The organism is Bacillus luti, from assembly GCF_009739945.1.
GTDB classification, from domain to species: domain Bacteria; phylum Bacillota; class Bacilli; order Bacillales; family Bacillaceae_G; genus Bacillus_A; species Bacillus_A luti.
Genome location: NZ_CP040336.1, coordinates 4,447,672 through 4,678,357 on the forward strand (window position 1 = coordinate 4,447,672; position 230,686 = coordinate 4,678,357).

The 230,686-nt window shown below is 35.8% G+C and carries 199 protein-coding genes, 16 tRNA genes, 3 rRNA genes, 1 pseudogene and 1 other annotated feature (2 of these 220 running past the window's edge); of the genes and pseudogenes, 56 read left to right on the forward strand and 163 right to left on the reverse strand.

All coding sequences use genetic code 11. The features are described 5' to 3' along the window. The 10 genes from inhA2 to EUC40_RS22640 all read right to left on the reverse strand — a co-directional run. On the reverse strand, positions 1 to 1,795 hold the 5' portion of the coding sequence (gene inhA2, locus EUC40_RS22595; RefSeq protein WP_156576664.1) for a M6 family metalloprotease immune inhibitor InhA2. It extends 605 nt beyond the left edge of the window; 1,795 of the gene's 2,400 nt are visible here — the first part of the coding sequence; its start codon is at positions 1,793 to 1,795; its stop codon lies beyond the left edge, outside the window. Between the two features lie 471 nt (positions 1,796 to 2,266). Continuing rightward, entirely contained in the window at positions 2,267 to 2,914 is a 648-nt protein-coding gene (gene fsa, locus EUC40_RS22600) for a fructose-6-phosphate aldolase (protein ID WP_000667666.1), read from the reverse strand. A gap of 34 nt (positions 2,915 to 2,948) precedes the next feature. Next, the gene (rbsB, locus tag EUC40_RS22605) at positions 2,949 to 3,875 is read right to left on the reverse strand and encodes a ribose ABC transporter substrate-binding protein RbsB (RefSeq protein ID WP_156576665.1); all 927 of its coding nucleotides are present in this window, start codon (positions 3,873 to 3,875) and stop codon (positions 2,949 to 2,951) included. Between the two features lie 14 nt (positions 3,876 to 3,889). Next, complete coding sequence (locus EUC40_RS22610) at positions 3,890 to 4,825, reverse strand: ABC transporter permease subunit (RefSeq protein WP_001074641.1); 936 nt, start codon at positions 4,823 to 4,825, stop codon at positions 3,890 to 3,892. Positions 4,826 to 4,828: 3 nt separating this feature from the next. Further along, positions 4,829 to 6,313, reverse strand: coding sequence for a ribose ABC transporter ATP-binding protein RbsA (rbsA, locus tag EUC40_RS22615; RefSeq protein WP_071710252.1), 1,485 nt, complete (start codon positions 6,311 to 6,313; stop codon positions 4,829 to 4,831). 18 nt (positions 6,314 to 6,331) lie between these two features. Beyond that, positions 6,332 to 6,727, reverse strand: a complete 396-nt coding sequence (gene rbsD, locus EUC40_RS22620; protein WP_000716160.1) for a D-ribose pyranase — start codon at positions 6,725 to 6,727, stop codon at positions 6,332 to 6,334. After that, positions 6,724 to 7,620 (reverse strand): ribokinase, encoded by an 897-nt coding sequence (rbsK, locus tag EUC40_RS22625; protein ID WP_071710250.1) that lies wholly within the window; start codon positions 7,618 to 7,620, stop codon positions 6,724 to 6,726. The genes rbsD and rbsK overlap by 4 nt, the downstream gene beginning before the upstream one ends. Before the next feature lie 13 nt (positions 7,621 to 7,633). After that, a complete protein-coding gene (gene rbsR / locus EUC40_RS22630) occupies positions 7,634 to 8,605 on the reverse strand; it encodes a ribose operon transcriptional repressor RbsR (protein ID WP_071710248.1) in 972 nt (323 codons plus the stop codon). Between the two features lie 136 nt (positions 8,606 to 8,741). After that, positions 8,742 to 10,355, reverse strand: a complete 1,614-nt coding sequence (locus tag EUC40_RS22635; protein WP_071710246.1) for an MDR family MFS transporter — start codon at positions 10,353 to 10,355, stop codon at positions 8,742 to 8,744. A 19-nt stretch (positions 10,356 to 10,374) separates the two neighbouring features. Next, positions 10,375 to 10,833 (reverse strand): MarR family winged helix-turn-helix transcriptional regulator, encoded by a 459-nt coding sequence (locus EUC40_RS22640; RefSeq protein ID WP_016089296.1) that lies wholly within the window; start codon positions 10,831 to 10,833, stop codon positions 10,375 to 10,377. A gap of 272 nt (positions 10,834 to 11,105) precedes the next feature. Between EUC40_RS22640 and glpT the strand changes: the two genes are divergently transcribed. Continuing rightward, positions 11,106 to 12,455 (forward strand): glycerol-3-phosphate transporter, encoded by a 1,350-nt coding sequence (gene glpT, locus EUC40_RS22645; RefSeq protein ID WP_071710244.1) that lies wholly within the window; start codon positions 11,106 to 11,108, stop codon positions 12,453 to 12,455. 121 nt (positions 12,456 to 12,576) lie between these two features. On the opposite strand, the gene EUC40_RS22650 is transcribed toward glpT, so the two are convergent. From EUC40_RS22650 to EUC40_RS22665, 4 genes are all read right to left on the reverse strand, one after another. Next, positions 12,577 to 12,693, reverse strand: a complete 117-nt coding sequence (locus tag EUC40_RS22650; protein WP_000834734.1) for a DUF4027 family protein — start codon at positions 12,691 to 12,693, stop codon at positions 12,577 to 12,579. Positions 12,694 to 12,912: 219 nt separating this feature from the next. After that, positions 12,913 to 13,335 carry a universal stress protein gene (locus EUC40_RS22655; protein WP_000278005.1) on the reverse strand — a complete coding sequence of 141 codons (423 nt, stop codon included), beginning with the start codon at positions 13,333 to 13,335 and terminating at the stop codon, positions 12,913 to 12,915. 113 nt (positions 13,336 to 13,448) lie between these two features. Then, on the reverse strand, positions 13,449 to 14,900 hold the full coding sequence (locus EUC40_RS22660; RefSeq protein ID WP_156576666.1) for a SulP family inorganic anion transporter: 1,452 nt from the start codon (positions 14,898 to 14,900) through the stop codon (positions 13,449 to 13,451). Positions 14,901 to 15,055: 155 nt separating this feature from the next. Beyond that, on the reverse strand, positions 15,056 to 16,306 hold the full coding sequence (locus EUC40_RS22665; RefSeq protein ID WP_071710241.1) for an ArsR family transcriptional regulator: 1,251 nt from the start codon (positions 16,304 to 16,306) through the stop codon (positions 15,056 to 15,058). A 174-nt stretch (positions 16,307 to 16,480) separates the two neighbouring features. On the opposite strand from EUC40_RS22665, the gene EUC40_RS22670 reads away from it, so the two are divergent. Both EUC40_RS22670 and EUC40_RS22675 read left to right on the forward strand, forming a co-directional pair. Continuing rightward, positions 16,481 to 17,158 (forward strand): response regulator transcription factor, encoded by a 678-nt coding sequence (locus EUC40_RS22670; protein WP_156576667.1) that lies wholly within the window; start codon positions 16,481 to 16,483, stop codon positions 17,156 to 17,158. An 11-nt stretch (positions 17,159 to 17,169) separates the two neighbouring features. Beyond that, positions 17,170 to 18,561: a sensor histidine kinase gene (locus tag EUC40_RS22675; protein WP_071710237.1), complete on the forward strand. Its 1,392-nt coding sequence runs from the start codon at positions 17,170 to 17,172 to the stop codon at positions 18,559 to 18,561. Between the two features lie 13 nt (positions 18,562 to 18,574). On the opposite strand, the gene EUC40_RS22680 is transcribed toward EUC40_RS22675, so the two are convergent. Beyond that, the gene (locus EUC40_RS22680; protein ID WP_071710235.1) at positions 18,575 to 19,096 is read right to left on the reverse strand and encodes a dihydrofolate reductase family protein; all 522 of its coding nucleotides are present in this window, start codon (positions 19,094 to 19,096) and stop codon (positions 18,575 to 18,577) included. Positions 19,097 to 19,201: 105 nt separating this feature from the next. Here EUC40_RS22680 and EUC40_RS22685 point away from each other — a divergent pair, with 105 nt between their 5' ends. After that, complete coding sequence (locus tag EUC40_RS22685; RefSeq protein ID WP_071710233.1) at positions 19,202 to 20,155, forward strand: helix-turn-helix transcriptional regulator; 954 nt, start codon at positions 19,202 to 19,204, stop codon at positions 20,153 to 20,155. 33 nt (positions 20,156 to 20,188) lie between these two features. Here the strand turns inward: EUC40_RS22685 and EUC40_RS22690 are convergent, their stop codons facing one another. The 12 genes from EUC40_RS22690 to EUC40_RS22745 all read right to left on the reverse strand — a co-directional run bounded on the left by EUC40_RS22690 (position 20,189) and on the right by EUC40_RS22745 (position 31,189). After that, complete coding sequence (locus EUC40_RS22690) at positions 20,189 to 21,616, reverse strand: DUF4367 domain-containing protein (protein WP_156576668.1); 1,428 nt, start codon at positions 21,614 to 21,616, stop codon at positions 20,189 to 20,191. Next, positions 21,582 to 22,139: an RNA polymerase sigma factor gene (locus EUC40_RS22695; RefSeq protein ID WP_156576669.1), complete on the reverse strand. Its 558-nt coding sequence runs from the start codon at positions 22,137 to 22,139 to the stop codon at positions 21,582 to 21,584. Before EUC40_RS22695 ends, EUC40_RS22690 begins: the two co-directional genes overlap by 35 nt. Positions 22,140 to 22,318: 179 nt before the next feature. Continuing rightward, positions 22,319 to 22,804: an HIT family protein gene (locus tag EUC40_RS22700; protein WP_156576670.1), complete on the reverse strand. Its 486-nt coding sequence runs from the start codon at positions 22,802 to 22,804 to the stop codon at positions 22,319 to 22,321. 11 nt (positions 22,805 to 22,815) lie between these two features. Beyond that, a complete protein-coding gene (locus tag EUC40_RS22705; protein WP_071710229.1) occupies positions 22,816 to 23,193 on the reverse strand; it encodes an OsmC family protein in 378 nt (125 codons plus the stop codon). After that, positions 23,168 to 24,589 carry an amino acid permease gene (locus EUC40_RS22710; RefSeq protein ID WP_071710228.1) on the reverse strand — a complete coding sequence of 474 codons (1,422 nt, stop codon included), beginning with the start codon at positions 24,587 to 24,589 and terminating at the stop codon, positions 23,168 to 23,170. The genes EUC40_RS22705 and EUC40_RS22710 overlap by 26 nt, the downstream gene beginning before the upstream one ends. Before the next feature lie 205 nt (positions 24,590 to 24,794). Beyond that, entirely contained in the window at positions 24,795 to 25,439 is a 645-nt protein-coding gene (locus tag EUC40_RS22715) for an amino acid ABC transporter permease (protein WP_071710227.1), read from the reverse strand. Beyond that, on the reverse strand, positions 25,440 to 26,096 hold the full coding sequence (locus tag EUC40_RS22720; protein WP_071710226.1) for an amino acid ABC transporter permease: 657 nt from the start codon (positions 26,094 to 26,096) through the stop codon (positions 25,440 to 25,442). It lies immediately after the preceding gene. Positions 26,097 to 26,179: 83 nt separating this feature from the next. Beyond that, on the reverse strand, positions 26,180 to 27,010 hold the full coding sequence (glnH, locus tag EUC40_RS22725; protein ID WP_156576671.1) for a glutamine ABC transporter substrate-binding protein GlnH: 831 nt from the start codon (positions 27,008 to 27,010) through the stop codon (positions 26,180 to 26,182). 12 nt (positions 27,011 to 27,022) lie between these two features. Continuing rightward, the gene (locus EUC40_RS22730) at positions 27,023 to 27,751 is read right to left on the reverse strand and encodes an amino acid ABC transporter ATP-binding protein (RefSeq protein WP_167520160.1); all 729 of its coding nucleotides are present in this window, start codon (positions 27,749 to 27,751) and stop codon (positions 27,023 to 27,025) included. 136 nt (positions 27,752 to 27,887) lie between these two features. Further along, positions 27,888 to 29,348, reverse strand: coding sequence for an alanine/glycine:cation symporter family protein (locus EUC40_RS22735; protein WP_071710224.1), 1,461 nt, complete (start codon positions 29,346 to 29,348; stop codon positions 27,888 to 27,890). Positions 29,349 to 29,507: 159 nt separating this feature from the next. Further along, complete coding sequence (locus tag EUC40_RS22740) at positions 29,508 to 30,479, reverse strand: phosphotransferase enzyme family protein (RefSeq protein ID WP_156576673.1); 972 nt, start codon at positions 30,477 to 30,479, stop codon at positions 29,508 to 29,510. 23 nt (positions 30,480 to 30,502) lie between these two features. Further along, the gene (locus EUC40_RS22745; protein WP_156576674.1) at positions 30,503 to 31,189 is read right to left on the reverse strand and encodes a CPBP family intramembrane glutamic endopeptidase; all 687 of its coding nucleotides are present in this window, start codon (positions 31,187 to 31,189) and stop codon (positions 30,503 to 30,505) included. A 152-nt stretch (positions 31,190 to 31,341) separates the two neighbouring features. Here EUC40_RS22745 and gerKA point away from each other — a divergent pair, with 152 nt between their 5' ends. Genes gerKA through gerKC form a run of 3 tightly spaced genes read left to right on the forward strand, consistent with a single transcriptional unit; the run spans position 31,342 to position 35,036 of the window. Continuing rightward, positions 31,342 to 32,844 carry a spore germination protein GerKA gene (gene gerKA / locus EUC40_RS22750; protein ID WP_156576675.1) on the forward strand — a complete coding sequence of 501 codons (1,503 nt, stop codon included), beginning with the start codon at positions 31,342 to 31,344 and terminating at the stop codon, positions 32,842 to 32,844. Continuing rightward, positions 32,825 to 33,931 carry a GerAB/ArcD/ProY family transporter gene (locus EUC40_RS22755; protein ID WP_156576676.1) on the forward strand — a complete coding sequence of 369 codons (1,107 nt, stop codon included), beginning with the start codon at positions 32,825 to 32,827 and terminating at the stop codon, positions 33,929 to 33,931. Before gerKA ends, EUC40_RS22755 begins: the two co-directional genes overlap by 20 nt. After that, positions 33,912 to 35,036 carry a spore germination protein GerKC gene (gerKC, locus tag EUC40_RS22760; protein ID WP_156576677.1) on the forward strand — a complete coding sequence of 375 codons (1,125 nt, stop codon included), beginning with the start codon at positions 33,912 to 33,914 and terminating at the stop codon, positions 35,034 to 35,036. Before EUC40_RS22755 ends, gerKC begins: the two co-directional genes overlap by 20 nt. A 31-nt stretch (positions 35,037 to 35,067) precedes the next feature. Here gerKC and treC read toward each other — a convergent pair whose 3' ends face one another. From treC to treR, 3 genes are all read right to left on the reverse strand, one after another. Beyond that, positions 35,068 to 36,729, reverse strand: a complete 1,662-nt coding sequence (gene treC / locus EUC40_RS22765) for an alpha,alpha-phosphotrehalase (RefSeq protein ID WP_156576678.1) — start codon at positions 36,727 to 36,729, stop codon at positions 35,068 to 35,070. A 13-nt stretch (positions 36,730 to 36,742) separates the two neighbouring features. Further along, positions 36,743 to 38,170, reverse strand: coding sequence for a PTS system trehalose-specific EIIBC component (gene treP / locus EUC40_RS22770; protein WP_156576679.1), 1,428 nt, complete (start codon positions 38,168 to 38,170; stop codon positions 36,743 to 36,745). Positions 38,171 to 38,310: 140 nt separating this feature from the next. Further along, positions 38,311 to 39,021, reverse strand: coding sequence for a trehalose operon repressor (treR, locus tag EUC40_RS22775; RefSeq protein ID WP_071710216.1), 711 nt, complete (start codon positions 39,019 to 39,021; stop codon positions 38,311 to 38,313). Positions 39,022 to 39,470: 449 nt separating this feature from the next. Between treR and EUC40_RS22780 the strand changes: the two genes are divergently transcribed. Next, positions 39,471 to 40,868, forward strand: a complete 1,398-nt coding sequence (locus tag EUC40_RS22780) for an amino acid permease (protein ID WP_071710215.1) — start codon at positions 39,471 to 39,473, stop codon at positions 40,866 to 40,868. A 30-nt stretch (positions 40,869 to 40,898) separates the two neighbouring features. Here the strand turns inward: EUC40_RS22780 and EUC40_RS22785 are convergent, their stop codons facing one another. The 3 genes from EUC40_RS22785 to EUC40_RS22795 form a co-directional block, all read right to left on the reverse strand. After that, entirely contained in the window at positions 40,899 to 42,602 is a 1,704-nt protein-coding gene (locus EUC40_RS22785; protein ID WP_071710214.1) for a putative bifunctional diguanylate cyclase/phosphodiesterase, read from the reverse strand. Between the two features lie 493 nt (positions 42,603 to 43,095). After that, on the reverse strand, positions 43,096 to 43,416 hold the full coding sequence (locus tag EUC40_RS22790; protein WP_156576680.1) for a cobalt transporter: 321 nt from the start codon (positions 43,414 to 43,416) through the stop codon (positions 43,096 to 43,098). A 29-nt stretch (positions 43,417 to 43,445) separates the two neighbouring features. Continuing rightward, the gene (locus tag EUC40_RS22795) at positions 43,446 to 43,682 is read right to left on the reverse strand and encodes a hypothetical protein (RefSeq protein ID WP_000274354.1); all 237 of its coding nucleotides are present in this window, start codon (positions 43,680 to 43,682) and stop codon (positions 43,446 to 43,448) included. Between the two features lie 183 nt (positions 43,683 to 43,865). Here EUC40_RS22795 and EUC40_RS22800 point away from each other — a divergent pair, with 183 nt between their 5' ends. From EUC40_RS22800 to EUC40_RS22810, 3 genes are all read left to right on the forward strand, one after another. Further along, positions 43,866 to 45,395 carry a cardiolipin synthase gene (locus EUC40_RS22800; protein ID WP_071710211.1) on the forward strand — a complete coding sequence of 510 codons (1,530 nt, stop codon included), beginning with the start codon at positions 43,866 to 43,868 and terminating at the stop codon, positions 45,393 to 45,395. Between the two features lie 126 nt (positions 45,396 to 45,521). Next, positions 45,522 to 46,415, forward strand: a complete 894-nt coding sequence (locus tag EUC40_RS22805) for an ATP-binding protein (protein ID WP_071710210.1) — start codon at positions 45,522 to 45,524, stop codon at positions 46,413 to 46,415. Between the two features lie 3 nt (positions 46,416 to 46,418). Further along, the gene (locus tag EUC40_RS22810) at positions 46,419 to 48,302 is read left to right on the forward strand and encodes a vWA domain-containing protein (protein WP_071710209.1); all 1,884 of its coding nucleotides are present in this window, start codon (positions 46,419 to 46,421) and stop codon (positions 48,300 to 48,302) included. Positions 48,303 to 48,340: 38 nt separating this feature from the next. Here EUC40_RS22810 and EUC40_RS22815 read toward each other — a convergent pair whose 3' ends face one another. From EUC40_RS22815 to EUC40_RS22830, 4 genes are all read right to left on the reverse strand, one after another. After that, complete coding sequence (locus EUC40_RS22815; protein WP_156576681.1) at positions 48,341 to 48,763, reverse strand: NUDIX hydrolase; 423 nt, start codon at positions 48,761 to 48,763, stop codon at positions 48,341 to 48,343. Next, entirely contained in the window at positions 48,750 to 49,292 is a 543-nt protein-coding gene (pyrE, locus tag EUC40_RS22820) for an orotate phosphoribosyltransferase (protein ID WP_156576682.1), read from the reverse strand. The genes EUC40_RS22815 and pyrE overlap by 14 nt, the downstream gene beginning before the upstream one ends. A 112-nt stretch (positions 49,293 to 49,404) precedes the next feature. Then, positions 49,405 to 50,370 carry an L-threonine 3-dehydrogenase gene (locus EUC40_RS22825; RefSeq protein ID WP_000723137.1) on the reverse strand — a complete coding sequence of 322 codons (966 nt, stop codon included), beginning with the start codon at positions 50,368 to 50,370 and terminating at the stop codon, positions 49,405 to 49,407. Positions 50,371 to 50,414: 44 nt separating this feature from the next. Next, positions 50,415 to 51,605, reverse strand: a complete 1,191-nt coding sequence (locus EUC40_RS22830) for a glycine C-acetyltransferase (protein ID WP_000095906.1) — start codon at positions 51,603 to 51,605, stop codon at positions 50,415 to 50,417. Positions 51,606 to 51,817: 212 nt separating this feature from the next. Here EUC40_RS22830 and EUC40_RS22835 point away from each other — a divergent pair, with 212 nt between their 5' ends. After that, positions 51,818 to 52,549: a class I SAM-dependent DNA methyltransferase gene (locus tag EUC40_RS22835; protein ID WP_156576683.1), complete on the forward strand. Its 732-nt coding sequence runs from the start codon at positions 51,818 to 51,820 to the stop codon at positions 52,547 to 52,549. 30 nt (positions 52,550 to 52,579) lie between these two features. Here the strand turns inward: EUC40_RS22835 and EUC40_RS22840 are convergent, their stop codons facing one another. Genes EUC40_RS22840 through EUC40_RS22850 form a run of 3 tightly spaced genes read right to left on the reverse strand, consistent with a single transcriptional unit; the run spans position 52,580 to position 55,473 of the window. Continuing rightward, positions 52,580 to 53,401, reverse strand: coding sequence for an ABC transporter ATP-binding protein (locus EUC40_RS22840; RefSeq protein WP_156576684.1), 822 nt, complete (start codon positions 53,399 to 53,401; stop codon positions 52,580 to 52,582). Between the two features lie 12 nt (positions 53,402 to 53,413). Next, complete coding sequence (locus EUC40_RS22845; protein WP_071710205.1) at positions 53,414 to 54,472, reverse strand: FecCD family ABC transporter permease; 1,059 nt, start codon at positions 54,470 to 54,472, stop codon at positions 53,414 to 53,416. Beyond that, complete coding sequence (locus tag EUC40_RS22850) at positions 54,469 to 55,473, reverse strand: FecCD family ABC transporter permease (RefSeq protein WP_000925207.1); 1,005 nt, start codon at positions 55,471 to 55,473, stop codon at positions 54,469 to 54,471. The genes EUC40_RS22845 and EUC40_RS22850 overlap by 4 nt, the downstream gene beginning before the upstream one ends. Before the next feature lie 172 nt (positions 55,474 to 55,645). Between EUC40_RS22850 and EUC40_RS22855 the strand changes: the two genes are divergently transcribed. Together EUC40_RS22855 and EUC40_RS22860 are read left to right on the forward strand one after the other, a co-directional pair. Further along, entirely contained in the window at positions 55,646 to 56,611 is a 966-nt protein-coding gene (locus EUC40_RS22855; protein ID WP_071710204.1) for an ABC transporter substrate-binding protein, read from the forward strand. A gap of 379 nt (positions 56,612 to 56,990) precedes the next feature. Further along, positions 56,991 to 58,376, forward strand: a complete 1,386-nt coding sequence (locus tag EUC40_RS22860) for a peptide MFS transporter (RefSeq protein ID WP_000338332.1) — start codon at positions 56,991 to 56,993, stop codon at positions 58,374 to 58,376. Between the two features lie 42 nt (positions 58,377 to 58,418). Here the strand turns inward: EUC40_RS22860 and EUC40_RS22865 are convergent, their stop codons facing one another. Both EUC40_RS22865 and EUC40_RS22870 read right to left on the reverse strand, forming a co-directional pair. After that, a complete protein-coding gene (locus EUC40_RS22865; RefSeq protein WP_071710203.1) occupies positions 58,419 to 58,598 on the reverse strand; it encodes an acid-soluble spore protein H in 180 nt (59 codons plus the stop codon). Positions 58,599 to 58,751: 153 nt separating this feature from the next. After that, on the reverse strand, positions 58,752 to 59,039 hold the full coding sequence (locus tag EUC40_RS22870; RefSeq protein WP_000081427.1) for an ArsR/SmtB family transcription factor: 288 nt from the start codon (positions 59,037 to 59,039) through the stop codon (positions 58,752 to 58,754). A gap of 718 nt (positions 59,040 to 59,757) precedes the next feature. Between EUC40_RS22870 and EUC40_RS22875 the strand changes: the two genes are divergently transcribed. Continuing rightward, positions 59,758 to 61,377 carry a lactate permease LctP family transporter gene (locus EUC40_RS22875; protein ID WP_071710201.1) on the forward strand — a complete coding sequence of 540 codons (1,620 nt, stop codon included), beginning with the start codon at positions 59,758 to 59,760 and terminating at the stop codon, positions 61,375 to 61,377. Positions 61,378 to 61,416: 39 nt separating this feature from the next. Here EUC40_RS22875 and aspA read toward each other — a convergent pair whose 3' ends face one another. From aspA to gloA2, 3 genes are all read right to left on the reverse strand, one after another. Then, entirely contained in the window at positions 61,417 to 62,850 is a 1,434-nt protein-coding gene (gene aspA, locus EUC40_RS22880) for an aspartate ammonia-lyase (RefSeq protein WP_071710200.1), read from the reverse strand. A 172-nt stretch (positions 62,851 to 63,022) separates the two neighbouring features. Then, complete coding sequence (locus tag EUC40_RS22885) at positions 63,023 to 64,321, reverse strand: hemolysin family protein (RefSeq protein WP_071710199.1); 1,299 nt, start codon at positions 64,319 to 64,321, stop codon at positions 63,023 to 63,025. A gap of 108 nt (positions 64,322 to 64,429) precedes the next feature. After that, entirely contained in the window at positions 64,430 to 64,816 is a 387-nt protein-coding gene (gene gloA2 / locus EUC40_RS22890) for an SMU1112c/YaeR family gloxylase I-like metalloprotein (protein WP_156576685.1), read from the reverse strand. A 91-nt stretch (positions 64,817 to 64,907) separates the two neighbouring features. Between gloA2 and EUC40_RS22895 the strand changes: the two genes are divergently transcribed. The 3 genes from EUC40_RS22895 (at position 64,908) to EUC40_RS22905 (ending at position 68,786) form a co-directional block, all read left to right on the forward strand. Continuing rightward, a complete protein-coding gene (locus EUC40_RS22895) occupies positions 64,908 to 66,086 on the forward strand; it encodes a NupC/NupG family nucleoside CNT transporter (protein WP_071710197.1) in 1,179 nt (392 codons plus the stop codon). 186 nt (positions 66,087 to 66,272) lie between these two features. Further along, positions 66,273 to 67,289, forward strand: coding sequence for an LCP family protein (locus tag EUC40_RS22900; protein WP_071710196.1), 1,017 nt, complete (start codon positions 66,273 to 66,275; stop codon positions 67,287 to 67,289). Positions 67,290 to 67,523: 234 nt separating this feature from the next. Further along, the gene (locus EUC40_RS22905; protein WP_156576686.1) at positions 67,524 to 68,786 is read left to right on the forward strand and encodes a VanW family protein; all 1,263 of its coding nucleotides are present in this window, start codon (positions 67,524 to 67,526) and stop codon (positions 68,784 to 68,786) included. Positions 68,787 to 68,986: 200 nt separating this feature from the next. On the opposite strand, the gene EUC40_RS22910 is transcribed toward EUC40_RS22905, so the two are convergent. Beyond that, positions 68,987 to 69,259, reverse strand: a complete 273-nt coding sequence (locus EUC40_RS22910; protein WP_071710194.1) for a hypothetical protein — start codon at positions 69,257 to 69,259, stop codon at positions 68,987 to 68,989. A 15-nt stretch (positions 69,260 to 69,274) separates the two neighbouring features. After that, entirely contained in the window at positions 69,275 to 69,793 is a 519-nt protein-coding gene (locus EUC40_RS22915; RefSeq protein WP_071710193.1) for an RNase A-like domain-containing lipoprotein, read from the reverse strand. A 396-nt stretch (positions 69,794 to 70,189) separates the two neighbouring features. Between EUC40_RS22915 and EUC40_RS22920 the strand changes: the two genes are divergently transcribed. After that, entirely contained in the window at positions 70,190 to 70,738 is a 549-nt protein-coding gene (locus tag EUC40_RS22920; RefSeq protein WP_156576687.1) for a TVP38/TMEM64 family protein, read from the forward strand. 63 nt (positions 70,739 to 70,801) lie between these two features. Here the strand turns inward: EUC40_RS22920 and EUC40_RS22925 are convergent, their stop codons facing one another. The 3 genes from EUC40_RS22925 to EUC40_RS22935 form a co-directional block, all read right to left on the reverse strand. Next, the gene (locus EUC40_RS22925; protein WP_071710192.1) at positions 70,802 to 72,499 is read right to left on the reverse strand and encodes a M4 family metallopeptidase; all 1,698 of its coding nucleotides are present in this window, start codon (positions 72,497 to 72,499) and stop codon (positions 70,802 to 70,804) included. Between the two features lie 172 nt (positions 72,500 to 72,671). Then, on the reverse strand, positions 72,672 to 72,800 hold the full coding sequence (locus EUC40_RS22930) for an NprX family peptide pheromone (protein ID WP_071710191.1): 129 nt from the start codon (positions 72,798 to 72,800) through the stop codon (positions 72,672 to 72,674). After that, positions 72,797 to 74,074, reverse strand: coding sequence for a tetratricopeptide repeat protein (locus tag EUC40_RS22935; protein ID WP_156576688.1), 1,278 nt, complete (start codon positions 74,072 to 74,074; stop codon positions 72,797 to 72,799). The genes EUC40_RS22930 and EUC40_RS22935 overlap by 4 nt, the downstream gene beginning before the upstream one ends. Positions 74,075 to 74,273: 199 nt before the next feature. Here EUC40_RS22935 and EUC40_RS22940 point away from each other — a divergent pair, with 199 nt between their 5' ends. Further along, a complete protein-coding gene (locus EUC40_RS22940) occupies positions 74,274 to 75,737 on the forward strand; it encodes a nicotinate phosphoribosyltransferase (RefSeq protein WP_156576689.1) in 1,464 nt (487 codons plus the stop codon). A gap of 203 nt (positions 75,738 to 75,940) precedes the next feature. Here the strand turns inward: EUC40_RS22940 and EUC40_RS22945 are convergent, their stop codons facing one another. The 7 genes from EUC40_RS22945 to fdhF form a co-directional block, all read right to left on the reverse strand. Continuing rightward, positions 75,941 to 78,307: a heavy metal translocating P-type ATPase gene (locus EUC40_RS22945; protein ID WP_156576690.1), complete on the reverse strand. Its 2,367-nt coding sequence runs from the start codon at positions 78,305 to 78,307 to the stop codon at positions 75,941 to 75,943. Positions 78,308 to 78,333: 26 nt separating this feature from the next. After that, positions 78,334 to 78,711: an ArsR/SmtB family transcription factor gene (locus EUC40_RS22950; protein ID WP_071710187.1), complete on the reverse strand. Its 378-nt coding sequence runs from the start codon at positions 78,709 to 78,711 to the stop codon at positions 78,334 to 78,336. A gap of 410 nt (positions 78,712 to 79,121) precedes the next feature. Then, a complete protein-coding gene (locus EUC40_RS22955; RefSeq protein WP_001284882.1) occupies positions 79,122 to 80,537 on the reverse strand; it encodes an amino acid permease in 1,416 nt (471 codons plus the stop codon). A gap of 103 nt (positions 80,538 to 80,640) precedes the next feature. After that, positions 80,641 to 81,774: an alanine dehydrogenase gene (gene ald, locus EUC40_RS22960; protein ID WP_156576691.1), complete on the reverse strand. Its 1,134-nt coding sequence runs from the start codon at positions 81,772 to 81,774 to the stop codon at positions 80,641 to 80,643. Between the two features lie 369 nt (positions 81,775 to 82,143). After that, a complete protein-coding gene (locus EUC40_RS22965) occupies positions 82,144 to 84,015 on the reverse strand; it encodes a glycerophosphoryl diester phosphodiesterase membrane domain-containing protein (RefSeq protein WP_156576692.1) in 1,872 nt (623 codons plus the stop codon). Positions 84,016 to 84,170: 155 nt separating this feature from the next. Then, positions 84,171 to 84,653 carry a helical membrane plugin domain-containing protein gene (locus tag EUC40_RS22970; protein ID WP_001040512.1) on the reverse strand — a complete coding sequence of 161 codons (483 nt, stop codon included), beginning with the start codon at positions 84,651 to 84,653 and terminating at the stop codon, positions 84,171 to 84,173. 12 nt (positions 84,654 to 84,665) lie between these two features. After that, positions 84,666 to 87,608, reverse strand: a complete 2,943-nt coding sequence (gene fdhF / locus EUC40_RS22975) for a formate dehydrogenase subunit alpha (protein WP_156576693.1) — start codon at positions 87,606 to 87,608, stop codon at positions 84,666 to 84,668. Positions 87,609 to 87,910: 302 nt separating this feature from the next. On the opposite strand from fdhF, the gene fdhD reads away from it, so the two are divergent. Then, positions 87,911 to 88,717: a formate dehydrogenase accessory sulfurtransferase FdhD gene (gene fdhD / locus EUC40_RS22980; RefSeq protein ID WP_151626328.1), complete on the forward strand. Its 807-nt coding sequence runs from the start codon at positions 87,911 to 87,913 to the stop codon at positions 88,715 to 88,717. A 226-nt stretch (positions 88,718 to 88,943) separates the two neighbouring features. Next, positions 88,944 to 89,450, forward strand: a complete 507-nt coding sequence (locus tag EUC40_RS22985) for a GNAT family N-acetyltransferase (protein ID WP_156576694.1) — start codon at positions 88,944 to 88,946, stop codon at positions 89,448 to 89,450. A 355-nt stretch (positions 89,451 to 89,805) separates the two neighbouring features. On the opposite strand, the gene EUC40_RS27465 is transcribed toward EUC40_RS22985, so the two are convergent. Then, positions 89,806 to 89,928 carry a hypothetical protein gene (locus tag EUC40_RS27465; RefSeq protein WP_071710179.1) on the reverse strand — a complete coding sequence of 41 codons (123 nt, stop codon included), beginning with the start codon at positions 89,926 to 89,928 and terminating at the stop codon, positions 89,806 to 89,808. A gap of 332 nt (positions 89,929 to 90,260) precedes the next feature. Here EUC40_RS27465 and EUC40_RS22990 point away from each other — a divergent pair, with 332 nt between their 5' ends. The 3 genes from EUC40_RS22990 (at position 90,261) to EUC40_RS23000 (ending at position 93,120) form a co-directional block, all read left to right on the forward strand. Then, complete coding sequence (locus EUC40_RS22990) at positions 90,261 to 90,932, forward strand: response regulator transcription factor (protein WP_000238943.1); 672 nt, start codon at positions 90,261 to 90,263, stop codon at positions 90,930 to 90,932. A 65-nt stretch (positions 90,933 to 90,997) separates the two neighbouring features. Beyond that, a complete protein-coding gene (locus EUC40_RS22995; RefSeq protein WP_156576695.1) occupies positions 90,998 to 92,461 on the forward strand; it encodes a sensor histidine kinase in 1,464 nt (487 codons plus the stop codon). Positions 92,462 to 92,607: 146 nt separating this feature from the next. Then, a complete protein-coding gene (locus tag EUC40_RS23000) occupies positions 92,608 to 93,120 on the forward strand; it encodes a GNAT family N-acetyltransferase (protein WP_071710177.1) in 513 nt (170 codons plus the stop codon). 34 nt (positions 93,121 to 93,154) lie between these two features. On the opposite strand, the gene pdxR is transcribed toward EUC40_RS23000, so the two are convergent. After that, entirely contained in the window at positions 93,155 to 94,555 is a 1,401-nt protein-coding gene (pdxR, locus tag EUC40_RS23005; RefSeq protein ID WP_156576696.1) for a MocR-like pyridoxine biosynthesis transcription factor PdxR, read from the reverse strand. Positions 94,556 to 94,676: 121 nt separating this feature from the next. Here pdxR and EUC40_RS23010 point away from each other — a divergent pair, with 121 nt between their 5' ends. Continuing rightward, a complete protein-coding gene (locus EUC40_RS23010; protein ID WP_156576697.1) occupies positions 94,677 to 95,603 on the forward strand; it encodes a DMT family transporter in 927 nt (308 codons plus the stop codon). 382 nt (positions 95,604 to 95,985) lie between these two features. Here EUC40_RS23010 and EUC40_RS23015 read toward each other — a convergent pair whose 3' ends face one another. Beyond that, the gene (locus EUC40_RS23015) at positions 95,986 to 97,341 is read right to left on the reverse strand and encodes an RNA-guided endonuclease TnpB family protein (RefSeq protein ID WP_156576698.1); all 1,356 of its coding nucleotides are present in this window, start codon (positions 97,339 to 97,341) and stop codon (positions 95,986 to 95,988) included. A gap of 298 nt (positions 97,342 to 97,639) precedes the next feature. On the opposite strand from EUC40_RS23015, the gene EUC40_RS23020 reads away from it, so the two are divergent. After that, positions 97,640 to 98,164: a DUF4871 domain-containing protein gene (locus tag EUC40_RS23020; RefSeq protein WP_071710173.1), complete on the forward strand. Its 525-nt coding sequence runs from the start codon at positions 97,640 to 97,642 to the stop codon at positions 98,162 to 98,164. Positions 98,165 to 98,454: 290 nt separating this feature from the next. On the opposite strand, the gene EUC40_RS23025 is transcribed toward EUC40_RS23020, so the two are convergent. The 11 genes from EUC40_RS23025 to EUC40_RS23075 form a co-directional block, all read right to left on the reverse strand. Next, a complete protein-coding gene (locus tag EUC40_RS23025; protein WP_071710172.1) occupies positions 98,455 to 99,657 on the reverse strand; it encodes an NAD(P)-dependent malic enzyme in 1,203 nt (400 codons plus the stop codon). 59 nt (positions 99,658 to 99,716) lie between these two features. Further along, complete coding sequence (locus EUC40_RS23030; RefSeq protein WP_415783995.1) at positions 99,717 to 101,045, reverse strand: 2-hydroxycarboxylate transporter family protein; 1,329 nt, start codon at positions 101,043 to 101,045, stop codon at positions 99,717 to 99,719. 140 nt (positions 101,046 to 101,185) lie between these two features. Continuing rightward, on the reverse strand, positions 101,186 to 101,893 hold the full coding sequence (locus EUC40_RS23035) for a response regulator (protein ID WP_151626320.1): 708 nt from the start codon (positions 101,891 to 101,893) through the stop codon (positions 101,186 to 101,188). Further along, complete coding sequence (locus EUC40_RS23040; RefSeq protein WP_156576699.1) at positions 101,890 to 103,494, reverse strand: sensor histidine kinase; 1,605 nt, start codon at positions 103,492 to 103,494, stop codon at positions 101,890 to 101,892. Before EUC40_RS23040 ends, EUC40_RS23035 begins: the two co-directional genes overlap by 4 nt. Before the next feature lie 305 nt (positions 103,495 to 103,799). Next, positions 103,800 to 104,549: a C39 family peptidase gene (locus EUC40_RS23045; RefSeq protein ID WP_156576700.1), complete on the reverse strand. Its 750-nt coding sequence runs from the start codon at positions 104,547 to 104,549 to the stop codon at positions 103,800 to 103,802. Between the two features lie 13 nt (positions 104,550 to 104,562). Continuing rightward, positions 104,563 to 105,384, reverse strand: coding sequence for a transporter (locus EUC40_RS23050; protein WP_071710167.1), 822 nt, complete (start codon positions 105,382 to 105,384; stop codon positions 104,563 to 104,565). 304 nt (positions 105,385 to 105,688) lie between these two features. After that, complete coding sequence (locus EUC40_RS23055; protein WP_187130350.1) at positions 105,689 to 106,939, reverse strand: sensor histidine kinase; 1,251 nt, start codon at positions 106,937 to 106,939, stop codon at positions 105,689 to 105,691. Next, positions 106,936 to 107,607: a response regulator transcription factor gene (locus EUC40_RS23060; protein ID WP_071710165.1), complete on the reverse strand. Its 672-nt coding sequence runs from the start codon at positions 107,605 to 107,607 to the stop codon at positions 106,936 to 106,938. The genes EUC40_RS23055 and EUC40_RS23060 overlap by 4 nt, the downstream gene beginning before the upstream one ends. A 665-nt stretch (positions 107,608 to 108,272) precedes the next feature. Next, on the reverse strand, positions 108,273 to 109,145 hold the full coding sequence (locus tag EUC40_RS23065; RefSeq protein WP_116758470.1) for an ankyrin repeat domain-containing protein: 873 nt from the start codon (positions 109,143 to 109,145) through the stop codon (positions 108,273 to 108,275). Positions 109,146 to 109,435: 290 nt separating this feature from the next. After that, positions 109,436 to 109,939 carry a nitrous oxide reductase accessory protein NosL gene (locus EUC40_RS23070; RefSeq protein WP_156576702.1) on the reverse strand — a complete coding sequence of 168 codons (504 nt, stop codon included), beginning with the start codon at positions 109,937 to 109,939 and terminating at the stop codon, positions 109,436 to 109,438. 131 nt (positions 109,940 to 110,070) lie between these two features. Then, positions 110,071 to 110,325, reverse strand: a complete 255-nt coding sequence (locus tag EUC40_RS23075) for a hypothetical protein (RefSeq protein WP_156576703.1) — start codon at positions 110,323 to 110,325, stop codon at positions 110,071 to 110,073. A 255-nt stretch (positions 110,326 to 110,580) separates the two neighbouring features. Here EUC40_RS23075 and EUC40_RS23080 point away from each other — a divergent pair, with 255 nt between their 5' ends. After that, complete coding sequence (locus tag EUC40_RS23080) at positions 110,581 to 111,885, forward strand: CitMHS family transporter (RefSeq protein ID WP_156576704.1); 1,305 nt, start codon at positions 110,581 to 110,583, stop codon at positions 111,883 to 111,885. 39 nt (positions 111,886 to 111,924) lie between these two features. Here the strand turns inward: EUC40_RS23080 and EUC40_RS23085 are convergent, their stop codons facing one another. The 5 genes from EUC40_RS23085 to colA all read right to left on the reverse strand — a co-directional run bounded on the left by EUC40_RS23085 (position 111,925) and on the right by colA (position 119,654). Beyond that, complete coding sequence (locus tag EUC40_RS23085; RefSeq protein ID WP_156576705.1) at positions 111,925 to 112,617, reverse strand: response regulator; 693 nt, start codon at positions 112,615 to 112,617, stop codon at positions 111,925 to 111,927. Next, positions 112,617 to 114,221, reverse strand: a complete 1,605-nt coding sequence (locus tag EUC40_RS23090) for an ATP-binding protein (protein WP_425278197.1) — start codon at positions 114,219 to 114,221, stop codon at positions 112,617 to 112,619. The genes EUC40_RS23085 and EUC40_RS23090 overlap by 1 nt, the downstream gene beginning before the upstream one ends. Before the next feature lie 160 nt (positions 114,222 to 114,381). Continuing rightward, on the reverse strand, positions 114,382 to 115,950 hold the full coding sequence (locus tag EUC40_RS23095; protein WP_071710158.1) for a flotillin lipid rafts scaffold protein FloT: 1,569 nt from the start codon (positions 115,948 to 115,950) through the stop codon (positions 114,382 to 114,384). A 12-nt stretch (positions 115,951 to 115,962) separates the two neighbouring features. Beyond that, on the reverse strand, positions 115,963 to 116,511 hold the full coding sequence (locus EUC40_RS23100) for an NfeD family protein (RefSeq protein ID WP_071710157.1): 549 nt from the start codon (positions 116,509 to 116,511) through the stop codon (positions 115,963 to 115,965). A gap of 245 nt (positions 116,512 to 116,756) precedes the next feature. Next, positions 116,757 to 119,654: a collagenase ColA gene (gene colA, locus EUC40_RS23105; protein WP_156576707.1), complete on the reverse strand. Its 2,898-nt coding sequence runs from the start codon at positions 119,652 to 119,654 to the stop codon at positions 116,757 to 116,759. A gap of 268 nt (positions 119,655 to 119,922) precedes the next feature. On the opposite strand from colA, the gene opuD reads away from it, so the two are divergent. Next, entirely contained in the window at positions 119,923 to 121,473 is a 1,551-nt protein-coding gene (opuD, locus tag EUC40_RS23110; protein ID WP_156576708.1) for a glycine betaine transporter OpuD, read from the forward strand. Between the two features lie 129 nt (positions 121,474 to 121,602). On the opposite strand, the gene EUC40_RS23115 is transcribed toward opuD, so the two are convergent. The 31 genes from EUC40_RS23115 to EUC40_RS23265 form a co-directional block, all read right to left on the reverse strand. Further along, positions 121,603 to 122,469 (reverse strand): GNAT family N-acetyltransferase, encoded by an 867-nt coding sequence (locus EUC40_RS23115; protein WP_156576709.1) that lies wholly within the window; start codon positions 122,467 to 122,469, stop codon positions 121,603 to 121,605. Between the two features lie 143 nt (positions 122,470 to 122,612). Continuing rightward, entirely contained in the window at positions 122,613 to 125,843 is a 3,231-nt protein-coding gene (locus EUC40_RS23120) for a leucine-rich repeat protein (RefSeq protein ID WP_156576710.1), read from the reverse strand. 150 nt (positions 125,844 to 125,993) lie between these two features. Next, a complete protein-coding gene (gene yhbH, locus EUC40_RS23125) occupies positions 125,994 to 127,169 on the reverse strand; it encodes a sporulation protein YhbH (protein WP_071710153.1) in 1,176 nt (391 codons plus the stop codon). A 451-nt stretch (positions 127,170 to 127,620) separates the two neighbouring features. Beyond that, positions 127,621 to 129,516 (reverse strand): PrkA family serine protein kinase, encoded by a 1,896-nt coding sequence (locus EUC40_RS23130; RefSeq protein ID WP_000353282.1) that lies wholly within the window; start codon positions 129,514 to 129,516, stop codon positions 127,621 to 127,623. Between the two features lie 394 nt (positions 129,517 to 129,910). Beyond that, positions 129,911 to 131,980 carry a sensor domain-containing protein gene (locus EUC40_RS23135; RefSeq protein ID WP_156576711.1) on the reverse strand — a complete coding sequence of 690 codons (2,070 nt, stop codon included), beginning with the start codon at positions 131,978 to 131,980 and terminating at the stop codon, positions 129,911 to 129,913. Positions 131,981 to 132,107: 127 nt separating this feature from the next. Then, positions 132,108 to 132,596, reverse strand: a complete 489-nt coding sequence (gene trmL, locus EUC40_RS23140; protein WP_000538149.1) for a tRNA (uridine(34)/cytosine(34)/5-carboxymethylaminomethyluridine(34)-2'-O)-methyltransferase TrmL — start codon at positions 132,594 to 132,596, stop codon at positions 132,108 to 132,110. 58 nt (positions 132,597 to 132,654) lie between these two features. Next, positions 132,655 to 133,542 (reverse strand): amidase domain-containing protein, encoded by an 888-nt coding sequence (locus EUC40_RS23145; protein ID WP_151626303.1) that lies wholly within the window; start codon positions 133,540 to 133,542, stop codon positions 132,655 to 132,657. 44 nt (positions 133,543 to 133,586) lie between these two features. Further along, the gene (gene queG / locus EUC40_RS23150) at positions 133,587 to 134,729 is read right to left on the reverse strand and encodes a tRNA epoxyqueuosine(34) reductase QueG (protein ID WP_156576712.1); all 1,143 of its coding nucleotides are present in this window, start codon (positions 134,727 to 134,729) and stop codon (positions 133,587 to 133,589) included. 200 nt (positions 134,730 to 134,929) lie between these two features. Further along, positions 134,930 to 135,003: transfer RNA gene (locus EUC40_RS23155), tRNA-Gly, on the reverse strand. 115 nt (positions 135,004 to 135,118) lie between these two features. Next, positions 135,119 to 135,769: a DsbA family protein gene (locus tag EUC40_RS23160; RefSeq protein WP_000841316.1), complete on the reverse strand. Its 651-nt coding sequence runs from the start codon at positions 135,767 to 135,769 to the stop codon at positions 135,119 to 135,121. A 187-nt stretch (positions 135,770 to 135,956) separates the two neighbouring features. Continuing rightward, a complete protein-coding gene (locus EUC40_RS23165; RefSeq protein ID WP_000664694.1) occupies positions 135,957 to 136,733 on the reverse strand; it encodes a transglycosylase domain-containing protein in 777 nt (258 codons plus the stop codon). Between the two features lie 460 nt (positions 136,734 to 137,193). Continuing rightward, the gene (locus EUC40_RS23170; protein ID WP_156576713.1) at positions 137,194 to 137,655 is read right to left on the reverse strand and encodes an NUDIX hydrolase; all 462 of its coding nucleotides are present in this window, start codon (positions 137,653 to 137,655) and stop codon (positions 137,194 to 137,196) included. Between the two features lie 147 nt (positions 137,656 to 137,802). After that, positions 137,803 to 138,522 (reverse strand): YebC/PmpR family DNA-binding transcriptional regulator, encoded by a 720-nt coding sequence (locus EUC40_RS23175; protein WP_071710147.1) that lies wholly within the window; start codon positions 138,520 to 138,522, stop codon positions 137,803 to 137,805. Between the two features lie 968 nt (positions 138,523 to 139,490). Further along, positions 139,491 to 139,572, reverse strand: a tRNA-Leu gene (locus tag EUC40_RS23180). A 10-nt stretch (positions 139,573 to 139,582) separates the two neighbouring features. Further along, positions 139,583 to 139,653 (reverse strand) — tRNA-Cys (locus tag EUC40_RS23185). Positions 139,654 to 139,671: 18 nt separating this feature from the next. After that, positions 139,672 to 139,746, reverse strand: a tRNA-Gly gene (locus EUC40_RS23190). A gap of 5 nt (positions 139,747 to 139,751) precedes the next feature. After that, a tRNA-Gln gene (locus EUC40_RS23195) sits at positions 139,752 to 139,826 on the reverse strand. 63 nt (positions 139,827 to 139,889) lie between these two features. Then, positions 139,890 to 139,965, reverse strand: a tRNA-His gene (locus tag EUC40_RS23200). Positions 139,966 to 139,984: 19 nt separating this feature from the next. After that, a tRNA-Trp gene (locus EUC40_RS23205) sits at positions 139,985 to 140,058 on the reverse strand. Between the two features lie 7 nt (positions 140,059 to 140,065). Next, positions 140,066 to 140,149, reverse strand: a tRNA-Tyr gene (locus EUC40_RS23210). Between the two features lie 10 nt (positions 140,150 to 140,159). Then, positions 140,160 to 140,235 (reverse strand) — tRNA-Thr (locus tag EUC40_RS23215). Between the two features lie 18 nt (positions 140,236 to 140,253). Continuing rightward, positions 140,254 to 140,329, reverse strand: a tRNA-Phe gene (locus EUC40_RS23220). Between the two features lie 9 nt (positions 140,330 to 140,338). Then, positions 140,339 to 140,414, reverse strand: a tRNA-Asp gene (locus tag EUC40_RS23225). 3 nt (positions 140,415 to 140,417) lie between these two features. After that, positions 140,418 to 140,494, reverse strand: a tRNA-Met gene (locus tag EUC40_RS23230). A 24-nt stretch (positions 140,495 to 140,518) separates the two neighbouring features. Continuing rightward, positions 140,519 to 140,594 (reverse strand) — tRNA-Val (locus tag EUC40_RS23235). A gap of 5 nt (positions 140,595 to 140,599) precedes the next feature. Further along, positions 140,600 to 140,674: transfer RNA gene (locus tag EUC40_RS23240), tRNA-Glu, on the reverse strand. A gap of 17 nt (positions 140,675 to 140,691) precedes the next feature. Then, positions 140,692 to 140,783, reverse strand: a tRNA-Ser gene (locus EUC40_RS23245). Positions 140,784 to 140,785: 2 nt separating this feature from the next. Then, positions 140,786 to 140,860 (reverse strand) — tRNA-Asn (locus EUC40_RS23250). Positions 140,861 to 140,868: 8 nt separating this feature from the next. Then, positions 140,869 to 140,984 (reverse strand): 5S ribosomal RNA (rrf, locus tag EUC40_RS23255). A 100-nt stretch (positions 140,985 to 141,084) separates the two neighbouring features. Further along, positions 141,085 to 144,006 (reverse strand): 23S ribosomal RNA (locus EUC40_RS23260). Positions 144,007 to 144,152: 146 nt separating this feature from the next. After that, positions 144,153 to 145,704 (reverse strand): 16S ribosomal RNA (locus tag EUC40_RS23265). The 16S, 23S and 5S rRNA genes sit together here with 15 tRNA genes alongside, the layout of an rRNA operon. A gap of 401 nt (positions 145,705 to 146,105) precedes the next feature. Between EUC40_RS23265 and EUC40_RS23270 the strand changes: the two genes are divergently transcribed. After that, positions 146,106 to 146,462 (forward strand): YgzB family protein, encoded by a 357-nt coding sequence (locus tag EUC40_RS23270; protein WP_000025054.1) that lies wholly within the window; start codon positions 146,106 to 146,108, stop codon positions 146,460 to 146,462. 102 nt (positions 146,463 to 146,564) lie between these two features. Here EUC40_RS23270 and EUC40_RS23275 read toward each other — a convergent pair whose 3' ends face one another. The 7 genes from EUC40_RS23275 to EUC40_RS23305 form a co-directional block, all read right to left on the reverse strand. Further along, entirely contained in the window at positions 146,565 to 146,990 is a 426-nt protein-coding gene (locus EUC40_RS23275; protein ID WP_071710436.1) for a GNAT family N-acetyltransferase, read from the reverse strand. 167 nt (positions 146,991 to 147,157) lie between these two features. Continuing rightward, on the reverse strand, positions 147,158 to 147,586 hold the full coding sequence (perR, locus tag EUC40_RS23280) for a peroxide-responsive transcriptional repressor PerR (protein WP_000237832.1): 429 nt from the start codon (positions 147,584 to 147,586) through the stop codon (positions 147,158 to 147,160). Between the two features lie 298 nt (positions 147,587 to 147,884). Further along, positions 147,885 to 148,340, reverse strand: a complete 456-nt coding sequence (gene bcp, locus EUC40_RS23285; RefSeq protein ID WP_156576714.1) for a thioredoxin-dependent thiol peroxidase — start codon at positions 148,338 to 148,340, stop codon at positions 147,885 to 147,887. Positions 148,341 to 148,383: 43 nt separating this feature from the next. Beyond that, entirely contained in the window at positions 148,384 to 148,788 is a 405-nt protein-coding gene (locus EUC40_RS23290; RefSeq protein WP_000964349.1) for a potassium channel family protein, read from the reverse strand. 72 nt (positions 148,789 to 148,860) lie between these two features. Then, positions 148,861 to 149,646 (reverse strand): ABC transporter permease, encoded by a 786-nt coding sequence (locus EUC40_RS23295; RefSeq protein ID WP_156576715.1) that lies wholly within the window; start codon positions 149,644 to 149,646, stop codon positions 148,861 to 148,863. A 4-nt stretch (positions 149,647 to 149,650) separates the two neighbouring features. Further along, positions 149,651 to 150,442, reverse strand: coding sequence for an ABC transporter permease (locus EUC40_RS23300; protein WP_156576716.1), 792 nt, complete (start codon positions 150,440 to 150,442; stop codon positions 149,651 to 149,653). Further along, positions 150,435 to 151,448, reverse strand: coding sequence for an ABC transporter ATP-binding protein (locus EUC40_RS23305; RefSeq protein ID WP_000843651.1), 1,014 nt, complete (start codon positions 151,446 to 151,448; stop codon positions 150,435 to 150,437). The genes EUC40_RS23300 and EUC40_RS23305 overlap by 8 nt, the downstream gene beginning before the upstream one ends. A 121-nt stretch (positions 151,449 to 151,569) precedes the next feature. Between EUC40_RS23305 and hemL the strand changes: the two genes are divergently transcribed. The 3 genes from hemL to EUC40_RS23320 all read left to right on the forward strand — a co-directional run bounded on the left by hemL (position 151,570) and on the right by EUC40_RS23320 (position 158,857). Further along, on the forward strand, positions 151,570 to 152,874 hold the full coding sequence (hemL, locus tag EUC40_RS23310; protein ID WP_002017418.1) for a glutamate-1-semialdehyde-2,1-aminomutase: 1,305 nt from the start codon (positions 151,570 to 151,572) through the stop codon (positions 152,872 to 152,874). Between the two features lie 199 nt (positions 152,875 to 153,073). Next, positions 153,074 to 157,510, forward strand: a complete 4,437-nt coding sequence (locus tag EUC40_RS23315) for a glutamate synthase-related protein (RefSeq protein ID WP_156576717.1) — start codon at positions 153,074 to 153,076, stop codon at positions 157,508 to 157,510. 258 nt (positions 157,511 to 157,768) lie between these two features. Then, on the forward strand, positions 157,769 to 158,857 hold the full coding sequence (locus tag EUC40_RS23320) for an aromatic acid exporter family protein (RefSeq protein ID WP_000765781.1): 1,089 nt from the start codon (positions 157,769 to 157,771) through the stop codon (positions 158,855 to 158,857). Positions 158,858 to 158,870: 13 nt separating this feature from the next. Here the strand turns inward: EUC40_RS23320 and EUC40_RS23325 are convergent, their stop codons facing one another. The 4 genes from EUC40_RS23325 to EUC40_RS23340 form a co-directional block, all read right to left on the reverse strand. Then, positions 158,871 to 160,631 (reverse strand): ABC transporter ATP-binding protein, encoded by a 1,761-nt coding sequence (locus EUC40_RS23325; RefSeq protein ID WP_071710438.1) that lies wholly within the window; start codon positions 160,629 to 160,631, stop codon positions 158,871 to 158,873. Positions 160,632 to 160,685: 54 nt separating this feature from the next. Beyond that, complete coding sequence (gene ntdP / locus EUC40_RS23330; protein WP_000506628.1) at positions 160,686 to 161,216, reverse strand: nucleoside tri-diphosphate phosphatase; 531 nt, start codon at positions 161,214 to 161,216, stop codon at positions 160,686 to 160,688. Positions 161,217 to 161,533: 317 nt separating this feature from the next. After that, positions 161,534 to 161,794 carry a YgaB family protein gene (locus EUC40_RS23335; RefSeq protein WP_071710439.1) on the reverse strand — a complete coding sequence of 87 codons (261 nt, stop codon included), beginning with the start codon at positions 161,792 to 161,794 and terminating at the stop codon, positions 161,534 to 161,536. A 169-nt stretch (positions 161,795 to 161,963) separates the two neighbouring features. Continuing rightward, positions 161,964 to 162,245, reverse strand: a complete 282-nt coding sequence (locus EUC40_RS23340; protein WP_071710440.1) for a gamma-type small acid-soluble spore protein — start codon at positions 162,243 to 162,245, stop codon at positions 161,964 to 161,966. Positions 162,246 to 162,370: 125 nt separating this feature from the next. On the opposite strand from EUC40_RS23340, the gene EUC40_RS27080 reads away from it, so the two are divergent. After that, complete coding sequence (locus tag EUC40_RS27080; RefSeq protein WP_165613785.1) at positions 162,371 to 162,547, forward strand: hypothetical protein; 177 nt, start codon at positions 162,371 to 162,373, stop codon at positions 162,545 to 162,547. A gap of 153 nt (positions 162,548 to 162,700) precedes the next feature. Here EUC40_RS27080 and mutY read toward each other — a convergent pair whose 3' ends face one another. Then, the gene (gene mutY / locus EUC40_RS23345; RefSeq protein ID WP_156576718.1) at positions 162,701 to 163,798 is read right to left on the reverse strand and encodes an A/G-specific adenine glycosylase; all 1,098 of its coding nucleotides are present in this window, start codon (positions 163,796 to 163,798) and stop codon (positions 162,701 to 162,703) included. Positions 163,799 to 163,947: 149 nt separating this feature from the next. Between mutY and EUC40_RS23350 the strand changes: the two genes are divergently transcribed. Beyond that, the gene (locus EUC40_RS23350; RefSeq protein WP_071710442.1) at positions 163,948 to 164,928 is read left to right on the forward strand and encodes a metal-dependent hydrolase; all 981 of its coding nucleotides are present in this window, start codon (positions 163,948 to 163,950) and stop codon (positions 164,926 to 164,928) included. Between the two features lie 25 nt (positions 164,929 to 164,953). Here EUC40_RS23350 and EUC40_RS23355 read toward each other — a convergent pair whose 3' ends face one another. Continuing rightward, a complete protein-coding gene (locus EUC40_RS23355) occupies positions 164,954 to 165,220 on the reverse strand; it encodes a YfhJ family protein (RefSeq protein ID WP_156576719.1) in 267 nt (88 codons plus the stop codon). Between the two features lie 122 nt (positions 165,221 to 165,342). Between EUC40_RS23355 and EUC40_RS23360 the strand changes: the two genes are divergently transcribed. Beyond that, on the forward strand, positions 165,343 to 165,501 hold the full coding sequence (locus EUC40_RS23360) for a small, acid-soluble spore protein K (RefSeq protein ID WP_000517891.1): 159 nt from the start codon (positions 165,343 to 165,345) through the stop codon (positions 165,499 to 165,501). 42 nt (positions 165,502 to 165,543) lie between these two features. After that, positions 165,544 to 165,696: a YpzG family protein gene (locus EUC40_RS23365; protein WP_000122093.1), complete on the forward strand. Its 153-nt coding sequence runs from the start codon at positions 165,544 to 165,546 to the stop codon at positions 165,694 to 165,696. A gap of 64 nt (positions 165,697 to 165,760) precedes the next feature. Here the strand turns inward: EUC40_RS23365 and EUC40_RS23370 are convergent, their stop codons facing one another. Continuing rightward, complete coding sequence (locus EUC40_RS23370; protein ID WP_001057030.1) at positions 165,761 to 166,078, reverse strand: YfhH family protein; 318 nt, start codon at positions 166,076 to 166,078, stop codon at positions 165,761 to 165,763. A gap of 9 nt (positions 166,079 to 166,087) precedes the next feature. After that, the gene (recX, locus tag EUC40_RS23375; RefSeq protein ID WP_151623736.1) at positions 166,088 to 166,900 is read right to left on the reverse strand and encodes a recombination regulator RecX; all 813 of its coding nucleotides are present in this window, start codon (positions 166,898 to 166,900) and stop codon (positions 166,088 to 166,090) included. 81 nt (positions 166,901 to 166,981) lie between these two features. On the opposite strand from recX, the gene EUC40_RS23380 reads away from it, so the two are divergent. The 4 genes from EUC40_RS23380 to EUC40_RS23395 all read left to right on the forward strand — a co-directional run bounded on the left by EUC40_RS23380 (position 166,982) and on the right by EUC40_RS23395 (position 170,182). Then, entirely contained in the window at positions 166,982 to 167,887 is a 906-nt protein-coding gene (locus EUC40_RS23380; RefSeq protein WP_156576720.1) for a TIGR01777 family oxidoreductase, read from the forward strand. Positions 167,888 to 168,022: 135 nt separating this feature from the next. Further along, entirely contained in the window at positions 168,023 to 169,153 is a 1,131-nt protein-coding gene (locus EUC40_RS23385) for an amidohydrolase (RefSeq protein ID WP_000698316.1), read from the forward strand. A 241-nt stretch (positions 169,154 to 169,394) separates the two neighbouring features. Next, the gene (locus EUC40_RS23390) at positions 169,395 to 169,952 is read left to right on the forward strand and encodes a GNAT family N-acetyltransferase (protein WP_000914737.1); all 558 of its coding nucleotides are present in this window, start codon (positions 169,395 to 169,397) and stop codon (positions 169,950 to 169,952) included. A gap of 110 nt (positions 169,953 to 170,062) precedes the next feature. Further along, positions 170,063 to 170,182 (forward strand): YfhE family protein, encoded by a 120-nt coding sequence (locus EUC40_RS23395; RefSeq protein ID WP_000358480.1) that lies wholly within the window; start codon positions 170,063 to 170,065, stop codon positions 170,180 to 170,182. 365 nt (positions 170,183 to 170,547) lie between these two features. On the opposite strand, the gene EUC40_RS23400 is transcribed toward EUC40_RS23395, so the two are convergent. The 13 genes and pseudogenes from EUC40_RS23400 to nagE form a co-directional block, all read right to left on the reverse strand. Beyond that, a complete protein-coding gene (locus EUC40_RS23400) occupies positions 170,548 to 171,714 on the reverse strand; it encodes a diglucosyl diacylglycerol synthase (protein ID WP_071710446.1) in 1,167 nt (388 codons plus the stop codon). 412 nt (positions 171,715 to 172,126) lie between these two features. Beyond that, the gene (gene pflA / locus EUC40_RS23405) at positions 172,127 to 172,858 is read right to left on the reverse strand and encodes a pyruvate formate-lyase-activating protein (RefSeq protein ID WP_000238464.1); all 732 of its coding nucleotides are present in this window, start codon (positions 172,856 to 172,858) and stop codon (positions 172,127 to 172,129) included. Positions 172,859 to 172,925: 67 nt separating this feature from the next. After that, entirely contained in the window at positions 172,926 to 175,175 is a 2,250-nt protein-coding gene (pflB, locus tag EUC40_RS23410; RefSeq protein ID WP_071710447.1) for a formate C-acetyltransferase, read from the reverse strand. A gap of 152 nt (positions 175,176 to 175,327) precedes the next feature. Continuing rightward, a pseudogene (locus tag EUC40_RS27365) lies at positions 175,328 to 175,548 on the reverse strand (hypothetical protein). Beyond that, complete coding sequence (locus EUC40_RS23415) at positions 175,517 to 177,061, reverse strand: glycosyltransferase family 2 protein (protein ID WP_156576721.1); 1,545 nt, start codon at positions 177,059 to 177,061, stop codon at positions 175,517 to 175,519. The pseudogene EUC40_RS27365 and the gene EUC40_RS23415 overlap by 32 nt, the downstream one beginning before the upstream one ends. Then, positions 177,054 to 178,019 carry a UDP-N-acetyl-alpha-D-glucosaminuronate decarboxylase gene (locus EUC40_RS23420; RefSeq protein WP_071710449.1) on the reverse strand — a complete coding sequence of 322 codons (966 nt, stop codon included), beginning with the start codon at positions 178,017 to 178,019 and terminating at the stop codon, positions 177,054 to 177,056. Before EUC40_RS23420 ends, EUC40_RS23415 begins: the two co-directional genes overlap by 8 nt. Then, on the reverse strand, positions 178,016 to 179,260 hold the full coding sequence (locus EUC40_RS23425; RefSeq protein ID WP_156576722.1) for a nucleotide sugar dehydrogenase: 1,245 nt from the start codon (positions 179,258 to 179,260) through the stop codon (positions 178,016 to 178,018). Before EUC40_RS23425 ends, EUC40_RS23420 begins: the two co-directional genes overlap by 4 nt. Beyond that, positions 179,250 to 180,830 (reverse strand): glycosyltransferase family 2 protein, encoded by a 1,581-nt coding sequence (locus EUC40_RS23430; protein WP_156576971.1) that lies wholly within the window; start codon positions 180,828 to 180,830, stop codon positions 179,250 to 179,252. The genes EUC40_RS23425 and EUC40_RS23430 overlap by 11 nt, the downstream gene beginning before the upstream one ends. Then, positions 180,811 to 181,005 carry a hypothetical protein gene (locus tag EUC40_RS23435; RefSeq protein WP_000899464.1) on the reverse strand — a complete coding sequence of 65 codons (195 nt, stop codon included), beginning with the start codon at positions 181,003 to 181,005 and terminating at the stop codon, positions 180,811 to 180,813. The genes EUC40_RS23430 and EUC40_RS23435 overlap by 20 nt, the downstream gene beginning before the upstream one ends. 16 nt (positions 181,006 to 181,021) lie before the next feature. Next, positions 181,022 to 181,423: an LSm family protein gene (locus EUC40_RS23440; protein WP_071710451.1), complete on the reverse strand. Its 402-nt coding sequence runs from the start codon at positions 181,421 to 181,423 to the stop codon at positions 181,022 to 181,024. A gap of 170 nt (positions 181,424 to 181,593) precedes the next feature. After that, on the reverse strand, positions 181,594 to 182,409 hold the full coding sequence (locus EUC40_RS23445; RefSeq protein WP_071710452.1) for a sugar ABC transporter ATP-binding protein: 816 nt from the start codon (positions 182,407 to 182,409) through the stop codon (positions 181,594 to 181,596). A gap of 85 nt (positions 182,410 to 182,494) precedes the next feature. Further along, positions 182,495 to 183,739, reverse strand: a complete 1,245-nt coding sequence (locus EUC40_RS23450; RefSeq protein ID WP_156576723.1) for a serine hydrolase domain-containing protein — start codon at positions 183,737 to 183,739, stop codon at positions 182,495 to 182,497. Positions 183,740 to 184,002: 263 nt separating this feature from the next. Then, on the reverse strand, positions 184,003 to 185,496 hold the full coding sequence (nagE, locus tag EUC40_RS23455; protein ID WP_156576724.1) for an N-acetylglucosamine-specific PTS transporter subunit IIBC: 1,494 nt from the start codon (positions 185,494 to 185,496) through the stop codon (positions 184,003 to 184,005). 324 nt (positions 185,497 to 185,820) lie between these two features. Here nagE and glsA point away from each other — a divergent pair, with 324 nt between their 5' ends. Together glsA and EUC40_RS23465 are read left to right on the forward strand one after the other, a co-directional pair. Further along, a complete protein-coding gene (gene glsA, locus EUC40_RS23460; protein ID WP_001149866.1) occupies positions 185,821 to 186,750 on the forward strand; it encodes a glutaminase A in 930 nt (309 codons plus the stop codon). A 171-nt stretch (positions 186,751 to 186,921) separates the two neighbouring features. After that, on the forward strand, positions 186,922 to 187,263 hold the full coding sequence (locus EUC40_RS23465; RefSeq protein WP_000766603.1) for a DUF3969 family protein: 342 nt from the start codon (positions 186,922 to 186,924) through the stop codon (positions 187,261 to 187,263). Between the two features lie 111 nt (positions 187,264 to 187,374). Here EUC40_RS23465 and EUC40_RS23470 read toward each other — a convergent pair whose 3' ends face one another. Beyond that, entirely contained in the window at positions 187,375 to 187,986 is a 612-nt protein-coding gene (locus tag EUC40_RS23470) for a manganese efflux pump (protein WP_098914118.1), read from the reverse strand. Positions 187,987 to 188,116: 130 nt separating this feature from the next. On the opposite strand from EUC40_RS23470, the gene EUC40_RS23475 reads away from it, so the two are divergent. After that, positions 188,117 to 188,770: a helix-turn-helix domain-containing protein gene (locus EUC40_RS23475; RefSeq protein ID WP_071710456.1), complete on the forward strand. Its 654-nt coding sequence runs from the start codon at positions 188,117 to 188,119 to the stop codon at positions 188,768 to 188,770. 102 nt (positions 188,771 to 188,872) lie between these two features. Here the strand turns inward: EUC40_RS23475 and EUC40_RS23480 are convergent, their stop codons facing one another. From EUC40_RS23480 to EUC40_RS23490, 3 genes are all read right to left on the reverse strand, one after another. Further along, positions 188,873 to 190,147 carry an acetylornithine deacetylase gene (locus tag EUC40_RS23480; protein WP_156576725.1) on the reverse strand — a complete coding sequence of 425 codons (1,275 nt, stop codon included), beginning with the start codon at positions 190,145 to 190,147 and terminating at the stop codon, positions 188,873 to 188,875. A gap of 96 nt (positions 190,148 to 190,243) precedes the next feature. After that, entirely contained in the window at positions 190,244 to 191,665 is a 1,422-nt protein-coding gene (locus EUC40_RS23485; RefSeq protein WP_156576726.1) for an amino acid permease, read from the reverse strand. Positions 191,666 to 191,771: 106 nt separating this feature from the next. Then, entirely contained in the window at positions 191,772 to 192,026 is a 255-nt protein-coding gene (locus EUC40_RS23490; protein ID WP_071710459.1) for a biotin/lipoyl attachment domain-containing protein, read from the reverse strand. A 282-nt stretch (positions 192,027 to 192,308) separates the two neighbouring features. Here EUC40_RS23490 and EUC40_RS23495 point away from each other — a divergent pair, with 282 nt between their 5' ends. Further along, positions 192,309 to 193,712 (forward strand): sigma-54 interaction domain-containing protein, encoded by a 1,404-nt coding sequence (locus EUC40_RS23495; protein WP_156576727.1) that lies wholly within the window; start codon positions 192,309 to 192,311, stop codon positions 193,710 to 193,712. 80 nt (positions 193,713 to 193,792) lie between these two features. Then, positions 193,793 to 193,990, forward strand: a complete 198-nt coding sequence (locus tag EUC40_RS23500) for a hypothetical protein (RefSeq protein ID WP_071710461.1) — start codon at positions 193,793 to 193,795, stop codon at positions 193,988 to 193,990. 51 nt (positions 193,991 to 194,041) lie between these two features. Here EUC40_RS23500 and truA read toward each other — a convergent pair whose 3' ends face one another. From truA to EUC40_RS23530, 6 genes are all read right to left on the reverse strand, one after another. After that, positions 194,042 to 194,779: a tRNA pseudouridine(38-40) synthase TruA gene (gene truA, locus EUC40_RS23505; RefSeq protein WP_156576728.1), complete on the reverse strand. Its 738-nt coding sequence runs from the start codon at positions 194,777 to 194,779 to the stop codon at positions 194,042 to 194,044. A 56-nt stretch (positions 194,780 to 194,835) separates the two neighbouring features. Next, positions 194,836 to 196,215 (reverse strand): 23S rRNA (uracil(1939)-C(5))-methyltransferase RlmD, encoded by a 1,380-nt coding sequence (rlmD, locus tag EUC40_RS23510; protein WP_071710463.1) that lies wholly within the window; start codon positions 196,213 to 196,215, stop codon positions 194,836 to 194,838. A gap of 10 nt (positions 196,216 to 196,225) precedes the next feature. Then, on the reverse strand, positions 196,226 to 197,089 hold the full coding sequence (locus EUC40_RS23515; RefSeq protein ID WP_156576729.1) for a DNA-3-methyladenine glycosylase family protein: 864 nt from the start codon (positions 197,087 to 197,089) through the stop codon (positions 196,226 to 196,228). Positions 197,090 to 197,149: 60 nt separating this feature from the next. After that, a complete protein-coding gene (gene pdaA / locus EUC40_RS23520; RefSeq protein ID WP_071710465.1) occupies positions 197,150 to 197,932 on the reverse strand; it encodes a delta-lactam-biosynthetic de-N-acetylase in 783 nt (260 codons plus the stop codon). Between the two features lie 126 nt (positions 197,933 to 198,058). Further along, complete coding sequence (fumA, locus tag EUC40_RS23525; RefSeq protein WP_000413532.1) at positions 198,059 to 199,579, reverse strand: class I fumarate hydratase; 1,521 nt, start codon at positions 199,577 to 199,579, stop codon at positions 198,059 to 198,061. A 206-nt stretch (positions 199,580 to 199,785) separates the two neighbouring features. Next, on the reverse strand, positions 199,786 to 199,968 hold the full coding sequence (locus EUC40_RS23530; protein ID WP_000513558.1) for an SE1561 family protein: 183 nt from the start codon (positions 199,966 to 199,968) through the stop codon (positions 199,786 to 199,788). Positions 199,969 to 200,181: 213 nt separating this feature from the next. On the opposite strand from EUC40_RS23530, the gene yfkAB reads away from it, so the two are divergent. Next, positions 200,182 to 201,309, forward strand: a complete 1,128-nt coding sequence (gene yfkAB, locus EUC40_RS23535) for a radical SAM/CxCxxxxC motif protein YfkAB (RefSeq protein ID WP_000156030.1) — start codon at positions 200,182 to 200,184, stop codon at positions 201,307 to 201,309. A gap of 35 nt (positions 201,310 to 201,344) precedes the next feature. On the opposite strand, the gene EUC40_RS23540 is transcribed toward yfkAB, so the two are convergent. Further along, entirely contained in the window at positions 201,345 to 202,142 is a 798-nt protein-coding gene (locus EUC40_RS23540) for a YfkD famly protein (RefSeq protein ID WP_033665075.1), read from the reverse strand. An 80-nt stretch (positions 202,143 to 202,222) separates the two neighbouring features. Further along, complete coding sequence (gene cax, locus EUC40_RS23545) at positions 202,223 to 203,278, reverse strand: calcium/proton exchanger (RefSeq protein ID WP_071710494.1); 1,056 nt, start codon at positions 203,276 to 203,278, stop codon at positions 202,223 to 202,225. 176 nt (positions 203,279 to 203,454) lie between these two features. Between cax and EUC40_RS23550 the strand changes: the two genes are divergently transcribed. The 3 genes from EUC40_RS23550 to EUC40_RS23560 all read left to right on the forward strand — a co-directional run bounded on the left by EUC40_RS23550 (position 203,455) and on the right by EUC40_RS23560 (position 204,794). Continuing rightward, a complete protein-coding gene (locus tag EUC40_RS23550; protein WP_156576730.1) occupies positions 203,455 to 203,871 on the forward strand; it encodes a pyridoxamine 5'-phosphate oxidase family protein in 417 nt (138 codons plus the stop codon). A gap of 154 nt (positions 203,872 to 204,025) precedes the next feature. Further along, positions 204,026 to 204,172 carry a BH0509 family protein gene (locus EUC40_RS23555; RefSeq protein WP_000817786.1) on the forward strand — a complete coding sequence of 49 codons (147 nt, stop codon included), beginning with the start codon at positions 204,026 to 204,028 and terminating at the stop codon, positions 204,170 to 204,172. 193 nt (positions 204,173 to 204,365) lie between these two features. Then, positions 204,366 to 204,794, forward strand: a complete 429-nt coding sequence (locus EUC40_RS23560) for an EamA family transporter (protein WP_156576731.1) — start codon at positions 204,366 to 204,368, stop codon at positions 204,792 to 204,794. Between the two features lie 10 nt (positions 204,795 to 204,804). Here the strand turns inward: EUC40_RS23560 and EUC40_RS23565 are convergent, their stop codons facing one another. Then, positions 204,805 to 205,398, reverse strand: coding sequence for a DedA family protein (locus EUC40_RS23565; RefSeq protein WP_156576732.1), 594 nt, complete (start codon positions 205,396 to 205,398; stop codon positions 204,805 to 204,807). Between the two features lie 486 nt (positions 205,399 to 205,884). On the opposite strand from EUC40_RS23565, the gene EUC40_RS23570 reads away from it, so the two are divergent. After that, a complete protein-coding gene (locus EUC40_RS23570; RefSeq protein ID WP_156576733.1) occupies positions 205,885 to 208,647 on the forward strand; it encodes a tetratricopeptide repeat protein in 2,763 nt (920 codons plus the stop codon). Positions 208,648 to 208,688: 41 nt separating this feature from the next. On the opposite strand, the gene lepB is transcribed toward EUC40_RS23570, so the two are convergent. The 3 genes from lepB to EUC40_RS23585 all read right to left on the reverse strand — a co-directional run bounded on the left by lepB (position 208,689) and on the right by EUC40_RS23585 (position 211,226). Continuing rightward, positions 208,689 to 209,225, reverse strand: coding sequence for a signal peptidase I (gene lepB, locus EUC40_RS23575; RefSeq protein WP_071710469.1), 537 nt, complete (start codon positions 209,223 to 209,225; stop codon positions 208,689 to 208,691). Between the two features lie 249 nt (positions 209,226 to 209,474). Next, positions 209,475 to 210,155 carry a lysoplasmalogenase gene (locus EUC40_RS23580; protein WP_156576734.1) on the reverse strand — a complete coding sequence of 227 codons (681 nt, stop codon included), beginning with the start codon at positions 210,153 to 210,155 and terminating at the stop codon, positions 209,475 to 209,477. A gap of 120 nt (positions 210,156 to 210,275) precedes the next feature. Then, on the reverse strand, positions 210,276 to 211,226 hold the full coding sequence (locus EUC40_RS23585; RefSeq protein ID WP_000845683.1) for a DMT family transporter: 951 nt from the start codon (positions 211,224 to 211,226) through the stop codon (positions 210,276 to 210,278). Between the two features lie 272 nt (positions 211,227 to 211,498). On the opposite strand from EUC40_RS23585, the gene EUC40_RS23590 reads away from it, so the two are divergent. After that, positions 211,499 to 213,424, forward strand: a complete 1,926-nt coding sequence (locus tag EUC40_RS23590) for a heavy metal translocating P-type ATPase (RefSeq protein WP_156576735.1) — start codon at positions 211,499 to 211,501, stop codon at positions 213,422 to 213,424. A gap of 190 nt (positions 213,425 to 213,614) precedes the next feature. Here the strand turns inward: EUC40_RS23590 and EUC40_RS23595 are convergent, their stop codons facing one another. Genes EUC40_RS23595 through EUC40_RS23605 form a run of 3 tightly spaced genes read right to left on the reverse strand, consistent with a single transcriptional unit; the run spans position 213,615 to position 215,518 of the window. Beyond that, positions 213,615 to 214,478, reverse strand: coding sequence for a YihY/virulence factor BrkB family protein (locus EUC40_RS23595; RefSeq protein WP_071710472.1), 864 nt, complete (start codon positions 214,476 to 214,478; stop codon positions 213,615 to 213,617). Between the two features lie 6 nt (positions 214,479 to 214,484). Continuing rightward, positions 214,485 to 215,000, reverse strand: coding sequence for a DUF4075 domain-containing protein (locus tag EUC40_RS23600; protein ID WP_001085401.1), 516 nt, complete (start codon positions 214,998 to 215,000; stop codon positions 214,485 to 214,487). 53 nt (positions 215,001 to 215,053) lie between these two features. Beyond that, the gene (locus tag EUC40_RS23605) at positions 215,054 to 215,518 is read right to left on the reverse strand and encodes a low molecular weight protein-tyrosine-phosphatase (protein WP_000250918.1); all 465 of its coding nucleotides are present in this window, start codon (positions 215,516 to 215,518) and stop codon (positions 215,054 to 215,056) included. A gap of 172 nt (positions 215,519 to 215,690) precedes the next feature. Between EUC40_RS23605 and EUC40_RS23610 the strand changes: the two genes are divergently transcribed. Both EUC40_RS23610 and EUC40_RS23615 read left to right on the forward strand, forming a co-directional pair. Further along, a complete protein-coding gene (locus EUC40_RS23610; protein WP_000366197.1) occupies positions 215,691 to 215,915 on the forward strand; it encodes a DUF1128 domain-containing protein in 225 nt (74 codons plus the stop codon). Between the two features lie 192 nt (positions 215,916 to 216,107). Further along, positions 216,108 to 218,774 carry a cation-translocating P-type ATPase gene (locus EUC40_RS23615; RefSeq protein ID WP_156576736.1) on the forward strand — a complete coding sequence of 889 codons (2,667 nt, stop codon included), beginning with the start codon at positions 216,108 to 216,110 and terminating at the stop codon, positions 218,772 to 218,774. 188 nt (positions 218,775 to 218,962) lie between these two features. On the opposite strand, the gene EUC40_RS23620 is transcribed toward EUC40_RS23615, so the two are convergent. From EUC40_RS23620 to EUC40_RS23650, 7 genes are all read right to left on the reverse strand, one after another. Beyond that, positions 218,963 to 220,045: a toxic anion resistance protein gene (locus EUC40_RS23620; RefSeq protein WP_001064411.1), complete on the reverse strand. Its 1,083-nt coding sequence runs from the start codon at positions 220,043 to 220,045 to the stop codon at positions 218,963 to 218,965. Between the two features lie 18 nt (positions 220,046 to 220,063). Next, positions 220,064 to 221,695 (reverse strand): YceG family protein, encoded by a 1,632-nt coding sequence (locus EUC40_RS23625; RefSeq protein WP_156576737.1) that lies wholly within the window; start codon positions 221,693 to 221,695, stop codon positions 220,064 to 220,066. A 109-nt stretch (positions 221,696 to 221,804) separates the two neighbouring features. Continuing rightward, positions 221,805 to 222,596 (reverse strand): TerC family protein, encoded by a 792-nt coding sequence (locus tag EUC40_RS23630; protein ID WP_071710475.1) that lies wholly within the window; start codon positions 222,594 to 222,596, stop codon positions 221,805 to 221,807. A 72-nt stretch (positions 222,597 to 222,668) separates the two neighbouring features. Beyond that, positions 222,669 to 223,247, reverse strand: coding sequence for a TerD family protein (locus EUC40_RS23635; protein WP_071710476.1), 579 nt, complete (start codon positions 223,245 to 223,247; stop codon positions 222,669 to 222,671). A gap of 159 nt (positions 223,248 to 223,406) precedes the next feature. Then, positions 223,407 to 223,991: a TerD family protein gene (locus EUC40_RS23640; protein ID WP_000146724.1), complete on the reverse strand. Its 585-nt coding sequence runs from the start codon at positions 223,989 to 223,991 to the stop codon at positions 223,407 to 223,409. A 23-nt stretch (positions 223,992 to 224,014) separates the two neighbouring features. Continuing rightward, positions 224,015 to 224,611: a TerD family protein gene (locus tag EUC40_RS23645; protein WP_001121586.1), complete on the reverse strand. Its 597-nt coding sequence runs from the start codon at positions 224,609 to 224,611 to the stop codon at positions 224,015 to 224,017. Positions 224,612 to 224,739: 128 nt separating this feature from the next. Then, entirely contained in the window at positions 224,740 to 225,618 is an 879-nt protein-coding gene (locus EUC40_RS23650) for an ROK family protein (RefSeq protein WP_156576738.1), read from the reverse strand. A gap of 305 nt (positions 225,619 to 225,923) precedes the next feature. Between EUC40_RS23650 and EUC40_RS27370 the strand changes: the two genes are divergently transcribed. Beyond that, complete coding sequence (locus EUC40_RS27370) at positions 225,924 to 227,075, forward strand: cell wall anchor protein (RefSeq protein ID WP_244322175.1); 1,152 nt, start codon at positions 225,924 to 225,926, stop codon at positions 227,073 to 227,075. 114 nt (positions 227,076 to 227,189) lie between these two features. On the opposite strand, the gene proS is transcribed toward EUC40_RS27370, so the two are convergent. Further along, positions 227,190 to 228,620: a proline--tRNA ligase gene (gene proS, locus EUC40_RS23660; RefSeq protein WP_156576740.1), complete on the reverse strand. Its 1,431-nt coding sequence runs from the start codon at positions 228,618 to 228,620 to the stop codon at positions 227,190 to 227,192. A gap of 47 nt (positions 228,621 to 228,667) precedes the next feature. After that, positions 228,668 to 228,874 (reverse strand) — a binding site (T-box leader). Positions 228,875 to 228,967: 93 nt separating this feature from the next. Then, positions 228,968 to 229,261 (reverse strand): YesK-like family protein, encoded by a 294-nt coding sequence (locus tag EUC40_RS23665; protein ID WP_071710480.1) that lies wholly within the window; start codon positions 229,259 to 229,261, stop codon positions 228,968 to 228,970. A 154-nt stretch (positions 229,262 to 229,415) separates the two neighbouring features. Between EUC40_RS23665 and EUC40_RS23670 the strand changes: the two genes are divergently transcribed. Then, positions 229,416 to 230,686, forward strand: the 5' portion of a protein-coding gene (locus EUC40_RS23670; RefSeq protein ID WP_000356461.1) for an alkaline phosphatase family protein. The gene runs 43 nt beyond the window's last position; only the first 1,271 of its 1,314 coding nucleotides appear in the window; the start codon lies at positions 229,416 to 229,418; the stop codon falls past the right edge of the window.

Genomic DNA, 230,686 nt, shown 5'->3' on the forward strand with positions numbered 1-230,686 from the left:
TTAAGGCTGGATCTGTAATATAGTCAAATTGCAGTTTCACTTTCTTTCCTTTAAATTGACTTAAATCGTATGATTTATCAATCCACTTTCCATCTGTTGTATCTTTATCATCTTGTACTATCTTTTCTCCTAATCTATCAATCAATGTTTTCGTTCCATCTTCTGTTACTGCATGCACTTCGACAAAATCACACTCTGCTTCTAACTCATAATTTGCTTTATAATCAAATTTTGCATTTGTTCCTTTTGTTAAATCAAGGAACGGTGTTTCTAACGTTGTATGCATATCATCGCCTCTTGTACTATAATATGCATGCTTTCCAAATTCCGGTTTAATCGTTTCTACACTCTTACCTGGTAAGTTAACACGTACAACGCCTGGACGATTAGATTTCGTAACACTTTGATCAATATATGTAGGAACGCCTACACCACGCTTAATTTTATCGTAATCTACTTCTAAAATTTTTGCCCAGTTTCCACCCATATTTTTTTGCAAGAAGTCTTTATTTTGTGGCGAAAAACTAGTTGGCTCTGTTCCTGCAATTTTCCCTGTCCAACTACCTCCGCTCATTAATGACCAAGCTTCGACAGGTGAACCAGTTCCAGTATATTTCGTGTCATATTCATCCGGTAAGCCAAGGTCATGTCCAAATTCATGCGCAAATACACCTACTGCTCCATCTTCTGGTTCAATTGTGTAATCATGCGCTGCTACTTTTCCACCAAAGTAATCTACATTTGATTTTGTACCTTCAATCGCTACTGGATCTACCGCTAATTTTGAACGGTGTGACCAGATTGCATCATCACCTAATTTTCCGCCACCTGCCTCTTGACCAACACCAGCATGGATTACCATTAAATGATCAATTACACCGTCAGGCTCATTTTGATTTCCATCACCATTTGTATCATATCTATCGAATTGATCAAATTGAGATAAATCTAACCCTTTCTCAGCAGCTGCATGTAAAGCTTCTTTCACTAAATCACGTGCACCTTTTGGACCTTTGTTATCATGACCACTGTTACCATCAGCACCGTAGTCAGATGCTTTTCCTGGAACAGTTAGCCACTCAGTTACATATCCATCTGTCGTATAACTACCGCCAGACTGCTCTTCGTAATATTGTTTAAATGTTTTTACTTTCGAACCGTCAAATAATGTGTATGGTTCATTACCAAATAACATTTTTTGATAATGCTCTCTACTAAAGTCTTTCGAATACATATAACCTGGTGTTTGATCAATATTATTATGTTTATAATCACTAAATTCAACGAGTAACACTAGTACTTTATCAGTTCGAACAGATCCCTTATATGGAGCTTGCTTTGCCTTAGATGTTGGAACTTGCCCATTCAATTGTTTTTTATTTGGTTCTGGCCTTTGCTCAGGGCTAACATTTTTTTCAGGTTTCTTTACCTTTTCCTTTTCTTCCATTTTTTTCTCTTTTACTTTTTTCACGAAATCAGATGCCTCTTTAGCAGTATCAGCTGGAAGAATTTCTTTATTTGCCTGATCCCCTTGTTTCTTTTCAATATATTTCTCTACAGCCTTTTTCGTCTCTTCTTTAGAAGATGCTGGATTAATTGTTCCTCTTTCTTTCAGAGCTTCCGCTAAACGATCTTCTTGAATTAAATTGTAATCAATTGGTGTTGTAGACACATTATCTTTCTCTTTTGCTGGCGTTTCTGCGTATGCTAATGGAGCACTCATTACAGATGTGCATCCGATAATTGCCGCAATTGCTAATGACGATAACACTTTAAATGGCGCTTTTCTTCTCATTCCATTTCTCTCCTTTTATAAAACTTAAAATTCAGATAAATAGTTGCATTTTTGTCGAAATCCCTGTTTACTACCTCCCTATATAAAAAGGCATAATTCTATAAACGTTAAACTTTCTGTTATAGAATCATGCCCTCCAGTTTTCTGGTCAGACCCTCTATCTGTTTATCCCGCTTTAACGGGCAGTAAGACTCCCACCTCAAAATTCGGTGAATGCGAGGAAGTTAGGTGGGAGATAACTGCTCGTAAAAGCCCGATTGGTGAAGGCTAATAATTAGTGGGGGGATGAACAAAGCCCCCCACTAATTAAAGTTTCACTTTATATCAAAATATGAAAAATAAAGAGTGATTTGTATATATTAAATAGTTTATATAACAAATTTAAAAGACAATATGCAAAATTGCATGAAAATTCTTTTAAAATACAAAAAAAGAATCCTAGTCAATTAAACTAGGATTCTTGATTTTCTATTATTTCTCTTGTGTTTTTTCCCAATCAGCTAAGAATTTCTCAATTCCTTGATCTGTTAATGGGTGCTTCACTAATGAAGCAATTACGTTTGCTGGGATTGTTGCAATATGTGCACCATTTAATGCTGCGTCAGTTACGTGAACGCTGTGACGTACAGATGCTGCGATGATTTCTGTTTCGATTCCATGAATTGCAAAGATTTCTGCGATTTGGCGGATTAAGTCCATACCATTATGACCGATATCATCTAAGCGACCTAAGAATGGTGAAACGTATGTCGCACCAGCACGAGCTGCAAGTAATGCTTGAACTGCTGAGAATACTAATGTAACGTTTGTACGAATTCCTAAGTCAGAGAATGCTTTTACTGCTTTTAAACCTTCAGTTGTCATTGGTACTTTTACAACAACGTTTGGAGCAATCTTCGCTAATTCTTTTCCTTCTTCAATCATTTTATCAGCTTCTAAGCTAATTACTTCTGCGCTTACAGGTCCTTCTATAAAGCTGCAAATTTCACGAATACGCTCATGGAAATCTACGCCTTCTTTTGCTACAAGTGATGGGTTTGTCGTTACTCCAGCTACTACGCCTAATGCATTTGCCTCTTTAATTTCGTTAATGTTTGCTGTATCAATAAAGAATTTCATTTGTTATTCTTCCTTCCCAATTTTCAATTTATATTTATTTGTTTTTCTTAATAAGCTCTAATTCAATCGGAATAGATTTGTCCACTTTTTTACCTTGCGTTATCTCTTTTGCTGTTTGCATCGCCTTCTCCCCGATTAATTCCGGTTTTTGAGCAACTGTTGCAGCCATACGCCCATCCTTAACCGCCTTCACAGCATCTTCTGTTGCATCAAATCCAACAACTACTACATCCGTTTTTCCAGCAGATTTCAATGCTTCAAGTGCTCCTAATGCCATTTCATCGTTATGCGCAAATACGGCTTTAATATCACCATTTGCTTGCAAAATGTTTTCCATAACAGATAATCCTTTTGCTCTATCAAAATCAGCCGCTTGTTTGGCAACTACTTTTAAAGACTTATCAGCTACGTTATGGAATCCTTTCCCGCGCTCACGAGCTGCTGAAGAGCCAGGGAGTCCTTCTAACTCCGCAACGTTTGCTCCCTCACCAACTAATTCACGAATATAATCACTAGCCATTTGACCACCTTCAATATTGTTAGAAGCGATGTGAGAAACAACTTCACCTGCATTCGCAACGCGATCTACTGTAATGACAGGAACATTCGCGGCATTCGCCGCACTGACTGCTGAAGCAACAGCATCTGAATCGGTTGGATTAATAACAACTACATCGACACCTTTTTGAATTAAATCTTCAACATCATTTGTTTGCTTTGCTGCATCATTTTGCGCATCAACAGCAATCAATTCAATGCCGCTTTCTTTCGCTTTCTTTTCTGCACCCTTTTTCAAAGTTACGAAAAAGGGATTATTTAAAGTTGAAACAGAGAATCCAACTTTAATAGTTTTATTTCGACCTTTATCGCTAGAATCCTTTGCCCATTCTGGCGGTTCCATTGAACAACCAGCAGTAATGACCATAATACATGCAACGAGTATAAGTAACCATTTCTTCATGAACTGCCCCTCCATTACGCTTCTTTTCGACGATCAATTAATACAGCTAGTAAGATTACAAGTCCTTTTACAACTTGTTGGAAGAAAGAAGATACACCTAATAAATTTAAACCGTTATTTAGTACACCGATAATAAGTACACCGATAAATGTACCAACAATCCATCCTCTTCCTCCAGAAAGACTTGTCCCTCCTAATACAACTGCTGCAATTGCATCTAATTCGTAAGAAGTACCCGCAGTCGGCTGTGCAGAATCTAGTCGTGATGTTAAGACAATACCTGCAAGCGCTGCCAAAATTCCGGAAAGACCGTAAATCATTACTTTAATTCTCGTAACATTAATACCTGATAATGCTGCTGCTTCTTCATTTCCACCAATTGCAAATGTACGACGACCAAATGTCGTTTTCTTCAAAATGAAGTACAGTACTGCGAAAGCGATCATCATTGTAACAGCTGGTACGGGAATACCAAGAAAATAACCGCGGCCAAACATTTGGAACATTAAATGATCACCAAGACCAGTGATCGGACGTCCGTCCATATAAACAAGCGTCAACCCACGAAAAATAGTCATTGTTGCTAAAGTTGCAATAAATGGAGCTACCTTTCCCTTCGCAATGATGATACCGTTTACAATTCCCATTACAAGACCTGCTAATAATCCAACTGCCATTGCAAGAAACGGATCCATCCCACTTGCCATCATTCCAGCAACAAGTGCACTTGATAATGCTAAAATAGAACCTACCGATAAGTCAATACCCCCTGTTAAAATTACAAAGGTCATTCCGAATGCAATGAGTGCATTAATCGATACTTGGCGCAGTATATTAAATAAATTTGGAATTTCAATAAATGCTGGATTTAAAGCTGTAATTACTACGATAATTAACACTAAACCGATTAAAGAACCAAGTTGTTGTAATACATTCCCCTTCTTAGCCATATCTTACTCTCCCCCTGTAGCTAGTGCCATAATAGACTCTTGTGATGCCTCATCTTTCTCTAAAATACCTCCGATTTTCCCTTCATGAATGACAAGAACGCGATCACTCATTCCTAAAACTTCTGGAAGCTCAGATGATACCATAATAACGGCATCGCCTTGCTCGGTAAGCTTATTCATAATAGAGTAAATTTCTTTTTTCGCTCCAACATCGACACCTCTCGTTGGCTCGTCTAAAATGAGTAGTTGCGGATGAATACCTAACCATTTCGCGATTACAATCTTTTGCTGATTTCCACCAGAAAGAGATTTCACTGCTTGCTCTCCGCTAGATGCTTTCACATTAAGAAGCTTCATCATATCCTCTGTAAACTGCTGTTCTAGTTCGTTACTAAGGACACTTCCCTTTGAAAGACTTTCTAAATTCGGTAACGCTAAATTTTCTCGAATTGAGAAATCTAACACTAATCCTTCAGACTTTCTATCTTCTGTAATGAAAGCAATTCTTTGTCTAATTGCATCTATCGGACTATCAATCTTTACTTCTTGTCCATTTATAAAAATTTGCCCAGAATCTAACGGTTCATATCCAAATATCGCTTTCATAATATCTGTGCGGCCAGCTCCCATCAAACCAGCTACACCAAGGATCTCACCTTTTCTTACTTGAAACGAAACATTTTCAAATTTCCCCTTTTTCGTTCCATTACGCATTTCAAAAATCACTTCGCCAATTTGACTATTTCGTTCTGGGTAGCGTTCACCAATGCTGCGCCCCACCATCATACTCACTACTTCGTCAAATGACGTTTCTGGAATTAACCTCTTTCCTACGTATTCTCCATCACGTAAAATCGTAATGGCATCACATATTGAGAAAATCTCTTCCATGCGGTGCGAAATGTAGACGAATGAAACACCTTCTTTACGCAGCTTGTTTATCACTGTAAAGAGCGTTTCAATTTCACGATCTGTCAGTGCTGCAGTAGGTTCGTCCATAATAATAACGCTCGCGTTCGTCATTAAAGCTTTCGCAATTTCAATAATTTGCTGTTGTCCAACCGACAGCTCTCCTGCTAACATAGCACCTTTTACATGTAATCCTAACTCCGCTAGTTGCTGCTGAGTAATTGCATTCATTTGGCGAGTGCGTAAAATGCCTGTTTTACCGTACATTAACTCTTTACCGAGAAACATATTTTCAGCTACTGTTAAATTCGGTAATATGTTTAGTTCTTGATGTATAAATGCGATTCCGTACTCTTCAGCTTCTTTTGCATTTTTAAAAGTTCGTTCTTGCCCATCGATCGTGATTGTTCCACCATCTCTTTTGTATACACCTGTTAAAATCTTCATGAGCGTTGATTTACCCGCTCCATTTTCCCCCATCAATGCGTGGACTTCCCCTGTTTCAATCATAAACTGTGCCTTCTTCAAAACAGGATTGCCATTGAACGCCTTTGAAATATTTTTCATTTCAATATGCATTCTCATCACTTCCCTTTATTAAAAAATCACGCCTGCATGTAAAATTACATTGGCATAAGGCGTAGCCTCGCCTGTACGAATAATCGCCTTCGCTTTCTTTGTATGCTCTTTAAATTGTTCATGAGATACATATTCAAATGCTGGCTCTATTAATTTCAACTCGATTTCTTTATTTACTTCCGCATTATTGTTAATGACTTCTTCTGCTAACGTCACTTTTTCAATTGCCATATCATCAGCTACCACTTGCAATACATCTAAAAAACTTGGTTTTCCAATCTCAACGGCTAAATCAATTCGCTTTACTCCGTCAGGAATCGGTAACCCGCAGTCTGCGATCACAATTGTATCTGTATGCCCAAGTGAAGCAAGGACTGATGCAATCTCACTGTTTAATACACCGTGCTTTTTCATCCGACAATCACCTGTACTTCACGTACTTTATTTCTCGTTGGCATACCACCTTGCGCCCCAAGCTTCGTTACAGAAAGACCACCAGCAATATTTGCAAAACGAATTGCTTTTTGAAGTGTTTCTCCTTCAGAAAGCGCAACTGCTAGCGCACCATTAAATGTATCACCAGCTCCAGTCGTATCTACTACATCAACAGCAATGCTCGGAACATGTACAATCCCCGTACCATTATGGAAGCGTACACCGTTAGAACCTTCTGTCATCAATAGTTTATTTGGATATTTAGCTAATAAATCTTCAATTGGTGATGTGAAATCATCTAATACGATGCGGCACTCATGTTCATTTGGTGTAATATAAGTTGCCTTTTCTAAAATATCTTCTGATAATACTTGCGCTGGCGCTGGATTTAACATAACTGGAATATTATGCTCCTCACAAATAGCCAATACATATTTTACTGTTTCAAGTGGAATCTCTAGTTGAAGAACAACCATATCTGCTTTTATAAGAAGATCTTTAGAACGATCTACAACCGACTCATTTACAAGAGCATTCGCTCCTTGCACAACAACAATACTGTTATCCTCTTCTGCTAAAACGATATGAGCAATTCCTGTCGCCGTATCTGTAACCGGTACCACATAGTCGATAAAAACGCGTTCGTTCTCTAAATTTTTCCTAACGACAGTTCCATAATTATCGTTTCCTACCGCGCCAACCATCGCTACATTTGCGCCTAATCTTGCTGCCGCAACTGCTTGGTTCGCCCCTTTTCCTCCTGGGATTGTATGAAATGCTTCACCAATTACTGTTTCTCCTGCTTTTGGTCTTTTTTTTGAAACAGCCACTAAGTCCATTGAAATGCTACCTACTACTGCAATATTCGGCATCTGTTCCATCTCCTTACTTCGTTGTATTTCTCTCTATAATTTCAATCGGTAAACGATAGTGTTTCTCTTCTAACGGACTACCTTCCATCTGCTTTAACAGTAATTCTGTCGCAATTTTCCCCATTTCATAAATGGGTTGTGCAACCGTTGTAATAGACGGATACATCATTTCAGTTAAAGAAATTCCATCAAATCCGATAATTTGCAAATCATCTGGGATAGCAATGCCCTTTTGCATTGCTGCTTTTACGATACCAATTGCAATTAAATCGTTCCCTGCAACAATACCATCAATATGCGGGTATTCTTCTAATAATTCCATCGCTACCCGTTCACTATTAACTGGATCAAATGTACTCTCTGCAATCATATATGAAAGATTATTTTGCGTAATAACATCTATAAAACCTTCAAAACGTTCATTCGCTGTACTCACATCACGAGGTCCACGAATATGTGCAATATGTTTGCACCCTTTATCTAACAATAACTTTGTAGCAGCCTGACTCCCCGCATAGTTATCTGCATACACAGTAGGTATACGTTCATTAAACATACGGTCAATCGCAACGACTGGAACTGATAAATTCATGTAATTAACACTATTTTGTGGATTTGTTGCTACAATAAATCCATCCACATTATTTTGCCTAAGTACATCAATATATTGCTTTTCTTTCTCTAAACTCTCATCAGAATTACAAAGTACAACTGTGTACCCTTGCTTATGCGCTACATCTTCTACGGCACGTGCAACTTCTGGAAAGAATGGATTCACGATATTTGGAACAACTAAGCCAATTAAACGAGATTTTTTATTATACAGTGAACGCGCTACCGTACTAGGCTTATAATCTAACATCTCAATTGCACGCTCTACCTTTTTTAACGTATCCTCGTGAACATATCCATTTTTATTTAACACTCTGGAAACGGTCGCAACAGATACTCCCGCTAATTTTGCAACGTCTTTAATCGTACTCATGCTCTTTCCTCTCCATTTCATGTAACCGTTTACAGAAAATAATATAACGCATTTCGAAAAATACGTCAATCATTTCTCATTAAAAAGCTTTTAAGGTTATACTCAAAAAGCATCGCCCTAAGGCGATGCTTTTTCATTACGAATATGATACAGTTTGTTCTTTTTCTTCTACAGCAGGCTCTTCAGCACCTTTTTTACGATCAGACAGTTTAATTTTCTGTAAGAAAATCGTAAAGATAGCACCTACTACGATGAATACTAATCCTGTTAAAAATACAGTATGCAGCGAGTCTACTAACGAACTTTTCAAGATTGGTACAATGCTATTAGAGAATGCTTCTGGCATTTGTTTTAATGCCTCAGGACTAAATAACATTGAATATAAACCTTGTGGGTCTGTATGAATCATATCTTTAAATTTTGTTACCATTTCTCCCGCTTCTTTCGGGAATGTATCTAATACAGGTACTAATTTATTTGTTAATGTTGTACCTGAAGTGTTATTCATAATTGATCCTAAAATTGTAATACCAAATGTTCCCCCAATTTGACGGAAGAACTGACTTGATGATGTTACGACACCAAGATCTTTTTTCGGGAAGCTTTCTTGTAACGCCAATGTTAATGTTGGCATAACAAGACCCATTCCTAAACCGATAATCATCATATAAGAAGTTGCAGTAAGCTTCGTTGTGTGCATATCCATCGTTGTTAATAACCAGAATCCACCGGCCATAATAAGCATCCCTGTAATAATTTGTGGTTTTACCCCAACCTTTAATACAAGTTGCCCACCGATAATACTCATCACAATCATTGTAATCATCATTGGCGTCATAATCGTTCCTGATTCAGCTGCACTTACTCCTACGATACCTTGCATAAAGAATGGTACGAACATAATAGCACCGAACATTCCGATACTCATAAAGAATCCAATCGCATTCAGTATTGTAAATGTGCGATTTTTAAAGAAATGCATCGGTAAAATTGGTTCTTCTGCTTTCGTTTCAACAATAACAAAGCTAACAATACCAATTAGAGCTAATGCAAACAACCCGATAATTTGCCAAGAATCCCACGCGTAATCTTTTCCACCAAACGTTAACGCAAGTAATAAGCTTACAACACCGAGAATCATCGTAAAGATTCCAGCGATATCAATTTTAATTGGTCCCGTTTGTTTATGTGATTTTAATCCCATTGCAATAAAGATTGTCGCTAAAATACCAACTGGTAAGTTAATGTAGAATACCCATCTCCAGTTCACCGCATCTACAATCCAACCACCAACTTGTGGTCCAATTACAGAAGCAAGACCGTATAATGCCCCAAAAATCCCTTGCCATTTCGCACGTTCTTTTCCTGAGAACATATCACCGATAATAATCATTGCCATTGGCATCATAATACCGCCACCAAGACCTTGAATACCACGGAAAATAATTAATTCTGTCATACCATTTGCCATACCACATAACGCCGAACCAATCATGAAAATAACTAGTCCTGTTATATATACGTTACGACGACCAAGTAAATCCGCTAATTTACCTGCAATTGGTACAACTGTCGTTGATGTTAACATATATGCAGTTGTTAACCATGTCATTAAGCTTAATCCGCCTAGATCACCGACGATACGCGGCATTGCTGTACCTACGATTGTTCCATCTAACGCAGCAAATAGCATCGCGATTACTAAACCGATTAACAGCAACTTTCTATTTATATTGTCTTGTTGCTCCATGTAATCTCCTCAATTCCTCTTAGTTATTCTCTTTTTTCTCTTGTGTCCCGCAAATAATTGTTTCTAACTTCTCAAAGAGACGTAACAAATCTTCTCTTTCTTGTAATTCTAAGTGTGAGAAATATTTTGCAATATGCTCATTGCGAGCTGTCATTGCCTCTTCCACCCTAGCTTTCCCCTTTTTTGTTAACTCAATGACGACAACACGACGGTCATCTTTGTCGTGATAGCGCTCTACAAGCTCTTGGTCAATTAAGCGATCAATCATCACTGTAATTGCACTAGGCTTTACATACATCTTTTTTGCTAATTTTGTCGCCCTTGAAGCTCCATAATGATCTAAAATCTTTAAAATATAAAACTGCGGTGGTGTAAGTCCTGTTGCTTGCATTTGTTCTAATAACTCCGTCTGCATTTTCTTTCCAATCGAAAACGCAAGAGCTTGAATTTTATCGATATGCGTCATATCATTTGGCATGTTATCCACCTCTTATTTAAACAATAAAATATTTAACGTATTTAAATATTAATACTACGAACAAAATCCGTCAACACTTTTTATTCATAAAAACGTTTACATTTCTGTCACAAAGTTGTATAATTTTCGACGAAGTTAATATTGACAGTCACGGAGAATCGGAGTATACGGCTATGAATCATAAAAAAGGAAACTTTTTTATATTTCATGGCCTTTTTGCATTCTTCCTGTCTTAAAACGCTTTTAATTTATTAGGGGAGGATTTTCATTTTATGTTTTTCACACAATTATTTAAACCTGCGCCCCACGCGGAACGCTTACCAGCTGATCGTGTTGATAGCGAATACCGTAAATTACGTTTACAAGTATTCTTAGGTATCTTCATCGGTTATGCAGGTTACTACTTTGTTCGAAAAAACTTTTCACTAGCAATGCCATATTTAATCGAACAAGGATTTAGTAAAGCGGAACTTGGGGTTATCCTTTCAGCAGTATCAATTGCTTACGGATTAAGTAAATTTCTTATGGGTATCGTATCCGATCGTTGTAATCCTCGCTACTTTTTAGCGGCTGGGCTATTTTTATCAGGTATCATTAATATTATTTTCGGCTCATTTTCTTTCATTACAACAAGCATCATACTCATGTTTGTACTTCAATTTTTAAATGGATGGGTACAAGGTATGGGCTGGCCACCTTGTGGTCGTACAATGGTTCACTGGTTCTCTGTAAGTGAACGTGGTACAAAAATGTCTATTTGGAACGTCGCTCATAACGTCGGCGGCGCACTTATGCCTTCCCTCGTTACATTAGGCTTATATTTCTTTGCAAATGACTGGAAGAGTATATTTTACTTCCCAGGTATTCTTTCAATTTTAGTTGGGATTTATGTATTAATTACGATGCGTGATACGCCTCAATCTTGCGGATTACCTTCTATTGAGGAACATACTGGTGAATACCCATCAGATGAAAAAGTGAAAGATCGTGAACGTGAACTTTCAGTAAAAGAAATTTTATTTAAATACGTGTTAAACAATAAGTTTTTATGGTATATCGCTATCGCTAACGTATTTGTTTATTTCGTTCGTTACGGAGTTGTAGACTGGGCTCCTACTTATTTAGTAGAAGAAAAAAGCTTTACTCATAGTAGCTCACGTACCGCTTATGCGCTATATGAATGGGCTGGTATTCCTGGTACGCTTCTTTGCGGATGGATGAGCGATAAACTATTTAAAGGACGCCGTGCACCTGCTGGTATTTTATTTATGGTCGGTGTATTCATTGCCGTTCTCGTTTACTGGCTAAATCCTGCTGGTAATCCAATGGTTGATAGTATCGCACTGGTTTCAATTGGATTCTTAATTTACGGACCTGTTATGCTAATTGGTCTTCATGCGCTTGACTTAGCACCAAAGAAAGCTGCTGGAACTGCAGCAGGCTTAACTGGATTCTTTGGTTACCTAGGTGGTGCTACTTTTGCTAGCGCAGCTATGGGCTTTATTGTAGATGCATTTGGATGGGACGGCGGGTTCATTTTATTACTTGCTTCTTGTGTACTTGCAATGTTCTTCCTTGCTCTTACTTTAAACACAGGATCGACAAAAACAAAACAAGCTTAAACAAAATATAATATATAAATAAAGAATAGCTCTTAGCGTTTATATACATGCTAAGAGCTATTCTTTATTTACAGCACTTTTCTTACTATTTATAACAACCAATTCCTTCCCTACTATAAAATTAGAAAATTTGATGAAACACCTTTATTAATACAGCTAACGTAACAGATGTAGCAAATCCCCCTAAGCAAATTAAGCTTACCCCTTGACTATATGATAAATTTTGAAATGATTTCATTACTTCCATCCTCCCTATCTCCCCTTTGATACTTTTATTTTACCAATGGGAAAAATTTCATAACATCGATTTTTCTGACACCTAACTTACAAATTTGTAAGTTAGCAATTTTTTTTAAACTTATATATTTAGTATGTCCATACACTCTCCCTTTATACGTCAAAAAAGACCTCGAATTATATCCAGGTCTTGCTTTCGCTACTACATATTTCACTCAATTTATTTTACAATCATCACCGGGCATTTCACACGCTTTGCTATTTTATGACTTACGCTACCAAGTACCATTTCTTGCAATGTATTTAACCCTCTACTCCCAGCAACAACAAGATCTATATCCCCTGTATTTACATACTGAACGATTGTATCTCCAGGATCACCGTGTAGAATTGTAATTTTGTAGGAAATGTTCTCTTTCTTTAATAAACCCTCAATCTCTTTTAATTTATCTTTTCGACTAGCGGATATTGTTTCTAAATCCGTTTGTCCTTGTATAATATCCGACTTTGCCGTTCTATTATCTACTACGTACACAACTTCAACATTTGTTTCTTCGTTAAATTTCGCAATATATGTTGCGTGCTCTGCTGCTCGAAGTGCATGTTCAGAACCATCACATGCTAATATAATTTGTTTATACATATGCTGAATCCCCTTTTCGTTATCCTACTCGTATTATAATACAAAAGCCCCCTTTTTTGTCTTTCAAAAAAGAGGGCTTACACATGAATATAAAATTAAAAAATTGTAGTTCTTTAACCAGCAATTCTTTTATTATAAATAGCTAAATTTGTAACAAGTTTTGCGCTACGTTCATTTAATCCAGTTATACTTACTTTCACACCGCTTTGCTCATACTTCATGATAACTTTATCAATTGATGCCACTGCTGAATCATCCCATACGTGTGCATGAGTAAAGTTCATTTCAATTTCTTTTACATCTTCATTAAATGAAAAATTATTTATAAAGTCTGCTGTAGATACAAAGAAAAGTTGACCATGAATTTCGTATATTTTCTTATTTTCAATATATAAATGTTTCACGTGAATCTTTGCCATATTGAATGCAAATAAAACTGCACTAATTACTGTTCCGATAATTACACCTAATGCTAAATTATGTGTAATTAAGACAATCACAACTGTTACGATCATAACAAATGCGTTTCCTTTTGGTACTTTATGAATCGTTGTTACAGAGTTCCAATCAAACGTTCCGATTGAAACCATAATCATAACCGCAACTAAAGCTGCCATTGGAATATGAACGACATAGTCACCTAAAACGAATAGTAATACGATTAAAAATCCGCCCGCTACAAATGTTGATAAACGACCTCGTCCACCTGATTTAATATTAATAACAGATTGTCCAATCATTGCACATCCTGCCATTCCTCCAAAGAAACCCGCCACGACGTTCGCAATACCTTGCCCACGTGCTTCCTTATGTTTATTACTTTCCGTATGCGTCATATCATCTAAAACTGAAGCTGTTAATAATGACTCTAGTAAACCGATAATTGCAAGCATAACTGCGTACGGTAAAATAATCCCTAATGTCTCTAATGTAAATGGCACATCAGGAATACTAAAAAACGGTAACTCTTTCGGTAAGCTTCCCATATCCCCTACTGTTTTCAACTGTAATCCGCTCATAAGTGCAATACTCGTCACAATGATAATTGAAATAAGTGTAGACGGAACAGCCGTCGTAATACGTGGAAATACATATATAATTGCAAGTCCTAATGCGACAAGTGCATACATTTGCCAAGTTGCATTTTTAAAATGCGGCAATTGCGCTGTAAAAACTAAAATTCCAAGTGAATTTAAAAAACCACTCATAACTGATTTAGGAATAAACTTCATAAATGAGCTCAGTTTGAACACACCAAAAATAATTTGGACAATACCGGTTAATATTGTCGCGGCAAATAAATATTGCAAACCATGATCTTTAACGAGCGTTACCATTAATAATGCCATTGCACCTGTGGCAGCTGAAATCATCCCTGTTCTTCCGCCAACAAATGAAATAGTAACTGCAATACAGAAGGCTGCGTATAATCCAACGGTCGGATCCACGCCTGCAATAACGGAGAACGCGATGGCTTCAGGAATTAAGGCTAAAGCAACAACGATCCCTGATAGTACGTCCCCTTTCACGTTGGAAAACCAATCATTTTTTATCGTTTGAAACAAAATACCACTCCTCTACTCTTTTATCATTTGATTTTCTCCATAAAAAAATCTAGCCGACTGCACGAAGGCTATTATATAACGAGGAGAGATATTTTTGCTATGTAAAAGTTTCCTAAAGAAAAAACGCTACCTTAGCAGCGTCTTCTCTCATTCCATTAATGTCCACCATGTCCTTGACCACTTTCTTGTACAATCTCTAATCTCTCATCTAGTATACCTTGTGTTTCAAATGAAATATCACCCGTACTTCCTAATAAGAAGCCGTGATTATACGGTCCAAGTGTTGGATCATCTTTAAACTTCGGTTGAATACTAGCGAGGAAGTCATACACTGGTTGTGAAGCTTTTCCTTCTTCTAACAATACAACAGGCGCGTGTTTACCCATATGTGAAAAGGGTGCTCCAGCAATTGCTAAGTCTGGCGTTTTGTTTGAAACAAATGACACACCATGACCGGGCTTTTTAAACCCCCACCCAAATTTCGTCTTTTCATCTTTAAATTTCGCAAATGCAATAGAATTTTCTGTTGGAGTCTCTCCACTAATACGCGTTACTTTTCCGTATTTACTTAACTCTTTTTCCACTTCTTTTGAAATGATTTTTTCTGGTCCTAATACATATATATTTGCTTTATCTTTTCTCATCTTTAATGCCTCTATCGTAGACTCTGGTACTTTATTTTTCTCTACATATAAAAGTGGCTCTGGCATATGAGAGATCCAGTTTGCAGCCGGTGTTGTGTATAAACGACCTTCCTCTTCGGACGAGCCGATAATGATGCTATTTGGATAACTTCCTGTTATATCGGCGTATTCTTTATCAACCTCTTTTGCAAATATAGATGCATCTGTTTCTTTTATTTGTTTTATTTTATATTCTTTTAATTGTTCAAGAGCAGCTGTCCCTACATCCCCCATAACCATAATTTGTGTTCCATCTTTCGTTCCGAGCGGATTTAGTCGTTTTATTTCTTTTAACGTCATTTCAGGTACCCGTTCTTTTTCTATAAATAAAATCGGTCCGTTATTCGGATGGTGAATAAGATCCGCACTCGCAATCCCTAATTGCCACTCGCTTACTGGCACTAAAATAACTGCGCCTGGCTGATTCTCCTTATGAGTTGCTGGCCATATCGTTTGCGAAGTTAATACTGCCATTTGCAGAGGGTCGTTTGTATTTAATCTCGTTACATTTTTTAAACTTGTCGTTAATACATCATTCGATGCACCTTCGTTTATTTCTTTCGGCGCAGTTACCTCCTGATTCATTTTCATTTCCTTTTTCTCTGTTTCCTTCTCTTTTGTAGATTCATGCTTTGTATGATCCATATTATTCGTTTGTCCACAGGCTGCAAGACCAACTGCTGTAATTATCGTTACGCCCAAAATGCGGGTTGTTTTTTTCATTATATCGCCTCCGTATTCGTCGTTATTGAGCCAATATCCTTACCTAAAGTAGAAGTTCAACTAAACAATAACAAGCAATTCTGAAGAAATTATGCAGATGCATTATAATCTGCACCATTTCTTCATGATTTTGACTTACAATTTAAATAATGACTACAAAGGCGGAGGTACTCTATGATCGATATACTACTCGTAGACGATGAACCGAGAATGCTTGAATTATTAACGCTTTATCTCACTCCAATTGGATATAACTGCGTATGTGCAGTATCTGGAGAAGAAGCTATTTCATATATAGAGAATCGAAACTTTAAGTTTGTTTTACTCGATATTATGATGCCAAAGATGGACGGATGGGAAACATGTAAAAGAATTCGATCATTTAGTAACGTTCCTATCATTATGGTAACTGCTCGTGATCAAACGTTAGATGTCGTCCAAGGGTTAAAACTCGGAGCGGATGATTACGTAACGAAACCTTTCCATGAAGAGGAGCTTTTCGCAAGAATTGAAGCTATTTTACGGCGTACGAATCAACATGCGCAAATCGAATATCACGGCATTTTATGGGATGAGGCAAAACATTTTGTGTCTGTCCATGATGAAGAACTTCTTCTCACTCCAATCGAATTCTCTTTGCTCGGATTATTTTTACGCCATGTGAACTACGTATTAAGCCGTGATCAGCTCATTGAACGAGTTTGGGGATTCAATACAAATACAGAAGATAGAACTGTCGATTCACATATTCGTAATTTGCGTGATAAATTACGGAAAGGAAATTTCCCTATTGATCATCATTTAAAGACTGTATACGGAGTTGGGTATCGGTGGATTGATATGGAAGAGTAAGGAGCAAAGTGATGAAACGAATCTCTATTCAATTCGGATTTTATTTCTTAATTGTTACACTTTTAATCGAAAGTGTTCTATTTGTCTTGCTTTATTATAGCCTTGTCAACAATAGAGTAAATGAAGAAATGACAGCTTTATTAAAGCGCGGCAATAGTCACCGAGATGTCCTTGAAAAATATTTTGATAAGCAAACAATCTCCCATGTTGCACTAATGGAATCCGAAGCCGAAACCACGGTTGTTATTACAAATGCAAATAAGGATGTACTAGCTAAATCGAATGAAATAAATACTACTATAAAAAAGCATATTGAGAAGATGCAAACACGGACAGATCATGGCGGAGCAATTATAGAAAATCATTGGAAAACATCTAATTATATATGTACAGTTAGCCCCATTATAGTGGCAGAAAAAACGGAAGGCTATGTATATATGTTTCTCGGAACGGAATCAATCGAGGAAATGGTTAACGGGCTAACAAGACAATTCATTATTGCTGGAATCATTACTTTTCTATTAACAGCCATCACCATCTTTCTATTATCACGGTCATTAACAAAACCATTGTTACACATGAAACATGCTACTGAAAAAATGAGTAAAGGCGATTTATCTGTTTCATTAACAACTAGTCGAAATGACGAAATTGGTGAACTTGCATCATCTATTCAAACGCTTGCTAATGATTTACATTATATGAAAACAGAAAGAAGTGAATTTCTAGCAAGTGTTGCTCATGAATTACGAACACCGTTAACATATGTAAGAGGTTATGCGGACATTGCTTTAAAAGAAAGCACATCTCCTGAGCAACGTTTACGATATTTATCTATTATAAAAGATGAGTCTGATTATATTACAAATTTAGTTCAAGATTTATTTTTACTTGCACAGATGGAAAAGCATAACTTTTCTATTGTAGTAACAGAAGTTCAGTTACACCCTTTTCTTACTCGTATAACTGAAAAAGTAAACGCCATGTATAAGGAAAGACACGTTAAAGTTTCTCTCTCTTGTCCTTCTTCCCTGCTAATAAACTTAGATGAACAGCGATTCGAACAAGTTATAATGAACATTTTAAGTAACGCTTATAGACATTCAAAAGAACATTCTCATATCAACATTTCTGTTACAGAAGAAACTAAACGTATTTCCATTACAATTGAAGATGAAGGCGAAGGTATTCCACCTGAAGACCTCCCTCACATTTTCGATCGCTTTTATCGTGTTGATAAAGCAAGAACACGTGCTACAGGCGGAACTGGTTTAGGGCTATCTATCGTGAAAGAAATTGTAGAACTACACAGCGGGAATATTATCGTAACGAGTAAAGTCGATCACGGGTCTTGCTTTATAATTTCATTACCATCTATAAAGAAACACGACTATCATCAGTAGTCGTGTTTCTTTATCATTTTACTTTATAGTATAAATTTACAAATTGCCCAAAACGTTTCGTATCCGTTAAAGTTAAATGAATTTCTGGATTCTTTTCTTTAAATAATGGAACGCCCGAGCCTAATATATGGGGTGTAATCGTAACAACATATTCATCAATTAGATTATTCTTAAAGAATTCTCTCAGTAGCTCGCCTCCACCAACCATCCATATTTTAGATCCTTCCTGTGCTTTTATCCTTTTCGTAAACTCTACTACATCTTCATTTACAAACTCCACGTTTCCATCTGAACCTTTTTCTGAACGAGAAAAAACATAACATTTTTTATCTAGGTACGGGAATGTTTCCGTATGCTCTACTACATAATCGTACGTTTTCTTTCCCATAATTATTGTATCAATCGTTTCATACATTTCTGTATAACCGTTATCTCCCTCTCCTTCTGTTTCCATTAACCACTGTAAATCATCATTTTCTTTCGCAATATATCCATCTAAGCTCGCTGCAATAAATAAAACTATTTCACGTGACATATCTTTTCCTCCTTGCATCTCATCTTGATAACATATGATGTAAACAATATACTAACAATAAAACATGACACTTTATGTCATGTTAAAAAGAAAAAGGTGATACATTTGTCAAAAGCTAAACGCTTATTAGATATTCTTATATTTGCTTCTGCAAAAAAAACATTTACAGCTCAAGAAATAGCTGATGAATTTAATATTTCCGTTCGTACGGTTCATAGATACATTTTAGATTTAAGTGATATGGGGTTACCTATTTATGCGGAACAAGGTCGCAACGGCGGCTATAAAGTATTAACGAATAAAGTAATTCCCCCTATTTTATTTACGGAAGAAGAAGCTGTCTCCATCTTTTTTGCCTTTCAATCTTTAAACTACTACCGAGACCTACCTTTTAATACAGAGATCAATTCTGTTACGCATAAACTATATAGCTCTCTACAACATGATGCGAAAGCAAAAGTTGATAAAATACATTCTTATATCGCCTTTTGGAATCCGAAGAGAACAATTGATACACCTCTATTAAACGAAGTGTTAACCGCGGCTATTGAAAATAAAAATTTACACTTTCAATACGAATCTAAATCGGGGATAAAAACAAAACATGTTCATCCTATCGGTGTATATGCTCATGACGGGCTATGGTACTTACCATCCTACGACTTTAGTAGAAAAAAAATATTACTGTATCGCGTCGATCGTATTCTCTCTATATTATCCACAGAAGAAAATGAAGATACATTCATAAATTTAGAAGCGTGGTTTGCCTCTAACTCTAACGTAGTACACAGTCCTACTCAGTTACATGTTTTACTGACGACAGAAGGTGTACGCCAATGTAAAAGCGTGCCTTACCTTGAAGAATTCGTTGTAGCAAACGAAGACGGGACAGGATATATACATTCAACAATTGATAAAGGTGAAGTCAATTTTATTACGCCTTTATTTTATAGGCTTGGAAAAGATGCACGGGTTTTAGAACCAAAAGAACTAATAGATGGTTTACGTCTACGTGCGAAAGAAATTTTACATATGTATGAAGACGAAAAAAGCTGCTAAATATAAGCAGCTTTTTTCGTCGATTTATTTCTATTATTTTGACTGTTGACGAATATCGAACCACCAACGATTTTTCTCATTCATATTTTCAGTGCCACTAGACCCACTGTAACGGAAAGTATCAAGGAAGATTGAATCTAACTTATCCTCATCTACAAAATAACCTAGGTTAACCTTTACCGTTTGTCCTGGTGTGATACTACCAATATTGTAAAAGCTTTTCCCGTCTCCGTGAGGTTCTAAATAATCAACTTCGCCCGTCATAATATTTTTTTCCGTAATTCCAGCTCTTTCAGCGTAATTCCATACATTCCCCTTACTTTTAAGCACTTGTATGGATGGATGCATATAGATTTCTTTTGTTTCCTGTTTACCTATATTTTTCACTGTTGTTGTCAAGTAGACAAATTTAGGCTGAATTAATCTTGACTCTATTAATTGATCAATTGAATCTTTACCATTTCCAAATTTATATTCATCCCGTCTATATGGTATCAATTGTCCAGCTTGATCCAAAGCCTGATTCTCGCTTAGTCTCCCTAATCCCGTTTCATTAAAGTTTTCATGCTTAAAATCTTTAATGGAATCAAAAACTTCAACTTTTTCTATCACATATTCAATTTTACTGTTATCCATGATAATCGTTACTGGAACCTTTTGCCCTATATGAAATAGTCGTTTACTATCTTTTTTCAAAGGAATCACCTTAGTTGTTTTACCTTCTTGGCTAAAATACTTTTTATCATAATCGCTTATATATGATGACTTTTCTTTTGACGTGGGCTCAAGTGAAATGCTCCCTAGCACATCCACCATTTGTTCTTCGTTTATATCGTTTCCAATATAACTTTGTAACATGATCCCCTCTTTCTCAAAAAAGAGAAAGACCTCTCTGTTAAACGCTAAATTGTTGTTTCCATTTTCTTTATTAACAATCACTGCTTTCTTGCCATTTATCTCTTTCTCTTCGTAACTTTTTGAGTACAGTGTTTTAAAATTCGAATCTTTTCCTACTCTCCAAAGAATGAATGAAAATCCACCCTTTGCGTAGTTATCTTTAAATGAATATTTCATAGCAGAGTCATCAATTGCTTCCATATTTTCTGGCAATTTACCAACCTTCAACTTATACCACTGATCACTCTTTTTCGAATCCTTATTTGTTAAGAAAACATTTACTTCGTAATTTTGTTTTTGAACAATCATATTATAGACTTTCACTGCACCAAAAACAGTTGTCGGCATACCAATTAATAAACAGGCAGCAGCGATTAACATACGATGTCTTTTATGCTTTTTCTGTGGTCGCTCGCCCTTCAACTTCATTTCTTCCATAAACAATTTCTTTTTGCGCGTATATGTATGTGAAAATTCATGTTGTTCTTCGAGTTTATCAAAATCATCTAAAGCAATTTTTTCAGCAAGGTCATACATTTCTTTGGAGTTCTTTGAATTCGTCATGTTGTATACCTCCTATCATATTTTGAACTCGTTTTCGAGCACGCTCAAACTGCTTACGGACATTAGCCTCCGTTATCCCCATGACACTTGAAATTTCTTGATACGTTAAGTTATAGAAGACTTTGTACTTAAATACCTGTCTATTAGATTCATTTAACTCTTTTAGCAATGTATCAATTTGAACCTCAGACATTGTACGTTTTTCCCACTCTTCAATATTTTCATCTACTGCTTCTGTTGATTCTCTTTCATATTCTTCTAAAAATGTTTCATGTCGTTTATTTTTCCGGTAACTATCAATCGCCTTGTTTTTCGCGACCCTCAAAATGTAGCGTTTAAGCTCTTGAGTAGCCAAGCTATGGAGCTTTTCCAAGTTCTTATAAAGAGTAATAAACGTCTCTTGAACCGCATCTTCAGCCTGTTGAATATTATTTAAAATAGAATACGCTACATAATAAATCTTTTGTTCATACAACTCATATAGCTCTTCCATCTTTTCATAATCGTTGTTTGTAACTTTCATATAATTCCTCCTCTCACTCTATATAACGAATGAGCACCATACTTTGTGACACTGCGAAATCTTTTTATAGATAAAATTTAATAATAGAATAAACAAAAGCCCAATTTCTCTATTTTAACTGAGAAATTGGGCTTTTGTTTATTAGAATTTTCCTGACTGTATCTCTAAGAAAAATTCTTTTACACCTTTTCAATATGCAGTATTTGCTCTATCGCTTCTTTTAACAAATACTTTGTCTCTTCCAAGTTATGATTCTGCTTTTCTCCCGGTTGTACCGTATAAAACTCAGCAAACGAGCGCTCTTTATATCTCGGTACGACATGCATATGATAATGTGTTAACTCGTTAAAGATTCCACCATTTTGACAAATTGTAATTCCATCTGGTTTATATAATGCCTTAATGGCTTTTGCAATAATCTTAGACGCATCCATAATCGATTTTGCTACAACATCATCTAATTCATCTAACTCTAACACATGTTGCTTTGGCACAATTAAAGTATGTCCTGGATAGAAAGGTTCATGATCTAAAAAACAAGTTACATAGTCATCTTCATATACTTTATATATCATTTCTTCTTCGTTTGCTAATTGACAACCTAAACATTTCATAATACTTCCTCCTCTGTTAAAAACATAAAAACGTGAGAGCCGTATTCTCACGTTTTTATGTTTCACTTTATCAATTCAATTGTTTCCGTAATTTTTATACTATCTTTTACAGATTGAACAATCGTGCAATTCTTCACTGCAAGCTGCAACGCCTTGTCCAACTGCTCTTCTGTAATGTTTTCCGCTTTAATTTTATAGTGCAAATGAATACTTTCAACTGGTTTCGATAAAGCTTCACTTCTCCCAATTTCAGTTTCAATTGTAAACGTATCGTATGTAATGCGTTTCTTTTCTAAAATTGTGCGAAAGACAATTGCACTGCATCCCGCGATAGAAGAAACGAGTAATTGTAACGGTGAATACCCGTTTTCTTTTCCAATCGCTAATGGACCATACGATAAATCTGCCTCAATATCATCGTGTTTGATTGTTAGTTTCATTTGTTGTCTCCACTTTCATCGGTTTCTTCCGTTTCTTACTCATATAATAATATATATAGCAGAAAATGATAAATGGAATACCACAATATAACGCCATTCGTTGTTCAGGAATAAACGCTAAACTAATAACAACGATACTATTTGTAATTAAAGCTAAAATAGGAACAATCGGATATAACGGTGTTCTATACTTTAAGTCCTCTAACTTTCCTCCGCCTTTTATATACTGACTTCTAAAGCGCAGTTGCGATAGAGCAATAATAATCCAACTTGATACAGCCGATAAACCAGCTATAGATAATAAGTACATGTATACTGTATCTTCTGCAAGGAAACCTGTGAATAAAGAAAGACCAGCTACCGCAATCGTTACGACTAGCGCTGTAATTGGAATACCTCGCTTATTTACTTTCTTGAAGGAAGTTGGTGCCATTCCTTCATTTGCAAGTGACCATAATATACGAGTTGCTGCATATAACCCTGAGTTCGCTACAGATAATAAAGCAGTAATAATAACGAAGTTCATAATATCAGCTGCGTATGGAATACCGATTTTATCAAATACAACTACGAATGGGCTTTCAATTACGCCTGCTTCTTTCCAAGAAATTAATCCTACTAAAATTGTCATTGTTAAAATGAAGAATAACATAATACGCCATACTGTATTACGAATCGCGCGTGGAATTGTTTTTTCAGGATCTTTACTTTCTCCTGCTGCAATCCCGATTAACTCTGTTCCTTGGAACGAGAAGTTAACTGTAATCATCGTAAGTAATACCGCTGCTAGTCCATTCGGGAATAACCCACCATCACTTACAAAGTTAGAGAAAAGAGGTGCTGCTTCTTTTCCATCGTATGGTAAAAACCCTAGTAATGCACTACCACCAAGAACAACAAACGCAAGAATTGTAACTACTTTAATACTAGAGAACCAAAACTCTAATTCAGCATAACTTTTCGCTGAGATAGCATTTGAAGCATATAAAATAACGCCGAATACAAGGCACCATACCCAAACATCAACATTCGGAAACCATCTTTTCATCATTAAACCGATTGACGTTAATTCTAGTCCTACTGTTACTGCCCAGCCAAGCCAGTATAACCAGCCAATCATAAAGCCCGTTCCTGGTCCGATAAACTTCGTCGCATACTTTTGGAAAGACCCTGAAACTGGCATTGCTACCGTTAGCTCTCCAAGACAAAGCATTGTTAAATACATAATAAATCCGCCCACTAAATATGAAAGGATGGCCCCCCCTGGTCCAGCCTGATTAATAGTGTAACCTGAACCTAAGAAAAAACCAGTTCCGATTACACCACCAAGTGCGATCATAAATAAATGTCTACTCTTCATCGTACGATGTAATTGCTCATTCGTTGGTTGCTGCATCTAAATCCTCCCCCTACAAATATACCCCTATATCTTGTTAAAATTTTCTGATAATAAAAATATACACGAAAGCGGTTACAATTTCTATATAAAATTAAAACTTTTCTGATAAAACAATATAAAAATCGAATTATCGTAAGGTTTAGATTCTATTTAGAGGAAAATAAGGATAAACAAGGAAAAACCCTTACATATTTTGTAAGGGTTAGCGCAGTTCTAATCTTCTCGATAAAATTGATAAACTATAATTTATGATAAAGTACATACAAGCTACTACTATAAAAGTCGGAATCATATAATTTACATTCTGTCCGCTAATAATTTGAGCGTTATGCATAAGTTCTGGCAATGATATAGCAACTGCGAGCGACGTATCTTTCAGTAATGAAATAAACTGACTAACAAGCGGCGGGACCATTCTTCTTAATGCTTGTGGCAAAATAATATGCCACAGCGCTTGAACATACGTTAATCCGGAAGACCTCGCTGCTTCGATTTGCCCTTTTTCGATAGATAATAGACCACTTCGAACAATTTCAGATATCATTGCAGCTTCAAATATTGTTAAAGCGACAATTACGGCTGTTATAATTTCTAATTTCAAGCCCGCTTCAGGCAGTGCAAAATACGTAAAAAATATAATTAAAAGTAACGGTAAATTCCGAATTACTTCAACGATAAAACCTAGTATTTGTGAGACGACGGGTATTTTTGTGTACCGCACAATCCCTATTACACTACCAATAATAAAGCTAAGTACAATTGCTACGAGCGCTACCTCTAATGTGATGAGCAATCCTTTTAATAAAAATAGAATATGATCACCTGTTATTGCTCCCTTAAAATCCATTTACACCGCCTCCTTTGCCAAGCGTTTTTCTAAATAACGCACTAGCATACTGAGCGGAATTGTTAATATTAAATAAAACATCCCAACAAATATATATACATCAAACGTAACAAACGTCTTCGTTGAAATTAAGTCTCCTTGATACATTAAATCTGTCCCAGCAATAATTCCGAGTATAGAAGAATTTTTAACTAAATTGAGAAATTGATTTCCTAGAGGAGGAATTACGATTTTCATCGCTTGAGGTAAAATAATGTAGTACATCGCTTGCACATATGTTAGCCCTGAAGAGCGCGCCGCTTCCATTTGTCCTTTTGCGACTGATAAAATACCAGCACGAATTACTTCCGCAATAAAGGCCGCAGTGTACACAGTAAGCGTAACTGTCCCTGCTACAAAGCCATTCAAAGTGATTCCTATTACAGGTAGAGCAAAATAAAATATAAATGCAATTAATACGAGTGGAATATTTCTTACAAATTCCACAAAAGCAGATCCGATCCAATTTAAAACGCGAATAGGCGCTATACGCATTACCGCCAAAATGACTCCTAAAATAAAACTTCCTATTAATGCAAGTACACTAGACATCACTGTATATTTAAATCCTTCTAAATACATATCAATGTTATTCGTTAATATAGAAAAATCAGGCACATATTCTCCCCTCTTTCTTTACAAGAAGAGGATGAGCATCCCTCATCCTCTCATTCTTATTATTTATTCCAATTAGTGTCACTTTATTTTTCTTGTTTTTGACCGATCCATTTTTCATATAATTTATCGTATTCTCCATTAGCTTTCATATCTTTTAATAAACTATTAATCTCTTTTGTTAAATCCTCTGCACCCTTTTGCACTGCAATTCCATACGGTTCATCCGTAAAAATTTTCCCTACAACTTCATAATTAGAATCTTGTTTTGCCATTCCGTAAAGAATTGCATTATCTGTCGTTAAAACATCACCTTTACCCGCTTTTAACGCTGTAAATGCCTCACTATAATTTTCAAATTCTAATACAGTCGCTTCTGGTGACTTTTGACGAATGTTATTTGTAGATGTTGAGCCTTTTACAGCTAATACTTTCACACCTTGTTTTATATCATCAATACTCTTAATATTGCTTCCTTTTTTCACAAGTAACGATTGCCCTGCTTTAAAATATACATCTGAAAAATCAACTTCTTTTTTACGTTCTTCCGTAATTGTCATTGTTGCGATAATTGCATCAATATCACCATTTTTCAGTAGTGGAATACGTGTTTTAGATGTTACTTCCTTCAGCTCTAGTTTCTTTTCGTCCCCAAGAATTTTTTTCGCAAGTGCCTTCGCGATATCAACATCGAATCCTTCTACCTGCCCTGTTGAAGGATTTTTCAACCCGAATAAATTCGTATCATTCTTCACCCCAACTACTAATTTCCCGCGCTTCTTAATTTGCTCTATGGTCCCGCCTTGCTTCGTACTCGTTTCTTTCGCCTCATCTTTTTTACTTCCGCACCCAGCAACAACAAGTACGAATAAACATGAGAATACGATTAAGGTAAACAACTTTTTCATTTTAAGCATGAAATTCCTCCTTTAATGATTTAACACTCGACTTAAAAATAAACGTGCTCTTTCTTGTTCTGGGTTTGCGAAAAATGATGCTGGTGTTGTATCCTCAATAATTTGGCCCTCATCCATAAATAAAATCCTATCTGCTACTTCTCGCGCAAATCCCATCTCATGTGTGACGACAACCATCGTCATCCCTTCTTTAGCTAACGTTTTCATAACATCCAGTACTTCTCCAATCATCTCTGGATCAAGAGCAGACGTAGGCTCATCAAATAGCATAATTTCCGGCTGCATTGCGAGCCCCCTAGCAATCGCTACCCTTTGCTGTTGTCCACCAGATAATTGATGCGGGAAGACACCAGCCTTCTCCGGGATTCCTACTTTCTCTAAATAAAACATCGCTGTTTCCTCTGCTTCTTCTTTTGAAACTTTATTTACTTTAATAGGTGCTAATGTAATATTTTGAAGAACCGTTTTATGCGGGTATAAATAAAAATGCTGAAAAACCATCCCGATATTTCGGCGTAATTCATTCATATCTGTTTTTGCATTGTGTACCTCCGTATTTTGTACCATTAACTCTCCGTCTGTAATTGTCTCTAGCTGATTTATACACCGAAGCAACGTGCTTTTTCCTGATCCTGAAGGACCAACTACTACTACCACTTCACCCTTTTTCACTTGCACATTAATATTTTTCAAAACTTGAAAGTTGCCGTAATATTTATTTACGCTACGAAACTCTATCAACATACTCCCCCCTTCCACTAACAAAGCATGTACATTCTTTTTATATTCAAAAACAGTCCCAAAAATAACTTCTCTCTTCATTTTTGCCCATAAAAAAAGCAAAGGGATTTCCCTTTGCTTTTTCATTTCTATTTTATTAAGATACTTCTTCTTTCTTATCTTTTCCGTATTCATGCTCCCAGAAATCAGCATTTTTAATTCCTAATGGCCCTGGATCAAATACTGGATCCTTTCCTTCTTTTTTCTGTTTTTCATAATCCTTTAATGCAACTAATGCTGGCTTTTGTAATAATAAAATCGCGATAATATTAACCCAAGCCATAATACCTACACCGATATCGCCTAAAGCCCAAGCCGTTGCTGCTGTTTTGATACAGCCGTAGAATACAGCTCCTAAAAATACAAACTTTAGTACCATAGACAGCCAAGGGCGGTCTTTATCGCGATTTAAGTACGCGATATTCGTTTCTGCAATGTAGTAATACGCCATAATTGTTGTAAATGCAAAGAATAGTAACGAGATTGCAACGAAACCGTTTCCAAATCCAGGGAAAACAGATTCTACTGCTGCCTGTGTATATCCCGGTCCTGGCTGCGCACCGTTTAGTTTATTAACGATAAAGTTTTTTCCGCTTGCATCAAATACGTTATACATGCCTGTAATAATCATCATAAATGCTGTTGCTGAACAAACAAATAATGTATCAATGTAAACGGAAAATGCTTGTACTAAGCCTTGTTTAGCTGGATGCGATACTTCAGCAGCTGCTGCTGCGTGCGGTCCAGTTCCTTGCCCTGCTTCATTAGAATAAATACCACGCTTTACTCCCCAAGAAATTGCTAAACCGATAATACCACCAAAAGCTGCTTCTAATGCAAAAGCACTTCTTATAATTAACATAAATGCTTCTGGCAATTTTTCAATATTCATAGCAACAATGACGCAAGCTACTAAAATATAACCTATTGCCATAAACGGTACGACAACTTGCGCTACGTTAACAATTCGCTTTACTCCACCGAAAATGATAAGAGCTAATACAACTACTAATAACGCTCCTGATACTGTAGTGTTAATTCCAAAAGCTGTTTCTAAACTTACAGCAATACTATTTGCTTGCACACCTGGTAATAAAAGTCCTGTTGCAAGAATTGTTGCTGCAACGAATACTAAAGCATACCATTTAACCCCTAAACCTTTTTCAATGTAATAAGCCGGACCACCTCGGAACTGCCCTTGATGTTTCGTCTTATATATTTGTGCTAGTGTCGATTCTACATAAGCAGAACCTGCTCCTAAAAAGGCTACTGCCCACATCCAAAATACAGCTCCTGGCCCACCGAATGCAACCGCTGTTGCTACCCCGGCTATATTCCCTGTCCCAACGCGTCCTGATAAAGAAAGTGCTAACGCTTGGAAGGAGGAAACACCAGCCTCTGATTTTTCTCCTTGAAATGTCAGCTTCACCATTTCTCCTACGTGTCTTACTTGTAAAAACCTCGTTCGAATGGAAAAATATAAACCTACTCCTAAACATAAATAAACAAGTGCGGGACTCCAAACAATATTATTTAACCAATTTACGAAAGCTTCCACCATTCCCCCTCCTTCTTTATAAAGAATATTCAGAATATATATAAAATTATAAGTGCATACCGAATCTATAACAATATTATTTTAATAAAACAAACATATTTTTGTATAAAAAAACAAAGTATATATTTATTTTACATACTTTGTTTTAAGGAAAATGTATTATATATTCACAATTGCTTCTTTGCTTATAATTCTTTCATATAATTCTTCTGATAATTTCCGGAAGTTATCTGGCATATCTTTCCCTTTAAATTTCTTTTGGAGCGTGCCGTATAGACCTATGTCACGCAAACGTAAAAATAGTGGTAATGATTCATACCAACTATCCTCCAGTCTGTGCTCATACTCATAGCCTTTCCGTAACACTTGTAGCTGTTTACGAGCAAAGTCTGTCTTCTCCTCCGCTGTCCACGGTGTAAATAAAACCGAGTAATAAAGAACCATTGCCAGATCATGAATGAAGTAATTATAAGCCGCATCATCAAAATCAAAGATTGTTAGCTCTTTTCCATCATAATGAAAATTACCTGGATGAATATCACCGTGCATAAGACCGAATGTCTCTCTTTCAATCGGAAGGACCTTTATTTCATCCATTAATATCGTAGCGATCTCTTTTACTTTCTCATCTTCTAATTCTTGAACAATGCTACTTTCGTCCTCTTCCCACGTATCACGATAATCCGTTTTAGGATACTTCATTGTAAGGCGATGCAGTTGGCCAATCGCTTTTCCCCACGCTTCAAAGTAAATCTCTCCCCAATAAGGCGATTCTTCTCCTTTTACTTGCTCACCTTTTGCATACGTAAATAAGGAAGCGAAAAAGAACGTGCCATCTTCCGCTCCAATTTCTTCTATAAGATTTTGAGACGTTGAATAAAGAGGGCCTGCTACCTTTGCCCCATTCTCAGCAACATACCGTAAAAAATCTAGTTCGGCCTCTACTTCTTTTTTAGAGCGATGAGAAGAATGCGTTAAACGTAATACATACTCTTCACTACCATCACCCTTCGCCTTAAAAATATAATTTTCAAAATCTCCAAGTGGCTTTTCTTCCACTATCACCTGAAACAAACTTGCAGCTTTTTTTAAAATCTCTTTCGTAAAAACTCGTTCTACAGCTATTTCCATATGTATCCCTCCTATATATCTTCTTAATTCGACACAAATGTGAGAAGTACTGCTATGAAATTGAATAGTGCGTGGGCAATCATAGCTGATAAAATAGAATTTGTTTTCTCATATAACCACGCAAATACTACTCCACTTAAAAAATTCACTGGTAATGTGTTATATGTTGGAATATGAACAACAGTAAATATTATAGAACTTATAAGCACTCCACCCCATATACCATATTTATCACGATAAAATGTATAAAAAACACCTCGATATAAAATTTCTTCATAAATTGGTGATATAACTGCTGCTCCAATTACCGCAATACAGAACGAATATATTGATTTATCATTTTGGACCGTCTCCGTTTTACTATTTTCAAAAGAAATACCCATTTTCTCCATTATCATCAATACAGCAATACTAACTACAATTAAGGTAATAAATGCTATAACTGTCCATAAAAAATCTTTCCATGAAAGTTTTCGAATTCCAATATCTTTCCAAGACAGTTGATATCTTTTTATACAAAAAAGATAAACTACAGTAGTAAATATCACCGACATTATAAATCCCATTAATACTCCAGCATATAATGAGTTACCTATTATTTTTAAAGCATGGTCATAAAAAAGAGATTCAACAGTTACTGGAACAATAATAAATACAAACATAAATAAATATAAAACTTCTTTCCATCCCCACATACGTTTCAAAATCATATACACCATCCCTCTACTCCGTGTTTCCTTAAGTATAAAAGATGACGTAACGTAACTTTCAATCCTCTTTTTTAAAAAATAATTCAAGCATAAATTTCTCACAAACGACAAAAATTAACAGAAACAATTGTACTTTAAAAGAGGTGGAAATTATGACCGAACAGGAAAGTTCGCAACAAGATAATAACAAAAAGCATATGTTTCCATCACTTCCGGAGAACATTAATTACATCGAAAACAAACTTTCCCATTCAGATGATATAAAAAAACTAGATGTTCCTTTTCAAAATGGAAAAGGAACAATCTTATATATCGAATCTTTAGCAGACCCAAATTTAATTCATCAGCTCGCTCTTGAGCCTCTATTAACTCGATCCGAACTGTCTTTAGATAAAGTTTTTTCCACATTAAATATGAAAAAAGAAACAAATTTAAATTATGGTGTACAGCTTTTATTACAAGGTAAATCATTATATTTTCATGATCAAGTCGAATTCTTTTGTATTTTCGAAACGGCTCTATCTTTAAAAAGAGATATAACAGAACCTGATAATGAAGGTATTGTACGTGGACCGCATACTGGATTTGTAGAAGATTTAGCAACGAATTTAGCTTCCATTCGTAAACTCATAAAAAGTCCAAACGTCGTCGTTAAATATTTCACACTTGGTGAAGAAATGCACACGAAAGTGGCAATTGCTTATATGCAAAACATAGCGAATGACGATTTAGTTACAGAAGTAAAAAGAAGATTAGAAACGATTAAGACAGATGCACTTATGCCTCCAGGATATATACAAGAATTTATAGAGGATACGTCTTTCTCACCATTTCCGCAGCAATTAAATACAGAGCGTCCAGATAGAGTTGCAGCAAATTTAATGGAAGGACGAGTTGCTATTTTATCTGATGGAGATCCAACAGCGCTCATCGTTCCTGTTACGTTATTTGCTTTCTATCAATCACCAGATGATTATAATAACCGCTGGATTGTCGGTTCTTTCGTCCGAATGATTCGCTTAGTGAGTTTTTTAATTGCTTTTCTCTTACCGGCTATATATATCGCAACCGTAGCCTTTCATCCTGATGTATTGCCGCTTGAACTTGTGTATACAATTAAAGCTTCATTAGAGAAAGTACCACTTCCTCCTATTTTCGAAGCTCTCTTAATGGAACTAATTTTCGAGTTATTACGAGAAGCTGGTATTCGTCTACCGAGCCGAGTTGGACAAACAATCGGTATTGTAGGCGGTTTAGTAATTGGTGATGCAATTGTAAAAGCTGGCCTTGTTTCTTATACGATGATCATCGTTGTAGCTTTAACTGCAATCTCATCTTTTCTCGTTCCATCAAACGATATGAGTTCAGCAGTTCGAATTCTTCGTTTTCCATTAATGATTCTCGCTGCGATATTCGGATATGTAGGAATTTCATTTGGCTTGATTATAACTTTTGTTCATTTATGTCAGCTTCATTCTTTTCATACACCATATCTTTCTCCTATTGCTCCAATGCGAATAAAAGATATGAAAGATTCTTTTGTAAGACTACCAATTTGGTCATTTTGGGAACGACCACATGATCCAAAACCGAAAAAAATGCAACGACAACATGTAACGAGAGAGGATGAGAACGGTGACAAACACGCAAAGTAAAATTTCGCTTGTTCAATTTACCTTTTTCGTTATTCAATGCCAAATCGGGGTTGGTATACTTTCTTTACCTAACCGTCTTCACCCAATAGCAAAAGGAGGCGGATGGATTTCCGCTCTCATTGCTGGACTTGCGATTCAACTTATTATTTTACTTATGTGGCTTTTCTTAAAACGATTTCCTGATGCAGATATGTATGAAAGTGTTTGTATGCTATTTGGTAATAAGTTTGGAAAACTATTAGGTTTTGCTTATGTTTTTTATTTTACTCTTATTGGTATGACGGTTATGTTAAATGCTTGTAATGTCATAAAAGTTTGGATATTACAAGCCACTCCTTGGTCTGCCATTCTCATGCTATTTACAATAGCTTGTTGCTATGTAGCCTATAATACATTTAAAGTAATTGTGCGATTTTATGTCATGGCTTCTATTCTTATTGTCCCAATGGCACTTTTAATTGGACTTGGGCTCACGCGGGCTGACTTTTCTTATATTTTTCCAATTACAGAAGCTGGATGGTGGAATATTATTCAAGCATCCAAAGAAACAATTACAGCCATGTATGGTTTTGAAATTATTCTTATCGCTTTCCCAAAAGTAAATGGGAGTTCTATTGCAAAACTGAAGGCCATTTCTATCGCCAATGGATTTGTAACTATTTTTTATACTTTTACTGTTTGGATTTGCTTTATCGTATTTAGTCCAAAACAAGTTGAACTTATTCCAGAACCAGTTGCTTACTTATTACGTTCCTTACATATCGGGATTATAGACCGGACTGATTTACTATTCATACCAATATGGATGATAACAGTTGCGGCTTCTATTGCTAGTTATTATTGTGCTGCTTCAATTGGAATGGGACATATATTCAATCTTGCTAATCATAAAAAAGCTGTTCCAATCGTTGGTATTATTGCTTTTAGTGTAGCCTTATTTATAGATACACCTGAAGAATTAAAAGTAATTTCAACTTTCACTGATAAGTTCACCTATATTTTCATAGTTGTCCTCCCTCTATTATTTCTACTTTATTCAGTAATAAGAAATAAGAAAGGAGAACAATATGTTCCAAAAAAGAGTTAAATTACTTTTTATATTATGTACTAGTTCCCTCCTTTCTGGCTGTTGGGATCAAGAACCATTAAGAGAAGCAAGGTTAGCTTATAGTATTGGATCTGATATTACGGAAGAGAATAAACTCCAGCAAACAATCGAGCTCGTAAAAAGTTCAAGCGGAGAGCAATCTTCATTCGAGAATGAAATACATTCAGCAACCGGGCATAACATAAGGGATACAAGCGATGCCCTAAAAAAAAATGTGACTGGAAATATTCGTTATTTCAAATATGGTGTTCAATTACTAGGAACCAAAATTTTAAAAAAAGGTATACTACCCTATTTAGATGTCAGCTTTCGGGACCCAACAAACCCAACTGCTTTAGTAAAACTTATTGCAGTAGATGGTGAAACATCCGAGATACTAGAAAAAAAGAAAGTAGGAAATTTACTAATTGGAGATTTTCTAAAGAAAAAAGTGAAAAGCTTAGAAGATATGAGTGTATTTCCAAAAGAAACTTTAGAAACAGCTGCTACAAAAATGTTAGATCCCGGTAAAGATTTCACTCTCCCTTCTATAAAAGTAAGAGGAAAAGAAGTTATTACAAACGGATTAGCTTTATTTAATAACGACAAATTAACTGGACATTTACCCCTAAACCAAGCTGTTTTATTCGTTTTATTAACTGGGAAGATGGGAACAAGTGCCCGTATAACTCAAAAACTTACTAGCGATGAATCAGAGAAGACATCTGATTATTTAACAATGGAAGTGAGCAATCGGAAATTAAAACGCGACTTAAAAATAAAAACAGATAAAAAAGGAAATGTTTATGCTCACATTCAGCTTCAACTAAAAGTGATAGCACTTGAATCCCCGCGAGATAATCTGTATACAATGGCTGACAGAGAAAAACTAAATAAAGAACTGTCTAAACAGCTTACGAAAGAGGCGAAAAAAATAACAAACAAACTACAAAAGGCAAATTGTGATGCTTTCGGTATCGGTAGACACCTTATCGCCTATCATCCTGATCTGTGGAAGAAAAAAAATTGGAATAAAGATTATGCAAAAGTAAAATTCAAACCTGAGGTAGAGGTAAACATTTTGTATAGCGGGGTCTTAAAATAAAAGGTTGTATGCCACGCGGGCATACAACCTTTTATTTCGTATATCGATATACAATTGATTCGTATGGTCTTAAGTTAAGGGTTGTAATATCCTTGCTGGAATCTTTATAATTCGACAGTAGTACTTCTTGTTTCATGCCATCTAATTGAACGTGCTTTGGTACAGAGTACGTTATTTCTTCTCCATAGAAGTTATTAATAACAAGTAGCACTTCACTATCTGTAGTACGAGTATATGCCCAAATCTTAGGATGATTTTCATCTAAAATAGCATATTCTCCTTCTGTAATTACATCATATGTTTTTCTTAATTCAATTAGTTTTTTGTAATGATACAATACAGATTCATTATCTTCTAATGCTTTTTCTACATTAATCTCTTTATAATTCTCAGCAACTGAAATCCAAGGTGTACTTGTTGTAAACCCACTGTTCGCCTCTTCATTCCACTGCATCGGAGTACGGGAGTTGTCACGAGATTTTTGTTTTAAAATTCCTATAATCTCTTCTTTAGATAAGCCTTCTTCTTGTTTTATATCATATATATTTAAAGATTCCACATCACGATATTGTTCGATAGACTCAAAATTAGGATTCGTCATACCGATTTCTTCGCCTTGATAAATGTAAGGTGTGCCCTGCAACATATGCATAGCCGTTGCTAACATTTTTGCAGATTCATTTCGGTACTTTCCATCATTACCAAAGCGTGACACAATGCGAGGCTGGTCATGATTACACCAGAATAATGCATTCCATCCCCCGCCCTTTTGCATTTCCATTTGCCAATTAGACATAATCTCTTTTAATTTAATAAAATCAAACTCAGCCTTCGTCCACTTATCACCATTTGGATAATCTACTTTTAAATGATGGAAACTAAACGTCATACTTAATTCATTGCGCTCAGGGTTTGAATATTTAATACAATTATCAATTGTCGTAGATGACATTTCTCCAACTGTAATCACATCTTTCCCTTCAAACACATTTCGGTTCATCTCTTGTAAATATTCATGAACACGCGGACCATCTGTATAATATTTACGTCCATCGCTTGTCGCCGTACTTCCGTCATCATTTAAGAACTGTTGATCTTTTGAAATTAAATTAATAACATCTAATCGGAATCCAGTTACCCCTTTCTCAAGCCAAAAGCGCATCATATCATATACTTCTTCACGAAGTTTTTCATTTTCCCAATTTAAATCCGCTTGCGTCTCATCAAATAGATGTAAAAAATATTGCTCTGTCTTCTCATCATATTTCCAAGCGGACCCACCAAACTTAGACTGCCAATTATTTTTTTCATCACGCCAAATATAGTAATTACGATATGGACTATTTTTATCTTCCTTCGCTTCCTTAAACCACTTATGCTCCGTCGAACTATGGTTTACAACGATGTCTAGCATAATTTCAATGTTACGTGCTTTCGCTTCTTCTAAAAGCTCTTCAAACTCTTCCATCGTTCCGTAAGATGGATCAATACTGTAATAATCACTTACATCGTATCCATTATCATGTTGTGGTGATTCGTATATCGGTGTTAACCAAATATAATCTACTCCGAGTTCTTTTAAGTAATCTAGTTTCTCTGTAACCCCTTTTATATCACCGGTTTCTTTATTGTAATAGCTATTAAAGCTCTTCGGATAAATTTGATAGACTACACTTTTATGCCAATCCTTCATGTTTAACTTCCTCCTACTTCTGTTTCACTCGTTTTGCAAATAACCACGTTAACGTAAATGGGATTACAACTGCGATAATCATTCCGACAATAAACATTGGAATCGATTTCGGAATGATAGAAATAAATGCTGGTAATCCACCAATTCCGATAGCAGGTGCTAATACACCATTTAACGTAATGAATATTGCTGCCACAGCCGATCCTATAATTGCTGCATAAAACGGAAATTTATTTCGTAAGTTCACACCAAACATAGCTGGCTCTGTAATACCGAAATATGCTGAGATTGCTGATGTCGATGCCATGCTTTTATCATTTTGATTTTTAGAAATCCAGAACATCGCAAGTGCTGCACTACCTTGCGCAATGTTAGAAAGGGCAATCATTGGCCAAATGAATGTACCACCGTGCTGTGCAATTAATTGTAAATCGATAGCAATAAACATATGATGCATACCTGTAATTACAAGTGGTGCATACAATGCTCCAAACAATATTGCTCCAACTACTGGTACTGTTTCATATACCCCTACTAATCCAGCTGTTAATAAATCTCCAATATGACGTGTAACTGGACCAATAATCCCTAATGCTAACACACCTGTTACGACAATCGTTGTAATTGGTACGACTAGTAATTGAATTGCATTTGGTACATGTTTCTTTAAGAAGATTTCCACTTTACTTAATACGAATGCTGCTACTAAGACCGGCAAGATTTGTCCTTGATACCCTACCTTTTCAATTTGAAATAATCCTAAAATATCGAAGTACTCAATCTTTTGCCCGTCTAAACCAGTCGCTGCTTTTCCATAATCCCACGCGTTTAATAAGGCTGGATGCACAAGCATTAATCCCATAACAATCCCGAGTATCGGACTACCACCAAAACGCTTCGTTGCTGACCAACCGACAAGTGCTGGTAAGAATACGAATGCTGTATTCGCCATCATATTAATTAAATCCCAAAGCCCACTTAAGTTTGGATACACATCTAATAAATTTTTGCCTTCAAAAAATAAGTCCTTCGCCCCTAATAGATTGTTAATTCCCATTAGTAAACCAGCTGTTACGATTGCTGGTAATATCGGCATAAATACATCTGAAAATACTTTTACAAACTTTTGAGCTGGATTTAGCTTTTGGTTTCCAGAATCTTTTACATCAGCTACTGTCGCTTCTTTCATACCTGCAAGCGTTATCAATTCGGCATATACTCGATCAACATCTCCTGGACCGATTACAATTTGAAATATCCCAGCGTTATGAAACGCTCCTTTTACTAATGCAATAGACTGTAATTTATCATTATCTATTTTACTTTCATCCTTTAAAGCGATACGGAGCCTCGTTACACAGTGCGCAGCTTGTTCGATATTGTCTTTTCCACCAATATACTGCAACACTTCCTCTGCTGTTTTACGATAGTCTTTCCCCATATTCCCGTCCCTCTTTTCTTTTTTTGATACCGTTTACACTTACATATTAACTCGTATATATAAGTTAGTCAACACTCGTATATACGAGTTTGTGTTTTTTTATAAAAAAAAGAGGTGAAACAATATTTTGTTCCACCTCTTTACTTCCTCCGTGCCACATCCGAAAAATGAAAAATATCTAAACGGTGGCGTGATTCTGTATATTCAAACTGACTTCCATCATATAAATGCGTAAAGTTTTTCACAACGACAACATAGTCTGTTCCATTTAAATCTAAATACTTTCTGTCATCCTCTGTACACGGCTGCACTTCAATTACCCTCTGCGAATAGCTAATATGTAGCCCTAATTCTTTCTCAATGTATTTATAAATTGATGCTGTTGCAATTTCTTTCGTTAACCCTGGAATAAACTCAGATACAAAATGATTGATATCTAAAATTACTTTTTCTCCATCAATATTTCGCACTCGTTTAATATGATCTATTTCTGTTTTTTCTTTCACGTTTAATAACTTTGCTACATCTTTCGTAGCTTTTATTTTATCCATTTCTACGACATCTGTAATACAATGACGTCCTAAACGTTCATTTTCTTCTTGGAAACTTACAATGCCACCAAAGTTGAATTCAATATTTTTTCGCTTTAATACAAAAACACCTTTTCCATGAATTTTTTGCACATATCCACGCTCTTGCAATAAATCTACTGCTTTTCTTACAGTACCTCGGCTTGCCTCATACTGCTTCATTAATTCAGTTTCTGATGGGATTTTGCATCCCTCTTTTAATTGCTTATTATCAATAGAATTACTGATTTCTGTATAAATTTGTTCATACTTACTCATCATCTACAATAGCCCCTTGTCACCTTCTAATTCTATATGTATTATACCATACTACACTCTTCTGCCAATCTCTCACTTATTTTCCAGTATAGGAAAAATAAAGATAAATATTTAATCTCCAAAACGTATTTTTATAAAAATTTTTATATTTTTCTTTTCATTCAAAAAAGCATGTAGTATACTAATTTCAAAATCAGAGGAGAAAGGGAGCAAAGAACTATGCTTACTTATACAACAATTGTAGTTACATTTGCACAAAAACATCATCATCATACGTAACCCTTGAAACCTAGCGGAAAAATTACGCGTAGGTACAAGGGTTATTCCCGTTGTACCTACGTTAGGCGAAGAGCCATGTAGGTATTTTTTATCTACATGGCTCTTTTTTTATTGCCAAAAAGCTAGTAAAAAATGATGTTTAAGCAAAACTTACTACAAAGGAGTTAACAAAAATGGAAACGAAAAAATGGGGATTATGGATTTTAACAGCTTTTGTTATTGGGAATATGGTTGGCGGTGGCGTATTTATGCTCCCAGCAAATTTAGCACATGTATCAGGTCCAATGGGTTCTACACTCGCATGGAGTATTACAGGGCTTGGCGTATTTATGATCGCACTCGTATTTGGAAATTTAGCAATCCGAAAACCAGAATTAAAAGCAGGGCCACAAAGCTATGCTCAAGCGATGTTCCCTTCAAAAAAGGCGGGTAAAGTTGCAGGATATAGTATGGCATGGGGATATTGGGCTGCGAACTGGGCTGCAACAGCATCTGTTATTATTTCCTTTGCTGGATATTTATCAACATTCTTTCCAGTTTTACAAAGTAAGCAAATTCTCTTTTCAACGAACGGATTTTCACTCGAACTTGGAAAAGGATTAACTTTCCTCGTATGTAGCCTTATGTTATGGGGAATTCAATATATTCTTTCTCAAAATATTGACCAAGCTGGTAATATGAACCTTCTTGCTACTATCGCAAAAATTATTGGATTTACAATGTTTATTGTAATCACATTATTCATTTTCAATGCTTCTAATTTCGGAGACGGTCAAACATTTATGAATGAGGCAGGACAATCCATCTCGTTAGGTGGACAAATTAATTCAGCTGCTATCGCAACACTTTGGGCATTTATCGGTATTGAGTCTGCTGTAATGCTTTCAAATCGTGCAAAATCTCAGCGCGATGTAAAAAAGGCTACGATTTTCGGCTTAATCATTGCCCTTCTTATTTACATGTCAATTACTTTACTTACAATGGGAGCTCTTCCGCAAGATGCTTTAAAAGAATCTCAAAAACCATTAGTAGACGCATTAAATTTAGCAATTGGCAATAAAGGTGCCTACATCATGGCTTTACTTGCACTTGTATCTTTATTTGGATCTACAGTTGGCTGGATCGTTGTGAGTTCAGAAGTACCTTACCAGGCAGCAAAAAATGGACTTTTCCCTAAATTGTTCGCAAAAACAAATAAAAAAGGTAGTCCTTCAAAATCATTATTTATTACAAATGTGATGACGCAAATTTTCTTATTCTCAACGATTTCTGGTACTGTATCAGAAGCTTATAATTTCGCTATCGTTGTAGCAACATTAGCATATTTAATTCCATACCTTGTTTCTACCCTGTACCAATTAAAATTAGTTATTACAGGAGAAACGTACGATATAATGCCTGGCTCTCGAGTAAAAGATGGAATCATTACTATATTGGCATTGGTATACTCCATTTGGGTTATCAAAACGGGAACTGCTGATTTAAAAACGTTCTTCTTAGGAATTGGGTTGTTTATATTAGGTCTGATTCTTTACCCAATACTAATGAGAGACTCACAAAAAACAAATTAAAAAAGAGAAGCTTCTAGCTTCTCTTTTTTATTAAAAATCTGTAATTAACTTTTCTTTTAACTCTCCTACAGATAAAGGTTTCGCATAATAAAATCCTTGTACATAATCACAGCCCATGGATTGAAGTAAACTTTCTTGTTCTACGTTTTCTACCCCTTCAGCAACTACTGCTAAATTTAAACTATGAGCAATTTCAATAACAGATTTTACAATTGTACGCTCTGGTTGCGCGTGTTCATAATGAAATTCACGAATAAAATTACGATCAATTTTCACGATATCAAGTGGTAGTTGCTTTAAATAATATAAAGAAGAATAACCAGTTCCGAAATCATCTAAAGCAATTAAAATGCCCATACTTCTGATTTCTTGTAATGTAGCGATAATATAATCAAAATGGCGAACAGCAATACTTTCCGTTATTTCTAAAATTAAACGATTCGGTGGAAAACCTGTTCTTCTTAAAATACTACGTACAGACAAAATAAAACGCTTTTGCATTAATTGTTGTATCGATAAATTAACCGATAATTTTAATCCTTCTTCATACTCTGGTAATGTTTTAAACAAGCGGCATGATTTTTCTAACACCCAGTCTCCTAATTTTATAATAAGACCAGATTCTTCAGCTACTGGAATAAATTCGCCTGGTGAAATAGGTCCTTCTTCTGTCGAACAACGTGCTAAAGCCTCAACACCAGTATATTTCTTCGTTTTCAAATCAATGATAGGTTGCAGCGCCACATCTAATTCTTCATCACGAATTGCCTTTTGCAAAGCAAACTCAATCTTCATTCTACGATTTATTTTGGCACGTAACTCATCTGTAAAGAAACACGCCGCGTTCCTACCCTGTTCTTTCGCACTATACATAGCTAAATCCGAATTTTTCAATAGTGTTTCCACATCTTGTCCATCTTGTGGATAAGAACAAAGCCCTAGACTAGCTGAAATGTATACTTCGTGACCTTCCAGCATAAATGGTGCCTGAAAACATGACAATACAGATGTCGCTAGCTGCCTCATCTCATCTTGTGTATGTTTTTTGGTTAACAGTACAAATTCATCTCCACCAAGCCTAGCCAGAACATCTTTCTCGCCTAACACATAATGCAAGCGTGAAGCGACTTCACTTAAAAGTAAATCTCCTATCATATGACCTAACGTATCATTCACTAATTTAAAACGATCTAAATCAAAGTAAATCATACCAAATTCTATTTTCTCTACAATCATCTTATTTACAGTCGTAATTAACTGTAAACGATTTGGTAAACTTGTTAACGCATCATGGTATGCAAGTTCTCTATAACGACTTTCGCTTAACCGCAATCTTTGTTCTGCTTCTTTTCTACTACTAATATCATTTCGGATCGCAATAAACTGATATGGCTCTCCTTTTTCGTTTAGAAATGGAACAATTGTTGTTTTAACCCAATAATATGTACCATCTTTTGCTTGATTTCGAATTTCTCCTGTCCAAACTTTTCCATTCGAAATACGCTTCCATAGTATTTGAAAAAATGCTTTCGGATGATATCCTGAATTTAAAATACGATGATCTTTTCCTATTAGCTCTTCTCTTGTATATTTAGATATTTCACAAAACTTATCGTTTACATATGTAATAAGACCTTTTCGATCTGTAATTGCAACAATTGAAGACTCATCTAATGCCATCTTTAAATCTCGCAATGAAGAGTCATACAATGCATGATCTCTTTGTTCTAGCATGCTCATCTCTCCTTGCTTCCTATCTGACTAAAACACAACTTGTTTCTCTTCATAGAAATAGAGATATTTCATTTTCTCATAATAGACCTTTACATAAACAATAGTTTTAAATAGGCCGATTAAAATAACATAATATTATTTGTAATAAAAAGCAATATAATACCGTTTCAATTATAAGTAGTAGCTTTTCATCTCTTTAATTTTCTTTCCTTATTATATTGCACTCATTCTCTTACGTTCCTTTAACTCGCTCTTTTCAAAACCTATTTCTTACTAATTCCGCTTATATTTAACGTCCATTCCTTACACATCAGAATAGAAGTTCAAACATACTATACAACTATTCACGAATAATAATATAAAAATCTAAATTGGTATATACGTTTTTGAATTACAATAACAAAATATTAACATATTTTCACCTTTATTTTGGAAGTATTTTATAAATAAATACATTATTAAACTAAAAAAAGAGGTTCACCTCTTTTTTAGTTTAATAATGGTATGGTATTTGCTGATAACTTGGGTATGGTGCTGGATATGGCGCTGGATATGTTACCGGGTACGGCGCTGGATAATAGCCTCCACTTGTTGCACCGGTTAATGCACCTGCTGTAAGCCCGCCTAACACGCCTCCTGCAAAACTTCCAGGGAAAAATCCGCCACCCCAAGAGCCACCTCCCCAGCCCCATCCACCACCGTGATGATGATGATTATAATGATTGTGTCCACCATGATGATTATGTCCGCCGTGATTATGGTGCCCTCCATGATGATTACGATAATACAAACCGTTATGTTCTATATAGTTCATTTTCCCCTCTCCTTTTCAATTTCCTCACCTTAATAGGTGTTGTATGAATAATATGGATCTTGTTGATAACCTGTATAGTAAGAATAATCCTGGTAATACGGATAACTATATCCCCCATAACCAAAACCAGGGCTTAGTAATGCACCTGCTACAAATCCAGGAAAGAAACCTCCGCCAAAAAACGGCGAGTGTCCAAAACCACCCTGGAAGCCTCCATGCCCAAAACCACCGCCGTGACCAAATCCTCCGATTGGACGACCATACATTGTATTCATCCCCCTTTTCTATATAAAGACGTAATAAGATACTGTATGTAGGACAAATGCGGAAAGTATAGGGAAATACCTATATTTTGTAAAAAATAAAAAACACTTTATAATAAAGATGTCACATTACATCTCTTATTTAAAAAGTCTATATTCAAGGAAGATTAGAGGAATTATATAAAAATGAAGAAACCTATCGTTCAATTATTATTAGTATTTACAATTGTATCTATCGTTCTCTTACTTTTAGATATATCGGCTATCTCGCTATATACATTTGTTGGTGCCCTATGGTCTATTACAATCGTAGGGATTTCATTTGTTATTTTTATCGAAAATAGGTCTCCCCAAAGTACATTAGCTTGGTTTTTAGTATTAGCGCTTCTACCGATTGTCGGTGTACTTTTATACTCTATTTTCGGTCGTAGCCGCTGGAGAAGAAAAAAGCATCTCCATCGCTCAGAAGAACAAAGAAAATTATTCCGTGAAATTTTAGAAGGAAGAAGACTAGAATTATCACTCACAGTCCCATTACATGAACGTTCCTTACATTTAACAGAAGTCGTGCAAAAATTTGGAGGCGGTCCTGCCGCAGATAGAACAACTACACAACTTTTAACAAACGGAGATCAAACATTCTCAGAGATTTTGCAAGCTATCGAGCAGGCAAAACATCACATACATATTCAATACTATATTTATAAATCTGATGAGATTGGTACAAAAGTTCGAGATGCGTTAATAAAAAAAGCTAAAGCTGGTGTTATTGTACGCTTCCTTTATGATGGACTTGGAAGTAATACTTTAAGAAGACGATTTTTACAACCTATGAAAGAATCTGGTATTGAAATTGTAGAATTTGACCCTATTTTTTCAGCTTGGTTACTTGAAACAGTCAATTATCGTAACCATCGTAAAATCGTCATTGTGGATGGAGAAATTGGTTTTACTGGCGGGCTCAACGTCGGTGACGAATATCTTGGCCGTTCAAAAAAATTCCCAGTTTGGCGTGACAGTCATTTAAAAATAGAAGGAAAAGCGTTATATAAATTACAAGCAATCTTCCTAGAAGACTGGCTCTATGCTTCTAGCGGGTTGAATACTTATTCTTGGGAGCAATTTATGAATAGAGAATACTTCCCAGGTAAAGAAATTTTGAATGCAGACGGTGCTGTACAAATTGTAGCGAGCGGACCAAGTTCAGATGATAAAAGTATTCGTAATACATTACTAGCTGTTATGGGATCTGCCAAAAAATCTATTTGGATCGCTACACCATACTTTATTCCAGACCAAGAAACTTTAACATTATTACGCTTAAGTGCGATTTCCGGCATAGATGTACGCATTTTATACCCAGGTAAAAGTGATAGCATCATTAGCGATCAAGCATCGCAATCCTATTTCACTCCACTTTTAAAAGCTGGTGCTTCCATCTACAGTTATAAAGATGGTTTTATGCACGCAAAAATTGTACTCGTAGATGATAAAGTCGCGACAATTGGAACAGCAAATATGGATGTACGCAGCTTTGAATTAAATTATGAAATTATTGGTGTTCTTTATGAGTCAGAAACTGTTCATGATATTAAACGTGATTTTGAAGAAGACTTTAAGCATTCCACTGAAATTAAATGGAACGCTTTCCAAAAAAGAAGTATAAAAAAACGAATATTAGAGTCTTTCATGCGACTCATTTCTCCTTTACTATAAGCAATCAATGTACTATTGATTGCTTTTTCTTTTATATTTGTCCCTCTCCTTTTCTTTGCATACCATATTAAAACAAGTTATCATAAGATGTATTGCTTTATGAAAATAATGTTAGGTGGGAAATACATGTTAGAACAATTTCATATACATGCTGATTTAAAACAGCAGCTTTCTACAATTCACGAAAAGAATAAACAAAAAGCTGGTGAAAATGCACATTTAATCGGTACAAAAATATATAAAGCGTCTGATAACAGTATTATCGAAGACGCTATTACAGCTCTTCTTCTTGGAAAAAACATTCTATTAAAAGGACCGACTGGTAGTGGGAAAACAGTACTAGCGGAAACTCTTTCTTCTTTATTCCAAAAACCAATGCATAGCATTAACTGTTCTGTTGACCTAGATGTAGAAGGTATTTTAGGATACAACACATTGCACACAAAAGATGGCGCATCTGAAGTTACCTTCGTTAACGGCCCTCTTATGAAAGCAATGCAGAACGGTCATTTCCTATATATTGATGAAATCAATATGGCAAAACCTGAAACGTTGCCACTTCTTCACGGTGCATTAGATTACCGTAAAATGATTACAAATCCTTTTACACAAGAAGTCGTATACGGTGATGACGAGTATCGTGTAATCGCTGCGATAAATGAAGGCTACGTTGGGACAAGCGAACTGAACGAAGCATTAAAAAACCGTTTCGTTATTATTGAAGTTCCTTACATCCAAGGCGACACATTAAAAGAATTATTATTAGCAGAATCAAAATTAAAAGACACTGCAACAATTGAAAAGTTCGTTGCATTTGCAAGCGACCTTATGCCTTTAGCTCACGATGGACGTGTAAGTGAAGAAGCAGCAAGTATCCGTGGTATTATCGATGCATGTGATTTAGGTGTATATATTCCTGTTATGCGCGCTATTGAAAGAAGCATTATTGCAAAATTAAATGATGAAACAGAACAAATGACTGTCCGTGAATTAGCAGAAAGTTATTTCTTTGAGGGATAATTCATGAGACAAATTTTTAGTGACAAAAAAATTGATGCGTCGCTTTTTCTACAAATGGAAAACTTAATGTATGCCCTTCTAAAGGAAGACGATGCCTATCTTGAATATGGCTATAAAGCATACTACGACGAAATTGAAAAGAAAGTTGTCATTAGTCACTTTTGGGATGATCGAAAAGAAGAAGATACAGTAATCGGATTAAAAAGCGAAGTGTTCTTAAAAGCACTTGGTAATAAACATTACTCGGACATGACTTTAATTCGTTCTTATGCGATTGAATTACAAGAATCGCCCCTAAAAAAGTTTTTAACACAATTATTTGTTCTATTAGAAGATTTACGCGTTGAGGAAATCGTAAAAAGCTTACGCCCTGGCACAAAGCATATTTTTAGACGCCGAAAAGAAATGTACCGCAATTACTTCGGCTCACAAAATGAAATAAACCGTGTTCGTAACTATCATGGTGATCGTCTATTTTGTCTCTGTTACCTTTCATTAACGAGCGATAAATATGAAATGTTTAATAATGAATATTTCGAGCACATTGAAACTATTTTGCATGAAACATTCCAAGCACGTAATACAGAAGATATTATGTATATCGTTGAGAAAATTCGCTATCGCTTAGAGGAGCTTCTTGAAAGTGATATGCTTAACAACTATTTCGGTCATGCACCGCTTTATTTATCTGTCATTGCAGACGAAAAAAACTGCCGCGTCGAAGATTTAGCAAATGATGATACGCAGCTCATAGATGACGATGAAAATAAAAACAAAATGGATGAAAGCTTCTCAACATGGCACCGTGAAAATAAAAACAATGAAAACGAGAACTTTTTACGCTTTGAATTAGAAAGCGGAACAAAGACAAATATGATGGGTGATACTGCTCGTGAATCGGAAGATGGCGATCAAGCCTTAGGTTCCGTACAAGGTACTTCTCAAAAAAGTACACAATCTAACTTTGATGGTGCTGACACAGAAGAAGCAAGAGCTTCACACGCTTCTAGCCAAAACGACGGTGCATACGGTAAGTATAACACTGGCGCTTCTCATACATTTAAAGAAGCACGTAAACCAAATCCTGACGAGAAAAAAGATTACCAAGCTATCAAATCAGTCGTTAATAAAGATGTAAAAGAATTAAAGAAAATTATCGAAAAAACAATTGAAAATAAAACAAACGCAAACAGTGATAAATATTATGGAAGACTTCGTAAGAAATTCCTTCGTATTTATACTGAAAAGCAACCACGCATGTTTTATAAAAAAGGGCAAGAATCACAAGAGCTCGACGTTGCATTCCAATTACTAGTGGACTGCTCTGGTTCTATGTATAACAAAATGGAAGAAACGAAAAAAAGTGTTGTACTATTCCATGAGGCTTTAAAATCTTTAAAAATCCCGCACGCTATTAGTGGATTTTGGGAAGATGCTTCTAGTGCTAAACCTGAAGATAAACCGAACGTTATCCATGAAGTTGTAAATTACAAAAACTCAACGCTACCAAACGTTGGTCCAGAAATTATGCAACTTCGTGAAGAAGAAGATAATCGCGACGGATATATTATTCGTATCGTTTCTGAAAAGCTTGCGAAAAGACCAGAAAAGCATAAATTCTTACTTGTCTTCACAGACGGTGAGCCTTCCGCGCTAGACTATCAACAAGACGGTATTTTAGATACACACGAAGCTGTCAAACTTGCTCGTAAAAGTGGTATGGAAGTAATCGGAATCTTCATCGAAGAAGGCGAAGCGAAAGAAGCAACGTATCAATTAATGAAGAACATTTATAACCATCACTTCTTAGTTGCAAATCACGCTGAAGATTTACGTCTGAAGATTAAACCACTATTGAAAAAGTTATTACTGAAGACGATTGAATAGAAAAACAGGAGCCTTGCGCTCCTGTTTTTTTATTTTAATCACTTTGTTTCTGGCTGAAACTTGTATGGAATGGCTACTTTTAATAACGATTCGAATCCTCCATCGTAGAATGGGAATCGCTCATTTGCGATTTTTTTATCTACCCATTCAATTGCGGAAATTTCGCCTTCATCTTCTACACAAAACTCACCTGTTACTACTTTCGCTCGGAATGTAAAAAGTAGTGCATGATGGCCTTTTTTCTCAAAAAACTTCTCATTTAATGCAACAAGTTCACCTGCCACAGCAGTTAAGCCTGTCTCTTCTTTTACTTCTCTTACTAGTGCTTCCTGCAATGTTTCCCCCTTTTCAACCGCACCACCTGGTAATGACCAAACGTTTTGTTCTATATTATGTACCATTAATATTTCATCTGTTTCCTCATCATGTATGAGTGCATATACGACATCAACTCTTTGCATGTTGCTTTTCTCCTTCAATTAACTCATCCATTGTAAATAAAGAATGCAGCTGTAAGCCGTCTTCTAATAAGTTTTCTCTTCCCTCTTTTGTTCGTTCGATTACACCTAGAACATGATTCACTTTCGCACCGAGTTCTCTTAACTCTTTCGTGCTTAATAATATTTGACCGCCTGTCGTAATAACATCTTCAACAACACAAACATTTTTCCCAGCAATATCAATACCTTCTGCTAACTTACATGTACCGTACTTCTTCGCTTCTTTTCTCACAAATACAACTGGTATACCCATTTGTAAAGATAATGCTGTTGCTACTGGAATACCTCCCATCTCTAAACCTGCGAGTACTTCTGTTTCAGGAGGAATGAGCTCTTTCAATTGTTTAGCAATTTCTAATAATAGTACTGGATTAGATTCGAATAAGTACTTATCAAAGTATTGATTTGATACTTGTCCTGATCGAAGCTTAAATGTTCCTGTTAAACGTGACGTATTATAAATTTTCTTTGCTAGCTCCCATTTCTCCATTCCCTGTCTCCCCTTTACACACAAATTAACTCATTCTATCACACTTGTAATTATTTGTATATTCTTAAAATACAAACAAAAAGGATCGATTCCTAAGAATCGACCCTTCCTATTAATTCATCACTAACTCAGCTGCGAGCTTTTTTTTTAACTTCGCTAGCATGTCCGTTGTCATTTTGTCTAAATCGTATTCTGCTTTAAAGCCCCACTCTTTCATTGCCGCTGTTGCATCAATAGAGTTTGGCCAGCTATCAGCAATTGTTTGACGAGCAGGATCTACAGCGTAATCCATTGTAAATGTCGGGATGTGTTTACGAATTGATGCTGCGATTTGCTCTGGCTCAAAGCTCATTGCTGTAATATTAAATGCATTTCTATGCACTAACTTACTTGGATCAGCTTCCATTAATGAAATGATCGCTTGTAAAGCATCTGGCATATACATCATATCCATGTATGTTCCTTCTGCAATGTATGAGGTGTATGTGCCTTTTTTAATCGCCTCATAATAAATTTCAACTGCATAATCAGTTGTTCCGCCTCCTGGAGGAGCTACGTAAGAAATTAAACCAGGGAAACGTACACCGCGCGTATCAACGCCAAACTTTTGATGATAATAATCACATAGTAATTCTCCTGCTACTTTGTTTACCCCATACATCGTAGTCGGACGCTGAATTGTATCTTGTGGCGTATTATCTTTCGGCGTTGATGGACCGAATGCACCAATAGAACTTGGCGTGAAAAACTTACAGTTTAATTCACGAGCTGCTTCTAACGCATTTACAAGTCCGCCCATATTTAAATTCCATGCAAATAGCGGATTTTTTTCCGCCGTTGCTGAAAGTAAAGCTGCTAAATGAATAATTGTATCTACTTCATTACGCTTTGCGATATCATGTAGTTTTTGTCCATCTGTTACATCTAACGTTTCAAATGGACCAGACGTTACTACTTCACTATCTGTTTCACGAATATCTGTTGCAATAACATTTGATGCGCCGTATACATCACGAAGTTTCATTACTAGTTCAGAACCAATTTGCCCTAAAGAACCGGTTACTAGAATTTTTTTCATTTTCCCCACTCCTCATTTGCAAGCTATTCAAAAGATGTCTTTACTTAAATGATGCCCATTTCTTTCCCTACTTTTTCATACTTACGAATTGCTTCATCTAACATTTCTTTCGTATGAGCTGCTGTAGGCATATTACGAACACGTCCCGTTCCTTTTGCTACAGTTGGGAACACGATAGATTTTGCGTATACGCCTTCTTCATTTAGACGTTTACTAAATTCTTGTGTTAACACTTCATCACCAATGATACAAGGTGTAATTGGCGTTTCACTTTCCCCTATGTTAAAGCCAAGTTCTTTTAACCCTTGTTTTAAATAGCGACCATTTTCCCATAAACGATCGTGCAACTCTGTGCTTTCCATTAAGATCTCAATTGATCTCATGCAAGCTGCTGCATCAGCCGGTGTTAATGCTGTAGAGAATAAGAATGGACGTGAACGAACTTTTAACCAGTCAATTAAGTTTTGTTTCCCTGCTACATATCCACCAATTACCCCAATTGCTTTTGATAATGTACCAATTTGGAAATCAACTTTATCAGACAGACCGAAATGCTTTACAGTTCCCGCACCTTTTCCAAGTACACCTGAACCGTGTGCATCATCTACGTATGTCATTAAATCTAATTCTTCTGCAATCTCAACAATCTCTGGTAGTTTTGCAACATCTCCATCCATTGAGAAGACACCGTCTGTAATTACCATTAATTTATTGTAAAGACCTGATTCTTTCGCCGCAATTGCTTTTTGGCGTAAATCTTCCATATCAGAATGCTTATACACAATAATTTTTGCTTTTGATAGACGACTACCGTCAATAATAGATGCGTGATTTAATTCATCTGAAAGAATCGCATCATTTTTGTCCATAACAGCTGAAATCGCTGCCATATTACAGTTGAATCCCGATTGATAAGCAATCGCTGCTTCTGTATGTTTAAACTTTGCAATTGTTTCTTCCAATTTAATATGCAAATCTAAAGTACCGTTAATTGTACGAACAGCTCCTGCTCCAACACCATACTTATGAATAGCACCAATTGCTGCTTCTTGCAAACGGCTATCTGTCGCTAATCCAAGATAGTTGTTTGAAGATAAGTTAATATATTCTTTTCCGCCAATTGTAATAATCGGTCCATTTGAACTCTCAAGCGGATCAATTACGTTATAAAGCCCCTTTGATTTTAAATCCTCTAAATTTTCTTCTAAAAATTTCGCAAGTGTTTTACTAGACATCGTGAAGCCTCCCATCGTTCATGTAAGCGAATTATTGTCTTAATAGTTCTAATAATCCCTCTACTAGCTTAACACGTTTTCAGAATTTATTATAGAAAAATAGTTTAAAGTAACCGCTTACAAATTTAAATTATAAATGATTCATTACAAGAAATCTATCTTTTACTTTTCATATTTGATAGAATAAAAAAAATATTTAGGAGGGCTCAAAAATGGCATTTACTGAATCTGACGTATATAATAACGAAGCATTTTTTGAACAGTATATAAAACGAAGATACCGAGAAAATAGCCCGAATGAATCAATTGAAAAGCCAGCATTCTTTCAGCTCATTGGTGATGTAAAAGGAAAACAAATTCTCGATTTAGGTTGTGGTGACGCTAAGTTTGGTGAGGAATTATTAGAAATTGGTTGCCATTCGTACACCGGGATTGAAGGCTCAAAGCTTATGTATGAAAAGGCTGTAAAACAACTAGAAACCAAAAATGGTACCGTTCATTGTATAAACCTCAAAGACTATACCTATCCTCCTTCTACTTTCGATTTAGTTACATCTAGACTCGCTTTACACTATATTGAACACCTTAATACTATTTTTCAAAATGTATACCAAACTTTAAAACCAAATGGTGTTTTTACCTTTAGTGTTCAACATCCCGTTATTACATCTTCCTTTGAAAGCTTGCAAACAAATGGCAAGAGAACGAGCTGGCTCGTTGATGATTACTTCAAAATAGGGCAACGTGTTGAACCGTGGATTGATCAAGAAGTTATTAAATACCATCGTACAACAGAGGAATATTTCATATTATTACAACAAGCTGGTTTTACCATTACAAACCTAAAAGAAGCTACACCAAATAAAGCCTATTTCCAAAATGAAGAAGAGTACGAACGACGTTTACGAATTCCTCTCTTCCTCTTATTTTCTTGTACCAAATAAAAAAACGATGAATCACTCATCGTTTTTTTATTATCTCATCGCCTGTGCAACTTCTTTAACTAATCGTCTTCCTTTTCCGTGCGGAATACATAGTGGTGTTCCAAACAAAGGATCTGTACTAATTTGACACTCCATTCGGAATACATCACGTACTAGCTTCTCGTCTACCACTTCTTCAGGCTTACCTTGTGCATATATTTGTTTATCTTGAATTGCTACAATGTTATCTGCATAGCGACATGCTAAATTTAAGTCGTGTAATACCATAACAATTGTTCTTTGTTCTGTTTCATTTAATTCGAATAATAAATCTAGTACTTCAATTTGATGAGTCATATCTAAATATGTAGTTGGCTCATCCAGTAAAATAATATCTGTATCTTGTGCAAGCGTCATTGCAATCCAAGCACGTTGACGTTGCCCGCCTGAAAGAGCATGCACATCACGCTCAGCAAATTCTGTCATACCTGTTGCTGCGAGTGCTTTCTGTACCATTTCCTCATCTTTTTCTGACCATTGTTTCAGCCATGTTTGATACGGATAGCGCCCTTGTTTTACAAGTTGCAAGACTGTAAGTCCTTCTGGTGCTTGCGGCCCTTGTGGTAAAATCGCCATTTGACGAGCAATTTGCTTCGTTTGCATACTTTGAATTGCTTGATTATCTAACAAAATGTCACCAGTTGTCGGCTTTAATAATCTAGCTAGTGAACGTAATAAAGTTGATTTTCCACAACCATTAGAACCGATAAAGATTGTGATTTCCCCTTTTGGAATTTCTAAGTTCAGCTCATCAATAATAATTGTTTCACCATAAGACAACGTTAAGCGTTTCGTCTCCAATGCTTTTTGCATATTCATCTCCCTTTATGAATTCCGACTTTTATAAAGTAAATAAATAAAATAAGGTGCACCAATTGCTGATGTAAATACACCTGCAGGAATTTCAAGTGGTGTGAAAACTGTGCGCCCAATTAAATCTGCAGCAAGTACTAGAATTGCACCGACAATTGCCGCAACTGGAAGCAATGCACCATAGAATGAACCAACTAATCTTCGTGAAATATGAGGTGCCATTAAACCGACAAATCCAATTCCTCCGGCAAAAGCAACTGCTCCACCAATTAATGCTGTACTAAGTAATAACATAAATACACGCGACTTCGTTAAAGGAACACCCAGTCCGACTGCTATATCATCCCCTAGCTCTTGTGCATTTAAATGTCTCGCAGCGATGAATGATATGGTCGTTAAAATGAGAACCCAAGGCGCGAGTATCATAACATTTTGCCATGAGGAGCCATAAACCGTACCTGTAATCCATACATTCGCTTGGCTAGCTTGATAAATTGGTGCTAGCAACATAAATAAAGTTGTTGCTGCTTTCGTTAATGCCCAAAAGCCAACACCAATTAAAACAAGGCTAATCGGTGATAACCCATCATTTTTCCATGCAAATAAATATACAAAAAACGCAACAATTGTTGCCCCAGCAAAAGCTGCTAGCGGCATATAATGAATGCTTACTGTTAGTGCATTGTTTTTATCACTAAATATAGCTAAAAAGAGTACAACTGCTACGCTTGCACCACCTGTAATTCCGATGATATCCGGAGAAGCAAGTGGGTTTCGAACGAGCCCTTGTAAAATACATCCTGCTACAGCAAGTGCAATTCCTACAAGGATGGCAATTAAAATACGCGGCATACGAAACTTATTTACAACCATATTTGACATTGCATCGCCATTTCCAGTAATCGCTTGCCATACATCATAAGGAGCGATTTTCATATCCCCCATGCCTGCACTCGCAAAAAATAATCCTATTAAAACAACTAGTAAACTCACTAAGACGATACAAGCTCGTTTATACATTAAAAACGAGAATCCGTCTTTTCCTATACGAAACGGGATATACTTCTTCATTTGCTAAGCCCTCTCTTACGTGCAATATAAATAAAGAATGGGGCCCCGATAAATGCTGTCATAACCCCTACTGGCACTTCTTGTGGCATAATAACATATCTTGCTGCTATATCGGCCAAGATAAGTAGTATTGCACCTAACAATCCGCTATAAGGTACCCTCCATCTATGGTCGACCCCAACAAGAAATCTGGCAAAATGAGGAGTAATAATTCCAATAAATCCAATTGGGCCAGCAACCGCAACTGAACCACCAGACAACAATACAATAATAAGTAACACGAATGATTTCATTAAAATTGTTCGCTGTCCAAGTCCTTTCGCGACGTCTTCCCCCATCATCAATGTATTTACTTTCCCTGCCATCATAATAGATGCAATCCAGCCTATTAATAAATATGGGAATACAGATTGTAAAATTTCTAACTTTCTTCCTTGCACAGATCCAGCAAGCCAAAATAATACTTCTTCAAGCGCCTTTTCATTTAACACAAGTAATCCTTGTGTTAATGATGAAAATAACGCACTAATTGCGACCCCTGCTAATGTTAACTTAAGAGGCGTTGTCCCTTCTTTTCCTAAAGAACTAGAAGCAAATACAAGTACAGCTGCAACTGCTGCCCCTAAAAAGGCAATCCACGTGAAAGCTGATAATGATGTCACGGAAAAAATAACAATTGCTACAACTATGAAGAAAGCAGCACCTGAATTTAATCCAATAAAATCTGGAGAAGCAAGCGGATTCTTCGTTAAAGTTTGCATAAGACAACCTGCAATGGCTAAACTAGCACCAACACTAGCTGCAATTAACGCCCTTGGAAGACGCACATTTTGAATAATAATATGTTCATTGGAACCATTAAAATGGAAAAAAGCATCTAACGCTAATTTCCAACTCGTATTTGTATATCCGAAAATAATACTTCCCCAAATACAAGTAATGACTGCAATGATCCCAACAAATAATCCAATCCATTTTGCTTGATTTGTTTTTAATAACATGCAGCGTTTCCCCTTCAATGTATAATGATACGTTGTAAGTGTATTTCAACTTAATTCTCATTGTCAACGGAAATGAGAATTATTTTCAACCGTATATATTGACAATCAAAAGATAAAGGCTTAATATCATGCTTGCTATTGAAAAAACTTCTCAGTATGTAGGGGGTACATAATGAAATTCATGCAAAAGAAATCGTTTACAGTATTTGTATTTTTACTAGCCTTTTCACTACTTTTAAGCGCTTGTGGAAAGTCAAATACGAAAGAAGAAACAAAAGAAAATACTAAAAAAGAAATGATTACTGTGGAACATGCTATGGGTAAAACAGAAGTTCCTGCTGATCCAAAACGTGTAGTCATTTTAACAAATGAAGGAACTGAAGCTTTACTGGAATTAGGTGTGAAACCCGTTGGGGCTGTAAAATCTTGGACTGGTGATCCTTGGTATCCACATATTAAAGATAAAATGAAAGATGTAAAAGTTGTTGGTGATGAAGGACAAGTAAATGTTGAAACAATCGCTTCTTTAAAACCAGACTTAATTATCGGGAACAAAATGCGCCACGAAAAAGTGTACGAGCAACTAAAAGCAATTGCACCTACCGTGTTCTCTGAAACATTACGTGGTGAATGGAAAGATAACTTCAAATTTTATGCAAAAGCATTGAATAAAGAAAAAGAAGGTCAAAAGGTTTTAACTGATTACGAAAAACGTACAAAAGACTTACAAGGAAAACTTGGTGATAAAGTTAATCAAGAAATCTCTATGGTTCGCTTCATGCCTGGTGATGTTCGTATTTATCACGGTGATACATTCTCTGGTGTTATTTTAAAAGAGCTTGGATTTAAACGTCCTGGAGATCAAAACAAAGATGATTTTGCAGAGCGTAACGTATCTAAAGAGCGTATTTCTGCAATGGATGGCGATGTATTATTCTATTTCACATTCGATAAAGGCAATGAGAAAAAAGGATCTGAACTAGAAAAAGAATATATCAATGATCCTCTATTTAAAAATTTAAATGCAGTGAAAAATGGTAAAGCATACAAAGTTGACGATGTTATTTGGAATACAGCTGGTGGTGTAATGGCTGCTAACCTACTATTAGATGATATCGAAAAACGATTTGTTAAATAATATGTTTCTAACCAGCTCCCCTTCTATGGAGCTGGTTATTTTCTATTTCACGTAAATGTCATATTATTTCGTTTTGTATTTTTATTCCCAATATGTTATATTAAAAAAGTAAATAAATATATTTTCTCTATATCAGAATAAATATTTTAATCTAAATTTTCTGATTAATCATTATTTTATTTTCTTTTAGAATTCAATTATTACATTTGAAAACGCTTATTATATAGTTTTCAGGGAAAAATACAGTAACGGTTGAAGAAAAATAGAACTTTTTAGAAATTTTCTTTCTATTTCCATATAATTCTATTGACTTCTAAATATTTTGTGAATTAAAATAATTACATAAATATCCGTTATACAGGATTAGGGGGAAACAAAAATGGATGCAGCTTTAAAATTAGAAAAAGCTGGGGAACAACAATCACCAAAAAAACATCCACCAGGATTATATTTGTTGTTCTTAACAGAAATGTGGGAAAGATTTAGTTATTATGGAATGCGTGGCCTTTTAGTTCTTTATTTAACAACAGCTGCCGTTAGTGGCGGATTAGGATTTGATAAGGCATTCGCAGTGCAATTATATGGTACTTTTACAGCGGCAGTATATTTCATGCCAATTATAGGCGGATGGCTAACTGATCATTATATTACGAGACGTCATGCCATTACTCTCGGCGGAATTATTATGGCGATTGGTAACTTTGTACTATTCTCCATGAATACAAAAACAGGACTATTCCTTGGATTAGTACTATTAGTTATTGGTAATGGATTCTTCAAACCAAATATTTCTACACTGTTAGGTGAATTGTATAACGAAAATGATTCACGTCGTGACAGTGCATTTACTATCTTCTATATGGGTATTAACGTAGGTGCTTTCTTCGCTCCACTTATTTGTGGATTTTTAGCAGAAGATTTCTTTAAAACAAGCGTTGATGGCGTTATGGTTATGGGATATAAATACGGATTCTTAGCAGCTTGTATCGGTATGATTATTGGACAAATTGTTTTCAACTTATTAGCTCCTCGCTACCTTGGTACAGCAGGCACAACAGTTGTTGGTAAAAAAACAAAAAATCAACCTGCAATCGAAAAGAAACCTTTAACAAAACAAGAAAAAAATCGCACTTGGGCAATTGTAATTTTAACTTGTTTCGTAGTATTCTTCTGGGCAGGCTTTGAACAAGCTGGTAGTTCTTTAACACTTTATACAGATAAATTTGTTGATCGTACAATTTTTGGATGGGAAGTTCCAACATCTTGGTTCCAATCCGTTAATCCAGCGTTCATCGTACTACTTGCACCATTCGTATCTATGCTATGGTTAAAACTTTCTAAATCAAAGCGTGGCGATTTAAAAATACCAACAAAAATGGCATTTGGTATGATTTTACTAGGTATAGGTTACCTTGTTTTAACATTAGCGGTTCTAAAAACTGGAAGTAGTGAAGCTGATATAACTGTTAAAGCAAACTTATTATTCATCGTTATCACTTATATGTTCCATACAATTGGCGAACTATTCTTATCACCAATCGGTCTATCAATGGTAAGTGCAATTGCACCTGTTAAATTAGCATCATTACTAATGGGTGTATGGTTAGCTGGTTCAGGTATGGCTAACTGGTTAGCTGGTAAACTTGCTTCCTTTACACAATCATTAGGCTATCTTGAAGTATTTGCAAGTATTGGTATTATCGTTATCGTCCTAGGATTTGTACTTCTTCTCTGCTCTAAAAAAGTTGCAAGTATGATGGAATAACAAATAAAAAAGACGCTTCTAAAATTAGAAGCGTCTTTTCTATTACTTCTCTTCTAAAGCCGTCACGTCCACGTGAACGCTTTCTCCTGGATTAGATACATCATACACTTGAGCAATCCCTCTCTGCTCATCACAACTCTCAATCCATACTGGTACACCCTCATATGTAACATCAACTCTACTTGAAGAAGATAAGATTTGTTGTACACGTTTTACGTCCATTCTGTTATCCCTCCTTTTACTTACTACACTCCTTTCTATCTTTTCTTTTCCCTTTAGAATATATTCGATAAAGCAGTATGTTGATGAATAGTCTTTTCTTCCAAATAAAAAAAGACGTATATTCCACACGTCTTTTTCCATAATATTCAAATTTTAAGAAAATAATGTTTTCACTACTTCACTTACTTTATCATTATGAATTTGATAATACACTTCTAATCCTCGTCTTTCAAAGCGTACTACTTTATTTTGCTTTAATTTCGTTAAATGTTGTGAAACCGTTGATTGTGGGATTTCTAATACTTCCTGCAATTGCGTTACGTTACAAGTTCCACGTTGCATTAATTCCATTACTAGGCGTAGACGTAATGGATGCGCTAACGCTCTTAACATTTGTACATCTTCTTCTGAAATATGACATTCAAATTGATTTTGGCTCATAAAGTTCCCCTCGTTTTCGTTTTCGTTTTTATTTTCTTTTTATTTATTTATATATCTGTTCTTATATTTCCTGTTACGACATAACTTTATCAACCTAGAACGCTGAAAATTTTTTCCACTTTCATCAACAAAGAGTTCAGGAAAAATCCCTGCTGATTTTGAATATTATACTATATGATATAACGAAAAAGCAAAACAAAGGGCTATGAATACTTTGCTTACAAATGTTGTTTTATCAGGCTTTTTGTTATATTTTCACTTCATTGAAACGTATAGTAACGATATTGTAAAATACCGTCTATAATTGATAACCTTTCGTAAAGTGATTGAACCATACTTAACCTTTTTGTTACGATAAAAGGTATTTTCAGTAAAAAATGATAGCGTAATAAAAAAATAAATACTTTTTATTTCAATTAGTATTGTAATCAATTGATTGATTGCTGTTCAAAACTTCCTATTAAATACATACACCTCTCCTGTTAGATCAAACAGATACGTGCCATCTATCCAATTATAAAATGAAGCTTTACTCAGTGTGGGTTTTGTCTACTTTATGAACAAAATGTTACTTTTAACACTATTATGGAATAATTATACTTTTTTACGTTGACAATAGTGTTGAAGGAGAATATACTAAGCATGTAAGTTGATTGTGAATAGTTTCACAAATAATGTGAATTTCTTCACATATAAATAGATAGGAGTTGTCATTATTATGAGTACTTGGACACAAATTTATGACCCATTAAACAACATTTGGTTATCTGCACTAATCGCAGCACTTCCAATTTTCTGCTTCATCATTTGTTTAATGGGACTCAAAATGAAAAGTTACATCGCTGGGCTTTATAGTGTGATTGTCGCTATTATTCTTGCTATATTTGTTTATAAAATGCCAGCAACAGTAGCTGTAGCATCTGCCGGATTCGGTATTTTATCTGGATTTTATCCAATTTGTACTATCGTTATCGCAGCAATTTTCCTTTATAAATTAACTGTTAAAACAGAGCAATTCAATGTCATTCGTGATAGTATTTCAAGCATTACAAATGATCAACGTTTACAAGTATTATTGATCGCTTATTCTTTCGGTGCCTTCTTAGAAGGTGCAGCTGGTCTAGGGGTTCCAGTTGCTATCACAGCTGCCTTACTTGTAGGTATGGGCTTTAATCCATTAAAAGCAGCAGGTATTTGTTTAGTAGCTAACATCGCTGGTGGCGCAATGGGTGCTATGGGTATTCCAGTTACAGTACCAGCACAATTAACTGAACTTGATGCATTAACTATTGGTCGTCAAACTGTTCTTATTTTACCTTTCATTAGCATTATTTTACCTTTCTTACTTGTTTCAATGGTCGATGGAATTAAAGGTATTAAAGAAACTTGGCAAGGTATTCTTGTAAGTGGTGTTTCTTTCGCAATCACTCAGTTCCTTGTAACTTACTTCTTAGGTGCAGAACTTACTAATATTTTCGCAGCAGTTGTAAGTATGGTTGCTCTTGCTTTATTCTTACGTGTTTGGCAACCAAAATCTTCTGCTAAAGAAGAAAAACAGGAAGAAAAAGAATCTCATACATTCAATCAAATTTTATATGCTTGGTCTCCATTCGTATTCTTAACTGCATTCGTAACAGTCTTTAATTTAAAACCGATTAAAGCTTTATTTGCTCCGGATGGTGCACTAGCAAACTTAGTATTTAACATTCAGTTCCCTGGTCTTCATAATATGGTTATGAAAACTACACCTATTACAAAAGCAGATACACCTTTCGCAGCGATTTTCAAATTCGATGTATTCTCTTCTACAACTACTGCGATCGTACTAGCAATTATCGTTTCACTTATCGTTTACCGTGTAAAAGGTAAGATGGTTAAAGAATTAATGATCGAAACAATAAAAGAATTAAAAGCTCCAGTATATACAATTTGTAGCGTTATCGCTTTAGCTTACGTAGAGAACTACTCTGGTATGTCATCTACACTTGGACTTGCATTCTCTTCTACTGGTAATGCGTTCCCAGTTCTTTCTCCAATCTTAGGATGGATTGGCGTATTCATTACAGGTTCAGTAGTATCAAGTGGTTCATTATTCGCACCACTGCAAGCAGTAACTGCAGACCAGTTAAACATCGTTCCTTCTACACTCGTTGCCTTAAACGTAGTAGGTGGTACAATGGCAAAAATGGTTTCACCACAATCTGTAGCAGTTGCTTGTGCAGCAGTTGGACTAGTTGGTAAAGAATCTGCTCTATTTAAAACAGCAATGAAATATAGCTTAATTTTCTTAGCCGTTATTAGCTTACTTCAATTAAATGCTGTATTTAATATCTTTTAAAAATAAAACACCGATCCAAATGGATCGGTGTTTTTCGTATTACATTTTCTTATTCTTTAATAAAGAAGCTCCAGCAATTTCAGGATGCGTCATTTCGAATGGATCTAAAATAATATCCAATTCTTCTTCTGTCAGTACACCATGTTCTAAACATAACTCCCTAACAGATTTTCCTGTTTCAATTGCTTCACGCGCAATGCGAGATGCTGCTTCATAGCCAATATGAGGGTTAACTGCCGTAATAATTCCAACACTTTTCTCAACATATTGCTTCAGCAATTCTTCATTAGCTGTAATTCCTTTAATACAATATTCACGGAATACACGGAATCCGTTATTCATAATACTGATAGATTGAATTAAATTAAACACAAGTACAGGCTCCATTACGTTTAACTCTAATTGTCCTGCTTCTGACGCTAAGCAAATTGTATGATCATTTCCAATTACTTGGAAAGCAACTTGGTTAATTACTTCTGCCATAACCGGATTTACTTTCCCTGGCATAATTGATGAACCTGGTTGACGAGCTGGTAATTGAATTTCAGCTAACCCAACACGTGGTCCAGACGCCATAATGCGAAGATCATTTGCAATTTTAGACATATTCATCATACATACTTTTAGCGCTGCAGATACTTCTGTATATGCATCTGTATTTTGCGTTGCATCAACTAAATGCTCTGCACCAACAAGTGGGAATCCACTAAACACTCGTAAGTGTTTAACTACTTGTTCAATATACATAGGGTTTGCATTTAATCCAGTCCCAACAGCTGTCGCTCCCATATTTACTTCATATAGATGTTGACGAGACTGTTTAATTCTTTTTATATCACGCTCAAGTACGCGGCTATATGCTTCAAACTCTTGTCCAAGGCGAATCGGAACTGCATCTTGTAAATGCGTACGCCCCATTTTAATAACATGATCAAACTCTTTTGCTTTTTCACGGAAAGCAGAATGAAGTTCTTCCATTGTAATAAGAAGTTCTTCTAACATCATAAGAGTTGCAATATGAATCCCCGTTGGAAATGCATCATTTGTTGATTGAGCCATGTTCACATGAGTGTTTGGGCTAATTTTCGCATACTCACCTTTTTCGTATCCCATACGTTCTAGTGCTCTATTAGCAATTACTTCATTCGTATTCATATTAATGGAAGTCCCTGCCCCGCCCTGAATCGGGTCTACGATAAATTGATCGTGGAACTTTCCATCAACAATTTCTTGCGCTGCTTCTGCAATTTCGTGTCCAATATCTTTAGATAAGTAACCCGTATCCATATTCGCAAGTGCCGCCGCTTTTTTCACAATCGCCATTGCTGTAATGAGTGACGGATGAATACGATATCCTGTAATTGGGAAGTTTTCCACGGCGCGTAATGTTTGTACACCATAATAAGCTACACTCGGTACTTCCTTCTCACCTAAAAAGTCTTTTTCGATACGTATATCCTTCGTTGCTATCATTTTCATCACCTATACTTTTCATTCTAAATCCTTATCTAAAAAATTCGCTCTCTAAATATACGAGTATCACTCAGTAGAATTTTTCAGTATCCACCTTCACTATATAGCACCTATTTTGAAAGCGCAAACATTTATTTTTCTATATATCCTTTTTATTAAAGTTTATAGAAATTCATTCTTCTACTTTCTTTATTTCCACTCGCTTAATTTGATGCATATCCTTTTCAAGGACTTTAAAATAAAAACCGTGTTTCTCAATAACATCCCCTTCAGCAACGATTTGTTTTTGTACCATAATCCAACCACCAATTGTATCTACATCATCAGCGATTAAGTGTATGCCCAATAAATCATTTACTTCGCTAATAAGCACTTTCCCCTCTACAATCTTACACCCTTCACTAATATGTTCTATCGGTGGGTGTTCATCTTCATCATATTCATCTCGGATTTCTCCAACAATTTCTTCTAAAATATCTTCTAACGTAACAATCCCTGCTGTACCACCATATTCATCATATAATACAGCTAACGGAATGTGTCTTCTTTGCATTTGTAATAGCAAATCATGAATGGGGATATTTTCTAACACTTCAATAACTGGACGTGTATAGGGTGTAATCGAGCATTCCTCATCTTGATTGCCATCCATATAACGAATAAACAAATCCTTTACATTAACCATTCCAACAATTTCATCTTTATCTTCGCCAAATACAGGATATCTCGTGTACTTTTCTTGTGCGATTACTTTAATATGTGTTTCAAACGGTTCATCTTCATATAAGCCTACAACTTCTGTACGAGGCACCATAATTTCCTTTGCAACCCTATTATCAAATTCAAAAATGTTATTTACGTATTTGAATTCTCGTTGATTAATCTCACCACTCTCATAACTTTCAGATAAGATTAATCTAAGTTCTTCCTCTGAATGAGCTACTTCGTGTTCAGAGGCCGGATGCAAACCAAATAACCCTGTTACAAGCCTTGCTGAACCATTTAAAGCCCAAATAAATGGATACATAACTCGGTAAAAATAAATAAGTGGCTTTGATAATAATAAGCTAACCTGCTCTGCTTTTTGTATAGCAAACGTCTTCGGAGCAAGTTCGCCAATGACAACATGTAAAAATGTAATCACTGCAAAGGCAATAATAAACGAAACTGTACTGGAAACTGTAGGAGATAAATGTAATTTTAAAAATAACGGCTCGAGTAGATGTTTAATGGTTGGCTCCCCTAACCACCCGAGCCCTAAAGCAGTAATTGTAATCCCTAACTGACATGCTGATAAATACTCATCTAAATTTGAAGTTACTTTTTTCGCCGCTAATGCTCCTCGTTTTTTTTCACTGACGAGTTGATCAATACGACTACTACGCACCTTAATAATTGCAAACTCAACAGCCACAAAAAAGGCTGTTAACCCAATAAGAATGGCTACCATCAATAATTTTAAAATATCCACATATGTTCTTTAGCTTTCTTAGCTAAAGTTACACCTCCTTTTAAAAAGAAGTTTCACTTTAGTTTCTTCATTTATTTGAAAGCAACCCTATATAAAATTCACCAATTTTCAGCTCTCATACAATTCTAAAGGCAAGCCATCAGGGTCTTGGAAAAAGACGAATTTTTTATCCGTAATTTCATCAATACGTATCGCTTCAGTCTCCACGCCGCATCGCTTTAAATGGTTTACAGCTTCCTCTATATTTGTAACAGCAAATGCTAAATGTCTAAGCCCAGCTGCTTCTGGAAAACTTGGTCGCTCAGGAGGAGTTGGAAATGAAAATAACTCGATTTGATACTCTTCTCCCACACATAAATCTAACTTATAAGAGTCTCGTTCCTTTCTATATACTTCATTTAATGCTTTAAAGCCTAATATTCTAGTGTAAAAATCCTTTGATACCTCATAATTCGAACAAATAATTGCAACATGATGTACTCTACATATATTCATGGTCTCTCGATTCCTTTCTTTACCAAAGATGCATATTCTCCCTTGAAATGACAAACATATATAGCAGAATATTTCTTTTAGGGGGCTTATTATGAAATTTATTACTTTTTTCGTCGGACTGATTGTTGTTTTCTTACTCGCTTATATTGCTAGCAATAATAAAAAACACATTAAATTTAAACCAATTTTTATCATGCTTATTATACAGTTAATTTTAACCTATTTATTATTAAATACAGAAATCGGTCTCATACTTATTAGAATCATTTCCAGTCTATTTACAAAGCTACTCGATTACGCTGCTGATGGTATAAACTTCGTATTTGGTGGTCTTGCAAATAAAGGTGAAATGCCATTTTTCCTCACTGTATTATTACCAATTGTCTTTATCTCTGTCTTAATTGGTATATTACAACACTTTAAAATACTACCATTTTTCATTCGTTGGATTGGTTACTTTCTGAGTAAAATAAATGGTCTTGGGAAGTTAGAATCTTACAACGCTATCGCCTCTGCCATTGTCGGCCAATCAGAAGTTTTTATTACGGTTAAAAAACAATTAGCTCAAATTCCAAAGCACCGTCTTTATACACTTTGCGCCTCTGCTATGTCAACAGTATCTATGTCTATCGTAGGTGCCTATATGACAATGATTGAACCTAAATATGTAGTAACCGCACTCGTTCTTAATTTATTTAGTGGCTTTATTATCGTACTCATCATTAATCCTTACGACGTAAAAGATGACGAAGATATTTTGGAAATAAAGGGTGAAAAGCAAAGTTTTTTTGAAATGCTTGGAGAATACATTCTTGATGGTTTTCGTGTAGCCATTGTCGTTGGTGCTATGCTCATCGGATTCGTCGCATTAATGAGTTGTATTAACGACCTATTCCTCATTATATTCGGCATTACTTTCCAACAATTAATCGGTTATGTATTTGCTCCTGTTGCATTCCTGATTGGTGTACCAAGTTCTGAGATTGTCACCGCTGGTAGCATTATGGCCACGAAACTTGTAACAAATGAATTTGTAGCCATGATAGATCTTAGTAAAATTTCCAATAGCCTTTCTCCCCGCACAGTTGGTATAATTTCCGTCTTCCTCGTTTCTTTTGCCAATTTCTCTTCCATTGGAATTATTTCAGGTGCGGTAAAAGGATTAAACGAAGAACAAGGGAACGTCGTTGCACGATTTGGTTTAAAATTACTATATGGAGCTACTCTCGTTAGTATTTTATCTGCGATTATCGTAAGCATTATGCTGTAATTAGGTAAAATTTTATCATTTTCTTATCCCTATCTTTTGTATACAATAACGAATAGATGTCTTATAAATAATCAAGACGTCTATTTTTTATACATGTACAATCGCTTTTATTTAGCGTACAATATTTTTTATGTGTTTGAATACGCTTTTAGATGTATACACTTTGATAGTTTTAAAGGAGAAAAAATGATGAAATCCGACATGAACAAAGATACACGAGCCAAAAAAGGACGCTCAAAGAAAAAACGCCTACTTTGGCTCCTTCTTATTCCGTTGCTAATTGTAGCACTGGGAGCAGGAGGCTACTCCTTCCATATATACAGTAAAGCAAAATCTGTTTTAAGTAATGCTTATGCTGAACTAGGTCGCGGAGATAAATCCAGCAAACGTGAAAAAGCTGTTAAACCTATGACTGATAACATTTCTGTACTTATTATGGGTGTAGATGAAAGTGATATTAGGGAAAAAAATTATGGGAAAGCAACTCGTACAGATGCATTGTTACTTGCAACAATTAACAAAAGCGATAAATCCGTTAAACTTGTCAGCATTCCACGTGACTCACGTGTTTACATTAAATCGCGTGATAAATATGATAAAATTACACACGCACATGTATTCGGTGGTGTAGATAGCACAATTGATACAGTAGAGAATTTTTTAGATGTTCCAGTTGACTACTATGTAAAATTCAACTTTACATCCTTTATTAAAATTGTCGATTCCCTTGGTGGTATTACTGTCGACGTACCAGTTGAGTTCACAGAACAAAATAGTAAAGACGAAGCAGATGCAATTCATTTAAAAAAAGGACGTCAACATTTAAATGGAGAAGAAGCCCTTGCATTAGCTAGAACTCGTCATATCGATAGTGATTATATGCGCGGTCAACGACAACAGCTTGTTTTAGAAGCAATTGCTGAAAAAGCACTATCCCTTAATTCAATTAATAAAATTGGCGGCCTACTAGATGCTGTCGACAAAGACTTAAAAACAAATTTAACTTTTGATGATATGATGGCAATTGCCAAAAATTCAATGGATTCAAATTTAAAAATGGACAAATTACAAGTAGAAGGTACTGATAAATATATAGATGGTATTTATTATTACGTTCCTAACGAAAAAAGCGTCAATGATATATCGACAACCCTTCAAGAACATCTCGGTGTTACGAATAAAAATGAGCATAAAAAATTATAATAAAAAGGCTGCTAGATCTTTCTAGACAGCCTTTTTATTATAATTTTCAACATATTTCTCACGCATATTGTGACAAAAAGAGACAATTATTACAACAGTGTAACATTTTTTATAAAAACATTACACACATAGTGAAAATAATAGTATACTAGGACATATATACTGTTATTTTCATCATTTTTATACAAAAAATGTAATACATATATTTATACCAATTTTTCTGGGGGGAAATAAATGAAGAAAAGTAAAATACTAATCGGTTCCGCTATCGCGGGTGGCATATTACTTTGTGTAGGTGGTATTAGTGGATATCAATATGTATCCACATTAAATAACCAATTAAATACTACCGCATTACCAAACACTACATTTGAAGGTATTTCTCTTGATGGAAAAAATAAAACAGATATTCAAGCTATTATTAGTAACAAGGTGAATGAATTAGATCAAAAATCCCTTAACTACGTATCCCAAGATACTAAACAAACATATATATGGAAAGAATTAGGTGTGGAATATAACGAAAAGGAAATTGTCGACACTATTTTTAAAGAACAAGAAGGCAATATGATTAATCGCTATAAAATGCGCAAAGAAGCTGAGAATGGCGAATTAAAACGAGACTATAAATTAACATCGAAATTAAATACAACCACTTACGAGAGCTTTATAAAGGATAAATATAATGAAACATTAAAAAATCCTGTTAATGCAGAATTAAATGTCGAAGGCTCTACTGTAAATATTAGCCAAAGTCAAAATGGAGAAAAAATTGATAAAGGAACATTAACTGATTTAACGAAGAAAGCCATTACTGCTGGTACATCAGACGTTACATTACCAGTTACACTCATAAAACCTGAACGCTCTACAGAAGATATACAAAAAATGGGGATTAAAGAAGTAATCGCTGAATACTCGACTCCAATGGCTGGTCGTAATGGCAATCAATCCTTTAACGTAAATAAGTCAGCTAATACTTTAAGTGGCGTTATTGTAGCACCTGATGAAACATTTAGTTTTAATGGCCGTGTTGGCGTAACCGATGCTGCACATGGTTATAAATCCGCAGCAGTATTTTCAGAAGGTAAAGTTATACAAAGTGCAGGCGGAGGCGTTTGCCAAGTTAGTAGTACTTTATATAGCGCCGCTTTAAGGGCAGATTTAGGAATTGTGTCTCGAAGCAATCATTCCATGCCCGTAAATTATTTACCACTTGGGCAAGATGCAGCAGTGGCAGATTATGGTCCGGATTTAAAATTTAAAAACAATACAGGCAATCATATTTATATTCAAGCATTTTCAAATGGAGGTAGTATTACTACTCGTATTTTCGGCACAAATACTGGTAAAAATGTTGAAGTTTCTTCTCAAGTAATTAGTAGAGCTAATGACAAAATAACAGCGGTAACGTATAAAAAAGTAACACAAAACGGTGAAGTAATCTCAAATGGACAAATTTCAAAAAGCGTATATAAAAGCGCTCCAAAACAATGAGATGCTAATAAAGTGAAACTTTAATCAGTGGGGGTTTTGTTCATCCCCCACTGATTATTAGTTGAACCAATCGGACGTTTACGGACAGTTGATCTCCCACCTAACTTCTTTGCTCCAACTGAATTTTGAGGTGGGAGTTTTACTGTCCGTTAACGCGGGATAAACAGGCAAATTTCCAAAAAGAAAAAGGCGTGAGTAGATCACGCCTTTTTCTTTTGCAATAATAGTAAAAAAGCTTCAAGATGGTCTTTCGTTTCTTCTAAAGACCACATACGATTCCCTTGCTTCGCAGCTAATACGCACGCTTCTTCCCACGCATTCTTTTTTTTCATCGCTACTAATTCATCACGCAATTTCAAAACAATTTCTTCCTCTTCTTGCTCTATAAATTCTTCCATCACGTTCACTATTTCATCCTCATGAATACTTAACGTACAGTACGATTTAAGAAAGTATTGTAATGTCGTATACATATGTACTCCCCCTTCTTATTTGTCAGATGGATAAGAAGTAATGATCTTATATCCTAATTCTCCTGACTTATCTCTCGCTAAAACAGTAACTGTTTTTACTAACTTGTCTTTCACATTCATGTTTTTCTTTATTACCGTTTTTCCAACTGGGAATGAATGAGTTGTATTTAATACGAGACGAGCCTCTTTAGAATTTTTTAACCACTCTTGAATTTCCTTATCATGTTGCTTCAAACTATCTTTTACAGCTTTCGTCGCTGTTTCCTTATCATAGTATGTACTCGCTGCTGATACTTTATCGTTCTTCAAGCGATTCTTCAAATCTTCTTCTGATTTGCCTACATGTCTTTCAATCGTGTGACCATTTTTAGGTGGCCCTTCCATTTCATCTAAAATATTATCACTAATTTTTTCTACTGATGTCGATTGATTCCCTGTTTGTTTCTCTGTTTTTTGTTCTTTTCCTGCACATCCACTTAAGATCAGCATTAGTGCCAATAAACTACTCAAGAAAAGACTATTTATTCGTTTCATCATATCACCTCTTTCATGATTATTATCGTAACTTCACTAAAAGTCAATTTCACAACGAAAAAACATACACATTTTTTAAATCCTTTATCTATTTTGCTGTATTTACCACCCGATTTCATCAAACTACTATTTTTCCTCCTTTTTAAAATATACCCCTATGTTTTTCTAATTATTTCCCGAATTGAATCCCCCTAAAATAACCAAAAAACCCTTTAAATTCAGGGTTTTTTGGTTATTTTTGAACAATTTAAATATACCCCTAATTTTATATACCCAATACCCTTATAGAGTATACGGATGGTGTTTTATCAACGTTTTTCTACATTATGTAAATTTGCACTTGCCTACACAATAGAAATATGGTGTAATGCAAAAAAAGATAAAGGATTTTAAACAATGGCTGAAACAATTCAAAACTTCTTAACAAACTATTATTCAATCGCAATTCCACTTAGTATCTTAATCAACATCATCATCAGTCTTTTAGGTGTTATCCCTAGTATTTTTTTGACCGCTATTAACATACAGCTCTTTGGTGTAACAAACGGAACCATGATTTCGATCGCAGGTGAGGCATTAGGGGCTATTATCTCGTTTTATATTTATCGTATAGGCCTTCAGAAATTCACTCACAGCAAAGTAAATAAGTATCCAAAGGTAGAACGCCTTCTTTATGTAGAAGGCAGAGAAGCCTTTCTACTCGTTCTATCGTTTCGATTGATACCTTTCATCCCATCAAGTATCGTGACTTTATTTGCCGCTCTAGGCAAAATGTCCTTACTATCCTTCAGTATTGCCAGCACAATAGGTAAAATACCGGCTTTGTTAATCGAAGTATATTCTGCCTACCATGTCATGAATGGAACGAATGAAGCAAAGTGGATTGTAACAATCGCAGGTTGCATTGGATTGTTTTATTTGTGGAAAAAATGGAGAAAAAAATAAAGAAGGAGCCTATGCTCCTTCTTTATTTTTGAGGTATTTTATTAATAATACTCTCTTAAAGCCTTAGTTTATACCAACAGCACTAAATGATTGCTTAACTGCCGCTACTTCCGCAGAAGTCGCACCGTATAAATCAGCTGCAGCTTGTACTGCACCAGCACGAGCTTGGCTAAATGTAGTAGATTGCGTGAAATATTGTGTATTTGCACGGTAATAAATTGCACCTAACTTATCTTTACCAATGCCAGTTACAGTTACACCAGAATGCGTACCACCATTTGCTAATAAATAAGCTTGTTTGTTAATGATACCACTGTTCGTATGAACCCCACCGTTATCACTAGTACCAGTGTAACGCTTAGAATAATGGTCTGGGTCACCATATTTCGCTGGATCACTCATAGAGCGCAGCGCATCTCCTGCTTTACCAGGCGTGTAAATATCTTCACCAATCTCCCAATCTGGGTTACGGTTATCATAGTACTCTACTAACGTACCAAAGATATCGGAAATCGCTTCATTTAGCGCTCCTGATTCATTTTGATAAATTAAATCTGAACTGTTTTCCGTAACAGCATGTGTTAATTCATGACCAATTACATCAATTCCACCAGATAATGAAGTGAACGTTACACCATCCCCATCTCCGTATACCATTTGTGAGCCATTCCAGAATGCATTATTATACTTACTTCCATAATGTACAGTTGATTTTAATGGTGCTCCTGCATCATTAATAGAGTTTCTGTTAAATGTAGCTTTATAGTAATCATATGTTTTACCCGCATAGTAATGAGCGTCTACTGCTGCTGCATCATACGCTGCATTAAAAACATTATCTGTATCTGCCCATAATGTTCCTGGTAATGTCGTACGATTTTTCGCATCATAAGTGAAAATCGTTGCTCCGCGCGTATTATCTTGTAAGTAATAAGAAGATCCAGATAACGTTGTATTAAGCGACTTTGTATCTCCTAATACACCTTTACCTGTTCCTACTTTATTTGTTCCAGTTACAGGTTTTCCAGCTGCTTTTGCATCCTGTTTAGGAGCATCTTGTTTCACCGGTGACTTATCATCATTTACGTGATCAAGTTTATTGTATTTATTTAACACTTTACCGCTGTCCGCCTCAATGAAATAGTAATAGTTTCCTGGACTTGGATCTAAGAAGTTTAGATTTACAACGTATGCATATGTTGCTTCTTCACCGTTTTGATATACATATAAGTCCGCTTTTGGTTCTACCTCATATTTCGGTGTTACACCTAAATCTTGCTGTGCGATTTCAATCGCTTTTGCGCCTTCAATCTTATTTTTATTTTTCAATTTTTCCTTCTTGTCCAAATCAGGCGCAACTGTACCTGACAACACTTTTAAAGAGCCATCTTTACTTACGTGAGCTACTTGAGTAGAACCCCATACAGGTACTCCTTCATAAACTTGTTGCATACGTACTACTGTTGAATCAGTTACAGCATCTTTCTTCACTTGTTTCACTTTGAAAGAATCTTGTGCACTCTTTTCCCCTAACTTATAGTCACCTTTTGCTGCGTTTAAATAATCAAACACAACAGATTCCGCTTTCTTGCCAGTCGCTCCAGTTAGATCACCAGAAATAAACTCAGGTGACTGTACCGTCTCATTGTACTTCTTCGTAGAGAGCACATTTTTAGAATCCGCAAATGCAGATCCTGCCCCTCCAAACGTTGTAACTGCCATTCCTGTCGCTAACACTAACGCTAAACTTTTCTTTTTCATGAACCTTCCCCCTAATAAAAAATTTTTTTGAAAAAGAGTAGTTTCATATTAGCATTATGTTTTCACTATTAATATACTAAAAATTCAATTAATTTTTTTCTCAAGTTTTGTAGAATTTTAGGGGGCAAATATTGAGAAACCCCTTTCCGATTGGAAAGGGGTTTTTTAAATATTATACATTTACAGTTTGTGATACACCGGAATCTAATCCATAAGTATCCGGTTTACTCGTATAATTTACTCCACCGACAATTGTAAGTACTACTGCAACTGCTAAAATTCCAGCTAATGTTTTTTTCATTTTTCATCCCCCTTATGATTTTCTAACATTTCAATAACTAACTTATAATAGTGATTACTTTGCTCAAATTGTAGTGCTTTAGAAAAATATTCTGCAAGCTCCACATATACTTTCTTCAATTCTATTTTATTGCCCGCTGATTTATAAAATGGAGTAGCTTCTAATTCCAAAAAATGTTTATAATCTTGCGCTTCTTCAAAATACTTATATTTAAGCATAAGAAGTAAATACAATTTTGTATTAAATCTCTCTTCAGACTTAGCTGCACTAATACCTTTTTCAATCCACTCTCTCGCTTCTTCAAACTGCTCTAATTTAATATATGCTAATGCGATTTCATATAATGTGTCTATATAATTTAAATCTATTTGTTTTTGAAGTCGCAAACTCTCTAAATAATAATCTTTCGCTTGATTATATTGTTTCTTTTTATAGTATATATTCCCGATATTACTTAAAGTGATCGCCATTAGAACGTCTTTATCTGCAAAAGCCTCTGATTCCCTCAGTATATTCTCATACATCCCTAAAGCTTCTTCATATTGTCCTTGTTCCGCATAACTTAATGCAATGAGAATTTGGCAGTTTATCACATTCCGGAATTTATACTCATTCCTAAATGCCTCTAGTGCAATATTTGCAAAGTGCAACGTAAGATGTTGAATTTCCAAATGGCTATAAGTAAGGGCGATATTATAATAAATTCCAGTCTCATGATATCCCAGCTCTTTTGCCATGATTTCTGTCTCTAATAAATAACTTAATCCTTTTTTCCACTTATATTGTAAACAGCATAATAATCCCTTACTATACGTATACAACAACTTCTGAAAAGGCGAAAATTTCTTATATGCCTTCTTAAGTTTATCCAACTCCGCCGAAATTTCCACAAAGTCCCTTTTTATCAGTAAATAACGTATATTAAGTAGTTTATAATAATTTATAATTTCAAAATCTAAAACATGTTGCATGTCTTCTTGCAATTCATTATATATACGTTCAACCTGTGCCTTGTCCAAACGGACGAGTGCATTCAACCATTCATCCAGCTTCCCCTTCACATCTTCCTCTACATCTCTCAAATCCGTCACAGCAATTTCTAACCTTGTGCAGAGCAATTGTAGAATTTCTTCTGATGCTTCAATCTTTCCATTTTCTATTTTACTTAAATATGAGACAGAACAAATGCCCTGACATAATTCTTCTTGTGTCATTTTTTGCTGTAGCCGTTTGTAAAAGACTTGTTTGCCTATTTTTTCTAATGTTTGTTGCATTGTCCTCCTCCATTCTCATTACCCCCATTACTCTAATAATACATAAAATCCAGAGAAATATAAATTGATAAATGCTAATTTTCTAAAAAATATGCATTATTTCATTTTTTTCTCTCTTGACTTCATTTCAATATTCCTTCTTTGCTACGAACGGTGAAAAATTGGTATACTATAACCAAATTATGGAGGTGTTTTCGCGATGACTTATTATAAAGACGATAGTTATGCCTTACATACAGATTTATATCAAATCAATATGACTTATACATATTGGAAAGACGGTATTCATAATCGCCGTTCCGTGTTTGATTTATATTTTCGAAAACTTCCATTCGAAAACGGTTATGCTGTTTTTGCTGGTCTTGAGAAAATTGTAGAGTACATAGAAAATTTCAGTTTTACCGAAAGCGATATCGCTTATTTAGCAGAATTACAATTTGAAGAAGAATTTCTTCATTATTTACAAAATATGAAATTTACCGGGATGATTCGTAGTATGCAAGAAGGTGAAGTTGTTTTTAATAACGAGCCTTTATTACGTGTTGATGCACCGCTCGGCGAAGCACAAATTATTGAAACTGCCCTATTAAACATTGTGAATTACCAAACATTAATCGCGACAAAAGCTGCTCGTATGAAGCATGCTGCAAATAACGATGAACTTTTAGAGTTCGGCACAAGACGTGCCCATGAGTTTGATGCTGCCCTTTGGGGTACACGAGCGGCCTTTATTGGTGGGTTTTCATCTACAAGCAACGTTCGTGCCGGAAAACGTTTTGGCATCCCTGTAGCCGGTACTCATGCCCATTCTTTCGTTCAAGCGTATCGTGATGAATATGTTGCGTTTAAAAAATATGCTGAGACACATAAAAAGTGTGTATTTCTTGTTGATACATACGACACTTTAAAATCAGGTGTTCCAAATGCAATTCGTGTCGCGAAAGAATTCGGAGATCGTATCGATTTCTATGGCATTCGTCTTGATAGTGGTGATATGGCTTATTTATCTAAAAAGGCGAGAAAACTACTCGATGAAGCTGGGTTTACAAATACAAAAATTATTGCTTCTAGCGATTTAGATGAATACACGATTATGCACCTTAAATCTCAAGGCGCAAAAATAGACGTATGGGGTGTTGGAACGAAATTAATTACGTCCTTTGAACAACCAGCATTAGGAGCCGTCTATAAACTAGTTGCAATTGAAGATACTAACGGAACATTAAATGATACGATTAAAATTTCATCTAATCCAGAAAAGATTACTACTCCAGGATTGAAACGAATTTACCGTATTATCAACCGAGTTAATAACCATGCTGAAGGCGATTATATTGCATTAGATGCTGAAGAGCCTGGAAAAGAAGAACGATTAAAAATGTTTCATCCGGTTCACACATATATAAGTAAATTCGTAACAAACTTCGAAGCATGTGAACTGCATAAAGATATTTTCGTTAACGGCAAACGAACATACGAATTACCAAGCATATTAGACATTCAAAAATATAACGAACAGAGCCTCGCGCTATTTTGGGAAGAATATATGCGAACTTTAAATCCCGAAGAGTACCCTGTCGATTTAAGCCAAGAATGTTGGGATCATAAAATGAATTACATTCAAACTGTTCGAGAACAAGTTGAAAAAAACATACAAAAATAAACAGAGAAGTTGCCCCTTCTCTGTTTTTTCAATACTATATATATCTTCTTGGAAAATATATTAAAATAAGAAGACAAATATATTTTATTTGTAAATTTTAATATTATGTTATTTAAAACCAAAATAATATTTGGTATTATTTTATTGAGTCAATTTCAACAAAATAACCAATAAAAAAGAGGACGCAACCCGCGTCCTCTTTTTTATAAATCTTTCACTCGTAATACACGCATTGCATTTAATACTGCAATTAACGTCACACCCACGTCAGAGAATACCGCTTCCCACATTGTTGCAATACCGAACGCACCAAGTAATAAAACTAACCCTTTAACACCTAATGCAAATATAATGTTTTGCCATACAATGCTTCTTGTACGTTTTGCAATTTTTACAGCTGTCGCGATTTTCGAAGGTTCATCAGTCATTATAACGATGTCTGCCGCTTCAATTGCTGCATCGGATCCTAAACCACCCATTGCAATACCAACGTCTGCACGCGCTAATACTGGCGTATCGTTAATACCATCACCAACGAAAGCAACTTTTTCTTTTCCATGCTTCGCTGCATCGATTTTTTCGATTTCTTCTACTTTTTGTTGTGGTAACAACTCTGCATGAACTTCATCTAAGCCTAACTCTTTACCAACAGCTTCACCAACTGGTTTTGCATCACCAGTTAACATGACCGTCTTCTTAATGCCTAGTTCTTTTAACTTTTGAATCGCTTGTTTTGAATCCTCTTTTACCTCATCAGAGATAACAATATAACCTGCATATTTACCATCTACAGCAACATGAACGAGTGTACCTACTGTTTCTGGTTGCTTAAATGTAATATTTTCTTTTCTCATTAATTTCGCATTACCTGCAAAAATTTCTTTTCCTTGTACTTTTACAACCGTACCATGACCAGAAATTTCACTATAGTCTTCAATACTATTTTCATTGATTGATTTTCCGTATGCATTTCGAATAGATTGTGCAATCGGATGATTTGAATACACTTCTGCAAATGCTGCATATTCTAAAAGCTCTTCAGCTGTAGTACCTTCACTCGGCTGCATCTTCGTAACTTTAAAGACACCCTTTGTTAATGTTCCTGTTTTATCAAAAACGATATACTTCACATCATTCAATGCTTCTAAATAGTTACTTCCTTTTACTAAAATACCACTTTTAGATGCTCCACCAATTCCTCCAAAGAAACCAAGAGGAATGGATACAACTAGCGCACATGGACAAGAAATAACTAAGAATACTAACGCTCTATAAATCCACTCTGAGAATGTAGCGCCTTCTAAAATAAGTGGTGGAATAAACGCCATGATCGCCGCTGTAATAACTACGACTGGCGTATAATAACGCGCAAACTTCGTAATAAAGTTTTCAGTTGGTGCTTTTTTGCTACTTGCATTTTGTACTAAATCTAAAATTTTTGATACAGTAGATTCACCAAATTCTTTTGTCACTTCAATTGTTAATACACCATTTTGATTTACAAAACCACTTAATACATCATTTCCAACTTCTACTTCACGTGGTACAGATTCCCCTGTTAGTGCTGAAGTATCCATCATCGATGTTCCTTCGACTACTTTTCCGTCTAATGGTACTTTCTCACCTGGCTTAACGATAATATAATCGCCGATTTGCACATCTTCTGGTGATACTTGTTTCGTTTCATTTCCAATCTTCACATTCGCATAATCAGGACGAATGTCCATTAATGACGTAATTGATTTTCGAGAACGATTTACCGCAATACTTTGGAATAGTTCCCCTACTTGATAAAATAACATTACGGCAACAGCTTCTGAATATTGCTGAATCGCAAAAGCTCCTACAGTTGCAATTGCCATTAAAAAGTTTTCGTCGAACACTTGGCCACGAGTTATATTTCTTATCGCTCTCCAAACGATATCTCCACCTATTAATAAATACGCAAGGACGAATAATGGAATTGTTATCATTTGTGGTAAATCAGCTAAGGCAGCAATTCCTGTCAAAATTCCACCGACTACTAATCGCCCTATCATCTTTTTCACATTTCCATCACCGTGATCATGACTGTGCCCGTGGTCGTGTCCTGTTTTCTCTTCACGAACAACTTTTACATCCGGCTCTAACTTTTGAACAATATTTGTTATGTCCTCTATAGTTGCTTCTACTTCTCTTTTATTTACAACTTCTACTCGCAATTTCTTGGATACGAAATCAACAGTTGCTTCTGAAACGGACGGCATTTCTTTTACCTTATTTTCAATCTTCATTGCACAATTTGCACAATCTAAGCCTTCTAATATAAATACTTCTTTTGCCGATTTTGTTTTTTGTTCTTCTTGTACTTTAATATGTGGCTCTAATTTTGTAACGAGTTGTTTCGCTTCCGTAACAACTTCATTCTCTCTATTTTGCGGTGTTTCTAAAACCATCGTCTTTGTTGCGAAATTTACAGAGCAAGAATTCACTCCTTCAATATTCCCAACACCTTTTTCAATTTTCATTGCACAGTTCGCACAATCTAAACCTTCTAACATCAGTTTCTTTTTCACTAATGCTTCAGCCATCGTTATCTCCCTCCTCGCGTTCTTATTTATTCTTCCTCGTTTACGTGTTCAAACGCTTGCTCGAAGATATGAATTACGTGCTGGTCAGCTAACGAATAATAAACAACTTTTCCTTCTTTACGATTTTTTACAAGCTTCGCTTGCTTTAGCACACGAAGCTGGTGCGAAATAGATGATTGTGTCATTCCTAATAAATAAGCTAAATCACAAACGCACATTTCAGCTTCAAATAATGCATGTAATATTCTCGTACGTGTACGGTCACCTAATACTTTAAATAATTCTGCTACTTTACTTAAACTTTCATCAGTTGGAATTGTTTGTTTTACTTGATCCACAATTTCTTCATGAATTACCGTTTGAGAACAAGTTTCTTGCGGTGTTACTACTTTATTTTCAGCCATTATAGCTCACCTCTTTAATTGAACATATGAACAATCATTCATATATCTTATACCTTTATTATATGAGCGCCTATTCATATGTGTCAATAAAAATCAAAAGATTTTTTTGACAATTCCGTTCACATTTCAACATAAACATACCAATATTCTCCGCATCTATCATACTCTTCATACAAAAAAGGATGCATGAAAACTACTGTGCATCCTTCTCCTCTTTATTCACTTTCACTCCATCCACAATTAACGAAGTAAATTCTAATTTACCATCTTAATTTCTGTGATCAAAACATTTCAAACAATAAATGAATTCTTCAAAATTCGACAAAGTAACATAGGCCCCCTTTATTTTAACAAAAGAAAAAGCCTTGCGCGCTCCCTAGACGCACAAGGCTTACTATCTTATATCCCTTTTAATTAGCTTCTTCTAAATTATCCTGCGAACTTCCATCGTCTTTTAAATGACTATGTTTTTTCGAATAAACAAAGTATACAACCACTCCGATTGCTAACCAAACACCGAAGTAAATCCATGTTGTTAGTGGCAAGTTGAACATTAAGAATAAACAACATGCAACCGAAATAATAGGTAGCGTTGGTACAAGCGGTACCACAAATCCACGCTGTAAATTCGGATGTGTTTTACGAAGAATAATAACCGTCACACCAACCATCGCAAATGTTAACAACGCTCCAATATTCGCTAAATTCGACAATTCTTTTAAATCGACAAATCCAGCAATTAGAGCACTACCAATACCTGTTAACCATGTTGAGAATACTGGCGCTTCTGTCTTCTTATTAATTTTCGCAAACGATTTCGGTAATAAACCATCACGGCTCATCGCGAAGAATACACGTGTCGTTGCATAAATGTAAGCAAAAATTACAGCCATAATACCAATTACAGCTCCAACTGCGATTACACCCGCTACTTTATCTTGTCCCACAACCTCTAACACATATGCCATAGCCTCTGGTACATCTAATTCTTTATAAGAAACCATACCTGTCATAACGAGACAAACTACAACGTAAATGATTGTACAAATAACTAACGAAGCAATAATACCAATCGGTAAATCACGTTGTGGATTTTTTACTTCTTCAGCAGAAGTTGCTAATGCATCAAATCCTAAGAAAGCAAAGAATACTGCTGCTCCTCCGGCAAAGACTCCGCTAATACCGTACGGCATAAATGGTGTCCAGTTTTCTGGTTGTACATAAAACGCACCAACAGCAATGAATAAGACAACAATACCAATTTTAATTAATACCATTATGTTATTCACACGCTTACTTTCTTTCGTACCTCTTGATAGTAACCAAGTTAAAACTAATGTAATAACGATTGCTGGTAAATTCACGATACCACCTTGTGACGGAATCTTTAACAACTCTGTTGGAATGTGTAATCCAAATCCACTCACTAAGTTATTGAAATAACCCGTCCATCCACCGGCTACCGCGGCAGTTGTTACGACATATACAGATAGTAATGTCCACCCCATTAAATGGGCAATAAACTCACCAATTGTCGCATATGAATATGTGTATACACTACCTGAAACTGGAAGGGTAGATGCAACCTCTGCATAACATAAAGCTGCAAATCCACAAACAATCGCTGCAATCATGAATGAAAAAATAACTGCTGGACCAGCATCTCTTGCTGCTACTAATCCTGTTAATACTAGAACTCCTGTACCAATTATCGCACCAATCCCTAGCATTGTTAGGTCAAATGCCCCTAGCGTTTTCGTCAAAGTTTTACTTTTACTTTCCCCTAACAATTGCGTAACGGATTTCTTTTTAAATAGGTTGGCCACGATGAATGCCCCCTTTTACCAAGAAGAGCTAAGAGGTATTATCTCTTAGCTCTTATCATGTTGTTTTATATATTGTTCGATTTTGTTTTGTATAATGCTTTTATTAGCAAGATACTGTTGCTGTTTCTAATAATTCTTTAGCACCTTTGTACTCTACACCGTGAGCTTCTGCAACCGCTTCGAATGTTACATAGCCATCTAATGTGTTAAGACCTTTTAATAATGCAGAGTTGCTTAGGCAAGCTTCTTTGTAGCCTTTGTTCGCAATTTGTACTGCATATGGTACTGTTACGTTTGTTAATGCAAGAGTTGATGTACGTGGAACCGCACCTGGCATGTTAGCAACTGCATAGTGAACAACGCCGTGTTTTTCGTAAGTTGGGTTGTCATGAGTTGTAATACGGTCAGTTGTTTCGAAAATACCACCTTGGTCAATCGCGATATCTACAACAACAGAACCTGGTTCCATTGATTTAATCATTTCTTCTGTTACAAGTTTTGGCGCTTTTGCACCTGGGATTAATACTGCACCGATTACAAGATCAGACTCTTTTACAGCTTCTGCAATATTGTAAGGATTAGACATTAAAGTTTTTACTTGGTTTCCGAAAATGTCATCTAATTGACGAAGACGTTCTGCGCTTAAGTCGATGATTGTTACATCCGCACCTAGTCCAACTGCAATTTTAGCAGCATTTGTACCAGCTTGTCCACCACCGATAATTGTTACTTTACCACGTTTAACTCCTGGAACACCTGCAAGTAAGATACCTTTACCGCCTTTGTTTTTCTCAAGGAATTGTGCACCGATTTGTGCAGCCATACGACCAGCTACTTCACTCATAGGTGCAAGTAATGGTAATGAACGGTTGTCTAATTGTACTGTTTCGTATGCAATCGCAACAACTTTCTTCTCGATTAAAGCTTTTGTTAATTCTGGCTCTGGAGCTAAGTGTAAGTATGTGAATAAGATTAAACCTTCACTGAAGTGTTTGTATTCGCTTTCAATTGGTTCCTTAACTTTCATAACCATTTCCATGTTCCAAGCTTCTTCAGCTGTATCAACAATTTTCGCTCCTGCTTCAACATACTGAGCGTCTGTGAAACCAGATCCTAAACCTGCACCCTTTTGAATGAATACTTCGTGATTGTTACGAATTAAATGTACAACACCTGCTGGTGTCATTGCCACACGGTTTTCGTTGTTTTTAATTTCTGCTGGTACCCCAATACGCATAATGAAATGCCCCCTTATAATTAACAGAAAAAAGAAAGTCTTTTTTCTTTTTGTAATAATTAATAACTTATGTCCTTATTCTAGCATAACTTAAAAGTTATGAAAACGCTAACATACTATTTTTTTAAAGTTTATATATTTAGAATAGTGTAAATATATAAAACATTGATTCTATTAGGTATTCCGTGTCACCCCATTATCTAGCACTCTATTTTTATTATACTGACTCCAAACAAACAGTAATCATTTATTATTTGACAATAATGTAACAATGTAAGAAACCCAAATAACCACGTATACATATACACTTATTATTTTACACAATACTTTAGAGATATATTCTTTTCACAAAAAAACAGCTGCTAGCATTTAGCCAGCAGCTGGATAACTTATAAATAACTTCGAAAACAAATCATCTGTTGTTTCCGTAATTTTATCGAACAAATCACTTTCTTCTGCTTCTTGCTCTTTTAACATCTTAATTGTTTCACGTGCCGATTCAGGATAATCGGTAATGATACCATCTACGTTCAATTTATAATAACCTTTTAAACTTTCCATATCATTTACTGTCCATACGTAAATTGGCTTATTTAACTTTCTTGCTTCTTTTACTAATTTCTTATTTAACATGTATTCTTCTGCTACATAAAAATCAGCCTTCACATTCTTTAAGTTAGCTCTACTCGCATACAGTATATATCCTACTTTTATTTCTGGATTTGCACGCTTAAACTCTTTAATGAGGGGATAATGCAATGTTTGAATAACGCATTGTTTCTCAAAGTCATTATCTTTAATTGTTTTTAGTACTTTATTTACGAAGTCCTTCTCACCACCATGAAGCTTCACTTCTATATTGAGTTTTATTTTATTTTTTGAAAGCTTGATAATCTCATCTAATGTACTAACTTCTCCTGTGAACCCATCTTGGCTAAGAGTAAGCTGCCTTAACTCATCCATCGTTAAATCTGACACATGCACATTGGCATTGGCAAGACGCTTTAACTTCAAATCATGTATAACCGCTAGTTCACCATCTTTCGTTTGTAATACATCTATTTCAGCGTAGTCTGCCTTTGCATCAATAGCACCTTGCACAGCTTCTTTCGTATTTTCTACCCCTTTTGATATATATCCGCGGTGCGCCATAATAATCGGTTCTTTATACGAATTTGAAATAAACGTTACAATGAAGGCAACGACCATTCCGGCCGTAATAATGCCTACAATATATACACTAATAAATTTCCAACGATGTTTTTGGAAGAAACATTTATCTGCTTTCGTTTTCGAATAATCTAATCCTTCTTCTAATAACACATCTTCAACCGGAACCTTTTGTAAGTACAATCTTGTTATAGCCATAATATAAAATGGTGTCACAATAAAACTAAATAAATACAATGTACTTGTTAGGAATACAGAAATCGTTGATTCGGCTAATAATGCAAATGTTCCTTCCGGGTTTGTAAATTCATACACACCCCATAGGCACAATAAATATATTCCAAAAAACACAATATAAACAAGCCCTATTGAAATGAAAAATCCTACTAAAAAGAATAGTACTTTCAAAAAGCTTTCTTTTACTAACCTTGCACTTTTACGCGCTGCTGTGCGAAACGGTTTTTGTTCTAAAACGACAATAGGTAAAACAAAAATCCAGCGAAGGTTCAAATACGCAACTACAGCAAAGAACGTGTAATAACCAACTTGTCCCATCGTTGTCTTAAACAGTTCTCCTGTAATAAAGTTAGGAATTTGAATTTGCGGAATTAGTGCCGTTTCATATCCCTTACTTAAAAGAGGCAATAATACGACAGCATATAAAATAAATCCCGGTAAGCAATATGTGAAAAGAGTAGGTAAATACGTTACCGTTTTATATAAAATCGGACGTAATTTCACCTTTTGTCTTTTATGAGCGAAATACGAAATAATAATAAGCACCGCAAATTCCGTAAAGATAAGAAACAGTGCTAACAATGACAAAATTACAATTGCCAAGATGCCGTATGGCGTTTTTAAAAATGCTAATAACTCATCATTCGTTGCATTTGCATAACCACCAAAATACAATAACTTATTAAAAATGATCCCAAATAGCGGAACAAATACAACCGCTGCTAATAATTTATAAGCAAGTTGAAAGGTTAATACATTCCAAAAAGCAAATTTAACTGTTTGAAAGGAATGTCCCATTACTCCTGGTATAGATAGTTTTTTACGGTGTTGCATATATTCCTCCAAATTCTAAAACGATATTTGAGATGGATTCCATACTTCCATTTCCAATCCATCTTTTTAATAATAATATATTCCGCTTAACATGAACACTCTTATACATGCAATGAAAAAAGTGATGGCTATTTCCCATCACTTTTTCATCTACTCTATTTTTTCTCTAGTCCTTGTCCAAATGCTTTCAAAAAGCTAAAACCGAATGTAATGGCTCTATTGATATCTGGATCTTTTAACACTTTAAAGAAATCCATTACCTTCGTTTTTTTACCACTATTTAATTCATCCGTTGCAAATTGCAATCCAGTAACTAAACTTGATGTAATTTGCTTTGTTACTTCTGGGTCAACTGAAGATAACGCTTCTCCTGCACCCATCATATTGTTTAATGCATTTTTAACTGGCTCACGATTTAATTGCTCCACAGCAATTTTGGACACATCTTCCTTTGCAGCAAGTAAACTAATCGCTGCATCTAAAATGCCAGCTTTCTGTAATTGTGCCAATAACTGCATTGTTTCCTCGACTGCTTCACGGTTATTCGCTAACTCAGTGAACAGTTCCTCTGCCAATTGCTGTTTTTTCTCTTCTTCTGTTACAACCTTTTTTTTGATTAAAGTAATCTCTTTTGCCATTATCTCCGCCCCCTAATTCTGGTCCACAAGTGATACATATTGTTTTCGCTGCCATTTTTGCTCAATTTCAACACCGTTTTGCGGATGACGTTTTTTATCTCTTGGGTTTGAAGATGGTAATGGACGATTTCCTTTTTCACGTAATACGCGCAGTTTCACCATCGTTTGTTTATAAGCTGGTGTACATGTATAAATGTCGGTTGCTGTTCCTGTTAAAATATTGATTGCCTCTTCATTTACAGTCGCATGCATCGGCAAATATAACTCATTTCCAGTTACACGCTCTGTAACAAGTGCTTGTACTTTAATCTTCCCAAATGGTGATGCTAATTCTACAAGACCACCATCTTTAACTTTGCGTTCTAAAGCAAGTTCAGGTGAAATTTCAACAAAGACTTCAGACACTTTAGATAAAATTCCAGCCGACTTATTCGTCATATTTCCTTCATGGAAATGCTCTAGCATACGGCCATTATTTAAGAGTAAATCATACTCATCTGGTGCTATAACTGGTGGTACCCATTCATCTAATGATAGACGAGCAAGTTTATCTGGGAAGTTAAATCCGTCTACATATAATAGTGGTGTATCACTGCCATCATGGCTACCCCAACATAAACTATTCCATCCCTCTAAACGGTCGTACGTTGCTTGAGAGTATAACGGGGCAAGTGATGCAATTTCATCCATAATTTCACTTGGGTTTTCATAATTCCAATCCCCACCAAGTGCACGAGCAACTTTTTGCAAAATCCACCAATCTGGTTTGGAATCACCAAGTGGCTTCAATACTTCATACAACCTTTGAATACGACGCTCTGTATTCGTAAATGTTCCTTCTTTTTCTAAACTTGGCGCCGCCGGTAAAATGACATCAGCAAAACGAGCTGTTTTTGATAAGAACATATCTTGAACAACAAGGAAGTCTAAATTCGCTAAAATATGTTGCACATGGTTGGCATTCGAATCCACTAAAGCCATTTCTTCACCCATGACATACATACCACGCAGTTTTCCTTCGTCTGCTGCAAGTAACATTGCGATATTATTTAAACCTGGTGCTTTCGGAATAGTAGTACCATATGCTTTTTCAAATTTTGCACGAAGCGTATCATCTGAAACTGCTTGATAACCCGGAAGCCAGTTTGGTAATGTTGCCATATCACAAGCACCTTGCACGTTATTATGTCCTCGTAACGGATATGCACCTGCACCAGGACGACGGTAGTTACCCGTAACAAGCAGTAAATTTGAAATTGCTGCTGAAGTTGTACTTCCTCCTGTATTTTGAGTTACACCCATTCCCCAAAGTACACAAGTACCATCTGCTTCATATACCATACGAGCCATTTCTTTTAACTGAGCTTTAGAAATACCCGTAATTTCTTCGGTATAATTAAGCGTATATTTTTCTAGCATTTTGCTATATTCATCAAAATTCTTTACATTTTCAGCTATGAACTTTTTATCATGCCAATCTTGATCAATAATATATTTCGTGATACCAGCAAGCCATACATAATCCGTTCCTTGACGTGGATGAATAAATAAATCCGCTCGCTCTGCCATCTCATGTTTGCGAAGGTCTGCCACAATTAATTTTTGTTCGTGTAATTTATGAGCACGTTTTACACGTGTCGCAAGTACAGGATGACCTTCTGTTGGATTTGCACCAACAATAATAACAAGACCTGCTTCAGCGATATCTTTCACTGTTCCAGCATCCCCGCCCATGCCGACAGTTTTAAATAAACCGTCTGTCGCTGGAGACTGACAATAACGTGAACAATTATCTACGTTATTTGTTCCATATATTTGACGGGCTAGTTTTTGCATAAGATAGTTTTCTTCATTCGTTACTTTCGAAGAAGAAATAAAACCAAATGCATCACTGCCATATTCTGATTTAATATGCTGCATGTTAGATGCAACCACCTCAAGAGCCTCTTCCCAAGTGGCTTCAACAAACATATCTCCTTGACGAATTAATGGTTTTGTAATGCGATCTTCACTATTTACAAAGTCCCATCCAAATTTACCTTTTACGCATGTGGAAATACCGTTAACCGGCGCATCTGAAACAGGTTGCACTTTTAAAATATGCCGGTCTTTCGTCCATACTTCGAATGAACAACCGACACCACAAAATGTACAAACGGTTTTTGTTTTATTAACCTTCGTCTTACGCATCGCAGATTCCACTTCTGAAACTGCTAAAATACTGCTATATCCTGGTTCTACATCTTTTACAAAATCAATCATCGGATCTAACACATCTGGTTTTAATCCCGTCATAAAACCAGCTTCACCTAGCATTGTTTTTTCCATTAACGCATTACATGGACATACTGTTACACACTGCCCACAACTCACACAAGATGAGTCATTTATACTTACACCATTGTCCCAAATTACACGTGGACGATCCAGACTCCAATCAATTGACAACGTTTCATTAACTTGTAAATTTTGACATACTTCTACACATTGCCCACAAGCAATACATTGATTTGGATCATATCGATAAAATGGATGTGACATGTCCACTTCACACGCACTTACTTTCGGTTCATACGGATATTTCTGTTCTTCAATTCCCATCATATGCACTGTATTGTGTACTTTACAATTACCGTTATTGTTATCACATACGGTACAATACAATAAATGGTTTTCTAATATTCGATCCATCGCCTCAGTCTGCGCCTCTTTTGCACGCTGTGACTGTCTTTCAATATGCATACCATTCTCTAACCTCGTTGAACAAGCACGCATTAACTTTCCATCTACTTCTACAATACATGTATCACAAGTTTGAATTGGATCTACTTCTGGTACATGACAAATTTGAGGATGTTCCAAATTACTCTCGTTAAATAATTGTAGTATCGTCTTTTCACCCGATGCGGAAAATTCTTTACCATCAACGGTTACACGGACTGTCTGTTCTGCCATAGTTTCCCCTCTCCTTACAACCAACTGTACAACACGATTTTTGAATCCGTTTTCAAAAATCGCATTACTGTACATATTTTTGAAACACTCTGCCCGAATACTTTTCTTATGAAGTTGATTCTAGATGTTATAAGGTATCACTACGAAAGCTTAAAAATGTCACTATTCTACAGTTCTATTATATCGTACATATACAATAATAACCAAAATAATCTGTTATCTTCCTTTTAATAGATGTTTTTATTTTTTCAATGTTTTATGATAAACATGGGAGAATAATACATATAAAAGGGGCGTTTAATATGGGGGATACGCAAGAGACTTATACAATTGTACGCTATCAATCTGGTACATTTTCAAAACAAATTGATGAGATTGTTACTGAATCTCCTATTACTATTAAATTAAATGGTGAAGAATATGTAACAGTCGTATGCACACCAAATTATATTGAAGATATGGTAATTGGTTTTTTAATTTCTGAAGGAATTATTTCTTCCTATAAAGATGTTGAAAAACTATGGGTTCAAAAAGATAACGGAATTGTCCATGTAACATCATCAAAAGTAAATCCGCTCTATCAAAATTTATATAATAAACGATACATCACTTCTTGCTGCGGAAAAGGTAGACAAGGTTTTATTTTCGTTAACGATGCTGCAAAAGCAAAAGATTTACATGATATACACGTAAAAATCACTCCTGAAGAATGCTTTCACTTAATGAATACTTTACAACAATCTTCCACTACCTTTCGCCAAACCGGCGGTGTTCACAATACCGCGCTATGCGACCGAAACAATATCCTTCTATCAAGAATGGATATCGGAAGACATAATGCATTAGATAAAATATATGGTCACTGTTTGCGCAACAATATATCAGTTAAAGGGAAAATCATCGCATTCAGCGGACGCATTTCATCTGAAATTTTACTCAAAGTTTCAAAAATCGGATGTGAAATTGTTCTATCTAAATCCGCTCCAACAAAACTAGCATTGCAACTCGCTCACGATTTAGGCATTACAGTCGTAGGATTTATTAGAAATGAATCTTGTAATATTTACACACACCCACATCGGATTGATGGTTATCAATCGAATAACTAAAATAACTCCTCAATCGAGGAGTTATTTTAGTTATAAAAATGTAATATATTAAAGACTTGAATAGTTAATTAAGTTAATATATAATTTCATTACATAATCAAAAACAAAATATTGTAGCATATATCTTTTCATTCTTTTACAAATTAAAAGAGACTGCTAACAAAACGCATACACAATCTGATACAAGTAATGGATTTATTTGAAATCCACCAGGGAGGTTACAAATATGGAAATTCGCTTATTAACGACAGAGGACGCAGAAATATATTTAAAAGTTTGTATGGAAGGTTTAACGAAGAACCCAGAAGCTTTTAGCTCTTCTTATGAAGATGTTCTTAAACATGAGAATCCTGTAGCTGCTATGGCAAAACGATTAAGCAATCCGGATAAGTATACTCTAGGGGTCTTCAAAGATAACGATTTAATCGGCATTGCTACTTTAGAAACAAAGCCATTTATTAAACAAGAACATAAAGCAAAAATTGGCTCTGTTTTTGTTTCCCCAAAAGCGCGTGGCCTTGGAGCAGGACGAGCCCTAATTAAAGCAATTATTGAAAATGCCGATAAATTACATGTAGAACAACTTATGCTCGATGTTGTCGTTGGTAACGATGCTGCAAAAAAATTATATGAGTCATTAGGTTTCCAAACTTACGGCGTACAAGAGCGTTCATTAAAACATAACGGTCAATATTGGGACGAGGAACATATGGTTCTGTTCTTAAATGAGTAATACTCCAATATAGTTTTCCAAAAGCATCTTTTTATTAAGAAAGGTGCTTTTTTCATTACAACAATGTAATCTTCATGTCACCTTTATCGATCGTACCAAACCTTTCCATTCATTATACTAAAAATATAAAGTGAAACTTTACTCAGTGGGGAACTACATCCCACGCTGATCGCATGTACTTGATATGTAGAGGAGAATGTGACATGAAACAAAACAAACGAGCTATGCTTTTAATATTTACTACAGCGATTGTAACTTCTGGTTTAGCAATTTTACCTTGGTTTATTATATGAATACTCCCCCTAACAACGAAAAAAGCTTATTGCTTCTTAAGAAGCAATAAGCTTTTTTTATATTATAAAATCCCTAAAAATTTATTTACACAACTTATAATAATAACCATAGATACGGCAACACACATTACAACCGTATTACGATCTTGCTTTTCTTTTGGTGAAATTTCTTCTTTTGGATTCATGTGTATAATCTCCTTTTTTAAAAAAAGTGTGAGATAGGAAATTTTTCTTATCCGATGCGAGGTGAATACGAAAACCCTCTCTATCTCACATACACAATAGAATGGAATTGTCATTTTATAAATAAAATGACATGACGTTATGTCGCAACATAGGGTATTTTGTGTCGCTACGTTTTCTATTATAAAAAATAGTTGTGCAAAACTAGTGCATTTTTTATGTCAATTACTCTGAGCGAAAAATAACTCTTCCACTCCAATCAGATAAAAAGAGTTTTTTATTATTTTCATGTAAACTATACAAATAGAATGAACAGTTTGGGGTGCACAAGATTATGGTTAAAATTTTATTAGTAGACGATGAAGAACGTATGTTACGATTATTAGATCTGTTCTTAAGCCCTCGCGGCTATTTTTGTATGAAAGCTAACTCTGGCCTTGAAGCACTAAAGTTAATCGAACAAAAAGACTTCGATATTATTTTGTTAGATGTTATGATGCCGAATATGGATGGATGGGATACTTGCTATCAAATCCGTCAAATATCCAACGTTCCAATCATTATGCTAACAGCTCGTAATCAAAATTACGATATGGTGAAAGGTCTTACCATGGGGGCTGATGACTATATTACAAAACCATTTGATGAACATGTATTAGTCGCACGAATTGAGGCAATATTACGCCGTACAAAGAAAGATGGCTTTGTTGGCTTCAATGGTATTGAGTGGGACAAAACAAAACATACTGTCACAGTATATGACGAAAAAATCTCACTAACTCCTATCGAATTTTCGTTACTTGGACTATTTTTACAAAATACAAACCGTGCTTATAGCCGAGATGATTTAATCGAAAAAATTTGGGGTTATGAAACAGACATCGAATATAGAACAATCGATTCACATATTCGCAATATCCGTGATAAATTACGCAAAAAAGGATTTCCTGTTGAAAACTACTTAGAAACTGTCTATAAAGTCGGATATAAATGGAAAGGTGAATAATTACTTCGGTCAGTGAACAATAGTGTATCACTGACCCTTTATATGAAATAAGGTATGGTGAGAAAATGAGTAAACTTTCACTTAAAATTGGGACATACTTTTTAATATTAGCTTTATGTATTGAAACAATTGCTTTCGTTTCTTTTTACAAAAGCATTTCAAAAATGCGCATTGAGGAGGAAACGCTTGCTCTTTTAGAAAAAGGTAATCGTTATAGTAGCATGATTAAAAACCGCGCCAAGTGGAATGTATATTCTAAAGAAAAGAGACTCACAGAAAGCGCTGAACACAGTAAACGGCCTAAACGTGCTGTATACCCCGAGTTTGATATCAACACTGAAGCTGAACACTTAGTCGAATCAGAAGCAATTGCTAACTCTGATATAGCTATCATTATAACCGACAATAACGGCAAAATTATTTCCACTTCAGAACCTGTAACAAAAGCAATGCAAAAACAGCTTACTTGTAAAACAGAAACTCTTCCAGAAGGTGGATTGATCGTCGAAAAGAACTGGAAAAAATCAAAATTCATCACAACGGTAAGCCCACTTAACACAGCAGAATTTCAAGGAAAGTTATATATGTTATTGAAAACATCTTTTTTAGAAAATATGTTACTTAAACTCATGAAGCAATTTCTTATCATTAGTGTTTTGACAATTATTTTAACGACTATTTCTGTCTTTGTTTTTTCTCGTGTTATTACAGAACCACTTATAAAAATGAAGAGGGCAACAGAAAAAATGTCAAAATTAAATAAGCCAATTCAATTAGGTATTAAACGGAATGATGAGCTTGGAAGCTTAGCAAAAACGATTGAAGATTTGTCCAGTGAACTGACTTATATGAAAAAAGAACGCAATGAATTTCTCGCTAGTGTCGCCCATGAACTATTAACTCCATTGACCTATATGAAAGGTTATGCGAAGGTAGCAAAGAGAGACTCTTTAACGAAAGAAGAGCGAGAAGAATACTTACAAATCATTGAGGATGAAACAGATAGTGTAACCGATCTCGTACAAGATTTATTTATGCTTGTACAATTAGAACAGCACCAATTTGTTATAAAAAAACAAAAAGTACTTCTTAGTCCTTTTTTAGAGCGAATGGTTGAAAAAACAAAAACAACATTAACTAATAAGCAAATGCAACTTCATGTATACTGTAAAGAGGATTTAGAAGTGTATATAGATGAAAGACGCATGGAACAAGTGATGTTAAATTTATTGCATAACGCTTATCAACATTCGCCAGAAAATACTTCTATAACAATACGTGTACTAACAGAAACAAATTCTTTTACAATAAGTGTACAAGACGAAGGCGAAGGTATTCCTGAAGAAGATATCCCGCATATTTTTGATCGTTTTTATCGTGTTGATAAATCCAGAACGAGAGCTACTGGGGGGAAAGGTATCGGGCTAGCTGTTGCAAAAGAAATTGTAGAATTGCATAACGGTTCCATTCTAGTAACAAGCCAATTAGGAGTAGGAACAAACTTTATAATTGAACTACCTTTTGAATAATATGAGTGTGAAAACACCAGTAGTAGTAAACACTACTGGTGTTATTTTGTTCATAAAATCCGCTCATATAAGCTAAGCTTTTGAAATTATTCTTATTTCAATATAAAATAAAGATACATTTGTCAAAGATTTGGAGGGTGATATAATTGGATATCCATGTATTAACAAAAGACGAAGCGGAAATTTACTTAGAACTTCGTGTAGAAGGATTAAAGCAAAACCCTGAAGCTTTCAGCTCTTCTTATGAAGATATTATTAATAAAGAGTGTGCGATTGAATATAAAGCACAAAAATTAGCACAAGATGAAAACTATACGCTAGGTGCATTTAAAGATGGTAATTTAATCGGAGTTGCGACATTGGAAACGAAACCATATGTAAAACAAGAACATAAGGCTAAGATCGGTTCTGTATATGTCTCTCCAAAGGCACGTGGACTTGGAGCAGGAAAATCCCTGATTAAAGAATGTCTCGAACTTGCTAAATCTTTAGAAGTAGAACAAGTTATGCTTGATGTTGTTGTTGGCAACGATGGAGCAAAAAAACTTTATGAATCATTAGGATTTAAAACATTCGGTGTGCAAGAACGTTCATTAAAATATAACGGACAATATTGGGACGAAGAGCATATGGTCTTATTCTTAGATGAAAATAAATAATAAAAAACATCCTCTCGTGTGTGAGGATGTTTTTTTACTTTTTTCTAAACCACGCTGTATTTAATAGTTGAATTGCTTTCGCAATTTCTTCTTCTGATAAAATCGCAAACCCAAGTAAAACTACATTTTCAGGTGCAGTACCGTCTTTATAGTACGTAGAAACAGGATATATTTTAATACTATATTTTGCAGCTTCTTGAATGAGTTCTTCTTCTCGCATTCCATTATGCACTTGTAATAAAATGTGTAATCCCGAATCTTCTCCTATTACTTCAACACGATTAGAGAAATACTTTTCTATTTCAAAGACAAGTCGATCTCTCTTTTTCCGGTAGACGACACGCATTTTATGAATATGTTTTTCCCAATAACCTTCATTTAAAAACTTTCTAATCACTTCTTGGTCCATCCTTGAAACACTTTGCGTATAAAACAAATATTCCTTTTGATACTTGTTAATTAAATTCTTCGGTAATACTATATAGCTCATCCGTAATGAGGGCAACAAAGCTTTTGATAGCGTCCCCATATAAATAACTTTCCCATCTGTATCTAACCCTTGCAGTGCCGGAATTGGCTTTCCTGAATAACGAAATTCACTATCGTAATCATCTTCAATAATATATCTATCTTCTTCTTTCTTTGCCCATTGTAAAAGCTGCGTCCTTCTCGTAATAGGCATAATCATTCCATATGGGAATTGATGAGAGGGCGTTACAAATACAACATTTGCATCGCTATTCTCTAAATCCGCCATACAAATTCCATCCCTATCTAAAGACAACATTTGAACCTTCTTTTCTCCTTGTTCAAATGCAACCATTTTCCTATGATACCCTGGATTTTCGACTGCATAACAGCTCCCCTGTAATAACTGAAACAGTAACTTTACTAATATTTGTGTACCGGCTCCTAATACAATTTGACTCGGCGAACAACGCACACCTCTAGATTCATACAAATAATTTGCAATTTCTTCTCTTAAGCTCACTTCTCCTTGTGGGTGACCAAGAAAGAGCAACTCATTATTGTGTGGCTGCCATACGTCATTTATAAGTTTTCGGTACATATTGAATGGAAAAGTATTTGTATCGACTCCTGTTTGTGTGAAATCAAATGTATAATCCCTCTCCAGAAAGGAGACCTCCTCTATTCTATCTTCGCTTCCTTCTACATGAATCATTTGCTCAATTTCACATACGAAGTAACCTTTTCTCGAAATTGACTCAATATACCCTTCTGCAAGTAATTGCTCATACGCCGCTTCTACTGTATTTTTACTTACTTGTAAATATATCGCTAGCTTTCTTTTAGCCGGTAATTTCGTAAAAGCTGGAATCGTTCCATCTTTAATCTCTTTTTTTATATACTCATACAATTGCACATACAACGCTATTTTACTTTGCGTATTTAAATTAGGCGTTAATTCCAACATAATATCTGACCCCTTAATAAAACTAAAATCTGATACTTTTTACAGTACCAGATTTTATATATAATTCCTTTTATCATGTCACACATAAAAAAATCAAGTACTAGAGAGGAGATGCATGATAGTGAACAATACTAGACGTATTGGACTCATTATGATTATTACAGGAGCTACCTTATGGGGGTTATCTGGTCCAATGATTCAGTGGCTTTTTCAGCATACTAACGTATCATCAATTGATTTTTTAACAATTCGCTTGTTACTTGCGGGAATATTTATTTTATCTTTCTTACTAATAAAGAAACAAAACATTTTTCAAATTTGGAAACACCCTAGACATTCTATACAACTTATTATTTTCTCTATTCTCGGCATGCTCGGTGCTCAATACGCATTTATCGAAACGGTTCATATTAGTAATGCGGTCACAGCAACACTATTTCAATTTCTAGGCCCTGTACTTATTACCATTTATGTTGCCTTTGAACAAAGAAAATTCCCTGCTTCTATGCAACTATTCGCAATTATAGCCGCGCTAACAGGGACATACTTTATTATTACAAACGGTTCAATTGAAAACATTGTTTTATCGAAAGAAGCCATTATTTTTGGCCTATTAACAGCGATTGGATTTGCATTTTATACCCTTCATCCTGCTTCCCTTATTAAAGAATGTGGAACAACTGTAGTAATTGGCTGGGGCATGTTAATTGGAGGTATTGCACTGCTTATTTGTAATCGTTCTTTTGGGTGGAATCAAATTTCGCAAACCTTCACACTCCAAACTTTTTCTATGCTTATTCTTATCATTATAAGTGGTACCCTTTCTTTCCTTCTTTATATTGGTAGTCTTAAATATTTAGTTGCAACAGAAACTAGTATTTTATCTAGCATCGAACCACTTGTAGCAGCCATCGTTTCAATCGCTTGGCTAAATGAATCGTTTGGAGCGTATCAATTACTAGGCGGCATATGTATCGTTCTTTCTGTCATTTTCTTAACGATGCCTCAAAAAGAGCGCGATCCAGTCTATTCAACTGAACAAATATAGAAAATGTCAAAAGAGGTCGTATAAAACTTACGACCTCTTTTTATACTTTAAAGGAATTGTCCCGCCTTCTAGCAAATACAATTACACTAACAGTCAACTACCCCCACTGAGATGAAACGTTTCAGCGGGGGCTTGAGTTCGAACGCTAGGTCTTTTCATCTATCGCTAGACAGTTTGACGCTCTAGCATTCATGCAACCATACGGTAACACCCCAAGTATGTTTTTGGTTGGTACTGGCAACGAACGATTGTTTTCCCACTTGCACCACCCTTTCGAAAAAAAAGCAGTTCTTCCTTGTAGAAGAAGCCACCACTCAGATGAATCCGGCGTGTGCTACAAGCCCCGACAAAGTCGAGTACACATGGATGGTTGACGCACCCACTAAGCTATGCACAAAGCAACAGCCTTACGTTTTTGCACTTCTAATAGAATCGGCGCTTTCACTTTGAGGTTGTCATCCAATTGTACAACTTTTGATTTTTGCAATATATTCAATGCACCATTAATATCAGCGTGAATACATGTTCCTGCTTTACTTTGGTACAGACCACGAGTCATTCGTTTACCACTAAAGTGATAATGCGTTCTATCTTCCTTAGACCAAACAGGAACCGGATCTTTATCAAGAAAACTAGCTTTTGAAGTATAGCTTTCTTCTTGTTTGAAAAATCGGATACCTTCTTTTATACATTTATTCTCAATTGCTGCAATCAGTTTATGAAACGGGATTTGAACAAACTTTTGATTATTCTTTTTTCCCATATCAGATTTTTGTTTCCAGCCAGCGTTATACCCTACGACAATCGTATCTATATCGAATTCTTTCGCCTTTTTGAACAACAGGCCTACCGTTTGTGAAATGTAACCATTTATTTGCTTTTCTCGTTTATGCCAAAGTGCAGCCATTCGATTCGTTACAACTCGTTTTGAAAGTCCATTTTCCACATTTTTCAGCCCTAGATTACGTATCATTTTGTTGAAGTATTGGTTAATGGATTTTAGTTTTTTCCCATCAATTAAGAAGGCATCACCTGTATTGGTTACGCAACTTATTAATCTATCTACACCTAAATCGCAACTCAAAGCGTTACTCGTAGTCGTGGATGGTTTCTTCATTTGAGAAACGTGCACTTCATATGTGTAATGCACCTCAAAGAGCCGACCTTTTTGCTTCGGTACAATCTCAATGTAGGAGATTTTTTTATTTCTTATGTTTTTAGGCATACGTATTTTAATGGAACCGAATTTTTGCCTGAACGCAACACTCATCGGAATCATCCAATACCCGTTCTCATCTACTTTTGGCACTTGATAGATTTCAATAATTCTTTTGTCAGTGGAACGAGAATAATTCGGAAACTTAGGACGCCCTGTGAAATTCTCAGTTTTTTTCTTCCACTGTTCCAATGCTTTAAAAAAGCTTTTTACTTCTGCATATAAGGCTCTACGAATGGCTTGGACAGAGTTTGATTGCATGCCCCAGTAATTCATATCGGCTTGCATGGCGGTATCCACTTCTTTTACAGTAGCTATTTTATTATGATTCAAATAACTTTGTTTAATGGTATACAACCCAACATTTCGCAATGCTTTTGAACTATGTGACATGCGCTGAAGTAAACGAAATTCTTTAGCCGTGAGACAAGCTCGTCCGATATTTTGTTTCTGCGTGAATCGTTGTATATTTTCTCTTTTCTTCTGTTTACGTAATACTTTCACTGCTTTCTTTCTAGCCATTGTTTTCACCACCTTTCTTAGAGAGTTCATTAAAATTATTTCTTTCCTAAGATAATATTTGAAACGAAACGGAACAAAATGTGAATATAGTCTTCATCGTAATTCCTTTTGGCTCAAGTAACCGAATGATTATGATTATCATTATTCAATTTCGTTGTCTTACGATCTATTCCCTCCTTATCTAAGGGTATATTGTATCGTAAGACAAAAAGAAACAAAAAAGTTCAGCCTTATTGACTGACGGCAATTCATCTCCATCTGAATTGCCGAAAAGGATAAAAATTAGGAGTGTGAAACCATGAAAAAAATTGGAACTATGCTACTTTTCTCCTTTCTCATCGCTGGATGTACACAAGCGCAGCCAGATTCAGAAGCACCTAAAAAAGAAGCTATCGCAACGTCATCCACTCAAGTTAATGCACCTTCCTTCTTTCACCTTAGCGTTTTAAAAGATGTAAATTGGGAAGAAACACCCTCCTTCATACAAGAAAAAATACCTTTAAAAGGCATCGAAGAAAAAGTCGCAATGGCTGATAAACCTATTATCGCAAATGAACACAATGAAATGATGTGGTACTTTTTAGATCCTGAAATGCCAACTGGAAAACTATCTATTGTTGCACTAAAACAAGGATCAGTAACCCCAACACCCGTACTCTTTCAACAAGAAACTTCTAAACCAACTTGGACTACTTCAAATACAATTGATTCTACTACAACCGAACTCCCACTCACTATGTCACTACCTTCATCTGGATTATGGGTATTAAACATATATGTAAATGAAAAATATTATGAGCAATTTGTAATCACCGCTAAGTAAAGTGACAAAAATAAAGCACTTTCTTACAACAATGTAATTTCTACGTCATGTACTTCGATAGTTGAAGTATCTCTCTTCTCTTATACTTAAAGTAAGAAATGAAACGAGGAGAGATGAGAGATGAAAAAAGTGATAGAAGTGATCGTAGCAGTAACTGAGGTTTTAGTAAATGGTAAACAAGTTGCAATGGAATTAAATAAATAGTGAAGAAACATAAATAATTCTACACTTCTTCATTATTTTGATTTCTTATCTCAAAAAAGCAGTGCCTAAAAGGGCACTGCTTTTGACTATCTATAACTTGGCATTTTCGTAATCTGTGCCACACCTGAATCAATGGCTGCTTTCGCTACAGCTTCTGCAACACTTGGAACAACTCTTTTATCTAACGGATTCGGGATTACATAATTCGCATTACGTTCTTCGTCCGTAATGATGTTAGCGATCCCATATGCTGCCGCTAATTTCATCTCTTCTGTAATATCAGTCGCGCGCACATCTAACGCACCGCGGAATATCCCTGGGAACGCCAATACATTATTTACTTGATTCGCATAATCCGAGCGCCCGGTTCCTACTACAGCTGCCCCAGCCTCTAATGCATCCTCAGGGAAGATTTCTGGAATTGGATTAGCCATAGCAAACACAATTGCTTTCTCATTCATCGTTTGTACAAGTTCTTTCGTTAATACGTTAGGAGCAGATACGCCAATAAAAATATCCGCTTGATGAATTGCTTCTTTTAACGTTCCACGCACATATTCTCGATTTGTCTTTTTTGAAACTTCAATTTGTGCTTCGTTCATCCATGATTCACCTTCACAAACAATACCTTCTAAGCTAACTAACGTAATGTGCTTTGCACCAGCCTTTAACAATAATTTTCCAATTGCAATCCCTGCCGAGCCAGCACCATTAATAACAATTTTAACATTATCCATTTGTTTACTTACAACTTTTAATGCATTAATAACAGCTGCTAAAACAACAATAGCTGTTCCATGTTGATCATCATGGAATACAGGAATATTCGTTTCTTCTTTTAATCGTTTTTCAATTTCAAAGCAACGTGGCGCTGCAATATCTTCTAAATTGATACCAGAAAATGTAGGCTCTAAATTTTTCACGAGGGTAACGATTTCATCTACATCCGTCGTCCCTAGACATAACGGGAACGCATCTACATTAGCAAATTTCTTGAATAAAATACTTTTCCCTTCCATAACAGGCATAGCCGCTTTCGGTCCAATGTTCCCTAGACCAAGTACTGCAGTTCCATCTGAGACAACCGCTACCATATTACCACGTGCTGTATAGTCGTAAGCTGTTTCCTCATCTGCTGCAATTGCTTTACAAGACTCAGCCACGCCTGGTGTATAAGTCAAGCTTAAATCGTCCGCTGTATTCACTTCCACCTTACTTGTAATCTCAATTTTCCCTACTAACTCTTTATGCAATAACAATGATCTTTCATTAATTTGATTTTCTAACATACTTATAATCTCTCCTTAATTTGACAAGCTAGCTATATGAATATAGCTAGCTTGTTTGATCATGAAAACATTTTTAATAAAATTGTCGCTGTTACGACCACTGCCGCTCCACCTAAACGCGTTGAAATTTGCGCAAAAGGCATTAATTCCATACGATTTGAAGCTGATAGAATCGCAACATCTCCAGTTCCACCTAAACCACTATGACATCCCGTTACAATTGCTGATTCAACAGGATACATTTTCATCACTTTTCCTACAAGAAAGCCTGATGCTACCATTGTAAGAACAACTGATGCACACACAACAACATATCCTACAGAAAGAACTGCCGCTACGTCTTTTAACGGAATATATAGCAATCCTAAGCCGACCATTAACGGCCATGTTAAATTTTTTGAAATAAATTTATATAAATGGAATGCTCCTTGCTCCATTTTTGCTGGCATTAATTTAAAGTACTTCACAAGTGCTGCTGAGAAAATCATAATGATCGCCCCAGGAATCCCAATGAACTTAGAAGCAAATCCTCCAAAGATGAAGAACGTACATGCAATTAATAAACCTGCTCCCATTAATGAGAAGTCAATTGGCTTCTCTGTATTTTGTTCTTTTAATAATTCTGCTTGATTGTCTGTTTTCACTAATACACCGTTACCACTAAGCTCAGGTTTTTTCTCACCTAAACGCTTCATATAGCCTGCACTCACAATTGCAAACATATTCCCGATAATAGCTGCCGGAATAAGTTGTGATACAAATGTTGCTGATGACTCATTTAAAATATCACCATAAGCTAACGATAATGGTAAAATCCCTTCCCCAATACCACCACTCACAATTGGTACAATGATAAAGAAGAATGTCTGCTTCATTTCAAATCCAAATAATGAACCTACTAATAGACCTACCGCTATAGAAGCTAACGTCCCTACCACTAAAGGTATAAACATGCGAACGAAACCTTGTACTAATACTTTACGGTTCATTCCTAAAATACTTCCAACTACTAAACAAGAAATATATAAATATAAAAAGTTCGATTTTTTCATTAACATAGTCGCAGCTTCCATTGAAGCTGGATTCATCCAGTTAAAAAATACAAGTAACGATGGAACAAATAATGAAAGAATTGCTGGACCACCGATGTTTTTTAAAATTGGAATTCTCATCCCAATGTCACCTAAGAAAATACCCATAATCATAATAACTGCAAATCCACCAATCATATCAGCTGGCAATTTATTATATACAGATGCCCCATAAATAATAGCAGCCAATACTACGTATAACGGTAAAGGTATAACACCGATTTTTACATTCATAATTTTAGAAGCGAAAGATTCTCTTTGTACCTTATTCTCCTCAGATAATGATATCGCTTCCATATCCTTTCGAATTCCCATATGGCACCCCCTTGTTTTCTTAATAACAATATTAAAACGCTTTCAATAGTAAAAATAGTTTTTGTAAGTTTTGTAATTGATTTTGTAATTAAAAAAAGTATAAGCGACTTATAATAAGTCGCTTATACGTAAAACTCTATTTTATTTTGGTCAACACATCTTAATTTACTTACAGGTCTTCCCACATGTTGATATACCATTTCGTTTTCTAACACTCCAATTTCAGTCAAAAACATAACATACTTTCGAATAGAAACTCTTGAGACCCCTACTAATTGCGCCATTTCATCTGTTGTAAACGCTCCTCCATTCAGCAACTCGATCTTCTGCCAAATTAATTGTAACGTTTGCTTCGTTAATCCTTTCGGGAGCTCTTTAGTGACAGTAGGCTCTCTTTTTTCTTTTTGCAAAATTAATGAATCTAATTCCGATTGACTAATTTTTTGTTGCTCTTTCATAAAAGTGAGTTTTTCTCGATATATAGTTAATGCCTCTTTAAATCGTTCAAATGTAAATGGTTTAATTAAATAATCTACAACCCCGTATTGTAATGCCTTTTTAATACTCCCCATATCGTGTACAGCTGAAATCATCATAATATCGATTTCTTTTTCTTGATTCCGAATATACATTAAAAGCTCGAATCCAGTCTCTCCAGGCATAAAAATATCAAGTAACACTAAATCTACTTGTGATTTTTCTAATGCTTCTATCGCCGATTTTACCGAGTTAACTGCATGAACAAGTTCAAACCCTCCTACTTGCTCTAGATAATGTGTATTTAACATCGCTACCATCGGGTCATCTTCTACAATTAAAACTTTAATCATATTTGCCTCTCATCCCTACCTTTAGGTATTTCAATTATTATCGTTGTTCCCTCTCCTAACAATGAGGAAATGTGAATTTCGCCATTTATTCGCTGTATACTTTCTATTACAAGATACAAACCATATCCACGATTGTCTCCTTTTGTGGAATAACCTTTTGTAAATAATGTATCAATCTCCTCTTCTTTTATACCATTCCCCGTATCTTGTACTGTAATAGTCAATTTATCCCCATACTGTATCCCGATTTCAACTTGTTTCTTTTCACAATTCATCACTGCCTCTAATGCATTATCTATTAAATTTCCGACAATCGTAATAAGTTCATGAGTAATACTTTCATCATATATCTCCGGCAAGTAAGCATCTTCACTTATAATTAAATTTATATTTTTCTCTCTAGAATAGCTAAGTTTACCTAGTAAAAAGCCAGCAAATACTGGATTTTTAATTTTTTTCATAACCCCGCCAATTTCATATTGATGCTCGGATACCATACTACTCACATATTTTTGGAGTTCTTCATACTGTTTCATATGTGTAAGTCCTAGCACGACATGCATCTTATTCATAAATTCATGAGATTGTGCCCGTAGCGCTTCCGCATATAGCCTAATGCCAGTTAATTCCTCTGCTAATTTTCTAATCTCTGTTTTATCACGAAATGTTGCAATCGCGCCAACTATTTCTCCTTTTACATATAAAGGAACACGATTCGTAACAATCGTAATTCCATAAATATTTTGTTCTTCGTTTAATTGTACCACTCCTGTTTGCAGCACTTCTTTTATACGTGAATTAGGCATATACAATTCAACATCTTTACCGATAAAGTCGTCTTTAAGTCCACTTTTCTTAAATAGCCGCTTTGCTTCATTATTAATTAACGTTACTTTCGCTTCTTTATCTACAGCAATAATACCCTCTTTGACCGATTGTAACATCGTATTTCTTTCTTCAAGAATTTTCGCTATCCTATGCGGCTCAAGACCAAATAAACTTTTCTTTATATGTCTAGCTAGCAATATCGCTCCTATAATGCCAACCAATAGCCCAACTCCAACACCGATATACATGATATGTCTACTTTCCTTAACCCTCTCTTTTACATTATCTGCTGAAATTCCAACCGCAACCACTCCAAGTTGTTCCCCTGTTTCAGAAAAAACCGGTATAAATACTCTCATAGAGACCCCTAAAGTTCCTTCTGCTAGCGACACATGTTCCTTTCCCTTCAATGCCGTTCCTTCATCTCCTCCAATGAAATGTTGCCCTATTTTTTGAGGATCGGGGTGAGATTTCCGGATTCCATTCATATCCATAACGACAATAAATTGAACATCCGTACTCTTTAATAGCTTATTTGTATACCCTTGAATCAAGGAGGTATCTACCTTCCCCGCCAACCCATCAATTACAATAGAATCATTTGCCACAATACGTGCAATCGTTTTTGCCTTCTCTGCCTGACTTTCTTCTGTCGTTCGTTCAACATTATGGCTAATTAAAAGATCTGTTACGAGTAAAGAAAAAATTACAACTGTACACACTAGTAATGTAATCGTTTTCCATAAATTCCATAGTTTTTTTCTTTTTTTCATCCCGTTAATGACTCCCCTAATTGCTAAATAGAAAAATAAGTAAGGTGATATTATTTTCACCTTACTTACTTATTTGCTGTTATTATACTTCAAATGTACTAGTCATTTCTTGTAGTTCTTCTGCGGCCGCAGCAATTTCATCGATAGCATTTGTCACTTCTTTTGTATCTCCAGCGACTCTCTTCGTTGTTTCTACTATTTGATTAATTTGAGAAATAATATGGGTAGTAGAACTTAAAATTTCTCTACTATACTCCCTCTGTCCATCACCTTACAGTTATATAGTTAAAGCCCTTTTTCCTAATTTATTTTGAGTTCTTTACGTAACTAATCGCCTGACTCCCCATTTGCACCCATGCCTTTTCAAAGTCTTCTCTCGGCACTTTTACATCTAAGCTATCATCGAGAGGATCTCGAATATATACAGATTCCTTATCGTATCCAACAAGTACAACACAATGTTCATTATACGTAATAGAAACATCTCCATTTTTTGTTTTCCATGTAGTAAATTCATCTTCATCTAGTGGTGCAAACGTTGCATTCGTAATCATAACTACCGGTTTTCCGGCTTTTACACTCTTATACATTTCTTCTATACTCTTCCCCGTTAAGTCCACAGCTCTATTCGGTAAATATTTTTTGGCTAACTGAAAAAGTGGTCCGTGATATACACCGTATCCGGATTCAGAAAAAGTATAAATATTACCTACAAATCCTTCATTCGGATTTCCACGTACACCATCGTTCATAAAATCAACTTTTTTTATTTCATTTGCTAATTTCATTTTATCTACTGAAACGCCTGCATATTGTAACATCATTGCTAAACTTGTCACTTCACACCCTCTATCCAGCTCTGGTAATTGCTGAATTAAAGGCACATTCGATAAGATAACCTTTTCGTCATTATTACTGAACTCCGTTCGTTTTCCGCTTTGTATATTTGAAAATATTAACCTCTCCACAAACTTTGGAATTCCATTTGTATATACACTCCATACTGTTGCACCTAGTAAAGCTATACATATATACCACTTCCATTTCCGTATCACTCTCACGCCCTTTTTAATTCGTTAAATAAGAATAAAACGCGTCAGCATCCGTTCGAATCATCGGTACAAAATTTAGTTCTTTTCCTTTCTCTGGTTCATCCTTTTTTATCTTTTCTATTAGATCTTGAATATTCATATTCGTTTTGTCCATATTAAGCTCATCTGCCATTTGCAATACTTTTTGTTCATTAATTTCTCTTAATACTTGATATATATCTTTACCGTACAAATCAATATGATATTTTTTTGCTTCATCCTGTACTTTTTGTTCGTACACTTCTTGCGCTAACTCCTCTATCTCTTTTCCTTTTTGTGAAATACCTAACTTTCCTGCTTCTTCTCTTACTTTCGTTCCATAGATTTCTTCCGCTATGTCTTCTATTTCTTTTCCATTTGTCGAAATGCCTAATTTATCCGCTTCATCATTAATTTTAATCGTATTAATTTGAGTAATTAAATTTACAATTGATGTATTCTCTATAGATATGCCCAACTTTAACGCTTCTTGCTTCACTTTTGTTTCATAGATTTCTTCTGAAAGAGTTCCAACATCTTTTCCTTCAATCGAAATCCCTAACTGCTGCGCTTCTCTTCCCACTTCTGTTTCATGAATTTCTTTTTCTAGCGTAATCTGTTCTTTTCCTTCTGTTTCAATACCGAGCTTCTCTGCTTTTTCTTCTGTATGCGCTACATGTATCTTGCCATTGTTTAATTGTTCTTTACTACGCTGCGTGTAATCTGTTTTTCCCTTTTGTGTTTCAGAAGGAGAGGCACCCCCTAATATACTTAAACTCATCACTCCAATAGTGAATACCGTCATCATTTTCTTTTTCAAATTTACTTCCTCCCTCTTTCACTGTCTTTTCCATCATTCCCATAAAGTGAAACTATACTCAATGTGAAGATTCATCCTCGGCTGAGTTTTAAGGTGGGAGTTTTACTGCCCACAAATAGCGGGATAATTTTTTTAATACTATACATACATCTCATCGCTGCTTGAGATAACATTATGATCGATAAAACCCTCTATAATTGCTTCTTCATGTATCAAGCTTTCCTTATACAATACATAATATAAACAGTTCCTTAACTTTCCCTTAAAAAAAGACGCCCTTGTAAAAACAAGGGCGTCTTCTCACTTATATTTTTTGATTTTTAGGTAGAATTACTTCAAAACAAGTGCCCTCTCCCCATTGGCTCTCTACTGATATTTTTCCGTAATGCTTTTCGACAATCCAATTCGCAATTGAAAGACCTAATCCAGCTCCTTCTGACTTACTTCTTGCTTTATCCCCCTGATAAAAACGATCAAATAGTTTCGGAATATCATCTTCTTTCACTCCTATCCCATCATCCTTGACCTGTATACGAATTGAACCGCTCGTTTGTGTACAATCGATTTGAATATGCCCGCCTTCATTTGTATACTTCATCGCATTATCTAGCAATATAACCATCATTTGATGAATCCTCTCTCTATCTCCCATAAACGATATGTCACGTTCTACTTTTAATATCATCTCTTTTTCTTGATAAGAAGCAATTTCTTTATATGGCTCTACGATTTCTTCTAACAATTTATCCAGTCCAAATGTTTTCTTATCCATCTCAATCTGATTAGAATCTGAGCGTGCTAACAATAATAAATTGCTAACTAATTTCGATAACCGCCTACATTCCTTTGAAATTGTAGAGATATCCATCGCTTTTTCTTCTATCGTAGCGGATGGAGACTGGAATAATACATCTGTTTTTGATTGAATAACCGCAAGCGGTGTCCTTAATTCATGCGATGCATCAGAAACGAATTGCTGCTGCTTCTCCCATGAATTTTGAATAGGTACGAGCGCTCTGCCAGCTAGAAAGAATCCAATACCTATTGCACATAAACTTCCTATGCTACAGCCGATAACAAGAATTAAAAATAAAGTATTTAGCATCTCTTCCTCAGCTGTTATATCGCGTACAATTTGAATCGTTTTTCCATTTTCTTGAAAAGCATATGTTCTAAAATATAGTCCTTGCACTTCAATATCTTGCAAAGAGCCTAACTTTTTTGGCGAAAACTTTTCTAAGTTTTCTTCAAACATAAGACGGAATTTTGGATTTTCGATACCTATCTCCACAGTTTTTCCGCTCCAAGTTAACTTCATTATCCTTGGATCTCCAATTTGAAGATATCCCCTAAATTTTTTAGGGGGTTTTTTACCATCTAAAATCTCTCTATGCTGAACCATTTTTTCTATGGATGTATCCACTTCATTATAAATACGCTTATATGTGTACGAATAAATAATACTGCCTAATACGCCTATTAATATGATAAACACTAACGAATTTAATATAGTTAGACGAATACGTGTTTTTTCAAACATACTCCCCTTTTTCATTGTTCTTTTAATATATATCCAATACCACGAACAGTTTGAATATCTTTCTGATAACCGAATGGCTCTAATTTTTTACGTAAGTGATGAACATACACTTCTACGATGGCTACTGTCGTATCTGAATCAAATCCCCAAACACGATCAAAAATTTGTTCACGCATTAAAATCTTTCCGCTATTTTGAACAAGATACTCTAGAAGCTCATATTGTTTTAATGTCAGTTTAATACCTTGTCCATCTACTTGAACGTCTTTATCTTTTCCGAACAATTCAATTCCTTTATAGCGAATGGTCTGCTTTGTTGTTAAACTACCACTTCTGCGCAACAAAGCGCGAATTCTCGCCTTTAATTCTGGAGCTTGAAACGGCTTAACGATATAATCGTCTCCACCAAAATCCAATCCTTTCACTCGATCTTCTAAAGAATCTCTTGCTGTCAAAAACAGGACTGGTGTTTCAATCTTTTCATTACGTATTTTTTGAATCACTTCAAATCCGTCCATTTCTGGCATCATTACATCAAGCAAAATTGCATCATATATATTTTGTAAAGCTAGAAATAATCCATCTTCTCCATTCAATGCCGTATCTACTTCAAATTCATCACGTAAAATTTGGACAATAGACTCTAATAAAGAAGCATTGTCCTCTACTACAAGTAAGCGCATGTTCTCACCTTCCACAACATATTTCAACTCTCTTGATTATTGCATCTCTTCTTTTCATAAAAAAAGAATGTAGTTACATTATGTACTTTCATTTTCAACGATTTCCCTTTAAATTTTTGAATTGTATAGGGAAGATTTATTATAAAAATGATTTCTTAAATTTAGCTTAATAAAGAATGAAAAGAAATAAGCTCCTCCTTATCAATCTCTCCATGAATATAACTAATAACAAGTGCTCTATTCATTTCCCTCCTTCTTTCTAAATCCATTTGTTTCTAATTATAACTTTATTTAAAGGGGCTTTCTGGATTTAATCGTTAGAAAGTATTATTACAAACGCATCTATCTTTCTTACAACAATGTAAGTCTCTTGTCATCCAATTCGATGGTTGCAATCACTCCATTTCCTTATACTGAAAGTAAGAAATGAAACAAAAAACAAGGAGAGATGAGATATGAAAAAAGTGATGGAAGTTGTAGTAGCGGTAGCAGAGGTTTTCGTAAATGGTAAACAAGTTGCAATGGAGTTAAATAAATAATGAAAAGGACAATATTCGTTCTAGACCCTTTACTCATATAAAAGAGATAAGAGTTCATCATTTCTTTGATCCCTTATCTCCCTGTAAAGAAAGCCGTATCCTTAAAAGGATACGGCTTTCTTTTTGTTATTCCACCGGCTGTGGTTGTGGCTGTACTACTTCATTCGCTCCAGCCACCCTCAACATATTTGCAATATCTTTAAAACCTCTTTTTTCAGCATACTGCAGCGGCGTAATATTTTCCTTATTAGCCATATTTACATCTGCACCATGCTCAATAAGCATTTGAATTACTTTCTTATGACTTTCACTACCATTTCCTAATACAATTGCTTCTACTAAAGCTGTTCCACCACGGTCATTTTTATAATTCACATCAATATCTGTATGGTCTAATAATTCTTTAACAACTTCTACATGACCACGCTCAGATGCAGAAATGAGTGCAGTTCCACCTGACCTAGTCGTTTCTTTCGTATTCACTCCTGCAGCAATTAATAGCTTTACAATATCCGTATATCCTTCTCTACTCGCATAAAGAAATGGATTGCTTTTTTTCTCATCTTTGACTTCAATATTAGCGCCGGCCTCAATTAATGCTTTGACTGTCTCTACATGATTTTGATACGTTGCTGCAAGGATAGGTGTTTCTCCGTTGTCACCTTCCACATTGATATTGGCTCCGTCCTGAATCAGCTTCATAGCTGTTTCTGTGTCTCCAAGAGTCGCAGAAAGTAACAACTGTTTGTCCATTAAATTTATACTTTTTTCTTCTTTAACTTCTTCTTGTTCTTTATGCTTTTCTTTTTTCTTTTCGTTTTTCACATGAACCGGTTTTGATTCTGGTTCTTCTTGCTTATCGCAAGCCACTACCGTCATTAAAAGTCCTAATAACATGCATAATAAAATTTTTTGTTTTCTCACAATTACAGCTCCTATGAAAGATAATGTTTTCTTAACCATTCCTCCATCACATACAATAACTCTTCTTGAGTACATTTATCCATAAGCCCTTTATATTCCTTCTTGAATCGGATTATCTTAAACTTATACCATGTTTCTCAACCTATTGGAATGATACGCCAGGTGGCCTCATCATTAACATTATGAAGCAATTAGTTTAGCACGTTTTTGCCGCATTTGTATACATTTCTAAAAAGTGGGTAAATGATTGCTTTAGGTTACTATATTCCATTGTAACCGTTCTTCAAAAAATTTTACACCTTTTCTATATTTGCACCTGAGTAATAATAGAAAAAGGCAACTTATGTAGTTGCCTTTTTCTATTATTAATGATGCCCACCGTGATTTCCCTTTTTCGGGTTCCCCATCATCTCTTTATTCATTTCCCATTTATGCTCAGCTAGCTCTTTATACGAAAGAACTTTCCCTTTATAGTTAGACACAAAGCTTTCTGCATCCCTTTTATTTTCAAATGAAATAACATTATAAGCCATCGGTGTCGTTATTGTTTTATCATATACATAAGTCGCATCTTCTAATGAAATCCACTCTTTCGAATCATAATCTCGAACAAATTTTTCTTTCGTCTTTTCACCTGGATTAATCTCCATCCATTTATACATACAACCGATATCATCAAATTTTAATGCTTTTCCATTTTCTAAAATGATTTCTGTTGCAAATTGATTATCCATTACCCCAATCTGGCAAATATCACACTTATCATGTTTCTCATCAATTGCCACAGCCTCTGCTTGTTTCTTACCACACCCTACAATTGTAAAGGCAAAGAATAAACATATAGCAAGCATCACATACTTTGTTCTCATTTTATTTCCTCCCTAACCCTATCTTCTACAAGGATCATATCAAAAACTTGTGTGTGATTTGTGAAAAAACAATGTGCCTTTTGTAATATATGGAACAAAAAAGATGTGTAGCCATATCTACACATCTCTCATCATTCACAACCTGTAATTAATAAATCATCTTCTAACGTAACTAACAATGTATCTCCATTAATTTCCTGTCCAATTTTTACATTTACTAATCTTATATTTCCACTAATACCGACCGCAACCTTTTCAAGCTCACCGTTATTTTTTCGGATCATCATTAATTTTTCCCACTCATATACGTAAGAAGATTCATTAACAAAAATCTCTTCTATTTTCCCTTCATAAGAACTATAAATTTCTTCTATTCTCGTTTCCATTTAAAATCTACTCCCTACTTCGCACATCACTATTTTCACCTTATTCTATCATTCTTGTAAGTAGTAAATTATATTTTTAAAAATTCAAAATTACCTTCGTGAACAAAATGACCAAAATAAAAATTATGCTTCTAATGGTGTTATTTTTCAAATTATTTACCATTTGGATAGATGGCGCTATGATAAACAAAAAACTATTTTCTGAATTTTTATTTTATTTTGAAAGCGTAATCATTTTTTGGAGGGGGAGATTATATGTTAGCTCTACTTGGATTTGCGATGGTATTTGTCTTTATGTTTTTAATTATGACGAAACGTATGTCAGCACTAGTAGCATTAATATTAGTTCCGATTGTTTTTGCATTAATTGGCGGCTTCTATGCCAATATGGGACCTATGATGCTAGAGGGAATTCAAAAATTAGCACCTACTGGTATTATGCTTATGTTCGCTATTTTATATTTTGGAATTATGATTGATAGTGGTTTATTTGATCCTGTTATTAGCAAAATCTTACGGTTCGTAAAAGGTGATCCTTTAAAAATCGTTGTTGGTACAGCGATTCTTACTATTATCGTTTCATTAGATGGTGACGGAACAACAACATATATGATTACTGTGTCTGCAATGTACCCGCTGTATAAACGTCTCGGAATGAATCCACTTATATTAGCTGGGGTTGTTATGTTAGGGGCCGGAGTGACAAATCTTACACCTTGGGGTGGACCAACCGCTCGTGTTATGAGCGCACTTGGACTTGATGCGTCAGAGCTCTTCACACCACTTATTCCAGGAATGATTGCTGGTGCACTTTGGGTAGTTTTCGTTGCCTACTACCTTGGAAAAAAAGAAAGAAAACGTTTAGGTATTATGGATGTACAGTATTTAAAACAAATGCAAACAATAGATGAACAAGCTGCAACAGTCGAAGCAGCCGTACATAAACGCCCTAAACTATTATGGATTAACTTTTTATTAACTGCCTCACTTCTCGTTTGTCTCATACTAGAAGTTATGCCGTTACCTGTTTTATTTACAATCGCTTTCGCTATTGCTGTTATGATTAACTATCCAAACTTAGAGCAACAGAAAGAACGTATTGCTTCTCATGCAGGAAACGTATTAGCGGTTGTTTCTCTCGTATTCGCTGCTGGTATTTTCACAGGTATTTTATCTGGAACAAAAATGGTAGATGCAATGGCTCAAGGTGTAGTAACTCTTATACCAGATGCACTGGGACCACAATTGCCAATTATTACAGCTCTTTTGAGTATGCCGTTCACATTTTTCATGTCCAATGATGCATTTTACTTTGGGGTATTACCTATTTTGACGAAAGCAGCTGCTACTTACGGAATTAGTGCAGCTGAAATGGGACGCGCATCCTTACTCGGTCAACCTGTTCATTTATTAAGCCCCCTTGTCGCATCCACTTATTTATTAGTTGGAATGGCCAAAGTTGATTTTGGTGAACACCAACGCTTTACGTTACTTTGGGCCGTTGGAACGACGATGGTTATGTTAATTACCGGAATTGTGATTGGGATTATTCCAATATAAGAAAAAAACAGTAGAGAAAATAAATCCTCTACTGTTTTTTTATGAAGAAACAAGAAAGTACCTTCTCTCCGGTCTCCCTACACTTCCATATATAAGCTCTGCATGTACTTTCTTTCCAGATATTAAATACTCTAAATAACGCCTCGCTGTTGATCGACTCACCCCGACCATCGAGCTTAATACTTCTGCGGTAATACCTTCTTCATGAACTGTTAACATATGCTTTTGTATTTTTGCTAAAGTTAAAGGATCTATTCCTTTTGGAGCGTATTCAATTGGATTACCTTTCACCCCTCTTTGAGACCAGAGATGTTCAATTTGTTCTGGTGATAATTGGTCAGTTTTCTTTAACTGTATAATCTTCTTTTGATAATTTTCTAAACTTGTTTTAAATCGATCAAACATAAGTGGCTTTACGATATAATCTGTTACCCCTCCTCGTAAAGCATGACGTACGACATCTGTTTCTGACGCAGCTGTAATCATAATAATGTCTGTGTTATGCAAGTTATGCCTAATATATGTAACAAGCTCTGTCCCTTGCATATCAGGTAAGTATACATCCAATAACACAAGTTGCGGCTTCACAAGTTCTAGCCATTCTTTTGCCTGCTCCCCATTCGTTGCTGTTCCAATTACTTTAAATCCTTCAATTTTTTCAGTAAAGCGGCGATGAATCTCCGCAATCCGAATATCATCTTCTACTATCAGCACTTCAATTTCCTCAGTCATCACAATTCGCCTCTCTCTTTCGGTAATGCAATAATAAATAACGCACCACCTAAATCCCCTTTTTCAATTGCAATACTTCCATTTAAATCTTCTACTAACTCTTTCACTTTTGCTAATCCATATCCTCGCTTTTCTCCTTCTTTCGTCGAAAAGCCTTTATAGAATATACTTGTAATGATTTCATCTTGAATCCCTTGTCCTGAATCTTCCACTTCAATTACTATTTCCTCACCGATGTCTGTTACAAACATTCTAACTTTCTTATCATCCTCTTGCTTTCTTTCAATTGCTTCAAATGCGTTCGTAATTAAATTCCCCAAAATAGAAACAACATAATTACTCTCAATATGTGGACTTAACTTTTCTAAACTACTTTCTCGATCTAATACAAAATCAATCTTTAACTCTCTTGCCCTATTATAAAATCCAATTAAAATTCCACCTAGCCATGGATTTTGAATTCGTTTCATAATGAATTGAACAAAATCTTGATATACTGCTGTTTCCTTATGAATGAGCTCTAAAGCATCTTCATATGATTCTAATTGAATAAGACCTGAAAGCGTATACAAAAGATTGTTATATTCATGTGTTTGTGCTCGTAACGCTTCCGTATACTGCTTAGTTTGAGACAGCTCTGCAGTTAACTGATCCATTTCAGACTTCAAACGTAAACTCGAAACAACACCAGTTACTTTATTATTTACTTTAATAGGTAGACGATTAGCGATAACAGCCTGCCCCTTTATATTTAATTGACGATCAAACTGTTCTTCACCAGTTTGCAGTACATCTAATATCGATGAATTAGGAATTACATTTAAAATAAATTCTCCAATAATGTTTTGTTGTATATCTAGTGAAAGAATATCATAAGCTGCTTGATTGACTAAACTAATCATGCCATTTTGATCAATAACAATAATCCCTTCACGTACAGATTGAATGACAGTACTATGTTCTTCATATAAAGATGAAATTTCTTCTGGTTCCATTCCAAACATCATTCTTTTTATACTTCCTGCTAAATATATAGAGCCGATGATCCCAATTAACAAACCTATTACTGTAATCCAAAACACACGCTTACCATACACTTCTACTGCTCCATGAATGTCATCCATTGAAAAACCAACAGATACTACACCAATAATTGCATTTTCCTGATTACGTATTGGAACTTTTCCACGTAATGAAGGCCCTAATGATCCAGTCGCTTTCGAAACATAAGATTTCCCTTCTAATAGAACTCCTTTGTTATCTCCACCAACCATTGCTTCTCCAATTTTATCTTTCCTAGGATGCGCATAGCGAATCCCTTCTTTATTTCCAACTACAATAAAATCAGCATCTGTATCAATTCGAATTTTTTCTGCAATTGGCTGAATTATAGAAGCCGGATTTTCTTTTTGAAAAGCTTCCTGGATTTCTGGTATAGCGGCAACTGTTTTCGCAACATGCAAAGCTCTTTTGCCAATTTGCTCTTCTACTGTTTCTGATAATATGTAGTAAAATAAATAACTCGTTAACAGAAGTACAACCAGGATAAGTGTACTAATAGTTATTGTAATTCTCGGTTGTAGTTTTAATTTTTTAAATTTCAAAACCATTCCCCTAACATTTCCTAAAGTTTAATTTTAAGAATATACAGTTTTTTATGTTTATGTAATCATACCATGATTACGACAGAGTTTCTTTACTTTGTATCGTATTGTATGTATTCAAAAAAGGAACCTCTAGCACATGCTAGAGGTTCCTTCTATCTTACTCTTTATCTACTTCTTTTTCCTTGTCTTCTACAACAGATACGACAGGTTTATCATTCGATAGTTGCTGTACTGCACCTTTGCCCGCAAATCCTTCTAATAGCTCTTTTAAATCAATACCAGAAGAAGCTTTTAACGTTTCTTGCATTGTTGCCATTAAATCAGTCGCATATCCTGCCACTTTTCCAGCGCCGCTATTCTTACCACCGCCGCCTGTATCAACAACTGTAATTTTATCAATATTGCTAAGTGGGCTTGCAATTTCTTTCGCATAACTTGGAAGCATTTTAAGAACCATATCCATAATCGCGGCTTGCCCATATAATTCAAACGCCTCTGCGATTTTTTGCTTCGCTTCTGCTTCTGCCAAACCTTTTAACCTAATAACATCTGCTTCCGCTGTACCTTGTGCTTTTTGTACTTCTGCCTTTGCTTGACCTTGCGCTTTTTCAATTTCCGCCTTCGCTAAACCTTCTACACGCACTTCTTCTGCACGAGCTCTTGCTTCAGCTTCAATCTTATATTGATCCGCATCTGCCTTCTTAATTTGTTTTACTTTTTCTGCTTCCGCTGATTGCTCAACAGCATAGCGATCTGCATCTGCTTTTTTCTTTACTTCTGCATCGTATTGCTTTTCACGACGCGCAATCTCTTTTTCTTCTAATTCAATTTGTTTCTCACGCTCAATGATTTTAACGCGCATTTGCTCTTCTGTAACACCTTGTTGCGCTTTCGCTTGTTGTAATTCGTAAGAAAGATCCGCATCTGCGCGAGCTTGTTCCTGCTCTCTCTTATAAGATTGTACTTTTAATTCTTTATGTTTTTCAGCTTCAGCGATTTGGGCATCACGTTGGTATTCAGCTTCTTTCGCTTCTTTTTCAGCACGAGCTTTTTCAATACGAGCTTCTTTTTCACGCTCTGCATTCGCAATTGTTGCATCACGCTTAACTGTCGCAATTTGAGGCTGACCAAGTGCATCTAAATAACCGTTCTTATCCATAATTTCTTTAATTGTAAAGGAAACGATGCGAAGCCCCATCTTCTTTAAATCTGTAGAAGCTACTTCATGCACCTTTTGAGCAAATTGCTCTCTATTACTATAAGCGTCTTCTACTGTCATAGAAGATAAAATCGCACGTAAATGACCTTCTAAAACTTCTTTTGCTTCTATTTTTAACTCTTCTGTTTCTTTTCCTAAATATTGTTCAGCTGCTGTAGAAACTTCTTCAATGGTAGATCCTACTTTAATAATAGAAACACCGTTTACTGTAATCGGTACACCTTGTTTCGTATACGTATCACGTGTACCTACTTCTAACTTGTAGTTTAATAGGCTTAAAGGCTCTGCTCTTTGCATAATTGGAACTACGAATGTACCACCACCGCGGATAATCTTAATTTTCTTTCCATCATCAGTGGTAACAACGTTCTTTCCACCACCAAGCCAGTTCCCTGTAACAATTAACGCCTCATCTGGCCCAACTGTTCGATACTTCGTAATGAATACTAAAATAAGTAGAATTAAAATTGCGAGTAATACTCCACCGATAATTAATGGAATCGTCATGTAAATTCCCCCTTATAATTTTGGTTTTTTTAAAGAATAAGCGATGTTTTGTACAAGTAAAACACCATCTTGAACTCCCTCGATAATAACCTCTGTTCCTTGTGAAATATCTTTTTTTCCAACTGTTTTAGCTGGGATTGCATTACTTCCAAATTGGGAGGAAATTAATACCTCACCAAACCCTTCTGTAGGAATTGTCGTAATGACTTCTCCCTTGCAACCAATGAACTCATCCATACGTTGTACGGTATTTTGCTCTGCTTCTGCAATCGGTTTTAAAATTAGTATTTTCATGATGAAAACTCCAACAAAAGATATAGCACATGCACCAGCGAAAATAATAATACTATTAAAGGAAAATAAATATTCTCCTATATAACTTAATCCACATAACATGGCGAAGAAACTAAGTAATAAAGTTACGACGGATACTGATCCGCCTCCAAAACTAAATATTGATTCAAATATATCTCCAAAAAAGATATAAATAACAGTAAGTATAGTAGCAACAATAAATCCGTATAAATAAATTGTTTCAAGTGGATAACCAAACAATACCATTTCTTATCCCCCTTTCTTAAACAATCCCTTATTATTATGTGTATGCCCCACCTCTTTCAAAGATTATCATTCATAATTTTCAGTTATTTAACTTTTAAAGAAAAGCCTATCAGACAGGCCTCTAAAAAAGAACAGGAGAAACCTATTGTGACAGGCTCCTCCTAGTAAATAACCGATATATTATATATCTATATAATATACTATTTTCCACAAAAAGTAAAGTTAAACATACATTGGAAAAGCACTTATTTTACTGATAATTCGTACGTTCCATCGCCATTATCATATTTATATACATACAAATAATACTTACCTGGTTTTGCATTAAATTCTGCCTCTATATGATTTCCATGAGCTTGACCGTAAGCAGCATAATTTTGCATATCTGCTTCATGGTGAAGCACCCATGTCATCCCGATTCCATACTCATTTAAAACGGAAATATCGATATCTTTCGCTGATGCTACATTAAATGTATAAACATCAGTGTGATCTCCGCCGATAAGGCTACCTTTTATAGTAGTGTTTAGCCCAATACGATTTGCTTCCTCTGGATGATTATTTGGTTCTGATTCTGTTAAACTTCCATCTTTAACCGTAACCGTTGTTTCGCTTCTGCTCTCTTTTCCTTTATCATCTTTTACTCTTAAAGCTACTGTATATGAACCTTCTCTTTCATATACATGTACTGGATTTACCTCTGCACTTGTGCTTCCATCTCCAAAGTCCCATAAATAAGAAACGATTTTTCCATCTTCATCTTTTGAGCCATCACTTTTAAATTGAATACCTTCTTTTACAAGTCCATTATAAGGGCCGTTTATATTAATCGTTGGAGCTTTATTTTCTCCGTCATCTTTTTCGATACCGTGGAAGACTACATCATATTCAAATTGATTTGAGCTATTTACACGGTAATTGACGAAGTATGCTGTAACAGTTTTGTAGCCACTCCATTCTTTTTGCGCCAATTGTTCTAAAGCTTCATTTACTTTCTTACTCATTGCGTTCCAATCTTCTGACTCACCTTTTGTTACACTACCTGTATACGTACCTTCTAATGTAAATGTATTAAAGAATTGGGAGCTATGTTTTGTCATTTTTGCATCTTTCATCGGCAACGTTTCACTAATTTCTTTCTCTACTGCTGTTAACGATTTTGGTGTATGTTCAGCTAAGTAATCATCTGCTACTTCCGGTACAATATACGCATCTTGATTATCAATTAGCTGCTGCATATATTCTTGATACTCTTTATTTAGTTTAGGATCTTTACTTAACTTTTCACGATATATATCATAATTTTTCACGTCATTCGCACGAATTAAATCTTGAATTTTATCAAACGTTTCAAATTGATGTGTATATAAGTAGGACTGCAACGCGAACGAGTAATTATAGAAATCCCAAGAACCATATTTAGCAAATAATGTGCGCTCTGCTGTATAACGGCTGGCAGGATCAGATGATAATCCACTAATGATGCTCTTTCTCGGTACTACATTATTTGTACGAGTAGATCCTGCAAAAAATTCTGCATTGCCTTCTTGGAACCAAGTTAATCTTTCATTTTGATACATATCTCCTCTTCCAAATAAACCTGGAACTTCATATCTCCCTTGTAGATAATGAGTAAACTCATGACGGAATAACTCTTCTAAACTATAAATACTTTGTTCTGGCGTGCGCTCATATGTAAAGAATGTTCCTGTTTCTTCAATATAAATTCCACCGTTGTTTGTTTCGTATCCATACAGTTGTCTATTTAACTGGTACTCCTCTGGACTGTTATAAATTACTATCGTTAATACATCATCTGCATTGCCTGGCTCTAACGCTTTGTCATTCCCAATCACACGATGATACTGCGCTTTTACTTCCTTTGCAGCCCAGTATAGTCTCTTAATTTTTTCTTCCGATACTTTATCTCCTGCTTTAAATACGATAGATCCATCGTCGAATGTGTACGTTTTTGGTAAGTACTGTTCTTTTCCTTCTTTACGTATTTTCTCTAAATCTACTGTATTCCCGCTATAATCTTTCCCATTATAATTTGTTGTAATTTGTTCTACTGCAACAAAATACGGCTCACTTAAACGCGGGTACATATGCATTGCTTGTGTAACAACCTCTAAACCTTTATTTGGATTACTATGAAACTTTCCTAAACGACTAGCAAAATAAATTCCATTATTAACGAGCCACTTATTTTCTGGTGTTACTTCATTTAAAAGTGCAATACGATTTATTTCATTAATAAACCCATCTACTTTTCCATACCACATCGTTTCATTCGCTTCTTTACGAGCCTCAATTAAGTAAGACTGTATATCATAGTCAATCCCTTGCATAATATCGTATACAGCTTGTCCTTTCATACGATCGTCTACATACGTATGAAGATTATCATTATATTGTTTTAAAATATTAGCTGCGTATTGAACCGTTTCAACATCACTTGAAGCATTACTAATTAATTTTCCATATGCAGATACGACTGTATCTTGTTCATCTGTACCAAGTTTAAAGTTTGGATTTTTTGCAATTGCTTTTAAAGCAGGTAAACATTTGTCCTGGAAGCTTCTTTCATTTAATTCACTTAATTCGTTATTATAAAAGGCCAGATAAAAAGCTGAACGTAACACTTCCGTAAACGTTTGAATTCCTTTTGAATCGTCTTTCGTAAATGTACTACCTCGATGAGCTAATTCATCTATAACTACTTGCATTTTCCCTTTGTCTTTATAAAAGGCCTTTGCTTCCTCATTGAACTGGAATAAGTCTGTAATTTGATTCCACTTAATACTGCCTAACGTTTCAACTAATTCTTGATTATTCATTTTGTTTAAATCCGCCATTGAATAGCTTTCTTTAACTTGCTTTACTTCTGAGCTCTTCATAATAGATGCTGGTCGCTGCGAAAAGTCTCCTACTTTTAACCGTTCTTGAAACGATAATGTTTCCTCTACTTTAGAAACATGTCCAATCTCATCTACTGGTTTTTCAATTCCAACTGGTTTCGAATGTAATACATTATATGGCACCTTTTCTTCTGCTAATACATGAGTTTGAATTGCCCCCAGTGATAGAGCCATTGTACTAATGCTAAGCATAACTTTATTGATTTTTGATTTCTTGTTCATATCCTTGCCCCCTATTCAAATATTCCATTCACGAATTTAACATAAAATCTAGATACAACAATATAAAATGCAATATTTCATATTATTTCTTCTTATATTTTGTACATACTGTGAACACCCTTACCTTTATCTAAACTCCAATGATTATGAATCTATAGCGATTAAATTGTCCTTTTACATACGATAAAAATCGAATTTTTTGACAATTAAACCTTTAATTGTTATGGTTAATATAATTGTTAACTTTATTAAACAAGGGTGGGATTCTATGATAAAAAAAGAAAACAGTGTATTTTACATCTCTATCTTGCTAACAACATTATTCATCATATGGGGAATTACCCCGGCAAGTTGGATACAAGGCTATGATTTACAAAGCGTTACATCTTCTTTAAACTCGTTTATCCTCAGCAAATTTGGGTGGTTTTACTCTCTACTTATGACCACAATGATTATTTTAGCCACTTATTTAGCATTTTCTAAATACGGTTCTATTCGTCTTGGTAAAGATGGCGAAAAGCCAAAGTATAGTTATCCATCTTGGCTATCCATGTTGTTTGGTGCAGGAATGGGAATTGGACTCCTCTTTTACGGAATCACTGAACCGATTTCACATTTTACAGATCCATTAACAGGAAAAGCAGGCACAGAAGAAAGCGCCAAACTCGCTATGCAATATTCATTTTTCCACTGGGGCCTCTTTCCATGGTCACTATACGCAATGGTTGCTTTAACAATTGCATATTTCACATTTCGCAAACAAAAAGGTAGCACAATTGGTGCTACAGTTACTCCCTTATTTAATCGATCGAAAAATTCTCCTATCGGAAAAACAGTCGATATTTTAGCTGTTTTAGCCACAGTATTCGGTATTGTGCCATCTGTTGGGATTGGTGCTCAACAAATTGCCGGAGGATTAAGCTATTTATTCCCTTCTATTCATAACACTTTACTTACACAGCTCATACTGATCGCTATCTTCGCTGTTTTATATTTAATAAGTGCACAAACTGGCTTAGATCGTGGGATTAAATATTTGAGTAACTTAAATTTCTCTCTTGCAGGTATTTTACTCGTCTCCTTTTTACTTTTAGGACCAACTGTATTTATTATGAAATATTTCACATCTACACTTGGTTCTTATATTGGAGCTTTACCTAGTATGGGATTAAATTTAGGAGCATTTAATGAAAAATCTTCTTCTTGGATAGAAAATTGGACTATTTTCTATTGGGGATGGTGGATCTCTTGGTCTCCATTCGTCGGTACATTCATCGCCCGTATTTCTAAAGGGCGCACAATAAAAGAATTTATTTTTGGAGTTGTATTAGTCCCAACTCTTATCTGTACATTTTGGTTTGCAGTATTTGGCGGCACCGCTATCCATATGGAAATGTTCCAATCGCTTGGCATAGCTGATGAAATTGCAAAAAATGGTACAGAGATTGGATTATTTGCTGTTATTTCACACCTACCCTTCTCTTCATTTTTAACAATTATCGGATTAATTTTAGTAGCCACATTTTTCGTTACTTCTGCCGACTCGGCAACATTTGTTGTTTCTATGCAAACGAGTAACGGAAGCTTATCACCCAAAAATAGTTTAAAACTTATATGGGGATTAACAATCGCGATAATTGCAGCTATTTTATTGCAAGCTGGAGGATTAAATGCACTACAAATTGCAGCTATAATCGCAGCACTACCGTTTTCTATCGTAGTCGTTCTTATGGTTATTTCACTCTTTAAAGAACTGCGAAAAGAAGATGTTCATTCGCAAACGAAAGAAGTATCTCAAAAAATTAAAAAAGTTATGTAACGATTAGCACCTCTTGTAAATAAAATATTTTGTCCTCAAATTAGTCCTGAATCCATTATTAGTGAGGGCGACAAAGTAAATTAAATAAAACCCATTCGTATGAAATATAATTTTCATACGAATGGGTTTTTACTCTATTATATAGTGTTGTAAGCATGCCTTCTCCTCAAAACCTACTTTCTTGTACAATTTCATAGCCCCTTCATTATTCGTATTCAAACATAGTTCTATTCCCCTCATCCCTTGAAAAGAAAAAATATGCTGAATTGCAGCTCGTAATAAACACTCACCAATACCTTTCCCTCTACTCTCTTCAGCAGTTGCAATAAATTCGATATTCGCTTCTTGAAACTCCGGATTTACTTCAACGTATACGTAACCTTCTAGCCTATCATTCTCCACACTTACAAATAATTTATTCGTATCACTTAAACGTTCAATAATTTCATTTCCTTCGTAATATGTATTAGGAAAAACATTATTGTGTAAAGAGATAAACTGCTCAAATACTTGTGGTAAAGCTTCTTCTACATTATATATAATACGTTGTCCCACAATATTATTACTTAAACTGAAAATACTATGTCGATCTTGTTCTTTAGCATTTACACTCTTCATCAAGTTGGCACAATTATTATTTTCCATATGATAAAAACCATAAAATTTCTCAATACGAAACGGTACCTTTTCTATAAGTTCCTTCCACATAAGTAAAGCAATCTCTTCCCAATTCTCTGCTTTAATAAACGGTCCCCATATTTCCGCACATTTCTTTACTTCATCCACATCAAATCCCAATACACCAATTATTTTATTGTCCTCATAAGTAACAACAAAAGATCTTTCCCATCCTATATCAGAAAAATCATGAAGAATTGTATGTAACAACTCCTCTTTCTCATCTCCACAATAACCAACATGATGAGTAGCATCTTTATTCATACTTGCTATAAATGATGCAATCTTTTCACTCTTTAAAGTAGAACTAATATACATACCCTCTCCTCCTTCTCTAATATATTTACACTTTTTCCATTCATATCCTTCCAACATAAAAAAGACGTTATCATAAGCACATTTCAAAATGAAATCGCTATGATAATGCCTTTTAAAAACAATATAATAAGATAAAGCGTTATTTATTTTTTAAATATATTTTTTCTAAACACAAACATACTCAGTGCAGATAAAACTAATGCTAAGCCACCAAATAGAGATACATTACTTTCTTGGCCACCTGTTGCTGCTAAAGATTTTTCACTTTCTTCTTTCTTCTTGCTAACTTGTTTATCTGACACATTTTCTTTCGCTGCTTGCTTCACTACTTCCCGTGCTTGTACCGCTTCATTCTTCTGAGTAGCTGTTCCTAATTCATTTGAGTCCTCTGTTTGTTTCTTAACGTTTTCTTCTGGCTTATTTATATTTTCACCCTCTGTTACAGGTTCACTTGGCTCTTCTTTTGGCTTTTCTAATTCTGCCTCTGCTTTACTTCCTTCTTCTTTCGGCTTCTCTACTTCCGCCTCTGGTTTATTCGCTTCTTCTTTTGGCTTTTCTACTTCCGCCTCTGGTTTATTCGCTTCTTCTTTTGGCTTCTCTACTTCCGCCTCTGGCTTACTTGGCTCTTCCTTCGGCTTTTCTACTTCCACCTCTGGTTTACTTGGCTCTTCCTTCGGCTTTTCTACTTCCGCCTCTGGTTTACTTGGCTCTTCTTCTGGCTTCTCTACTTCTGCCTCTGGTTTACTTGGCTCTTCCTTCGGCTTTTCTACTTCTTCCTCTACTTGGTCTAATTTCTCTACAATATTTTGTACAACTTCACCGCTAAACCATATACGAAGTCCAAATTGATCATTTCCATCAAAAGCAAAATCGTATTTCTTCTCACCTGGTGTTGTCCATACGATAGTGCCATCATCTTCATTTAAGATTCCGCCTTCACTTTTCAGTTTAATACCTTCAAGTGGTTCACCTTCTACATCATGAACTGGAATTTTCACTACTTGGTTCACTTGTGCATCTTCTAATTTAATTTTCTGCCGTCTAATATCAATTGTCGCCCACTGAGATAGTTGGATAATCGGTCTTACATCTTGAATTTCATTTCCAGGAAGCTTTAAACTAATTAATTCTAACATTGAAGAAAAAACAGAAATATCCTTAATTTTATTATCCGATAAATCTAACCACTGTAAATTCGCTAATTTGCTTAATGGAGCTACATCTACTACTTTATTTCCCACAATTTCAAGTGAGTTTAACTTATTTATCTTACTGATTTCCTCTAAACCACTAATATTATTATGATTTACTACTAATTTGTCTAATTCATTTAATTGAGAAATTCCTTCAAAATCCGCATTATCAATTTTATTATTGGATATATTCAACATCTTTAAAGTGTTTATTTTGAATAATTCTTTTGCATTTTTAACACTGTTATTGCTTATATTTAATTTTTCAAGTTGTGTTAATGAACTTATTGGCTTCATATCTTCAATTTCATTATTGGATAAATCTACTATTTTCAAGTTTCTCAAACTCGAGATAAAATTCGCATTTTTTAATCCAAAATTCTGTATCGTAAGCTCCTCCAGGTTTGTCATAAACTCTAGTCCACCAACATCTGTTATTCCTTGCTTCTCTCCATCAGCCATTTTAAATTTCTTAATTGTTAATAAATCTTCCTTTGTAATAGGCATATCTAAATTTTTTCTCTCAAAATTATGTTTGTTCATATATCGTTTTAAGTTTTTATCTTTGATTACATTGTCACTTTCTTCACGTTGTTCAACAATTTTTTGAACTACCATTCCATGGAATCTTATTTTGCTTTCAGCAGGAGCGACTTCTAACTTAAATTCATACATTTTTTCCCCTAAGCTATTCCACTTTATCAATCCATTTGCAATACTTCCACTCTCACTCTTCCATTGAATTGTTTGAATAGGATCGCCTTTTAAATCGTATACAGGAATTTCAATATTATTATTTACATAGCCTTCATCTAAAAAGACTTTTTGTCTTTGGACATCTATGCTAATTTTTTTACCCAATTCTTGTATAGGTCTTATATCACGAATCTCATTTGTTGCAAGCTTTAATTCATATAAATTCTTCAAGTTGCTCAACGATGTTATGTCGGAAATATAATTTTCTTCTAAGTTTAATGCTTGTAAACTAGTTGATTTAGATAATGACGCAATATCTTGTATTTCATTATTTTTAAGATTAAGTTCCGCCAAACTATCCAGTTTACTAATCGGTTCAATATTTTCAATTCCATTATTTTCAGCAGCTAAAGTGCTTAATTTATTTAATTGCTCAATACCTGTAAAATCACTAACCTGATTAGAACTAATATATAATTCCCTTAAATTTGATAATGTATACAGTGGCTTAATATCTTTGATTTTATTACTTGTTAAATCGATTGTTCGGATTTTTTTCAGCTGATTTAACGGCGTTACATCAACAATTTTATTATTTTGTAAACGAAGTGTATCTAACCTCTCTAGGTTTGCAATCGGTTCAATATTTTCAATTTTATTACCGGAAAGATTAACTTGTTTTAATTTCTTCAACTGTGAAATTGCCCCTATATTTCTCACTTCTGATTCTTCTAGCGTTAACTTCTCTAGATTTTCCATGTGCTCTAAACCTTTTAAACTACTAATCCCTTGGCCAGAGTATATGATTAATTCTTTTATTTCAGCTAAATCTTCTTTTTTTATAGGTTCGTTTACATCTTTTCTGTTTAATGCATACTTATTAATAGCCTGTTGTAATTTTTTATCTACTATTACATTTTGTGTTCCATCATTTTGTTGTTCTTGTTCATCATCATCATCATCATGATCCTCTATATCATCATCTTCTACATATGTTTTTAAGTTCACATCAAAATCTACTTGGAAATTCTTATCGTATCCTAAAGTTGGAATTAAAATATGCATTTGCATACCGTATCTCTTTCCTAATTCCTTCACCTCAAACTGTATAACTTTCGTCCCATGCTTTCTTTTATCCTCTGATAATACTTTCACATCTTTGTATACACCCGGATTGTTCACATCTTCAACCTTAAGGTATTCAAAAAAATCACTATCTTTTAATGTCGCCGTGATAATCCTTTTTCCATTTTCAATCGTTAATTTAGGATTTTTTATATAAACTGTTGCATATGATTCTTCATCTGAATTTTGTTTGTATGCTTTAATCACAGCATCAAAAGCATATTTACTTACATTCTGTCCAGCCTTACTTTCTGCGGCTACAGTGGACGCCAATGCCGGCGTAGAATATGTAGCAAACGGCAACGACAACGTCGCCGCTATTAACATTGCATTTATATGTTTTCTTTTATTGTTCTTCAACCTTACATCTCCTCCGAAATATATAATTCAAAATGTAATCATTTCTCGAGTAAATGATAATGATTTTCATTTTCAATGTCAACTAACAATATAAATATTTTACAAAAACTTCGCAAAAATTTCACAAAAAAATAACCCCTTAAAAAGGGGTTATGCCATTCTCTCTCCTGATTCTTCTCTAAAAAAACTTTTCATCGCATGGAATACGTCTGCTTTTTGCTTTAATATATAGTACCTAAAGTTTTCATCTTTAATATTTTTATAGGCTGACATAAGTGTGCTGTGACGATTATACTGGTTCACTTCACCGTAGCCAAACATATTACACTTCTTCATTAATTCTTCCACGAGCTTTACGCATCTAGCATTATCTGATGTTAAATTATCACCGTCTGAAAAATGGAATGGATAAATATTATAGCGGTCTGGTGAGTATTTATTATCGATAAGCTCTAATGCTTTTTTGTATACAGAAGAACATATTGTTCCTCCACTTTCTCCTTTTGAGAAAAACTCTTCTTCTGTGACTACTTTCGCTTCTGTATGATGAGCGATAAATTCGATATCAACTGTTTCATACTTTGTGCGTAAAAATCTAGTCATCCAGAAAAAGAAACTGCGTGCCATATATTTCTCCCATATTCCCATCGATCCACTCGTATCCATCATTGCTAATACAACAGCTTTGGAATCTGGCTTCAATACTTCATTCCAAGTACGGAACTTTAGGTCTTCTTGATGAATTGGATGAAAAGATGCTTTCCCACGCATTGCATTTCGTTTATATGCAGATATCATCGTTCGTTTCTTATCAATATTTCCCCATAATCCTGTTTTTCTAATATCATTAAATTCAACTTGCTCAATCCGATTTTCATCCAGTTCTTTTCTCTTCAAATTAGGTAATTCCAATTCCTTGAAAAACGCTTGCTCTAATTCTAAAATAGAGACTTCAGCCTCATAGTAATCTTCTCCAGCCGCATCTCCCGCACCTTGACCTTTTCCTGGTCCTTTTTGCTTTTGACCACCTGATCCATCTCTCGCAACGACATCTCCAACTTTGCTATCACCGTTTCCTTGCCCAACATGTTTATTTTTATCGTAATTGTATCTAATCTTATATTCATCTAAAGAACGAATTGGTATTTTTACAACATCCTTGCCATTAGACATCACTATACTTTCTTCTGTTACAAGGTCTGGTAAATTATTTTTAATTGCCTCTTGCACTTTTTCTTGATGGCGTTGTTGGTCGTCATATCCTTTGCGATGGAGGGACCAGTTTTCCTGTGAAATCGTATAATTTGGTTGATTTTCTTCGCCCATTCCTTTCCCTCCTTACTGTAATTGTCTTTCTCTATGAACAGCAATTTATACATTTTGTTCTGTAATGTGCGAGCTAGAATATTGGAAATATAACTGTCCATCGAAAATCATCCCATAAACATATATAACGTTTTTCATACAATACTCCGAGCACCTTAAACAAAATTTTGCCACTCACATAATAGAAATGACATTTAACCGTCGATAAGAAAGAAACACAATGCATTGTTGCACACATTTTCACTTTGCAACATATTGTATTGTGTTGGCTTTTTTCGTATGAATGGTTGGTTACTCTATCATATGCATATTGTAAAAATAATTGACAATAAATTCATAAAATTGCATCTTAATTTATTATATTCGGACAAGGTATGACACTTTATACACATATGAACGGATAATAAAACGCTGTCCCGCAAAATACAAGAGACAGCGTTTTGTTATCAAACTATCGATTTAGCAGGCTACCTACATAGCGTAATAATTCATTTGCTGAAGAAGAATTATAGCCGTGCTCATCAATTAAACGTGCAACAACATCATTAATCTTCTTAAGCTGATTTTCGTCTGGTGTTTTCGTTGATGTTGTAATTTTCACTATATCTTTTAAATCAGCAAATAGTTTTTTCTGAATCGCTTCACGAAGACGTTCGTGCGAATTATAATCGAAACGCTTTCCTTTACGTGCATAAGCAGAAATGCGAATTAAAATTTCCTCACGGAATGCTTTTTTAGCATTTTCTGAAATTCCAATTTGCTCTTCAATTGAGCGCATTAATTTTTCATCTGGGCTCATTTCTTCACCTGTTAACGGATCACGTAATTTCGACTTATTGCAGTACGCCTCAACGTTATCTAAGTAATTATCCATAAGTGTCTTCGCTGATTCTTCGTATGAATACACAAACGCTTTTTGTACCTCTTTCTTCGCAATTTCATCGTATTCTTTTCTCGCTAATGAAATGAAATTCATATAGCGCTCTCGATCTTCATTGCTAATGGATGGATGCTGATCTAATCCATCTTTTAAAGATCTCAGTACATCTAGTGCGTTAATAGATGGTACCTCTTTTCGAATAATTGTAGAAGAAATTCGGTTAATGACATAGCGAGGATCAATCCCTCTCATACCTTCATCTTGATATTCGCGTTGCAGCTCCTCTACATCAATTGCATTATAACCTTCTACCGTTTCTCCATCATATAAACGCATTTTTTTAATTAAATCAATGTCTGGACGCTTCGGATCTTTTAATCGAGTTAAAATGGTGAACATTGCTGCAACACGAAGTGTATGTGGTGCAATATGCACGTTTGATACGTCACTTTCACGAATCATTTTTTCATAAATATGTTCTTCTTCACTTACTCGTAAATTATATGGAACCGGCATTACAATAATCCGCGAATGTAATGCTTCATTTTTCTTATTTGCTATGAAAGAACGATACTCTGTTTCATTCGTATGCGCTACGATTAATTCATCTGCTGAAATAAGCGCAAACCTACCCGCTTTGAAGTTTCCTTCTTGCGTAAGTGATAATAAATGCCATAAAAATTTCTCATCACATTTTAACATCTCTTGGAATTCCATCATCCCACGGTTTGCCTTATTCAATTCTCCATCAAAGCGATACGCACGAGGGTCTGATTCTGAACCATATTCTGCAATTGTAGAGAAATCAAGACTTCCTGTTAAGTCAGCAATATCTTGTGACTTCGGATCTGAAGGACTAAATGTACCAATTCCTGTACGGCGATCTTCCGAGAAGAAAATACGCTCTACAACAACATCCTCAATTCTTGACCCATATTCTTGTTCTAAACGCATTACATTTAATGGTGATAGATTCCCTTCAATTCTTACTCCATACTCATCAAAGAAATCATCACGTAAATGATGCGGAATTAAATGCAGTGGATCTTCATGCATTGGGCAACCTTTAATCGCAAAAATTGCTCCGCGATCTGTACGTGAATATGTTTCCAATCCTCGTTTTAACATCGTAACTAAAGTTGATTTACCACCACTAACAGGACCCATTAATAATAATATACGTTTTCTAACATCTAATCGTTTGGCAGATGGATGAAAATATTCTTCCACAAGGCGTTCCAAAGCATCCTCTAATCCAAATAGCTGATTACTAAAGAAGTTATACTTTCTTCTACCATCTACTTCTTCAATGCCAGCATCTTTTATCATATTGTAAATGCGAGAGTGTGCTGTTTGAGCCACCCATGGTCTTTCTTTCACAAGCTCCAAATACTCCGCAAACGTACCTTCCCATTGTAAACGTTCTTCTGCTTCTCGATGTTGTTCAATTTTCTTTAGAATATCCATTATAGCTCCTCCCCCATCTCCTTGTTCAATCGGATTATTATAAAAGGTATGCTAGGATGTCCTTAAACATTCTTTAAATCAAAACGAAATATATAATCGTGCAATAAAATTCTCTCCAAAATTCAAAGAAAATTCTGTATAATAAAGATATTAAAGGTTTCACACCGCTATTCATTTTAAATTAATTCTTTTCTTCTAAGAACCTTACATACATTTCGAGTAGTTAATAAAATTCGTAAACCGAAAAAGTAGGGGGAATATTAATATGAAATTACTATTAATTTTAGGTGTATCACTCACATTTCTTACAGCCATTTTCACATCTGGTTACAACGATAAACCAGGTACACATAAAAAGTGATGTGCTTTTTAGCACATCACTTTTTTGTATCAATTATTTATAATATACATTCTCCACATCATGCTTTGATAAAGGACGGCTATAATAATAACCTTGTACAAGTTTCACATTCTTTTCCTTCAAAAATTGGACTTGCTCCACTTTTTCTACGCCTTCTGCAATTACATTCAATCCTAAAGTATGAGCTAAATGAATAATTGCAGCTGTAATATTTGTATCACGTTCATCTATATGTATACCTTCCATAAAAGAACGATCAATTTTTAAAGTATCAATTGGATATGTTTTTAAATAACTTAAAGATGAATACCCAGTTCCAAAATCATCTAAATGAATCTTTACATTTTGTTCTTTTAATTGTAGCAACACTCTTTTCGATAAATCTTTATGTATAAGGGCTCCTTCTGTAACTTCTATTCCTAATAAATGAGGTGGTACGTTATACTTATTTAAAGCTCTTGTAATCATTTCGATTAATGTAATAGAACGAAAATGTCTAGCTGAAATATTCACTGCAATTGGGACAACTTCATAGTCCTTATTTAGCCATTCACGTATTTGTTTACACGCTTGATTCACTACCCATTCATCAAGCTTAATAATAAATCCGGTTCTTTCTGCTAGTGGAATAAACTGACTAGGTGGAACAAATCCTAGCTCCTTATTTTCCCATCTTATTAAAGCTTCCATACTAGCTATTTTTTTCGTTTCAATATTAACTTGCGGCTGATAATATAAGAAAAACTCATTTTTCTCTATAGCTCGATATAACTGGTTTTCTATTATAAACCTTTTTTCACGTTCACAATCTAATCCGTTGCAATAAAAATGATAATGCCCTTTCCCTTTTTCCTTTGCTTTTTCTAGGGCAGCATCCACTCTTTGAAAAAGTATTTTTTCATCTTCTCCATCTGTTGGTGCCATTACAATCCCAATGGACGTACTTAAATACACGTCCTCTTCTTCTATTACAAAATAATTACTAATGTTTTTTAATATATTTTTTGCAACTTCCTCTACATATTCTTTCGTTATATTTTCTATTAACATAACAAATTGATCATCATGCTCTCTAAATAAATGCATACCTTCTATTTGTAGATTGCTCAAACATTCTGTAACTTTTTGTAATACTTTATCTCCTTCTTTATGACCAAATGTATCATTAATAAGGTGAAACTCATCTAAATCAATAAACACAAGTGCAAAATTTATATTCTCATTTAAAAAAACATTTAACTTATTTGTACATGAAATTCTATTCATCAACCCTGTTAATTGATCGTAATAAGCTAAATATTCCGTTCGCTTCTCATTTAATACTTGCCTCGTAACATCTCTTGTAACAATATACACCCCAACAATTTCCCCGTTCACAATAATTGGGATAGTTCTCAAAGAAATATATAACTCGTACCCTTCTTTATGAACATATTTCTTTGAAACGATTTGTGTTGCCCTTCCTTGTAGAGCTTCCTTAAATATCATTTGAAAGTCTTTTTCATATTCTTTATTAATAAATTTAAAAATAAACTTATTACTCAATTCTTCATATCGGTATCCAAATATTTCATACGTTGCCGGATTTGCATATGTAATTTTACCTATAGAATCTATAGATATAATGGAATCATTATTATATTCAAGTAATGACTTAAATAACATTTGTTTTTCTTCTATTTCTACTTTCTCCTCAATCTGAGCTGTAATATCCCTTGTAATACAAATAATAAACTGGCATATTCCTTCTTCATCGTATACAGGATTAAGTGACGACTCATAGTGTAGATTACCAGTTGATAAACTAATCACATCACAAAAAGTATGTGCTCTCGCTTCCCGTATTACTTGAGTATATTGCCTTTGTAAGATTCTTGCTTTGTCTACTGACAGCACTTCCGTAAACGTTTTTCCATAGCACTCTTCGCTTAGCTTCGCATAATCCATGCCTATTTTATTCACATAAATATATTTAAAAGTTTCATCATCAATAACTTTCACAATAAACACTAAATCTTGAATAGCATGTAACAGTCCCTGTCTTATTAAATCCATATCTATCATACTTAAAAAGGTATTTTGATTATTATATTGTTCCTTCATATTTATCTCAACCCGTCTTATCTATTTTTAATCATATATCCCATTCTATATGAATATGTACCCTTTTTAAAATGTATGATTGCATATTATTTTTATTTTTAGAAAAAAAGTCGCCAAATGGCGACTTTTAATAAACGATTTCTAAATCTAATCCTGGGTAATTTTGTTGACGGAACGCTTCATAAATTAAAATTGCTGCTGTATTAGATAAATTTAATGAGCGCACTTTATCAGTCATTGGAATACGTAAACAATGATCGAAGTTTTCTTCGATTACATTAGCTGGTAAGCCGTTTGTTTCTCTTCCAAATACAAAATAATAATCCTTCTCACGCTTGCTATAGTCAAAAGCTGTATGAGCTTTCTCACCATACTTTGTTAAATAGAAGAATTCACCATCTTTATTTTTTTCATAAAATTCTTCAATTGAATCATAATACGTAACCTTCACGTGCTGCCAATAATCTAATCCTGCACGCTTTAACATTTTATCATCCGTTGAAAATCCAAGCGGTCTAATCAAATGTAATTCTGTTCCAGTTGCTGCACAAGTACGAGCAATATTTCCTGTATTTGCTGGAATTTCTGGTTGATATAAAACAACATGTACTCCCACGCGATATTCACCTCTGTTTTTTGTCTACTACGTATTATACCACTTGAGCGAAAAATCTCTACCCATTAATAATATGAAAGAATTTATATTTCATTTGTGGTGTATATTTACTAGAGTCTTCATAGTTCCAATAACGACGACGGCTATTCGCAGAATGTGCATTTACAAGTGGCATACCATCTGCGTCTTTTGCTACTACAATTGTCGTATGATTCCATCTACCATCATCCTCGAAATCGTAAGCAATGACATCTCCAAGAATAAGATCTTCTGGCCTTTCGACAGCTTCTGCTCGAAGACCTGTTGTAGCACCTGACAAATACCAATAAAAAGAATGTGCGACAGCCCAGCTCCAACTCCACTGATTTTCCCTTTGCCACCATCCTTTACGAATATTAGGATATCCATTCATTGGTACTTCTCCCGTATGAAGACATTGTGAAATAAAATTTGTACAATTATCAGGAAAATTGCGATATATAGGGTTTCGGTCATCCCACCAACGCTCTGCATATTTCACTGCCTCTAAACGATTATACTGATAAGAACCGTACTTCTCTTTCACAACTTCCCTTTCTAACGTCTCACCTATACCTATTTCTTTTAACACTTCAATAGCATAATCACCTATTACACGATTATTCTTTAAACAAACTCTTCGTTTTAATTGTTCCTCTTCGATATAAAATAATTCTTTATGCCTAATTAAATATTTCAAATGTATTTGATAATCAATTTCTTGATGGTTACTACTGTTTAACTGTCTAATGAAAGAAACATCCGCAGTTGCTTTCACTATATGTGCACTACGTTTTTGAAACAAGTGTTTCTTCCTCTGTGCTATTTGTAATAAATCTTCAGCAATACCATCCACATTCGTTCGTTTCTCCGTTATATATGCTAAAAATTGTTGTACTTGGTTTTCAATCTTCGTTTTTACAACCATTCTGTCTCCCTCCCATATTACAATATGAAAAAGGGAAATATTATCTACTCTTTTTTCTGTGCTAACAATTCAAGCCCACGATTCATTTCATGAAGGACCTCTTCATCTTTCTCACGTTGCATCGCTTTTTCAATCGCTTCGCCTACTCCGTCACCGCCAATTTTCCCAAGGGCCCACGCTGCCGTTCCACGAAGTACTGGTCTTGGGTCATCTTTCATAACACCAATTAAATCAGGAATTGCTGACGCTTCTTTAAAATGTGCAAGTGCTAAAATAGCATTACGTTGCAACGGCTTTTTACCTCTCCATGATCCGGACATAATACCATATTTCTCTTTAAAATCACGATTACTAATTGTTAAAAGTGGTGTTAATAATGGTTTAACTAACTCAGGATCTGGCTCCATTTCAGGGTGATTATGAAAATCCATTCCTTTATTTTTCGGACAAACAGTCTGACATGTATCACATCCATATATACGATTCCCTATTTTATCGCGGTATTCTTCAGGTAGGAATCCTTTCGTCTGTGTTAAAAATGCAATACATTTCTTCGAATCTAACTGTCCGCCCTGTATTAAAGCACCTGTAGGACAAATATCAATACATTTCGTACAGCTTCCACATTGATCTTCTATTGGCTGATCTGGTGGGAATGGAACGTTTGTAATTATTTCTCCTAAGTATACGTATGAACCAAATTCAGGTGTAATAATAGAGCAGTTTTTACCGCTCCACCCTATACCTGCACGCTCTGATACAGCACGATCACTTAACTCACCTGTATCAACCATTGACTTTACTTCTATCTCTGGAAGCTTTTCAATTAAATATGCCTCTAACTTTTGCAAACGATCTCGCAAAACAAGGTGATAATCTTGTCCCCATGAAGCGCGACAAAATATTCCACGGCGCTCTCCTCTTTTGCTTAACGGTGCATTTTTTAATTTAGAAGGATATGCCAAAGCGATCGCAATAATTGATTTCGCTCCAGGTAATAAAAGCTGTGGATTTGTTCTCTTCTCTATATCAGATTCTTCAAATCCAGACTGATAATTTAATTGTTGCTGCTGAATTAAACGCTGCTTTAACTCCTCAAACGGGGAAGCACTCGCAAAACCTATTTTATCTATACCAATTGTTTTACTATACGCAATTACATCTTGCTTTAATTGTTCAAAGTCCATTCTTAAAACGCCTCCTCAGATGAATCCATCCCTTATGTAACACTCTATTGGTTAGCAATTCACTTTTGGAATACTATTCTTTACTTCTATTTTCGCATACAATTATGTTTTCCAAACATTAAAAAACGCAATGCCTCGTTTATCTTGGAAACGAAACACTGCGTTGATCACAATTTATTAGAAAAATATTAAATAAAGTTTGGAGCGGGTGAAGAGAATCGAACTCTCGACCAGAGCTTGGAAGGCTCTTGTTTTACCACTAAACTACACCCGCAAATATGAATTACATATAAGATATTAGAATAACTTATGTAAAGTAGTATAGCATGTAAAAAAAACGGAAGCAAGAATTTTATCGAAAAAAGTCGAAAAAGTGATGAGAGACCTCATCACTTTTTCAATTCTTTATCAATTGCCTTCTTCATACTATCGAAATCAGGGTTTGCAAGATTTCCGTTTACATATACTGAAGGAGCCCCTTGAACTTTTAATTTTTGAGCACGATCTGAATCTTTACGTACTTTTTCTGTAATTTCTTTACTATGTAAATCTTTCTTAAATTTCTCTACATCAACTTTTGGAAGTTTCTCTTTCACAATGTTAAGAAGCAACTCTTCTGTAATCCATTCTTCCGTATCTTTCTTTTGACTTTGATAAATTTCATCATAGAAAATCCAGAATGAATCTTGATCTTGTTTATAAATGGCTTCACCAGCTGCTGCACCTAAATCAGAGTCTTTTCCGATAAATGGGAAGTTAATAAAATATAACTGCACTTTACCTTTATCAATATACTCTTCTTTTAATCGTGGTAATACTGTTACATCCCAAGTACGACAAGCAGGACATTTGAAGTCTCCAAATTCAACTACCTTAACCGGAGCATCATCTTTCCCTAAAGATTGTTGTGTGGAATAAGCAAACATCTCATTCCCTTTATCTTTTTTGTCATTTATGATGCTATACGCAATTGTTCCAATTACAATCAATACTGCGATAGAAAAAACTATACCAAGAGCCATGAGTTTATTTGATTTCATATACATTCCTCTTTAAATTCATATTCTGTATACAGCATTGTACACAATACACATAATATCAACACTTATATATGTCACGCAATGAACACGCTCACATAAATTACAAAAATACAACAATTGTGACGATATTGTGTCACAATTTGTCACAATTTATTCAAAAAAAGAAGTTCCTATGTAGGAACTTCTCTTAACTGACAGCTTTTTCACGAGCGTTATTTAACATCGATTGTTCTGTTTTTATATCATGACGAATTACTAATTTCTCACTAACTGCTTGCACATATTCATCATGATTGATATAGCCTTCTTTCTCCATCAATCTCAAAACGACATTTCGTCTCTCGACGGCCTTATCATAATTTTGTGCAGGCGAGTAATAAGCAGGTGCTTTTACTACAGCAGCCATCATTGCACTTTCAGCTAACGTTAATTGATCCACCTTTTTACCAAAGTAAAGATTTGCTGCTTTTTCAATCCCCCATGCGCCTTCCCCATAATAAATATTACTTACATATAATTTTAAAATTTCATCCTTCGTAAATGTGCGTTCAATTTTTTTCGTATAAAAAATTTCTTTCCACTTACGAGAAAATGTACGCTCATTAGTTAAAAAAGCATTTTTAGATAACTGCTGTGTAATCGTGCTTCCTCCTTGCACAACACCACCAGCTTTTATATTCTCAATAGAAGCCCTGATAATTGCTATATAGTCTAAACCATTATGATGATAAAACCTTTTATCTTCCGTCGCAATAAATGCGTGTGTTACTGACTCTGGTACTTCTAACTTAGCAGGTACATGTAATTTACTAATATCACTTCGCTCAATCATTACATTTCCAACGAATAATAATGCAAAACTTAACAATAATAATAATATAATGGCTTTATAAAAAAATTTAGTTAATGGATTTAATGCAACTTTTTGATGATAGTTCACTCTAGATAATACTCGTTCTTTCATCTTGAACACCTCTTTTCCACACAGCATATATAACTCTTACCTTAAGGATACTTTGTTGTAAAAGAATCTCCCATCGATTTCTCTTACACATACCTTACAACATTGTAAGGTGTAAAAATGTATTGTATCACAGTCCTTTTTTATCTACTATTCATATGAAATGTTGAATATACATCGATTAAAACCTTAAGAACCAATAACGTTGTAAAAAGTAAGGTCTTTATACTTCACTTTATTCTTTTATTATATCATCTATAAATTGCTACTTTTAAACATCTAGTAATCTAATTATATATGATACATTACTATTATACAGAACAAACGTTCCTAAAATCAATTATAGATACATAAAACCCTTATTAATTAAAACTTCACTTTATTATTGTGACCTTTTTCTGAAACAGTATACATAAAGAAAAGGTTAGCAATTTGGGGTATCCTCAAATCGCTAACCTTTTCTTTACAACCTTCCTATGAGATTATACGGCTGAACTTCCCATGTTTCGTATGGAATAAAATGCGTTGCGTTCATCGCATCCAGTGTCCTTGATTTCATATGAGGACGCGTTATATACTCATCGATGTTTCCATCGTTTAATGCAACAAATTTAGCCTCTTTAATTTCTTCAGGCTGAATTTTTATTTCACCGCTAACATATGCTACTTTAAACACAACAGCTAAAATATGCATAGAAGCGTTATAATACACGCCTGTAATCCCAATAGGATCCACAGTTAAGCCCGTTTCCTCCAGTATCTCTCTACAAACAGCTTGATCAAGTGCTTCTCCTTCTTCTACTTGCCCTCCAGGCATTTCCCACGTATCAGCTCGCCAGTGTACTTTCGTTAAAAGTACCTCATTCTTTTCATTTGTTAAATAGCCTGCTACAGCAACGATATGCTTTGGTGTTTTATGTTTCATTTTAATCCTCCTAGAAATATTGATTATTTCATATATTCCTATAAGAATATTCCCTTTCTACAACAAAATACCTTTAATAATTCATCACCTTAATTAACTTCGTAAAAAAAGCCCCTATCCGTTAAAAGATAAGGGGCTTCTATCATATTATTCTCCTAAGTCTACGTTATGGTAAACTTGTTGTACATCTTCTAAGTCTTCTAATGCATCAACCATTTTTTCAAATTGTGTTTGTGCATCTTCAGGAAGTGTTACATCATTTTGTGCAAGCATTGTTAATTCTGCAACTGTAAACTCCTCAACACCAGCATCTTTAAGTGCTGATTGTACTGAATGGAATTGATCAGGTTCAGCATACACGATAACAGCATCTTCTTCTTCTAGAATGTCACGTGCATCCACATCTGCTTCCATTAAAATTTCAAGAACTTCGTCTGATGTTTTACCTTCAAGACCGATAACAGCTGTCGCATCAAACATGTATGCTACAGAACCGTTTACGCCCATGTTACCACTGTTTTTGCTAAATGCAGCTCGTACATCTGCAGCAGTACGGTTTACGTTATTTGTTAACGTATCTACAATTACCATAGATCCATTTGGTCCAAAGCCTTCGTAACGAAGCTCGTCATAATTTTCTTCTGAGCCGCCTTTTGCTTTTTCAACCGCACGATCAATAATTGTTCTTGGTACATTGTATGTTTTCGCACGCTCTAATACGACTCTAAGCGCTTGGTTTGATTCTGGATCTGGCTCGCCTTGTTTTGCTGCCACATAAATTTCGCGTCCAAATTTCGCATATATACGGCTTGTATTTGCATCTTTTGATGCTTTTTTTTCTTTAATGTTGTTCCATTTACGGCCCATACTTTCCACTCTCTTTCCGGTTTTAAATCTACATAAAGATATTAATATGAAATATAATGCGTATTCAACACATTTTTAAAAGAAATATAAAAAGTTCATTTTTGATTCATATTACAGACATAATATAAATCACTATCATTTTGTTCTTTCGACAAGTTATATTATACATGAATTCCTACATTTATTACGAATTTTAGAATCACATAGCATAATTTAGCAAAAAGACTTTAATATTTCTGTTAGAGTCTTTTTGCATCGCGGGTACCAATGGTCGGGGGCAAACCGATATTCCCGAAAGAATACGAGTTTGAGTCGGTTATAGGATTGAATTCTCAGTTCAACCCATCAGAAACATCGATATATACGTTCTTGAACATTCAATTTTAATTTAAACAACGTTATCACATACGACTATCTTATAAACGAATATATTTCGTTTATAAGGGTTCATTAAGTTGAGTAGTTCGACATAAAACGAGCTTCTTCCTTTTTATAATATGTAACATATTATTGCCCTTACAAAAAACAATACGATATACAAGAGAGTGTTTACACTTTATCTATTATATTTCTTATATAATCAGGATATTTATTCAAATTATGCACTATATCACTTACAAATTTTTCTAATCTGACTATTCTATAGTCACTTATACGTATGATTATATTATTAGCTCGTAAAACAAATTTAGGAATTGAACCCGTTTTATCCTGATGTAAGTAAGAGCAGCTGGCGAATTGAGGATTATTATAATTAGGATATAAATAAAAATTCATTAAGGTAAGTATCCATCCATTTCAATTATATCCTCCTGCAAGTGTTAAAAGTTATTTTTCAACATAATCAATACCATGTGTATTGATTCTTATACCATATATTCCATCTTTAAATATAGAGCGATCTTCTAAGAATACGAAAAAACGGCTCCTACTGAACGTAAGAGCCGTTTAAATCAACGTTTGTTTGATACCGATGGTCGGGGTCGAACCGACACTCCCGAAGGAACACGATTTTGAGTCGTGCGCGTCTGCCAATTCCGCCACATCGGCACAAAAGAAAAGGCGGCAACCGGATTTGAACCGGTGATAAAGGTTTTGCAGACCTCTGCCTTACCACTTGGCTATGCCGCCATATGAAATTAATTTTATTGGAGCGGAAGACGGGATTCGAACCCGCGACCCCAACCTTGGCAAGGTTGTATTCTACCACTGAACTACTTCCGCAAAAATGGCTGGGCTAGCTGGATTCGAACCAGCGCATGACGGAGTCAAAGTCCGTTGCCTTACCGCTTGGCTATAGCCCATTGATTTCTTAATTAATTATATGTAAGTATCCATTATATTATTTGTCATTTTTAAAATAAAAATGGGGCGACTGATGGGAATCGAACCCACGAATGCCGGAGCCACAATCCGGTGCGTTAACCACTTCGCCACAACCGCCATGTTGTGTAAATATATTTGGCAGGGGCAGTAGGAATCGAACCCACACTGGAGGTTTTGGAGACCTCAGTTCTACCTTTAAACTATGCCCCTATGTAAATGGTGGAGGGGGGCAGATTCGAACTGCCGAACCCGAAGGAGCGGATTTACAGTCCGCCGCGTTTAGCCACTTCGCTACCCCTCCGAAACTTACATGGTGCCGGCTAGAGGACTTGAACCCCCAACCTACTGATTACAAGTCAGTTGCTCTACCAATTGAGCTAAGCCGGCGTATTTTATTAAAATAAATGGTGGCTCGGGACGGAATCGAACCGCCGACACGAGGATTTTCAGTCCTCTGCTCTACCGACTGAGCTACCGAGCCTTATTAAAATGGCGGTCCCGACCGGGGTCGAACCGGCGATCTCCTGCGTGACAGGCAGGCATGTTAACCACTACACCACGGGACCATTTGGTTGCGGGGACAGGATTTGAACCTGCGACCTTCGGGTTATGAGCCCGACGAGCTACCGTGCTGCTCCACCCCGCGATAATATTATTCATATAAGTTATATGGTGGAGGATGACGGGATCGAACCGCCGACCCCCTGCTTGTAAGGCAGGTGCTCTCCCAGCTGAGCTAATCCTCCAAAAGTGGTGACCCGTACGGGATTCGAACCCGTGTTACCGCCGTGAAAGGGCGGTGTCTTAACCACTTGACCAACGGGCCAAATATTATAAATCCTATGGCGGAGAGCAAGGGATTCGAACCCTTGATACGCTTGTGACGTATACACGATTTCCAATCGTGCTCCTTCGGCCAACTCGGACAGCTCTCCAATGGCTCCGCAGGTAGGAATCGAACCTACGACCGATCGGTTAACAGCCGATAGCTCTACCGCTGAGCTACTGCGGAATAATATTGCCTGGCAACGTCCTACTCTCACAGGGACAAGGTCCCAACTACCATCGGCGCTAGAGAGCTTAACTTCCGTGTTCGGTATGGGAACGGGTGTGACCTCTCTGCCATCATTACCAGACATTATTCTTTTGAGACAATCATTATTATAACTGATTCACTTTAAAAGTCAACAAGTTTTTTATGTTCTCTCAAAACTAGATAACATTGCTTCATATTATATGGTTAAGTCCTCGATCTATTAGTATTCGTCAGCTCCACATGTCACCATGCTTCCACCTCGAACCTATCAACCTGATCATCTTTCAGGGATCTTACTAGCTTACGCTATGGGAAATCTCATCTTGAGGGGGGCTTCATGCTTAGATGCTTTCAGCACTTATCCCTTCCGCACATAGCTACCCAGCTATGCCCTTGGCAGAACAACTGGTACACCAGCGGTGCGTCCATCCCGGTCCTCTCGTACTAAGGACAGCTCCTCTCAAATTTCCTACGCCCACGACGGATAGGGACCGAACTGTCTCACGACGTTCTGAACCCAGCTCGCGTACCGCTTTAATGGGCGAACAGCCCAACCCTTGGGACCGACTACAGCCCCAGGATGCGATGAGCCGACATCGAGGTGCCAAACCTCCCCGTCGATGTGGACTCTTGGGGGAGATAAGCCTGTTATCCCCGGGGTAGCTTTTATCCGTTGAGCGATGGCCCTTCCATGCGGAACCACCGGATCACTAAGCCCGACTTTCGTCCCTGCTCGACTTGTAGGTCTCGCAGTCAAGCTCCCTTATGCCTTTGCACTCTACGAATGATTTCCAACCATTCTGAGGGAACCTTTGGGCGCCTCCGTTACACTTTAGGAGGCGACCGCCCCAGTCAAACTGCCCACCTGACACTGTCTCCCGGGTCGATAAGACCCGTAGGTTAGAATTTCAATACAGTCAGGGCGGTATCCCACCAGCGCCTCCACCGAAGCTAGCGCTCCGGTTTCAATGGCTCCCGCCTATCCTGTACAAACTGTACCAAAATTCAATATCAGGCTACAGTAAAGCTCCACGGGGTCTTTCCGTCCTGTCGCGGGTAACCTGCATCTTCACAGGTACTATAATTTCACCGAGTCTCTGGTTGAGACAGTGCCCAAATCGTTACACCTTTCGTGCGGGTCGGAACTTACCCGACAAGGAATTTCGCTACCTTAGGACCGTTATAGTTACGGCCGCCGTTTACTGGGGCTTCAGTTCAGAGCTTCGCTTACGCTAACCCCTCTCCTTAACCTTCCAGCACCGGGCAGGTGTCACCCCCTATACTTCGCCTTACGGCTTCGCAGAGAGCTGTGTTTTTGCTAAACAGTCGCTTGGGCCTATTCACTGCGGCTTTCCGTTAAGAAAGCACCCCTTCTCCCGAAGTTACGGGGTCATTTTGCCGAGTTCCTTAACCAGAGTTCTCTCGCACACCTTAGGATTCTCTCCTCGCCTACCTGTGTCGGTTTGCGGTACAGGCACCTTTTATCTCGCTAGAAGCTTTTCTTGGCAGCGGGGAATCAAAGACTTCGCTCCATAAGGAGCTTCCCCATCACAGCTCAGCCTTCACGATAAGCGGATTTGCCTACTTATCAGCCTAACTGCTTGGACGTGCACAACCAATCGCACGCTTCTTCTATCCTTCTGCGTCCCTCCATTGCTCAAACGATAAAGAGGTGGTACAGGAATATCAACCTGTTGTCCATCGCCTACGCCTGTCGGCCTCGGCTTAGGTCCTGACTAACCCTGAGCGGACGAGCCTTCCTCAGGAAACCTTAGGCATTCGGTGGACGGGATTCTCACCCGTCTTTCGCTACTCATACCGGCATTCTCACTTCTAAGCACTCCACCAGTCCTTACGGTCTGACTTCACTGTCCTTAGAACGCTCCCCTACCACTGATACCATTGGTATCAATCCGCAGCTTCGGTGGTGTATTTAGCCCCGGTACATTTTCGGCGCAGAGTCACTCGACTAGTGAGCTATTACGCACTCTTTAAATGGTGGCTGCTTCTAAGCCAACATCCTAGTTGTCTAAGCAACTCCACATCCTTTTCCACTTAATACACACTTTGGGACCTTAGCTGGCGGTCTGGGCTGTTTCCCTTTTGACTACGGATCTTATCACTCGCAGTCTGACTCCTAAGGATAAGTCATTGGCATTCGGAGTTTGACTGAATTCGGTAATCCGATGAGGACCCCTAGTCCAATCAGTGCTCTACCTCCAAGACTCTTACACTTAAGGCTAGCCCTAAAGCTATTTCGGGGAGAACCAGCTATCTCCAGGTTCGATTGGAATTTCTCCGCTACCCACACCTCATCCCCGCACTTTTCAACGTGCGTGGGTTCGGGCCTCCATTCAGTGTTACCTGAACTTCACCCTGGACATGGGTAGATCACCTGGTTTCGGGTCTACGACCACGTACTAAACGCCCTATTCAGACTCGCTTTCGCTGCGGCTCCGCCTCTTCAGCTTAACCTCGCACGGGATCGTAACTCGCCGGTTCATTCTACAAAAGGCACGCCATCACCCATTAACGGGCTCTGACTATTTGTAGGCACACGGTTTCAGGATCTCTTTCACTCCCCTTCCGGGGTGCTTTTCACCTTTCCCTCACGGTACTGGTTCACTATCGATCACTAGGGAGTATTTAGCCTTGGGAGATGGTCCTCCCAGATTCCGACGGAATTTCACGTGTTCCGCCGTACTCAGGATACATTCAAGAGAGAACGAAGTTTCGACTACGGGGTTGTTACCCTCTACGACGGACCTTTCCAGGTCGCTTCGTCTACCTCGTTCCTTTGTAACTCCGTATAGAATGTCCTACAACCCCAAGAGGCAAGCCTCTTGGTTTGGGCTATGTTCCGTTTCGCTCGCCGCTACTCAGGAAATCGCATTTGCTTTCTCTTCCTCCAGGTACTTAGATGTTTCAGTTCCCTGGGTCTGTCTTCCTTACCCTATGTATTCAGGTAAGGATACCATACCATTACGTATGGTGGGTTTCCCCATTCGGAAATCTTCGGATCAAAGCTTACTTACAGCTCCCCGAAGCATATCGGCGTTAGTCCCGTCCTTCATCGACTCCTAGTGTCAAGGCATCCACCGTGCGCCCTTTCTAACTTAACCAAACTAAAAATTAAAAAATATGAGCTACACTGTTATCTAGTTTTCAAAGAACATACATTTATATATGAGAGATAGTTCTCTCAAAACTGAACAAAACGAAACACGGAAACTTATATTGATGAACAGCGTTCATCAATTCTCCATAGAAAGGAGGTGATCCAGCCGCACCTTCCGATACGGCTACCTTGTTACGACTTCACCCCAATCATCTGTCCCACCTTAGGCGGCTGGCTCCAAAAAGGTTACCCCACCGACTTCGGGTGTTACAAACTCTCGTGGTGTGACGGGCGGTGTGTACAAGGCCCGGGAACGTATTCACCGCGGCATGCTGATCCGCGATTACTAGCGATTCCAGCTTCATGTAGGCGAGTTGCAGCCTACAATCCGAACTGAGAACGGTTTTATGAGATTAGCTCCACCTCGCGGTCTTGCAGCTCTTTGTACCGTCCATTGTAGCACGTGTGTAGCCCAGGTCATAAGGGGCATGATGATTTGACGTCATCCCCACCTTCCTCCGGTTTGTCACCGGCAGTCACCTTAGAGTGCCCAACTTAATGATGGCAACTAAGATCAAGGGTTGCGCTCGTTGCGGGACTTAACCCAACATCTCACGACACGAGCTGACGACAACCATGCACCACCTGTCACTCTGCTCCCGAAGGAGAAGCCCTATCTCTAGGGTTTTCAGAGGATGTCAAGACCTGGTAAGGTTCTTCGCGTTGCTTCGAATTAAACCACATGCTCCACCGCTTGTGCGGGCCCCCGTCAATTCCTTTGAGTTTCAGCCTTGCGGCCGTACTCCCCAGGCGGAGTGCTTAATGCGTTAACTTCAGCACTAAAGGGCGGAAACCCTCTAACACTTAGCACTCATCGTTTACGGCGTGGACTACCAGGGTATCTAATCCTGTTTGCTCCCCACGCTTTCGCGCCTCAGTGTCAGTTACAGACCAGAAAGTCGCCTTCGCCACTGGTGTTCCTCCATATCTCTACGCATTTCACCGCTACACATGGAATTCCACTTTCCTCTTCTGCACTCAAGTCTCCCAGTTTCCAATGACCCTCCACGGTTGAGCCGTGGGCTTTCACATCAGACTTAAGAAACCACCTGCGCGCGCTTTACGCCCAATAATTCCGGATAACGCTTGCCACCTACGTATTACCGCGGCTGCTGGCACGTAGTTAGCCGTGGCTTTCTGGTTAGGTACCGTCAAGGTGCCAGCTTATTCAACTAGCACTTGTTCTTCCCTAACAACAGAGTTTTACGACCCGAAAGCCTTCATCACTCACGCGGCGTTGCTCCGTCAGACTTTCGTCCATTGCGGAAGATTCCCTACTGCTGCCTCCCGTAGGAGTCTGGGCCGTGTCTCAGTCCCAGTGTGGCCGATCACCCTCTCAGGTCGGCTACGCATCGTTGCCTTGGTGAGCCGTTACCTCACCAACTAGCTAATGCGACGCGGGTCCATCCATAAGTGACAGCCGAAGCCGCCTTTCAATTTCGAACCATGCAGTTCAAAATGTTATCCGGTATTAGCCCCGGTTTCCCGGAGTTATCCCAGTCTTATGGGCAGGTTACCCACGTGTTACTCACCCGTCCGCCGCTAACTTCATAAGAGCAAGCTCTTAATCCATTCGCTCGACTTGCATGTATTAGGCACGCCGCCAGCGTTCATCCTGAGCCAGGATCAAACTCTCCAATAAAGTTAGTTTGTCTAGCATCTAAAAATAAAAATTGACGTTTCACGTTGTTTGTTTCGTTCAGTTTTCAAAGAACTACTTGGTCGCTCATTTGCGACTTCCTTATGTTAACATCTTCGTTTTTCGATGTCAACTAAGTTTTTCAATTTCTTTTTTGTCGTTTTCTGCGTTTCCGCATCAGCGACGGTTATTAATATATCATGCCGTACATACAGGGTCAATACTTTTCATAAAAAAATTTCACATCCCGTTAAACCCTTAAAACATATTTTAAAAATCATTCTATCTTCCATTCATTTCTTTATCGACTTCCCTCTTATTCATATCTTATCTCTTTATCACACATACACATAAGTGAAAATTCTAAATTTTATGTTATATTATTGTTATAGGAGTTGGTGAGAATGAGCATTAAGTATTCAAACAAAATCAATAAAATCCGGACCTTTGCATTAAGTTTAGTATTTATCGGCCTCTTCATTGCATACTTAGGAGTCTTTTTCCGCGACAACATCATTATTATGACAACATTTATGATGGTTGGCTTTTTAGCTGTTATCGCTAGTACTGTCGTTTACTTTTGGATTGGTATGTTATCTACGAAGACTGTACAAATTATTTGTCCAAGCTGCGATAAACCAACAAAAATGCTTGGTCGTGTCGACGCATGTATGCACTGCAATCAACCTTTAACAATGGATCGAAACCTAGAAGGAAAAGAATTTGATGAGAAGTATAATAAGAAAAGCTATAAATCATAGGTATAGAAGTATAGTGAAGGGCGTGAATTTAAGTCATTAAACAAGGCGATTTCTTAACTAAGAAATCGCCTTGTTTTGATTACTGTCTTCGCCCAAAATTCATTATGCCTGTTTTTTCGATATTACAGTAAACATCCCTGTCATGTTGGGCGAGTAATCTTTAAAATCATATTTTTCGTAGAATGACGTTTTACCTTGCGATGCAAACAAACCAATAAATGCTTTATCAGGGGCATTCCAATTTAAGTATTCAACTAAAGCATTCATTATTTTCTTCCCAATACCATTCCTTTGATAATCTGGGTGCACTACTATATCTTGAATATAGAAATAGATAGCCCCATCACCAACAATTCTCCCCATACCGATAATTCGATTATTATCATTGACCGTGATGCAGTAAATAGAATTTTGGAGTGATGTTTCCACCACTTCAAAATTCATATAATTAGTCCACCCTACAGAGTCACATAAATATTTGTATTCTTCCAATGTTGGAATGTTATTTTTAATATCATATTCCTTCACAATGTATCCTCCAGATTTCATTTTCACCAATCTAAAGTAATTTCGATACATTTTTATATAATCCTCTTACTAACTTAACGCTGCAAACCCATATTAGCCTGACGCTACTCTTATATAATAAAGAAAGAGGTCGACGTAAAGCCGTCAGCCTCTTTCTTTATTATATATTACGCCTTATGACACTCTGGACAAACGCCATAAATTTCTAAGCGATGACTATTAATAACGAAGCCTGTCGTTTTCTCAGCTTCTTTTTCAAGCTGTTCCAAGCCCCCATAAGGAAAATCAACAATCTTACCACACTTTTCGCAAATCACATGATAATGTTGACTTGTAACATAATCAAATCTACTTGAAGCGTCTCCATAAGTTAATTCCTTTACAAGCCCAACTTCTTTAAACACACGTAGGTTATTATAGACAGTTGCAACACTCATATTTGGAAACTTACCTTCTAATGCTTTATAAATGTCATCCGCTGTTGGGTGCGTCATAGATTCCACAAGGTACTCTAAAATAGCATGACGCTGTGGAGTAATGCGTACACCCGTATTTTTCAGCATTTCTAGCGCTTCTTTTAATTCTTCTTTGACCACCGTCATGCACCCCGATTCTATACGGATTATTATTTTATAATTCTTATAAAGAGTGTACTCCTTTTCTTATAAATCGTCAATATTTCTACTATAAGTATGTGGTTTATTTTTGTATATAGCCTTATCCTTATATATCTTTCCCTATTTCTTATACATTTTGCATAGAAAAAAGTGCGACATAATCGCACTTGGAATACTATCATCTGAGGAGGTATGCCCTACACTTCACTTTATGTCAGACGGTAAAATATGTATAGACACTTGCCTTACTTCTATATATTTTATCCCCACTACACATTTATTTTATATAAGAAAGAACGTCCTCAATATGTCCTTTTACTTTCACTTTACGCCACTCTTTTACAAGCTCACCATCTTTATTAATAAAGAATGTAGAACGTTCAATTCCCATATATTCTTTCCCAAAGTTCTTTTTCAATTTCCAAACATCATACAATTCTGCCACTTTATGATCTTCATCTACTAAAAGTACAAATGGAAGTTCATGCTTCTCAATGAATTTCAGATGTCTATTCGCTGAATCCGGACTTACTCCAAGAATAACCGTATCCTTTTCTTGAAAGACTCCATACGCATCGCGAAAATCACACGCTTCAGTTGTACACCCTGGAGTCATATCTTTCGGATAAAAGTAAAGAACTACATTTTCCCCACGAAAGTCAGCTAAACGAACTTGTTCTCCGTTACTTCCCTCTAGCGTAAATTCCGGTGCCATTTCTCCTACTGTAATCATTGTTATCACTCCTTCTTTTTCTTTAACTATAACAAATGCGGCCTTATTTTTCATTGTCTATTACTGACCTCATCACAAAAGCAAACGGCAGTGTATATCCAATTAGCGCTTCTCCGATCGCAATCCATCTTCCTATTCCAATCGGAGCTATATCACCATATCCAACGGACAATAAAGTGACTGCACTAAAATATAAACAAATTTCAACGAGCTGAAAAGAATGAGCAGTCACTCTTTCTCCATCTTCTTTCAAAACTGTAAAACCCATTTCCTCCAATACAACATAACTTAACCCAAACGCAATTAGTACTGTTGTATAAATCAAAAATAACGAGGCTAAATTATACAGTGAAAAGAAACGCGTTGAATCCGAATATGAACTCCATAATAATTGGACACTTCTTAAAATAGCTATTGCTGCAATTAATAGAATAAATCCCCATAACATGTCCTCCACCTCATTTTATATGTATGAGATAGGCGACTGATTTATCCCATAGAAACAAACAAGCTTCTATAATTAATTTCCTGCACCGCGGTACCTTTTTACCCCTTGATTCCAGAGAGTAATCGCAACAGTAAAACAAATAATACCAACAATCGGTGTTGCAAATGCATAACTATTCCACTCTGTTTTTCTTAAAAAGTATGCTGCTGGATATACTCCAACAAAGGCAAACGGTAAGACAAACGTTAAAATGAAGCGAATCACACGATTATAAATATTAACCGGATAACGACCATAATTCCCTATGTTATACATAAGCGGCATAATAGAACTTTTTGCATCCGACCAAAAACCAAGGCTCGCAAGTGTAACAAATATCCCGCCGTATACAAGCGCTCCTCCACCTACCATCAGTAAGAATAAGAAGAAATCATACCAGTAAAAAGATAATTGTAACTCTACTGCTGCATATGACATTACAATAATTCCTGTAAAGGCTCCAATTAAAGATTCAAGTTCCATTCTTTCTAATATAATTTGAAATAAGCTATGAATTGGTCTCGTTAATACACGATCCATCTCCCCTTTAATAATGTAACGATCATTAAAGTCCCATATATTAAAGAAGGCTGAAAAAATGGCAAACGGTACTAAAAAGAAACCATAGATAAAAATTACTTCTTCTCGGCTCCATCCCTTTAATGCTTGTGTATGACCAAACACAACGAGAATAAAGATTAAATTAACCGCTTGGAGTGATAAATCAGAAAGTAATCCAACGATAAAATCGCCCCGATATTCCAGTTTCGTTTTTATATATTGACTTGCATATTGTAAAAATAATTTTATATATAGCATCCCATCATCCCCCCTGTACAATTAGACGTTTTCGCGCCGTTCTCCACATGAGTACAATTGGAATAATAAGTACGATTGCCCAAACTACTTGAAATACTAACGCCTCATACAACTTACTTCCCTGTATACCTTCTGAAAAAATCATACTCGGAATATAACTAATGGCCTGAAACGGTAAAAACATCATTGTTTTTTGGGCCCATAACGGATAAAAACTAATTGGCAATAATAGACCTGAAAACAAGTCAATCACAACGCGTTTTGCATACATGATTCCGCTATTATTAAATAGGAAGAACGTAAGCATTCCCGTCATTAAATTAATTTGTGTATTAATAATAAAACTAAATATTAAAGATAAGAAGAAATATAACCACGTTTGAAAATTCGTTGTAATTTGCAATGAAAATAATAACGTAACGATAACCATGCCCGGGATGGAGAAGAATGCAAAACGAAATATCCCCTCACCAAGACCTTGCATAACTTTCATACCTAAATAGTTGTAAGGACGAATTAATTCTACAGCCACACGGCCTTCTTGAATTTCCATCGCAATTTCTCTATCTATATTATTAAAATAAAACGCACGTGCCATCCACGCGATTGCAATATACGTAGTCATTTGTGAAATAGATAAACTTTCAATATTCTCTTTTCCGCTATAAATTGCTTGCCATAAAAAATAATATGCGCCGATATTAATTGTATAAATTAAAATCCCACTATAATAGTTTGTGCGATACGCAAGCATCATTAAAAAGCGAATTCGAATCATTTCAATATACTTACCCATGCCTAATACCTTCTTCATAAATGTTACGAATAATTTCCTCTGTAGATACTTCATTAATTTTTAAATCTTTAATTTGAAAGGCTTGTACTACTTTAGAAATGAGCATTGAAATAATCACTTCTTCATTTGGTATTTTTGCAACCCACGCATTTTCTTCTTTCGCTTTTGACCAAACGACATGGTTATCAGGCATAACCATCGATAATTCCTGATATGAAACTGGGGCAACAAATTGAAAATGTATTTCTTTCTCTGCTCCCCACTGCGTGCGAAGATTATTTAAAGAACCGTCATACATAATGTTCCCTTCATCAAGCATGATAACGCGCTCACATAAAGCTTCAATATCCGTAATATCATGAGTTGTTAATAAAATTGTTGTTTTATAACGCTCATTCATCTCTTTTAAAAATTCACGTATTTTCAATTTCACAAGAACATCTAGTCCAATTGTTGGTTCATCTAAAAATAATAACGGCGGATTATGAATTAATGCTGCGGCTAATTCACAACGCATTCTTTGACCTAAAGATAACTTTCGAACTGGCTTATCTAATAAAGGACCAATATCTAATGTTTCAATCACGTGCTCCATATGTTCTTTATACTGAGCATCTGATACACCGTACACTTTTTTGAGTAAACGAAACGATTCTTGTACCGCAATATCCCACCACAGCTGTGAGCGTTGACCGAAAACAACACCAATTGTTCTTACAAATTCCTCTCTTTGTTTATGTGGATTCATTCCATTTACTATGATCTGTCCTGATGTTGGAGTTAAAATCCCCGTAAGCATTTTAATTGTCGTTGATTTACCAGCACCATTCTCACCGATATAACCAACCATTTCACCTTGCTTTACAGTAAAAGACACATCATTTACTGCTGGTACTATTTTATAATTACGATTTAATAAATCGCGAAATGCACCCTTTAAACCCGGACGACTTGAATAGGCTGTAAACTCTTTACGTAACCCTTGTACCTCAATTACCGATTTCATAATCGGACCCCCTTCCTAAATGTCACAACGAATAGTTTACCCAACTGCCTTCTCTATCACAAACAATACGTCTTTTCGAAAAACATGTTAGAATAATACATAGATTTTTGTAAGGAGATGAATGGTAGTGAAATTCACAAAATCAGAAGCATTACATAAAGAAGCTTTAGAACATATCGTTGGCGGCGTTAATAGTCCTTCTCGTTCTTTTAAAGCAGTTGGCGGCGGCGCTCCTGTTGCTATGGAACGTGGAAAAGGTGCTTATTTCTGGGATGTAGACGGAAATAAATATATCGATTATTTAGCAGCATACGGTCCTATTATTACGGGACATGCTCACCCGCACATCACAAAAGCAATTACAACAGCTGCTGAAAATGGTGTACTTTACGGAACACCAACGGCACTAGAAGTAAAATTCGCAAAAATGTTAAAAGAAGCAATGCCCGCTTTAGATAAAGTACGCTTTGTGAACTCTGGGACTGAAGCAGTAATGACAACAATTCGTGTCGCTCGTGCTTACACAGGCCGCACAAAAATTATGAAATTCGCTGGTTGTTACCACGGACATTCTGATTTAGTACTTGTAGCAGCTGGATCTGGCCCTTCTACTCTAGGGACTCCTGACTCAGCTGGCGTACCGCAAAGTATCGCTCAAGAAGTTATTACGGTTCCATTTAATAATGTAGAAACTTTAAAAGAAGCATTAGATAAATGGGGACACGAAGTAGCAGCTATCCTTGTAGAACCGATTGTTGGAAACTTCGGTATTGTAGAGCCAAAACCTGGCTTCCTTGAAAAAGTGAATGAACTCGTTCACGAAGCTGGTGCACTAGTAATTTATGATGAAGTTATTACTGCTTTCCGCTTTATGTACGGCGGTGCTCAAGACTTACTTGGCGTAACACCAGACTTAACAGCGCTTGGTAAAGTTATTGGCGGCGGACTTCCAATCGGTGCTTACGGTGGGAAGAAAGAAATTATGGAACAGGTTGCTCCGCTTGGACCTGCATACCAAGCTGGTACAATGGCAGGAAACCCTGCTTCTATGGCATCGGGTATCGCTTGTCTAGAAGTTCTTCAGCAAGAAGGCCTATACGAAAAATTAGATGAACTTGGCGCAATGCTTGAAAAAGGAATTTTAGAGCAAGCGACTAAACATAATATCGATATTACATTAAACCGTCTAAAAGGTGCTTTAACTGTATACTTCACAACAAATACAATCGAAGATTACGATGCAGCACAAGATACAGATGGTGAAATGTTCGGTAGATTCTTCAAGCTTATGCTTCAAGAAGGCATTAACTTAGCCCCTTCTAAATATGAAGCATGGTTCTTAACGACAGAACATACAAAAGAAGATATTGAATATACAATTGAAGCTGTTGGTAGAGCATTTGCTGCATTAGCAAACAATAAATAATCCCATTATTAAAAGGAAAAAAGAAAGCACATCTTTCTTTTTTCCTTTTTTCTATTTCATAAATCCCTCATTAATAGTATAATTATTCATAATTATCTGTTTTATTTTTCTTTCACATCCTTACTATCCGTGTATACAAGGCTACTCACGCCTTAAATAGTAAGATTATTCAAACTTTAACAAGAGGGGGGATTGACGGATGCTCAATAAAAAAAATACATGGACACCGTCTTTATTTCGAGATTATAGAAACGCAGAACATGATGCGTGTGGAATCGTTTCCGTTATGGAGAAACGAAAAATTCCTACAAAAGAAAACATTGATCTTTGCATACAATCACTCGTCAAAATGAATCATAGAGCTGGCTTCATTAATGGCGAAGGCGATGGCATCGGCATTCACATTGATGTACCAAAAGCTCTTTGGAATGAAAAACTAAAAAGTAGCGGATATAATCCAACGATTGTGGATCATCCCCACTTTATCGTTGGACATTTTTTTCTAAACAAAAACGCAAATATAGTTAATTTAAAAAACCATATTCGTACACAACTAAATAACGAAAGCTTTGCAATCCTTTTCGAAAGTGACGATGTAATAAACTCCGATGCACTCGGGCCACTTGGTAAACAAGAAGAACCACTATTTTGGCAAGTTGCCCTTATCGCCGAACATGAAGTTGCAAATATTGAGCAAACATTATTTTCTGTCACAATAAAAATAGAGGAAAACGAAGCAATTCATGTTGCTTCATTAAGCCGTGATCATGTTGTATATAAAGTTCTAGGTGCTGGCGATACACTGGTTGCCTATTACAATGATTTACAACATCCACTTATCGCTTCAACTATGACACTAGGACATAACCGCTATTCTACTAATACATTATCTAATTTTTTTCGTGTACAACCATTTAGTATTCTCGGACATAATGGTGAAATTAACACCATTGCCAAATTACGCGATCAAGCTGAAATGATTGATGTACCACTTACTGCTGGGGGCAGTGACTCCCAAGATTTAAACCGCACCTTAGAAACTCTACTTGTTCAATATGACTACAGTTTATTTGAAGCAATGGAAATACTATTCCCACCAATTATTAATGAAATTAAACTTTATGAAACACATTTACAAGATTTATATACGTATATACGTGAAGCATGGGGACATTTTGCACAAGGGCCAGCTGGAATCATTTCCCGTTTTAAAGATGAAGCTGTTTTCAGCGTTGATTCCCTTGGCCTACGACCAGTATGGAAAGTTGAGACAGAGAGCTCTTATATTTTCTCTTCTGAACCTGGAGTTGTATCACCAACTGAATATGTAGCAGAACCAAAACCACTCGCTCCTGGGGAAAAAGTCGGATTAAAATGGAATGAACAAGATGAACTTGTTCTTTATGAATATGACAAATACCAAACCCAAGTATATAACCGTTTTAAAAAGCGAGTTGATACTACTGATTACCATTTAAACTTATCTATCCCTGAAACGAAAAAAATCCAAGGATTATGTGATTCTGTTCAAGTTGAAACGAAACAATACGTTGCTTTTGGATGGGATCGAGAACATATTCAGCTCCTTGAACAGATGGCAACAAAAGGCGTTGAGCCAATTCGCTCACTAGGACACGATTCACCACTTGCCGCGCTTGATACCGATAGACGAAATATTGCTGACTTTATTAAAGAAAGTGTAGCTGTCGTTACAAATCCAGCAATTGACCGTGACCGTGAAATTGAACACTTCTCTACACGTACTGTACTTGGAGAACGCCCAAGTTTATTAAACGGCGCTAAACAACCATTTGTAGTTGAGATGCTTTCACCAATTATTTTAGAAGGAAACGTAGCACAATCTATTGCAGAAGAATTACACACAATTACGTACGAACAACTTACAGAGCTGTTCATGACTTATAGCTCTATCGCCACAATCTCTGCTACATTCAGCTCACCAGAAACTTTGCAATGCGCATTAAACCGCATTAGTTCTGAAGCGATAGCTGCCGTTAACAATGGCGCTTCTCTACTAGTATTAGATGACGCGAAAGCCCATCTAAATGAACGATTGTGGATTGATCCACATTTAGTTACCGCTAAGGTACACCAAGCATTAAGTGAAAATAAATTGCGCCGCAACTGCTCTCTCGTTATACGTTCTGGTGCCCTTCGCTCCTTACATGACATCGTCACGCTATATGGATTAGGAGCAGACAGTATTAATCCATATTTATTGTTTGCGACCGTAAATGACGGAACAAAAACACCAATTACGAATTTGTATACGGCCCTTAATAAAGGATTAGAGAAAGTCATTTCAACAATCGGAATTCATGAGTTACGTGGTTACGGACGTCTCTATTCATCTATCGGGTTACATGAGGAAATCGCAAATATACTACAAATTACAAATTTCTTCGGTTCAAATGATTTAGCTTTTTCACTTGAATCACTTGCTGAAGATGCAAAAATGCGCGCGGATGATTATAACAATCCTAAAATTAGAATGCGAAAGTCATTTCACATATTCCCGCGGATTTGGAAAGCCATTGGCGATGTTGCAAAGGGAAATCCTTATGATGATTACCGCGAAAAGTTAAGTGAATTAGAAAACAATAATCCAATCGCAATCAGACACCTTGTTCAAACGAAACAAGCAAAACATATCGTTCCAACTGAAGACGTATCCATTAGTATCCGGAATCACGATCTACCATTTATTATTAGTTCCATGTCATTTGGTTCTCAAAATGAAATTGCCTTTCGTGCGTATGCAGAAGCTGCCGATCAACTAAATATGATTAGTTTGAACGGTGAAGGCGGCGAAATTAAAGATATGATTGGTAAATACCCACATACACGCGGACAACAAGTTGCCTCTGGTCGATTTGGAGTAAACGCTGAATTACTAAATTCATCAAATTTAATTGAAATAAAAATTGGTCAAGGAGCAAAGCCTGGTGAAGGTGGACATTTGCCTGGTTCAAAAGTAACAGCCAAAATCGCCGAAGCACGTAACGCTACAATTGGATCAGATTTAATTTCACCTTCTAACAACCATGATATTTATTCAATTGAAGACTTAGCTCAAATGATTACCGAAATTAAAACGGCTAATCAACTTGCAAAAGTAGCTGTAAAAGTCCCTGTCGTTCCTAACATTGGAACAATTGCTGTCGGCATCGCAAAAGCTGGTGCTGATTTTATTAACATTAGCGGGTTTGATGGCGGAACAGGTGCTGCGCGTATTCATGCATTGCAACATGTAGGTCTTCCAGTAGAAATCGGTGTAAAAGCTGCTCACAATGCTCTACTAGAAGCAGGGATGAGAGATCAAGTAGAAATTTGGGCCGATGGTGGTATTCGAAGTGTAAATGATACCTTAAAAATTATGCTCCTTGGAGCAAACCGTATTGGGTTTGGCACATTATCAATGATTGCAATTGGCTGTACAACTTGCCGCGGGTGTCATTTAGATACTTGCCATGTTGGAATTGCAACACAAATTGAATCTGAAGCGCAAGCAAAAGAACACGGGCTACGCCGCTTCGTCCCACGGGAATTAGAAAGTGCAGTTGCTGGTTTATTACATTTATTCACCACTTTTGGCTTAGAACTAAAACGGTTAACAGGGCAGCTTGGTTATACAAATTTACAAGAAATCGTCGGGTGTTCTAATTTACTAGAGCAAGTTCGAGGCGAAAATTTATTGAACTTATGTAATTTACTGCAAACGATAGAATATCCATCTGTTACAAAAATAGCAGCCATACAGGAAAAACAACTTGAAACAGTCCACTCCCCACACTCAAAAGAATTAGTAGGCGTTGGCGTAGAGCAACGTGTTATGGGTGGTTTAGAATCTTGTTATCGCGTTCGCAGTAAACTATATGAAGACACCAAGCTTGAACCACTTACATTAAAATATACAAACGGCTCTATTCCAGGAAATGGATTAGGCGCTTACAATAGCGAAAATTTATTTATACACGTAAATGGTGGTGCGCAAGATGGCATTGGCAAAACTTCCTTTGGCGGTGGTATTTATATAACGAAAGCAAAAGGAAAAGACGGCTTATATTATAACGGTTCTGTCGGAAAAGGATTTGGATATGGCGCACAAAAAGGTGCACTATACGTACAAGGTAACGCCGACGCTCGCGCTGGTATTCGCCTTTCTGGAGCAGATATGATAATTGGAGGTAGAATAACAAAACCACTACGTAAAAAAGAGCAAGGAAATATAGGTGCATACTCCAATATTAAAGGTTTCGCCTTTGAATATATGACAAATGGGCGAGCGCTTGTTTTAGGGGACCCCGGTCCATGGATTTGTGCTGGTATGACTGGCGGTGTTGTTTATTTACGTCATGATTCAAACTTAGGTTTAACAGAACAGGCCTTAAAAAGAAGAATCGCAAAAGGGGCAAATGTTACATTACAACCAATTAGTAAAAACGGTTTGCAAGATGTAACCGAATTATTGCTAGACTATATTCGTGTACTAAACGAGCATGAGCAATACGAAGAAGTTGCTTTGTTAACACCATTATTAGATGATATACAGAATCAGTTTTTTGAAATTATCCCGAAAAAAGAGCAGGCTGATCCATCTATCTCAACAGAGTGATATGTCTCATTTTCATTTTTAAGAAAAAATTGACGAAGTACACTTCTCATAGTAATCTATAGTAACAATTTGAAACCTGCTGAAATTCAGCAGGTTTTTTTACTAAAAATTGATGTTTAAAAAGAATTAGGAAAAAGTATAAATGAATCTTAATTTCTTATTAACGTCACTAAAATATCACTTGCTAACATATTGTAATGAATGTATAGTATCATGTTGTACATTCATTATGACAAGAGAAAGGATCTTATTTAGGGTATGAAACTTGGTGCTCGCATTTTAAAAACGGGTATTGCCATCACATTAGCTTTATTTGCTTGTATTTTACTTCACTTACCAAGTCCGGTATTCGCGGGAATCTCAGCCATCTTCGCTGTTCAGCCGTCTGTATATCGTTCGTATTTAACAGCTCTTGAACAAATTCAAGCAAACGTCATTGGTGCGGTATTCGCTATCGTATTTGCTACTGCTTTTGGACATAATCCTTTTATTATTGGATTAACATGTATATTAGTAATTGCTCTTACATTACAATTACGATTAGAAAACACAATATCAATCGCTTTAGTAACAGTTATCGCCATTATGGAGTATCAAGGCGAAGATTTCTTTAGTTTTGCCTTACTTCGCTTTGCGACGATTATGATTGGAATTATTGCGGCTTCACTTGTAAATTTAGTATTTATGCCGCCAAAGTACGAAACAAAACTTTATCATCGTATCGTTGATAATACAGAAGAAATTGTGAAATGGATTCGAATGAATAGCAGGCAAGCTTCTGACTTTACAACGTTAAAAACTGATATTGATCGTATGAAAGAAAAAATGATCAAACTAAATCATTATTACTTACTGTATAAAGAAGAAAGAAGCTACACGAAAAAAGTAAAGTTCGCAAAGATTCGTAAGCTCGTTTTATTCAGACAAATGTTAGCGACAACAAGTCGTGCTTTAAGTACGTTAAAGTCATTACATCGTACTGAAAATGAACTGCGCTATATGCCAGAAGAATTTCAAGAATCCATCCAAAACGAACTTGACTCATTAACGCATTATCATGAACAAGTTTTATTAAAATTTATTGGTAAAGCAAAGAAACAACAATCCGTTGAAATGCTAGATGAAGTTGAAACGGGTAAACAAGAATTAATTGATATCTTTATGGATTATCAAAACAAGGATGATGAAGAAGCATATAAAACATGGCTACATCTCTTCCCTCTTATTTCTTCAATTATTAACTATAGTGAAGAAGTAGAGCATTTAGATTTATTAGTGGATAGCTTCTACACATACCATAAACCAGAAACAGAACTCCAAATTGACGATAAAAAAGAAGACGAATAAAAAACAGCTCCTTTTAGGCTAAAGGAGCTGTTTCTGTTATATGTTGAAGTTGATATAAATTGTAATAAAATCCTCTTTTTTTCATTAACTCTTCATGAGAACCTGTTTCTTTAATCTCACCGTCTTCGATGTAAATAATCGTATCCACATGCGTAATCGTCGCCAATCGATGTGCGATTATAATCGTCGTCCGATCAGCCGCTAACGTCTGAAGCGCCTGTTGAATATATCGTTCATTTTCTAAATCTAAAGCGGAAGTCGCCTCATCTAATATAAGTAACGATGGATTCTTTAGAAACACTCGTGCAATTGCTACACGTTGCCTTTGTCCACCAGATAACTTCACACCACGTTCCCCAACGACCGTATTATAACCATCAGGTAACTCTATAATAAAATCATGAATTTGCGCAGCTTTGGCAGCCGCAATCACTTCTGCCTCTGTAGCTTTCGGATTTCCATATAAAATATTTGCCCCAATTGTATCGCTAAATAACAAATTATCTTGCAGTACAATTCCAATATGACTACGTAAATTTCTCATATCATACTTTCTGACATCTATCCCATCTATATAAACTGCACCTGAAGAAACATCATAGAAACGCGGGATTAAACTAGCAAGAGATGACTTTCCTCCCCCACTTGCTCCTACAAGTGCCACCTTCTCTCCTGGCAACATAGTTAACGAAAGGTTATGTAATACCTCTTTTTCATCCGAATTGTAACGAAAAGATACATTATCAAATATCACTTCACCATTTAATTTTTTCGTTTGTACCGCACTTGGCACATTCACAATATCGTATTTTTCATCTAACAGTTCAAACACCCGATCCATCGATGCGAAAGACTGCGTTAATGTTGTAGAAGAATTAACAAGGCGGCGAAGTGGACTATACAAACTATCCATATATCCAACAAAAGCAACCATAGTCCCTAATGTTAACTGCCCCTGAACCACTTCATATGCTGCAAAACCGATCACAAGTAATGGTCCTAAGTCTGTTAACGTATTTACCGCCGAAAATGTTCTCGCCGTCCAACTCGTATGCGCTAGTGCTTTCGTCAAAAATTCATTATTCCTTTTTTCAAACTGCTTCGCCTCATACTCTTCTAAGGCAAAACTACGTGTCACTTGCATCCCTTGAATACGTTCATGTAAATATCCTTGCATCGTCGCTAATGCTTGTGAACGCTCTTTCGTCAATTTTCGAAGACGTCCAAAAAAATATTTCACTGCGACTACATAAATAGGTAAAATTAATAACGCAACAAATGTTAATTTTATATTCATAGAAAACATAACAATAATAGCGATAGCAATTGTTGCCGTATCTAACCAAACATTCATCAAACCAGTAATTACAAAATCCTTCGTTTGTTCTACATCATGAATGACACGTGAAATAATCTCTCCTGTTTTTGTATTCGAATAGTAGCGTAAACTCAATTTTTGTAAGTGACCAAAAATATGTTTCCGTAAATCGTATAGTATTGTATTCGCAATACGCTGCGCGAAATATTGACGATAATATTCAATCGGCGGTCTTAATACTGCAAAAATAAAAAAAGCAATCCCAATTGCCGTTATTAATTGGGACGTTTTATCTTGCAGCGGTCCTCCGCCTTGAATTACATCATCGATAATATACTTTAATAACCATGGCATGATAAGCGGGATACCGAACTTAACTAGACCGATAACAATCGTAACAGCAATAAGCCATCGATATGGTTTAACAAACTGTAAATATCTTTTTATTCCTTGCACATAATCCCCCCTCTAATAGGACAAACCTGCCGGGAAATTCCCTGCAGGTTCGTTTTAATTTCTGTACATTAAATATCTCTCATACCACATATCTACGAAATCCGGTGCGAATGGACCTTTTCTTTGGTGAATCCATTGCGTTAATTGTGCTACATTTCGTTTTAAAATGGTGTCAATAACAGGCGGATACTGCATAATTTGACTATGCTTTTCATACTCATCTTCATCTAAAAGCGTATATGTCATATCAGGATACACTTTAATATCTAAATCATAATCAATATACTTTAACGCTTCAGAATCATATGCAAAAGGTGAGCTTAAATTGCAATAATAATATACTCCCTCTTCCCTTAGCATCCCAATCACATTAAACCAATAATTGGCATGAAAGTAACAAATCGCAGGTTCACGAGTAATCCATGTTCGGCCATCTGATTCTGTCACTACTGTACGATCATTCGCTCCGATTACAAGACTCTGTGTCCCTTTTAAAATCGTTGTCTCTTCCCACATTCTATGAATGGAGCCGTTATGTTTATAACTATGTATTTGTACTTTTTCTCCTTCTTTGGGAAATCCCATATATGCTCCCTTCTTTCAACTGCAAATGCCCTTCTTAAGTTGCCTAGACTACCTTTTGAACTGCATCCACTTTTTTTCTATTATAACTTTTTTGTCGAAATTTTAAAACTAAAGCGACAAGGCTCTATTTTTTACAATGAATAAACCAACTTTTTTAGGAGGTGTGGGCTTCCGCCGCATTACTCATAAAGTTAAACTTTAATTAAAGAGAGCTCCACCTCTATTGATGATTGGAACTCACCAATCAGGATAATAAAAAAAGCCCTTCCTCATTTCCATATAAAGAAGGACCTTTCAGCTAAAGGTAACAGTATATCTTATCCTAAATTTGAAATCACTTTTTCAGTTTCAAAAGATTTAATCACACTATTCGTTTGTTTTTCAAATTTTTCATGTAATAGCTTCAACGCTACTTCTGTTCTATATATTTCTTGGCGAATAAAATGTAAATCTTTTTTATCGCACGTATCCTTTTCACTCATTTCAATTTGCTGGTACTTCTCTAAATGTGATTGCAATTTTAAAAGCTCATCCATCGTTTCCAACTGTTCTCCCACCAACTTATCAAAATCGTTCATTACTTACCCCCTTTTAAATTCCTATTACATATTTCTAATCGTGAACTTATTTCTCCTTTGACTACATTTGTTGACTTATTAGAAGTTATGTCGTTCACTTTCTTTTCATTACAATGATCCGTACACAAAGAAAACACTTCTCTCGAGTTAGAGAAGTGTTTTTCTTTCATTACTGATTTGAACTAGAAGATTGTGATTTTTTTGCAGCTGATTTCGCATTTTGTTTTTGCACAGAATGCACATCTGTTTCAGTTGCAAACTCAGTACCATAACTAGCATTTGCACTTTGTGCACCAGAAGCTTGTGCTTTCTTTGCTTCTGATTGTGCATTCGCTTGTTTCACTGCTTGTACATTTGTTTCAGTCGCAAATTCTGTACCGTAGTTAGCATTTGTACTTTGAATGCTTGCACCAGAAGTTGCCTTATTATAACCTTGTTGTTTTTTACTCATCTTTCTCACCTCCACAATCAATAATGTAACCAATTTACTTAAAAGCTATCCTTAATTTTCTTTTGAAAAATTTCCGCATATATCTCTTGTCACTCATTCAAACTACAGGTAATGGAGGTGGAAATATGTACACTGGACGTGATATGACTGAGCTAACGATGCTTTCAAAAAACGAATGGAGAGAAGATGAATTATTTCATTTTCATCATTCATTCCAGCAAATTATGCCTTATCTAAATGTAGAAGGACAAACAATTTATAAAGAGATTGTAAAAGAAATTGAATCTCGGGGTGGATTATAAAGTTGAGGATTTTGCAATGTAGCGTGAATCTCTTTAAACTCAAAGCACAAAATTATTTTCAATAAAAAACGTGTTCTAAAATTCTAGAACACGTTTTTATCATTTACCCCGCTATTCACTGGGCAGTAAGACCCCACTGATTAAAGTTTCACTTTATTGCATTGTAATTTTCTCAACGCAATTCTCATAAATCGTGCGATGCGATTTCGAGAAAGGTAACTGTTCAAACGCTTCTTTCGATACAAATTTCAATGTATCTGTTTCAACAATATCCCCCGGTACTTTTCCGTAAAATACGAATATATCCCAAGTACGATGTGTAAACGTATGTTGTACATTCATTGCATACTCATCTATAGAAATTGAGAGCTCAAATTGTTCTTTCATATAATCTATAAGCTGTTCCTTCTGATTCCGAATCCCTTCAACAAGTTCAATATTCGGAAATTCCCACATATTAGCTAATAATCCGGTACTCGGACGCTTATTAATGACGTAACGACCATCTTCAGTTTGAAGTACTCCTGCAACGAGCGGTACCATTGTAGGAGCTTTCGCTTTACTTTTTACTGGTAATTCTTTTTGAACCCCTTCAGCATATCCTCTGCAATGCTCACGTACAGGACAAAGTAAGCAAGATGGATTTTTCGGAATACAAATCAATGCACCTAACTCCATCAATCCTTGATTAAAATAAGATGGATTTTCTGCCGAAATAATTTCACGTACAATTTCTTCAAACACTTTCCTAGTCTTTGGCTTTGCAATGTCATCCCACACAGATAAAATACGGGATAACACACGCATAACATTCCCGTCAACTGCGGGCTCTGGTATACCGTATGCAATACTTAAAATAGCACCTTTTGTATACGGTCCTACTCCTTTTAACTTTTCAATTTTCTTTACATCGCTCGGTACTATCCCGCCGTATACTTCTTTTACCTCTTTTACGGCCGCATGTAAATTCCGTGCTCGAGAATAATACCCTAAACCTTCCCATGCTTTTAATACTTCTTCATCACCAGCATTTGCTAAAGCTTCTAGGGTAGGAAACTTCCCCATAAAATTCGCGTAATATGGTTTTACAGCTTCTACCCTTGTTTGCTGTAACATAATTTCCGAAACCCAAACGCGGTATGGATCTTTATTTTTTCGCCACGGTAAGTCGCGTTGCTCTTCTTCAAACCAACCAATTAAATCATTTTGAAACTGCTCTATGTTAAACTTATTTAATATTTCAAGTGTCAAACTTGATCCCCCTCATTTTTTTGCATATAAGTACTATTATAAAGATTTTAGGAAAAAATTTAAGTAAGATGACATAGGAAATAGAAGGCAAAGGACTTGAGGTATCGAATAAAAAGAGTTACATTAATAAAAAACGGAGGTGGATTTCTATGGACACAGCCACTCACCTTGTTATGGGCGTTACTCTAGGCAGTTTGGCAACATTAGATCCAGCCATAGCACAAAGTGATATTGGACCACAAGCAGTTATGCTTGCTACAATTGCCGGTTCCAATATTCCTGACATCGATACAGTTTTAAAATTACGTAATAACGCTAAATATATAAGAAATCATCGCGGGATTACTCATTCCATTCCAGCAGTGATTCTTTGGTCATTCCTTATAAGTGGCATCTCTTTCGCCTTCTTTTCAAACGCTCCATATCTTCATCTACTACTTTGGTCATTTATCGCCGTCTTTCTTCATGTCTTTGTAGATATTTTCAATGCTTATGGTACACAAGCATTACGGCCATTTACAAAAAAATGGGTAGCGCTCGGCATAATCAATACGTTTGATACTGTCATTTTCTTTATCCATATGCTTGCAATTGCTTGCATGCTCGTAGGTTCCCATAAAGGGTATACTGCCTTAGCAGCATATATATTGATGATCGTTTACTACATTGGACGAATTATGATGCACAGAAATATACGTAGCGTCGTATATAAACGTTTCAATAACGTTGAGAAGATAATCATTTCTCCTTCTTACCGATTTTATCATTACCATTTAGCAATCGTCACAAACGATTCTTACTACGTTGCTAGATGGCATCGTGGCAATATCATGATATACGATAAATTCGATCGAGTACCGTTCCCTGATAATGCTATTATGCGCGCCGCTAAACAAGATGAAAACATCTCAGCATTCCTATCTTTCTCCCCTGTATATCGCTGGGATATTTTCGATTACGATCATTATTACGAAGTGCGATTCATTGATTTGCGATATCGAAGTAAAGATTATTATCCATTCGTCGCAATCGTTCAGCTCGATCACAATTTGAATATTATTAGTTCCTATACAGGATGGATTTTTAGTGAAGAAAAACTTCGAAAGAAGCTGGATTTACTTCCCCATTAAAAAAAGCGACTCAAGTCGCTTTTTTTTAATGTTTTAAATGATCTTCTTGATTAATTAAATGGCTATACTTCGGATTATTTGTACGCATTTCATGAAGACGCGCTCCATGATTATTAATCCATGTTCGTACCACTTGTTCAGTCATTTCATCACCTTGGTAACGACCTGATTTCGCATAAGTTGTTTGAAAATCTTCCCACAGTAATTCAACCCATGCACGAGCTTGTCCGTAAGAGAGCATGTCATTCTTATCTAATAACTCTTTCGTTAATGTTTCATACATATCATTCATATCCTAATCTCCTTTTACCTATTTATCCCTTCATTTCTAAAGGATAGTTTCTTCTATTTTGCACATTCTATAAGTGATACTTCTTAAAGAGGTATCAACTGATGATGAGGAGGGCGTTCGCAATGGGTAAACAAGCCGAATTTTGGTCTGAGTCAAAAAACAACAGCAAAATCGATGGTCAACCGAAAGCGAAATCACGCTTCGCTTCGAAACGACCTAACGGCACAATTAACACGCACCCACAAGAACGTATGCGTGCTGCAAATCAGCAGGAAGAGTAGTACAAATTAAATTAAATTAACTTCCTACACGAGGTGATAAAGATGAGCTACCGTGATCGTTTAGATAGTCGTTCTGAATTATTTAACCATACGTGGACTCGTCCGAAACATGCAAAAGCGCAAGTTAACGGACAGACGCAACAGACCCAGTCTCTCATTATATTGGCAAACGAATGTAAAAAACGCCAATTTTAGATTCTCCTATCTCCTTTAACGCCTACCAAAGATGAAAACCAGAGAGATATTCGCTCTCTGGTTTTTATTTTTCTTGCAATAAAGAAATTGGTATTCCAATCTCTTCATTATCATTTTGCTTATGTCCCCAAGCAAATACCCCATTGAAATACGTAATTTCAAATAATATACCAGGTTCTTCTACTAATTCATACGTCTCACCAATATGAAATTTGTTTATATCAGTCATATAAGCACGAGCCATTGCCATCTTTCTCATTAATACATCGAATTCATTCACAATTCCAAGTTGCTCAGCCTTTATTGCTTGCTCCTTCAGAACCCCAATTTCTTCCCTTAGCTCATGTGGTGTCATTTCACTGTAGCGTTTTGGCATATTCATCCTATTCCCTCATCCCTCTTCACGTTTCAATTGCAAAAATATCTCTATCTCATCAATAGAGAAACCTTTTCGATATAGCGCTTGTTTCATCTTATTTTCGAATGTCCATCCATCATACTTCTTATATTTCTCATAATATTTATTCCCATGATAGTGTAACGCTTCTTGTTGCTTTTCGTCATCTTTTTCGTCTTTTAATTCTTCCAAACAAATTTGAATTACATCTCTAGAGTATCCTTTACGAACAAGCATCTCGTCTAACTTTAGCTTCATTTGTAAAAAAGAATGCTTTTGATAAGATTTTTTCTTCTTTTCTATAAGAGATAAAGCATTTTCAATTTGCTTCTCCTTCGGATATTCTTGCAAACTATGTGTAATAATTAAATCCTGAACACCCTTATTTAACAACTCTCTTTTAATAACAGTTGGGCCTTTTCTGTTCACATTACTTTGCGTTCGCGTATATAAAATGGCGTACTCTTTATCATTAATATATCGGTCATGTAATAATTTCGAAACGACTTCAGAGATGATGGCCTGTCCCACTTCTTTTTTTCGTAAAAAGTCTTCTATTTCTTGTTTCGTTCTCATTTGATAGGATAAATAAGAGATTGCTTGTAAATATGCTTTTTGTACCTCTTCATTGTACAAAATATTTCCTAACGCTATTTCATCAATTTCTAAGCCCTTTTGTAATCCGTGTTTTAATAAGATTACTTCATTCACACTAAACCCGTACTCTTCACCTTGACCTTTATCAATATAAATATTAAACCGTTCTTTCGATCGTTTTTGTACTTCTATTTTTGTAATGACAGCCATACTCTCACCTCTCTATTATTTTAACATAGTCAAGGAACGTTTTTGCTTTTCAAGAATATATATAATGAGGAGGAAATAATTGTGAGAATCGCAATTTCTGGTGGTACCGGCTTTATCGGTAAATACCTTTCTACTTTTTTTATTCAAAAAGGATATACGGTTTACATTCTTACTCGTAAAAAAACTACTGAAACTTCATCTCCTAATCTTCAATACGTACAATGGACACCGGATTTACACACTTTTCCACTCTCCTCTATCGATGTAGTTATTAATTTAGCTGGAGAATCTATTAATAGTAGATGGACAAAGAAACAAAAAGAAGCAATTTTAAACAGTAGAATTCAAACAGCAAAAGGACTCATTAAACAATTACAAACACTCACTGCGAAACCCCACACATTCATTAACGCAAGCGCTATTGGATATTATGGAACATCTGAAACTGAAACTTTTACAGAACAGCACGAGGCTCCTGGAAATGATTTTTTAGCAAATACGGTATATTTGTGGGAGCAAGAAGCATCTAAAGCCCGTTCTCTTGGAATAAGAACAATCTACACCAGACTTGGAGTCGTATTAGGTGCAGACGGCGGAGCCCTTCCAAAAATGTTAATTCCCTATCAATTCTATATCGGAGGTACCGTTGGATCTGGAAACCAATGGTTATCATGGGTTCATATAGACGATGTCGTTCGTATGATTGATTTCATCATACACAAAGAAGAAATTGACGGGCCTTTTAATATTACAGCTCCCCAACCTATAAGAATGAAGGAATTCGGCGAAACCATTGCTACTGTAATAGGAAAACCTCATTGGCTACCTGTCCCTTCATTTATACTTCAAGCTTTACTTGGTGAGATGAGTATACTTGTACTAGAAGGGCAGCATGTATTACCTATTAAAGCAATTGAATATGGGTATCAATACACATTTCCAACAGTAAACCATGCATTACAAAATATACTTTCGCATACAATGTAGTACTTCTAAAATACAGTTTTACAGGGAGTTTATCCCCTGCCAAACTTTCATTTTCTAGAATTCGGAGCATTACTACACAAATAACCTTCCAGTTACATTCCATTAATATTGTAAAGTAACAGAAATGGGGTACCTATGAAGATATTGCTCAAACAAGCCATTGTATATCCTATTACATCCCAAAAGTTTCAAGGCGATGTGCTTGTTACAGGAGAACGAATTACCGAGGTCAAACCTTTTATTCAGCCTACTCAAGATATGACCATTATAGATGCACGAGCTCTTCATCTCTTACCTGGATTTATTGATGTCCATACTCATCTTGGTCTCTATGATGAAGGAACTGGTTGGGCTGGAAATGATGCAAATGAAACATCTGAAGTTTCAACACCACATATCCGTTCTTTAGACGGAATCCACCCTTTTGATATTGCCTTTCAAGACGCTGTACAAAATGGAATTACAACTGTCCACGTTATGCCTGGAAGTCAAAATATTATCGGGGGCACTACTTGTGTAATAAAAACAGCTGGAACTTGTATTGATCATATGATTATTCAAGAACCTGCTGGTTTAAAGATTGCCTTTGGAGAAAACCCTAAAAAGGTCCATAGTAATGGAACAAAAGAATCGATAACACGTATGGGGATTATGGGGTTACTTCGGGAATCATTTTATGAAGCACAGCACTACGGGCATGAAGCTGACTTTCGAATGCTCCCTATTTTAAAAGCATTACGCCGCGAAATACCCGTACGTATCCACGCTCACCGAGCAGATGATATTAGTTCTGCTCTACGCTTTGCAACAGAATTCAATCTTGATTTACGTATTGAACACTGTACAGAAGGACACTTTATTGTTGAAGAACTTGCGAAACACAACTTGAAGGTTTCAGTTGGTCCCACTCTTACACGCCGTTCTAAAATCGAATTAAAAAACAAAACATGGGATACTTACCACATATTATCAAAAAACGGAGTGGAAGTTTCTATAACAACAGATCACCCCTATACACCCATTCAATATTTAAATGTGTGTGCCGCTGTCGCAGTAAGGGAAGGGTTAGACGAAAAAACTGCATTGGAGGGCATCACTATATTCCCAGCACGAAATTTGCGTTTAGAGGATAGAATTGGAAGCATTGAGGTTGGAAAAGACGCTGATCTCGTGTTATGGACTCACCATCCTTTCCATTATTTAGCCAAGCCTGTACTAACTATGATTGATGGAAAAATAATTTACAAAAAAAATAAAAAAAACTAGTTTATTTTTTTGACTAGATAAAGTATTATACGATTATAAACTGAATGAAACCATAATCAATTTGTGTCGTGATTATCATTTTCAAATTGATGAATGGGGAAGGCAAATGGTGCGCCACCAGCGTTATAGACTGGTTCTAGTGGGTTCGATTCCCACCCCGAAATTTTTTAAAGATTGATATAAAAATTTCGAGGGTGGGGTGTTTTTTCGTCATGCTACCCTCGTGTGAGGAGGAGTTAGTATGTTGAAAAAACGCGACTTACACGACAGCCACGTTCTATACGAGTTAATGGTGGATCCAGCTGTCTTCCCTTTTGTGCGTCAAAAGGCTTATTCTTATGAAGAATATTTATTTTTAACGAAACAAACAATTGAAGCTGAAGAGCGCGGAGAGTTAATTTCACGCACAATTTTAGATGAGTGGGGTAACCCCATCGGAACAATTACTTTATTTGATGTGCAAGAAAAAGCCGGATTCCTTGGAACGTGGCTTGGCAAACCTTACCACGGAAAAGGATATAACAAATTGGCGAAAGATTCATTTTTCAGCGAACTTTTCTATGAATTAGATATTGAAACAATCTTTATGCGTATTCGCAAAATAAATATTCGTTCTATTAAAGCTGCAGAAAAACTGCAATATGTAAATCTAGCAAACGAAACAAGAAAAGCTGTTTATGATGAAATTAACGCGAATGAAGAAGTATATAACTTGTACGAAATTCCAAAAGATCAATATACGCTTGCTACAATGCGCGATACAACATTCCAAGATGCTCACCAATTAAAAGAAGCATAATCTAAATTTTTAGAAAAAATAATTAATCATTAACATTTTGTTATATACGTATATCGCCCCATGTCTTTGGAAACGATAGATAGTGACTTTAAGACACGAGGTGATTTGTAATGGATAAAAAGAAACGTGACAAAGCAAAAAATGCATTATCTAGTACACAAGAAGTTCTTTACCAACGAGAATTTCGTAAAGCAGATCGCGCAGCGGGTTATCGCTCGAAAAGTATTTAAAGTGAGAATGAATAATTAGAAGTTCTCCCCCCTAATTATTCATTCTCATTACATATTTTTTCTACGTGATAGAGTAGAAAAAAGGTTCCTTATTTATAAGGAACCTTTTTTATGTGGATAACGTTATCCACATATTTTATAGAATTGTGAATAAATTCTGTAAACCCCTCACAAATTTATATATTGTACTAGCTATCAAACGTTAGAATTGTGGATATTTTTCTGAAAACTGTGGACAATGTGGATATAGTTGTTAATATTCCGACTTTACTGTTTAATGAAAGCGTAATCCCCATTGTGGATAAGTTACTATTCCATCTAAAAAACAAAAAACCCTCTTTAAACATATAAAAGAGGGTTTCATATTAAGTAAACGACTCTGCAAGAGCAGGTGATTTAATTGGTATATGATTCGGTTCTGCATGATTTTCTGCCAAAATTGCATCCACAATATGACCGGCTGGCTCCGGACGATAAATACCTTTCATTGCTTCTTTCATTTGGAGCAGCTTCATATCGTCTTGTAACAACGCCTCAGTTTTTGCAAAAACCTCACTATCATCACGAATGACAACTGCAGCTCCTTTTCTTTCAAAGTACATCGCATTTTCATTTTCTTGTCCTGGAACAGGCTTATATAAAATGACAGGTACTTGCAACGCTGCTGCTTCGCTTAACGTAATACCGCCTGGCTTCGTAATCATACAAGAAGTAATACGGAATAATTCATCAATGTTTTCAACGTAACCAAATACTTTTAATGCATCCGAATTTTCTTCCTGCAGCTCTAATAAATCTTGTTTTAAAGCTTCATTTTTTCCACAAACGACAACTACTTGTAAATTAGGTACTGACATAAATGACTGGCATAGTTCTTTGACACTCCCTAACACCCCATGAGCACCTGCTACAATTAGTAAAATCTTTTTATTTTTACATAACTGATATTTATTATATATAATGTCTGGATTTATCTTTAACTCAAAACTGCTACGAATCGGGATGCCCGTCTCAACAATTTGCTCTGCCGGCACACCAATATCAATCATAACTTTTTTCACATGATCAGTTGCTACAAAGTAACGATCTACTTCCCGGTGAATCCATATTTTGTGCACACAAAAATCCGTTAATACGTTATAAACAGGAATTGAAATACCTGTTTGCTTTTTTAACTCTGGTACAGCTATGATTGGAAAGGTATTAATCACAATATCCGGTTTCTCTGCTTGTAAAAGTGATTTCAAACGTTTTCTTCCAAAATTCGCATACCAAGATGCTATTTTCTTATCATAAATTTTTTCTACACCGTAATAAAACAAGCGATATAATTCTTTTCCTATTGTATAACTTTTTAAATATAAGTATTTTGTAATATCGGTTATAACTGGATGTGATTCTCCAAACAAATCGCATACAATTACATCTTCGATTCCTTTTTGGCGAAATGTTTGTTCTAATGTTTTCGCTACTTGCACATGACCGTTACCGTAATGTGCAGTTAATATTAAAACCTTGGGGTTTTTTATCAAACAAATCCACTCCTAGCTTATTGTTTCTCCATATTGCATATACGACAATAGGAAAAACATTTTCCTTAAAAACTACATAAACAGATTCTAATATTTCACTTTCAGCTATGTACCTGTCGTGGATATGCAAAGCATATAAGATTGACCCCTTAATCCTATCTGTGCTCATATCTTTACATTATACTTTCCTATAAGAGCTTTCGCAATAACTTACAAGTGTTCTCTATTCCATGATACTCACTCTTTTACTTCTTAATTCTTTTTACTATTTTGATTTCCCTTTACAATTATGTAAATTTCTCCACTTATTCCTTACAAAAATATGGATATTCTATTTTCAGTATACTCTTTTCAATATATATACTCTAGGTTTTATTGTAAAGAAAGCAAAAAGCCTAACCCAATATTTGGATTAGACTGCTTGTAAAATATGTTTCGCTTCTTCTACATTTTTTTCAGTAGGTGGTTCCACATTTGCAAGTGGATATTTATGTCCAAGCGCCTCCCATTTGTATACACCAAGCTTATGATATGGTAGCACTTCAACTTTCTGAACATTAGACAGACTTTGAATAAAGCTAGATAATTTTTGTAGATCCTCTTCGTTATCAGTAATACCAGGAACTAATACATGTCGCACCCAAATCGGTTTATTTTTATCCGATAAATAACGAGCAAATTGTAAAATATGTTCATTTGGTTTTCCTGTTAATTTACGATGCTTTTTGGAATCAATATGTTTCAAATCCAATAAAACTAAATCTGTATAATCCATTAATATATCTAGCTTATTTTGAAATTCTGGTTCCTCAGAATAACAACCACCAGAAGAATCGATTGTTGTATGGATACCAGCCTCTTTACACTTCTTAAACAACTCAATTAAAAAGTCTAGCTGTAATAGCGGCTCTCCACCACTAACTGTTATACCGCCTCCGGAAGCTTCAATAAAAGGAAGGTAACATGTCACATCCTGCATTACTTCTTCGACTGTTATTTCTTTTCCCTTACCTATCTCCCACGTATCAGCATTATGACAATATTGACAACGTAATAAACACCCTTGTGTAAATATGACATAACGAATCCCTGGGCCATCAACAGTACCACAAGACTCTACAGAATGAATTCTTCCTTTTACCATGTTACTTCCTCCTTTATTGAAACAGCCCCTCTGCTATTTACAACAAGCAGAGGGATGCTTTTTTCACTTACATGCTTTCATGCATTGTACGGTTAATTACATCAATTTGTTGTTCACGAGTTAATTTAATAAAGTTAACAGCGTAACCAGATACACGAATTGTTAATTGTGGATATTTTTCAGGGTGCTCCATCGCATCCATTAATGTTTCACGATTAAATACGTTAATATTTAAATGGTGTCCTTCTTTTATTGCGTATCCATCAAGCATAGATACTAAGTTACGTACTTGTACATCATCTTCTTTACCAAGTGCTTTTGGAATAATAGAGAATGTATTAGAAATACCATCTTGTGCATCTTCATATGGTAATTTTGCTACAGATAATAGTGAAGCTAATGCACCTTTTGTATCACGACCATGCATTGGGTTCGCACCTGGTGCAAATGGTTCTCCAGTACGACGACCATCTGGAGTGTTACCAGTTTTCTTGCCGTATACAACGTTAGATGTGATTGTTAAGATTGACATTGTATGAACAGAATTTCTGTATGTTTTATGCTTACGAAGCTTGTTCATAAATGTTTTCACAAGCTTTACAGCAATTTCATCTACACGGTCGTCATTGTTACCGTATTTAGGGAAATCTCCTTCGATTTCAAAGTCAACTGCAATACCGTTTTCATCGCGGATTGGTTTTACTTTTGCGTGTTTAATTGCACTTAAAGAGTCTGCTACTACAGATAGACCCGCGATACCTGTTGCCATTGTACGAAGAACATTTGTATCATGAAGTGCCATTTCAATACGTTCGTAGCTATATTTATCGTGCATGTAGTGGATAACATTTAATGTGTTTAAATATAGACCCGCTAACCATTCCATTGTCATATCAAACTTATGCATAACTTCTTCATAATCTAATACTTCAGAAGTAATCGGTGCGTACTCTGGACCAACTTGCGCTTTAGATTTTTCATCTTTACCGCCGTTAATCGCATATAGTAATGCTTTTGCTAAGTTTGCACGTGCGCCAAAGAACTGCATTTGTTTACCAATTCTCATTGCAGATACACAACAAGCAATTCCGTAGTCATCGCCGTAGTCAGCACGCATAATGTCATCATTTTCATATTGAATTGCTGATGTTTTAATAGACATTTTCGCACAGTAGTTTTTAAAGTTCTGTGGTAATTGTTTAGACCAAAGAACTGTTAAGTTTGGTTCTGGAGCTGGTCCTAAATTATCTAATGTATGCAAGAAACGGAATGAGTTCTTTGTTACTAACGGACGTCCGTCTAAAGCAATACCACCGATAGATTCAGTTACCCAAGTTGGGTCACCAGAGAATAGTTCATTATAATCAGGTGTTCTTGCGAATTTCACAAGACGTAATTTCATAATGAAATGGTCAACAATTTCTTGCGCTGCTTCTTCTGTTAAAGTACCATTTGCTAAATCTCTTTCAATGTAAATATCTAAGAATGTAGAAGTACGTCCAAGGCTCATTGCTGCCCCATTTTGCTCTTTAATTGCTGCAAGATATGCAAAGTATAACCATTGGAACGCCTCTTGTGCATTTGTAGCTGGCTTAGAAATATCGAATCCATGAGAAGCAGCCATCTGTTTTAATTCTTGAAGTGCACGCATTTGCTCAGATAACTCTTCGCGTAAACGCATTGTATCTTCGCTCATTACACCTCCTGTTAAATTAAAATCAGCTTTTTTCGCTTCAATTAGATGATCTATACCATATAACGCTACGCGACGATAGTCACCGATAATACGTCCACGTCCGTATGCATCTGGAAGGCCAGTAATAACACCTGATTTACGAGCCGCTTTCATTTCTGGTGTGTATGCATCAAATACACCTTGATTATGCGTTTTACGCCAGTCTCTGAAAATACTGCTAAGTTCTTTATCCATTTCATATCCATACGCTTCACAAGCTTGTTCCGCCATACGAATACCACCATATGGTTGTAAAGAGCGTTTAAATGGTTTATCAGTTTGGAAACCGACTACTTTTTCAATATCTTTATTTAAATATCCTGGATCATGTGATGTAATAGAAGAAACGATTTTTGTATCCATATCAAGAACGCCACCGTTTTCACGCTCTTTCGTTGTTAAATCCATTACTTGATCCCAAAGTTGTTTCGTTGCTTCAGTTGCTCCCGCTAAGAAAGATTCCTCTCCTTCGTAAACGTTTACATTATTTAAAATGAAATCGCGAACATCAATCTCTGCTTTCCATTTTTCACCTTTAAAGTTTTCCCACGCGTTTTTTACATTTTCTAATACTTGAGTCATCCTAATCTCCTCCATTTTTGATTAGTACAGGACTAAGATTTTTTATATAACAGCTTACACACTTAGAATACTACTTTTTTACGAAGGTGAACGAAATAGTTGTGACATGTTTGTGAAATGTTGAGCAAACTACTATACACATAGTGTTAACTTCATTTAAAAGTCTTTAAAATTACCCCTTTCCTTAATTGTATTTTTTTGGTATTCTTATATACGAGTCCTATTTTGTAATATAAGAACAATACCCATTGTAGATCTGTAATACTCTTATCTCCTAATCTGTTATAGTTTTTATAACAGAGCAAAAAAGTGTACATATGTTGTACACTTTTTTTGTTATCCTATAAAACATCTCTTTTTCTATTTCCATCATGGAACCCACCACGACTATCTGTTAATACAATTAATTGCTCTAACCCTTCTATATGATCTCCAATAATTCGGATTACAGCTGGTGGATGACCTATTTTTGCAAAATGTTCACTAAGGCGAATGCGGTTCATCTTATCGACCTCAACACGACTTACACATGCAATTTCAAATCCTGAAAGAATGGCTTTCACCTGCGCCACGCACGGTGCCAGTAAAGACCTATACCCAATTGCATTCAAACACGTCCGGCTAAACGCATTAGGTACTGCAATAAGCGATCCTACACCTAAATCTTTTCTATCGCAAGCTAAATTTAATGCATATTTAAATGCAGTTACAAGATGAAGTGGTACTCTTAAATCTAAATAATGATCTAGATCATTTAATGCGACATCTGTTCCATCTGCAATAGCTTTCGCAAAAGGATAGAGCTCACTCGCTGGAATAACAAAATCACCGTCTATAAATAATACAATTTCTCCTTTTGCAAAATACGTTCCAAGTGAGCGCCCCACATCGTTTCCAAGCGCTTCTTTATATACAATTGTCGTTGCTCCCTTGTCTTGAGCAATGGTTGCCGTTTTATCTGACGAACCATTTACAACAACGATGATTTCAAAAGGTTCAATTTTGCGCAGCTCTTCTATAACGGTTCCAATTGTTTTCTCTTCATCTTGTACGGGAATAATTACAGATAATTGTTTCCCTTTATATAACTTAGATGTAACACCCCATCCTTGATAAAAATCTTCAAAATCTAACGTATGATAAACACTATCTCTTTTCCTATTACCATCATAATATCCTCCGCGCTCATCACTGCCTACTATTCGCTCTGCTACAGCTTCTATATGATCACCTATCATTCGTTTTTCAGATTGAGAAAGACCGGTACCATATGCAGCATGCTCAGTCGGCCGAAATTTATTCGGCGTAATAACATCGATTGCACAATGGCGACTAATTCTCCATTTACTTTGTGCTATGCGCAAATGAGCCACAATAGGATTAACCAAGCATTCATATCCAATACTTTGAACGACTTCTTTCGTCAGTGCATGAGGCACAGATAATACAGAATCAATTTTTAATTCTTCACGCTCTAACAGCGCATTTAATATTTGCCGCCATACTGTAATGGAATGTGGTTTTTGTTTCTTTAAAAACAATGCGTCCAAATTATTTAAAACGATGTCGGTCTGATCATATAAAATCGGATTAAGAAATAATTGTAATTTTGAAGTTGGAATAGCAAAATCTCCATCTATAAATAGTAATACATCACCTATCGCATGTTTTGCACCGACTGCACGTCCAACGTCGTTTCCAAGTAGCTCTGTATACTTGATTACTTTACATCCTAAACGATCAGCAACCTCTTCTGTACTATCATTACAACCATTTACTACTACAATAATTTCTACTGGGTTTAATGGTTTTACCGATTGAATAACATCTGAAATTGTTTCCCCTTCATTACATACAGGTATAATAACCGATAGCGACTTAACCATTATTTTCTTCACGAAACCATTTAATAGTTTCTTTCAATCCTTGTTCCCACGTTACTGTCGCTTGAAATTGAGCGAGTTCTCTTAACTTCGTTACATCTGGTCTTCTATTTGGGATTTCTTCAAAGCCATGTGGATATACTTCTTCAAAAGGAACTTGTACAATTTTCGAGGAAGATTTCGTTAGTTTTTTAATTACTTCTGCTACTTCTTTTATATTCTTTTCATTCTCAGAACCTATATTAATAATCTCACCATTTACCTTCTCATCCATTGCCCGAATCGTTGCCTCTACCGCATCACTTACATACGTAAAGCAGCGTGTCTGTTTCCCATCTCCATATACGAGAATATCTTCACCTTGCAGTGCCGCATAGATAAATCGTGGGATTACCCCTGCGTATGGGCCATCTTTCGCCCTTGGACCATAAATATTAAAATAACGAACAATCGTTACAGGTAAGCCTTCTAATGCGTATCCTAAACATAATGTTTCTTCTAATGTTTTACAAACTGCATAACTCCAACGTATTTTAGAAGTTGCCCCATATAATCGATCCCCTTCTTCAGAGAAAGGCGGCTTGCCCTTACCATATACTTCTGAAGTAGACGCAAAGACTACTTTCTTCTTTCCTTTTAATGCTGCTTGTAAAATATTTCTCGTTCCATCAAAATTCGTTTCAATGAGCTCTATACTTTTTTCCATTGTTGTTTTCACACCTAAAATTGCCGCTAAATGAAACACTACATCATGTTGATTTACTAATTCGTAAATAGAATTTTTATCTAAAACACTGATTGGAATAACCGGAATCTCTTTCATTAGCTCATTATGATACTTATTTTTCCCTTTATAGAAGTTATCCACAATCGTAACTTCATAACCTCTTTTCACCAACTCTTCAGCTAAATGAGATCCAATAAATCCGGCCCCACCTGTAATTAAACATTTCTGACTCATGCACTCACCTTCTTTACAATTCCGCGTGTATCTATTACTCGCTTCATTCCTTTAAAAAGCTTCCAATCTATATTCGAGTGGTCAGTTAAAATTAAAATACACGCTGCCTCTTTAACTGTTTTCTCATCCAAGGAAACAGATTGATACACCTTATCTCCAATTTCGGCAGAAGAAATATATGGATCATGGTATTTTATCTCGTATCCTTCTTTTATTAATAATTGAATAATTGGTAACGCCGGTGATTCTCTCAAATCATTTACATCTTTCTTATACGCAATTCCTACAATTAAAACCGTTGTAGGTGATTGCACCATGTCTTTTACTTTCCGGACTATTTTCTCTGGCATTTCTTCATTAATTACATGTGCAGCCTCAATTAATTGGCTCATTTCCCCGTTCTTTTTTATTCTCCATTGAAAATATAAGGGGTCTACTGGAATACAATGTCCTCCTATCCCTGGTCCCGGCCAATATGAGGTAAATCCAAATGGTTTTGTAGAGGCAGCTTCAAGTGCCTCATAAAAATCAATTCCTAAACTTTCACATAGGGTGTTTAACTCATTTACTAAGGAAATATTGACTAAGCGCTGAATATTTTCAAATAACTTACACATCTCTGCCACCTTTGGAGAACTAACTGGAACAACTACATCAAATATAGTGCTATACAAATCCTGTACTTTTTGCTTACACTTTTCTGTTTGCCCACTAATAACTTTTGGAATCGTTTGAACTGAATATTGACTATTGGCTGGATCAATTCTCTCTGGGGAATATCCAATATAGAAATCTTCTCCTACTTTTTTGCCTGCTTGAGAAATAATAGGAATAATAACTTCTTCAAGTGTGCCTGGATATGTGGAGCTTTCGAAAATGAAGGTTTGTCCTTTTTGAAGATTTTTTTGTATATAATGGGAAGCTGAAATGAGAGCACTTAAATCTGGTTCTCTTCGTTCATTAATTGGGGTTGGGACAGTCACAATAACATAATCACTAGTTTGGAACTCAGTAACACCTTTATCTGGTGTATTTACTATTAAGCTATTTTTCGTTAATAACCTCTGTAACTCTTTAGAAGAAACATCTGGAATATAACTTTCTCCTTTTATAATTGACTCTACTTTTCTAGTATCTTTATCTAGTCCAAGTACTGTATATCCTTTTTCTGCAAAATGGACCGCTAATGGCAGGCCAACATATCCTAATCCAATAATAGCTACTTTACTACTAGCATTCATCTATATTCTTTTCTTCCTTTCTCAATCGTTGAATAATATCTCTATCCCGCTCTCCATCTGTAAAACTCCCGCGTTCGTCTGTATATTGTAATAGATAAGCAATTGCCTCAAGTTGATCACCAAAAATACGGTCAAATGCTGGAATACGTCCATTTACAAATCCATGTTGTTCTGGGCGTACTCGATTTGTTTTTATAACATCTACAAATTCAACTGCTATAATAGAAAATCCCTCCAAAATAGCTTTCATTTGCGCTAATGGCGGGATAATGAGAGAGTCATATCCTATTTTCTCTATTACCTTCTTATGCATAGCATGCGGCACTGCTGTTAATGAGTTATTCCATAAATCTGGTCGTTTCGCTACCAAATTCACAAAATATTTTCCCATACTGATTGGGTCTGCGGGATGGAATATATCTAATAAACATTGCAAATCATTTAATGCCACATCGCTTCCATCTTCAATAGCACGCAAAAATGGAACTAGTTTTTTTGCCGGAATAGCAAAATCACCATCAACGAATAAACAAATATCTGCCGTAGCATGCATGGCACCTATCGCTCGTGCTACATTATGTCCAAGCGCCTTCGTAAATTCAAGAACAATAACATTCTCTGACTTCGCTTGTTCAATTGTCGCTCCATCGGCTCCATTCGCAACAACTATAATTTCATCTACTCCTGCTTTTTTCACTTCTTGTATAACAGATCTTATAGTCATTTTTTCTTCTGATACTGGTATAACCGCACTATATTTCGCTTTTCCCTTTTGCAATAAAACTGGTTTATACTTCCCTATAAACTCTCTATCCCTGTTTCCCTCCGAAAAACCGCCGCGTTTACCGTATGTTTCGATTACGTATTGCAGAGCACGTAAATGATCCCCCATAATACGACTAGTCGCTTTCGGATAAGGAGAACCAGGTGATGTACCAGTATGAACAGGACGAACTTTATTTGTGTGAATTACATCGACCGAAGCCATATCGACAATATCTACTCCTCTAGACATCACCATCGCTTGAAATAATGCTGGATCTGCTAAATTCCACCATCCAAGCGTCTGAATAACTTCCCTACTCATCGCATGTGGAATTGCGATTAAAGATCCAACAACAAGCTCTTTCTTATTCAAATAACGATTCAACATACATTTTCCAACTGTCGTATAATGTGGTCTCATCTTTAAATAAACAGACCATGTTAAATTATTCACAACAATTTGATGACCTTGCTGAATTCCTTTTACGAAACGTTGTAGCTCTTTACTATCAATAACGATGTCACCATCTAAAAACAATACAATTTCACCTTTTGCTTCTCTAGCTCCAATTGCCCGCCCAACATCATTGCCAAGAGAATGTTTATAATGAATCACACGGCAATGATGTTGTAACGCTATTTCTTTCGTTCCATCTGTTGATCCATTATCAACTACGATAATTTCATACGGTTCAAGTTTCTCCACTTCTACTAAAACTTGTGATAAAGTACTTGCTTCATTGTGCGCTGGAATAACAACTGATACTCTCATATTTGTATCACTCTTACCCTTCCAAGCGAACATAAGCAATAATAGGAGTACGCACAACTACATCCTCTGGTGGGCCATAAGAAGGAGAAGTACGAACAATAACTGCCCCATCCGTTACAGATAAAAGAATGCCTGCAACGATTTCTACAGCTGTCACAACTTGCACTAACTCACCAACATGGTCACGCAATTCATCAGTAAATAACATATATAACTCTCCTCCCTTACACTTCTTTAATTGATATAATACTTGTAAATGGTAATAAAACTTCAGTTCCTATTCCTTCTTGCAGCGTTAAAAAATCGTCACCAACTGCTACAATTACACCAGTTAACTGGCCAACTGTCACAGTAATTTCTACGTTTTTACCTAAATACTGCTGTGCAATTTCTTTAAACGGTGATGTATTACATTCTTTTAAAATGTTACAAATAATGGATTGAAATTGACTAGATTTTATAAATTCTTCTGTAGCTTGCTTAGAGTTTCTTTGAATAAATCTGGCGAAGTTTTGTGAAAATAAAAGCCGTTCCACAGCAGGCATTAACTTATCATCTAAAAAATAATTTAATTGTCTATTAAACAATCGGGATAATTTATGCCAATATTTTCTGAACAGACACATATGCTTCTCCTCCTATTATTTTTTACAGTATAAAAATTTACATCCATACATCTTAATGTATACAAAGCAGACTTTTTTTGTGATAGGTAAGGCATACATTTTTCAAAGAAACAATCTTTTCTAATCACATAAAAAAGATAGATGGTATCCCATCTATCTTTATATATATTTTAATTTTTAATTGTAATTATGGCAGAAACGCTGTAATAAACAGCTCGTGGTAATTCTGCCTGTTCACTTATAGAGGCTGTAACAAGTGAACCACCACTTGCCGAAAAATACTTAACAGCTTCTAACGGAATACCATCTTCTTTCACATCAATATGTGTTCCATCTCGCCAGTTTATTTTCTGCATTGTTGCTGAAAGATCCCCAGTCACTTTACCAAATGCTTTACCATCCACCCCTAAAAAGATCCATTCCCACTTTGTTAAACTTAGTACTTGTTTCAACTCTCCAATTTTCTTTCCATCTACATTCGAAAAAATATAAAAGTTGCGTACTCCCGTCTTCTTTTGAACATGCAACAATCTTTCTCCCGAATGATTATATAAATAAAATTGTTGCTTATGTAGTCCCTTAAAAAGAAAAGAAAGTACAGCTTGCCATACACGTTGAATAACAAAATCATACTCTTCTTTTAAAAAACCTACTGTATTTCCATCTAATCCAAAGTACGTTATTACTTGAAATACCCCTACCTCTTTACGAACAACAAATTTTTGTTGCTCAAATAACTCAGAAGTCTCTCTATTATAAATTTCCTGTTTGAGCATTTTTGATCTTCGTTTTTCTATAAAACTATATATTAATAATCCAAATGCCGGTAGTACAACACCTATTAATTTTAAATTTTCTTTCTCCGAAGTGAATAGCATCCCTTTTTTATATTCCATCACTAGTCCAATTGCAACGATAATCCATGCAATGACAGATACAAAAAAAATGCGTTTCGCATTACGTGCGTGATGCTTATGTATACTCATACCCCTCCCCCTTTTCCATTTTTTTCATTATCTCATTGCACGTACACTTCCTCAATAAAAAAGACTATCCAAAAAGGATAGCCTCTTACACTTCAATATTTCGCAACATCGTATAGATGTCGTTATTCACTTTACCAAACGATTTAATGTTGTTTTGAATGTTAGATAATAAAACGACATAAACACTTCCGTTTTTACTAAATCCATTTAAGCAATTCCACCCTGGCATTACACCGTGATTCGAATAACTTCCTGGATCTACATACCAGCCAAATCCGTAATCTTTTTTGACGGCTGTAAACATTTGATCGTAACTCTCTTTCGAAATTAATTTTCCAGAGAATAGCGCTTCATTAAATAAATATAAATCATGTGCACTCGTATATATATCACCACAACCATATAGTTGTGACATACTTGGAATATTAGGTGTTGTCATATTGTTATTTACGATTTTATAACCCGTTGATGGGAACCTTGTTTGCTCTAACTCTTTACCGAAACCAGAATGTTTCATACCCGCAGTAGCAAAAATATGTTGTTTAATATATTCTTCTAACGGTTGTCCACTTACCTTCTCAGCGATGTAGGCAAGTATCGAATAGTTCGAATCGGAATACTTCCATTTCTCTCCTGGACTCCCAATACGCTTTTGCTTTCCTATTCGTTTTATTAATTCCTCATGAGAAATATCCTCTGTTCCTTGCTCATATTCAGGAATTCCTGATGTATGTGTTAATAAATGTTTTAACTGTATACCACTACCTTGCGGGAAATCTGGAATATACTTTGCAACCGTATCTTCTACGTTTAATTTATTTTGATCTTTTAATTGCATAATAGCAGTCGCTACAAATGCCTTCGAAATAGAACCAATATAGAAAGTTGTTTCCGAATTATTCGGTACTTGCTTCTCTTTATTCGCCATACCATACCCTTTATTCAAAAGAACTTTCCCGTTCTTCACAATAACAGCTGTCCCGCTAAATCCTGCATTTTGTAAATATTGATCCAATTGAGCGTTTTCATTAATTTCTTGAGGTGGTCCCTCAGCAGGCTGTTCCACAGCTTGCGCTTGCTTCACTTGTTCTTCCTGCTCTTTTTGTTTTTGTGCTTCTTGCTTCTTTTTTTCTTCTTCTTTCTTTTTTACATCTTCTTGTTTTTTCATTTCTGCTGCAGCTTTTAAAGCTGCTTCTTTCTTATTATGTGCAACAATTTTTGTATACATGAAATATACAATTGAAAATAGTAAGACGAGAATGATTGTTCTTTTTATGTATACAATCGGCCGACGTGCTTTTCCATTCACATTATTTCTTTCCTGATCCATGACTGCTTTTTTCCCCTTATTTACCGATAATTTAATTCCACTACACAAGATTCATTCCAGATCTTTTTCATAGATTCGTGACACTCTATTCTATGTCATCCCTACTTTATCACGCACTGAACAGATTACCAACCTATATGTACAAAAAAGAAAAAGAAAATTTACAAAAGTAAGATTCCCGTTAAATTCTTAACATAAAAAAAAGGATACCCTCTAAAAAACTGATGTTATCAGTCTTTTGGGATATCCTCTCATCTCACGATTTATACGTGTTTTTTCATATCATCGGCAACAGATTCAACATTTGTACCTACGATAACTTGTACACTTGTATTACTTAATTTCATAACACCTTTTGCACCCGCACGTTTTAATGCTGCTTCGTTTACTTGACCAGCATCTTTTACTTGTAAGCGCAGACGTGTTGCACAGTTATCAATAACTGTTAAGTTTTCTTTTCCGCCTAAAGCTAATACGTAAGTTTCACCAATTGAACCTGCAACTGGTGCATCTCCATCTTCAGCTAACTCATCGTCATCTTCACGACCAGGAGTTTTTAGATCAAACTTCTTAATTAAGAAGTAGAATACTACAAAGTAAATTGCTGCGTAAATTAAACCGATTCCTGCTAGTAACAATGGTTTTGTTGCAATACCGAAGTTTAAGAAGTAATCGATTGCCCCGGCACTAAATGAGAAACCATCGTGAATGCCAAGAGTTGTTGTAATAAATAGAGACAGACCTGTTAATACAGCATGAATACCATATAATACTGGTGATAAGAACATGAATGAGAATTCAATTGGTTCTGTAATACCAGTTAAGAATGAAGTTAATGCTAGACCACCTAACATACCTGTAACCATTTTACGTTTTTCTGGTTTAGCAGCTGCAATCATTGCGAAACATGCTGCTGGTAAACCGAACATCATGATTGGGAAGAAACCAGTCATAAACATACCCGCTGATGGATCTTTTGCAAAGAATCGTGCAATATCACCATGAACGATATCGCCAGCTGCATTTGTAAAGTCACCAAGTACGAACCAGAAGTATGTGTTCATTACGTGGTGTAAACCGATTGGAATTAATAAACGGTTTAATAATCCGAATAAACCAGCACCAATTGAACCTAAGTTCACGATACCGTGTGCTACTGCATCAATACCACTTTGAATTGTTGGCCAAATTTGACCGAATACTAATCCTAAAAGAAGCATTACGATTGAAGTAATGATTGGTACGAAACGTTTTCCTGCAAAGAATCCTAACCATTCTGGTAGTTTAATCTTATGGAATTTGTTGTATAGTAAACCAGCAACAACCCCTGCAATAATACCACCGAGTATGGCCATATTAATTTTCGGCGTTAACGCCGCTGCTTTTGAAACCTTTGTCATTGTATCTGCTAATTTAGTTGGATCTACTGAACCGACTAAATCTTGAACACTTTTTAATTTATCATTTAACTCTACTGCTGAATATGTCTTACTTAGAGCATTCGTTGTATTTTGTAAAACAAGATATCCGATTGCTCCGGCAAGTCCAGCTGCTCCACTACCATCAATAGACAAACCGATTGCAACACCAATTGCAAAAATAAGTGCTAAATTATCAAAAATTGCTGCACCGGCCTGTGCCATAACAGGAATGTTAAATACATCATCTTGTCCTAAACGAAGCAATAATCCTGCTGCTGGTAGTACGGCGATTGGAAGCATCAATGCTTTACCAATACGTTGTAGAAACTGCAACATGTTAATTCCCCCTATCAAATTTATGAAATCGTTATCATTATAAGTACGCCTTAGAAAACGCTTTCTATTTACATAACCATAATAACATATAGTTGTATAGATGTGTAGTTTTTATTTTTGAATTTTTTATGGATAAATCTCCTATTTCCAAACTGTTATATAAAAGGAAAATTCTCCTTTTTTAATACAGAATAATCAAAACGAAAGACCCACTATATAACATGTAACTTTCGTTTTATCATTCCACTTTTTCATGTTATTATTTATTTCCGAGCATATCGGGAAAAGTAAACTTAGTTAATTCGAAATAGGAGCGTTGGTACTATGCAGTGCATTGAAACAAACAACTTACAACAGTTGTTAGAACAAGTAAAACCATATACAAAAAAAGGAAATCTTGCTACTTACATCCCCGAACTAGGAAATGCAAATCCAGATGATTTAGGGATTGCCATTTTCCATAAAGAAACAGAATATATCCATGCTGGTAACTCACAAACACTATTTACTCTTCAAAGTATTTCCAAAGTAATTACACTTGCACTCGCACTTTTAGATCGTGGAGAAGAATATGTATTTTCTAAAGTTGGAATGGAACCAACTGGTGACCCATTTAATTCTATTATTAAATTAGAAACAACAAGCCCTTCCAAACCACTTAATCCAATGATTAATGCAGGGGCACTAGCTATTACGAGTATGTTAGCAGGAAAAGATAACGAGGAAAAAATGGAGCGCATCCTTCATTTTGTACGTGAAATAACAGATAATCCTACTATTAATTATTCTTCTAAAGTTGCCAATTCAGAATTAGAGACAGCATATTTAAATCGTTCACTTTGTTACTATATGAAACAAAATGGAATTATCGATTGTGATATTGAAGAACTTATGGATTTATATACTCGTCAATGTGCAGTAGAAGTAAACTGCATCGATTTAGCACGTATTGGCTTAATTTTTGCAATGGATGGATATGATCCATATAAGAAAAAACAAATTATCCCTAAACATATTACAAAAATCTGCAAAACATTTATGGTCACATGCGGTATGTACAATGAATCTGGTGAATTTGCAATTCGTGTTGGTATCCCTGCAAAAAGCGGTGTAGCTGGTGGTATTTTCGGCTGCGTAAAAGGCGAAATGGGGATTGGAATTTTCGGACCGGCTTTAGATGCAAACGGAAATAGTATCGCTGGTTTTAAAATTCTTGAACTTCTTTCTGCTCAAGAAGGTTGGAGCATTTTTTAATTAGACTTTATCCTGCTCATATAGCAGGATTTTTTTTACGAAAAATTCATTGTTACCGACCATCAGTAACCTTATAAAAACAGTACTGAAAGTTTCTCTTTATTATGCATATTTACGCCCCCCTCCTGAATAATATAGTACAACCTAGCGCTATATGTGGAGGTGTGAAAGATGAAACTAATATTTCAAATGGGAAAACAGCCTGTTCTCGAAAAAACAATTCTCCTTTTTATATTGAGTATTGTAGAAAGCTTAAAGCTAAAAGTTGTTTCACTCGACGAAGCTCACCGATACATATTCAATTTAGAAGTACTTGAACTATTAATGGATCGGAACATCGATGATCAAGTACTTGAACTTATTCATTTCGGGATGGGACTTGAAGACATTCATCATGTGCTTCCTGAAGAACTTGAGCATACTATCGAGGAATTAAAATGGCTTTGCATCCAAGTGCTAAGCGAATACAGTATGCATGAAGAGTCAGAACAATTAATTGAAGATATACGCTAAAAAGCACCTATGTAGGTGCTTTTTATTTATTCCGAAGTAAATATCCAATGTCGATATATGCAATTTATTCAAGTATTTCCGAGGAAATGCTCGAACATTGCTTTTCTATTTTCACAACAGCTGATCAATCCCAATAATAATTAATAACACCCCTGCAATTATCGTCGCCCATTTCCCTAAGTATTCTGCTAAAAATCGCTTTCCTACATACGCAAAACCACTAATACAAATAAAACTAAACACCCCAGAAATAGTTGCTGTAAGCCACAGGTTTAAATTTGTTACTCCAGCATCAAAACCACCTGCAATATTATTAATAGATAATGCAACTCCTAAAACAATAGCTTCAGAAAAGCTAATTGTTTTAGAACCATCAAAATCTGCTTTTTCTGGATCACGTAAAATCCCCATAAGTACACTACCATCTTTAGATCCTACAGCATCCCTTTGACTCAAGAACGGCTGACATAAAATAAACACTCCGATTACGCCTAAAACGATTGCTCCAATCAGGTTTGCTGTAAACTCTGAAATAAATAACGCGATCCAATTCCCAAAAAATCCAGCTAGTAAAGTAAATAAAAAACCAAAAAATGCGATGATAAAATTGTTAAACCACGAAATTCGGATTTTACGAATACCATATGCAATCCCAACACCTGCATTATCTAAATTAGAAGCAATCCCGATTAAAAAAATTGAAAATAGACCTGCTGTACTCATAAACAGTCACCCCTTTTTTTCACTTTTCCATGCATATTATGAAAATGTTGAGCAACTGTGCCTGTCTGTTTCATATACATGTAATAAATACTCAACATTTTTTCAACAATAAAAAAGGAGTGCCTTCACTATGCCTAAAGAAAATCCAAATGAGCGGCTTAGCACATTAATAAAAAAACTTTTAAAAGAACGCGCCTTATCCATGCGCCAACTAGGAATGCTTACAAATATTGATCCCGCAACAATCTCAAGAATTATGAATGGTAAACAACCACCAAAACAAAAACATCTACAAAAATTTGCGGAATGTCTGCAAGTTCCGCCCCAATTGTTATTTGATGCAATGTATCCTGATTCTCCTCACATTAATAAAGAAAAGACGGATATGTACACATCTCTTGATACCATTCAGCAAACGCTGCAATCCTCTAACTTATTCGATTTCGACTACACAACAACTCGCGTAAAACAAGAACTTGAAAATTATGAACGCTATGCACAAACAACAGAAGGTGAAAAACGTATTCATGACAGCTTCGCAAGCAAATTAGAACAGATTGATAGCGCTGGCCCTTTCATAGAACAATTAACAGATATGTATCAACAATTTTGCAATGAAACCATTTCAAAAGAAGAGCGTGCAGTTCTTGGAGGCGCATTACTGTATTTCATTTTATCGACCGACATTATTCCCGACTATCTCTTTCCAATTGGCTATTTAGATGATGCAATTGCTGTTGAACTAGCGAAAGAGAAGTTACTCGAACTAAAACGAAAGACATAGAAAAATAAAGAACTATTTCAGCTGTTGTTTCTATTCAGCTCTGAAATAGTTCAATAAAAAAACGTACAAGTATACATACCCTTACGATTTCAACATACTATTCTATTTTTCTGTATGACACCATTCATATATGAATGCTGTTATTACTTTTGTAAATTCGATTAACTGTTCCACTTCAACTTTCTCATTTATTGAATGAGCCTCTTCCAATGTACCTGGTCCGTAAATAACAGCTGGAATATGAAACTCACTAAACCAACCACCATCAGTTACCGTTGCAGACATATCTAAAATTGCATTTTTAGATAGAATAGATTCATGTACTGAACTTAGAGTTTTTACAGCTACATGCTCACTATCTACTTCTAAAGAAGGGAAAATTTCACCTCGATCTACAATCATCGATTCTCCGCCCCACTTAAATTGCGGTGGATTTTCACTTAACCATGGATCGGCAGCTGCTACTTTCCCAATATATTCTTCAATTTCTTTTATTATTTGTTCATGCGTTTCATTTGGATAGAAGTGCACAGTTATCCATAAACGGCACTCATCCGCAATAAACGCTGCATGACGTCCTCCTTCAATAACAGCCGGGTTAATTGTCGTTGTTCCAGATGGATAGCCTTCATATGTTTTCATAACTGCCCAGTGACGCTCTAATTCTTGTAAGCTTTGCACAATTTTCATTATTTTTTCAATCGCACTTGCTCCAAATAAACGTCCGCCGGCATGAATCATTTGTCTACGTGTTGCATCATGAAATGTTTGCGGGCTTTTCACAGTAATCCATCCGGTGATTACGCCCCCCTGTCCTTGCATATGTAAATCACTTGTATCCACCACTACTGCAAAATCAGCATCGTAACCTCTTTTACAGCATTGAAGCGTGCCAGCTTCTCCAACTTCTTCCCCAATTACTGATTGAAAGATTAAATCTCCAGGCAGTTCAATGCCGGCTTCTTGTAAAAGCTGAATAGCAAATAATGCTCCAGCTAATCCACCTTTCATATCAGCTGCACCACGTCCAACTAACCAACCCTCTTTTATAAATGGCTCAAACGGATTTGTTTCCCACGCTTCATCTACTGAAACTTCAGCTACATCCATATGCCCATTAATAATAAGACTTTTATGTGTTTCACTTTCTATTCCTTTTTTTATCCCAACAACGTTCGGGTCATTCGGATATACATCCCATTTATCAATACTAAAATTTCGTTTTCTTAAAAACTCCGCAACAAATTCTTGTGCCTCATTTGTATTTCTTGCTGGTGGTGCAGGTGTTTCAAAACGGATTAATGTTTTTGTAAGTTCTAGCAATTCCTCTTTCCTTACATCTATTTGTTTTAGCAACTGCGAAACTTCTGGATTCATCACTAATTTCCCCTTTGCATACGTAGTATGTTTCCAGCTTTATTTTCACAAAAAAAGAGACTGTTTACAATCTTACAGTCTCCAAATTACTCAATATTATAAACTTTCTACTTCTGTTGTATTTGTCTTTTCAATATGTTCTACTTTGCGTTCCTTATTTCTTGTCGCACGGTAAAATAGTAAACAGACAATCATAAATGGAATACCACAATACAATGCCATTCTTTGTTCTGGAATAAAAGCCATACCAACAATTACCGTTACATTTAATACTAATGCAAGCAGTGGAACGAATGGATACAATGGTGTTTTAAATTTCAAGTCCTTAACATCCCCGCCCTGCTTTACATATGTTCTTCGAGCCAATAAGTTAGATAGAGCAATAGATGCCCAAACTAATATTGCCCCAAATCCAGCGATAGAAAGTAGCCATAAATACACTGTGTCTTCCGCATAAATGCCTGATAGTAATGAGAGACACCCTACAATTGTACTTACAATCAATGCATAAATAGGAACGCCGTTTTTAGATAACTTACCAAAAATCGGGCTAATCATTCCTTGATTAGACATAGACCATAGCATACGAGAAGTTGCATATAGTCCTGAATTCGCAACGGATAATACCGCTGTAATAATAACGAAATTTATAATATCCGCCGCATAAGGAATACCAATTTTATCAAATACAACCACAAATGGACTTTCTATCACGCCTGCCTGCTGCCAAGGGAATAGTCCCGCAAGAATAAAAATAGATAGTACAAAGAAAACAAGTATGCGCCAAACAGTATTATTAATTGCCTTCGGGATCGTTTTCTCTGGATTTTCACTCTCACCAGCTGCAATTCCCACTAGTTCTGTTCCTTGGAAGGAAAAATTAACTGCAATCATCGTAATTAAAATAGCTGATAATCCATTTGGAAAAAGTCCACCGTAATCAGTAAAGCTAGAGAACATCGGTGCCGGTTCATTTCCTTTCATATCTAAAAAACCAAACATTGCTGCCCCACCTAAAATAATAAATGCAATAATTGTAATTACTTTAATACTGGCAAACCAAAATTCAACTTCTGCAAAACTTTTTGAGGATAACGCATTAATAGCAAAGAGCAATACCGCGAACACTACACACCAAATCCATGACGGTACATCAGGAAACCATCGTTTCATTAAAATACTAACTGCAATCAATTCAATACCTATCGTAGCGGACCAGTTTAGCCATGACATCCATCCTACTACATAACCCGCTGCAGGCGAAATGTGCTTTGTGGCATACGTTTGATAAGACCCTGCATCAGGCATTGCAACAGCTAACTCTCCAAGACAGAGCATCGTTAAGTACATAACAAATCCTCCGACAAGATATGCCACAATCGCTCCTCCAGGTCCAGCTTCATGAATTGTATAGCCAGATCCTAAAAAAAGACCCGTACCAATAACGCCTCCAAGTGCAATCATAAATATGTGCCTACTTTTCAATTCCCTTTTTAATCCTTGGTTTTGATCTATCATATAAATCCCCCCCTTTTCACTTTGCAAACCTATTTAATGTAAGCGTTTTTAAAATTATTTATAGTAAAAATAATGATTTAAAAGAGCAAAATACATATCACTTATATTAATCACTGCCTGTTACTAAAAGGTCATCCCTCACTGTTATTAATAATTTTTGATCAGCGATGGCTTGTCCCTCTACTACTTCTAATGATTCGATATACCCACTGATTCCTATCTTAATTTCTACCTTCTGTTTATCTATTGTTTCAATGAGCGCTAATTTCTCCCACTCGTATACGTAAGAACTTTTTGTAACGAATAACTTCTCTACTTTTCCGTAACAAGGACTATACACGCCTTCTATAACCGTCTTCACTTTATAAACTCCTCCTTCTTATTAATTGACACTGGAACGTTACATATCCTGTAAATATTCCTCTTCTCCCCTCTAAAGATTTTGAATATTATTTATGCAAAATACGTACCAACCTCTAATTCGCATATAAAATAAGAGTTTTGTACAAAAAAATCTGCCTAACTGCAAAATTTTTCTATCGTTTAAAAGAAAAATAGCAAAAAAATTTTGCGATTTTATAAGAATTTTAATAAAATTATAAAAAGTCAGTCTTCATAGGGTGAAACGAGGAGAAGATGATACATGCAGACAGAAGAAATTAATTTTAAACAAATTATTGAAATGAATATGCTATATGAAACTTTACTCAATGAACTCGATATCGGGATTCATATCATTAATGAGGAAAGTAAAACAATTATCTATAACCGTAAAATGATGGAAATTGAGTCAATGGATCGTTTAGATGTGCTACACAAAAGTCCTTTAGAAGTATTTGCATTTGAAGAAAATAAAAATAGTACTCTCATAGAGGCATTAAAACTCGGAAAAACAAACAAAAATATAAAACAAACGTATTTTAACAATAAAGGGCAAGAAATTACGACGATTAATGATACTTTCCCTATAATAGAAAATGGAAAAATTAAAGGCGCTATTGAAATATCAAAAGAGATGAGTCACTTAAAACAAACAACAAGAATGGGCTCTTCTCGAAAACAAAATACTAAATTTACCTTTGATCACATAATTGGTGATTCTGGAGCCATTCAATCAATCATTGCGGAAGGAAAGAGAGTCATTCGTACATCCTCATCCATACTTCTCGTAGGAGAGACTGGGACTGGTAAAGAACTATTTGCACAAAGCATCCATAATGAAAGTCAGCGTTCAACAAAACCGTTTATTTCACAAAACTGTGCTGCAATACCTGATACCCTAATGGAAAGCTTATTATTTGGTACGAATCGAGGTGCCTTTACAGGAGCAATAGATAAACCTGGTTTATTTGAAGAAGCAAACGGAGGTACTTTGTTATTAGATGAAATCAACTCATTAAGTCCAACACTTCAGGCTAAATTACTGCGGGCTATACAAGAAAAAACAATACGAAGAATCGGCGGTACACAAGAAAAAGAGATTGATGTTCGTATTATAACAACTATCAACGAAGATCCCTTCGAAGCCATTACACACGATCGCTTAAGAGAAGACTTATATTACCGCTTAAGCGTCGTTACTTTATGTCTTCCGCCTTTACGGGAAAGAAAAGAAGATATTCCAGCTCTTGTTCATCACTTTATCGAAAAGTACAATATTCAATTCGGTCTCAATGTAACGGATGTAGATGTACATACACGAGAATTCTTTTATGCATACGATTGGCCTGGAAACGTACGGGAGTTGGAACATATCATTGAAGGTTCAATGAACTTAATAGAAGATGAAAATATTATTACAGCATTTCATATGCCCACTCGCTTTCGCGAACGAATAAAAAAAGAATTCAATATGCAGTCTTCACTAACTGATCACAATACCGATGCACCTAAAACTTTAAAGCACACAATAGAAGAAATGGAAAAGAACTACATCAATCAAATTCTTAAAGCGAATAGTGGTAATATCTCACAAGCTGCAAAGTTTTTAGGATTGAGTAGACAAAACTTACAATATCGAATTAAAAAATTACATTTAAACATATGAAATGAATATTTCACCATGTGCAAAAAAATGGAAATTGATGTTATGATAAAAATATAACATGTTAGAAAGGAACGATATATATGAGTAATGATAACAAGTTAAAGCTATTACAATACTTAGCCTTCTTCCCTACCCTTTTATGTATGATGTTACTCATTGATATGAATACCTCTCCTTACGCAAAGCTATTCGCAGCAATTAGCGGTTCCTTTGCAGCTATTATGCTTGCTGCTTTTTGGAATTTGAAGATACGTATGAAGAAAGAGAAATCTTCTTAATTCCAAAATAATAAAAAAATCGAGCCTAATCAGCTCGATTTTTACTTATTATTAAAATTCAACATTCTCCAAGTACAACCCACTCGCCTCAGCAAGGCAATTAATTTGATTACGCTGTTTTCCCTCTAAAATGTTTGGAATTGCTTCAGCATCTAATTGTCCTAATCCAACTTCAATTAATGCTCCAACAATTTTTCGTACCATGTTATGAAGGAATCCGTTACCACTCACCCTAATTTGTACGAATCCTGCCTCTTCCATCACATCAAGTGTATATACTTCGCGAACCATAGACTTTTTCTTTGATTTCGCATTTGAAAAAGCAGTAAAGTCATGTGAACCAACTAAATGTTTCGCAGCTTCTTTCATGTTTTTCACATTTAATTTTTTATTCACATGCATACTGTATTTACGCATAAATGGGTTCGTGTGCTCTTCATTCCAAATTTTATAAAGATATGTTTTTGCTTTAGAATTGTAACGAGCATGGAAGCGCTCATGTACTTCTTCTACATTCGTAATGCTAATATCATTAGGTAAATATTGATTTAAATATTTTTTCACTTTATATTCCACTAACTTCTCATCACTTTGAAAGTTAGCAATTTGATTCAAAGCATGTACACCAGCGTCTGTTCTACTACAACCGATAATTTCAATTTCTTTTCCGATCATTTCAGATATGACACTTTCAATTTTTCCTTGAATCGTATTATCGTTATTACCGAGACGTTGCCACCCTTTAAAGCGAGCACCGTCGTATTGGATCGTTAATTTATAATTGTGCATATTATTCTCCTTCATAGAAAATATTCCCTCATACCATGAGGGAATATGAATAAACTTTACTTTCTAACAAGCTTCACTACATTTTCTACATGAGCTGTATGTGGGAACATATCAACTGGTTGCACATATTCCACCTCATAACTCTTCATTAACGCTTGTACATCACGTGCTAATGAAGAAGGATTACAAGATACGTAAACAACTTGTTTCGGTTTCACCTTTAAAATTGTTTCCAATAATTTATCATCGCAACCTGTACGAGGTGGATCGACAACAATTACATCAGGACGCCATCCTTCTTTTACCCATTTCGGTAACCATTGTTCAGCTTTCCCTGCTTCATATTTCGTATTTGTGAATCCATGGCGCTTCGCATTCTTTCTTGCGTCTGCAATCGCTTCTGGAATTACATCCATACCACGTACTTCTGCTGCATCATTCGCAAGCCAAAGACCGATTGTACCAACACCACAATACGCATCCACAATCTTCTCATTTCCTGTTAAAGCAGCTGCTTTTTTTGCTTCATCATATAACACAACTGTTTGTTCTGGATTCAACTGGAAGAATGCACGTGCTGATAATTCAAATGATAAATCACCAAGTGTTTCTTGAATTACTTCTTTTCCAGCTAATTTAAATGTTTTATCACCGAAAATAACAGATGTTTTACGCCAGTTTACATTTTGCATAATTGATTTAACAGCTGGCATCTGTTTTTGTACTTCTGCAATAAATTGTTCTTTATTTGGCAACTCTTCTTTTGTTGTAATAAGTGTAACTTGTACTTCCCCTGTTTGAACTGCAGTACGTGTCACAATTGTGCGTACTAAACCTTTTTGTTTTTTCTCATTGTAAATAGAAACATTTAATTTTTCTAATATACGTCTCACAACTTTTGTCGCTTCATTCGTTGCTTTATGTTGAATCATACAATGGGCAATATCAATTAACTGATGTGAATTTTGTTTATATAGACCTGTAATAACCTTCTCGTCTTTACGCCCCACTTGTAATTGACTCTTATTACGATAATGCCATGGATTTTCCATGCCAAGTGTCGGACGAATTTTTTCTTCCAAACTGTTATTCATGTACTTCTCAAATGCTTGTACAACAATATCACGTTTTTGATTTAATTGTTCTTTATAATCTAAATGTTGTAGCTGACAGCCACCACACTCATCGTATACTGGACATGGTGCTTTCACACGATGTGGTGAAGCTTTACGAACTTTTTTCACTTTTGCTTCAGCGAAGCCACGCTGAATTTTCGTTGTTTCAGCAACAACTTCTTCTCCTGGTAATGCCCCTGGAATGAAGACAACTTGTCTCTTAAAATAACCAACGCCTTCTCCGTTAATCCCAAGACGTTTAATTGTCACAGGAAATGTTTGACCAACTTCCAACTTACTCTCATGTTGTTTTTGTATCATTATTACACCTCTACTCTATACTTTTCCATAAATATAACGCTGCATAACTGCAGTATGGTTCACATTCTTGTTTCACGTTTTCTAAAAACGCATCACTCGGTTTATCATCTAATTGAAATACACCTTGTACTGCACGTTGAATCCCGATGTCTGCTTTCGGAAACATATTTTTCCGTCCAAGCCCAAACATTAAAAAGTTTTGCACTGTCCATGCACCAATCCCCCTAATTGGTAACAATTGTGCTGCAACCCCTTCTTCTGTTTCGTTTTCTATTCTAGTTAAATCTAACTTACCACCTATAATACACTTTGCTAATCCTACCATATATTCAGCTTTTCGCTGACTAAATTTTTGCTCTCTCAATTCTGCAATTGAAATATTTGCTACTATTTCTGGAGTAGGGAAAAAGAATACACCGTTCTTCTCTGTTCCATATCGTTTTACAAATTGCTCTGTCAGCACAGTAGCAAATTTCAAATTTATTTGTTGATGAATAATGCAGCGAAGTAAACACGCAAAATAATCGAATTCTAAAATAATTGGAGTATAAGCATATGTTTCAAATAGTGGACGTAATGATGTGTTTAAAAAATGATTTTGTATATCTTGAAACGAATCATTCCAATGAAAAATCGTCTTCATTCGTTTCATTACTTTCTCCGGATTTCCTGCCTGACTAGAAATCCAAAATTGTGGATTTTGAACAGTACCAATCCCTTGCAAACGGACAACAATCTGTTCCTCGTCTATACAAAGCGGGACATACATGACTTTCTCATCTAATTGAATGACGTTTAGTGGATCAAAAGATAAACGCTTTAACACTTCTTCAAAATGGTACGGATACTCTAACGTAACATGTTCGCTCCACATACGTTTTCCCCATCCTTTTTACACATCATTATAGCATGAGAAAACCGCAAGCATACATGCTTACGGTTGATTGCCTTTTACTAAGTCATCTAGACTTTTAAAATGATACCCTTTCTCGCGCAAATCATCAATGATTTTTGCAAGTGCTTCTGCATTATCTTTTGATATTGCATGAAGTAATAAAATAGATCCTGGATGAATCATCGTCATTACATTATTATGCGCGTATTGCCATCCTCTTTGTTGATCCACTTTCCAATCTAGAAATGCGAGTGACCAAAACACATTATAATAGCCCATTTCTTTCGTAAGAGCCAATGTTCTTTCACTAAATACGCCGCGCGGAGGGCGTACATATTTCACTTCTTTTTGTCCAGTTACTTTTTTGATTTCTTCCGTTACACTCGTTAATTCTTCACGAAGTTTCTCATCATTCACCGCTGTGAAATCAGGATGACTCCACGAATGATTTCCAATAATGTGTCCTTCATCCTTCATTCTTAATAGCAAATCTTTTTGCGTTTTAATGTAATGCCCTGTTACAAAGAAAGTTGCCGGTACTTTTTTCTCTTTTAATACATCTAAAATTTGGCCTGTGTATCCATTCTCATATCCATTATCGAACGTTAAATAAATATCTTTTTTCTTTGTATCCCCTAAATAAAATCCGCCATTCTTTTGTAGTAAATCTGTATATAATTTCCCTGCATCTGGTACTGTTTCATTTTTAGGACGTGGGATTCCCCAGTTGTGTGGAGTATTTGTATAAGCCAATGCCGAAACTGGAACAAGTGCCATCATAATTGAAAAAATGAGACCTATATATAACCATTTATATTTCATAAATAGTCTCCTTTCCATATATAATCGTACCTGTAGTTTCTGTTGCTGTGCATTCTTTCATGCTGAACATGTTTTTCTATATATACCAAAAAAATGCATCTCGAATCATTCGAGATGCATTTTTGTTTACTTAAATACTGGCTCTTTAAAGCTCGCTAATTTTTCAAGTGATGTTTTATCCACATCTGCATGTAAGCTGTTACCATGAGAGTCCATCGTTACAACTGCTTTAAACCCATCGATACGTAAATGCCACATTGCTTCTGGAATACCGAACTGTAAGAAATCAACATCTTTCACTTCTTTAATACATTCAGCATAATATTGTGCTGCACCACCAATTGCATTTAAGTAAACACCACCGTGTTCTTCCAATGCAGCTAATGTTTTTGCACCCATTCCGCCTTTACCAATTACAGCACGAATACCGAACTTCTTCATAATGTCGCCTTGGTATGGTTCTTCACGAATACTTGTCGTTGGACCCGCCGCTTTAATTTGCCAGTTGTCATTTTCATCTTTTACTACAACTGGACCACAATGATAAATAATTTGTCCGTTTAAATCTACAGGACAATCGTTATCCATTAAATGCTTATGAATTGCGTCACGACCTGTATACATCATGCCATTAATCGTTACAACATCCCCAACGCGAAGTTCACGAATTTGCTCTTCTGTAATTGGTGCTTGTAATACAATCTCACGTTGCTCTGTTTTTTCTTGTGCTTCTTGCTGAAGTGTATCTTCACCTTCTTGATATAACCAATCCATAATTTCTCCTGTTTCAGGATGGATTTTCACACCTAGGCGACGATATGCCCAGCAATTATATGCAACAGATACATAGAAGCTAGCTGGCAGACGGTTATATACGCCAATTTTACAACCAAGTAAAGTTGTTTCTCCGCCGAATCCCATCGTACCAATACCAAGCTTATTTGCATTTTCTAATACGTACTCTTCGAGCTGTTTTAACTCTGGTACTGGATTGATGTCATCTAATGTACGGAATAATTGATTTTTTGCTAATTCGTAACCTGATGTGCGGTCTCCCCCGATACCGACGCCGATTACACCTGCGCTACATCCTTGACCTTGCGCTTGATATACTGCATGAAGAAGACATTTACGAATCCCTTCTAAATCGCGTCCTGCGCGTCCAAGTCCTTCTAATTCACATGGCAAGCTATACTGAATATTTTTATTCTCACAGCCGCCGCCCTTTAAAATTAAACGTGCATCAATATAATCTTTTTCCCATTGCTCAAACTTAATAACAGGTGTACCTGGTCCTAAGTTATTTCCGCTATTGTCACCAAAAAGAGAATCAACAGAGTTTGGACGAAGTTTACCATCTTTTGTCGCCCGCTCAAGCGCACTATAGATAGCTTCCTTCAGTTTTAGTTGATTCACACCAACTGGTGTATAAATTTTAAATGTTGGCATCCCTGTATCTTGGCAAATAGGCGAGATATTATCATCAGCCATTTTAATATTATTCGTAATTGTGCCAAGTGCCATCGCTGAACGAGTCCCTGCATTTTCTCGTTCTTTCGCTTGTTGAATCGCACGACGAACATCTTTCGGTAAATTCGTTGACGTTTCAACAATTAGTTGATACATGCTTTCTTGAAGCTTTTCCATTGTTACTTCCCCCTCAATTGTGAACGCTACCAAAACGTTATGAGATGAAAATTCCATTGTTATACTCTTCAGCTTTTTATTTATTTCATGCTATTAAAGGATAAATGAAATTTTTCACAACTTGATTATACCTTTTTTTCTACCGTCCTTCTATTATCCGTACAGAAAAAGGCTACCAATTTTGTATTGGCAGCCTTTTTAATATATTATTCGTCTTTTTTAAATTGCTCACATTTTAATTCTAATTCATCTAACATCGCAAGAAGACGATCTACATCTTCTAACTCTACTTCTTCAGGTTCAATTGTATCAATTACTTCAATGAACATATTTAAACGTTCTTTTAAATATACTAATTGTGTATCTTTATCTTGAATTGCTTTTCCCATGAAGGCACTCTCCTTTTAATTCGAGTTGCTTTTATTATACCGCAAAAATGATTGCTATGGGCATGAAATTTCATCAATTTTGTCACGGTCATCCGCTATAATGTAAGCCTTCTCTCTTTTTCTGCTAAAAAGTTTCACTTTATAAAAAGTACATATTCTTCTATTATAGAGAATGGACAAATTGTTATTTCAATAGTCAAAGGAGTATTTCATATGACGATATCACAAAAAATGAAGCCGATTACTCCTTCTTACGATCCATGGGAAGCGTATATGGACCTTGAAGAGTACGGCAAACTACTATTAACAAACGTTGAGTTTACAACGACAACGTTATGCAATATGCGTTGCGAGCATTGCGCTGTTGGTTACACATTACAGCCGAAAGATCCAAATCCGCTTCCGATGGAGCTTTTATTAAAACGATTAGATGAGATTCCTCATTTACGTTCTTTAAGTATTACTGGCGGAGAACCTATGCTTTCAAAGAAATCCGTCGACAACTATGTAACACCACTCTTAAAATACGCTCATGAACGAGGCGTTCGCACTCAAATCAATTCAAACTTAACTATAGATTTAGCACGTTACGAACAAATTATTCCTTATTTAGACGTACTGCACATTTCTCATAACTGGGGAACGATTGATGATTTCGTTGAAGGCGGATTTGCAATGATGGAGCGTAAACCTACTTATGAACAGCGTGCAAAATTATTTGAACGAATGATTACAAATAGTAAAGCTCTCTCAGATGCGGGTGTACTCGTATCAGCCGAAACAATGCTGAATAAACGAACTCTACCACACATTGAACATATTCATCGTCAAATCGTTGAGGAAATGGGCTGTAAACGTCATGAGGTTCACCCAATGTATCCAAGTGATTTCGCGAGTAATCTAGAGATCTTAACAAAAGCTGAAATTCGTGATGCAATTGAGCATTTACTAGAAATTCGCGATGAAAATGTATGGATGTTATTTGGAACTTTACCTTTCTATGCTTGTAGCGATGACGAGCGAGACATTGCCACATTTAAAAAATTACAACAGAGCAAAAATGTAACAGTTCGTAACGATCCAGATGGCCGTTCTCGTTTAAACGTCAATATTTTCGATGGAAATATTATTGTAACTGATTTTGGTGACGTTCCCCTTCTAGGTAACGTACAAACAAATACATTACAAGAAGCATATGACAAATGGAGCGCTTCAAAAACAGCAAAATCATTAAGCTGTCACTGTCCAGCAGTAAAATGCCTTGGGCCGAATGTTCTTGTAAAAAACAGCTACTATCCGACAGAAGATTTCTTATCAAAAACAGCAAACATTACATTATAAAAAAAACGTCAGCTTATAAGCTGACGTTTTTCACGTTATTGCGAGTGAGAAGATGAAATGAATTTAAAATATAAATGATCATGAATTGGAATTGCAGCTCCAATTCCTTGCGAGGTAATATTTTTCACAACAAGCCTTTTTTGGTTTCCCTTTAACACAAGGTACACTTCTCCGAATGTTACTTTTCCTTTTTCATTTACAGCTGGTGTATAAGCGTATAAATATCCAAGTTGACTCGGACTAATATTATACACACGCTCATGTCCCGTACCATAACCAACAGTCGTTTTAAATGAAAGAGGCAATTGTACCTTTTCAAGTGCTTTTAGAAGCATCATTTTTTTCACATCTGTAGAATTTTTCATGTCGGCTGTTAAATCACCCTCAACCGTCTTTTGCGTTTCTTGTTTATAGCGAAGTGGATATAAGCGATCTCCTCCACGATTATCATACACATTGCGATTCACTTGCTTATATTCCCAATTAATTGATGTATCTATCGATTCATAATTTAATGCCCATTGCCCTAAATAAATTTTTGCCCTGTACCCTACAGCAAGTGGTGCATTTGAAATTGTCGTTTCGTTAAACATCCGAATTAAGTCTGGATTTTCAATTTTAATGTTTGCTGTTTTCAATAATTCTTGAGCAAATTTACTCGGCTGTAAACGCGGCAAATCTTGTGCGTCATTTGGAAATGTATTATCTTTTGAAATATTTAAAACAGATGAAGGCACTTTTACTTCTACTGTCGTCTTTGCAAAACTACTGTTAGGAAATAATAAAATAAACGAGAACATAATTGAAAGACATATGCTGTATACTCGTTTCACCTGTCTGGCTCCTTCCTACGTAAAGGTATAATACTACTTTGTTTATTGTTTTCTCTGGGTACAATTGTTATGCCTACTTTTCACAATAAATAAAAACCAATTCCCATAATGACATATGCCGCCAATAAAGTTCCTCCTTCAAACCAGTTTGTATCTCCATCATTTGAAATCGCTATCGTTAAGAAAACAGCTGTAATCATAGAAACAAGTTCTGGTATGGTAAACACTAAAGGCATCCTGTTTGCAAAAAACATGGATAGCAGTACTAATACAGGAGCAACAAACATGGCAATTTGTAATGTAGAACCTACTGCAATTTCAACTGCAATATTCACTTTATTTTTATAAGCCATAATAATTGCAGATGCATGTTCTGCTGCATTCCCAACAATCGCAACGATAATAACCCCTATAAATAACTCTGACCAGCCAAATGATTTCGCGACTGTTTCAAATGTATGCACGAGCGCTTCTGACACATAAGCTACCGCAATTGTCGCTATTGCTAAAACGAGTAATGCTTTACCTTTTGACCACTCTGGCTCTTCCTCATGCGCTACTTCATCACTTTTATGTTGATATACACCACGGTGCGTAACTAACTTAAAGAACAAAGCAGCAAGGTACATAATAATCATAATAATAGAAACACCGATACTTAATTGATAGGTCTTTCCGGCATCCATCTTCATCGAAAAAATCTCTGGAATAACAAAAGCTACGACAACAGCAAATATTAATAAAGCTGAATTATGCCTTGCATCATACACATTAAAACTTTGCCTTTTGTATTTAAGACCTCCTACAAAGAAAGATAGTCCTCCTACTAATAGTAAATTTCCAAGTACAGATCCTGTTAAAGAGGCTAACACCACTTCAATTAATCCCGCTTGAAGTGCAAAAATCGAAATGATCAGTTCAACAGCATTACCGAAAGTAGCATTTAATAATCCGCCTATTCTAGGTCCAGAGACAATTGCCAAACTCTCTGTCGCTCTGCCCATAAAACCCGCTAATGCGATAATCGTAATACAATACACAGCGAACATAATTGTTTGAGGCCAATGAAGTGTTTTTCCAAGTACAGAAAGTGGTACCCCAATAAGCGCTACGATAAGAAATATTTTATTAAACATGCTTTTCATCCTTCCATCGTATGTATTTCTCCTCGATATTATTATTATTCTTCTCCTAACTTGTCCGATTTCATCACAATTACGTTTAAAAAATCATGTTGATGAAAAGAGTATGAAAGATACTTCATTTTTATTTAGACGAAGAAAATTACAAAGTATGAAAAGAGGCTAAAAGCATGCATTTAAAAGAAAAAATTGAAACAATTATTTGCGGTCAACGAACCGGTGTATTATCTACTATACGTGAAAATAAACCTCACAGCGCCTTTATGATGTTTTTCCATGAAGATTTTGTACTATATGTTGCAACAGATCGAAAATCAAAAAAGATAACAGATATCGAAAAAAATCCAAATGTATATGTACTACTTGGGCGTGAAGGAAAAAAATTAGATGAAGATTATATTGAAGTTGAGGGCTTAGCCTCCATCGAGGAAGACTCCACATTAAAAAACAAGTTTTGGAATAATAGTTTAAAACGCTGGTTACTCGGTCCTGAAGACCCTAATTATGTACTAATTAAAATCAATCCTGACACAATTTATTACATCGATGGTGCTGGTACGACGGAGCCCGAGTTTTTACGACTATAAAATAAAACAAGCCCCCTTTAGGTGGGCTTGTTTTGTCGAAAAGTTCTTCTGAAAAAAACAATAAAATAGGTGGAACTTTCTAAAGATTCTGTTATATAATAGCAGTAACTTAAATAAACTGTATTAAAACAGATTGAGAGGAGAAATAAAATTGATGAAAAGAGAAGAAAGAAAAAATATGATTGAGTTTATCGAAAAGAAAAAAGGGATTGAACGTGACGAATTATTATTTATGACGGACGATGAAGTAGAGCATATTTATAATGTAACGTACTTTTTATATGAGGAAATTGCAGAGTAGTATAAGAATCCCCATCTTATTAAAAAAATAAGGTGGGGATTCTTTCGTTATTTATCACGCGATTTGCAGCAGTAATCACCCAATTGGTGAAGGCTAATAATCAGTGAGCGATGAACCCCTACCGATTAAAGTTTCACTTTATACATGAGAATGGTTTTCATGTATAATAATGTAAGATTGGAGGAATTTTACTATGAGTTCATGGCTCTTATTCGCACTATTATCAGCAATTGCCGCTGCCCTTGTATCTATTTTCGGAAAGATTGGTTTAGATGGAATCGATGCCAATGTTGCGACAACGGTTCGTTCTATTATTATGGCATTATTTATGGTGGGCGTTATTATTATACAAGGTAAATTTCAAAATATTGGCGACGTACTGCTAAATAAAAAAGCACTGCTCTTTATCACATTAAGTGGGGTTGCAGGTGCTTCGTCATGGCTATTTTATTTTCTTGCCTTAAAAACAGGAAAGGTTTCTCAAGTAGCCCCTGTCGATAAATTAAGTGTAGTGTTTTCTATTATTCTCGCGATGATTATACTCGGTGAGAAGTTAAACTTTATGACTGGCGTTGGTGTAGTCTTTATTACAGCTGGTGTACTACTTATTGCTTTCAGCTAAAAAACCGCTATTAGCGGTTTTTCTTTTTCTTTATGTAAAACCACACAATACATGCAACAACTACTGAAATGAATAAAATCCATATTCCATAATGATGTAAACTATACTCAACGAAACGCCACTTCTCTCCTAGCTTCCAGCCAAGCCCGATAAAAACACTTATCCAAATGACTGCACCACCGTAAGCATACAAGCAAAAACGCCAAAGTGTTAAATTCGACACCCCAGCAAAATACGCTGTTAAATGACGGACTCCTGGGATAAAGTAACCAATCATTAAAAGAAATGGTCCATATTTTTCAAATAAAATATGTGTTTTTTCAATGTGATGTTCTTTAATTCTAATTTTCGGCCCATATTTTTTTAAAACAGGAAGTCCCAGTTTTAAACCTAATATGTAGCTTAATGTAATACCTAACATTGCACCAGCCATCCCGCTTAAAAAAGCAGCCGTCCCTGACATAACTCCTTTTGAAACGTTATAACCAACAAAGGTCAATAAAAACTCGTCTGGTATCGGTAATCCTACAATCCCACCAGCCAAAGCTATAATAATTCCAAAATACCCATAATGCGCGATTAACTCGCCAATATGTTGTTCCATTCGGAAGACACATCCTATGCACGATCGTTATTCCACATTGTGCCCTTTCTATCTTTAAGACAAACATGGTATACATATTCACTATACATTGTTTTTATAATGAACTCTACTTCTATTCATCCCTTTAGATGAGATAAAAAACGACTTTAATTAGTGAGGGTTTTGTTCATCTCCACTACTTATTAGCCCGCACGAATCGGGCTGTTACGGACAGCCCAATTCCGACTTTATTCCCTTATATTCATCCAATTTTGAGATGAAATTCTTACTACTTGCAAACAGCCGGATTAAAAAATAAAAATTCATATGCTTGTTTTTTTGTTACAATAAAGAAAAGTTACTTTTCGCAACGGTTTAACTCTCAGGAAAAATGATATATCTAGCAAAAACATAGTTTGGTCTATATAATGCAACTTCTACCTATAAAAAAACATGCGCCCTTTAACATACAACATCATTTTTCTAAATTATACAGGGGGAACGAACATGACCATTGAAAATCAATTTATCCAAAAGGTTTACTATAAAACATTTTTAACAGAAGAAACTTCTACTCCAGTATCGGAAGTACTTGGTGAAGCATATATAAATGAATCAAAAAATGAATTCTCAAACATTTCTAATGTCCGCTTTGCTCAAGGTGAATTTTATTACCAAAATAAAGACTTTGAAGCAGCCATATTTAAATGGGACAAAGTAAATAACGACCTTGCACTTTGGGCAACCAAAAATATTGCAGACGCTTATTTTGAACTAGGATTCTTACCAAAAGCAGAAGAAATGTATCAATCTATTCAAACAGAAGATACGACTCTTACGATGGAAGTTTCCCTGCAACTCCTTTCTCTTTATATCGAACAAGATCGTTTAGGACTAGCATTTAAAACCATTAGTGAGGCTGTCGCATTTCAACCTGACTATCCAAATATTACTGCCATTGCTCGCTCTTTCTATGAAAAACAGGAAGATTGGAATAACGCTATAGAGCTTGCAGTTCAAGAAGGAATTCGAACAAACTCATTACACTGGTTCGATACTTTAATTAATTATGTGAATCAAGGGTTTACTAAACAAATTAAACCAGAATATTTCTATGAGTCTTTAAAAGCTCTATATACAATTGATCAAGTACAATTTAAAGAACTTGTTATTGCTCTTTGGAATAGCTATCAAGATGAAACGTTGTATCTACCATGGATTCAAACGATAAATCACTTATTCTTACATATTGAAACAGATAATAATGATGATTGGTCTGAAATCTCCTCTCGCTACCAAGAGACATACTTTGCATTAATTACTGGTGAGCATTTTATGCATGAATTACAAGGACTTGTACCAGATTTATTAACAAATTGGTTTAGCTTAATGAAAACAAAAGATTCTCTAATTGTCTCTGCGGCAGTGTTAGCATGGAATGAAGTTTCACCTACAACTTTAGAATCATTACTCGTAAAAAGTGCTGGTGCTTTACTTTCTAATTCATCAGCTGAAGAGAATGTTAATATGGAAACCGTTTCTCATTTATTCGAAACAATTGCTGTTTGGGCTGAGAAAAATGATGTAGATTTAAGTCATCAATTTACGCTACTCGTCCATGAACTATGCGATTTAAATGTTACACAACTACTAATAGCTGGCACTAGTGACCATGATAAAGCATCATTCGTCAATTCCATATTAGGAGAAAATATCTTAACTGAGACTTTAACAACTCCTATTTTATTTAAAGACGATAGCCAAACTGAAATAACAGAGTTCAATGAGTTGGATGTACGAAATATACCGAACTTTGATGAGCTCCATCAAATAATGGCTACATCTTCCCAGTTAGAACTTGAGAAAAAATGTATAGAAATTAAGCTACCAAGTAGATTTTTAAGAAAAAATAAGTTTGCATTTCTTGTTACACCATCTATTCAGGGACAATTGGATAAAAATAGCTCCTATTTTGAATACTTACAAGCAGCAGATAGCCTCCTTTACGTATTGAATTCTGCTTCACCATTACATGGTGAAGAACTTGATACATTACTTTATTTACGTGAACAGGTGCCAAACTTAAAAATTCACTTCGTATTACATACGAATAATACGACTACTAATGAAAAATTAATTAGTAAACTTAAAGTTCATTTCCCAAATGCACAATTCTTCCCATACTCTCCTTCACAAGAGAGTAGCCAGCAACTTGGGGATGTAACAGAATCTGTTCTCTCTAATCTTGCAAAACGCAACATGGAACAAGAACGTATAGAAAAACTAATATGGTTTACTCAAAAGACAATCGCATACCTTGTGAATGAACGTGTGGAATTAGAAAATACATTAGTGAAAGCAGTACGCTGGAATAAACATATCTCAGTAAAACTAAATGGATTTATTAACAATCTTACTGCTCTTGAAAAAGATAAAATTCGTTCGATTACAGAATCCTATCTATTAACGAAAGAAGAAATTACACGAGATATACATTCTCAAATTCCTGAATTATTACAGAGTTGCTCTGACCTTGTTCAAGAAGATAGTGATTTTAAATTAGTTCATGAAGAATTAAATACGGCAATGAACGAACGAATTCAAAAACATGTGCAACAAGTCCTTCTTCCTAAATTTACTGGGTCTATTCAAGAATGGATTGAAACAGCTCATAACGAATTTATTCAAGCACAAGCTTATTTAGATGAAATGAGCGAAACTTTCAATAAACTCTATAAAGAAGAACGTATGAAACTTCCTTGTGATTTCAAATTATTAGATGATTGGAATCGAGATGTTGTACGAATGACAAATCGAATTACAGTAACGAACATCAATATTTTATTACGCTTTACACCGACACAATTTTTCTTAAAAAGTGCTGGAAAACTATTTGGTAATATGCAGAAAAACCAATCTATGCTCGCAAACAAATATAAACAATATATTGAAACAGAGGATTATACAGAAATTGCTCAAGCAATCTCAAAACAATTCTTCCTTCAATTTGAAGTATTTGAAGGAGCATTAGAACGTGATATCATGATGTTCTTTAAAGATCCACTTAGTATATTGAAACAAAATGTGGAAACAGCTCATCTTGAGATTGAAACAGACGAACAAACATTGGCAACACTAAGAAGCAATCCAGAAACATATCATGATCCTTTAGCATTATTTAAACTACAATTGCTACAGCATAAGTTCGTTTTAAGTACTACTAAGAAACATGAACATGTCTTTGTATCCAACGAATCTCCTACTATTTAACAGAAAAAACCAAGCAAACTGCAATTTGCTTGGTTTTTACTTTAATTTATTATTTTCATATGTTCAAATGGATAATAAATAGCTGCTAACTTTCCTAATACATCTGCTCTATCAATAAGCCCTAAACCATTTCTACTATCTCTGCTTATTAAGCGATTATCACCCATAACAAAAATCTTATTTTTAGGAACTGTAATCGGCCCAAAGTCCTCTGTTAAATTCATAAGTTTTTTTTCCGCTTGTTTTTTATTACTGTGCAAATACTCTTCATTTTTCACTTCATGATTCACATATAATTGATCGTTTCTCATCTCAATTATATCTCCAGGTAAACCAATCACTCTTTTCACATAAAAATTATCTGTCTTCACAACAATAATGTCTTCCCTTTCATAGCTTTCAAATTGTTTTGCTAACTTATTAATAATTACCTTATCCCCATCTTGTAACGTTGGCCTCATAGATGCTCCTTTTACAGTCGTAGGAAAAAACACAAAAATTTTCGCCAAAAATACCAATAAACATGCGATTGCAATTGTTCCAAAGAATTCACGCCAACGCTTTTTCTTTTGCATCATTCCACCATCTCATCATCTTTTTACTTTTATTATAAGGACTTTTGTTGATTAATTTCCATAAAATTCTGAATTATATAATCGCGATATTACAAACTTCAAAATAACATCCTCATAAAGTGAAACTTTAATCACCCCTCACTAATCGTGATTTTATAGGCAGCCCGACTTCTACCTCAAATTCGACTGGAGCATAGTAATAAAAAAGATACTCTCAAAATAGTTAATCTACTATTTTTGAGAGTATCTTTTTTATAATCCTACATATACAATACACATTTGAGCCGCGACATATGTAAACCAAATCCAAAGTGGTTCATACTTCAGTTTGCGTCCACCAATATCTGTTACGCCAATAATGAAGTCTGAAATCACAAACAATAAACCACCAAACGCTGGTGCCCACCATATGCCTGAATTCCCGTAATATAAGGCGAATGCAAAGCAAGCCATTCCTCCAACCCATAATCCGTATACGAGAGCTCCTATCGTAAACAACTTATCCTGTTTTTCATTTCGGATAAAAAAGAACCATCCTATAATGAGAAAAAGTCCATATACGAGTAAACCAATCCAAAAACCATTCCACGAAATTCCTGTTTGCAAAAATGCTTTTACATAAAAACAATGAGCAAGAGCAAAAGTAACCATCCCTCCAATTAGCCTGTGACCAATTGGAATTAATCCGGCCATAAACAAATCTCCTACAGTCGATAAAGTCATACCAAGCGCAACCCACGTACTATATTCTGCCGATGGGTCTTGTAACCATATGAAAATGGCACTACCTGTTAAAGAAAAACTAAGAACAAGGCGAATTGCTAAAGGCAACGGCATATTTTCCTTCGTTCTTTTTGTCTGCCGTATTGCATAAATCGCCCCCATGAAAAAAAGAATGATTTGCCCGATTAACACCATGTAAAGTACGTTCATAATATGTTCTCCTCAATAAATGCTTTTTGTATCTTTTTTCGTTGCACCTAGTCTATTATCCTTTTTCTATATAAAAAGAAGAACAGTACTGTTCTTCCATTGTAATCGTTTTCCCTTTATCTATGCTACTTGTTTTTCTTGCTCTATTTTTTGCTTAGCTGGCGTTCTATTCACCACGATAATTCCCGCAGCTACACATGCTAAACCGAATAATACAAATGAATGAATTGTTTCTCCTAAAATCATACTCGATAATAATACACCAAATACAGGTATAAAGAACATATACATTGATACTTGTCCAACCTTATTGTACTTCATAATTGTATTCCAGATGCAAAAACCAGCTGCAGATAAGAAAGATAAATAGATTAGCATAAGTATTGCATGTAAACTAAATGTAAATGGCATTGCACCTACTTGAAATACTCCTATACATAACAATCCTATTGACCCAAAAATCATTTGATATGCTGTCATATATCCAACATCTAACGTTTTGCTACCTTCTTTCGCCAATATATTCCCATAAGAATACAGCATTGCTGCACTAAGAAGTAATAAACTACCGATTCCGAAATGGAATGATAAACTACCATCACTCGGTACATTTACTAAAACGACACCACAAAAGCCGATAGAGACTCCAATTATTTTTCTCATATTGAGAGCATCATCTTTATATAAAAAGTGCGCGAGTATAATTTGAAAGAATGATGATGTGCCCGAAATAATAGCTCCTTCAATTCCCGAACTATAACTCATTCCGATATAAAAACATATATATTGAAGAAATGTTTGAAATAAACCAATTTGTACTAACTGTTTCCCCGTTCCTTTTTTGAAGTTCATATCTTTTCCTAACACTTTAAAAAAGCATAAGAGCATGACTCCAGATAAGAAGAAGCGATAACCAGCAAATAATATTTGCTCTCCAACTTCTTGTGGCTGAATTCCAAGTTCAGCATAACTTAATTTAATGAAAGGGAATGCGCTCCCCCATAAAAAAGTTGCTACTATTGCAGCAATAAATACGCCAATCGGATGGGTAAAAAATTTCTCTGTCTTCACTTGTTGTCTTCCTTTCCGATCTTTTTATGAACAATATCCATATATACCAAAGGAACTGTGAAAACACAAGTTTTCAGTTTATACTTAAAACAAAAACATACCATCTTTCAAAAACATATGTTATACTATAGAATAATTACAACATAATAACTATTAAAATTAGTTTCAACAGAAATGCTGCTATCCATTAATGGATGGCAGCTTTCGTCGTTTTATAGGGGTTTCGATTTTGATTCTTCTTCTCAATAAGAATTTGAAAGGGGCGAGTAATAATGAACTCGGAAGTAAAAACATTACCATCGAAACAAAACGTACCTACTCCATCTTGGATTCAAACATTAAAAAAGCACTATGAACTTATATTTGCAATCGCATCTGGTATTTTTATTTTAGTTGGCTGGTTACTCACAAAGAACGATGCAATACATGTGGGTATTACTTGCTATATCCTTGCTTATATAGTTGGTGGGTATGCAAAAGCGAAAGAAGGTATTGAAGATACCATTGAAGAAAAAGAGCTAAATGTCGAAATGCTCATGCTCTTTGCTGCTATTGGGGCTGCAGTAATTGGCTACTGGGCAGAAGGTGCTATTTTGATCTTCATCTTCGCACTAAGCGGTGCGATGGAATCTTATACATTAAGTAAAAGTCAAAAAGAAATTTCAGCGCTTCTTGATTTACAACCTGAAGAAGCATTACGTATTTCAAATGGAACCGAAGAACGTGTTCCTGTTAGACAATTACAAATTAACGACATTATTTTAATTAAACCTGGAGAACGCGTTCCTGCTGACGGTACAATTCATAATGGTGAAACAAATATCGATGAAGCAGCTATCACCGGGGAACCTATTCCTAATGAAAAAAAACATGGTGATGAAGTATTTGCCGGCACTGTAAATTTACGTGGGGCTATCGAAGTTATAATTACGAAGCCGAGCGATCAAACACTATTTCAAAAGATTATCCGTCTCGTTCAAAGTGCACAAAGCGAAAAATCCCCATCACAACTATTCATCGAAAAATTTGAAGGAACATATGTAAAAGGGGTACTAATCGTTGTTGCGCTTATGATGTTCGTTCCTCATTTCTTACTTGACTGGAGCTGGAATGAAACGTTTTATCGCGCTATGATCTTACTTGTAGTCGCTTCTCCTTGTGCACTCGTTGCTGCCATTACACCAGCGACTTTATCTGCAATTTCTAATGGAGCGAGAAATGGAATTCTCTTTAAAGGTGGCATACATTTAGAACGCCTCGCCTCAGTAAAAGCAATTGCCTTTGATAAAACAGGAACATTAACAGAAGGAAAACCTACCGTAACAGATGTATATGTTCGAGAAAATATAACAGAAAAAGAAGTACTTTCTATTACAGCATCAATTGAAAGTCACTCTACACATCCTTTAGCTGAATCCATCGTGAAATATGCACAACATGCGTATGACATTACATTAATAAAACCAGAAAATGTTGAAGATGTAACTGGTTTTGGGCTAAAAGGAATATTCGAAAACAAAGCTTATAAAATAGGTAAAGCTGATTTTATCGGTGAAGAAACAAAGACATTTCATAATGGTATTTATGCCGCGCTTGAAAAAGAAGGTAAAACTGTCGTTTATATTAGTGATGAAGAAGGTATTCTTGGACTTATCGCTTTAAAAGATACGCTTCGTCAAGAAACAATAGCTGCCATCCGTGATTTACAAAGTATTGGTGTTGAAGCCATTATGATTACCGGCGATAATGAGGAAACAGCAAAAGCAATTGCCTCTGAAAGTAATATAAAGGAATATTACGCATCGTGTTTGCCAGAAACAAAAGTTGAAACGATTAAAAAGTTAAAAGAAAAATACGGTACAGTAGCAATGGTCGGAGACGGTATAAATGATGCCCCTGCGCTCGCTACTGCTAGCATTGGTGTGGCAATGGGTGAAGGAACTGATGTAGCCTTAGAAACTGCAGACGTTGTACTTATGAAGAACGAACTATCTCGACTTTCGCAAGCAATCCGTTTATCAAAACGAATGAACCGTATTGTGAAACAAAACGTAATCTTTTCGCTAGCTGTAATCGCAATGCTTATTTGTTCAAATTTCTTGCAATTTTTAGCTCTTCCATTCGGTGTTATCGGGCATGAAGGAAGTACGATTCTTGTGATTTTGAATGGCTTACGATTATTAAAAGGAAATAAATAAAACGGGTCCCTCATAGAGGACCCGTTTTTTTTAATGGTAGCTATTATGCCCGTTCGCACTACTACTCGTTTTATGCTTTGGATGCGAACTGCTCTTTTGCTTATTGTTATTTTTATTGTTGTGGTTCTTTTTATTATTACTCATGAAATATCCCCCCTGTTCCCTTTTATTATGGAACAAGAGCTCATTTTTAATTACGGGAATTATTGTCACCCGTTCTATAATGATGGAGTAAACCATTAATTTCACCGCCAAGTAAAATTACCCATCCAGTTAAATAAAACCATAACATTAAAATAATGATACCACCGAGACCACCATATGTATTGGCGTAATTCGCAAACTTATCTACATAATAAGCAAATGAGTACGATACCACAATCCATCCTACAGTAGCGAATGTTGCTCCTGAAATGACTTCTCTTCTTTTTAACTTTCGATCTGGTGCAAATGTATATAAAAAACTAAACAACGCAAATAGTACGAAGAAACTCGCTACTAATCGTGTAATACTCCACACGTAAGAAAAACTATCCGATAAACCAATTGCTTTAAATACCGCTGCCCCAATCACTTGTCCGAAAACTGGAACAATGAGTGCAAACACAATCATAAAAATGATTGCTAATGTAAACACAATTGATAACGCTCTCGTTTTAATAAAAGAGCGTGTTTCTGTTACATCATACGCACGGTTGAAAGCATTCATAACCGCATTCACTCCGTTTGAAGCAAACCATAGCATGGATAGTAAACCAAATGATAATAAACCACCATTTTGCTCATTTACAACTTTATCTACGTTCACTTCAATTAAGTACATTGCATCTTCCGGTACATACGGTTCTAATAAATTGAGCACACTTTCTGTTTGAAGGTCAATGAATCCAAGAAGCGTAATTAAGAAAACAAGCCCAGGAAAAATCGCAAGCAAGAAGAAATAAGCGAGCTGTGCTGCCAAGCCCGCTACATCATCGCGCATCGTTCGGTCATACAAATCTTTACCAAACGAATAAGTACGATTTCTCCTCACCTTTTCTAAAAATTTTTTCATATATGTTTAAACGCTTTTCTTCTCTTCTTTATCTTGCTTTAACTCAATGTACGCTTCAGTTTTTTTTTCCTCTACATTTGAGTCTTTCATAAATAATTCACGCGCTTCTTTCATACCACCATCTTCAGCTACTACTGGCTCTTCTTCTGCTTTCAGCTCATCTACCTTCGACGATACAGCTTGAATTTCAATTGTTTCTGGCTTTTCTACTTGCTCAATTTTTTTCTTACTAAAAATTTCTTTCGTTTCTTTTAACGTTTCTACAACAGACGGCGTCAATTTTTTGATTTCTGCTACTTTCGCTTTCACTACATTGAAATCAGCAAGTTCGCGTCCTTTATCTGTAACAGTTTGCACTTTTTCTTTGATCTTTGCATTTTCACCAATTTCAATCATCTTCGTTTTTGCTTTTTCCGCAGTATTTTTTACTTTTTCACGGTTTTCTTTCTTCAACATAGATACAGCTACACCTGCAGCTACACCAAGTGCAATATTTCGAGCAATATTATTTTTCTTCGCCATATTCCTTCACCCTTTCATTTCTTATGTTAGAAAGTATTTCTTTCTAAGCTTCCTCATATTCCTTGTTCATTTCGAATGAAAGCTAATAGCTTTGCACACCCTTCTGTTACAAGGTCATATACTTCTTGGAAATTCCCTGTATAGTAAGGGTCGGGAACGTCTGTCCAGCCACCGTCTGGAACAAAATCGGACAGCCTACCAATATAGCCTCCAGTTTTACCTAAACTTTTTAAATCTGCTATATTCTTGTTGTCCATGGCAATAATATAATCAAACTTTGTTAAGTCTTCTTTTTCTACTTGCCTTGCTTTAATTCCTTCAAAAGTGACTGCATTTTCTTTTAAAATTTTTTGTGTTCCTTTATGTGGCGGATGACCAATATGCCAATCTCCAGTTCCTGCAGAATCAATGACAATTTTCCCTTCGAGTCCCTCTTTTACGACAAGATTTCGAAAAATCGCTTCTGCCATCGGAGAACGGCAAATGTTCCCAAGACAAACAAACAATACTTGAACCATATTTTTGTCTCTTCCCTTCTTGGTGCATTTCTTAATATACTTATAGTATAAACAACCAATTATTAAATATAAAGGAAATCCCTACTAATTTAATAGGATTGAAAAGATTCATTAACGAAAATGATAAAAAATGTTAAGATAGCCTTATGTTATTTTAAAGGGGGACACTTCGGTGGATTTATCCGTAAAGTCAGAAGAAAACGTTGAATATATGGTCGAAGCTATTAAAGAAAAATTACGTATGGTTAATGCTGGAGCAATGAGAGCTGCTAGCTTTAATGAAGAAATGTACGAAGACTTACGTGACATTTATGAGCATGTTATGAAACGTGAAACATTCAGCATTAGTGAAATGCAAGCTATTACAGAAGAATTAGGTACATTAATTAAAAAATAAAAAAGCCTCTCTTATATGAGGCTCTTTTTTATTTCCAACAAATTCATGACAACTCTTCTGTTTCCCTCAACCAACTGTAAAATACTGTACAATAGAAGTAGAACCTCATCTTAGATTTTTTCTCCATACATACTACTCACAAATAATAGCAACACTACCATTGCTAACTGTTTTTACTGGAGGTGCTTACTTATGAGCAATTGGTACAGTAAGACGAAAGATCAAATATTAACAGATTTTAAAACAAATGAACAAAATGGCTTAACAAACGAAAGCGTAGATGAACGTGTAAAGCAGTATGGACCAAATGAGTTGATCGCAAAACAAAAGCGCACTTTATGGCAACGGATTTTTGCCCAAATTAATGATGTCCTCGTATACGTCCTTCTTATCGCCGCCCTTATTTCTGCCTTTGTAGGAGAATGGGCCGATGCAAGCATTATCGCACTCGTTGTCATATTAAATGCAGTTATCGGTGTTATCCAAGAGTCCAAAGCTGAGCAAGCTTTAGAAGCACTAAAGAAAATGGCAACGCCTAAAGCTATCGTAAAACGCGGCGGTGAGCTACAAGAAATTCCATCTGAACAAGTCGTTCCAGGTGATATTGTCATGCTCGATGCAGGACGTTATATCCCATGTGATTTGCGACTAATCGAAACAGCAAATTTAAAAGTTGAAGAATCTGCTCTCACTGGTGAGTCCGTTCCTGTTGATAAGGATGCACTTTATCATCCTTCTATGCAAACGGATGAACAAGTACCACTCGGCGATCAAAAAAATATGGCCTTTATGTCTACTCTTGTTACATACGGGCGAGGTGTCGGTGTTGCTGTTGAAACTGGAATGAATTCACAAATTGGTAAAATTGCTACCCTTTTACATGAAGCAGACGATGATATGACACCACTTCAAAAAAGCTTAGCACAAGTCGGTAAGTATTTAGGCTTTGTCGCTGTAGCTATTTGTATCGTTATGTTTCTCATCGGTTTTTTACAAGGACGAGATACGTTAGAAATGTTTATGACTGCTATTAGTTTAGCTGTTGCAGCTATTCCAGAAGGCTTACCAGCTATTGTTTCCATCGTTCTAGCAATTGGTGTGCAGCGCATGATCAAACAAAATGTTATCATTCGTAAACTACCAGCTGTTGAAGCGCTTGGGTCTGTTACAATTATTTGTTCAGATAAAACTGGTACGTTAACGCAAAATAAAATGACCGTTACTCACTTTTATAGTGATACCACATACAATCGCTTAGAAAGTTTAAATGTAAATAACGATACGCAACGTCTATTGTTAGAAAATATGGTGCTATGTAATGATGCGTCTTATAGTAGTGAATCACAAACCGGAGATCCAACTGAAATTGCTCTTCTCGTTGCGGGAAGCTCTTTTAACATTCAGAAGGACGATTTAGAAAATAAGCATAAACGTGTTAACGAAGTACCTTTCGATTCCGATCGTAAAATGATGTCAACTGTACATACATACGATGAAAGCTACTATAGCATGACGAAAGGTGCTATCGATAAACTCTTACCTAGATGTACTCACATATTTAAAAACGGTAAAATCGAAGTTCTAACAGAGGCTGATAAAAATCAAATATTGGAAGCTGCTCAGTCCATGTCGCAAGAAGCTTTAAGAGTACTTTCATTCGCATTTAAACAATACAATTCAAGCGATATGGATATAGATCATCTTGAAGAAGACCTCATCTTTATTGGTCTTGTCGGTATGATTGATCCACCGCGTACAGAAGTAAAAGATTCCATTACAGAATGTAAAAAAGCCGGTATTCGCACAGTTATGATTACTGGTGACCATAAAGACACCGCATTTGCAATTGCCAAAGAACTTGGCATTGCTGAAGAAAAGTCTGCAATTATGATAGGAACTGAATTAGATAACATTTCAGATACAGAACTAGCAAGCAAAATTAATCACTTAAATGTATTTGCTAGGGTCTCTCCAGAGCATAAAGTAAAAATCGTAAAAGCATTACGCGCGAAAGGAAATATCGTTTCTATGACTGGTGATGGCGTCAATGACGCTCCATCTTTAAAGCAAGCAGATGTTGGCGTAGCGATGGGTATTACAGGAACAGACGTTGCAAAAGGGGCTGCAGATGTCGTGTTAACAGATGATAATTTCTCATCTATCGTGAAAGCTGTTGAGGAAGGTAGAAATATTTATCGCAACATAAAAAAATCAATTCTTTTCCTACTCTCTTGTAACTTTGGAGAAATTATCGCTTTATTTTTAGCCATTTTACTTGGCTGGGCGACACCATTACGCCCAATCCACATTTTGTGGGTCAATTTAATTACCGACACACTTCCTGCACTATCACTTGGTGTTGACCCTGAAGATTCAGATGTGATGAAGGAAAAGCCACGACGTGCGAAAGAAAGCCTATTTAGCGGTAGCATCCCTTTTCTTATTTTCAATGGGGCTGTCATTGGACTTTTAACGCTAATAGCCTTTATCGCCGGAGCAAAATTCTATACTGGAGATACAAATTTATTCCCTCTTTTCCCAGAGCGAATTGATGAAGATGCCCTATTACATGCTCAAACGATGGCATTTGTCGTTCTTAGTTTTTCTCAGCTCGTTCATTCATTTAACTTGCGTTCAAGAACGAAATCGATTTTTTCAATTGGGATCTTTACAAATAAATATTTAGTCTTCTCCCTTCTTATCGGTGTTCTTATGCAAGCTTGTATCATTTCCATCCCACCTCTTGCCAATATATTCGGTGTGCATGCATTAACGATACGAGATTGGGGATTTGTTCTCTTATTAAGTATCATTCCGCTTGTTGTGAATGAAATCATTAAATTTGTGAAGAGAAACTAAAAGGCAATGAGGACTAGTCCTCATTGCCTTTTCATTTATCCCACTATTTGCCGTGCAGTAAAACTCCCACCTCAAAATTCAGCTTGAGCAAAGGAGTTAGGTGGGAGATCAACTGCCCATAAATGTCCGATTGGTGTGAGCTAATAATCAGTGGGGATAAACAAAACCCCACTGATTAAAGTTTCACTTTATCCTTGTAATTCTTTTTTGATGTTCTCTGTTAATGTAGCCATACGCTTACGACTTTCTTCACGCTCACGTTTGTTTTGCTCTTCAATTTGTTGTGTTTCTTGCATACCTCTTGAAATGATGTTCCAAGTCTCTTCAAGTGTTTCCATCTTAATACTAGAAGAGCCTGATAGCCTTGCCACTTCCACACTTTGAGTTGCAATATTTTGTGCATTTTTCTTAAGTAATTCATTTGTACGACGATCCAGTTCAGCCATAGAATCTGCAACAAGCTTTTGACGCTTCGCATTTACCGCTTGAATGATACCATTTTTAAAGATAGGAATCGTTGTAATAAATGCTGTATTGATCTTACCGATTAATTTATTGTTACCACGTTGAATCATACGAATTTGTGGTGCTGTAAGTAAAGCAACCATACGTGCCTTTTCTAAATCATCAATACGCTGTTCTAAAATTTCAACAGAGTTTTTAAGCGACTCTAATTCAATACCTGCTAATTGATCATTATTACGTACACGCTCTTCATACATCGGAACTAGCTCTGTATTTAAACGATCTAATAACATTTCTCCTGCTACTACGTATTTTTCTAAGTCTAAGTAATATTTTAAGTTTTGCTCATATAATCCGTCTAACGTACCAATTGATTTTTTCATTTCATCTTGATACTTCGTAATTTCCACGTACACTTTATCAATTTCACGACCCATCGTTTGATACTTGCTAAAGATTTGTTCAATCATTTTATCCGCTTTTTTGAACATACGTGAGAAGAAACCGCTTTTCTCTTCCGCAAAATCTTTGCTATCAAATCGGTCCATAATTTTACCAAGCTGTTTTAATAACTCACCAGAGTCTTCTATTTTTGATAGAGACATTGTATGTAAAATTTGATCTGCAAAGCGTGAAATTTCCATAGATGGTTCTTTTCCAAGCTCAATTAATTCTAATTGGTCTTTAATATCTACCGCATTATAAATACGTTGTACATCCGCATCTTGTCTAAGTTGCAAGCGAACATCTTGTGCTGTTTGCTCATTTAATTCTGTTTTCGAATCTAGTACGACTGGGTTATTCATATGGTATTCTCCCTTTCCTTATAAAAATGGACGAAATAGTCCTTTTATTGTTTGTGATAAATTTTTATAGGCTGATGAACCATGAAACTCAAGATCAAAATTAACTTCTTCAAGCCAATGTGAGTCAAATGCCCCCGCTTCAATATACGGTTCAATATCGTTTCTTCCCGTTGGATTGAAATGGAATACATCTACTCCAATTTGGTTTAAAAATAGTAATAAAACAGCATCAGAACGAGTTAATTCTCCACTCTTCTCATTATTAAATATAACAATTTTCGGTACATCTTGTGAATAATCAAATTTCTCAAGCTGTTCTAAAATATTCGGTGGTATTTGAGAAAGTTGCGCGAAAACATATAGCGCTACATCTTGTTTCGTCTCTTTTGCAATTGGTTTGCACATTTCACTTTCACACGTATGGATAATCGCTTCTGCAATACCATGTTGTAATCCTTCTGGTAATCGTTTATGTGGCCACCAATGACTGTTCATAATTAAATCTGGATGTAATTTCCCCCCGCGGTCTAATGCATCTCGATAATGATATTGGAAATTCGCTTTTTGTTCTTTCGTAAACGGGAATGTATTGATTAATAAACTATTATCAAATGATGTAACAGCTTTTAATCGTTGAAAATATTCTTTATCATTTTTTGACACACCTGATATTTTTGCAAATAAAGAAGGGATATAAATATGTTTATTTTCAACAAAGAATGTCGGGCGTACAAATGCCTTTTCTTTCGTAATTAAAAAGAGTTCATCATATGTTGTTTTTAATGTACGCGCTACAGGTGTATATGAACGGAATTGCCACGGTTTGTATAATAATGAATTATCATGGTGAAGCACTTGCTCAATTTCCTTTGAAGCTTGATACGCTACCGTTGCGACGCGTTCACGACGGCGGTCGGGAAATGGTTCCAATGAAATACGACTTTGGTGCGATACGACAAAAGTTCTGCCGTCCTCATCCACATTCTCAAAGCCATCTTTTCCTTCTGGATGATAATAAAGTACATCGCAACCGAGCATAATAAGAAAATATAAGAAATATATACGACTCTCTGTCGCATCACCATACCAAACGATACGCGGCATTTGTTTCTTATAATTGATCGTAGAGAACCACTTCGCTACGTAATTTTCGCTTAATTTAATCATATCGATTAAGAAACGACGGAAACCTTCTGTCTTTAAAGATTGATTATGTTGTTTCTCATATAATTTCAATACAGAAATAAACGTCGTATGTATATAATGCTGTAAATCAGGGTTATCTACTTTCGGTAAAAGTTGTTTCCCTGATAAGTGTGCAACTAACCTATTTACTGTCAGACCATTTGGTGCTTCTTGATGTAATCCAAACACTTCTTGAATATGACGAAGCTTTTCCGAATCAATCACTTTGTTTAAATTTTGTTCGTGTAAAACTTCGATTCCTTTCGCTTCACTATAATCAAACAGTTCATTAAAATATTCATCTACATCATTAGGAACACCAAGGATTCGACTTGCTATATAACTAAATTTCATCTCATTCTCTGTCAGCTCATATTGTGGGCGTTTTTCTAAAAGTGTTTCAAATTGCTTTAAATCTGATTCATCTTTTAATGCATATGGTTGAAGTGTAAAACGTGAAAACACAACAGTTCACCTCCAAAAACATTTACGTTTTTTCTAAGTCCTTCTTCTATTATAAACTATTTTTGGTTATAAAAAATGGGCGCTCGTAAAACGAGCAAACCCATTTCAATTATTTATGATTATTTTTAGTAGCTGCAACTTCTTCTTTAGCTTGTCCAGAATTCTTCATGTAGTGAAGTATAAATGTTGCTCCAAATGCTACAACTAAAATGATAAAGAATACTGCATGACTTATTTCAATATGAACAACAGACAGTAACATTTTTGCTGCAATAATTAAGATTAAAATATATGCTGTCGTTTCCAGTTCTGGAATACGCTCTAACAATTTTAAGAATACACCAGCGATACCGCGCATCATTAAAATACCGAGCATTCCACCTAATAATAGAATCCAAACTTCATTTGATACACCAAATGCAGCAAGTACGCTATCTACCGAGAACGCGATATCCATTAATTCAACCATCGCAACTGTTCCCCAGAAGACACCAAACATTCTGAAGAGAATACTATTTTGGTTCATACCATGTGCTTCCTCTTCTTCTGCATTACCTTTTCTTTTATCAATGAAGTATTTAACTGAAAGCCACGCTAAGTAAAGTGCACCTAACACTTTTACCCATGCTAATTTAATTAAGAACATCCCAATTCCAATCGCAATAAATCGGAATACATAAGCTCCAATAAGTCCATAGAATAATGCTTTTTTACGTTTTTCTTCTGGAAGGTGTTTTACCATTACCGCTAATACAAGTGCGTTATCAGCTGATAACAACCCTTCAAGTACAACAAGTGTACCGATTAATCCCCAAGATACTGGATCTTGCAACACTTTAATCCACATGTCCAAGTCGAAAAACTGAGCATACGTATCAAGGATTCCTTGCAAAATACTCATCTTACCTTTATCCCCTATTCTTTGCTAGATTTATAGAAAGGTCAAAAAAAGGAAACGAATATCGTTTCCTTTCTATGCATCCAAGCCATACGCTCTTACAAGCGCACCTAAGCCACCTTGGAATCCACTTCCTACTGCATTAAACTTCCACTGTCCATTATGACGGTATAGTTCACAAAAGACAACTGCTGTTTCAATGGAGAAATCTTCCCCTAAATCAAAACGAAGAACTTCTTCGTTTGTTTCTTCATTTGCTAAACGAACGAATGCGTTTCCGACTTGTCCAAAGTTTTGATTACGGCCTTCTCCATCATAAATTGTAACTGTAATAGCAATTTTATGAACATCTGCTGGAACCTTTTTCAAATCTACAACAAGTTGCTCATCATCCCCGTCACCTTCACCTGTACGGTTATCCCCTGTATGTAAAACAGATCCACAAGGAGACTGTAAATTGTTATAGAAGATAAAATCAGTTTCCTTCGTACATTTTCCGTTCACATCCAATAAAAAAGCAGATGCATCTAAATCAAAATCTGATCCACCGTCATAAGATTTAATATCCCACCCAAGACCAATTACTGCTTTTGTTAAACCAGGGCTTGTCTTACCTAAATCAATCTTCTGTCCTTTTTGCAATTGAATTACCATTTATATTCACCTCTATATTTTAATATTTAAAAATATATCCATCAGTAAACATCTGTTTCACCGATGGATATATAAAGTGAAACTTTAATCAGTGGGGGGGGTTCTTCATCCCCCACTGATTATTAGCCTTCACCAATCGGGCTTTTACGGGCAAATCTATTACTCTACATCTAAACCGAAATTATTACATAGAGACGCTAATCCACCTTGGAATCCACTTCCGATTGCATTGAACTTCCAGTCACCTGCATGACGGTATAATTCACCTACTACAACAGCTGTTTCAATAGAGAAATCTTCTCCTAAATCATAACGAATTAATTCTGCATTCTTTTCTTCATCTAAAATACGTACGAAAGAGTTAGAAACTTGTCCGAAGTTTTGGCTACGTCCTTCTCCATCATAAATTGTAATTGTGAAGCAAATACGTTCGATATGTGCAGGTACATTTTTTAAATCTACTTTAATCGCTTCGTCATCACCTTCACCGTCACCAGTTCGGTTATCTCCTAAATGCTCTACAGCACCATTCGCACCTTTAGGGTTATTATAGAAAACGAAATCCTCTGCACCTGAAACTTTACCGTTAGCACCTACTAAGAAAATACTAACATCTAAATCGAAATCGTTTTGTCCGTCATAACGATTCGTATCCCAACCAAGTCCTACAAGAACTTTTGAAAGACCTGGATTCGTTTTTGTTAAGTCTACCTTTTGTCCTTTTTTCAATGAAATTGATGCCATATTCAATTCCTCCTCGGTTTATTTTATTGATAACGTGATACAATCTCACTTAAGTTTTTATCTTGTGTGCCTTCTCCAACAGCTGAAAACTTCCATTCACTTCCGTGGCGATACATTTCACCTGCGATTAGAGTCGTTTTGCCAGCATAATTATCCGATAAATTATAGCGTGCTAATTCTTCACCAGTTTGCGGGTTTTGAATACGAATATATGCATTACGAATCATCCCGAAATCTTGACGACGATTTACACAATCATAAATATTTACAACGAATACTAAACGATTAATACGGCTCGGAACTTTATGTAATTCTACGAAAATTGTTTCGTCATCACCAGCGCCTTCACCTGTTAAATTATCTCCTGAATGAATAATACTACCACAAGTAGAAAGTTTGTTTCCGAAGTAAACTAAATCATTTTTATTTAAAAAACGATCCCCTTCTAACATAACAACAGATGCATCACAATCTACATTTGGTTTACTTCCAAATAATGAAGACAGAAATCCACCTGATTGCCCAATTGGATCCCAGCCTAAGCCAACCTGTAGTTTTGCTACTTTTGGTTGTCCTTTCGTTAAATCGATCTTTTGACCTTTTTCTAAAATAATAGGCATGAAGTTTCTCCCTTTCTACAAAGCATTTTCCGAATCGGAAAATATTGTATTCTTCTCTTATATTGTAGCATTATTTACCTAGTGAGAAAAAGGATAAATTCTCAGTTATATGAAAACATTCATATAACTTACTTATGCTGATGTAAGAAGTGGTAAATAGCACCAATCATTCCTGCACAATTACCGTTTTGTGCCAGTTCAATCTCACACTTACTGTAAATCTCTTTGTTTAAATATTTTTCTACCTCTTCTTTTACTTCTTTTAAGAACTGATTTCCTCTATCAGTAATTCCCCCACCTATAACAATCATTTCTGGATTAAAAATATAAGCAAGGTTACTAATTCCAATCGCTAAATGTTTAAAGAAAACCTCAACTGCTTTCGTAACCTCTCTATCTCCTTTATCATACAACTCAAAAATCGTTTTCCCATCCCACTCACCTTCACCTTTATATTTCCTTACAAGACAAATTAACCCTGAAATAGAAGCAACCTCTTCAAAAGTTTTTCCTTCTATTAACATATTTCCCCATTCACCAGCACTAAACGAATGCCCTCTATATAACTCTCCATCTATAAAAATTGCGCCTCCAATCCCCGTTCCGAGGGTAAGCATAATAAAGTTTCTTTTATCTCTTCCAACACCATTCCACTTTTCTCCGAATGCTGCACAATTCACATCATTGTCAATGGATACAGGAACTTTTAATACCTCTTGCAATCTATCAATAATAGGAATAGTAGCGTAGTTCGGAATATGATCCACCCCTCCCGTTACAACCCCTTTATAAATATTAATAATTCCCGCAGTACTAATACCAATTCCCGAAATCGTATGTTCATTTATTAATTTTTGGGATAAAAGGATGAGTTTTTGAATGATTTGTTCCCCGCCCAAATGAATTTCTGTTGGAACTGTTTTATGCTTTAGTACTGTTCCTGCTTCTGAAACGATTCCATATTTAATTTGCGTACCACCAATATCAAATGCAATGTATTCTTTCATCTGCTGTCACTTCCTCTACTGTAATGAATGTAAAATTCTCACTGCTCTACTATTTATACAGTGAAACTTTAATCAGTGGGTGTTTTGTTCATCCCCCACTGATTCTTAGCCTTCACCAACCAGGCTTTTACGGACAACCCGCCCGGCGAATAGCGGGGGAAAGAGTTTACACTAACTCTTTTCTCTCTTTAGAAATACACCACCTTTTTCTATATATAGTTTTTTTTGCATAAAACTCTTTTTCCTATGAAATATTACAAAGGGATGTATTTTAGATGGAATATTAATTTTTCAGGAGGAAATCAATGACGAAAATCTTCATTTTAGCATCAACTCTTTCTTTATCTTTTTTTAGTGGTTTAAATATCGGTAATGCAGCAACAGAAAACTTCTCTCCAGTAACAAACGCGATTGTACAAAATAATAATCATTTCGCAGAAGGTAACTCAAAAGATAATAATAAACCACCAGGAAATGGTGGTTCTCAGGACGATAGTGGTTCTGGTGGCAATGGTTCCGGTGGTAGCGGTTCTGGCGGCAATGGTTCTGGCGGCAACGGTTCCGGTGGTAGCGGTTCTGATGGCAGTGGCTCTGGCGGCAGTGGTTCTGGCGGCAACGGTTCCGGTGGTAGCGGTTCTGATGGCAGTGGCTCTGGCGGCAACGGCTCTGGTGGTAGCGGTTCTGGCGGCAATGGTTCTGGCGGCAGTGGTTCTGGCGGCAACGGTTCCGGTGGTAGCGGTTCTGATGGCAGTGGCTCTGGCGGCAACGGTTCTGGCGGCAGTGGTTCTGGTGGTAGCGGTTCTGGTGGCAACGGTTCTGATGGTAGCGGTTCTGGCGGCAATGGTTCTGGCGGCAACGGTTCCGGTGGTAGCGGTTCTGATGGCAGTGGTTCTGGTGGCAACGGTTCTGATGGTAGCGGTTCTGGCGGCAGTGGTTCTGGTGGCAACGGTTCTGGGGGCAACGGTTCTGGGGGTAGTGGTTCTGGTGGCAACGGTTCTGGGGGCAACGGTTCTGGGGGTAGTGGTTCTGGTGGCAACGGTTCTGATGGCAATGGTTCCGGTGGTAGCGGTTCTGGTGGTAGCGGTTCTGGCGGCAGTGGTTCTGGCGGCAACGGTTCTGGTGGCAACGGTTCTGGGGGCAACGGTTCTGGGGGCAACGGTTCTAGTGGCAACGGTTCTAGTGGCAACGGTTCTGGTGGCAATGGCTCTGGCGGCAGCCGTATTAAAGGCGATAGCAGTTCTCAAGGTAGCGATGACTCTCAAGGTAGCCGTGTTAAAGGCGATAGCAGCTCTCAAGGCGGCAATGGTTCCCAAGATGGTAATGCAAAAGATAACGCGAAAAAACAAGGCGATAAGTTACCTAATACTGCAACACATTATCCTGCATCTATTTTAATGGGACTTTCAACGTTCCTAATTGGTATGTTACTATTTATTCGCCGTAAAAATGCAAAATAAAAACACATCCCTCCATCTAAAAAATACATGGAACAAATTGTAAAACTAAAAAGGACTTTGGATTGCATTTTATTACGCAGCCCAAAGTCCTTTTTATCATCTATCAACAAAGTATTAATACGCTTTTCCCCAATACACCACTTGCTTAGCTTCTTTACCACAACAAATACATTCGTCAGCTAATTGCTCTTGCTCAAAAGGCATACAGCGTGAAGATACTCCAACTTCTTCTTTTAGTTTCTCTTCACAAGCTAATTCTCCGCACCACATCGCCTTAATAAATCCTTGCTTTTCATCAGCTACTTTTTTCATCTCTTCGAAATTCGTCACACTATACGTATTCTCATCACGAAATACTTTTGCCTTATTAAATAAAGAATTATGAATTTCTTCGAGTAATGATGGAATACGCTCTTCTAATTGATCCATTGATATAAATTCTTTTTCTTTCGTATCTCTTCTTACAAGTACGACTTGATTCTTTTCTATATCCTTTGGACCAACTTCTAATCGAATTGGAATGCCCTTCATTTCATACTCATTAAATTTCCAACCAGGTGTTTTATTGCTAACATCTACTTTCACACGTGCAACGTTTTGAATACGCTCTTGTAACTCTGTTGCCTTTTCTAACACACCTTCTTTATGCTGCGCAATCGGTACGATAACAACTTGTACTGGAGCAACTTTTGGTGGCATTACAAGCCCATTATTATCACTATGAACCATAATAAGTCCACCTATCATTCTTGTTGATACACCCCAAGATGTTTGGTGTACATATTGCCACTTACCGTTACGATCTAAAAATTTAATATCAAATGCTTCAGAGAAATTCGTTCCAAAGTTATGAGATGTTCCTGTTTGAAGTGCTTTCCCATCATGCATTAAACTTTCAATCGTATAAGTCGCCTTTGCACCCGCAAATTTTTCTTTGTCTGTTTTTTGCCCTTTAATTACTGGTATCGCTAAGTAGTCTTCACAGAAAGAAGCATATAGATTTAAAATATTTAACGTTTCAGCTTGAGATTCCTCTGCCGTTTCATGGATCGTATGACCCTCTTGCCATAAGAATTCAGTTGTACGAAGGAATGGTCTCGTTGTCTTTTCCCAACGAACTACTGAACACCACTGGTTATATAGCTTTGGCAAATCATTATAGGATTGCACAATTTTTGAAAAATGCTCACAGAATAAAGTTTCAGATGTAGGACGTACACAAAGTCGTTCCGCTAACTTTTCATCCCCGCCATGTGTCACCCATGCTACTTCAGGAGCAAATCCTTCTACATGATCCTTCTCTTTTTGCAATAAACTCTCTGGGATAAACATTGGCATATACACGTTTTCATGACCAGTTGCTTTTAATTTCTCATCCATAACCTTTTGCATATTTTCCCATAAGGCATAACCGTACGGACGTAGAATCATACATCCTTTTACACTCGAATAATCAACAAGTTCTGCTTTTTTCACAATATCTGTGTACCACTGCGCAAAGTCCTCTTCCATCTTCGTAATCGCTTGTACTTGTTCTTTTACCATAGTCAGTCTTCCTCCTTCTAGAAAATACAAAAAAGCCCGCGTCCCTAAATAGGGACCGAGCTTTGCCGGCGTTACCACCCTGATTCATGCACAAAAATTGCGCATGCTCTCTTTTTGATAACGGGAAATTCCCGCTGCATATGCAGAACTCAAAGGTAGGTTCCATATCGCCTTTTTAAGAATCTTTCAGCCTGACGGATTCTCTCTCTGCCAAAAAGGTTGAACATGTACTAGTCCTTTTTCATCGTTATAACGAAATAAATTTGTTGAATATCATAATATAAATTTCACCACAAAACAAGAGTGAATTTTCTTATTTTTATATATTCTTTTCATTTTTTACAGTTTTATACGTAGCTTTTCCGCGTAATTTTCACAAGTTGGTGTGCAATCATACCAATAAGTGTACCAAGTAGAATGAAGAAACCAATAAATCCATATCCCATTCCTTCCCATCCACCAATAACCATCATTGTAACGGGAAAGGATGCTAAGCAAAGAAGTATTAAACTAAGTGCAAATATAATATCGAACTGCTTGTCTGGAAAGCGTTTCTTTAGTAAATACGAAATAGCAAATACAAGAATAATCGTAATTCCGCCAATGATGTAAAAGATACCAAATCCATCTAACCAATCCATGTTGTTTCCTCCTTCCATAGATTCCCTTATACTTGATTATATGTTTAATTTTTCTGAAAATAAATAATAAATTTTATTTGAAAATATATTTTTATTACTAGGTATTAATAGTAATATATAGTAATAGGTTTTATATAATTAGGAGGATTACTTTATGGATAAAGCATTAACTAATCGTGTCATCATTTTATCATTCGACTGTTTATCAGCTTTAGATTTTCCTATATTACAAACATTACCTCATTTCCAATCTCTAATAAAAAAGGGCGCAATTGTGGAAAAGGTAGAGCCCATCTATCCTTCTGTAACCTATCCAAGTCACTCAACAATCGTAACTGGTAATTATCCTAATAAGCATGGTGTTGTTAGCAATACGTTACTTCAACCTGGACGTGAATCACCAGATTGGCATTGGTACCGAAAATCAATACAAGGAACAACATTATATGATGAAGCACATAAAGCAAATTTAACGACAGCAGCCCTTCTATGGCCTGTTACCGGCAGAGCAAATATTGATTACAATTTACCAGAAATCTTTCCAAATAGACCGTGGCAAAATCAAGTTTTAGTTTCATTATTTAGCGGTAGCCCGCTATATCAATTAGATTTAAATCGCCGTTTCGGCCATATACGAAATGGATTGTCACAACCTGAACTCGATGATTTCGTACTTGCTTCTGCTGTGCATACAATCCAGACGAAAAAGCCTAATGTCATGTTTGTACATTTCACCGATTTAGACACCCAAAGACACTATCATGGCTTTGAATCAAAAGAAACAATAGCCGCAATTCATAGACATGATGAGCGACTAGGAAAAATTATTCAAGCTTTAAAAGACAGTGACCTATACGAAGAGAGCACTATTATCGCTCTTGGTGATCATAGCGCTTTAAGTGAAAACAAATCCATTCAATTAAATGTACTATTTCATCAAAAAGGGCTTATATCTATAAATTCAAAGGGTAAATTAGTAGACTGGAATGCTTATTGCCAAAGTTGCGATGGATCCGCCTATGTATATGTGAAAGACAAAAACGATACAGATACGATTCGAGAAGTACAACTACTCCTTGAAGAACTGCTTCAAAATAAACAAAACGGTATTGAATTTATACTTCATGATGAGGATGCGAAAGAATGCGGTGCAGACGGTAATTGTTTATTTATGTTAGAAGCACAAGAAGGATATTATTTCACTGAAAATTATACAGGAGATTTTATAAAAGAAATTACCGAAAAAGATGTTACGCCTAGTAAAAAATATACATTTGGAACTCACGGATACTCTCCAACAAAACCTAACTATGAAACGATTTTTATCGCTGCTGGGAAAGGTATTCAAAGCGGCGTTACCATTCCTTATATGAGACTGATTGACGAAGGTCCAACTATTGCTAGACTACTTGGTTTACACTTAGG

Bases quoted from the DNA above. Each gene is read 5' to 3' on its own strand.
- fsa (WP_000667666.1), bottom strand. From the start codon at position 2,914: ATGAAATTCTTTATTGATACAGCAAACATTAACGAAATTAAAGAGGCA.
- rbsB (WP_156576665.1), bottom strand. From the start codon at position 3,875: ATGAAGAAATGGTTACTTATACTCGTTGCATGTATTATGGTCATTACT.
- EUC40_RS22610 (WP_001074641.1), bottom strand. From the start codon at position 4,825: ATGGCTAAGAAGGGGAATGTATTACAACAACTTGGTTCTTTAATCGGT.
- rbsA (WP_071710252.1), bottom strand. From the start codon at position 6,313: ATGCATATTGAAATGAAAAATATTTCAAAGGCGTTCAATGGCAATCCT.
- rbsD (WP_000716160.1), bottom strand. From the start codon at position 6,727: ATGAAAAAGCACGGTGTATTAAACAGTGAGATTGCATCAGTCCTTGCT.
- rbsK (WP_071710250.1), bottom strand. From the start codon at position 7,620: ATGCCGAATATTGCAGTAGTAGGTAGCATTTCAATGGACTTAGTGGCT.
- rbsR (WP_071710248.1), bottom strand. From the start codon at position 8,605: ATGAGTACGATTAAAGACGTTGCAAAATTAGCGGGAGTATCTGTTGCG.
- EUC40_RS22635 (WP_071710246.1), bottom strand. From the start codon at position 10,355: ATGGAGCAACAAGACAATATAAATAGAAAGTTGCTGTTAATCGGTTTA.
- EUC40_RS22640 (WP_016089296.1), bottom strand. From the start codon at position 10,833: ATGCCAAATGATATGACGCATATCGATAAAATTCAAGCTCTTGCGTTT.
- glpT (WP_071710244.1), top strand. From the start codon at position 11,106: ATGTTTTTCACACAATTATTTAAACCTGCGCCCCACGCGGAACGCTTA.
- EUC40_RS22650 (WP_000834734.1), bottom strand. From the start codon at position 12,693: ATGAAATCATTTCAAAATTTATCATATAGTCAAGGGGTAAGCTTAATT.
- EUC40_RS22655 (WP_000278005.1), bottom strand. From the start codon at position 13,335: ATGTATAAACAAATTATATTAGCATGTGATGGTTCTGAACATGCACTT.
- EUC40_RS22665 (WP_071710241.1), bottom strand. From the start codon at position 16,306: ATGAAAAAAACAACCCGCATTTTGGGCGTAACGATAATTACAGCAGTT.
- EUC40_RS22670 (WP_156576667.1), top strand. From the start codon at position 16,481: ATGATCGATATACTACTCGTAGACGATGAACCGAGAATGCTTGAATTA.
- EUC40_RS22675 (WP_071710237.1), top strand. From the start codon at position 17,170: ATGAAACGAATCTCTATTCAATTCGGATTTTATTTCTTAATTGTTACA.
- EUC40_RS22680 (WP_071710235.1), bottom strand. From the start codon at position 19,096: ATGTCACGTGAAATAGTTTTATTTATTGCAGCGAGCTTAGATGGATAT.
- EUC40_RS22690 (WP_156576668.1), bottom strand. From the start codon at position 21,616: ATGACGAATTCAAAGAACTCCAAAGAAATGTATGACCTTGCTGAAAAA.
- EUC40_RS22695 (WP_156576669.1), bottom strand. From the start codon at position 22,139: ATGAAAGTTACAAACAACGATTATGAAAAGATGGAAGAGCTATATGAG.
- EUC40_RS22705 (WP_071710229.1), bottom strand. From the start codon at position 23,193: ATGAAACTAACAATCAAACACGATGATATTGAGGCAGATTTATCGTAT.
- EUC40_RS22710 (WP_071710228.1), bottom strand. From the start codon at position 24,589: ATGCAGCAACCAACGAATGAGCAATTACATCGTACGATGAAGAGTAGA.
- EUC40_RS22715 (WP_071710227.1), bottom strand. From the start codon at position 25,439: ATGGATTTTAAGGGAGCAATAACAGGTGATCATATTCTATTTTTATTA.
- glnH (WP_156576671.1), bottom strand. From the start codon at position 27,010: ATGCTTAAAATGAAAAAGTTGTTTACCTTAATCGTATTCTCATGTTTA.
- EUC40_RS22740 (WP_156576673.1), bottom strand. From the start codon at position 30,479: ATGGAAATAGCTGTAGAACGAGTTTTTACGAAAGAGATTTTAAAAAAA.
- EUC40_RS22745 (WP_156576674.1), bottom strand. From the start codon at position 31,189: ATGATTTTGAAACGTATGTGGGGATGGAAAGAAGTTTTATATTTATTT.
- gerKA (WP_156576675.1), top strand. From the start codon at position 31,342: ATGACCGAACAGGAAAGTTCGCAACAAGATAATAACAAAAAGCATATG.
- gerKC (WP_156576677.1), top strand. From the start codon at position 33,912: ATGTTCCAAAAAAGAGTTAAATTACTTTTTATATTATGTACTAGTTCC.
- treC (WP_156576678.1), bottom strand. From the start codon at position 36,729: ATGAAGGATTGGCATAAAAGTGTAGTCTATCAAATTTATCCGAAGAGC.
- treP (WP_156576679.1), bottom strand. From the start codon at position 38,170: ATGGGGAAAGACTATCGTAAAACAGCAGAGGAAGTGTTGCAGTATATT.
- treR (WP_071710216.1), bottom strand. From the start codon at position 39,021: ATGATGAGTAAGTATGAACAAATTTATACAGAAATCAGTAATTCTATT.
- EUC40_RS22780 (WP_071710215.1), top strand. From the start codon at position 39,471: ATGGAAACGAAAAAATGGGGATTATGGATTTTAACAGCTTTTGTTATT.
- EUC40_RS22785 (WP_071710214.1), bottom strand. From the start codon at position 42,602: ATGCTAGAACAAAGAGATCATGCATTGTATGACTCTTCATTGCGAGAT.
- EUC40_RS22790 (WP_156576680.1), bottom strand. From the start codon at position 43,416: ATGAACTATATAGAACATAACGGTTTGTATTATCGTAATCATCATGGA.
- EUC40_RS22795 (WP_000274354.1), bottom strand. From the start codon at position 43,682: ATGTATGGTCGTCCAATCGGAGGATTTGGTCACGGCGGTGGTTTTGGG.
- EUC40_RS22800 (WP_071710211.1), top strand. From the start codon at position 43,866: ATGAAGAAACCTATCGTTCAATTATTATTAGTATTTACAATTGTATCT.
- EUC40_RS22805 (WP_071710210.1), top strand. From the start codon at position 45,522: ATGTTAGAACAATTTCATATACATGCTGATTTAAAACAGCAGCTTTCT.
- EUC40_RS22810 (WP_071710209.1), top strand. From the start codon at position 46,419: ATGAGACAAATTTTTAGTGACAAAAAAATTGATGCGTCGCTTTTTCTA.
- EUC40_RS22815 (WP_156576681.1), bottom strand. From the start codon at position 48,763: ATGCAAAGAGTTGATGTCGTATATGCACTCATACATGATGAGGAAACA.
- pyrE (WP_156576682.1), bottom strand. From the start codon at position 49,292: ATGGAGAAATGGGAGCTAGCAAAGAAAATTTATAATACGTCACGTTTA.
- EUC40_RS22825 (WP_000723137.1), bottom strand. From the start codon at position 50,370: ATGAAAAAAATTCTAGTAACCGGTTCTTTAGGGCAAATTGGTTCTGAA.
- EUC40_RS22830 (WP_000095906.1), bottom strand. From the start codon at position 51,605: ATGTCTAGTAAAACACTTGCGAAATTTTTAGAAGAAAATTTAGAGGAT.
- EUC40_RS22835 (WP_156576683.1), top strand. From the start codon at position 51,818: ATGGCATTTACTGAATCTGACGTATATAATAACGAAGCATTTTTTGAA.
- EUC40_RS22840 (WP_156576684.1), bottom strand. From the start codon at position 53,401: ATGCAAAAAGCATTGGAGACGAAACGCTTAACGTTGTCTTATGGTGAA.
- EUC40_RS22845 (WP_071710205.1), bottom strand. From the start codon at position 54,472: ATGAAGAAGTATATCCCGTTTCGTATAGGAAAAGACGGATTCTCGTTT.
- EUC40_RS22850 (WP_000925207.1), bottom strand. From the start codon at position 55,473: ATGTTATTAAAAACAAATCAAGCAAAATGGATTGGATTATTTGTTGGG.
- EUC40_RS22855 (WP_071710204.1), top strand. From the start codon at position 55,646: ATGAAATTCATGCAAAAGAAATCGTTTACAGTATTTGTATTTTTACTA.
- EUC40_RS22860 (WP_000338332.1), top strand. From the start codon at position 56,991: ATGGATGCAGCTTTAAAATTAGAAAAAGCTGGGGAACAACAATCACCA.
- EUC40_RS22865 (WP_071710203.1), bottom strand. From the start codon at position 58,598: ATGGACGTAAAACGTGTACAACAAATCTTATCTTCTTCAAGTAGAGTT.
- EUC40_RS22870 (WP_000081427.1), bottom strand. From the start codon at position 59,039: ATGAGCCAAAATCAATTTGAATGTCATATTTCAGAAGAAGATGTACAA.
- EUC40_RS22875 (WP_071710201.1), top strand. From the start codon at position 59,758: ATGAGTACTTGGACACAAATTTATGACCCATTAAACAACATTTGGTTA.
- aspA (WP_071710200.1), bottom strand. From the start codon at position 62,850: ATGATAGCAACGAAGGATATACGTATCGAAAAAGACTTTTTAGGTGAG.
- gloA2 (WP_156576685.1), bottom strand. From the start codon at position 64,816: ATGAATATATGTAGAGTACATCATGTTGCAATTATTTGTTCGAATTAT.
- EUC40_RS22895 (WP_071710197.1), top strand. From the start codon at position 64,908: ATGAAATTTATTACTTTTTTCGTCGGACTGATTGTTGTTTTCTTACTC.
- EUC40_RS22900 (WP_071710196.1), top strand. From the start codon at position 66,273: ATGATGAAATCCGACATGAACAAAGATACACGAGCCAAAAAAGGACGC.
- EUC40_RS22905 (WP_156576686.1), top strand. From the start codon at position 67,524: ATGAAGAAAAGTAAAATACTAATCGGTTCCGCTATCGCGGGTGGCATA.
- EUC40_RS22910 (WP_071710194.1), bottom strand. From the start codon at position 69,259: ATGTATACGACATTACAATACTTTCTTAAATCGTACTGTACGTTAAGT.
- EUC40_RS22915 (WP_071710193.1), bottom strand. From the start codon at position 69,793: ATGAAACGAATAAATAGTCTTTTCTTGAGTAGTTTATTGGCACTAATG.
- EUC40_RS22920 (WP_156576687.1), top strand. From the start codon at position 70,190: ATGGCTGAAACAATTCAAAACTTCTTAACAAACTATTATTCAATCGCA.
- EUC40_RS22925 (WP_071710192.1), bottom strand. From the start codon at position 72,499: ATGAAAAAGAAAAGTTTAGCGTTAGTGTTAGCGACAGGAATGGCAGTT.
- EUC40_RS22930 (WP_071710191.1), bottom strand. From the start codon at position 72,800: ATGAAAAAAACATTAGCTGGAATTTTAGCAGTTGCAGTAGTACTTACA.
- EUC40_RS22935 (WP_156576688.1), bottom strand. From the start codon at position 74,074: ATGCAACAAACATTAGAAAAAATAGGCAAACAAGTCTTTTACAAACGG.
- EUC40_RS22940 (WP_156576689.1), top strand. From the start codon at position 74,274: ATGACTTATTATAAAGACGATAGTTATGCCTTACATACAGATTTATAT.
- EUC40_RS22945 (WP_156576690.1), bottom strand. From the start codon at position 78,307: ATGGCTGAAGCATTAGTGAAAAAGAAACTGATGTTAGAAGGTTTAGAT.
- EUC40_RS22950 (WP_071710187.1), bottom strand. From the start codon at position 78,711: ATGGCTGAAAATAAAGTAGTAACACCGCAAGAAACTTGTTCTCAAACG.
- ald (WP_156576691.1), bottom strand. From the start codon at position 81,774: ATGCGTATTGGGGTACCAGCAGAAATTAAAAACAACGAAAACCGTGTG.
- EUC40_RS22965 (WP_156576692.1), bottom strand. From the start codon at position 84,015: ATGCAACACCGTAAAAAACTATCTATACCAGGAGTAATGGGACATTCC.
- EUC40_RS22970 (WP_001040512.1), bottom strand. From the start codon at position 84,653: ATGGCAAAAGAGATTACTTTAATCAAAAAAAAGGTTGTAACAGAAGAA.
- fdhF (WP_156576693.1), bottom strand. From the start codon at position 87,608: ATGGCAGAACAGACAGTCCGTGTAACCGTTGATGGTAAAGAATTTTCC.
- fdhD (WP_151626328.1), top strand. From the start codon at position 87,911: ATGGGGGATACGCAAGAGACTTATACAATTGTACGCTATCAATCTGGT.
- EUC40_RS22985 (WP_156576694.1), top strand. From the start codon at position 88,944: ATGGAAATTCGCTTATTAACGACAGAGGACGCAGAAATATATTTAAAA.
- EUC40_RS27465 (WP_071710179.1), bottom strand. From the start codon at position 89,928: ATGAATCCAAAAGAAGAAATTTCACCAAAAGAAAAGCAAGATCGTAAT.
- EUC40_RS22990 (WP_000238943.1), top strand. From the start codon at position 90,261: ATGGTTAAAATTTTATTAGTAGACGATGAAGAACGTATGTTACGATTA.
- EUC40_RS22995 (WP_156576695.1), top strand. From the start codon at position 90,998: ATGAGTAAACTTTCACTTAAAATTGGGACATACTTTTTAATATTAGCT.
- pdxR (WP_156576696.1), bottom strand. From the start codon at position 94,555: ATGTTGGAATTAACGCCTAATTTAAATACGCAAAGTAAAATAGCGTTG.
- EUC40_RS23015 (WP_156576698.1), bottom strand. From the start codon at position 97,341: ATGGCTAGAAAGAAAGCAGTGAAAGTATTACGTAAACAGAAGAAAAGA.
- EUC40_RS23020 (WP_071710173.1), top strand. From the start codon at position 97,640: ATGAAAAAAATTGGAACTATGCTACTTTTCTCCTTTCTCATCGCTGGA.
- EUC40_RS23025 (WP_071710172.1), bottom strand. From the start codon at position 99,657: ATGTTAGAAAATCAAATTAATGAAAGATCATTGTTATTGCATAAAGAG.
- EUC40_RS23030 (WP_415783995.1), bottom strand. From the start codon at position 101,045: ATGGAAGCGATATCATTATCTGAGGAGAATAAGGTACAAAGAGAATCT.
- EUC40_RS23035 (WP_151626320.1), bottom strand. From the start codon at position 101,893: ATGATTAAAGTTTTAATTGTAGAAGATGACCCGATGGTAGCGATGTTA.
- EUC40_RS23040 (WP_156576699.1), bottom strand. From the start codon at position 103,494: ATGAAAAAAAGAAAAAAACTATGGAATTTATGGAAAACGATTACATTA.
- EUC40_RS23055 (WP_187130350.1), bottom strand. From the start codon at position 106,939: ATGAAAAAGGGGAGTATGTTTGAAAAAACACGTATTCGTCTAACTATA.
- EUC40_RS23060 (WP_071710165.1), bottom strand. From the start codon at position 107,607: ATGCGCTTACTTGTAGTAGAGGACAATGCTTCTTTATTAGAGTCTATT.
- EUC40_RS23065 (WP_116758470.1), bottom strand. From the start codon at position 109,145: ATGTACTCAAGAAGAGTTATTGTATGTGATGGAGGAATGGTTAAGAAA.
- EUC40_RS23070 (WP_156576702.1), bottom strand. From the start codon at position 109,939: ATGAGAACAAAGTATGTGATGCTTGCTATATGTTTATTCTTTGCCTTT.
- EUC40_RS23075 (WP_156576703.1), bottom strand. From the start codon at position 110,325: ATGGAAACGAGAATAGAAGAAATTTATAGTTCTTATGAAGGGAAAATA.
- EUC40_RS23080 (WP_156576704.1), top strand. From the start codon at position 110,581: ATGTTAGCTCTACTTGGATTTGCGATGGTATTTGTCTTTATGTTTTTA.
- EUC40_RS23085 (WP_156576705.1), bottom strand. From the start codon at position 112,617: ATGACTGAGGAAATTGAAGTGCTGATAGTAGAAGATGATATTCGGATT.
- EUC40_RS23095 (WP_071710158.1), bottom strand. From the start codon at position 115,950: ATGACGATTCCATTAATTATCGGTGGAGTATTACTCGCAATTTTAATT.
- EUC40_RS23100 (WP_071710157.1), bottom strand. From the start codon at position 116,511: ATGGTATTGTTTGGTTATCCACTTGAAACAATTTATTTATACGGATTT.
- colA (WP_156576707.1), bottom strand. From the start codon at position 119,654: ATGAACAAGAAATCAAAAATCAATAAAGTTATGCTTAGCATTAGTACA.
- opuD (WP_156576708.1), top strand. From the start codon at position 119,923: ATGATAAAAAAAGAAAACAGTGTATTTTACATCTCTATCTTGCTAACA.
- EUC40_RS23115 (WP_156576709.1), bottom strand. From the start codon at position 122,469: ATGTATATTAGTTCTACTTTAAAGAGTGAAAAGATTGCATCATTTATA.
- yhbH (WP_071710153.1), bottom strand. From the start codon at position 127,169: ATGGGCGAAGAAAATCAACCAAATTATACGATTTCACAGGAAAACTGG.
- EUC40_RS23130 (WP_000353282.1), bottom strand. From the start codon at position 129,516: ATGGATATTCTAAAGAAAATTGAACAACATCGAGAAGCAGAAGAACGT.
- EUC40_RS23135 (WP_156576711.1), bottom strand. From the start codon at position 131,980: ATGAAGGAACAATATAATAATCAAAATACCTTTTTAAGTATGATAGAT.
- EUC40_RS23145 (WP_151626303.1), bottom strand. From the start codon at position 133,542: ATGGTTGTAAAAACGAAGATTGAAAACCAAGTACAACAATTTTTAGCA.
- queG (WP_156576712.1), bottom strand. From the start codon at position 134,729: ATGGACTTTGAACAATTAAAGCAAGATGTAATTGCGTATAGTAAAACA.
- EUC40_RS23160 (WP_000841316.1), bottom strand. From the start codon at position 135,769: ATGAAATCAAATAAACTCATGGCTCTTGGTATAGTTTTTTCTATCGCA.
- EUC40_RS23165 (WP_000664694.1), bottom strand. From the start codon at position 136,733: ATGAAAGAACGAGTATTATCTAGAGTGAACTATCATCAAAAAGTTGCA.
- EUC40_RS23170 (WP_156576713.1), bottom strand. From the start codon at position 137,655: ATGAAACATAAAACACCAAAGCATATCGTTGCTGTAGCAGGCTATTTA.
- EUC40_RS23175 (WP_071710147.1), bottom strand. From the start codon at position 138,522: ATGGGCCGTAAATGGAACAACATTAAAGAAAAAAAAGCATCAAAAGAT.
- EUC40_RS23270 (WP_000025054.1), top strand. From the start codon at position 146,106: ATGAGCATTAAGTATTCAAACAAAATCAATAAAATCCGGACCTTTGCA.
- bcp (WP_156576714.1), bottom strand. From the start codon at position 148,340: ATGATTACAGTAGGAGAAATGGCACCGGAATTTACGCTAGAGGGAAGT.
- EUC40_RS23290 (WP_000964349.1), bottom strand. From the start codon at position 148,788: ATGTTATGGGGATTTATTCTATTAATTGCAGCAATAGCTATTTTAAGA.
- EUC40_RS23295 (WP_156576715.1), bottom strand. From the start codon at position 149,646: ATGCTATATATAAAATTATTTTTACAATATGCAAGTCAATATATAAAA.
- EUC40_RS23300 (WP_156576716.1), bottom strand. From the start codon at position 150,442: ATGGGTAAGTATATTGAAATGATTCGAATTCGCTTTTTAATGATGCTT.
- EUC40_RS23305 (WP_000843651.1), bottom strand. From the start codon at position 151,448: ATGAAATCGGTAATTGAGGTACAAGGGTTACGTAAAGAGTTTACAGCC.
- hemL (WP_002017418.1), top strand. From the start codon at position 151,570: ATGGTAGTGAAATTCACAAAATCAGAAGCATTACATAAAGAAGCTTTA.
- EUC40_RS23315 (WP_156576717.1), top strand. From the start codon at position 153,074: ATGCTCAATAAAAAAAATACATGGACACCGTCTTTATTTCGAGATTAT.
- EUC40_RS23320 (WP_000765781.1), top strand. From the start codon at position 157,769: ATGAAACTTGGTGCTCGCATTTTAAAAACGGGTATTGCCATCACATTA.
- ntdP (WP_000506628.1), bottom strand. From the start codon at position 161,216: ATGGGATTTCCCAAAGAAGGAGAAAAAGTACAAATACATAGTTATAAA.
- EUC40_RS23335 (WP_071710439.1), bottom strand. From the start codon at position 161,794: ATGAACGATTTTGATAAGTTGGTGGGAGAACAGTTGGAAACGATGGAT.
- EUC40_RS23340 (WP_071710440.1), bottom strand. From the start codon at position 162,245: ATGAGTAAAAAACAACAAGGTTATAATAAGGCAACTTCTGGTGCAAGC.
- EUC40_RS27080 (WP_165613785.1), top strand. From the start codon at position 162,371: ATGTACACTGGACGTGATATGACTGAGCTAACGATGCTTTCAAAAAAC.
- EUC40_RS23350 (WP_071710442.1), top strand. From the start codon at position 163,948: ATGGACACAGCCACTCACCTTGTTATGGGCGTTACTCTAGGCAGTTTG.
- EUC40_RS23355 (WP_156576719.1), bottom strand. From the start codon at position 165,220: ATGAATGATATGTATGAAACATTAACGAAAGAGTTATTAGATAAGAAT.
- EUC40_RS23360 (WP_000517891.1), top strand. From the start codon at position 165,343: ATGGGTAAACAAGCCGAATTTTGGTCTGAGTCAAAAAACAACAGCAAA.
- EUC40_RS23365 (WP_000122093.1), top strand. From the start codon at position 165,544: ATGAGCTACCGTGATCGTTTAGATAGTCGTTCTGAATTATTTAACCAT.
- EUC40_RS23370 (WP_001057030.1), bottom strand. From the start codon at position 166,078: ATGAATATGCCAAAACGCTACAGTGAAATGACACCACATGAGCTAAGG.
- recX (WP_151623736.1), bottom strand. From the start codon at position 166,900: ATGGCTGTCATTACAAAAATAGAAGTACAAAAACGATCGAAAGAACGG.
- EUC40_RS23385 (WP_000698316.1), top strand. From the start codon at position 168,023: ATGAAGATATTGCTCAAACAAGCCATTGTATATCCTATTACATCCCAA.
- EUC40_RS23390 (WP_000914737.1), top strand. From the start codon at position 169,395: ATGTTGAAAAAACGCGACTTACACGACAGCCACGTTCTATACGAGTTA.
- EUC40_RS23395 (WP_000358480.1), top strand. From the start codon at position 170,063: ATGGATAAAAAGAAACGTGACAAAGCAAAAAATGCATTATCTAGTACA.
- pflA (WP_000238464.1), bottom strand. From the start codon at position 172,858: ATGGTAAAAGGAAGAATTCATTCTGTAGAGTCTTGTGGTACTGTTGAT.
- pflB (WP_071710447.1), bottom strand. From the start codon at position 175,175: ATGACTCAAGTATTAGAAAATGTAAAAAACGCGTGGGAAAACTTTAAA.
- EUC40_RS23415 (WP_156576721.1), bottom strand. From the start codon at position 177,061: ATGGTTAAGTCGCTATCGGTTATTATACCTGTATGTAATGAAGGGGAA.
- EUC40_RS23420 (WP_071710449.1), bottom strand. From the start codon at position 178,019: ATGAGTCAGAAATGTTTAATTACAGGTGGGGCCGGATTTATTGGATCT.
- EUC40_RS23425 (WP_156576722.1), bottom strand. From the start codon at position 179,260: ATGAATGCTAGTAGTAAAGTAGCTATTATTGGATTAGGATATGTTGGC.
- EUC40_RS23430 (WP_156576971.1), bottom strand. From the start codon at position 180,830: ATGTTCGCTTGGAAGGGTAAGAGTGATACAAATATGAGAGTATCAGTT.
- EUC40_RS23435 (WP_000899464.1), bottom strand. From the start codon at position 181,005: ATGTTATTTACTGATGAATTGCGTGACCATGTTGGTGAGTTAGTGCAA.
- EUC40_RS23440 (WP_071710451.1), bottom strand. From the start codon at position 181,423: ATGTGTCTGTTCAGAAAATATTGGCATAAATTATCCCGATTGTTTAAT.
- EUC40_RS23445 (WP_071710452.1), bottom strand. From the start codon at position 182,409: ATGAGTATACATAAGCATCACGCACGTAATGCGAAACGCATTTTTTTT.
- EUC40_RS23450 (WP_156576723.1), bottom strand. From the start codon at position 183,739: ATGGATCAGGAAAGAAATAATGTGAATGGAAAAGCACGTCGGCCGATT.
- nagE (WP_156576724.1), bottom strand. From the start codon at position 185,496: ATGTTGCAGTTTCTACAACGTATTGGTAAAGCATTGATGCTTCCAATC.
- glsA (WP_001149866.1), top strand. From the start codon at position 185,821: ATGCAGTGCATTGAAACAAACAACTTACAACAGTTGTTAGAACAAGTA.
- EUC40_RS23465 (WP_000766603.1), top strand. From the start codon at position 186,922: ATGAAACTAATATTTCAAATGGGAAAACAGCCTGTTCTCGAAAAAACA.
- EUC40_RS23470 (WP_098914118.1), bottom strand. From the start codon at position 187,986: ATGAGTACAGCAGGTCTATTTTCAATTTTTTTAATCGGGATTGCTTCT.
- EUC40_RS23475 (WP_071710456.1), top strand. From the start codon at position 188,117: ATGCCTAAAGAAAATCCAAATGAGCGGCTTAGCACATTAATAAAAAAA.
- EUC40_RS23480 (WP_156576725.1), bottom strand. From the start codon at position 190,147: ATGAATCCAGAAGTTTCGCAGTTGCTAAAACAAATAGATGTAAGGAAA.
- EUC40_RS23485 (WP_156576726.1), bottom strand. From the start codon at position 191,665: ATGATAGATCAAAACCAAGGATTAAAAAGGGAATTGAAAAGTAGGCAC.
- EUC40_RS23495 (WP_156576727.1), top strand. From the start codon at position 192,309: ATGCAGACAGAAGAAATTAATTTTAAACAAATTATTGAAATGAATATG.
- EUC40_RS23500 (WP_071710461.1), top strand. From the start codon at position 193,793: ATGAGTAATGATAACAAGTTAAAGCTATTACAATACTTAGCCTTCTTC.
- truA (WP_156576728.1), bottom strand. From the start codon at position 194,779: ATGCACAATTATAAATTAACGATCCAATACGACGGTGCTCGCTTTAAA.
- rlmD (WP_071710463.1), bottom strand. From the start codon at position 196,215: ATGATACAAAAACAACATGAGAGTAAGTTGGAAGTTGGTCAAACATTT.
- EUC40_RS23515 (WP_156576729.1), bottom strand. From the start codon at position 197,089: ATGTGGAGCGAACATGTTACGTTAGAGTATCCGTACCATTTTGAAGAA.
- pdaA (WP_071710465.1), bottom strand. From the start codon at position 197,932: ATGAAATATAAATGGTTATATATAGGTCTCATTTTTTCAATTATGATG.
- fumA (WP_000413532.1), bottom strand. From the start codon at position 199,579: ATGGAAAAGCTTCAAGAAAGCATGTATCAACTAATTGTTGAAACGTCA.
- EUC40_RS23530 (WP_000513558.1), bottom strand. From the start codon at position 199,968: ATGGGAAAAGCAATTCAAGATAAAGATACACAATTAGTATATTTAAAA.
- yfkAB (WP_000156030.1), top strand. From the start codon at position 200,182: ATGACGATATCACAAAAAATGAAGCCGATTACTCCTTCTTACGATCCA.
- cax (WP_071710494.1), bottom strand. From the start codon at position 203,278: ATGTTTAATAAAATATTTCTTATCGTAGCGCTTATTGGGGTACCACTT.
- EUC40_RS23550 (WP_156576730.1), top strand. From the start codon at position 203,455: ATGCATTTAAAAGAAAAAATTGAAACAATTATTTGCGGTCAACGAACC.
- EUC40_RS23555 (WP_000817786.1), top strand. From the start codon at position 204,026: ATGAAAAGAGAAGAAAGAAAAAATATGATTGAGTTTATCGAAAAGAAA.
- EUC40_RS23560 (WP_156576731.1), top strand. From the start codon at position 204,366: ATGAGTTCATGGCTCTTATTCGCACTATTATCAGCAATTGCCGCTGCC.
- EUC40_RS23565 (WP_156576732.1), bottom strand. From the start codon at position 205,398: ATGGAACAACATATTGGCGAGTTAATCGCGCATTATGGGTATTTTGGA.
- EUC40_RS23570 (WP_156576733.1), top strand. From the start codon at position 205,885: ATGACCATTGAAAATCAATTTATCCAAAAGGTTTACTATAAAACATTT.
- lepB (WP_071710469.1), bottom strand. From the start codon at position 209,225: ATGATGCAAAAGAAAAAGCGTTGGCGTGAATTCTTTGGAACAATTGCA.
- EUC40_RS23580 (WP_156576734.1), bottom strand. From the start codon at position 210,155: ATGAACGTACTTTACATGGTGTTAATCGGGCAAATCATTCTTTTTTTC.
- EUC40_RS23590 (WP_156576735.1), top strand. From the start codon at position 211,499: ATGAACTCGGAAGTAAAAACATTACCATCGAAACAAAACGTACCTACT.
- EUC40_RS23595 (WP_071710472.1), bottom strand. From the start codon at position 214,478: ATGAAAAAATTTTTAGAAAAGGTGAGGAGAAATCGTACTTATTCGTTT.
- EUC40_RS23600 (WP_001085401.1), bottom strand. From the start codon at position 215,000: ATGGCGAAGAAAAATAATATTGCTCGAAATATTGCACTTGGTGTAGCT.
- EUC40_RS23605 (WP_000250918.1), bottom strand. From the start codon at position 215,518: ATGGTTCAAGTATTGTTTGTTTGTCTTGGGAACATTTGCCGTTCTCCG.
- EUC40_RS23615 (WP_156576736.1), top strand. From the start codon at position 216,108: ATGAGCAATTGGTACAGTAAGACGAAAGATCAAATATTAACAGATTTT.
- EUC40_RS23620 (WP_001064411.1), bottom strand. From the start codon at position 220,045: ATGAATAACCCAGTCGTACTAGATTCGAAAACAGAATTAAATGAGCAA.
- EUC40_RS23630 (WP_071710475.1), bottom strand. From the start codon at position 222,596: ATGAGTATTTTGCAAGGAATCCTTGATACGTATGCTCAGTTTTTCGAC.
- EUC40_RS23635 (WP_071710476.1), bottom strand. From the start codon at position 223,247: ATGGTAATTCAATTGCAAAAAGGACAGAAGATTGATTTAGGTAAGACA.
- EUC40_RS23640 (WP_000146724.1), bottom strand. From the start codon at position 223,991: ATGGCATCAATTTCATTGAAAAAAGGACAAAAGGTAGACTTAACAAAA.
- EUC40_RS23645 (WP_001121586.1), bottom strand. From the start codon at position 224,611: ATGCCTATTATTTTAGAAAAAGGTCAAAAGATCGATTTAACGAAAGGA.
- EUC40_RS23650 (WP_156576738.1), bottom strand. From the start codon at position 225,618: ATGAAAGAATACATTGCATTTGATATTGGTGGTACGCAAATTAAATAT.
- EUC40_RS27370 (WP_244322175.1), top strand. From the start codon at position 225,924: ATGACGAAAATCTTCATTTTAGCATCAACTCTTTCTTTATCTTTTTTT.
- proS (WP_156576740.1), bottom strand. From the start codon at position 228,620: ATGGTAAAAGAACAAGTACAAGCGATTACGAAGATGGAAGAGGACTTT.
- EUC40_RS23665 (WP_071710480.1), bottom strand. From the start codon at position 229,261: ATGGATTGGTTAGATGGATTTGGTATCTTTTACATCATTGGCGGAATT.